This window comes from Mycolicibacterium sichuanense, from assembly GCF_033741125.1.
Taxonomy (GTDB): domain Bacteria; phylum Actinomycetota; class Actinomycetes; order Mycobacteriales; family Mycobacteriaceae; genus Mycobacterium.
The window spans coordinates 285105-513463 of sequence record NZ_JAWQPU010000005.1 but is presented as its reverse complement, the minus strand read 5'-3'; the positions used below and the strand labels follow the sequence as shown (position 1 = coordinate 513463).

General features: G+C 68.5%; 204 protein-coding genes, 6 tRNA genes, 1 rRNA gene and 4 pseudogenes (1 of these 215 only partly in view). 121 read left to right on the top strand and 94 right to left on the bottom strand.

Features of this window, described 5'->3' with window-relative positions; translation table 11 throughout:
* A 5S ribosomal RNA gene (gene rrf / locus SBI80_RS28300) occupies nt 1-87 on the top strand; the annotation flags it as partial.
* Nucleotides 88-158: 71 nt separating this feature from the next.
* Here the strand turns inward: rrf and SBI80_RS18360 are convergent.
* Nucleotides 159-662, bottom strand: coding sequence for a methylated-DNA--[protein]-cysteine S-methyltransferase (locus tag SBI80_RS18360; protein WP_318976221.1), 504 nt, complete (start codon nt 660-662; stop codon nt 159-161).
* Entirely contained in the window at nt 662-2161 is a 1500-nt protein-coding gene (locus SBI80_RS18355; RefSeq protein WP_318976220.1) for an AlkA N-terminal domain-containing protein, read from the bottom strand. The genes SBI80_RS18360 and SBI80_RS18355 overlap by 1 nt, the downstream gene beginning before the upstream one ends.
* Nucleotides 2162-2336: 175 nt before the next feature.
* On the opposite strand from SBI80_RS18355, the gene SBI80_RS18350 reads away from it, so the two are divergent.
* The 3 genes from SBI80_RS18350 (at nt 2337) to SBI80_RS18340 (ending at nt 4816) form a co-directional block, all read left to right on the top strand.
* The gene (locus SBI80_RS18350) at nt 2337-3185 is read left to right on the top strand and encodes an oxidoreductase (RefSeq protein WP_318976219.1); all 849 of its coding nucleotides are present in this window, start codon (nt 2337-2339) and stop codon (nt 3183-3185) included.
* Between the two features lie 23 nt (nt 3186-3208).
* Complete coding sequence (locus tag SBI80_RS18345; RefSeq protein WP_318976218.1) at nt 3209-3823, top strand: TetR/AcrR family transcriptional regulator; 615 nt, start codon at nt 3209-3211, stop codon at nt 3821-3823.
* Between the two features lie 231 nt (nt 3824-4054).
* Nucleotides 4055-4816 carry a hypothetical protein gene (locus SBI80_RS18340; RefSeq protein WP_318976217.1) on the top strand — a complete coding sequence of 254 codons (762 nt, stop codon included), beginning with the start codon at nt 4055-4057 and terminating at the stop codon, nt 4814-4816.
* A gap of 47 nt (nt 4817-4863) precedes the next feature.
* Here SBI80_RS18340 and SBI80_RS18335 read toward each other — a convergent pair whose 3' ends face one another.
* The gene (locus tag SBI80_RS18335; RefSeq protein ID WP_318976216.1) at nt 4864-6468 is read right to left on the bottom strand and encodes an adenylate/guanylate cyclase domain-containing protein; all 1605 of its coding nucleotides are present in this window, start codon (nt 6466-6468) and stop codon (nt 4864-4866) included.
* Between the two features lie 47 nt (nt 6469-6515).
* On the opposite strand from SBI80_RS18335, the gene nucS reads away from it, so the two are divergent.
* Nucleotides 6516-7187: an endonuclease NucS gene (nucS, locus tag SBI80_RS18330; protein ID WP_318976215.1), complete on the top strand. Its 672-nt coding sequence runs from the start codon at nt 6516-6518 to the stop codon at nt 7185-7187.
* Between the two features lie 18 nt (nt 7188-7205).
* Nucleotides 7206-7496 (top strand): Rv1322 family protein, encoded by a 291-nt coding sequence (locus SBI80_RS18325; RefSeq protein ID WP_318976214.1) that lies wholly within the window; start codon nt 7206-7208, stop codon nt 7494-7496.
* 1 nt (nt 7497) lies between these two features.
* Here SBI80_RS18325 and mce read toward each other — a convergent pair whose 3' ends face one another.
* Nucleotides 7498-7980 carry a methylmalonyl-CoA epimerase gene (gene mce, locus SBI80_RS18320; protein ID WP_318976213.1) on the bottom strand — a complete coding sequence of 161 codons (483 nt, stop codon included), beginning with the start codon at nt 7978-7980 and terminating at the stop codon, nt 7498-7500.
* Nucleotides 7981-8064: 84 nt separating this feature from the next.
* On the opposite strand from mce, the gene SBI80_RS18315 reads away from it, so the two are divergent.
* From SBI80_RS18315 to SBI80_RS18305, 3 genes are read left to right on the top strand one after another with little or no spacing between them, the layout of a single operon-like run.
* Nucleotides 8065-9246, top strand: a complete 1182-nt coding sequence (locus tag SBI80_RS18315) for an acetyl-CoA C-acetyltransferase (RefSeq protein ID WP_318976212.1) — start codon at nt 8065-8067, stop codon at nt 9244-9246.
* Between the two features lie 53 nt (nt 9247-9299).
* The gene (locus SBI80_RS18310) at nt 9300-9671 is read left to right on the top strand and encodes a DUF3817 domain-containing protein (RefSeq protein WP_318976211.1); all 372 of its coding nucleotides are present in this window, start codon (nt 9300-9302) and stop codon (nt 9669-9671) included.
* Between the two features lie 13 nt (nt 9672-9684).
* A complete protein-coding gene (locus SBI80_RS18305; protein WP_318976210.1) occupies nt 9685-10578 on the top strand; it encodes a tetratricopeptide repeat protein in 894 nt (297 codons plus the stop codon).
* Nucleotides 10579-10660: 82 nt separating this feature from the next.
* On the opposite strand, the gene glgB is transcribed toward SBI80_RS18305, so the two are convergent.
* Together glgB and SBI80_RS18295 are read right to left on the bottom strand one after the other, a co-directional pair.
* Nucleotides 10661-12856: a 1,4-alpha-glucan branching protein GlgB gene (gene glgB / locus SBI80_RS18300; RefSeq protein WP_318976209.1), complete on the bottom strand. Its 2196-nt coding sequence runs from the start codon at nt 12854-12856 to the stop codon at nt 10661-10663.
* A 4-nt stretch (nt 12857-12860) separates the two neighbouring features.
* Nucleotides 12861-14951: an alpha-1,4-glucan--maltose-1-phosphate maltosyltransferase gene (locus SBI80_RS18295; RefSeq protein WP_318976208.1), complete on the bottom strand. Its 2091-nt coding sequence runs from the start codon at nt 14949-14951 to the stop codon at nt 12861-12863.
* A gap of 159 nt (nt 14952-15110) precedes the next feature.
* Between SBI80_RS18295 and glgP the strand changes: the two genes are divergently transcribed.
* Together glgP and SBI80_RS18285 are read left to right on the top strand one after the other, a co-directional pair.
* The gene (glgP, locus tag SBI80_RS18290; RefSeq protein WP_318976206.1) at nt 15111-17726 is read left to right on the top strand and encodes an alpha-glucan family phosphorylase; all 2616 of its coding nucleotides are present in this window, start codon (nt 15111-15113) and stop codon (nt 17724-17726) included.
* Nucleotides 17723-18571 carry a virginiamycin B lyase family protein gene (locus SBI80_RS18285; RefSeq protein WP_318976205.1) on the top strand — a complete coding sequence of 283 codons (849 nt, stop codon included), beginning with the start codon at nt 17723-17725 and terminating at the stop codon, nt 18569-18571. The genes glgP and SBI80_RS18285 overlap by 4 nt, the downstream gene beginning before the upstream one ends.
* A gap of 21 nt (nt 18572-18592) precedes the next feature.
* Here SBI80_RS18285 and SBI80_RS18280 read toward each other — a convergent pair whose 3' ends face one another.
* The 3 genes from SBI80_RS18280 to SBI80_RS18270 all read right to left on the bottom strand — a co-directional run bounded on the left by SBI80_RS18280 (nt 18593) and on the right by SBI80_RS18270 (nt 23454).
* Nucleotides 18593-20026 carry a neutral zinc metallopeptidase gene (locus SBI80_RS18280; protein ID WP_318976204.1) on the bottom strand — a complete coding sequence of 478 codons (1434 nt, stop codon included), beginning with the start codon at nt 20024-20026 and terminating at the stop codon, nt 18593-18595.
* A 101-nt stretch (nt 20027-20127) separates the two neighbouring features.
* Nucleotides 20128-22020: an ATP-dependent DNA helicase gene (locus SBI80_RS18275; RefSeq protein WP_318976203.1), complete on the bottom strand. Its 1893-nt coding sequence runs from the start codon at nt 22018-22020 to the stop codon at nt 20128-20130.
* A gap of 84 nt (nt 22021-22104) precedes the next feature.
* Entirely contained in the window at nt 22105-23454 is a 1350-nt protein-coding gene (locus SBI80_RS18270) for a nicotinate phosphoribosyltransferase (protein ID WP_318976202.1), read from the bottom strand.
* Nucleotides 23455-23509: 55 nt separating this feature from the next.
* On the opposite strand from SBI80_RS18270, the gene clpS reads away from it, so the two are divergent.
* The 10 genes from clpS (at nt 23510) to rdgB (ending at nt 30249) form a co-directional block, all read left to right on the top strand.
* Entirely contained in the window at nt 23510-23812 is a 303-nt protein-coding gene (clpS, locus tag SBI80_RS18265; protein WP_318976201.1) for an ATP-dependent Clp protease adapter ClpS, read from the top strand.
* Nucleotides 23813-23830: 18 nt separating this feature from the next.
* Entirely contained in the window at nt 23831-24412 is a 582-nt protein-coding gene (aosR, locus tag SBI80_RS18260; RefSeq protein ID WP_318976200.1) for an oxidative stress transcriptional regulator AosR, read from the top strand.
* Complete coding sequence (locus SBI80_RS18255; protein ID WP_318976199.1) at nt 24412-25539, top strand: P1 family peptidase; 1128 nt, start codon at nt 24412-24414, stop codon at nt 25537-25539. Before aosR ends, SBI80_RS18255 begins: the two co-directional genes overlap by 1 nt.
* Before the next feature lies 1 nt (nt 25540).
* Complete coding sequence (locus tag SBI80_RS18250; RefSeq protein ID WP_318976198.1) at nt 25541-25954, top strand: M67 family metallopeptidase; 414 nt, start codon at nt 25541-25543, stop codon at nt 25952-25954.
* A gap of 23 nt (nt 25955-25977) precedes the next feature.
* Nucleotides 25978-26250 carry a MoaD/ThiS family protein gene (locus SBI80_RS18245; protein WP_318976197.1) on the top strand — a complete coding sequence of 91 codons (273 nt, stop codon included), beginning with the start codon at nt 25978-25980 and terminating at the stop codon, nt 26248-26250.
* Nucleotides 26251-26264: 14 nt separating this feature from the next.
* Complete coding sequence (locus tag SBI80_RS18240) at nt 26265-27242, top strand: PLP-dependent cysteine synthase family protein (RefSeq protein WP_318976196.1); 978 nt, start codon at nt 26265-26267, stop codon at nt 27240-27242.
* Nucleotides 27233-27898 (top strand): rhomboid family intramembrane serine protease, encoded by a 666-nt coding sequence (locus SBI80_RS18235; protein WP_318976195.1) that lies wholly within the window; start codon nt 27233-27235, stop codon nt 27896-27898. The genes SBI80_RS18240 and SBI80_RS18235 overlap by 10 nt, the downstream gene beginning before the upstream one ends.
* 167 nt (nt 27899-28065) lie before the next feature.
* The gene (locus tag SBI80_RS18230) at nt 28066-28839 is read left to right on the top strand and encodes a cyclic nucleotide-degrading phosphodiesterase (protein WP_318976256.1); all 774 of its coding nucleotides are present in this window, start codon (nt 28066-28068) and stop codon (nt 28837-28839) included.
* 31 nt (nt 28840-28870) lie between these two features.
* Nucleotides 28871-29653 carry a ribonuclease PH gene (gene rph, locus SBI80_RS18225; protein ID WP_318976194.1) on the top strand — a complete coding sequence of 261 codons (783 nt, stop codon included), beginning with the start codon at nt 28871-28873 and terminating at the stop codon, nt 29651-29653.
* A complete protein-coding gene (gene rdgB, locus SBI80_RS18220; RefSeq protein ID WP_318976255.1) occupies nt 29650-30249 on the top strand; it encodes an RdgB/HAM1 family non-canonical purine NTP pyrophosphatase in 600 nt (199 codons plus the stop codon). Before rph ends, rdgB begins: the two co-directional genes overlap by 4 nt.
* A gap of 13 nt (nt 30250-30262) precedes the next feature.
* Here rdgB and SBI80_RS18215 read toward each other — a convergent pair whose 3' ends face one another.
* Nucleotides 30263-30649, bottom strand: coding sequence for a DUF3817 domain-containing protein (locus SBI80_RS18215; RefSeq protein ID WP_318976193.1), 387 nt, complete (start codon nt 30647-30649; stop codon nt 30263-30265).
* Complete coding sequence (locus SBI80_RS18210; protein ID WP_318976192.1) at nt 30646-31026, bottom strand: hypothetical protein; 381 nt, start codon at nt 31024-31026, stop codon at nt 30646-30648. The genes SBI80_RS18215 and SBI80_RS18210 overlap by 4 nt, the downstream gene beginning before the upstream one ends.
* 98 nt (nt 31027-31124) lie before the next feature.
* Here SBI80_RS18210 and SBI80_RS18205 point away from each other — a divergent pair.
* Nucleotides 31125-31207: transfer RNA gene (locus SBI80_RS18205), tRNA-Leu, on the top strand.
* 158 nt (nt 31208-31365) lie between these two features.
* Nucleotides 31366-31473 (top strand): annotated as a pseudogene (locus SBI80_RS18200) (HD domain-containing protein); the annotation flags it as partial.
* Here SBI80_RS18200 and SBI80_RS18195 read toward each other — a convergent pair.
* The 4 genes from SBI80_RS18195 to SBI80_RS18180 all read right to left on the bottom strand — a co-directional run bounded on the left by SBI80_RS18195 (nt 31448) and on the right by SBI80_RS18180 (nt 37281).
* Nucleotides 31448-33298 carry a sulfatase-like hydrolase/transferase gene (locus tag SBI80_RS18195; protein WP_318976191.1) on the bottom strand — a complete coding sequence of 617 codons (1851 nt, stop codon included), beginning with the start codon at nt 33296-33298 and terminating at the stop codon, nt 31448-31450. The pseudogene SBI80_RS18200 and the gene SBI80_RS18195 overlap by 26 nt on opposite strands.
* Nucleotides 33291-33758 (bottom strand): SRPBCC family protein, encoded by a 468-nt coding sequence (locus SBI80_RS18190; protein WP_318976190.1) that lies wholly within the window; start codon nt 33756-33758, stop codon nt 33291-33293. The genes SBI80_RS18195 and SBI80_RS18190 overlap by 8 nt, the downstream gene beginning before the upstream one ends.
* Nucleotides 33759-33772: 14 nt before the next feature.
* Complete coding sequence (locus tag SBI80_RS18185) at nt 33773-36163, bottom strand: lysylphosphatidylglycerol synthase domain-containing protein (RefSeq protein ID WP_318976189.1); 2391 nt, start codon at nt 36161-36163, stop codon at nt 33773-33775.
* A 308-nt stretch (nt 36164-36471) separates the two neighbouring features.
* Nucleotides 36472-37281 (bottom strand): SDR family NAD(P)-dependent oxidoreductase, encoded by an 810-nt coding sequence (locus SBI80_RS18180; RefSeq protein ID WP_318976188.1) that lies wholly within the window; start codon nt 37279-37281, stop codon nt 36472-36474.
* A 97-nt stretch (nt 37282-37378) separates the two neighbouring features.
* On the opposite strand from SBI80_RS18180, the gene SBI80_RS18175 reads away from it, so the two are divergent.
* Nucleotides 37379-38272 carry an SDR family NAD(P)-dependent oxidoreductase gene (locus tag SBI80_RS18175; RefSeq protein ID WP_318976187.1) on the top strand — a complete coding sequence of 298 codons (894 nt, stop codon included), beginning with the start codon at nt 37379-37381 and terminating at the stop codon, nt 38270-38272.
* 20 nt (nt 38273-38292) lie between these two features.
* Here SBI80_RS18175 and SBI80_RS18170 read toward each other — a convergent pair whose 3' ends face one another.
* The 3 genes from SBI80_RS18170 to SBI80_RS18160 form a co-directional block, all read right to left on the bottom strand.
* Complete coding sequence (locus SBI80_RS18170) at nt 38293-39090, bottom strand: oxygenase MpaB family protein (RefSeq protein WP_318976254.1); 798 nt, start codon at nt 39088-39090, stop codon at nt 38293-38295.
* A 93-nt stretch (nt 39091-39183) separates the two neighbouring features.
* Nucleotides 39184-39837 carry a DedA family protein gene (locus SBI80_RS18165; protein ID WP_318976186.1) on the bottom strand — a complete coding sequence of 218 codons (654 nt, stop codon included), beginning with the start codon at nt 39835-39837 and terminating at the stop codon, nt 39184-39186.
* A 37-nt stretch (nt 39838-39874) separates the two neighbouring features.
* Nucleotides 39875-40498, bottom strand: a complete 624-nt coding sequence (locus SBI80_RS18160; protein WP_318976185.1) for a TetR/AcrR family transcriptional regulator — start codon at nt 40496-40498, stop codon at nt 39875-39877.
* A gap of 105 nt (nt 40499-40603) precedes the next feature.
* Between SBI80_RS18160 and SBI80_RS18155 the strand changes: the two genes are divergently transcribed.
* The 4 genes from SBI80_RS18155 (at nt 40604) to SBI80_RS18140 (ending at nt 44464) form a co-directional block, all read left to right on the top strand.
* A complete protein-coding gene (locus SBI80_RS18155; RefSeq protein ID WP_318976184.1) occupies nt 40604-41626 on the top strand; it encodes an aromatic ring-hydroxylating dioxygenase subunit alpha in 1023 nt (340 codons plus the stop codon).
* Between the two features lie 68 nt (nt 41627-41694).
* Nucleotides 41695-42720, top strand: coding sequence for an NAD(P)H-dependent amine dehydrogenase family protein (locus SBI80_RS18150; RefSeq protein WP_318976253.1), 1026 nt, complete (start codon nt 41695-41697; stop codon nt 42718-42720).
* Nucleotides 42721-42748: 28 nt separating this feature from the next.
* A complete protein-coding gene (locus SBI80_RS18145) occupies nt 42749-43750 on the top strand; it encodes a patatin-like phospholipase family protein (RefSeq protein WP_318976183.1) in 1002 nt (333 codons plus the stop codon).
* 18 nt (nt 43751-43768) lie between these two features.
* Nucleotides 43769-44464 carry an IspD/TarI family cytidylyltransferase gene (locus SBI80_RS18140; protein ID WP_318976182.1) on the top strand — a complete coding sequence of 232 codons (696 nt, stop codon included), beginning with the start codon at nt 43769-43771 and terminating at the stop codon, nt 44462-44464.
* On the opposite strand, the gene SBI80_RS18135 is transcribed toward SBI80_RS18140, so the two are convergent.
* On the bottom strand, nt 44442-45173 hold the full coding sequence (locus SBI80_RS18135) for an IspD/TarI family cytidylyltransferase (RefSeq protein WP_318976181.1): 732 nt from the start codon (nt 45171-45173) through the stop codon (nt 44442-44444). The two genes, SBI80_RS18140 and SBI80_RS18135, sit on opposite strands and share 23 nt — an antisense overlap.
* 47 nt (nt 45174-45220) lie before the next feature.
* Nucleotides 45221-45643 carry a PPOX class F420-dependent oxidoreductase gene (locus SBI80_RS18130; RefSeq protein WP_318976180.1) on the bottom strand — a complete coding sequence of 141 codons (423 nt, stop codon included), beginning with the start codon at nt 45641-45643 and terminating at the stop codon, nt 45221-45223.
* Nucleotides 45644-45776: 133 nt separating this feature from the next.
* On the opposite strand from SBI80_RS18130, the gene SBI80_RS18125 reads away from it, so the two are divergent.
* Entirely contained in the window at nt 45777-48629 is a 2853-nt protein-coding gene (locus SBI80_RS18125; protein ID WP_318976179.1) for an MMPL/RND family transporter, read from the top strand.
* Nucleotides 48630-48783: 154 nt separating this feature from the next.
* Nucleotides 48784-49986 carry a low temperature requirement protein A gene (locus SBI80_RS18120; RefSeq protein WP_318976252.1) on the top strand — a complete coding sequence of 401 codons (1203 nt, stop codon included), beginning with the start codon at nt 48784-48786 and terminating at the stop codon, nt 49984-49986.
* 13 nt (nt 49987-49999) lie between these two features.
* On the opposite strand, the gene SBI80_RS18115 is transcribed toward SBI80_RS18120, so the two are convergent.
* Entirely contained in the window at nt 50000-51265 is a 1266-nt protein-coding gene (locus tag SBI80_RS18115; protein WP_318976178.1) for an MFS transporter, read from the bottom strand.
* A 178-nt stretch (nt 51266-51443) separates the two neighbouring features.
* On the opposite strand from SBI80_RS18115, the gene SBI80_RS18110 reads away from it, so the two are divergent.
* Entirely contained in the window at nt 51444-52163 is a 720-nt protein-coding gene (locus tag SBI80_RS18110; RefSeq protein ID WP_318976177.1) for a MerR family transcriptional regulator, read from the top strand.
* 6 nt (nt 52164-52169) lie between these two features.
* Here SBI80_RS18110 and SBI80_RS18105 read toward each other — a convergent pair whose 3' ends face one another.
* The 4 genes from SBI80_RS18105 to SBI80_RS18090 are packed head-to-tail and all read right to left on the bottom strand — an operon-like array spanning nt 52170 to nt 56093.
* Nucleotides 52170-52970, bottom strand: coding sequence for an ABC transporter permease (locus SBI80_RS18105; RefSeq protein ID WP_318976176.1), 801 nt, complete (start codon nt 52968-52970; stop codon nt 52170-52172).
* Nucleotides 52970-53833, bottom strand: coding sequence for an ABC transporter permease (locus SBI80_RS18100; protein WP_413232743.1), 864 nt, complete (start codon nt 53831-53833; stop codon nt 52970-52972). The genes SBI80_RS18105 and SBI80_RS18100 overlap by 1 nt, the downstream gene beginning before the upstream one ends.
* Nucleotides 53812-55008 (bottom strand): ABC transporter substrate-binding protein, encoded by a 1197-nt coding sequence (locus tag SBI80_RS18095; protein WP_318976175.1) that lies wholly within the window; start codon nt 55006-55008, stop codon nt 53812-53814. Before SBI80_RS18095 ends, SBI80_RS18100 begins: the two co-directional genes overlap by 22 nt.
* A gap of 44 nt (nt 55009-55052) precedes the next feature.
* Nucleotides 55053-56093: an ABC transporter ATP-binding protein gene (locus SBI80_RS18090; RefSeq protein WP_318976174.1), complete on the bottom strand. Its 1041-nt coding sequence runs from the start codon at nt 56091-56093 to the stop codon at nt 55053-55055.
* A gap of 160 nt (nt 56094-56253) precedes the next feature.
* Here SBI80_RS18090 and SBI80_RS18085 point away from each other — a divergent pair.
* From SBI80_RS18085 to SBI80_RS18070, 4 genes and pseudogenes are all read left to right on the top strand, one after another.
* Nucleotides 56254-56803, top strand: a pseudogene (locus tag SBI80_RS18085) (DUF1906 domain-containing protein); the annotation flags it as partial.
* A gap of 512 nt (nt 56804-57315) precedes the next feature.
* Nucleotides 57316-66561 carry a fatty acid synthase subunit beta domain-containing protein gene (locus SBI80_RS18080; RefSeq protein WP_413232742.1) on the top strand — a complete coding sequence of 3082 codons (9246 nt, stop codon included), beginning with the start codon at nt 57316-57318 and terminating at the stop codon, nt 66559-66561.
* A gap of 43 nt (nt 66562-66604) precedes the next feature.
* The gene (gene acpS / locus SBI80_RS18075) at nt 66605-66994 is read left to right on the top strand and encodes a holo-ACP synthase AcpS (protein WP_318976173.1); all 390 of its coding nucleotides are present in this window, start codon (nt 66605-66607) and stop codon (nt 66992-66994) included.
* A 115-nt stretch (nt 66995-67109) separates the two neighbouring features.
* Nucleotides 67110-68447: a dipeptidase gene (locus tag SBI80_RS18070; RefSeq protein WP_318976172.1), complete on the top strand. Its 1338-nt coding sequence runs from the start codon at nt 67110-67112 to the stop codon at nt 68445-68447.
* Here the strand turns inward: SBI80_RS18070 and bcp are convergent.
* Nucleotides 68436-68909, bottom strand: a complete 474-nt coding sequence (gene bcp, locus SBI80_RS18065) for a thioredoxin-dependent thiol peroxidase (RefSeq protein ID WP_318976171.1) — start codon at nt 68907-68909, stop codon at nt 68436-68438. The two genes, SBI80_RS18070 and bcp, sit on opposite strands and share 12 nt — an antisense overlap.
* Before the next feature lie 105 nt (nt 68910-69014).
* Between bcp and SBI80_RS18060 the strand changes: the two genes are divergently transcribed.
* Nucleotides 69015-69242, top strand: a complete 228-nt coding sequence (locus SBI80_RS18060) for a DUF3618 domain-containing protein (RefSeq protein WP_318976170.1) — start codon at nt 69015-69017, stop codon at nt 69240-69242.
* Between the two features lie 9 nt (nt 69243-69251).
* Here SBI80_RS18060 and SBI80_RS18055 read toward each other — a convergent pair whose 3' ends face one another.
* A complete protein-coding gene (locus SBI80_RS18055; RefSeq protein ID WP_318976169.1) occupies nt 69252-69422 on the bottom strand; it encodes a hypothetical protein in 171 nt (56 codons plus the stop codon).
* 393 nt (nt 69423-69815) lie between these two features.
* Between SBI80_RS18055 and SBI80_RS18050 the strand changes: the two genes are divergently transcribed.
* A complete protein-coding gene (locus SBI80_RS18050) occupies nt 69816-70334 on the top strand; it encodes a TenA family protein (protein WP_318976168.1) in 519 nt (172 codons plus the stop codon).
* Nucleotides 70335-70429: 95 nt separating this feature from the next.
* Here the strand turns inward: SBI80_RS18050 and SBI80_RS18045 are convergent.
* Nucleotides 70430-70505: transfer RNA gene (locus SBI80_RS18045), tRNA-Lys, on the bottom strand.
* Nucleotides 70506-70665: 160 nt separating this feature from the next.
* Between SBI80_RS18045 and SBI80_RS18040 the strand changes: the two genes are divergently transcribed.
* Nucleotides 70666-71889, top strand: a complete 1224-nt coding sequence (locus SBI80_RS18040) for a L,D-transpeptidase (RefSeq protein ID WP_318976167.1) — start codon at nt 70666-70668, stop codon at nt 71887-71889.
* A 13-nt stretch (nt 71890-71902) separates the two neighbouring features.
* A pseudogene (locus tag SBI80_RS18035) lies at nt 71903-71980 on the top strand (VOC family protein); the annotation flags it as partial.
* Nucleotides 71981-72043: 63 nt separating this feature from the next.
* On the opposite strand, the gene SBI80_RS18030 reads toward SBI80_RS18035, so the two are convergent.
* Nucleotides 72044-72116: transfer RNA gene (locus SBI80_RS18030), tRNA-His, on the bottom strand.
* Nucleotides 72117-72182: 66 nt separating this feature from the next.
* Nucleotides 72183-72791: an oligoribonuclease gene (gene orn, locus SBI80_RS18025; protein ID WP_318976166.1), complete on the bottom strand. Its 609-nt coding sequence runs from the start codon at nt 72789-72791 to the stop codon at nt 72183-72185.
* Nucleotides 72792-72883: 92 nt separating this feature from the next.
* On the opposite strand from orn, the gene SBI80_RS18020 reads away from it, so the two are divergent.
* Nucleotides 72884-74482: a helicase HerA-like domain-containing protein gene (locus tag SBI80_RS18020; RefSeq protein WP_318976165.1), complete on the top strand. Its 1599-nt coding sequence runs from the start codon at nt 72884-72886 to the stop codon at nt 74480-74482.
* Here SBI80_RS18020 and cmrA read toward each other — a convergent pair.
* Nucleotides 74479-75285 (bottom strand): mycolate reductase, encoded by an 807-nt coding sequence (gene cmrA, locus SBI80_RS18015; RefSeq protein WP_318976164.1) that lies wholly within the window; start codon nt 75283-75285, stop codon nt 74479-74481. The genes SBI80_RS18020 and cmrA overlap by 4 nt on opposite strands.
* 33 nt (nt 75286-75318) lie before the next feature.
* On the opposite strand from cmrA, the gene SBI80_RS18010 reads away from it, so the two are divergent.
* Nucleotides 75319-76629: an MFS transporter gene (locus tag SBI80_RS18010; RefSeq protein ID WP_318976163.1), complete on the top strand. Its 1311-nt coding sequence runs from the start codon at nt 75319-75321 to the stop codon at nt 76627-76629.
* A gap of 7 nt (nt 76630-76636) precedes the next feature.
* Here the strand turns inward: SBI80_RS18010 and SBI80_RS18005 are convergent, their stop codons facing one another.
* Entirely contained in the window at nt 76637-77407 is a 771-nt protein-coding gene (locus tag SBI80_RS18005; protein WP_318976162.1) for an MmpS family transport accessory protein, read from the bottom strand.
* Nucleotides 77408-77553: 146 nt separating this feature from the next.
* Between SBI80_RS18005 and SBI80_RS18000 the strand changes: the two genes are divergently transcribed.
* Complete coding sequence (locus SBI80_RS18000; protein ID WP_318976161.1) at nt 77554-77772, top strand: hypothetical protein; 219 nt, start codon at nt 77554-77556, stop codon at nt 77770-77772.
* Between the two features lie 26 nt (nt 77773-77798).
* Nucleotides 77799-77954 carry a DUF6131 family protein gene (locus SBI80_RS17995; RefSeq protein WP_318976160.1) on the top strand — a complete coding sequence of 52 codons (156 nt, stop codon included), beginning with the start codon at nt 77799-77801 and terminating at the stop codon, nt 77952-77954.
* On the opposite strand, the gene SBI80_RS17990 is transcribed toward SBI80_RS17995, so the two are convergent.
* Entirely contained in the window at nt 77951-78553 is a 603-nt protein-coding gene (locus SBI80_RS17990) for an SACE_7040 family transcriptional regulator (protein ID WP_318976159.1), read from the bottom strand. The two genes, SBI80_RS17995 and SBI80_RS17990, sit on opposite strands and share 4 nt — an antisense overlap.
* 91 nt (nt 78554-78644) lie before the next feature.
* Here SBI80_RS17990 and SBI80_RS17985 point away from each other — a divergent pair, with 91 nt between their 5' ends.
* From SBI80_RS17985 to SBI80_RS17965, 5 genes are read left to right on the top strand one after another with little or no spacing between them, the layout of a single operon-like run.
* Complete coding sequence (locus SBI80_RS17985; RefSeq protein ID WP_318976158.1) at nt 78645-80195, top strand: carboxyl transferase domain-containing protein; 1551 nt, start codon at nt 78645-78647, stop codon at nt 80193-80195.
* A gap of 5 nt (nt 80196-80200) precedes the next feature.
* A complete protein-coding gene (locus SBI80_RS17980; RefSeq protein ID WP_318976157.1) occupies nt 80201-82213 on the top strand; it encodes an ATP-binding protein in 2013 nt (670 codons plus the stop codon).
* Nucleotides 82210-83370 (top strand): acyl-CoA dehydrogenase family protein, encoded by a 1161-nt coding sequence (locus SBI80_RS17975; RefSeq protein ID WP_318976156.1) that lies wholly within the window; start codon nt 82210-82212, stop codon nt 83368-83370. The genes SBI80_RS17980 and SBI80_RS17975 overlap by 4 nt, the downstream gene beginning before the upstream one ends.
* Nucleotides 83367-83867: a MaoC family dehydratase gene (locus tag SBI80_RS17970; protein ID WP_318976155.1), complete on the top strand. Its 501-nt coding sequence runs from the start codon at nt 83367-83369 to the stop codon at nt 83865-83867. Before SBI80_RS17975 ends, SBI80_RS17970 begins: the two co-directional genes overlap by 4 nt.
* Entirely contained in the window at nt 83864-84676 is an 813-nt protein-coding gene (locus tag SBI80_RS17965; protein ID WP_318976154.1) for an HpcH/HpaI aldolase/citrate lyase family protein, read from the top strand. The genes SBI80_RS17970 and SBI80_RS17965 overlap by 4 nt, the downstream gene beginning before the upstream one ends.
* 2 nt (nt 84677-84678) lie before the next feature.
* On the opposite strand, the gene SBI80_RS17960 is transcribed toward SBI80_RS17965, so the two are convergent.
* Nucleotides 84679-85431 (bottom strand): enoyl-CoA hydratase, encoded by a 753-nt coding sequence (locus tag SBI80_RS17960; protein WP_318976153.1) that lies wholly within the window; start codon nt 85429-85431, stop codon nt 84679-84681.
* 229 nt (nt 85432-85660) lie between these two features.
* On the opposite strand from SBI80_RS17960, the gene SBI80_RS17955 reads away from it, so the two are divergent.
* Nucleotides 85661-86101 (top strand): DUF5994 family protein, encoded by a 441-nt coding sequence (locus SBI80_RS17955; RefSeq protein ID WP_318976152.1) that lies wholly within the window; start codon nt 85661-85663, stop codon nt 86099-86101.
* On the opposite strand, the gene SBI80_RS17950 is transcribed toward SBI80_RS17955, so the two are convergent.
* Entirely contained in the window at nt 86098-87732 is a 1635-nt protein-coding gene (locus SBI80_RS17950; RefSeq protein WP_318976151.1) for a fatty acyl-AMP ligase, read from the bottom strand. The genes SBI80_RS17955 and SBI80_RS17950 overlap by 4 nt on opposite strands.
* 404 nt (nt 87733-88136) lie before the next feature.
* Nucleotides 88137-88745, bottom strand: coding sequence for a class I SAM-dependent methyltransferase (locus SBI80_RS17945; RefSeq protein WP_318976150.1), 609 nt, complete (start codon nt 88743-88745; stop codon nt 88137-88139).
* A 73-nt stretch (nt 88746-88818) separates the two neighbouring features.
* Here SBI80_RS17945 and SBI80_RS17940 point away from each other — a divergent pair, with 73 nt between their 5' ends.
* The 3 genes from SBI80_RS17940 to SBI80_RS17930 all read left to right on the top strand — a co-directional run bounded on the left by SBI80_RS17940 (nt 88819) and on the right by SBI80_RS17930 (nt 91742).
* Nucleotides 88819-89529 (top strand): SDR family oxidoreductase, encoded by a 711-nt coding sequence (locus tag SBI80_RS17940; protein ID WP_318976149.1) that lies wholly within the window; start codon nt 88819-88821, stop codon nt 89527-89529.
* 7 nt (nt 89530-89536) lie between these two features.
* On the top strand, nt 89537-90493 hold the full coding sequence (locus SBI80_RS17935; protein ID WP_318976148.1) for a haloalkane dehalogenase: 957 nt from the start codon (nt 89537-89539) through the stop codon (nt 90491-90493).
* A gap of 85 nt (nt 90494-90578) precedes the next feature.
* On the top strand, nt 90579-91742 hold the full coding sequence (locus tag SBI80_RS17930; protein ID WP_318976147.1) for a hypothetical protein: 1164 nt from the start codon (nt 90579-90581) through the stop codon (nt 91740-91742).
* A 3-nt stretch (nt 91743-91745) separates the two neighbouring features.
* On the opposite strand, the gene SBI80_RS17925 is transcribed toward SBI80_RS17930, so the two are convergent.
* From SBI80_RS17925 to SBI80_RS17845, 17 genes and pseudogenes are all read right to left on the bottom strand, one after another.
* Nucleotides 91746-94247 carry an FtsX-like permease family protein gene (locus SBI80_RS17925; protein ID WP_318976146.1) on the bottom strand — a complete coding sequence of 834 codons (2502 nt, stop codon included), beginning with the start codon at nt 94245-94247 and terminating at the stop codon, nt 91746-91748.
* A 169-nt stretch (nt 94248-94416) separates the two neighbouring features.
* Nucleotides 94417-95094 (bottom strand): annotated as a pseudogene (locus tag SBI80_RS17920) (ABC transporter ATP-binding protein); the annotation flags it as partial.
* Nucleotides 95095-95136: 42 nt separating this feature from the next.
* On the bottom strand, nt 95137-95913 hold the full coding sequence (locus SBI80_RS17915) for a hypothetical protein (protein ID WP_318976145.1): 777 nt from the start codon (nt 95911-95913) through the stop codon (nt 95137-95139).
* Nucleotides 95914-96139: 226 nt separating this feature from the next.
* On the bottom strand, nt 96140-98599 hold the full coding sequence (locus tag SBI80_RS17910; protein WP_318976144.1) for a GcvT family protein: 2460 nt from the start codon (nt 98597-98599) through the stop codon (nt 96140-96142).
* Between the two features lie 38 nt (nt 98600-98637).
* On the bottom strand, nt 98638-99561 hold the full coding sequence (locus SBI80_RS17905; protein WP_318976143.1) for a choline kinase family protein: 924 nt from the start codon (nt 99559-99561) through the stop codon (nt 98638-98640).
* 158 nt (nt 99562-99719) lie between these two features.
* Nucleotides 99720-100535 carry a GntR family transcriptional regulator gene (locus SBI80_RS17900; RefSeq protein WP_318976142.1) on the bottom strand — a complete coding sequence of 272 codons (816 nt, stop codon included), beginning with the start codon at nt 100533-100535 and terminating at the stop codon, nt 99720-99722.
* A 692-nt stretch (nt 100536-101227) separates the two neighbouring features.
* Nucleotides 101228-101512 carry a barstar family protein gene (locus SBI80_RS17895; protein WP_318976141.1) on the bottom strand — a complete coding sequence of 95 codons (285 nt, stop codon included), beginning with the start codon at nt 101510-101512 and terminating at the stop codon, nt 101228-101230.
* Nucleotides 101509-101928 carry a guanyl-specific ribonuclease gene (locus SBI80_RS17890; RefSeq protein WP_413232741.1) on the bottom strand — a complete coding sequence of 140 codons (420 nt, stop codon included), beginning with the start codon at nt 101926-101928 and terminating at the stop codon, nt 101509-101511. Before SBI80_RS17890 ends, SBI80_RS17895 begins: the two co-directional genes overlap by 4 nt.
* A 60-nt stretch (nt 101929-101988) precedes the next feature.
* Nucleotides 101989-103737 (bottom strand): dihydroxy-acid dehydratase, encoded by a 1749-nt coding sequence (locus SBI80_RS17885; protein WP_318976140.1) that lies wholly within the window; start codon nt 103735-103737, stop codon nt 101989-101991.
* Nucleotides 103738-103771: 34 nt separating this feature from the next.
* The gene (locus SBI80_RS17880; protein ID WP_318976139.1) at nt 103772-105502 is read right to left on the bottom strand and encodes a phytoene desaturase family protein; all 1731 of its coding nucleotides are present in this window, start codon (nt 105500-105502) and stop codon (nt 103772-103774) included.
* Nucleotide 105503: 1 nt separating this feature from the next.
* Nucleotides 105504-105830 (bottom strand): RedY/HapK family protein, encoded by a 327-nt coding sequence (locus SBI80_RS17875; protein ID WP_318976138.1) that lies wholly within the window; start codon nt 105828-105830, stop codon nt 105504-105506.
* A gap of 1 nt (nt 105831) precedes the next feature.
* On the bottom strand, nt 105832-107268 hold the full coding sequence (locus SBI80_RS17870) for an aminobutyraldehyde dehydrogenase (RefSeq protein WP_318976137.1): 1437 nt from the start codon (nt 107266-107268) through the stop codon (nt 105832-105834).
* Nucleotides 107269-107270: 2 nt separating this feature from the next.
* Nucleotides 107271-107831: a TetR/AcrR family transcriptional regulator gene (locus tag SBI80_RS17865; RefSeq protein WP_318976136.1), complete on the bottom strand. Its 561-nt coding sequence runs from the start codon at nt 107829-107831 to the stop codon at nt 107271-107273.
* Nucleotides 107832-107983: 152 nt separating this feature from the next.
* Nucleotides 107984-109525 (bottom strand): APC family permease, encoded by a 1542-nt coding sequence (locus SBI80_RS17860; protein ID WP_318976135.1) that lies wholly within the window; start codon nt 109523-109525, stop codon nt 107984-107986.
* 102 nt (nt 109526-109627) lie between these two features.
* Nucleotides 109628-110653: a 4-hydroxy-2-oxovalerate aldolase gene (gene dmpG / locus SBI80_RS17855; RefSeq protein ID WP_318976134.1), complete on the bottom strand. Its 1026-nt coding sequence runs from the start codon at nt 110651-110653 to the stop codon at nt 109628-109630.
* A complete protein-coding gene (locus SBI80_RS17850) occupies nt 110650-111594 on the bottom strand; it encodes an acetaldehyde dehydrogenase (acetylating) (RefSeq protein ID WP_318976133.1) in 945 nt (314 codons plus the stop codon). Before SBI80_RS17850 ends, dmpG begins: the two co-directional genes overlap by 4 nt.
* A 31-nt stretch (nt 111595-111625) precedes the next feature.
* Nucleotides 111626-112588, bottom strand: coding sequence for a hypothetical protein (locus SBI80_RS17845; protein ID WP_318976132.1), 963 nt, complete (start codon nt 112586-112588; stop codon nt 111626-111628).
* Between the two features lie 163 nt (nt 112589-112751).
* Here SBI80_RS17845 and SBI80_RS17840 point away from each other — a divergent pair, with 163 nt between their 5' ends.
* Entirely contained in the window at nt 112752-113525 is a 774-nt protein-coding gene (locus tag SBI80_RS17840) for an IclR family transcriptional regulator (protein WP_318976131.1), read from the top strand.
* Between the two features lie 38 nt (nt 113526-113563).
* On the opposite strand, the gene SBI80_RS17835 is transcribed toward SBI80_RS17840, so the two are convergent.
* A complete protein-coding gene (locus SBI80_RS17835) occupies nt 113564-113920 on the bottom strand; it encodes a heme-binding protein (RefSeq protein ID WP_318976130.1) in 357 nt (118 codons plus the stop codon).
* A gap of 464 nt (nt 113921-114384) precedes the next feature.
* Nucleotides 114385-114458: transfer RNA gene (locus tag SBI80_RS17830), tRNA-Arg, on the bottom strand.
* A gap of 131 nt (nt 114459-114589) precedes the next feature.
* Between SBI80_RS17830 and SBI80_RS17825 the strand changes: the two genes are divergently transcribed.
* The 5 genes from SBI80_RS17825 to SBI80_RS17805 are packed head-to-tail and all read left to right on the top strand — an operon-like array spanning nt 114590 to nt 123402.
* Nucleotides 114590-116083, top strand: coding sequence for a wax ester/triacylglycerol synthase family O-acyltransferase (locus SBI80_RS17825; protein WP_318976129.1), 1494 nt, complete (start codon nt 114590-114592; stop codon nt 116081-116083).
* Nucleotides 116080-117723, top strand: coding sequence for an HAD-IB family hydrolase (locus SBI80_RS17820; protein WP_318976128.1), 1644 nt, complete (start codon nt 116080-116082; stop codon nt 117721-117723). Before SBI80_RS17825 ends, SBI80_RS17820 begins: the two co-directional genes overlap by 4 nt.
* Entirely contained in the window at nt 117720-120059 is a 2340-nt protein-coding gene (locus SBI80_RS17815) for a glycerol-3-phosphate 1-O-acyltransferase (protein WP_318976127.1), read from the top strand. Before SBI80_RS17820 ends, SBI80_RS17815 begins: the two co-directional genes overlap by 4 nt.
* A gap of 34 nt (nt 120060-120093) precedes the next feature.
* Nucleotides 120094-122100 carry a bifunctional copper resistance protein CopD/cytochrome c oxidase assembly protein gene (locus SBI80_RS17810; protein WP_318976126.1) on the top strand — a complete coding sequence of 669 codons (2007 nt, stop codon included), beginning with the start codon at nt 120094-120096 and terminating at the stop codon, nt 122098-122100.
* A 39-nt stretch (nt 122101-122139) separates the two neighbouring features.
* A complete protein-coding gene (locus tag SBI80_RS17805) occupies nt 122140-123402 on the top strand; it encodes an HNH endonuclease signature motif containing protein (RefSeq protein WP_318976125.1) in 1263 nt (420 codons plus the stop codon).
* Here the strand turns inward: SBI80_RS17805 and SBI80_RS17800 are convergent.
* Nucleotides 123399-124820: a phytoene desaturase family protein gene (locus tag SBI80_RS17800; RefSeq protein WP_318976124.1), complete on the bottom strand. Its 1422-nt coding sequence runs from the start codon at nt 124818-124820 to the stop codon at nt 123399-123401. The genes SBI80_RS17805 and SBI80_RS17800 overlap by 4 nt on opposite strands.
* 162 nt (nt 124821-124982) lie before the next feature.
* On the opposite strand from SBI80_RS17800, the gene SBI80_RS17795 reads away from it, so the two are divergent.
* From SBI80_RS17795 to SBI80_RS17775, 5 genes are all read left to right on the top strand, one after another.
* Entirely contained in the window at nt 124983-125438 is a 456-nt protein-coding gene (locus SBI80_RS17795; protein WP_318976248.1) for a single-stranded DNA-binding protein, read from the top strand.
* Nucleotides 125439-125507: 69 nt separating this feature from the next.
* Nucleotides 125508-127181, top strand: coding sequence for an energy-dependent translational throttle protein EttA (gene ettA, locus SBI80_RS17790; RefSeq protein ID WP_318976123.1), 1674 nt, complete (start codon nt 125508-125510; stop codon nt 127179-127181).
* A gap of 97 nt (nt 127182-127278) precedes the next feature.
* Nucleotides 127279-132171 (top strand): NAD-glutamate dehydrogenase, encoded by a 4893-nt coding sequence (locus SBI80_RS17785; RefSeq protein WP_318976122.1) that lies wholly within the window; start codon nt 127279-127281, stop codon nt 132169-132171.
* A complete protein-coding gene (locus tag SBI80_RS17780; protein WP_318976121.1) occupies nt 132168-132581 on the top strand; it encodes an acyl-CoA thioesterase in 414 nt (137 codons plus the stop codon). Before SBI80_RS17785 ends, SBI80_RS17780 begins: the two co-directional genes overlap by 4 nt.
* A gap of 60 nt (nt 132582-132641) precedes the next feature.
* A complete protein-coding gene (locus tag SBI80_RS17775) occupies nt 132642-133337 on the top strand; it encodes a DUF8010 domain-containing protein (RefSeq protein WP_318976120.1) in 696 nt (231 codons plus the stop codon).
* Here SBI80_RS17775 and SBI80_RS17770 read toward each other — a convergent pair.
* Nucleotides 133334-134920 (bottom strand): glycoside hydrolase family 13 protein, encoded by a 1587-nt coding sequence (locus SBI80_RS17770; protein WP_318976119.1) that lies wholly within the window; start codon nt 134918-134920, stop codon nt 133334-133336. The two genes, SBI80_RS17775 and SBI80_RS17770, sit on opposite strands and share 4 nt — an antisense overlap.
* Nucleotides 134921-134994: 74 nt before the next feature.
* A complete protein-coding gene (locus SBI80_RS17765) occupies nt 134995-135399 on the bottom strand; it encodes a globin (protein WP_318976118.1) in 405 nt (134 codons plus the stop codon).
* Between the two features lie 155 nt (nt 135400-135554).
* Between SBI80_RS17765 and SBI80_RS17760 the strand changes: the two genes are divergently transcribed.
* From SBI80_RS17760 to SBI80_RS17750, 3 genes are read left to right on the top strand one after another with little or no spacing between them, the layout of a single operon-like run.
* The gene (locus SBI80_RS17760; RefSeq protein ID WP_318976117.1) at nt 135555-136199 is read left to right on the top strand and encodes an HNH endonuclease; all 645 of its coding nucleotides are present in this window, start codon (nt 135555-135557) and stop codon (nt 136197-136199) included.
* 26 nt (nt 136200-136225) lie between these two features.
* Entirely contained in the window at nt 136226-136447 is a 222-nt protein-coding gene (gene ctaJ, locus SBI80_RS17755; RefSeq protein WP_318976116.1) for an aa3-type cytochrome oxidase subunit CtaJ, read from the top strand.
* Complete coding sequence (locus tag SBI80_RS17750) at nt 136434-136916, top strand: DUF5130 domain-containing protein (RefSeq protein ID WP_318976115.1); 483 nt, start codon at nt 136434-136436, stop codon at nt 136914-136916. The genes ctaJ and SBI80_RS17750 overlap by 14 nt, the downstream gene beginning before the upstream one ends.
* Before the next feature lie 73 nt (nt 136917-136989).
* Here the strand turns inward: SBI80_RS17750 and pepN are convergent, their stop codons facing one another.
* Nucleotides 136990-139590: an aminopeptidase N gene (gene pepN, locus SBI80_RS17745; RefSeq protein WP_318976114.1), complete on the bottom strand. Its 2601-nt coding sequence runs from the start codon at nt 139588-139590 to the stop codon at nt 136990-136992.
* A gap of 96 nt (nt 139591-139686) precedes the next feature.
* On the opposite strand from pepN, the gene SBI80_RS17740 reads away from it, so the two are divergent.
* From SBI80_RS17740 to SBI80_RS17725, 4 genes are all read left to right on the top strand, one after another.
* Nucleotides 139687-140295 carry a mycothiol-dependent nitroreductase Rv2466c family protein gene (locus tag SBI80_RS17740; protein ID WP_318976113.1) on the top strand — a complete coding sequence of 203 codons (609 nt, stop codon included), beginning with the start codon at nt 139687-139689 and terminating at the stop codon, nt 140293-140295.
* A 66-nt stretch (nt 140296-140361) separates the two neighbouring features.
* Nucleotides 140362-141768 (top strand): purine-cytosine permease family protein, encoded by a 1407-nt coding sequence (locus tag SBI80_RS17735; RefSeq protein WP_318976112.1) that lies wholly within the window; start codon nt 140362-140364, stop codon nt 141766-141768.
* Entirely contained in the window at nt 141765-142205 is a 441-nt protein-coding gene (locus SBI80_RS17730; RefSeq protein ID WP_318976111.1) for a nucleoside deaminase, read from the top strand. Before SBI80_RS17735 ends, SBI80_RS17730 begins: the two co-directional genes overlap by 4 nt.
* Before the next feature lie 9 nt (nt 142206-142214).
* A complete protein-coding gene (locus SBI80_RS17725) occupies nt 142215-143174 on the top strand; it encodes an isopenicillin N synthase family dioxygenase (RefSeq protein ID WP_318976110.1) in 960 nt (319 codons plus the stop codon).
* 3 nt (nt 143175-143177) lie between these two features.
* Here the strand turns inward: SBI80_RS17725 and SBI80_RS17720 are convergent, their stop codons facing one another.
* Nucleotides 143178-143918 (bottom strand): SDR family oxidoreductase, encoded by a 741-nt coding sequence (locus tag SBI80_RS17720; protein WP_318976109.1) that lies wholly within the window; start codon nt 143916-143918, stop codon nt 143178-143180.
* A gap of 82 nt (nt 143919-144000) precedes the next feature.
* On the opposite strand from SBI80_RS17720, the gene SBI80_RS17715 reads away from it, so the two are divergent.
* Nucleotides 144001-144540, top strand: a complete 540-nt coding sequence (locus SBI80_RS17715) for a TetR/AcrR family transcriptional regulator (protein ID WP_318976108.1) — start codon at nt 144001-144003, stop codon at nt 144538-144540.
* On the opposite strand, the gene SBI80_RS17710 is transcribed toward SBI80_RS17715, so the two are convergent.
* Nucleotides 144537-145418, bottom strand: coding sequence for an aldo/keto reductase (locus tag SBI80_RS17710; protein WP_318976107.1), 882 nt, complete (start codon nt 145416-145418; stop codon nt 144537-144539). The genes SBI80_RS17715 and SBI80_RS17710 overlap by 4 nt on opposite strands.
* A gap of 78 nt (nt 145419-145496) precedes the next feature.
* Between SBI80_RS17710 and SBI80_RS17705 the strand changes: the two genes are divergently transcribed.
* From SBI80_RS17705 to SBI80_RS17690, 4 genes are all read left to right on the top strand, one after another.
* Entirely contained in the window at nt 145497-146048 is a 552-nt protein-coding gene (locus SBI80_RS17705; protein WP_318976106.1) for a TetR/AcrR family transcriptional regulator, read from the top strand.
* 30 nt (nt 146049-146078) lie between these two features.
* A complete protein-coding gene (locus SBI80_RS17700) occupies nt 146079-146552 on the top strand; it encodes a ribose-5-phosphate isomerase (protein WP_318976105.1) in 474 nt (157 codons plus the stop codon).
* 3 nt (nt 146553-146555) lie between these two features.
* The gene (locus SBI80_RS17695; RefSeq protein ID WP_318976104.1) at nt 146556-147350 is read left to right on the top strand and encodes an Fpg/Nei family DNA glycosylase; all 795 of its coding nucleotides are present in this window, start codon (nt 146556-146558) and stop codon (nt 147348-147350) included.
* A 61-nt stretch (nt 147351-147411) separates the two neighbouring features.
* Nucleotides 147412-149097 (top strand): cation:proton antiporter, encoded by a 1686-nt coding sequence (locus tag SBI80_RS17690; RefSeq protein WP_318976103.1) that lies wholly within the window; start codon nt 147412-147414, stop codon nt 149095-149097.
* A gap of 56 nt (nt 149098-149153) precedes the next feature.
* On the opposite strand, the gene SBI80_RS17685 is transcribed toward SBI80_RS17690, so the two are convergent.
* Both SBI80_RS17685 and SBI80_RS17680 read right to left on the bottom strand, forming a co-directional pair.
* On the bottom strand, nt 149154-149444 hold the full coding sequence (locus tag SBI80_RS17685; protein ID WP_318976102.1) for a DUF1330 domain-containing protein: 291 nt from the start codon (nt 149442-149444) through the stop codon (nt 149154-149156).
* 9 nt (nt 149445-149453) lie between these two features.
* Nucleotides 149454-150260, bottom strand: coding sequence for a DUF1542 domain-containing protein (locus SBI80_RS17680; protein WP_318976101.1), 807 nt, complete (start codon nt 150258-150260; stop codon nt 149454-149456).
* Between the two features lie 170 nt (nt 150261-150430).
* Here SBI80_RS17680 and SBI80_RS17675 point away from each other — a divergent pair, with 170 nt between their 5' ends.
* Complete coding sequence (locus SBI80_RS17675; protein ID WP_318976100.1) at nt 150431-150829, top strand: hypothetical protein; 399 nt, start codon at nt 150431-150433, stop codon at nt 150827-150829.
* Nucleotides 150826-151314, top strand: coding sequence for a GreA/GreB family elongation factor (locus SBI80_RS17670; RefSeq protein WP_318976099.1), 489 nt, complete (start codon nt 150826-150828; stop codon nt 151312-151314). Before SBI80_RS17675 ends, SBI80_RS17670 begins: the two co-directional genes overlap by 4 nt.
* Nucleotides 151315-151400: 86 nt before the next feature.
* On the opposite strand, the gene SBI80_RS17665 is transcribed toward SBI80_RS17670, so the two are convergent.
* Nucleotides 151401-151474 (bottom strand) — tRNA-Gly (locus SBI80_RS17665).
* A 97-nt stretch (nt 151475-151571) separates the two neighbouring features.
* Between SBI80_RS17665 and SBI80_RS17660 the strand changes: the two genes are divergently transcribed.
* The 5 genes from SBI80_RS17660 to clpX all read left to right on the top strand — a co-directional run bounded on the left by SBI80_RS17660 (nt 151572) and on the right by clpX (nt 156059).
* Nucleotides 151572-151645, top strand: a tRNA-Pro gene (locus SBI80_RS17660).
* Nucleotides 151646-151697: 52 nt separating this feature from the next.
* Nucleotides 151698-153131, top strand: a complete 1434-nt coding sequence (gene tig / locus SBI80_RS17655) for a trigger factor (protein ID WP_318976098.1) — start codon at nt 151698-151700, stop codon at nt 153129-153131.
* A 101-nt stretch (nt 153132-153232) separates the two neighbouring features.
* Nucleotides 153233-153826 carry an ATP-dependent Clp protease proteolytic subunit gene (locus SBI80_RS17650; protein ID WP_318976097.1) on the top strand — a complete coding sequence of 198 codons (594 nt, stop codon included), beginning with the start codon at nt 153233-153235 and terminating at the stop codon, nt 153824-153826.
* Nucleotides 153827-153849: 23 nt separating this feature from the next.
* On the top strand, nt 153850-154476 hold the full coding sequence (clpP2, locus tag SBI80_RS17645) for an ATP-dependent CLP protease proteolytic subunit ClpP2 (protein WP_318976247.1): 627 nt from the start codon (nt 153850-153852) through the stop codon (nt 154474-154476).
* A 302-nt stretch (nt 154477-154778) separates the two neighbouring features.
* On the top strand, nt 154779-156059 hold the full coding sequence (gene clpX, locus SBI80_RS17640; protein WP_318976096.1) for an ATP-dependent Clp protease ATP-binding subunit ClpX: 1281 nt from the start codon (nt 154779-154781) through the stop codon (nt 156057-156059).
* A gap of 67 nt (nt 156060-156126) precedes the next feature.
* Here the strand turns inward: clpX and cynS are convergent, their stop codons facing one another.
* Entirely contained in the window at nt 156127-156582 is a 456-nt protein-coding gene (gene cynS / locus SBI80_RS17635) for a cyanase (RefSeq protein ID WP_318976095.1), read from the bottom strand.
* A gap of 85 nt (nt 156583-156667) precedes the next feature.
* Here cynS and SBI80_RS17630 point away from each other — a divergent pair, with 85 nt between their 5' ends.
* On the top strand, nt 156668-157063 hold the full coding sequence (locus SBI80_RS17630) for a VOC family protein (RefSeq protein WP_318976094.1): 396 nt from the start codon (nt 156668-156670) through the stop codon (nt 157061-157063).
* A 15-nt stretch (nt 157064-157078) separates the two neighbouring features.
* Here SBI80_RS17630 and fdhD read toward each other — a convergent pair whose 3' ends face one another.
* Genes fdhD through SBI80_RS17615 form a run of 3 tightly spaced genes read right to left on the bottom strand, consistent with a single transcriptional unit; the run spans nt 157079 to nt 161369 of the window.
* Nucleotides 157079-157903 carry a formate dehydrogenase accessory sulfurtransferase FdhD gene (gene fdhD, locus SBI80_RS17625; protein WP_318976093.1) on the bottom strand — a complete coding sequence of 275 codons (825 nt, stop codon included), beginning with the start codon at nt 157901-157903 and terminating at the stop codon, nt 157079-157081.
* On the bottom strand, nt 157896-160277 hold the full coding sequence (locus SBI80_RS17620; protein WP_318976092.1) for an FdhF/YdeP family oxidoreductase: 2382 nt from the start codon (nt 160275-160277) through the stop codon (nt 157896-157898). Before SBI80_RS17620 ends, fdhD begins: the two co-directional genes overlap by 8 nt.
* 9 nt (nt 160278-160286) lie before the next feature.
* Nucleotides 160287-161369, bottom strand: a complete 1083-nt coding sequence (locus SBI80_RS17615) for an NHL repeat-containing protein (protein ID WP_318976091.1) — start codon at nt 161367-161369, stop codon at nt 160287-160289.
* Nucleotides 161370-161615: 246 nt separating this feature from the next.
* Here SBI80_RS17615 and SBI80_RS17610 point away from each other — a divergent pair, with 246 nt between their 5' ends.
* The 3 genes from SBI80_RS17610 to SBI80_RS17600 all read left to right on the top strand — a co-directional run bounded on the left by SBI80_RS17610 (nt 161616) and on the right by SBI80_RS17600 (nt 164745).
* Nucleotides 161616-163790 carry a glutamine synthetase III family protein gene (locus SBI80_RS17610; protein ID WP_318976090.1) on the top strand — a complete coding sequence of 725 codons (2175 nt, stop codon included), beginning with the start codon at nt 161616-161618 and terminating at the stop codon, nt 163788-163790.
* A 212-nt stretch (nt 163791-164002) separates the two neighbouring features.
* Nucleotides 164003-164308, top strand: coding sequence for a hypothetical protein (locus tag SBI80_RS17605; protein ID WP_318976089.1), 306 nt, complete (start codon nt 164003-164005; stop codon nt 164306-164308).
* A 44-nt stretch (nt 164309-164352) separates the two neighbouring features.
* Nucleotides 164353-164745: a nuclear transport factor 2 family protein gene (locus tag SBI80_RS17600; protein WP_318976088.1), complete on the top strand. Its 393-nt coding sequence runs from the start codon at nt 164353-164355 to the stop codon at nt 164743-164745.
* A 7-nt stretch (nt 164746-164752) separates the two neighbouring features.
* On the opposite strand, the gene SBI80_RS17595 is transcribed toward SBI80_RS17600, so the two are convergent.
* Genes SBI80_RS17595 through SBI80_RS17585 form a run of 3 tightly spaced genes read right to left on the bottom strand, consistent with a single transcriptional unit; the run spans nt 164753 to nt 166862 of the window.
* Nucleotides 164753-165823, bottom strand: a complete 1071-nt coding sequence (locus SBI80_RS17595; protein ID WP_318976087.1) for an aldo/keto reductase — start codon at nt 165821-165823, stop codon at nt 164753-164755.
* A gap of 25 nt (nt 165824-165848) precedes the next feature.
* Nucleotides 165849-166640 carry an enoyl-CoA hydratase/isomerase family protein gene (locus tag SBI80_RS17590; protein WP_318976086.1) on the bottom strand — a complete coding sequence of 264 codons (792 nt, stop codon included), beginning with the start codon at nt 166638-166640 and terminating at the stop codon, nt 165849-165851.
* A gap of 48 nt (nt 166641-166688) precedes the next feature.
* Nucleotides 166689-166862, bottom strand: a complete 174-nt coding sequence (locus tag SBI80_RS17585; protein WP_318976085.1) for a hypothetical protein — start codon at nt 166860-166862, stop codon at nt 166689-166691.
* A 127-nt stretch (nt 166863-166989) separates the two neighbouring features.
* On the opposite strand from SBI80_RS17585, the gene SBI80_RS17580 reads away from it, so the two are divergent.
* Entirely contained in the window at nt 166990-168525 is a 1536-nt protein-coding gene (locus SBI80_RS17580) for an alpha/beta hydrolase (RefSeq protein WP_318976084.1), read from the top strand.
* 7 nt (nt 168526-168532) lie between these two features.
* Here the strand turns inward: SBI80_RS17580 and SBI80_RS17575 are convergent, their stop codons facing one another.
* Genes SBI80_RS17575 through iolC form a run of 8 tightly spaced genes read right to left on the bottom strand, consistent with a single transcriptional unit; the run spans nt 168533 to nt 177080 of the window.
* The gene (locus SBI80_RS17575) at nt 168533-169516 is read right to left on the bottom strand and encodes an adenosine deaminase (RefSeq protein ID WP_318976083.1); all 984 of its coding nucleotides are present in this window, start codon (nt 169514-169516) and stop codon (nt 168533-168535) included.
* A 23-nt stretch (nt 169517-169539) separates the two neighbouring features.
* The gene (locus SBI80_RS17570) at nt 169540-170415 is read right to left on the bottom strand and encodes a sugar phosphate isomerase/epimerase family protein (RefSeq protein ID WP_318976082.1); all 876 of its coding nucleotides are present in this window, start codon (nt 170413-170415) and stop codon (nt 169540-169542) included.
* A gap of 4 nt (nt 170416-170419) precedes the next feature.
* A complete protein-coding gene (locus tag SBI80_RS17565; RefSeq protein WP_318976081.1) occupies nt 170420-171439 on the bottom strand; it encodes a Gfo/Idh/MocA family protein in 1020 nt (339 codons plus the stop codon).
* A 13-nt stretch (nt 171440-171452) separates the two neighbouring features.
* Nucleotides 171453-172358: a sugar phosphate isomerase/epimerase family protein gene (locus tag SBI80_RS17560; protein ID WP_318976080.1), complete on the bottom strand. Its 906-nt coding sequence runs from the start codon at nt 172356-172358 to the stop codon at nt 171453-171455.
* Nucleotides 172359-172369: 11 nt separating this feature from the next.
* Nucleotides 172370-174319, bottom strand: coding sequence for a 3D-(3,5/4)-trihydroxycyclohexane-1,2-dione acylhydrolase (decyclizing) (gene iolD / locus SBI80_RS17555; protein ID WP_318976079.1), 1950 nt, complete (start codon nt 174317-174319; stop codon nt 172370-172372).
* 3 nt (nt 174320-174322) lie between these two features.
* Nucleotides 174323-175189 (bottom strand): 5-deoxy-glucuronate isomerase, encoded by an 867-nt coding sequence (gene iolB / locus SBI80_RS17550; RefSeq protein WP_318976078.1) that lies wholly within the window; start codon nt 175187-175189, stop codon nt 174323-174325.
* 3 nt (nt 175190-175192) lie between these two features.
* Nucleotides 175193-176086: a Cgl0159 family (beta/alpha)8-fold protein gene (locus tag SBI80_RS17545; RefSeq protein WP_318976077.1), complete on the bottom strand. Its 894-nt coding sequence runs from the start codon at nt 176084-176086 to the stop codon at nt 175193-175195.
* Nucleotides 176079-177080, bottom strand: a complete 1002-nt coding sequence (gene iolC / locus SBI80_RS17540) for a 5-dehydro-2-deoxygluconokinase (protein ID WP_318976076.1) — start codon at nt 177078-177080, stop codon at nt 176079-176081. The genes SBI80_RS17545 and iolC overlap by 8 nt, the downstream gene beginning before the upstream one ends.
* Nucleotides 177081-177233: 153 nt before the next feature.
* On the opposite strand from iolC, the gene SBI80_RS17535 reads away from it, so the two are divergent.
* The 5 genes from SBI80_RS17535 (at nt 177234) to SBI80_RS17515 (ending at nt 181558) form a co-directional block, all read left to right on the top strand.
* The gene (locus tag SBI80_RS17535) at nt 177234-177965 is read left to right on the top strand and encodes a GntR family transcriptional regulator (RefSeq protein WP_318976246.1); all 732 of its coding nucleotides are present in this window, start codon (nt 177234-177236) and stop codon (nt 177963-177965) included.
* A gap of 169 nt (nt 177966-178134) precedes the next feature.
* A complete protein-coding gene (locus tag SBI80_RS17530) occupies nt 178135-179127 on the top strand; it encodes a substrate-binding domain-containing protein (RefSeq protein WP_318976075.1) in 993 nt (330 codons plus the stop codon).
* 25 nt (nt 179128-179152) lie between these two features.
* On the top strand, nt 179153-180211 hold the full coding sequence (locus SBI80_RS17525) for an ABC transporter permease (RefSeq protein ID WP_318976074.1): 1059 nt from the start codon (nt 179153-179155) through the stop codon (nt 180209-180211).
* 4 nt (nt 180212-180215) lie between these two features.
* Nucleotides 180216-181034, top strand: coding sequence for an ATP-binding cassette domain-containing protein (locus tag SBI80_RS17520; RefSeq protein ID WP_318976073.1), 819 nt, complete (start codon nt 180216-180218; stop codon nt 181032-181034).
* 44 nt (nt 181035-181078) lie between these two features.
* Nucleotides 181079-181558 carry an SRPBCC family protein gene (locus SBI80_RS17515; RefSeq protein ID WP_318976072.1) on the top strand — a complete coding sequence of 160 codons (480 nt, stop codon included), beginning with the start codon at nt 181079-181081 and terminating at the stop codon, nt 181556-181558.
* Here SBI80_RS17515 and SBI80_RS17510 read toward each other — a convergent pair.
* Complete coding sequence (locus tag SBI80_RS17510) at nt 181555-182331, bottom strand: TIM barrel protein (RefSeq protein WP_318976071.1); 777 nt, start codon at nt 182329-182331, stop codon at nt 181555-181557. The genes SBI80_RS17515 and SBI80_RS17510 overlap by 4 nt on opposite strands.
* Nucleotides 182332-182506: 175 nt before the next feature.
* On the opposite strand from SBI80_RS17510, the gene SBI80_RS17505 reads away from it, so the two are divergent.
* Nucleotides 182507-182665: a hypothetical protein gene (locus SBI80_RS17505; RefSeq protein ID WP_318976070.1), complete on the top strand. Its 159-nt coding sequence runs from the start codon at nt 182507-182509 to the stop codon at nt 182663-182665.
* Nucleotide 182666: 1 nt separating this feature from the next.
* On the opposite strand, the gene SBI80_RS17500 is transcribed toward SBI80_RS17505, so the two are convergent.
* Genes SBI80_RS17500 through SBI80_RS17485 form a run of 4 tightly spaced genes read right to left on the bottom strand, consistent with a single transcriptional unit; the run spans nt 182667 to nt 186707 of the window.
* Nucleotides 182667-183656 (bottom strand): Gfo/Idh/MocA family protein, encoded by a 990-nt coding sequence (locus SBI80_RS17500; RefSeq protein ID WP_318976069.1) that lies wholly within the window; start codon nt 183654-183656, stop codon nt 182667-182669.
* Nucleotides 183653-184543, bottom strand: coding sequence for a sugar phosphate isomerase/epimerase family protein (locus SBI80_RS17495; RefSeq protein WP_318976068.1), 891 nt, complete (start codon nt 184541-184543; stop codon nt 183653-183655). The genes SBI80_RS17500 and SBI80_RS17495 overlap by 4 nt, the downstream gene beginning before the upstream one ends.
* On the bottom strand, nt 184540-185547 hold the full coding sequence (locus SBI80_RS17490) for a Gfo/Idh/MocA family protein (protein WP_318976067.1): 1008 nt from the start codon (nt 185545-185547) through the stop codon (nt 184540-184542). The genes SBI80_RS17495 and SBI80_RS17490 overlap by 4 nt, the downstream gene beginning before the upstream one ends.
* Entirely contained in the window at nt 185544-186707 is a 1164-nt protein-coding gene (locus SBI80_RS17485; protein ID WP_318976066.1) for a phytanoyl-CoA dioxygenase family protein, read from the bottom strand. Before SBI80_RS17485 ends, SBI80_RS17490 begins: the two co-directional genes overlap by 4 nt.
* Before the next feature lie 140 nt (nt 186708-186847).
* Here SBI80_RS17485 and SBI80_RS17480 point away from each other — a divergent pair, with 140 nt between their 5' ends.
* The 8 genes from SBI80_RS17480 (at nt 186848) to SBI80_RS17445 (ending at nt 194878) form a co-directional block, all read left to right on the top strand.
* Nucleotides 186848-187870, top strand: coding sequence for a LacI family DNA-binding transcriptional regulator (locus SBI80_RS17480; protein WP_318976065.1), 1023 nt, complete (start codon nt 186848-186850; stop codon nt 187868-187870).
* A gap of 113 nt (nt 187871-187983) precedes the next feature.
* The gene (locus SBI80_RS17475; protein ID WP_318976245.1) at nt 187984-188808 is read left to right on the top strand and encodes a PfkB family carbohydrate kinase; all 825 of its coding nucleotides are present in this window, start codon (nt 187984-187986) and stop codon (nt 188806-188808) included.
* 356 nt (nt 188809-189164) lie between these two features.
* A complete protein-coding gene (locus SBI80_RS17470; RefSeq protein ID WP_318976064.1) occupies nt 189165-191108 on the top strand; it encodes a 2-oxoacid:acceptor oxidoreductase subunit alpha in 1944 nt (647 codons plus the stop codon).
* The gene (locus SBI80_RS17465; RefSeq protein ID WP_318976063.1) at nt 191105-192184 is read left to right on the top strand and encodes a 2-oxoacid:ferredoxin oxidoreductase subunit beta; all 1080 of its coding nucleotides are present in this window, start codon (nt 191105-191107) and stop codon (nt 192182-192184) included. The genes SBI80_RS17470 and SBI80_RS17465 overlap by 4 nt, the downstream gene beginning before the upstream one ends.
* Before the next feature lie 88 nt (nt 192185-192272).
* Nucleotides 192273-192836, top strand: coding sequence for a molybdenum cofactor guanylyltransferase (gene mobA / locus SBI80_RS17460; RefSeq protein ID WP_318976062.1), 564 nt, complete (start codon nt 192273-192275; stop codon nt 192834-192836).
* A 59-nt stretch (nt 192837-192895) separates the two neighbouring features.
* A complete protein-coding gene (locus SBI80_RS17455) occupies nt 192896-193312 on the top strand; it encodes a hypothetical protein (protein ID WP_318976061.1) in 417 nt (138 codons plus the stop codon).
* A 487-nt stretch (nt 193313-193799) separates the two neighbouring features.
* Nucleotides 193800-194135, top strand: a complete 336-nt coding sequence (locus SBI80_RS17450) for a transglycosylase family protein (RefSeq protein WP_318976060.1) — start codon at nt 193800-193802, stop codon at nt 194133-194135.
* A 224-nt stretch (nt 194136-194359) separates the two neighbouring features.
* Nucleotides 194360-194878: a transglycosylase family protein gene (locus SBI80_RS17445; RefSeq protein ID WP_318976059.1), complete on the top strand. Its 519-nt coding sequence runs from the start codon at nt 194360-194362 to the stop codon at nt 194876-194878.
* Here SBI80_RS17445 and SBI80_RS17440 read toward each other — a convergent pair.
* The 5 genes from SBI80_RS17440 to SBI80_RS17420 are packed head-to-tail and all read right to left on the bottom strand — an operon-like array spanning nt 194862 to nt 200898.
* Entirely contained in the window at nt 194862-195905 is a 1044-nt protein-coding gene (locus tag SBI80_RS17440) for a threonine aldolase family protein (RefSeq protein ID WP_318976058.1), read from the bottom strand. The two genes, SBI80_RS17445 and SBI80_RS17440, sit on opposite strands and share 17 nt — an antisense overlap.
* Before the next feature lies 1 nt (nt 195906).
* Nucleotides 195907-197784 (bottom strand): aldehyde ferredoxin oxidoreductase C-terminal domain-containing protein, encoded by a 1878-nt coding sequence (locus tag SBI80_RS17435; protein ID WP_318976057.1) that lies wholly within the window; start codon nt 197782-197784, stop codon nt 195907-195909.
* Nucleotides 197784-198788: an aldo/keto reductase gene (locus SBI80_RS17430; RefSeq protein WP_318976056.1), complete on the bottom strand. Its 1005-nt coding sequence runs from the start codon at nt 198786-198788 to the stop codon at nt 197784-197786. Before SBI80_RS17430 ends, SBI80_RS17435 begins: the two co-directional genes overlap by 1 nt.
* Nucleotides 198785-199408, bottom strand: a complete 624-nt coding sequence (locus SBI80_RS17425) for a cyclase family protein (protein WP_318976055.1) — start codon at nt 199406-199408, stop codon at nt 198785-198787. Before SBI80_RS17425 ends, SBI80_RS17430 begins: the two co-directional genes overlap by 4 nt.
* Nucleotides 199405-200898 carry an APC family permease gene (locus tag SBI80_RS17420; RefSeq protein WP_318976054.1) on the bottom strand — a complete coding sequence of 498 codons (1494 nt, stop codon included), beginning with the start codon at nt 200896-200898 and terminating at the stop codon, nt 199405-199407. Before SBI80_RS17420 ends, SBI80_RS17425 begins: the two co-directional genes overlap by 4 nt.
* A gap of 91 nt (nt 200899-200989) precedes the next feature.
* On the opposite strand from SBI80_RS17420, the gene SBI80_RS17415 reads away from it, so the two are divergent.
* A complete protein-coding gene (locus SBI80_RS17415) occupies nt 200990-201928 on the top strand; it encodes a LysR family transcriptional regulator (RefSeq protein WP_318976053.1) in 939 nt (312 codons plus the stop codon).
* A 3-nt stretch (nt 201929-201931) separates the two neighbouring features.
* On the opposite strand, the gene SBI80_RS17410 is transcribed toward SBI80_RS17415, so the two are convergent.
* Nucleotides 201932-203089, bottom strand: coding sequence for an FAD-dependent oxidoreductase (locus SBI80_RS17410; protein ID WP_318976052.1), 1158 nt, complete (start codon nt 203087-203089; stop codon nt 201932-201934).
* Between the two features lie 24 nt (nt 203090-203113).
* Nucleotides 203114-203650 carry a PaaI family thioesterase gene (locus SBI80_RS17405; RefSeq protein WP_318976051.1) on the bottom strand — a complete coding sequence of 179 codons (537 nt, stop codon included), beginning with the start codon at nt 203648-203650 and terminating at the stop codon, nt 203114-203116.
* Between the two features lie 100 nt (nt 203651-203750).
* Here SBI80_RS17405 and SBI80_RS17400 point away from each other — a divergent pair, with 100 nt between their 5' ends.
* The 17 genes from SBI80_RS17400 (at nt 203751) to proB (ending at nt 223956) form a co-directional block, all read left to right on the top strand.
* Nucleotides 203751-204314, top strand: coding sequence for a dimethylamine monooxygenase subunit DmmA family protein (locus SBI80_RS17400; RefSeq protein WP_318976050.1), 564 nt, complete (start codon nt 203751-203753; stop codon nt 204312-204314).
* A 5-nt stretch (nt 204315-204319) separates the two neighbouring features.
* A complete protein-coding gene (locus tag SBI80_RS17395) occupies nt 204320-205276 on the top strand; it encodes a PDR/VanB family oxidoreductase (protein WP_318976244.1) in 957 nt (318 codons plus the stop codon).
* Nucleotides 205277-205332: 56 nt separating this feature from the next.
* Entirely contained in the window at nt 205333-206310 is a 978-nt protein-coding gene (locus SBI80_RS17390; protein ID WP_413232750.1) for a heme-dependent oxidative N-demethylase family protein, read from the top strand.
* Nucleotides 206311-206361: 51 nt separating this feature from the next.
* A complete protein-coding gene (locus tag SBI80_RS17385; protein WP_318976048.1) occupies nt 206362-207774 on the top strand; it encodes an ethanolamine ammonia-lyase subunit EutB in 1413 nt (470 codons plus the stop codon).
* Between the two features lie 14 nt (nt 207775-207788).
* Entirely contained in the window at nt 207789-208553 is a 765-nt protein-coding gene (gene eutC, locus SBI80_RS17380) for an ethanolamine ammonia-lyase subunit EutC (protein ID WP_318976047.1), read from the top strand.
* A gap of 23 nt (nt 208554-208576) precedes the next feature.
* Nucleotides 208577-210559: a prolyl oligopeptidase family serine peptidase gene (locus tag SBI80_RS17375; protein WP_318976046.1), complete on the top strand. Its 1983-nt coding sequence runs from the start codon at nt 208577-208579 to the stop codon at nt 210557-210559.
* 21 nt (nt 210560-210580) lie between these two features.
* The gene (locus tag SBI80_RS17370) at nt 210581-211834 is read left to right on the top strand and encodes a saccharopine dehydrogenase family protein (protein WP_318976045.1); all 1254 of its coding nucleotides are present in this window, start codon (nt 210581-210583) and stop codon (nt 211832-211834) included.
* A 97-nt stretch (nt 211835-211931) separates the two neighbouring features.
* Nucleotides 211932-212549, top strand: a complete 618-nt coding sequence (locus SBI80_RS17365; RefSeq protein ID WP_318976044.1) for a DUF937 domain-containing protein — start codon at nt 211932-211934, stop codon at nt 212547-212549.
* 84 nt (nt 212550-212633) lie between these two features.
* On the top strand, nt 212634-215300 hold the full coding sequence (locus SBI80_RS17360) for a valine--tRNA ligase (protein WP_318976043.1): 2667 nt from the start codon (nt 212634-212636) through the stop codon (nt 215298-215300).
* On the top strand, nt 215297-216712 hold the full coding sequence (gene folC / locus SBI80_RS17355; RefSeq protein WP_318976042.1) for a bifunctional tetrahydrofolate synthase/dihydrofolate synthase: 1416 nt from the start codon (nt 215297-215299) through the stop codon (nt 216710-216712). The genes SBI80_RS17360 and folC overlap by 4 nt, the downstream gene beginning before the upstream one ends.
* A 59-nt stretch (nt 216713-216771) precedes the next feature.
* Nucleotides 216772-217116, top strand: a complete 345-nt coding sequence (locus SBI80_RS17350) for a DUF4233 domain-containing protein (protein WP_318976243.1) — start codon at nt 216772-216774, stop codon at nt 217114-217116.
* An 11-nt stretch (nt 217117-217127) separates the two neighbouring features.
* Nucleotides 217128-217538 (top strand): nucleoside-diphosphate kinase, encoded by a 411-nt coding sequence (ndk, locus tag SBI80_RS17345; RefSeq protein WP_318976041.1) that lies wholly within the window; start codon nt 217128-217130, stop codon nt 217536-217538.
* 304 nt (nt 217539-217842) lie between these two features.
* Nucleotides 217843-220524 carry a ribonuclease E gene (gene rne, locus SBI80_RS17340; protein WP_318976040.1) on the top strand — a complete coding sequence of 894 codons (2682 nt, stop codon included), beginning with the start codon at nt 217843-217845 and terminating at the stop codon, nt 220522-220524.
* 160 nt (nt 220525-220684) lie between these two features.
* Nucleotides 220685-221008: a 50S ribosomal protein L21 gene (gene rplU / locus SBI80_RS17335; protein WP_318976242.1), complete on the top strand. Its 324-nt coding sequence runs from the start codon at nt 220685-220687 to the stop codon at nt 221006-221008.
* A 16-nt stretch (nt 221009-221024) separates the two neighbouring features.
* A complete protein-coding gene (gene rpmA / locus SBI80_RS17330) occupies nt 221025-221291 on the top strand; it encodes a 50S ribosomal protein L27 (protein WP_293238992.1) in 267 nt (88 codons plus the stop codon).
* Nucleotides 221292-221374: 83 nt separating this feature from the next.
* The gene (gene obgE / locus SBI80_RS17325; protein WP_318976039.1) at nt 221375-222844 is read left to right on the top strand and encodes a GTPase ObgE; all 1470 of its coding nucleotides are present in this window, start codon (nt 221375-221377) and stop codon (nt 222842-222844) included.
* The gene (proB, locus tag SBI80_RS17320) at nt 222841-223956 is read left to right on the top strand and encodes a glutamate 5-kinase (protein ID WP_318976038.1); all 1116 of its coding nucleotides are present in this window, start codon (nt 222841-222843) and stop codon (nt 223954-223956) included. The genes obgE and proB overlap by 4 nt, the downstream gene beginning before the upstream one ends.
* A gap of 43 nt (nt 223957-223999) precedes the next feature.
* Here the strand turns inward: proB and SBI80_RS17315 are convergent, their stop codons facing one another.
* On the bottom strand, nt 224000-224629 hold the full coding sequence (locus SBI80_RS17315; protein ID WP_318976037.1) for a TetR/AcrR family transcriptional regulator: 630 nt from the start codon (nt 224627-224629) through the stop codon (nt 224000-224002).
* Nucleotides 224630-224696: 67 nt separating this feature from the next.
* On the opposite strand from SBI80_RS17315, the gene SBI80_RS17310 reads away from it, so the two are divergent.
* Nucleotides 224697-225959: a cytochrome P450 gene (locus SBI80_RS17310; protein WP_318976036.1), complete on the top strand. Its 1263-nt coding sequence runs from the start codon at nt 224697-224699 to the stop codon at nt 225957-225959.
* Here the strand turns inward: SBI80_RS17310 and SBI80_RS17305 are convergent.
* Entirely contained in the window at nt 225956-226798 is an 843-nt protein-coding gene (locus tag SBI80_RS17305) for a Sir2 family NAD-dependent protein deacetylase (protein ID WP_318976035.1), read from the bottom strand. The genes SBI80_RS17310 and SBI80_RS17305 overlap by 4 nt on opposite strands.
* Nucleotides 226799-226867: 69 nt before the next feature.
* On the opposite strand from SBI80_RS17305, the gene SBI80_RS17300 reads away from it, so the two are divergent.
* Nucleotides 226868-227857: a LysR family transcriptional regulator gene (locus SBI80_RS17300; protein ID WP_318976034.1), complete on the top strand. Its 990-nt coding sequence runs from the start codon at nt 226868-226870 to the stop codon at nt 227855-227857.
* Here SBI80_RS17300 and SBI80_RS17295 read toward each other — a convergent pair.
* A protein-coding gene (locus SBI80_RS17295; protein WP_318976033.1) for an amino acid permease crosses the window boundary here: on the bottom strand, nt 227802-228359 show its final stretch. Its footprint extends 945 nt past the window's final position; the window shows 558 of its 1503 coding nt (coding positions 946-1503); its start codon lies off the right edge, out of view — the gene reads right to left on this strand; its stop codon occupies nt 227802-227804. The two genes, SBI80_RS17300 and SBI80_RS17295, sit on opposite strands and share 56 nt — an antisense overlap.

Genomic DNA, 228359 nt, shown 5'->3' with positions numbered 1-228359 from the left:
GCCCGGACCCATCCCGAACCCGGAAGCTAAGCCTACCAGCGCCAATGATACTGACCACACGGTCGGAAAAGTAGGACACCGCCGAACACCCTTTAAATCCGAAGGCCCCCAATTTCGATTGGGGGCCTTCGGCATTTTCATCTCCAGTTGCGGCGGCACTAATCGAATAGCGTCGCCACGGGGCATTTGCGATTTCTTTCCATGTCGAGCAAGTGCTTCTTTCGCTCCAGGCCGCCGCCATATCCAGTGAGTCCGCCATTTGCACCAATCACCCGATGGCAGGGCACGATGATGCTGATCGGATTGTGGCCATTGGCAAGTCCCACCGCCCGTGAGGCACCGGGGGATCCGATCTGGCGGGCGATTTCACCGTATGACCGCGTCTCCCCGTAGGGAATGGTGGTCAGTGCGGCCCAAACGCGTCGCTGGAATTCGGTGCCGACGAGATCGAGTTGGAGTTCGAAGTCCACCAGCTCGCCGGCGAAGTATGCTCCGAGTTGCGCGACGGCCTCGTCGAACGCCGCGTCATCGCGCTCCCACCCCGCGCGGCTGGGCTCGTAGGTCTGGTCCACCATCCGCAGATGGCGTAACCGCCCGTCCACGCCGGCAAGGGTCAGCGGACCCACCGGGCTGTCGACGGTCCGGAATTGCAAGGCGTCCATCACTTCTCCTTCGTGGAGGGTTTGGGAGGCCAGTAGTTGACCTCGTGCTCGAGGGCGGTCCAAAGATGTTGTGTCGCATAGGCTCTCCACGGTCGCCATCGGCCGCTGTGCTCCGTGAGCGCCTGGGGGTCGGAAGGCAACCCGAGTGCCCTAGCAGCCGCCAACACCCCCAAATCGGTGACCGGGAAGGCATCCGGGTCGCCGAGCCCCCGCATCGCGATCACCTCCGCCGTCCACGGCCCGATGCCGGGCAGGGCCAGGAGCTGCTGTCGCGCCCGGTTCCAGTCGCACCCCGGGTCGAGGACGACGTCTCCGGCGGCCAGCGCACCGACCAGCGCCACGAAGGTGCGTTGCCGCGACTTGGGAAAGGCCAAGTGTGCCAGGTCGACGTCGGCCAACTGCTCGATGCTGGGGAACACGCGTGTCAGACCACCCCTGGCGTCCTCGATTGGCGATCCGTAGACCTCGGCAATGCGCCGGGCATGGGTACGGGTCGCCTTCACCGAGATCTGCTGTCCGATGACGACGCGGAGCGCCAGTTCGGATTCGTCGACGGTGCGCGGAATGCGTTGCCCTGGTGCCTTGGCGACGAGCGCACTTAGCTGCGGGTCCCCCTTGAGGGCGTCGACGACGGCCTCGGGGTCGGCGTCGAGATCCAGGAGCCGGCGACACCGGGCGATCGCCGCCGACAGATCGCGGAAGTCGTCGAGGACCAGCTCGCACAGCACGTGGTCCGGATGCGGGGTGAGGCTGACGATGCCATTGCCGGAGGCCAGTCGCAGGGTCCGGCGATAGGCGCCGTCGCGAACCTCCTCGACGCCGGGAACGCCGCTGGCACCCAGATGCCCGAACAGGCCCTCGTAGGCGAACGGCGTACGCACGGGCAGACGGAGTGTCAGCACTCCCGAGCCGGTCGATCGTCCGGAACCGAACTGCTCGCGGGCCCGCCGTCGCAGTGCGGTGGGTGTCAGGGCGGTGACCGCCGAGAGGGTTTCGTTGAACTGGCGGATGCTGGAGAAACCCGCGGCGAAGGCGACGTCGCCAAACGGGAGGTCCGTCGTCTCGATCAACACCCGTGCGGTCTGAGTGCGCTGCGCACGGGCCAGGGCAAGCGGATTCGCGCCCACCTCGGCCTGCATCAGCCGCTCGAGCTGACGCGTCGTGTAGCCGATCCGCCCGGCGAGCCCGGTGACGCCCTCACGGTCGACCGTCCCATCGGCGATCAGGCGCATGGCGCGTGCCACCACGTCCCCGCGGACATTCCATTCGGGGGAGCCGGGGGAGGCGTCGGGCCGGCAACGCTTGCACGCCCGAAAGCCTGCTCGCTGCGCCGCCGCCGCCGTCGGATAGAACCGCACGTTGCGGGCAAACGGCGGCCGCACGGGGCAACTGGGCCGGCAGTAGATGCCAGTGGTCGACACGGCCGTCACGAACCAACCGTCGAACCGGGAGTCCTTGGCTTGGACGGCCCGGTAGCAGCGGTCGAAGTCTTCGTGCATGCCTAGACGATTACACGGCGGCACCGACAGCACTGGCGGAAAACCGACATCAAAGTCGGGGGTCCGCCGGGGCGCCCTCCCGTCGTCGGCGTCGACTTGACAGTGCATTGAAAAAAATCAACACTGTGTCAATTAAGCGGACGTCGTTGCGGCTTAACCACTCTGGAGGCATGCCATGAAGACCCTTTTCATCACGGGTGTGAGCAGCGGTCTGGGCCGCGCGTTCGCGACTGGCGCGCTGGACGCCGGCCACCAAGTGGTCGGCACAGTGCGCAAACCCGAGGACATCACGGCGTTCGAGTCGCTGGCCGGTCGCGCGCACGGCCTCCTGCTCGACGTGACCGACGATGCGGCCGTCGTCTCGGCGGTCGCCGACGTCGAATCGTCCATCGGCCCCATCGACGTCGCGATCGCGAACGCGGGGTACGGCGTCGAGGGCACGTTCGAGGAGACGCCACTGTCCGAGATGAGGGCGCAATTCGCCACCAACGTCTTCGGTGTTGCCGCGACGCTGCAGGCCGTACTGCCCTTCATGCGTGAGCGCCGTGCCGGGCATCTGATGGCGGTGACATCGATGGGCGGACTGATGGCGGTTCCCGGGATGTCGGCCTATTGCGCCAGCAAGTTTGCCGTCGAGGGCATGTTGGAGAGCATCCGCAAGGAGGTCGCGTCCTTCGGCATTCACGTCACGGCCATCGAACCAGGTTCGTTCCGCACCGACTGGGCTGGCCGCTCGATGACGCGCGCCGAGCGCACGATCGGCGACTATGACGAGCTGTTCGATCCCATTCGGGCTGCCCGCGTCAAGGCCAGCGGAAACCAGCTGGGCAACCCGGCGAAAGCGGCCGAAGCCATCCTGACGATCCTGGACGAGACCGAACCGCCCGCCCACCTGGTGCTGGGGTCGGACGCGCTGCGGTTGATCGGCGCCGCCCGCGCTGCGGTCGATGACGACCTCAGGCGGTGGGAAAGCCTCTCGCGCAGCACTGATTTCGGTGAAGGTGCACAGCTGGCAGCGAACTAGGATGGTGCGATGAGGTGGCGATGATGGCCAAGGCTTGGCCCTCGCGTCGGACGACGCCGGCCGTGCGCAAGGGTGACATCCGGGAGGAGCGGATCCTGGATGCCGCCGAGGATCTGCTGGCGACGCGCGGCTACGCGGACATGACGGTCGGCGACATCACCGAGGCCGCCGGCATCACCCGGGGCGCGCTGTACTTCTACTTCGCCAACAAACAGGACGTGGTGACCGCCTTGGTGGCGCGGACCGTCGACGCCCTGCAGGAGAAGTCGGTTGCGGCGCTGGTGGACACCGCGCCGATCGACGTGGTCATCGCCACCGCGCTGGGGCGCACTGCCCAGCTGTGGCGGGAACACGGCGTGGTCATGCGCGCGGCGGTCGATCTCGGATCCACCGTGCCCGAGATCGACAGGCTCTGGACCGGGACTGCCGACGTCTTCATCGATGCCATCACCGAGATCCTCGGCCGCGGGGGCGTGCCGATGGGCCCCGCGCCTGATGACGCACCGGCCGTGGCGCGAGCGCTGTGCTGGATGATCGAGCGCAGCTTCTACAGGGCGTCGAAGATCTCGTTGGGCGAACTCGACGATGCCAAGCGGACCTGCCAGGCGGTATGGATGCGGATGGCGAGTGGCAAGTGAGCTGCCACGGATCAGACCCGATGGCCGTAGGTGGGTAGCTCTTCCCGAGCATCTCGACCTGCGAACCTACCCCCATCCCTCGGGTGGCTCGCTGCGCCGTCTGCGTGCGGACCGCGGTGGCGAGGTGGAGGTCGATCACCAGGACTACGTCGGCCCGTCCAGCGCGGACCGGACCCAGGAGTTGCTCACCCCAAGCGTTGGCCCGACGGGAAATGGGGTATTGATCAGGCCATGGCCCTCATCCCCATGCCCTCCGCCGTGCTCGACGATTCCGACGTGGCTGGTGCTCTAGGGCGTGCCGTCGCTGTGATCAATCCCCTTCTCGACGTCTTGTCGCGGGCCGACCCGCTCGGCCTGCGCGGGCGCAGCTGGCACCCGGGCGGTGCAGACGGGTCGGTCGACAAGGTGCTCGATGCGCTAGCGCGGTTGCTCAACACCGCGGACGTGCCTGGCACGCCGGCCTGGGCGGACAAGGATCTGGACGGCCGCATCAACTGGTGGGTGCGACGCGTCGGTGCGCTCGACACGGTGTTGGTGGCCGCACCAGGCGTCTTCGGCGCGGTCGCCGACCGGCTCCCCGTGCAGGACGTCCTGGCCTTCGCCAACCAGGCGATCGTGTTGTGCGCCGTGGCACGCGAGTACGGCGTCGACGACCGCTCGGAGCAGGTCCGCCTCCTGGGTGCGGTCATGTGTCATCGCGACCTCTGCAACGACGCGGCCAAGGTGGACGTCGTGACCATCGATGAACCGCCGTCGGCGTCGGATGCGATGCCGGTCGCACTGGTCAAGGGGTTGTGGCGGCTCGCCGGTGTGATGCGGGCACTGGGCGACGAGTTGGTCAAGCGGCCCCGGCCGCGCTGCGCTTACCGGTATTTGGGAATGCTGCCCGCCGTGGGTGCCGTCGCCGACTACTTCGGGGAGTACGGCGCGCTGGTGCGCGCCGCCAAGTTGGGCCGCAAGTGGATCGAGCAGCAGTCGGCCGTCGCCAGCTGACCCGGGGGACGGGCTCGCCATCGACCGCTCGGGCGTAGGTCGCGATGTCAGGCGGGCACCGCGAGCCGGGTGGGCTCGTCGTGGCCACGCAGCGTGACCGTCTCGCCCAGCGTCCATCGGGCGGCCTCGCTCTCGCCGGCCCTGGCCACGGCCGTGGCCGATGCGACGAGGTGCCCGTCGATGGTCTTGGACAGCTCGCACAACCGGGCCGCCTCGTTGACCGGTTCACCGATCACCGTGTATTCGAACCGATCCTTGGCGCCGACGTTGCCCGCCACCACCTGACCGGCCGCGACGCCGATGCCCGCCTGGCACTCCGGAACCTCGACGCGCAACCGTTCGGCCATCGCGCGCGCCGCGGCAAGGGCCTCCTCCTCGGCGTTCTCGAGGGACACCGGCGCGCCGAAGACCGCCAGCACCGCGTCGCCCTCGAACTTGTTGACCAGCCCGCGGTGCTTGTCCACCTCGTCGACCACGACGTCGAAGAACCGGTTGAGCAGTTCGACGACCTCGACCGCGGGACGGCTGGTGACCAGCTGCGTCGAACCGATGATGTCGACGAAGATCACGGCCGCCGATCGCTCCTCACCGCCGAGCTTCGGTCGTTCCTTCTCGGCCAGGGCCGCCACCTCGCGACCGACGTGCTGGCCGAACAGGTCGCGGATGCGTTCGCGTTCGCGCAGCCCGTTGGCCATCGAGTTGAAACCGCGCTGAAGCTGGCCCAATTCGGTCCCGTCGAAGACCACCAGATTGGTGTCGAGGTCGCCACACTCGACGCGATTGAGCGCGGCGCGCACCACCCGCACCGGCGTGGCGGTGAGCCACGACAGGATCCACATCAGGATGAAGCCGAACACCAGCGCGAAGCCCGCGAGGATCATCACGGCGACGGTGAACTGCGTGGGTGTGACGTTGCGAACCACCAACGTGATCGTCGCGGCGAGCAGAATGCCGAGAACCGGGACGCCGGACCCCAGGGCCCACACCAACATGATCCGGCCCATCACGCCCGGTGCGAAGCGTCGCGGGGGAGGGCCCACCTCCAGCGCCTGTGCGGCGACCGGGCGCAGGGCGAACTCGGTGAAGAGGTAGCAACTGGCCGCCACCACGATGCCGGGAAAGCTGACGCCCAGCAGCCACTTCGGGATGAACTGCGTATCGACGAGCCCGTAGGCGGTGGTGAGCACGACGGCGCCGATGCCCCACAGAATCAACAGCACGCGGGTCAACCGCCACGGGGCGAAGAACGTGTTGTGCTGATCCTGCTTCGTCGGCGTGCGCTCCTCGATCGCCCACCGCACGTTGTTCATCACGCGGTAGGTGGCCCAGAACACGCCGACGACGAGGGCGCCGAAGATGTACGCCGGTACGACGATGAAGGTGACCCAGCGGGCCCCGGGCTCGAAGACGTCCGGTGTCGGGAAGGCGACGACGACCACCAGCGTGGCAACGCCGATGCCGATCAGATTGGCCCCCACCACGAACGCCGTGAGGATGACCTGGATGCGAATCCGACGGCGGCGCTGGCTTTCCGAGACCCGCCCCAGGATCCAGGAGCCGTACTCGGGAGTGGCGGGCATCCGGGCGCTCTGATTGGTCACCGTCTCCAGCAACCGGCCGAGACGCTGTGCGGTGCTCTTCTTCTCCGTCATCGTGGCGTCAGCCTAGTAACCACCGGGCCGCCATCTATGGTGGTTCGGTGCGCCTCGTCATCGCCCAGTGCACCGTCGACTACGTCGGCCGGCTCACCGCCCACCTGCCGTCGGCCCGGCGACTTCTGCTTTTCAAGTCGGACGGTTCGGTCAGCGTGCATGCCGACGACCGTGCCTACAAGCCCCTGAACTGGATGAGCCCGCCGTGCTGGCTCATCGAGGACGACGGCGGTGACAGCCCCGTCTGGGTGGTGGAGAACAAGGCGGGTGAGCAGCTGCGCATCACCGTGGAGGACATCGAGCACGACTCATCCCACGAGCTGGGCGTGGACCCCGGACTGGTCAAGGACGGCGTCGAGGCGCACCTGCAAGCACTGCTCGCCGAGCACGTCGAACTGCTGGGTGTCGGCTACACGCTGGTGCGGCGGGAGTACATGACGGCGATCGGCCCGGTCGATCTGATGTGCCGCGACGAGACGGGCCGCTCGGTGGCCGTGGAGATCAAGCGCCGTGGCGAGATCGACGGGGTCGAGCAGCTCACGCGCTACCTCGACCTGCTCAACCGCGACACCATGCTGGCACCCGTCAGCGGCGTGTTCGCCGCCCAGCAGATCAAGCCGCAGGCGCGCACTCTGGCGATGGACCGTGGGATACGTTGTGTGACTCTGGATTACGACCAGATGCGCGGGCTGGACAGCAACGAGTTCCGGTTGTTCTGACCGCCGTACACTGAGCGGATGGGCCGGCGCCGCGTTCCTCCTCGCAAACCGCGGCCCCTGCCGCCGCTGCTGGAGCCGCGCCGCGTGGAGGTCGGTCCCGACGGCTGGGACTACGACGTCCGGCCGATCGCGGCCTCACGGGCGCTCAAGACGTACCGCTGCCCCGGCTGCGATCACGAGATCAGGCCGGGGACGGCGCACGTCGTCGCCTGGCCGTCGGGTGAGGGTGCGGTCGACGACCGGCGGCACTGGCACACCCCGTGCTGGGGCAACCGGGCGAACCGGGGGCCGACCAGGACGTGGTCCTGAGTTAGTGCACGTCGTCTTCGGTGGCGGCGGGTTCGACCAACTCGACCAGCACTCCGCCCGAGTCCTTGGGGTGGATGAAGTTGATCCGCGAGTTTGCCGTGCCGCGCCGGGGCGCGTCGTAGATCAGCCGGACGCCGTCTTCCCGCAACCGCGCGGACAGCGCATCGAGGTCGCTGACGCGGTAGGCGAACTGCTGCAGGCCCGGACCGCGCTTGTCGAGGAACTTGGCGATCGTCGACGTCTCGTCGAGCGGGGCCATGAGCTGGATCTGGGTGCTGCCCTTGGGCGCACCGCGCACCGCGAGCATGGCCTCGCGGATGCCCTGGTCGTCGTTGACCTCTTCGTGCAGGACGATCATGCCGAGGTGATCGTGATACCACTTGATGGCGACGTCGAGGTCGGGGACGGCGATTCCGACGTGGTCGACCGCCGTGACCAGCGCACTGGCCAGGGCGGGACGTGCACCAACATGCTCGGTCGTCATTTAGCCACGGTAACCTTCACTAGAACGAATGTGTAAGTGTGATTACCCACACATTCCCCGGATCAACGCCTTCGGAGGTAGGACATGACGACATCGGTGATCGTTGCTGGAGCACGTACGCCGGTTGGCAAACTGATGGGGTCGTTGAAGGACTTCTCGGGTAGTGACTTGGGTGGCATCGCCATCGCGGGAGCGCTGCAGAAGGCCGGGGTGGCGGCCTCTGCCGTGGAGTACGTGATCATGGGTCAGGTGCTCACCGCCGGCGCAGGGCAAATGCCGGCGCGTCAGGCGGCGGTCGCCGGCGGCATCGGCTGGGACGTGCCGGCGCTGACGATCAACAAGATGTGTCTGTCGGGGATCGATGCGATCGCGCTGGCCGATCAGCTGATCCGCGCCGGGGAGTTCGAGGTCGTGGTCGCCGGTGGCCAGGAGTCGATGACCAAGGCCCCGCACCTGCTGATGGACAGCCGCGCCGGTTACAAGTACGGCGACGTCAAGGTGCTCGACCACATGGCCTACGACGGTCTGCACGACGTGTTCACCGATCAGCCGATGGGCGCACTGACCGAGCAGCGCAACGACGTCGACCGGTTCAGCCGGGCCGAGCAGGACGAGTTCGCGGCGCGGTCGCATCAGCGCGCGGCCGCGGCGTGGAAGGACGGTGTGTACGCCGACGAGGTCGTGCCGGTGTCGATCCCGCAGCGCAAGGGCGACCCGATCGAATTCACCACCGACGAGGGAATCCGCGCCAACACCACCGCCGAGTCGTTGGCCGGGCTCAAGCCCGCGTTCCGCAAGGACGGCACCATCACCGCCGGTTCTGCGTCGCAGATCTCCGACGGCGCCTGCGCGGTGGTGGTGATGAGCAAGGCCAAGGCGCAGGAGCTCGGGTTGACCTGGCTGTGTGAGATCGGCGCCCACGGCGTGGTCGCCGGCCCGGACTCCACGCTGCAGAGCCAGCCGGCGAATGCGATCAAGAAGGCCGTCGCCAAGGAGGGCATCTCCTTGGAGCAGCTGGACGTGATCGAGATCAACGAGGCGTTCTCGGCGGTCGCGCTGGCCTCGACCAAGGAGCTCGGCATCGACGGGGACAAGGTCAACGTCGACGGTGGTGCCATCGCGATCGGTCACCCGATCGGGATGTCCGGTGCGCGCATCACGCTGCATGCCGCGCTGGAGCTGGCTCGTCGCGGCTCGGGATACGCCGTCGCCGCGCTGTGCGGCGCCGGCGGGCAGGGCGACGCACTCATCCTGCGCCGGCCCTGACGAAGGCCATACTCAACGACGCTGTGTAGTAGCTGGCGGCGCGTTCGGGCACAATGGCGCCCATGGCAAGCACCATCGATGGCAGCAAGGCTGCGGGCTGGTTCAAGATCGTCGCGTTCGCCGAGGCCGTCAGCTGGGTCGGCCTGCTGGTGGGGATGTACTTCAAGTACCTCGCCACTTCCCGCACCGAGGTCGGCGTGAAGATCTTCGGCATGGCGCATGGCCTGGTCTTCATCGCGTTCATCGTCACCGCGGTATTGGTCGGCCTGGCGTTCGCATGGTCGGCGTCGACCTGGTTCTCGGCGTTGCTGGGCAGCATCGTGCCGCTCGGCAGCGTGATCTTCCTCATCTGGGCCGAGCGCACCGGACGTCTCGGTGCGACGGGTGCTCCCGTGGCCACTCCACCGGTCGCCGAAACGACGTGACAAACTTGATGGCGTGACACGTCCACGACCTCCCGTCGGCCCCGCGCTGGCCGGTGCGGTTGACCTCTCGGCGCTCAAGCAGCCACCGCCTTCACGGGAGGGTGCCGCCGGCGGCGCCCCCGTCGGCCTCGACATCACCGAGGCGAACCTCGAAGCCGAGGTGCTCGCCCGGTCCAATCAGGTGCCCGTCGTGGTGCTGCTGTGGACGCCCCGCAGCGACGCCAGCGTGCAGCTCGGCGACGTACTCGCCTCGCTGGCGGCAGCCGATGGCGGCAAGTGGGCGCTGGCGACGGTGAACGTCGACACCGCACCCCGGGTGGCTCAGGTGTTCGGCGTGCAGGCCGTGCCGACGGTCGTGGCCGTCGCCGGCGGCCAGCCGATCTCGAGCTTCGAGGGTGTGCAACCCCCCGATCAGCTGCGCCGATGGGTGGACTCGCTGCTCAACGCGACCGCGGGCAAGCTGGCCGGTGGCCAACCCGCCGAGGGTGAGGAACAGGCCGACCCCGAGCTCGAGCGCGCCCGTTCCCTGTGGGACGAGGGTGACTTCGACGGCGCGCTGGCCGCCTACCAGGCGCTCCTGGATGCCGATCCGAACCATGCCGAGGCCAAGGACGCCCTGCGACAGATCGCATTCCTGCAGCGCGCGACGGCGCACTCGGCGGATGCCATCGCCAACGCGGATGCCGCCCCCAACGACATCGACGCCGCCTTCGCAGCAGCAGACGTCGAGGTGACCCAGGACCTCGCCACCGCGGCGTTCGACCGCCTGACCGCGCTGGTGCGCCGCACCGCCGGCGACGACCGCACCCGGGTGCGGACTCGGCTGATCGAGTTGTTCGAGCTGTTCCCGCAGGACGACCCGCGGGTCATCGCGGGGCGGCGCAACCTCGCCAACGCGCTGTACTAGGCGCTCGCTTCGCCGAGCAGACGCAAGTTACCCTCGATCGACGTGATCGAGGGCACTTCGCGTCTGCTCGCGGGGGAGGGGGTCAGGCGGGCTCGAACCACAGCGCCGCGAGCGGCGGCAGCACCATCTCGGCAGAGGCGGGACGGCCATGCCACGGATCGGCGGTCGCCTCGACCGCGCCGAAGTTGCCGGCGCCCGCACCGTTGTAGATCGTCGCGTCGGTGTTGAGCACCTCACGCCACGTGCCGGTGTGCGGCAGGCCAAGCCGGTACGGGCTGTGCTCGGACCCGGAGAAGTTGTAGACGCACGCCATCATCGAGCCATCGTCGCCGTAGCGCATGAAGCTGAGCACGTTGTTGGCCGAGTCGTTGGCATCGATCCACGAATACCCCTCGTGGCTCGAATCGCGGGACCACAGGGCGCGGCGGGTCCGGTAGATCTCGTTGACGTCGGCGACCATCCGCTTGATGCCGCCGGAGAACGAATTCTCGTCGAGCTGGAACCAGTCGACGCCGCGCTCCTCGGACCATTCGGCGCGCTGGCCGAATTCCTGACCCATGAACAGCAGCTGCTTGCCGGGGTGTGCCCACTGGTAGGCCAGAAGGCTGCGCACCCCCGCCGCCTTCTGGTGGTCGCCGCCGGGCATCCGGCCCCAGAGCGTGCCCTTGCCGTGCACGACCTCGTCGTGGCTGATGGGCAGGACGAAGTTCTCACTGAACGCGTACAACAGGGAGAACGTCAGCTCGTGGTGGTGGTAGCTGCGGTGAATCGGGTCGCGCTGCATGAACGCCAGCGTGTCGTTCATCCAGCCCATGTTCCACTTCATCGAGAAGCCAAGTCCGCCAAGGTTCGTCGGGCGGGTGACACCGGGCCACGACGTCGACTCCTCGGCGATGGTCACGATGCCTGGCGTGGCCTTGTGCACGGTGGCGTTCATCTCCTGAAGGAACTGCACCGCCTCGAGGTTCTCCCGGCCGCCGTGGATGTTGGGCGTCCAGCCGCCCTCGGGCCGTGAGTAGTCCAGGTACAGCATCGACGCCACGGCGTCCACGCGCAGGCCGTCGATGTGGAACTCCTGCAGCCAGTACAGGGCGTTGGCCACCAGGAAGTTGCGAACCTCGGGGCGGCCGAAGTCGAAGACGTACGTGCCCCAGTCGAGTTGCTCGCCACGGCGCGGGTCCGAATGCTCGTAGAGCGGGGTCCCGTCGAACCGCCCCAGAGCCCAGGCGTCCTTCGGGAAGTGGGCGGGCACCCAGTCGACGATGACCCCGATGCCGGCCCGGTGCAGTGCGTCGACGAGATGGCGGAAGTCGTCGGGCGTGCCGAGCCGTGAGGTCGGCGCGTAGTAGGAGGTGACCTGGTAGCCCCAAGAGCCGCCGAACGGATGCTCGGCGACCGGCAGCAGCTCCACGTGGGTGAAGCCCTGCTCGACGACGTAATCGGTGAGCTGGGTGGCCAATTCGCGATAGGTCAACCCGGGGCGCCACGACATGAGGTGCACCTCGAGGGTGCTCATGGGTTCGAACACCGGGTTGCGCAGCGCGCGCTGGGTCATCCAGTCGGTGTCACCCCAGGTGAAGTCGCTCTTGGTGACGCGGGAGGCGCGCTGCGGCGGGACCTCGGCGGCGAAGGCCATCGGGTCGGCACGCTCGGTGGTGACGCCGTCGGCGCCGTGCACCCGGAACTTGTAGAGACCGTCGGCGGGGAAGCCGGGCCAGAACAGTTCCCACACGCCCGTCGAGCCAAGCGTGCGCATCGGCGCGTCGATACCGCTCCAGTGGTTGAAGTCGCCGATCAAGCTGACGCCCTTGGCATTCGGCGCCCACACGGCGAAGGAGACGCCGTCGACGGGGCCGTCGGCCGTGCTGTAGCTGCGCGGGTGCGCACCGAGCACCTCCCACAGCCGCTCGTGGCGGCCCTCGGCGAACAAGTGCAGATCGACCTCCCCGAGGGTGGGCAGGAACCGGTAGGGGTCGGCGACGGTGTGGACGTGACCGTCCGGATAGCTGACTTCGAGGCGGTAGTCGATCAAACCCGTGAACGGGACGGCGACGGCGAATAGGGCGTCCTCGACGTGGCTGAACGCATACCGATCGGTGCCGATCAGCGCCACGACCTCGCGAGCATTCGGGCGAAGGACGCGGATGACGGTGTGGTCGGCGTACTCGTGGGCGCCCAGGATCGCGTGCGGATCGTGGTGGGTGCCGGACAGCAGCCGCGACAGCTCACCCTCGTCCGGTCGTAGGTTGGTGCTGGTGACGTCGTTCGTGCGGGTCATGTGTTCATTCCCTCCGCAGCAGCTCTAGCCGCTTCTCGGTTGGTATTTGCGGCATGTTCAGGATGTGAGCGATCGATCGCGCGGGTTCGAGGCGAACGTAATTGGCTCGGCCCCACTGGTATTCGTCACCGGTGATCTCGTCACGCACCCAGAAGCGGTCGTCGTCGGACATGCCGAGGGCAGCCATGTCGAGCCACAGGGTGCCTTCCTCCGGTCCGAAGGCGTTGAGCGTGACCACCACGAGCACGCAGTCGCCGCTGACCGGATCGAACTTGCTGTACGCCAGCAGGGCGTCGTTGTCGATTGCGTGGAACTCGATGGTGCGCAGCTGGCTCAATGCCGGGTGCAGCTTGCGAATCTCGTTGAGCCGGGTCAGGAACGGCTCCAGGGAGTACCCCGAGGCCAGGGCGGCCTCGAAGTCCCGGGGACGCAGCTCGTACTTCTCCGAGTTCAGATACTCCTCGCTGCCCTCACGGACGGCTTCGTGCTCGAAGAGTTCGTAACCCGAGTAGACGCCCCAGGTCGGACTCATGGTGGCCGCCATCGCGGCACGGATGGCGAACATGCCAGGACCGCCGTGCTGCAGGCTTTCGTGCAGGATGTCGGGGGTGTTGACCCACAGGCTCTGCCGCGCGTAGTCGGCGTGCTCGGCGATCTGCTCGCCGAACTCCACCAGCTCCCACTTGGCGGTTCGCCAGGTGAAGTAGGTGTAGGACTGCGTGTAGCCGAGCTTGGCCAATCCGAACAACCGGGCGGGGCGGGTGAAGGCCTCGGCCAGGAAGAGTACGTCGGGATCGTCGTTCTTGACCTCGCCGATCAGCCAGGCCCAGAAGTTCGGCGGCTTGGTGTGCGGGTTGTCGACCCGAAAGACCTTGACGCCGTGGGAGACCCAGAACCGCACCACGCGCAGCACCTCGGCGTAGATGCCGGCGGGGTCGTTGTCGAAGTTGATCGGATAGATGTCCTGGTACTTCTTCGGCGGGTTCTCCGCATACGCGATCGTGCCGTCGGGCAGGACGGTGAACCACTCGGGGTGCGCCTTGGCCCACGGGTGGTCCGGCGCGCACTGCAGGGCCAAGTCCAACGCCACCTCGAGCCCCTGTCGACGAGCCTCGGAGACGAAGTCGTCGAAGTCCTCGATGGTGCCGAGATCGGGGTGTACGGCGTCGTGACCGCCTTCGTCGCTGCCGATCGCCCAGGGTGATCCCACGTCGGTGGGCGCGGCGGTGACGCTGTTGTTCCGGCCCTTGCGGTGGACCTTGCCGATCGGGTGGATCGGCGGCAGGTACACGATGTCGAAGCCCATGTTGGCGATGCGCGGCAGTGCCTTGCTCGCGGTGGCGAACGTCCCGTGCACCGGCTTTCCGTCGCCATCCCAGCCGCCGGTGGACCGCGGGAACATCTCGTACCAGGAGCTGAAGCGGGCGAGCGGCCGGTCGACCCACACCCCGTGCTGCTCGCCGCGGCTCACCAGCTCGCGCAGCGGATAGTCGTGCAGCAGCTCGGCGACCTCCGGGGCGAGCGCGGCACCGGCGCGGACGAACGGGTCGCCAGGCTCACGCAGCCGCGCCGCCGCCTCGATCAGCGGGTAGCGGTCCTGGCGGGGCACACCGGTGGCCGCTCGCTCGAACAGCTGCGCGCCGACCAGCAGATCGTTGTTCAGCTCCGACTCGCCCTGGCCGGCCTCCAGTTTTGCCGTCACGTTCTTGCGCCAGGTGGCGATCGGGTCGCCCCAGCCGTCGACGCGGAACGTCCATAGACCCACCGCGTCGGGCACGAACTGACCATGGAAGTGGTCCGGTTCCCGACCGGGGGCCATCGGCAGGCGCTGCACCTTGACCCGCTGCGTCCCGCCGATCACCTCTTCGATGGGGACGGCCTCCACGTGCGACGTCGCCAGGGCCGCGGGTGCGGCGGCCAGCTCGGGGTAGGCGGTGCCGTGATAGCGGACCACCAGCGTCGCCGACACGGCGTCGTGGCCCTCGCGCCACACCACGGCCGAGATCGGTAGCACTTCACCGACCACTGCCTTGGCGGGGTATCGGCCGTTGGAAACCACTGGCGCGACGTCATCGATCTCGATACGACCGGCCACCACTGCTCCTTACGCCCACGGCCCGGCCGTGGACTCTCGTCTGCTTGCTTGCCCTGTCGCGAGCTATACCCACCGTAGTGTCCGCCTCAACCCCATGGGCGGGATGCAGTCTTCGCGGTGCTCGTCCGTGACGTCGTCCGGTCAGTAAGGTGACTGCACGTGAAGGCCCTCCGTCGGTTCACCGTCCGTGCCCATCTGCCCGAGCGTCTCGCAGCCCTGGAGAGGCTGTCGATCAACCTGCGGTGGTCGTGGGACACGCCGACGCAAGAGCTCTTCGCCACAATCGATTCCGAACTGTGGGACCAGTTGGGACAGGACCCGGTGGCGCTGCTCGGCGGGGTCAGTCCCAGGCGCCTCGACGAGCTTGCTGGCGATGCCGGATTCCTCGCTCGGCTCGACGAGTTGGCCGACGCGCTCGACGCGTACCTGACCCGGCCGATGTGGTATCAGCAGATGCAGGCCGCGCACGCGGAGGAGGCTGGGGAGACGCCCTGGCCGACCGGCATCGCGTACTTCTCGATGGAGTTCGGCGTCGCCGAGGTGTTGCCGAACTACTCCGGGGGTCTGGGCATCCTGGCCGGCGATCACCTCAAGTCCGCGTCCGATCTGGGGCTGCCCCTGATCGCGGTGGGCCTGTACTACCGCTCGGGGTACTTCCGGCAGTCGCTGACCGCCGACGGCTGGCAGCACGAGGAGTATCCGTCGCTGGATCCGCAGGGCCTACCGCTGCGCCTGCTCACGAATGCGGCGGGAGCACCCGTGCTGGTGAGTCTGGCGATGCCCGATGCCGGCCAGCTGAACGCCAGGGTGTGGATCGCCCAGGTCGGGCGAATTCCGTTGCTGCTCCTGGATTCCGACATTCCGGAGAACGAGCACGAGCTGCGTTCGGTCACCGACCGGCTGTACGGCGGCGATCAGGAGCACCGCATCAGGCAGGAGCTCCTCGCGGGGATCGGTGGCATCCGGGCGATCCGGGCGTTCACCGCGGTGGAGGGGCTGCCCGAGCCGCAGGTCTTCCACATGAACGAGGGCCACGCCGGCTTCCTCGGCGTGGAGCGGATTCGTGAGCTGGTCACCGACGGCGGCCTGGACTTCGACACCGCGCTCACGGTGGTGCGCTCCAGCACGGTGTTCACCACGCACACGCCGGTCCCGGCGGGGATCGACCGGTTCCCGGTGGAGATGGTGCAGCGGTACTTCGGCGGGGGGCCGGGCGGAGGCTCCACGCTGCTGCCGGGTGTCCCGCTGGATCGGATCGTCGGCTTCGGCGCCGAGGACGACCCGACGAAGTTCAACATGGCCCACATGGGACTGCGGCTGGCGCAGCGGGCGAACGGGGTGTCGCTGCTGCACGGGCGTGTCAGCAGGGGCATGTTCAACGAGCTGTGGCCGGGATTCGACGAGGACGAGGTGCCGATCGGGTCGATCACCAACGGCGTGCATGGTCCGACGTGGGCCGCGCCGCAGTGGATCGCACTGGGCCGCGAGCTGCTCGGCAGCGACGACCTCGGCTCGCTGAGCGAACCGGAGACCTGGCAGCGTCTGCAGGAGGTCGATCCCGGCCATCTGTGGTGGATCAGGTCGCAGCTGCGCGAACTGCTCATCGGCGACGTGCGGGCGCGGCTGCGCAGGTCATGCCTGGAGCGGGGGGCTTCGGAAGCCGAATTGGGTTGGATTGCAACCGCCTTCGACCCCGGGGTGCTCACCGTGGGGTTCGCCCGGCGGGTGCCGACTTACAAGCGCTTGACGCTGATGCTGCGTGATCCCGAGCGCCTGGAGCGGCTGCTGCTCGACGACGAGCGGCCGGTGCAGCTGATCGTGGCCGGCAAGTCACACCCCGCCGACGACGGTGGCAAGGCTCTGATCCAGCAGATCGTGCGCTTCGCGGACAGGCCCGAGGTGCGGCACCGCATCGCGTTCCTGCCCGACTACGACATGTCGATGGCGCGGTTCCTCTACTGGGGTTGCGACGTGTGGCTGAACAATCCGCTGCGGCCACTGGAGGCGTGCGGCACGTCCGGCATGAAGAGCGCGCTCAACGGCGGCCTGAACCTGTCGATCCGCGACGGGTGGTGGGACGAGTGGTACGACGGCGAGAACGGCTGGGAGATCCCCACCGCCGACGGCCTGGCCGACGAGGCGCGCCGCGACGACATCGAGGCCGCCGCCCTGTACCACCTGCTCGAGAAGTCGGTCACCACCAAGTTCTACGAGCGCGACGAACACGGCGTGCCGCAGCGCTGGATGGAGATGGTGCGGCACACCTTGCAGGCGCTGGGCCCCAAGGTGCTCGCGTCGCGCATGGTGCGCGACTACACCGAGAGGTATTACGTCCCCGCGGCACGGTCGCTGCGTCGCACGATCGAGGAAGTCGACGGCGTGCCCTTCGGTGCGGCCATCGAATTGGCGGCGTACTGCGAACGTGCGCGCGCCGCCTGGCCGAAGGTCGCAGTCGCCGACGTCGACAGCTATGGGCTGCCCGACACGCCGCTGCTTGGCTCGGAGCTGACGCTGACCGCCACCGTGCACCTGGCGGGCCTGCGACCCGACGAGGTAGTCGTGCAGGCCGTCGTCGGCCGGGTGGACGACGGTGACGTGCTGCTTCACCCCGCCACCGTCCAGATGACCCACACGGGCTCCAGCGACGGCAACGAGATCTTCTCGACCACGACGCCGCTTCCCGTCGCCGGTCGCGTCGGCTACACCGTGCGGGTGCTGCCGCACCACCGGCTGCTCGCTGCCAACGACGAGCTGGGTCTCGTCGCGCTCGCGTGAGCCGCATCTTCGAGGTCCCCGTCGATGGGGGCCCCTATGCGCTGGCCGCCGGCTCCGACGGCGCGATGTGGGTGACGCTGGTGCACCGCGGCGCCATCGCTCGGGTCGCCCCGGACGGCGGTCTCGAGGTCTACCCGGTTGCCGAGGGAGCCCGGCCGTCGATCATCGCCGCCGGGCCGGACGGGGCGCTGTGGTTCACCCGCGCCGGGGACGACCGAATCGGCCGGATCTCCACCCGGGGCGAGCTCAGCGCATTCGAGTTGCGTTCGGGCAGTGCGCCATTCGGCATCACCGCCGGGCCGGACCGCGCGATGTGGTTCACGGCGATGGGGACCGGGGTGGTCGGTCGGATCGGCCTCGACGGCACCGTCACCGAGGAGGCCGCACCCGGCGGGGCGCCGTCGATGATCACCACGGGTCCGGACGGCGCGCTGTGGTTCACGCTGAACCAGGCCAACGCCATCGGCAGGCTGGACCGCGGTGAGGTCACCCTGCGCACCATCCCGACGCCGCGCGCGGGGCCCGTCGGCATCGCGGGCACTCACGACGACGCGGTGTGGTTCACCGCCATCCAGGCCGACAAGGTGGGCCGCATCCCGATGAACGAGGCGATGCAGGAACTGGACCTGCCCGGCAAGCCGCACGCCGTCGTCGCCGATCCCGCGGGTGGGGTGTGGGTGAGCCTGTGGGGTGCCGATCAGATCGCGCGGGTGTCGGCCGATGGAGAGGCCGGGCTCGTCGACCTGCCCGCGGGCAGCGAACCGCACGGGATGGCGATCGGACCCGACGGGGCGCTGTGGGTGGCGCTGGAGGCGGGCTTCGTCATGCGCCTTCCCACCGTCTGACGTGAGCGATTCTGGCGCGGGTCAGTCGAAGCGCTTGAAGCAGCGGTCCTCGTCGCCGAGCACTCCCACCCGGAAGGCGTCGATGCGGGAGAACCCCGACGGCACCGAGTCGCCGTTGACGTCGCTGGCGACCAGGCCGTTGACGAGGATGCCCGAGATCGCCTCGTCGACGTCGCCCGCGGTCAGCGCGATGGTCTCACCGCTGGGGGTGGTGATGTTCTTGGTCATCGCCACCGTCGCGACCCCCGTGAGGCACGCGGTGCGCAGCGCCGCCTTTGCGTCGTCGAGTGTCACGCCGCCGCGCTCGTGCTGCATCGCCTGCATGAAGCGCGACACCACCACCGAGTAGGCGGTGTTGTCGCCCGTCACCACCGAACCGTCGGCTGCCGACTGTGCCCCGAGTTTCTGTAGCGCAGGCAGGTCGGCGGTGATGGTGTTGGTCGCCGGGCAGTACGAGGCGGGAGCACCGGACCGGGCGTCCGGGCAGTCCGACCGGGCGAAGCTGAGCTTCGGTGCGTCTGCGGGGGAGAAGGCGATGTCCATGGCGTCGACGATGGACTGCACCGACTCGTGGGTGACCGGGAGTTCACCGGTCTGATCGTCGGGCAGCAGGACCGGGAGGTCGCCTCGGCGTTGCTCGATCTCCGCGAGGTCGATCGTGGCGCAGGACGCCGCCCCGTCGGTGAAGCCGAACTGGAAGGCCGAGACCCGTTCGAATGCCGAACCGTGTTCGTCCTCGCCGGCCTCGGCGTCGCTCTCGGTCAGCAGGGGGTCGCGGAACGCGATCATCGCCGCCAGCAGATTGTTGAGTCCGTCGCCGGTGCTCAGGGTGAAGCGGGGCGAGTGCCCCTCGGCGACCCAGCGCATGTACACCCCCGCCAGACAGTCGGCCTGTTGCTCCCCGACAAGGGTCGGCGTCCGTTCGCCGACCAGCTTGGCCAGGCGCTGGACTGAGTGCCCGTACTCGTGGGCCAGCACCATGGTCACCGCCATGTCGCCGTTGGCGTCGCGTAGCTGCGGCAGCAGCTGACCGCGATCCCAGCCGATGGTGTTGTCGTCACCGCAGTAACCCGCGTTCACCAGTCCCTGCACGTCATCCCCGCAGAACTCGACGGGGTCGTACTCCGTGGAGTCCCAGGAGACGAGCGCCTGCACGGGGGTGAACTGGCCGTGGAACTCCTCGCCGAAATGGGCGGCCCAGAACTCCTCGATGTCGCTGACCGCACTGGCGGCGAGCACGTCGATCGCGCCGCCGTCGGTGTTCTCGACCGTGCGCGACGGGCGTTCGGCGTCGCTGCGCAGACCGGTGGGACCGTTCACCGCGGGCATGCCGGCCACGCTGAACGGGTTGGCGAATACCGAGACGGGTTTGCCACCCACGGTGGTCGCACACGACGTCACTAACAATGCGGCGACCGCCGCCAGGGCGCCGCCAACGAGGTGCCGTCGGTTCATCGCCGCCGCCCTTTCGCATCCGCCGGCGGCCGGTACGGCACGCACGTGAAGTTGCAGGCCAGGATAGTGAACGCGGTAAACCCCAAACCCAACTTCGGGACTCAGCCGCTGCGCAACCGCTCCAGCGCCTGCCGCACGCGGGCGGGGTCGGTGGTCGCCCAGAACGGCGGCAGCGACGCGCGCAGGAACCCGGCGTAGCGCGCGGTGGCCATGCGGGAGTCCAGCACCGCGACGACGCCCCGGTCGTCCACGCCGCGCAGCAACCGTCCGGCGCCCTGCGCCAGCAGCAGCGCCGCGTGGCTGGCGGCGACCGCCATGAACCCGTTGCCACCGTGGGCCGCGATGGCGCGCTGGCGGGCCGTGATCAGCGGATCGTCGGGACGGGGGAACGGAATCCGGTCGATCAGCACCAGCGACAGCGACGGGCCGGGCACGTCGACGCCCTGCCACAGCGACAGCGTGCCGAACAGCGTCGTCGCGTGGTCGGCGGCGAAGCGGCGGACCAGTGCCGAGGTGGTGTCCTCGCCCTGGCACAGCACCGGAGTGTCCAGGCGGCTGCGCATTGCCTCGGCCGTCGCCTTCGCCGCGCGCATCGAGGAGAACAGGCCAAGCGTGCGACCGCCCGCGGCGGTGATGAGACTCTCGATCTCGTCGAGTTGCTCCGCCGACCCGGTGCCGTCGCGTCCGGGTGGCGGCAGGTGGGCGGCGACGTAGAGGATGCCCGACTTGCCGTGGGCGAAGGGCGATCCGACGTCGATGCCCTTCCAATTGGGTGCCTCCGCGCCGGCCAGGCCCCAGGACCGCGCCATCGCGTCGAACGCTCCGCCGATCGTCAACGTCGCCGAGGTCAGGATCACCGTCGACTGCTCGAAGAGCCTGTTGCGCAACAGCATCGCCACCGACAGCGGCGCAACGCGCAGAATCGCCCGCTTGTTGCCCCTATTCTCCTCGTGGTCGAGCCACACCACGTCGGTGCGGTCGGGGATCGCCGGACCGAACGAGGACAGGATGCGCGTGGCGGTGTCGCTGACGTCGTTGAGCGCGGTCACTGCCTCGGTCCTGGCCGCCGCCGCCTTGGGATCGGCCGGCGCGGTGTCGATGGCCGAGCGGACCCGGTCGGCCGCGTCCCGCACCACGGTCAGATAGGTGGCCATCTCCTCGTCGAGGACGTCCTTGCGGCCCGGCTCGCCGTCGTGGATCGCCGACGACAGCGTGGCCGTCGCGGCCTCGAGGCGTTCGACTAGTTCGGAGTCGACGAGCCGGGCCGAGCGGCGGACCGCGACGCCGAGGGTGGCCGCCGACAGTTCGCCGGTCGCCACGCTGGTCACTCGGTCGACGAGTTCGTGGGCTTCGTCGACCACCAGCAGCTGATGCTCGGGAAGCACGTTGACCTCCGAGATCGCGTCGATCGCCAGCAGGGCGTGATTGGTGACGACCACGTCGGCCGTGCCGGCCTTGCCCCTGGCCTTCTCGGCGAAGCAGTCGGCGCCGTAGGGGCAGCGTGCGGCGCCCATGCACTCCCGTGCGGAGACGCTGACCTGGCTCCAGGACCGGTCGGCGACACCGGGGACGACCTCGTCGCGATCGCCGGTCTCGGTGTCCGACGCCCACTCGACGAGGCGCTTGACGTCGCGCCCCAGCGCGGTGGTCGCCACGGCGTCGAACAGCTCGTCCTGCGGCAGATCCTCGCCCGCTTCGGCTGAACCGTTGTGAACCTTGTTCAGGCACAGGTAGTTTCCGCGGCCCTTCAGCAGGGCGAACTCCGGACGCCGCGACATCTCCTTGGCCAGCGCATCGGAGAGCCGCGGCAGGTCGCGGTCGAACAGCTGGCGCTGCAGGGCGATCGTGGCGGTCGAGATCACCACCGGCTCGGCCCGCTCCATGGCGTGCTTGATCGCGGGCACCAGGTAGGCCAGCGACTTGCCCGTGCCGGTGCCTGCCTGAACGGCGAGGTGCTCACCGCTGGTGAAGGCGTGATCGACCGCCTCGGCCATCTCGATCTGGCCACTGCGCTCGGCGCCGCCGAGTGCGGCGACGGCCTTGTCCAGTAGCTCCCTGACCCCGCCCGTGTCTCCTCCTCAGGCCTGGCGCGTGGCGTCGACCATGCGGGTGGGGATCGCGGCCTCGCCGCGCGAGAGCTTCAAACCGTCCCACGGCAGGCTCTGCAGGCCCGCGGCGACGCGTTCGCGGGCCGGGCCAAGCGACAGGTCGGCGACCACGTCACCGGAGCGCACCAGCGGATGCGTCAGCGCCGTCGCGACCAGCCCGTCGACGTCGGCCGGGGGCTGACCGGCCAGGTGTACGACCTCCTCGACGATGGTGCCCGTCGGCTTGGCCAGCCGGTGGGCCTGCTTGCGGCCACCGTGGGACTCCTTGTGGCTGCTGCGCTTGGCCACGGGAACCCCGTCGACCTCGACGAGCTTGTAGACCATGCTGGCCGTCGGCGCACCCGACCCGGTAACCAGCGAGGTGCCGACCCCGTAGGAGTCGACGGGTTCGGCGCGCAGCGCCGCGATCGCGAACTCGTCGAGATCACTGGTCACCACGATGCCGGTGTTCACCGCGCCGAGCGCGTCGAGCTGGTCGCGCACCTGGCGGGCCAGCACTCCGAGGTCACCGGAGTCGATGCGGACGGCGCCGAGCTCGGGGCCGGCGACGGCGACGGCGTTGGCCACGCCGGTGCTGATGTCGTAGGTGTCGACCAGCAGGGTGGTCCCGACGCCGAGGGCGTCGACCTGAGCCCGGAACGCGGCCTGCTCGTCGGGGCCGTCGGCGGAGGTGTGCAGCAGCGTGAAGGCGTGTGCGCTGGTGCCGAGTGCGGGCACTCCGTAGCGGCGCTGGGCCTCCAGGTTCGACGATCCCGAGAATCCGGCGAGGTAGGCCGCGCGGGCCGCCGCCACGGCGGCCCGCTCGTGGGTGCGCCGCGAGCCCATCTCGATCAGGGGGCGGCCCTCGGCGGCGCTGACCATGCGGGCGGCTGCCGAGGCGATGGCGCAGTCGTGGTTGAGGATGGACAGTGCCAGCGTCTCCAGCAGCACGCACTCGGCGAACGTCCCGTGCACCGACAGCACGGGTGAGCCGGGGAAATACAGCTCACCCTCGCCATATCCATCGACGTCACCGTTGAATTGGTAGTCGGCCAGATACCCCAGCGTGTCGGCGTCGAGGAAGTCCGACAGCAGTTCCAGGTCGGCGTCGTTGAACCTGAACTGGGGCAAGGCTTCCAGGAACCGTCCCGTGCCTGCAACGATGCCGTATCGCCTGCCCTCGGGCAGGCGCCGGGCGAACACCTCGAAGGTGGTCTTCCGATGAGCGGTACCGTCGCGCAGTGCTGCGGCGAGCATCGTCAGTTCGTACTTGTCGGTGAGCAGGGCCGTCGCTGCACACTCCTCGCGATACTCCTCGCGCACGCGCTCGTCGGAACTCACAGGGGCAACCGTAGCGGTTCGGACGGTCGGGGTTCGCCCGTCTATTCTTGGCGGCATGGTTACACCGGCGCGGACACAACCGGGGACCCGCGAGGAACGAGACGCCGAGGTGGTCGATGCCACCGACAGTCCGTGGGTGACGCTGGTGTGGGACGATCCGGTGAACCTGATGTCGTATGTGACCTACGTGTTCCAGAAGCTGTTCGGGTACAGCGAGCCGCACGCCACCAAGCTCATGCTGCAGGTGCACGAGGAGGGCAAGGCCGTGGTGTCCGCCGGAAGCCGGGAGTCCATGGAGATCGACGTCACCAAGCTGCATGCGGCTGGCCTGTGGGCCACCATGCAGCAGGACCGCTGAGCCTCGGGAGTACATGGCGTGCGCAAGTGGAAGCGTATGGAAACCGCTGAGGGTACGCGCTTTCGGTCCGCCCTGGCGGCGCACGAGGCAACGTTGCTGCAGAGCCTGGTCAACTCGCTGATGGACATGCTGGTCGATCGCGAGAACTCTTCTCCCACAGACGAACTCGAGGAACTGACCGGTATGCGCACCGGCCACTCGCAGCCGCCCGAGGATGACACCATGCTGCGGCTGCTGCCCGACTTCTTCCGGCCGCAGCACGACCACCCGGCCGGGTCGGGAGCAGCCGACAGCCTCAACAGCGCGCTGCGCAGTTTGCACGAGCCGGCCATCATCGAGGCCAAACGTCATGCGGGACAACGGTTGCTGGACACGCTGCCGGCCGGTGGCGGCCGGTTCGAGATCAGCGAGGACGACGCGCACAGCTGGGCCGCATGCGTCAACGACATTCGGCTGGCACTCGGCACGATGCTCGAGATCGGCCCCGACGGTCCCGACCACCTGCCCGCCGAGCATCCGATGGCCGGCCACCTCGACGTGTACCAGTGGCTCACGGTGCTGCAGGAATACCTGGTCCTCGGGCTGATGGGCAAGCGGTGATGGACGATTCCGGCGCGCAAACCGTCTCGGGGCGAACGGAATCGCGCCGACATCGCCGGGGGTCGATCACCGATGTCTCCGGCGTCCGCGTCGGCAACCACCACCGTCTCGATCCCGATGCCACCCTGGGTGCGGGCTGGGCCTGCGGCACCACCGTCGTGCTGTTGCCGCCCGGCACGACCGGCGCCGTCGACGTTCGAGGGGGCGCGCCCGGCACCAGGGAGACCGACCTGCTCGATCCGGCCAACAGCGTGCGCTTCGTCGATGCCGTCGTCCTGACCGGCGGTAGCGCCTACGGCCTCGCCGCCGCCGACGGCGTCATGCAGTGGCTCGAACAGCACGACCGCGGCGTGGCGATGGACGGCGGGCTGGTACCGATCGTTCCCGCCGCCGTCATCTTCGACCTGCCCGTCGGCGGTTGGCAGTGCCGCCCCACCTCCGAGTTCGGGTTCGCCGCGGCGAACGCGGCCGGTGTCGACGTGCCGACCGGCACCGTCGGCGCGGGTGTCGGGGCCAGGGCCGGCGTCCTCAAGGGCGGCCTCGGCACCGCATCGACGACCCTCGACGACATCGGGGTCACAGTCGGTGCCATCGTTGCGGTCAACGCGGCGGGCAACGTCGTCGACCCCGCGACCGGGCTGCCGTGGATGGCGGACCTGATCGCCGAGTTCGGATTGACCCCGCCGCCGGCCGAGCAGGTCGCGGCGCTGTCGGCGCGCGACGCCGAGCTGTCGCCACTGAACACCACGATCGCCGTCGTCGTGACCGACGCCGCGCTTGGCAAGGCGGCCTGCAAGCGCGTCGCGGTGGCCGCGCAGGACGGATTCGCGCGCACCATCCGACCCGCGCACACTCCGCTCGACGGCGACACCGTGTTCGCGCTGTCGACCGGTGCGGTGGAGATCGCCCCCGCCTCCGACACCCCCGCGGCGATGTCGCCGGAGACCAGGCTGGCGACGCTGGTCGGCGCCGCGGCGGCCGACTGTCTGGCCAATGCCGTCATGGTCGGCGTGCTCGCCGCCGAGGCAGTTGCCGGAATACCGACCTACCGTGACGTGTTGCCGGGAGCGTTCGCCAACCACGGGGTGAGCGAAGCGACGGGGAAGAAGCAGAAGGGACCCGCCTGACGTGCTGACCATCCGTCGAGACCTGGTCGAGGCGATGGTGGGCCATGCCCGCGCCGACCATCCCGACGAGGCGTGCGGCGTGCTCGCCGGGCCCGAGGGTTCCGACCGGCCCGAGCGGTTCATCCAGATGGTCAACGCCGAGCGCTCGCCGACGTTCTATCGCTTCGATTCCGGGGAACAGCTCAAGGTGTGGCGGGCGATGGACGACGCCGACGAGGCGCCGATCGTCGTCTACCACTCGCACACCGCCACCGAGGCGTACCCCAGCCGGACCGACGTCAGCTTCGCCTCCGAGCCGGACGCCCACTACGTGCTCGTCTCGACCCGTGATCCCGAGCAGCACGAGCTACGGAGCTACCGCATCGTCGACGGCGTGGTCACCGAAGAGCCCGTCACCATCGTCGACCAGTACTAATCCCGATCAGAGGAGAGCTTCACATGTCCGTCCAGGTCTCCATCCCCACCATCCTGCGCACCCACACCGGCGGCGAGAAGCGGGTCAGCGCCAACGGCAGCACGCTCAAGGCCGTGATCGACGACCTCGAGTCGAACTACTCGGGCATCACCGAGCGCATCGTCGACGGCGAGAAGCTGCACCGCTTCGTCAACGTCTACGTCAACGACGAGGACGTGCGCTTCTCCGGCGGGCTGGCCACCGAGATCGCCGACGGTGACTCGGTGACGATCCTGCCCGCCGTCGCCGGCGGATGAGCGGGAGGCCGACGATGCGCTACGACTCGCTGCTCGACGCGCTCGGCAAGACGCCCTTGGTGGGCTTGCCGAAGCTCTCACCGCAGTGGGACGACCCGGCGACCGAGGCCGACCCGCCGCACGTCCGGCTGTGGGCCAAGCTCGAGGACCGCAACCCGACGGGATCCATCAAGGACCGCCCGGCGCTGCGGATGATCGAGCAGGCCGAGCGGGACGGGCTGCTGCGTCCCGGCGCGACGATCATGGAGCCGACGAGCGGCAACACCGGCATCTCGATGGCCATGGCCGCGCTGATCAAGGGCTACCAGATGATCTGCGTGATGCCGGAGAACACGTCGATCGAACGACGCCAGCTGCTGGAGCTCTACGGGGCGAAGATCATCTTCTCGCCTGCCGAGGGCGGATCGAACACCGCCGTCGCCCTGGCCAAGCAGCTGGCCGACGAGCATCCCGACTGGGTGATGCTCTACCAGTACGGCAACCCCGCCAACGCTGCCGCGCACTACGAGGGCACCGGACCGGAGATCCTCGCCGACCTGCCGGAGATCACCCACTTCGTCGCGGGGCTGGGCACCACGGGCACGCTGATGGGCACCGGACGCTATCTGCGCGAGCAGGTGACCGACGTCCAGATCGTCGCCGCCGAGCCCCGCTACGGCGAGGGCGTCTACGCGCTGCGCAACATCGACGAGGGCTTCATCCCCGAGCTGTACGACCCCGAGGTGCTGACGACGCGCTTCTCCGTGGGTTCGTTCGACGCCGTCCGGCGCACCAGGGAACTGGTTCAGGTGGAGGGGATCTTCGCTGGCATCTCCACCGGGGCGATCCTGCACGCGGCGCTCGGGATGGCCGCCAAGGCGCGCAAGGCCGGTGAGCGCGCCGACATCGCGTTCGTGGTGTGCGACGCGGGCTGGAAGTATCTGTCGACCGGCGCGTACGCCGGTAGCCTCGATGACGCAGAGGATGCGTTGGAAGGGCAGCTATGGGCGTGAGTGGTCCGGGGTATCCCCCGACGTCCGCGGGCCGCAAGCGCCCGTCCTGGATGGTCGGCGGCATCACCGTCGTCACGTTCGTCGCGCTTCTGTACGTCGTCGAGGCCGTCGACCAGGTGACGGGGGACCGGCTCGAGCAGGATGGCATCCGCCCGCTGGAGGTCGACGGCCTGTGGGGCATCCTGTGGGCGCCGCTGCTGCACGCCAACTGGGCGCATCTGGCAGCCAACACCGTGCCCGCCCTGGTGCTGGGCTTCCTCGTCTCGCTGGCCGGCATGGCCCGCTTCGTCTACGCCACCGCCATCGTCTGGATCCTCGGTGGCTTCGGCACCTGGCTCATCGGCAACCTGGGCGCGCCCTACGGTGTCGAGACCAACCACATCGGAGCGTCCGGCCTGATCTTCGGCTGGCTGACGTTCCTGATCGTCTTCGGGTTCTTCACCCGTCACGCATGGCAGATCGTGGTGGGCGTCTTGGTGTTCCTGATCTACGGCGGCGTGCTGTGGGGCGCCCTACCCGGTACCTACGGGGTGTCGTGGCAGGGTCATCTGTGCGGCGGGGTCGCCGGCGTCGTCGCCGCCTACGTCCTGTCCGGGCCCGAACGCACGGCGCGTGCCAAGCGCACGCCCGGTGCGGCGTCGCGGCTCTCGGCCTGAGTCCGACTCTTTGCTGATGTGAGGCGTTGGCCACAATCGAAGGGCGATTGAGTGCCGCGGCGCCACGGTGGCACGCCTGGTCGGGGCTCACCCTCGGGTCCGATCATGAGACTCCGCGCCAAATGCGGTGATGTTTTCGTCGTGCGGTGATCGGGCATGGCAAGCTGGTGAGCGTGCGAATCACCGTACTGGGCTGTTCCGGTAGCGTCACCGGGCCAGATTCGCCTGCTTCCGGTTATCTGATCACGGCACCGGATACGCCGCCGCTGGCCGTCGACTTCGGTGGCGGTGTCCTCGGTGCGCTGCAGCGGTACGCCGACCCCGGCACGGTGAACGTTCTGCTGTCGCATCTGCACGCCGATCATTGCCTGGATCTGCCCGGGTTGTTCGTGTGGCGTCGCTACCATCCGTCGCCGCCCGAGGGGCGCGCCCTGATGTTCGGTCCCAGGGACACCTGGGCGCGGCTCGGTGCGGCGTCCTCGCCGGAGGGCGGGGAGATCGACGACTTCTCCGACATCTTCGACATCGAGCAGTGGGTGGATGGGCAGGCCGTGCAGATCGGCTCGCTGACGGTGCTGCCGAGGCTGGTGTGCCACCCCACGGAGTCCTACGGCATGCGCTTCACCGATCCGTCGGGGGCGACCTTGGTCTACAGCGGTGACACCGGGTACTGCGATCAGCTGATCGAGTTGGCCTCCGGTGCCGACGTGTTCCTCTGCGAGGCGTCTTGGACCCATGCGCCGGACCGGCCGCCCCGGCTGCACCTGTCGGGAACCGAGGCCGGCCGCGCGGCCGCCAGGGCCGGGGTGCGTGAACTGCTCCTGACCCACATTCCGCCGTGGACGTCGCGCGAGGACGTCATCAGCGAGGCCAAGGCGGAATTCGACGGACCGGTGCACGCCGTCGTGTGCAACGAGAGCTTCGAGGTCACGGCCCACTGAGCCGTTCCGGCGCACCGGTTAGGGTTGGCGGGTGTCCAGACGAGAAGACGGCCGACTCGACGACGAGTTGCGACCGGTAGTCATCACCCGCGGCTTCACCAAACACCCGGCCGGATCCGTGCTGGTCGAGTTCGGCCAGACCCGCGTCATGTGCACCGCCAGCGTCACCGAGGGCGTGCCGCGCTGGCGCAAGGGCTCGGGATTGGGCTGGCTGACCGCCGAGTACGCGATGCTGCCCGCGGCCACCCACACGCGCTCGGACCGCGAGTCGGTCCGGGGCAAGGTCGGTGGCCGCACCCAGGAGATCAGCCGGTTGGTCGGACGGTCGCTGCGGGCGTGCATCGACCTGGGCGCGCTGGGGGAGAACACCATCGCCATCGACTGCGACGTGCTCCAGGCCGACGGCGGTACTCGGACCGCGGCGATCACGGGCGCCTACGTCGCGCTCTCCGACGCGGTGACCTATCTGTCGGCGGCCGGGCGGCTGTCGGACCCGCGGCCGCTGTCGTGCGCCATCGCGGCGGTGTCGGTCGGAGTCGTCGACGGGCGGGTGCGCACCGACCTGCCCTACGAGGAGGACTCCCGCGCCGAGGTCGACATGAACGTCGTCGCCACCGACACCGGGACCCTCGTCGAGATCCAGGGCACCGGCGAGGGCGCCACGTTCCCGCGTTCGACGCTGGACAAGATGCTCGACGCCGCGCTGGCCGCCTGCGACCAGCTGTTCGTCATCCAGCGCGAAGCCCTGGAGCTGCCCTACCCAGGGGTGCTGCCGGAGCCGACGACGCCCGCCAAGAAGGCGTTCGGAAGCTGACTGGACTGCTGGTCGCCAGCCGCAACGCCAAGAAGCTGGCCGAACTGCGCCGCGTGCTCGATGGCGCCGGCGTGGGTGGATTGGAGCTGCTGTCGCTCAACGACGTCGCTCCTTTCGAGGAGGCGCCCGAGACGGGCGCCACGTTCGAGGAGAACGCGCTTGCCAAGGCGCGCGACGCCTTCCTGGCCTCGGGCCTGCCCGTGGTGGCCGACGACTCCGGCCTGGCGGTCGATGCGCTCAACGGGATGCCCGGTGTGCTGTCGGCGCGGTGGGCGGGTGCGCACGGCGACGACGAGGCGAATCTGCGGCTGCTCCTCGGCCAACTCGGTGACGTGCCCGACGAGCGCCGTGGCGCGGCTTTCGTATCGGCGTGTGCCCTGGTCTCGTCGGCCGGTGAGACCGTGGTGCGCGGCGAGTGGGCGGGCACCATCGCGCGGGCACCGCGCGGCGACGGCGGCTTCGGTTACGACCCCATCTTCGTGCCGACGGGGTCGCTGCGGTCGGCCGCCGAGCTGAGTCCCACGGAGAAGGATGCGGCCTCGCACCGGGGCCGGGCGTTGGCGCTGCTGCTGCCCGCGTTGCGCGCGTTGGTCTGACGCCGCGTTCGTCTCAACGCAGGTGGTAGGTGGCCTTGATCTGCTTGGTCTGGAAGTGCTCGACGATGATGCCCAGCAGCGGGATGGTGCCGGCCAGCAGCACGCCGATGGTCTTGGCGATGGGCCAGCGCACCTTGACCGCCAGGTTCGCCGCCGACAGCAGGTAGACGAAGTACACCCAGCCGTGCACCACGCCGATCCAGCTCGGCGGGTCGTCGACCTCGACGATGTACTTGAGCACCATCTCGTAGCAGAGGGCGATCAGCCAAACGCCCGTCGTCCAGGCCAGCACCCGGTAAGCGGTGAGCGCCTTGCGGATCGACTCGGTGGGGGTGCTCGAGGGCGACGGATCGTCGGCCTGCGGCGCGTCGCTCGGCGCTTCGGGATCGGGGCTGCTCATCGCATCGTCCTGTCGTCGGTGTCGGGGCGGTCGTCGGTCCTGGCGAGCTCGGCCAGGTAGGCGTTGTACTCGCGCAGGGTGGGATCGTCGTCGTGGGTGGCTGCCCGAGGCCGCTCCGGCAGCAGGCCCTCGGGGATCTCGGTCGGTTCGTGCTCGCTGGGCCGGGGTGGCGCCTCTTCATAGCGCACGAACTTGTAGTACGCGTAGAAGCAGAAGCCCCCGAACATGGGCCATTGCAGCGCGTAGCCCAGATTCTGGAATGATCCGGACGCCGATTCGTATCTGTTCCACTGCCACCAGGCCAGCGCCAGGCAGCCGGCCGCGGCGAGACAGACCAGCGCGATGAGCGCCGGCCTCCTACGCCGTGTAGTGGACATTCGTCCACGGTACCGCGACGGACTTGGGTCCGATGAACCCGTCGAGCCGTGCGGTGGCGGCGTGATCAGAGAGTGCCGACGGTAGTATCGCCCCTGTTGCGGGCGTGATGGAACGGCAGACATGCCGGCTTTAGGTGCCGGTGCTCGAGAGAGCGTGTGGGTTCGAATCCCACCGCCCGCACCCTCCGATCACGATGCGTTCGACGCGCTAGTGGGTTTTTCTGCGTGGTGGTCGTGAGAATCACCTAGGAAGCGCACGAGCGCAGCCGTGGTGTGGAAATCCGACGTAGCCCGCCGTACGGGTCCGTCCCCGGGCCCGGCTAGCAGAGCAGATGGCGTGACACCACGTTCGGCACCGTCAATGCCGATGTGCTGCAACACTTCAGTCCCGACTTCCATCGCATCGACTTCGTCGACGTGATCAAGAACTCCGCGTGGGCCGAATGAGGCGGCGACCCAGCAGTCGTCGCACCACCCCGGGGGACTGGCCGGTGGGCGGTTGCCGGTCCGCGTACGGCCACGGCCGGTTGCGTTCCGGGACCGAGATCGCCCGCGCCTGCTTGAGCTGCATGCGCAGGTGCGCTCGCAGTTCGTGCAAAGCTGGTTCGCCCCAACGATTCTGGGCCTCGATCGGATCGCTGGTCAGGTCGTAGAGCTCCCACTGGTCGTCGAGCGGTTCGGACCGGTACGTCTCGCCGCCGAGGCCGTTGGCCGCCAGTTGGCGCACACCGGGTTCGGTCCAGGTGGACGGATCGTCGAAGGTACGCACCAGCTTCCACAGATGTCCCGCGCCGCCGACGGCATTGGCATCGTCGACGCGCACCACCAGGCCCTCGAAGTTCGACGCCACGTGCGCGGGCACCTTGATGCGCAGGGGCACGGGCGGCTCGACGGTCAGGCCCAGCCCCCTCGCGGCCGCCGACGCGCCGGTGTCACCCTCGAGGACGTTGTCGCGCGTCATCAGGTAGATGGCGCGATGATCGTCGGCGGGCGCGCCGTCCACCACCGGCATCAGGTCCCGGCCCGGCAACGGATGGACCTCCGAGAACGACTCGGACAGCGCGTCGGCGACGACGTCGACGTCGATCCCCGCGGCGCCAAGCAGGGTGGGCACCAGGTCGACGTGCGACGTGGGGGCCGTGACGACGCGCGCCGTCGTGGCAGTTTCGCCGACCCTGGCTATCACGAACGGCACCCGGGTGGCCTCGTCGTAGAGGTTGAACCACTTCTGGTGCAACCCGCCGTGGGCCCCAAGCAGGTCACCGTGATCGGAGGTGCGCACCAGCACGGCGTTGGCCGATCCGCCGTCGGTCACGGCGCGACGCACCCGATCGAGCGGCCCGTCGACCTCGGCGTGCAGGCGGTAGTACAGGTCGCGGTATTGCTGCGCGTTGCGCCGGTAGGTGCGGCCGATCGCCGGCGCAGGCCCGTAACCGGAGTAGTACGCCTCGCGGAACGCGATCTGCGCGGCGGGCTTGTCGCGCAGATCTTCCTCGGCGGTCGGCGGGGCCGGCACGTGCGGCGGGTCCATCGACGGCGAGTCGGCGAGCGGGCTGCGTCGCTGCCACGCCGGGAACAGCACGATGTCGTGCGGGTTGACGAAACTGGCCACCAGCAGGAACGGGCGCAGGGCATCCTGATCGCCGGCGCGACGCCGCGCGTAACGATCTTCCAGCCACGCCACGATGCGCGCGGCGAACAACGGATCGCGGCGAAAGCCGCTGTTGGACATGGCCGCTCCGTGCGGCTCGGGGCCGACCCAGCCGGAGAAGCCGTACGGGTCGAGTGGGTCGGCGTCCAGATAGCGTTGCACGGCGGCCTCGTCGACGACGCCCTCGTCGTCGTTGGTGGCCAGCGGCTGCCCGGTGGCCGGGTCCTCGAGGTCGGCGTGCGAGATGTGCCACTTGCCGTCGTAGTGCGTGTCGTAGCCCGCGGCGCGAAACCAGTTTCCGAGGGTCGGCACCTCGCCGCGCCGCAGCCACCGCAGGCGGGAGTCGTCGAAGCGCTTGCCGATGCCGTCGGTTTGAGTGACGCCGTGCAGATCGGGATAGTGGCCGGTGAACATCGTCGGCCGGCTGGGGACGCACGCCAGCGAGCCCGTGTAGTGCCTCGCGAAGCTCACGCCATGCTCGTCGAACCAGCGCCGGCCCCCGAGTGCGCGCCTGCGCCAAGCCAATACGTCACTGGACTCGTACGGCGGCACCGCCCGCTCCTCGTCGGTCATCAGGATGACGACGTCCGGACGGGAGGAGGGCGGAGTGGACTCAAGCATGGGGGTACTCCGTTCTACGGGCCAGTCCCGTGAGCATCGAATCGGACTGCTTGGCCATGACGCGGCACACCACCCATTCGGCGGCCCGTGCCAGTGGTCCCGAACCGATCACGACGCGGCTCGTCAACGTCACCCCGGTGTGCTCGCCGTCGGCCCGCAACGTCCAGCGGTTCGACACGGCGCGCAATCGCGTGGGCAGGCCCTCGATGGCGTACGCCAGGGCGGTGCGCGGTTCGAACTCGGTGATGCGTTCCACCAACGCGTTGCGGCCGATCTGCACCCGCCGGGTGGTACCGAGCGGGGCGCCGTCCGGACCGTGGTTCAGGATGCACGAGTGGTCGGCGTTGGGCGCCCACGAACTGAGCGCACCGAAGTCCGCGAGGACGTCCCAGACAGCAGGCAGCGACGCGAGCACGATCCGGCTGCGGCTGATCTCTGCCACGACGTCATCAAACACCATCGCGGGCGCTGGCGTCAGATCATGTCGTTGCGGGTGAGCCAGCGCATCACCGGCCAGCCCACGAACACCGGCAGCCAGCAGGTGAGCACGCGGTACAGCAGCACCGACGGGACCGCGACCGCGGCGGGCACGCCGAACGCCGCGAGCCCGCCGATCAGCGCGGCTTCCACGGCGCCGATGCCGCCGGGGGTGGGGGCCGCCGAGGCCAGCGTGCCACCGATCATGGTGACGACCGTGACCGTCACGAACGTGGTGCCGCCGCCAAAGGCCTCCACGCTGGCCCACAGCGCCAGTGCGGCGCCGAGAGTCGTTGCCGCACAACCGGCCACGATGAGCGCCAGCCGCTTGGGCTCGCGGGCCAGCTCGACGAGTTCTCCGCCCAGTTCCTTCAGCCGCGGCCGCAGCTCCGCGCCGAGCCACCGGCGCAGCTGCGGTACGAAGGTGAAGATCCCGACGATGCCCAGTGCGACGCCGCCGATCAGGTACAGCACCGTGGTCCTGGGCACGAAGTGCGAAAGGTTGGTCGACGTCCCCGCGATCACGCTGAAGAAGATCAGCAATCCCACGTGTGTGATCACCTGGACCGACTGCTGCAGGGCGACCGCCGCGGTGGCCCGCAGCGCGCCGAGACCACCCTTCTGCAGGAACCTGGTGCTCAGCGCCAGACCGCCGACGCCCGCGGGCGTCGTGGTCGCAGCGAAGGTGTTGGCGACCTGCATGATTGCCAGATTGCGAAAGCTGACGAGGCCCGAGGCGCAGGCCCACAGTGCCGCTGCCGCACCCACGTACGTCAGCGCCGACACGGCCAACCCGAGCAGCGCCCACCACCAGTTCGCGGTGCGCAGTTCGGAGAAGAACGCCGGCACCGTGCTGATGAAGGGGTAGGCGACGTACACCAGCGCCACCAGCAGGACCAGCTGGATCATCTGGGTCCTGGTGAAGCGGGTGATGGTCTCGGCCTTGATCTGATCGGCGCCGGTCTGGTGCATGACCTCGTCGCGCGCCGCGGTCATCACGGTGCCCGCGTCGGCGACCGAATCGCGGACGTGGCGCGGCAGCGCCGACTTCGTCAGCCGGCGCGAGGCGGAGAGGATGGCGTCCCTGCCGAACTCGTCGATGGCGGCACGCACGGCGGCCTCGGCGCCGAAGATGGCCGTCGTCGACAACAGCAGCGCGGCGATGTCGGCCTGCAGTAGGACGTCGGTCGCGCCGTACTCGGCGCTCCCGAACCCGCCGAAGAGGGCCTTGCCGTCATCGATGGTGATTTCCTTGGCGCGTAGGTCGCCATGCGAGATCTGGTGGGCGTGCAGGGTGCCGAGCGCCTGCCACACGGGGCCGACGAGCGTTCGGTCCGCCGACGAAGCGTCCAGCGTGACCCCGCGGGGCTGGGTGTGGGCGTACAGCGTCCAGCCGCGATCGAGCGCCGACAGGGCGACCGTGGTGCAGTTGGCGACGCTCAGGTCCCCGATCGCGATGGCCATCAACCCGCGATGTTCGACGGCGCGGCGCATCGACGCGTGCAGCGGCGCGGTCTCGCTGTTGCGCAACCGAATCCGCCGCCAGATCTGGCTGACGATGCCGCCGCTGCGCTGGTTGGGGCCGTACATCTCGACGACGGCCTGCGGTGGCCCGAGACCGTCGGCGCCCTCGCAGGACGCCCACAGCACCAGCGGTCCCCTCCCCGCCGGGCGCACCACGGTCAGTCCGGTCACCGCGAAACCCCGACGGACCAGCGCCCGCACCGCGCCGTCGAGCGGCACCTCGAGCGCGGGGGTGCCCACCACCAGGACGGTCAGCGCACCGACGAACCAGCCGACCGCCAGCCCCAGCAGCGAGCGGGCGGGTACCACGGCACTGACGACGAGGTGGATCGGCACGAACGCCAGCAGCAGCGTCCACCACCACCGGCGCCATCGCGCCTCCAGCCACGGCCCCGACACCGTGAGCACGGCCGCGAGCATCGCGATCCACCGCGGATCGTCGAGGAACTGCGACAGCAGCGTGCGCAGCCGGTCGTCGAGGTCGAAGTGCCATCGCGGCGCGGAGAACCCGCTGGAGTTGACCGACAGCGCGAGCACCGCGATTATCCCGGCCGCCGCGTAGGCGCCCAGCAGCCGCCACTGCCTGGCGGTGATGAGGCCGATGAGGATCGCGAACGGCAGTGCCAGGATGGCGACGCCGTAGGCCAGGTACACCAGGTTGGACTGCGTCGGGGTCAGCAGCGCCACGATCCCGGAGATCGACCGCTCCAGGGACACCCAGTCCCGGCGGGTGATCAGCGAGCTGGTGATGACGGCGGCAAGGAACACCGTCGCCAGGGCCAGGCGGAAGATGTCGTTGGTGCGGCGGGCCAGCGGTTGCAGGAGGTCGCCGGATACGGTGACATCCCGTCCGTCTACTCGCATGCCATGGATCTCTCGGTTTGCCGTCGTGCCGCGCAGTCAACGGCCCGCGGTCAACCTATCCCAGCCTGCGTTCGGCACCCGAGATCGACGGGCCACCCGTATGGATGTCATCAAGGTGTGACCCGGACGCGTCAGCATCGCGTACGAAACGCCGGCCAGGGGCGCCGCGGTCGCTAGACAGATGAACATGGGCAATCTCGTTCAGGTTCTCTCGATGATGGCGATCCCCGCGGTCGTGCTGCTGACGTGCCGGTACGTCAACGTCCGGGCGGCGGGTCGCGACGACGGCGCGTGACCGACGGGCCGACCTACATGTGCGTGCCGCCGTCGACGCGCACCTCGGTACCGGTCACCCAGTAGGCGTCGGGGGAGCCGAGCATGGCCACCACGGCGGCCACCGCGTCGGGCTTGGCGAACATCGCTCCGTCTTCCAGCGGGAGCACCGAGGTGATCTTGCCGATGAGGGAGAAGTCCATGTCGTCGGGAAGGCCGGGGCCGACGCTCTGCTTCGACTCACCGACACCGTCGGTCATGCCCGACGAGATCGAGCCGGGCTGCACGCAATTGAACCGGATGCGCTCCTTGCTGAACTCCAGCGCCAAGGCGTGGGTCATCGCCTGGATGCCGCCCTTGGAGGCGGCGTATGCCGACATGTAGGGGTGGGCGAACGTCGCCGAGGTCGAGGAGAAGTTCACCACCGCGGCCGCATTGCCTTGGCGTAGTGCGGGAATGGCTTCGCGCGTCACCAGGAACGTGCCGAAGAGGTTCACCCGGACGATCTTCTCGAAGTCGGCGAGCGTGGTGTCGACGAAGTGCGCCGACCGCAGGATCCCCGCGGCGTTGACCAGGGTGTCCAGCCCGCCGAGTGCGTCGACGGCGCCGGCCACGCCGGCTCGGACCGAACCCTCGTCGCCGACGTCCATCAGAACGGTCGACAACCGCTCGCCGTGGGCGTCGGCCTTGGCCACGGTGTCCTTCAGGCCCGCCTCGCTGACGTCGCCGGCGACGACCCGGCCGCCTTCGTCGAGGATGCGCAGCGCGGTGGCCTGCCCGATGCCCGAACCGGCGCCGGTGATCAGGACGCGACGGTCGGCGTAACGCGCGGGTGTGGAGGCCATGGGCGCCAATGATGCTCCTCGGGATCGTGTGTGTCAGGCACTCCGGCGATCGGCGCCGGCCGTCGGGGTCGGTGTCGACGGTCGCTAGTGTCGGATCGTGGCGACGACACCCTGGGACCCGGCCCGACTCGGCGACCTGACCGGCAAACGCATCATCGTGACCGGAGCGACCAACGGCGTGGGGCTGGCGACCGCGCGTGCCCTGGCCGGAGCTGGAGCCCACGTCATCCTCGCGGTGCGCAACGTCGAGCTGGGTGCGCAGCGGGCGGCGGAGATGGGTGGTGACACCTCGGTGGTGAAGCTCGACCTCGCCGATCAGGCGTCGGTGCGGGCGTTCCCCGACCTGTTCGATGGCGAGGTGGACGTGTTGGTCAACAACGCCGGTGTCGTCGCCCAGCGCCGTACCGAGACCGTCGACGGCTTCGAGTCGACGCTCGCGACGAACTTCCTCGGGCCGTTCTCGCTGACCAATCTGCTGTTGGGTCGGGTGCGTTCGCTGGTCGTCAACGTCGCCTCCGATGCGCACAAGTCCGCGACGTTCCCCTTCGACGATCCGCACCTACGGGTGCGCAAGTGGTCGGCGTTTCCCGCCTACGGGCGCTCCAAGCTGGCGGTGATGCTGTGGGGGCTGGAACTGGACCGGCGGCTGCGCACCGCGGACTCGCCGATCACCGCGCAGCTCACCCATCCGGGCTGGGTGGCGTCGAACCTTTCCAACGTGTCGGACAAGCCACTGATGTCGGCGTTCCACACGGTGGTCAAGGCGGCAGGCAGCGTGCTGGCCAACGACATCGACGCCGGTGCCGCGCCCACGCTGTACTGCATCGGCGAACCGATCCCCCCGGGCAGCTACGTTGGCATCGACGGCCGGTTCGGGCTAAAGGGCGGCCCAACGCTCAGCGGCCGGTCCGCGGAGGCGTGCGACTACGACGCCGCAGCGCGGCTGGTCGCCTTCGCCGAGGCGGAGACGGGCACCAGCATTCCCCTCTGAGCATTCCCCTCTGCGGCCGATCAGCGCCTTGGCAGCGCCCAGCGGATGCCGCCGACCAGCGTGCGGCCAGCGACGCGGACGGCGGTGGCCTCCAGCGGCGGCAGGTACGGCAACCGCAGCGGCAGGCGCGCCCAGCCGGGCAGCATCGCGACCGACGTGGACGCCAGCACCGCGTACGGCGGCCGGGCCAGCAGCGGCAGCGGGGGCGTCAGCAGCAGGAACCTCGCCGCCTCCCGGGCGGCCGGCGTGCTGGTCAGCTCGGGGCGGTACGCCTCGATGCGCTGCTTGAGCTCGCGTTCGGTGCGAGGCGGATCGACGACGCCGAGCGCCGCGGCGACGCGGGCGGTCTCGGCGACGTAGGCGTCACGGCCCGGCCCGTCCAGCGGCTCGGCCCCGTAGCGCTGATGCGCGGCCAGGAAGCTGTCGACCTCGGCGACGTGCACCCACTCCAGCAGATGCGGATCGGACGCCTCGTAGGGCCGCCCGTCGGGCGCGGTACCGCGGATGCGGCGATGGATGCCGCGGACCTTGTCCACGGCGCGCTGCGCGTCCGCCGCGGGCCCGAACGTGGTGACGGCCAGGAAGGTGCTGGTGCGCTGCAGCCGCCCCCAGGGATCGCCGCGGTAGTCGGAGTGCTCGGCGACACCCGCCATGGCCAGCGGATGCAGGGATTGCAGGAGCAGGGCGCGCAGCCCGCCGACGAACATCGACGCATCGGCGTGCACCCGCCGAATCGCGCTGTCCTCGTCGAACCAGCGCGGGCCGGGGGTGTCGTGGATGCGGGCCCGGTTGACCGGGCCGTCGGGACCGGCCACCATGCCGAACAGTCTCTGGCCGAGGCCGTCTCGCACACCTGCCAACCCGGGGAGCGCCACACCCCGACACTACGCGCGGGTGGACGGGTTCTGAGATCACGCGTTGCGCAAGGTGTGCCAGTCGTGTTCGTCCTCTAGCGCCGCGATGGCCTTGGCGGTGCGCTCCTTCATCACCAGCGTGAAGACCACCCCGATCGCGATCGCCAGCACCAACGCGATCCAGGAGAACCGGGACAGCCACTTCTCCGCCGCCATGCCGACGTAGTACACCACCGCGGTGGTGCCGCCGGCCCACAGCAGAGCGCCAGATGCGTTGGCGGCCAGGAAGTTTCGATACGGCATCTTCAGCGCGCCCGCCAGCGGCCCTGCGAAGATGCGCAGCAGGGCGATGAAGCGGCCGAAGAACACCGCCCACACCCCCCACCGGCTGAACAGCCGCTTGGCCAGGGCGACGTGGCCAGGGCCGAAGTGCTTGGGGAAGCGTCGGCCGAGGCGTTCGAACAGGTTCATCCCGTACCGATGGCCGATGGAGTAGCCGATGGTGTCGCCGACGACGGCACCGATCGTCGCCGCCGCGCCGACCCCGACCGGGTCGATGTCCAGAGTGTGGCGTGAGGCGAGCAGGGCGGCGCTGACCAGGGCGATCTCACCGGGAAGCGGGATGCCGAGGCTCTCGAGCCCGATCACCACACCGACCACCAGGTACACCGCCATGGGCGGGATGGTTTGCAGCAGCGCGTCGACGTTCACGGGCCAAGGATGCCCGACTGGTCTGGACCTCCGCGACTCACGTTCGGGATAGGTAGGCGACCAGCGACTCGGTCAGCGTCCGGCGCGCGAGGTCCAGGTCGGCGTAGGACCCGAGCTGGCGCTCGGAGACCAAGCCTCGCATCGCACCTGGGATCAGGGTGGCCACCGCCTGCACGCGTTCGGGGTCGACGTCCAGGTCGGCGAAGGCGGCCTGGCAGGTCTGCAGCCAGCTCTTGCTCCAGGAGGACAGCTCCGCGGCCGTCTTCGGATAGAGCCGTTCGAGCTCGGCGGCGTCGCGGGGTAGCGCGGCACGCAGGTTCTCGATGGCGCGCGAATCCCCGGACGACAGACCGCGATACAGCGTGTCGAGAATGTGTCCGACGCGTTGGTGAAGCGACGCCTGCGGCTCCTGCGGCGGGGTGAGCGCACCGGCCCTGCGCTGCGCGGTGCGGTGCAGCACTGCCGCCCAGAATCCGTCGACGTCGCCGAACTGGTACTTGATCGCACCCCAGGTGACGCCCACGTCCTTGGCGATGCGGTTGGCCGACACCGATCCCGGGTCGCCGGAGGCCAGCGCCCGCAATGCGGCTTCCAGGACGTTCTCCCGCGTCGCATCACCGCGGCGGTTGGTCCGCCGGCCCACGGTGCCCGCCTCGCTCACCAGCCGATCGTATCGGTACGGTCAGTTTCACAGAACCCACTATCATTCCTCCGGCGCAGTGCCTAACATGCGAGGGGAGTGCGAGGACGAGGGAGGGATGGGCAGATGGCCAAGCCGCCGTTGTCCATGAAGCCGACCGGGTGGTTCCAGGTGGCCTGGTCCGACGAGGTCGCCGTCGGCGAGGTCCGCGCGATGAAGTACTTCGACCGGGAGATGGTGGCCTGGCGGGCGGAGTCGGGCCGGGTCACGGTCATGGACGCCTACTGCGAACACCTCGGGGCCCACCTCGGCTACGGCGGCACCGTACGGGGCGAGATCCTGCAGTGCCCCTTCCACGGGTGGCAGTGGAGTCAGCAGGGCCGCAACGTCTGCATCCCCTACGAGGACAGGCCCAACCGCGGCAGGCGGATCAAGACCTACCCCGTCACCGAATGCAACGAGTCCATCTACATCTGGCACGACATCGACGGGCGTGCACCGTTCTTCGAGGCGCCGGACGTGTTCGCCAGCTTCGGTGACGGCAGCAGCGCCGCGGCCTATCACCCGCAGCAGCGCCTGTTCCGCCAGGGTCTGGAGTTGCACCCCCAGTACGTGCTCGAGAACGGAGTGGACTTCGCACACTTCAAGTACGTGCACCAGACGCCCATCGTGCCGGTGTTCACCCGGCACGACTTCGCCGAGCCGGTCTCCTACGTCGACTTCACCATCACCTTCGAAGGTGACGACGGGCAGCGGATCGAGGACGTCGACAGCGGTGTCGAGGCCATCAACGGCGGCCTTGGCATCGCCGTCACCAAGAGCTGGGGGATGATCGACAACCGCACCGTCTCGGCCATCACCCCCGTCGACGAGTACACCTCCGACGTGCGGTTCATGGTCTACATCGGTCGAACGCCGGGACGCGAGGAGCAGCGGGCCGCCGCGAAGGCAAGGACCTTCGGTGACGAGGTCATCCGCCAGTTCAGCCAGGACGTGCACATCTGGGCCCACCAGCGTTACTCCGATCCGCCCGCGCTGGCCAATTCCGAGCTTGCGGGTTTCACCGCAATCCGCAAGTGGGCCATGAACTTCTACCCGGACGGCAAGGGCGGCAGCGCCGCCGAGCTGGCCGCGGCCCGAGAAAGGTGAACCCCGTGCCCAAAGTCGAGCGACCCATCACGGTCTTCCAGGTGGCCACCGGAAACGTCGGCACCGAGATGATCAAGCGGCTCCAGACTCGCACCGATCTGAAACTCATTGGTGTGCACTGCTATTCGGCAGACAAGATCGGCCGCGACGTCGGTGAGATCGCCGGCATCGGACCGGTCGGCGTGACGGCCACCGGCACCGTCGAGGAGATCCTCGCCGCGCAGCCGGACGTGCTGACCTTCCACGGCGTCTTCCCCGACGAGGACCTCTACGTCCAGGTCCTCGAGGCCGGCATCGACGTCGTCACCACCGCGGACTGGATCACCGGGTGGCACCGCGACACCAACCACCCCCACCCGTCGGGCCGTCCGGTGTCCCGGCTGCTGGCCGATGCGTGCGAACGCGGCGGCTCCACGTTCTACGGCACCGGCATGAACCCCGGTGTGAATCAAATTCTCGGCGTGGTGTGTTCGGCCGACGTGGCCGACATCGAGAACGTCACGACCATCGAGTCGGTGGACGTGTCGTGCCACCACTCCAGGGACACCTGGATCGAGGTCGGCTACGGGCTGCCCGTCGACGACCCGTCGATCCCGTCGCGACTGGAGCGCTACACCCGCGTGTTCGCCGACAGCGTGCTGATGATGGCCGACTGCTTCGGGCTCGAACTCGACGAGGTCGCGTTCGACTACGAACTCGGCGCCTGCACGAAGGACGTCGACCTGGGCTGGTACACCCTGCCGAAGGGATCGCTCGGCGGCAACTACATCAAGTACCAGGGCATGGTCGACGGGGTGGCGCGGGTGGAGACCCATCTGGAGTGGCAGATGACGCCGCACACCGATCCGAGCTGGGACGTCAAGGGCTGCTACGTCACCCAGATCAAGGGTGACCCCTGCATCTACAACAAGCACATGATCTTCCCCAAGCCAGGCGTGGACCTCTCCAACCCGGAGAGCTTCGCGTCGATCGGCATGACGGTCACCGGTCTTCCCGCGCTGAACGCCATCTCCTCGGTCGTCGCGGCGCCGCCGGGCCTGCTGACGAGTGCCGACCTGCCGTTGCGCGGGTTCGCGGGGCGGTTCGCGCTCTAGACCCGCCCGGGTGCGTACCGTCGAAGGGGTGACGGGAGCGCAGCGCGCCGACCTGGTGCTGTCCGGAGGCGGCGTCAAGGGAGTCGGCCTGGTGGGTGCCGTCGTGGCGCTCCTGGACGCCGGCTACCACCCGCAACGGATCTCGGGGACCTCGGCCGGCTCGATCGTCGGTGCGGTGCTGGCCGCCGCGACGCAACACGGATCCATGACCGGCGCGCAGGTCAAGGACCTTGCCCTGCAACTGGATTACCGCAAATTCCTCGACGCGGGGCCGGTCGAACGAATCCCCCTGGTGGGGCCGGCCCAGGCGCTGCTGCGGGGTACGGGCATCTACCGGGGCGACTACGCGCACGACTGGGTGCGACGGCAGCTGGCCGACCTCGGCGTGCACACCTTCGCCGACCTCGCGATCGACGACCCCGAGCTGCCAACCGAACAGCGGTATCGGCTGGTGGTCACCGTCTCCGACGTCACGACCGGCCAGTTGGTCCGCCTGCCGTGGGACTACCGCCGGGTCTACGGTCTGGACCCCGACGAGCAGTCCGTCGCCGACGCGGTGCGCGCCTCGATGTCGATTCCGTTCATCTTCCGCCCGGTCGAGCTGACCAGCGCCAAGGGGCGAACGTCGACCCTCGTCGACGGCGGCCTGTCGTCGAACTTCCCGATCGACTCGCTGGACCGGACCGACGGCGCGCAGCCGCGCTGGCCGACGTTCGGCATCACGTTGCTGCCGAACCTGCCCGACGGCAATGACGCCGTGATCCCCGCGCTCGCCCCGCTGCGCGTGCTCGGCGCCCCGCACCTGCTGGAGGACGTCATCACCACCGTGCTGGTGGGCCGGGATCAGGCCTATCTCAACCAGCCATGGGTCGAAGCCAGGACGATACGGGTGGACTCGACGCAGGTGGGCTTCCTCGACTTCGACATCGACGCCCGCGCGGTCCAGGCGCAGTACGCCAAGGGTCATGCCGCGGCGCAACGCTTCCTGGCCACCTGGGACTGGGCGGCTTACCTGCGGCGCTTCCGCTGAGCCCGTTACTGTCTGCTGGTGCCACCGTGGGTGATCGTCCCGCTGCCGAGGACGCTGGAGCCGGCCGCCGCCTTCGCGCCGGTCGTCGGTGAGCCGCCGCTCATCCGCGTGCTCTCGTCGCTGGCGGACGCCACGGCGCGCGAGCGGCTCGTCGTCGCAAGCGCACCCACCCTGGCCGACCGCGCGCGCGAGTGTCTCGACGCGGCCGGTCTCGCAGCCGTGGCCGTCACCGTCGCCCGCGACCCGGGCAGTCGTCAGCAGGTTCTGGCTGCCGGCCTGGAAGTCATTGCTGGACAGTCCGATTCACACCAGCCCGTGCTGGTGTGCGACTGCCGGCACCCGCTGGCTTCCGGTGACCTCGCCGCCCGGGTGGCCGGCGCGCTCGATGGCGGCCCCGAGGTGGTGGTGCCGACCTTGCCGGTCACCGACACCGTCAAGACGGTCGACGCGACGGGCTCGGTGCTAAGCACCGTGGACCGCACTACGCTGCGCAGCGTCCAGTACCCGCGGGGCTTCACCGTCTCGTCGCTGCGGGATCTCGTCTCGACCGCGACCGCGGTGGCCTCGATGGCCGACGACATCGACGAGTTCGACGCCGCACTGCGCGCCGGACTGGACGTCGTCTCCGTCGAGGGCGATGCTGGTGCCCTTCGGTTCGAGCTGCCACGCGACCTGCTGCTGCTGGAGGCGATCATCGCTGATGTGGCCGATTGATCCGCTCGGCAAGCAGGCGCTCCGCGATCTGAACGTCGCGTGCGTAGGTCACCTTCAGGTTGGTCGAGGCGCCGGGGAAGACGCGCACGTCGGTGTCGGTGAACCGCTGCACGCAGGCGGAGGTGTCCGTGCCGTCGAAGCTGGCGCCGACCGCCAGCCGGTAGGCGGCGAGCAACGGCCTGGCGCGGAAGGCCTGCGGAGTCTGGACGCGTACCAGCGTGCCCTCGACCGGTGAGATCGGTTCGCCGGCAACGCACTTCACGACGTCTTCGGTCGCGGTCACGGGGATCGCGCCGCCGTGGGCACGGGCCGTCGTCAGCGCGATGTCCATCATCTCGGGCCCGGCGAGGGGGCGGGCGGCGTCGTGGATGAGCACCACGTCGATGCGCCCCGAGTCGATGTCGTGGGCCAGGTGCGCCAGGACGTTCTCCTCGGAGCCGTGGCGGGTGTCACCCCCCTCGACGAGTTCGACCGTCGCGTCCGGCAGCTCGGCGGCCAGCGTGCCGGCGGCCAGCTCGCGCTCACCGCGGCGGTACACCAGGATCGTCCTGCCGATGTTGGTCGAGCGGTTGACCGCCTCCACCGCCCAGGACACCATGCTGCGTCCCGCCAGCGGCAGGTAGGCCTTGTTCCCGTCGGCACCCACCCTCGTGCCCATGCCGGCGGCCAGCACCACGCCGACGGCGACGGGACGGTTCGGCGCGCTCATCCGCCCACGCTATCGCCTCCGGACCGCGTACCGCCCGGGCGTGGCCGTCACTCGGCGAGGTCGAACGCCTTGAGCACCTTGGTCGGCGTCACCCGCACGATCAGTTCGCCTGGGACCCCGTTGCGGCGGCCGTACTCGTCGGCCTTGTCCGCGCCCATGTACCTGGCGCCGAGGCGGGTCGCGACGGCGACCAGGTCCTCGGGATCCTCGCTGAGTTCGGCGACGCCCTGCACCTGGACGAACGAGTAGGGCGGATGCGGATCGTCGACGCAGACGACGACGCGCGGGTCCCGCGCCAGCGCCCGCCCCTTGGCGGTCGCCTTGCCGGTGTTGAACACCAATCGCCCGTCTTCCACCAGGAACCACACCGGCGCCACCAGCGGTCGGCCGTCGGAGGCCACGTAGCCGAGCATCCCGGTGCGGGTGCCCTCGGACAGGAACGCGATCACGTCATTGGAGAGTTCAGCCATGCCCACCACGGTAGGCGGGCCAGCGCCCAAATTGACAGAAGACAGTTTGACGGCCTAGATATATCTGCACGCGAGATTGGACTCCGCCGGGCCCATCGCTGCGGCCATGTCGAGGGAGGCTGGGTGAACTCGAATGAGTGACACGCGCCAGCACCGCTCCGGGATCGCCCGCTTCATCAGGATCTTCGCCCTGCCGATCCTGCTCGGCTGGCTCGCGCTCACCATCGTCACGAACGTCTTCGTCCCACCGCTGGAGACGGTCGGCCAGGAACACACGGTGTCGATGAACGCCAAGGACGCGCCATCGGCGTTGTCGATGGAGAAGATCGGCAGGACGTTCCAGGAGTTCACCTCCGACAGCAACGCGATGATCATCCTCGAGGGCGAACAGCCCCTCGGCCCCGATTCGCACGCGTACTACGACCAGATCGTCAAGAAGCTCGAGGCCGACAAGGCCCACGTCGAGCACATCCAGGACTTCTGGGGGGATCCCCTCACGGCGGCGGGCGCGCAGAGCAATGACGGCAAGTCGGCCTACGTGCAGGTGTACCTGCACGGCAACATGGGCGAGACGCTGGCCAACGACTCGGCCATGGCGGTCCGCAAGATCGTCGACGAGACGCCGGCGCCTCCCGGGGTGAAGGCCTACGTCACCGGTGGCGCGCCCCTGGTCGCCGACCAGCACGACGCGGGTGACAAGAGCATCCTGATGGTCACGATCCTCACGCTGGTGGTGATCGCGGTGATGCTGGTCCTGGTGTACCGGTCGGTGATCACGATGGTGCTGGTGCTCGTCATGGTGTTCCTCGAGCTCGGCGCCGCGCGCGGCATCGTCGCCTTCCTCGGGGAGTACGAGATCATCGGCCTCTCCACCTTCGCCACCAGTCTGTTGACGCTGCTGGTGATCGCCGCGGGCACTGACTACGCGATCTTCCTGATCGGTCGCTTTCAAGAGGCCCGGGGCGCGGGGGAGGACAAGGAGTCCTCGTATTACTCGATGTTCCACGGCACCGCCCACGTCGTGCTGGGGTCGGGTCTGACCATCGCGGGCGCGATGCTCTGCCTTAGCTTCACGCGGTTGCCGTACTTCCAGACCCTCGGCGTGCCCTGCGCCGTCGGCACGCTGGTGGCCGTCGCCGCCGCGCTGACCCTCGGGCCGTCGGTGATCGTGATCGGCAGCCGCTTCGGACTGTTCGAACCCAAGCGCGCCATCCGGTCGCAGGGGTGGCGCCGGCTGGGCACCGTGATCGTGCGGTGGCCGGGGCCGATCCTGGTCGCGACGATCGCACTGGCCCTGGTCGGCCTTCTCGCGCTGCCCAGCTACCGGGCCAACTACAACGACCGGGCCTACCTGCCGTCGGACATGCCCGCCAACGTCGGCTACCAGGTGGCCGACCGGCACTTCAACTCCGCCAGGATGAACCCCGAGCTGTTGATGATCGAGAGCGATCACGACCTGCGCACGTCGGCCGACTTCCTGGTCATCGACAAGATCGCCAAGGCGATCTTCCACACCCCCGGCATCTCCCGGGTCCAGACGATCACCCGGCCCGACGGCAAGCCGATCAAGCACAGCACGATCCCGTTCATGATCAGCATGCAGGGCACGTCGACGCAGATGAACCAGAAGTACCAGCAGGACTCGTTCGAGAACATGCTCAAGCAGGCCGACGACATGCAGACCATGATCGACAACCTCGAACACATGCTGGTGCTGATGGACGAGCTGTCGGCCAACATCCACGACCTGACCGGCAAGATCACCGACCTCACCAACACCGTCTACGAACTGCGCGACCACATCGCCGACTTCGACGACTGGTTCCGGCCGTTGCGCGCCTACCTCTACTGGGAGCCGCACTGCTACGACATCCCGCTCTGCGTGGCGGGCCGGGGCATCTTCGACACCCTGGACGGCATCGACGAACTCAGCCAGCAGATCGGCGGGCTGGTGATCGACACCCAGAAGCTCGACGCCCTCACCCCGCAGCTGGCGGCCTCGCTGCGCCCTCAGGTCGAGCAGCTCAAGTCGACCAAGCAGATGATGCTGGAGATGTACCAGACCCAAAAGGGCATGCAGGACCAGATGTCGGCAATGCAGCAGAACTCCAGCGCGATGGGCGATGCGTTCGACGCCGCCCGCAACGACGACACGTTCTACCTGCCGCCGGAGATCTTCGACAACGCGGACTTCAAGCGCGGGATGAAGAACTTCATCTCGCCGGACGGTCACTCGGTGCGCTTCATCATCAGCCACGAGGGCGATCCCGCCACCGCCGAGGGCATCTCGCACATCGACGCCATCAAGCAGGCGGCCAAGGAAGCCATCAAGGGGACGCCGCTGGAGGGCTCGAGCATCTATCTGGCAGGCACCGCGGCCACCTACAAGGACATGCGGGACGGATCGGCCTACGACCTGCTGATCGCCGGCATCTCGGCGGTCACCCTCATCTTCATCATCATGCTGATCATCACCAGGGCCGTCATCGCCGCGGCGGTGATCGTCGGCACGGTGCTGCTGTCCCTCGGTGCGTCGTTCGGTCTCTCGGTGCTGCTGTGGCAGCACATCCTCGGCCTCGAGCTGCACTGGATGGTGCTGGCGATGTCGGTGATCCTGCTGCTGGCGGTGGGGTCGGACTACAACCTGCTGCTGGTCTCCCGGTTCAAGGAGGAGCTGCACGGCGGGCTGAAGACGGGCATCATCCGGTCGATGGCGGGCACCGGTTCGGTGGTGACGTCGGCGGGTCTGGTGTTCGCGTTCACGATGGCGTCGTTCGCCACCAGCGACCTGAAGGTCATGGGCCAGGTCGGTACGACGATCGCGCTCGGTCTGCTGTTCGACACCCTGATCGTGCGGACGTTCATGACGCCCGCCATCGCCGCCCTCATGGGCAAGTGGTTCTGGTGGCCGCAGATCGTCCGGTCGCGGGCGGCCAGCCGGTTGCCGGGCGCCGGTGCCGGCGAGCCCGTCACCATCGCGCACTGACCGACGCGCGCTGGCCGACGGGCACCGACCCCGGCGGGCGCCGCGACCTGGCGTCTATCCTCCAACCGTCTGATGCCGTCGGAAGGGAGCTGACCGGGTGAACGAATCGGAACCCTCGACGCGGATCGTCGTACCCGCACACCGGGTTCGGCGGATGGCGGGCCGCGATCCGCACGAGCGGCACCGGGTGGCCACCCCGCTGGAGCTCCTTTTCGATCTGACCTTCGTGATCGCCTTCGGCGTCTCGGCCTCGGAGCTGTCCCACATGCTGGCCGCCGGTCACGTCGGCGCCGGCTTGGTGGCGTTCCTGTTCGCGACGTTCGCCGCCTGCTGGGCGTGGATCAACTTCACCTGGTTCGCCTCGGCCTACGACACCGACGACTGGTTGTACCGCATCCTGACGATGCTGCAGATGGTCGGCGTGCTGGTCCTGGCACTGGGGATCCCGCCGTTCTACGCATCGATCGAGCACGGGCAGCATCTGGACAACGAGCTGATCGTGGCGGGCTACGTGGTGATGCGCGTCGCGATGGTCGTGCAGTGGCTGCGCGCCGCGCGGCAGGATCCACCGCGCCGGTCGGCAAGCCTGACGTACGCGGCCGTCATCACCGTCGCCCAGGTCGGCTGGATCGTGTCGATCTTCCTGCCCCTGTCGGTCGCGGCCGGGCTGGTGGTGTTCGCGCTACTGGCCGCCTTCGAGATGCTCGGGCCGTGGCTGGCCGAGACCCGGATGGGTGGCACGCCGTGGCATGCCCACCACATCGCCGAGCGCTACGGCCTGCTGGCGATCATCGCCCTCGGCGAGGGCGTGGTCGGAACCGTGGCCTCCCTGACCGCCGTGGTCGGCGAGCACGGGTGGACGCCGGATGCCGTCATCCTGGCCGTGGCCGGCACCGGGTTGACCTTCGGCATGTGGTGGATCTACTTCGCCGTACCCGCCGCCGACCTCCTGCACGCCCACCGGGAACGATCCTTCGCCTTCGGGTATCTGCACATCGCGGTGTTCGGCGCCATCGTCGGCACCGGCGCGGGCCTGCACACCGCGGCCTACTACGTCGAGGAGCACTCCGCACTGGGCGCCGTCGGCACGGTGCTGGCCGTGGTCGTCCCGGTGGCGGTCTACGTGACGCTGGTGTACGTGCTGTACGGGTTGATGGTCAAGGCGTGGGACGGCTTGCACGTCCTGCTCGGGGTGCTGACGGCGGGTGTGCTCGTGGCGGCGGTGATCGCGGCCGCCGCGGGTGTCCCGATGACGGCCTGTCTGCTGATCGTCACGCTGGCTCCGGTGGTCAGCGTCTTGGGCTTCGAGGTGCTCGGGCACCGGCACGCCACCCGCGCGATCACCGACGCCCTCTGAATCGCGAGTCGCCTCAGGACTGATGCGCGTCGAACGTCTCGAGCAGTGAGCGCTCCTGCTCGGCCTTCATGACGGCCCTGGCCTTCCTGCGGGTGATCAAGATGCCGACGACCGTGATCGCCCAGATCACGTACTGCACGGTCCAGGCCATCCGGAACGAGTCGAACGAGTAGCCACCCATGGCGCCCAGGATGACGCCCATGGTCTGCATCACCAGCAGCGAGGCGATGAACCCGCCCATGTTGACCATTCCCTGCGCGGTGCCCAGGGTGGCACTCGGGTTGAAGGTCCGCGCGAAGTCGAAGCCGACCATGGAGCCGGGGCCGCCGACCGAGATGACGACGATCAGACCCACCAGCAGCCACAGCGGCGCGCGCCCCGGCAGCGCCAGCACCACCGTCCACGCCACGGCGTTGCTCGCGATGATGCCGAGCACGATCCACGACCGGCGGTGCGGAAAGCGGCCGGTGAAGATGCCGATGACGATGCCCGCCGCGATCGCGGTGGCCACCGAGATCGTCAGCAGCGCGCCTGCCGTGGCTGCCGACTGACCCTGTGCGACGGTCAGATACGGGACACCCCACATCAGGCAGAACACCGTCACGGAGAACTGGGTGCCCATGTGGGTGAAGAAGCCGAGGCGGGTTCCCGGGCGTAGCCACACCGTCTTCACGCTGGACAGCACGTCGCGTACCGCCAGGGTCTCGGTCGCGAACACCCGTCCCCGCGGGGTGTCCTTGACCAGGGCCACCACCAGCACCAGCACCACGACGCCGAGTGCGGCGACCGAGACGTATGCGGTGGCCCAGGTGGTGCCGGTGAGCAGGGCCAGGAACGGTAGCGCCGAGAGCACCTGACCGAGCTGACCGCAGATGCCGGTGAGCTGGGTCAGCAAGGGCACCTGCTTCGGGGGGAACCAGTGCGGTACCAGGCGCAGGACCGAGATGAAGGTGACCGCGTCGCCGAGCCCCACGATGGCGCGCGCGGTGATGGCCAGCGGCAACGACTCGGTCAGCGCCAGCAGCAGCTGCCCGCCCGCCATCAGCGCCGCCCCGGCGACGATCAGCACGCGGGAGCCGTAGCGGTCCAGCAGCACGCCCGCGGGGACCTGAGCGGCGGCGTAGACGATCACCTGGAGCACTACGAAGGTGGACAGCACGCTGGGGCTGGCCGAGAACCGAGCGGCGGCGTCGAGCCCGGAGACGCCGAGGGTCGTTCGGTCGAGCACGGCGACGATGTAGGCCAGCAGACCCGTCGCCCAGATCATCCAGGCACGCACTCGGTCAATCGTCGCGCACCGCGGGGCACTAGCGCGAATCGGCGCTGGGCGCAGCGATGAAACATGACATCGACGTGCAAATCTCGCAAACTTCGGAGAACGGTCTACAGTGGTCGCATGCCTCGTTGCGGGATGGCCAAGGAAGAACCCGTGACCGGCCGGTTGAGGGGGATTCGTGATGACTGAGTACCGGTTGATCGAGCTGTCCGCCCTCTCGGGAGTGAGCGTCCGCAACATTCGGGCCTATCGTGAGCGAGGTCTGCTGGACCCGCCGCGCAAACAGGGTCGGTCGGCCATCTACGACGACCGGCACCTGTCCCAGCTACGCACCGTCAACGAGCTCCTGCGCAAGGGCTTCACCTCGGCGCACATCGCGGAATTCCTCACCAGCACCCGTGAGGGTCACGACCTGGCCGGCGTCCTCGGTCTGCAGCAGGCCGCCTACCGAGCACCTGGCGGCACCGACGGGGTCGTCGTCGACGTCGCGCCGGACGGCGATGAGGCGCGGCGGTTGGTGAAGTACGGGCTCGCCGAGGTCGTCGACGACCGGCTGCGGTTGATCGACCCCAGCCTCGCCGAGATCGTCGGCCGCGTGTCCGATCCGCTGCCCTACGTGCGGGCCATCCTGCGGGTGGCCGACCGCGTCGCCGACCCGCTCGACGACCTCGCCAAGGAGGTGGCCGACGCGCTGGAGGCGACCGCGCCGGCAGGGGAGTGCAGCCCCCGGCGCGAGGACTGTGGTGAGCTGCGCCGCCGCGTCGACGACTACCGCGATCTTGGGCGCCGGGTGGTGGCCGACCGGTTCGGTGACGCGCTGCGGCGCCACTTCGTCAGTGCGGAGGCCACCCGTGCCGCCGACGACGCTCCGGCCGGGACGTGTGACGCCGCGCAGCGCTAGGCCATCTCACACCCTGGTGGTGGCGGGGTCGCCCCCGAAGCGCTGAGCCAGCCACACCGGGATGATCGCGAGCACCGTCAGTGCCGCCGCGACGACGTTGATGACGGGAGCCTGGTTGGGGCGGAACAGGTTTCCGAAGATCCAGATCGGCAGCGTCTGCACCGCCGGGCCCGCGGTGAACGTCGTCACCACGATCTCGTCGAAGCTGAGCGCGAAGGCCAGGATCGCGCCGGCGACCAGCGCGCCGCGCATCATCGGGAACGTGACGTAGCGAAACGTCTGCCAGGTCGACGCGCCGAGGTCGGCGGAGGCATGCTCGAGATCGGTTCCGAGCCTGCGCAATCGGGCCTGGGTGTTGTTGAACACGATGACGATGCAGAACGTCGCGTGGCCGACGATCACGGTAGCCAGGCCGAGCGTGACCCCGAGCGCCGAGGTGAAGGTGGCGTTCAGGGCGATGCCGGTGACGATGCCAGGCAGCGTGATCGGCAGCACCACCAGGAAGCTGATGGCGTCGCGGCCGAAGAATCGGTGGCGCTGCACGGCGAAGGCGATCATGGTGCCGAGCATCAGCGCGATCACGGTGGCGCCGAGACCCACCACCACGGAGTTCGCCAGTGAGGTCCACATGCCTTCGCTGTTCCAGGCGTCGGCCCACCAGCGGAGAGTGAAACCGCTCGGCGGGAAGGCGAAAGTCCGGGAGGCGTTGAAGGCGTTCACCACCACCAAGAGCAATGGTGCATACAGGAATACCAACACCAGCACGGTCCACGCCCGGACCACGCTGCGCGCGCGACCGGACAGCATCAGACGTTCTCCAGTGCGCCGGTGCGCCGCATCGCCAGCAGGTACAGGATCACGGCCGCCAGCGGGATGATCGACAGCGCCGCGGCCAGCGGCTGGTCGTTGGCCGTGACCAGCTGTCCGTAGATGATGTTGCCGAGCATCTGCGTCTTGCCCCCGACGATGGTCACGGCGATGTAATCACCGAGCGACAGTGAGAAGGTGAAGATCGAGCCCGCGGCGATGCCGGGGAATACCAACGGCGCCACCACCATTCGCAGTGTGGACAGGTCCGAGGCGCCCAGATCGGAGCTGGCGTCGACGAGGTAGTTCGGGACCCGTTCGAACGCGGCGAACACCGGGATGATCATGTACGGCAGCCACAGGTAGGTCAGCGTGATCACCGTCGCGGTCAGGCCATAGCCGGGCGTATATCCGGTGGCCCACTGCAACGGCCCCTCGGGGGACAGCAGTACGCGCCAGGCATAGGCCTTGACCAGGTAGCTGGCCCACAGCGGTGTCGTGACGGCCACCACCAGCGCCAGGCGCATCCGGGGTGAGGCGACCTTGGCCATGTACAGCCCGAGCGGAACGGCCAGCACCGCGCAGAGCACGGTGACCAGCAGTGCCACGCCGACGGTCCGTACGGTGACGGTTCGGAACACCGCGTCGGTCGCGACCCGGACGATGTTGTCGCCGGTGATGGTGTGCACCACCGCGCCGGTGAACGAGTTGGTGGTCCAGAAGGCCGAAACCAGCAGTACGGCAAGCGAACCCAGGTAGGCGATCACCAGCCAGGCCATGGGTGGCACCAGCAGGAACAGCAGACCAAGCCGTCCCGTCCTGGTGGTCGGGGCGGGTGCCGTCACCCCTTGATCTGCTGCCACTTGCTGACCCACTCGTCGTAGGCCGTGCACTCGTTCCCGCTGCCGTCGACGCACTGCTTCTGCGGCGTGGTCCAGTAGTGGATCTGCGCGGCGTAGGCCTCGTCGGTGGCGTGGTAGATCTCGCAGAAGTCCTTCTGGCTGGTGAACTCGCAAGCCTTGGTCTGGGCGGGCGCCTCACCGAAGTACTCGGCCACCTGTGCATTCACCTTCGGCGAGGTGATCCAGTCCATCCACTCGTACATGCAGTTGGGATGGGCGGCCTTCGACGAGACCATCCAGGTGTCCGACCACCCGGTGGATCCCTCCTTGGGGAGCACCGTGTTCACCTGCACCTTGTTATCGGTGCCGATGGTGTTGGCGATGACCTGCCAGGTGGTGCCAATCACCGAGGTGCCGGACTCGAAGGCTTGGACTTCCTTGGTGTAGTCCGACCAGTACTCGCTGATGTTCTCGCGCTGCTTGGTGAGCAGGTCGACGGCGGCGTTGAGCTGGTCCTCGGTCAGTGAGTACGGGTCCTTGATGCCGAGCTCGGGCTTGGTCTTCATCAGATACAGCGCGGCGTCGGCGATGTAGATCGGGGAGTCGTACGCGGTGACCTTGCCCTTGTACTTGCCGGCGTCGGTGAACACCGCGCCCCAGGAGTCGGGGGCGTCGTTGACCACGCCGACGTTGTACATCAACAGGTTGGCGCCCCACCCGTGCGGAATGCCGTACATCTGCCCGTTCACCGAGTTCCACGGCTTGTCCTTGAGGAAGGGCGAGATGGTGGCGTAGTTGGGGACCAGCGAGGTGTTGACGGGTGCGACGTCCCCGGCGTAGATCAGCCGCAGCGTGGCGTCACCCGAGGCGGACACGCCGTCGTACTGGCCGGTGCGCATCAGCTGCACCATCTCGTCGGAGGTGTTGCCGACCTTGACGTTGACCTTGCAGCCGGATTCCTTCTCGAACGGCGTCACCCAGTCGACCGTCTTGTCGTTCGAACCGTTCTCGGCATAACCCGCCCATGCGATCAGGTTCAGCTGGCCCTCACCGTTGCCCAGCGCTCCCAGCTTGTCGATCTTGGGCGGTGTGGTGCCCGCCGAACCGCCACCTCCGGACTGCGAGCTGGAACAGGCGGTGACGAGGGCGGCGCACGCGGCGATGGTGAAGCCGATCCGCATCGCAGTCAGTTTCATGGGCGCTCTCCGTTCAATTCGATTCGATTGGGTGTCAACGAAATTCAGTTGTTCAGGTCATGTACCGCGCCGTCGGGCCAGGCCAGCGTGATCGGGGTGCCGTGACCGAGGTCCTCTGGCAGCGCGCTGGCGGCATTCAGCACGGTCGCCGTCAGCGTGACCCCGCCCGCGGCGACCGCCGCGACGCGGGTGGTCGGGCCCGCGTAGATGACCTCGGAGACGGTGGCGTCGACGGTCCGGCTGCCGGGTGCGGCCGCTCCGCCGGTGGTCAGCACGGCGATGCGCTCGGGTCGGACCGCGAAGACCCCGGGGCGTCCGACGAGCGCCTCGGCGGCGGCCCCGTCGAGCACGTTGGACGTACCGACGAAGTCGGCGACGAACCGGTTGACCGGGTTCTCGTAGACCTCGCGGGCCCGTCCCACCTGTTCGATGCGCCCGTCGTTGAACACCGCGAGCCGGTCGCTCAGGGTGAGGGCCTCGTCCTGGTCGTGGGTGACGATGACGAAGGTGATGCCTACCTCGCGCTGGATGGCCTTGAGCTCCACCTGCATCTGCTCACGCAGTTTGAGGTCCAGCGCGCCGAGTGGCTCGTCGAGCAGCAGCACCCGGGGGCGACCCACCAGCGCGCGAGCCAGTGCGACCCGCTGCCGCTGTCCGCCCGAGAGCTGCGCCGGCTTGCGTGGGCCGAAGTCGGCGAGCCGGACCATCTCGAGGGCCTCGCCTGCGCGGGTGCGCCGTTCGTTCCTGGGCACCCCCTTGACCTTCATGCCGTACTCGACGTTCTGCGCGACGGTCATGTGGGGGAAGAGCGCGTACTCCTGAAAGACGGTGTTGACGTCGCGGAGGCGGGCCGGCAGGTCGGTGACGTCCATGCCGCCGAGCCGGATGGTGCCCTCGGTGGGCTGTTCGAATCCGGCGATCATCCGCAGCACGGTGGTCTTGCCGGAGCCGGACGGTCCAAGGATCGCGAACAGCTCGCCGTCCTCGACGGTGAGATCGGCGCCCGCGACGGCCACGATCGTGTCCGCGAACACCTTGCGCACGCCCAGGAGTTCGATCTGCGGTTCGCGAGGGCCGGTTGGCATGGGCTGAATCGTATGGATCCGTCGTTCGTGCCGCAGCGCAACGTACGGATTCCGAGCCGTGACGCCAACTGCTCGACGGTTTTCGTTCCGGGGACGTCAGCTGATACGGATGTGGCCAGTGACATAACTGGGGATGATGGGATGGCTGTCACATCCCGTGGCGATGGCGGCCATCGGCTACTTGTCGGATCGCCGTCCCGGGGGCGACTGGATGCTCGGAAAGCCGATACAGCTACCCGAGGCCCGCGACCCGTACCAGAACGGCCTGAAGATCGTGTCGTGCTACCAGTTCGGCAAGCAGGACGGTGCGGACCGGCTGGGTGGGCAGGCTGCCGGCGTGCTGCACGCCAAGCGTGGCTGGCAACACCACCTGGCGGCCGGCGGTTCCCAGGGGTGCTCCGATCTGCGCCTCGATCGACGACGATCCCACCGCTGAGCAGTCCAAACAGCAGGTCGCACCGTATCTGCGCGGGTGGGAAGCGGTATTGGGACACCAGCGGGTCGAGGTGTACGCCAACTCGAAGACGATCGACTGGGCTCTCCACGATGGTCTCGGCTCGTACCTCTGGCAGCACGATTGGGGCCCGCCCAAGGGCTACACCCATCCCGCAGCACACCTGCGTCAGGTCGAGATCGACGCGCGCAGCGTGGACGGAGCGGGGGTCGACGTCGACTACGTCCGCAAGCCGCGCTTCGGTCGCTGGAACTAAACGTTACCGATCAGTAAGTTTCTCCAGCAAACTGGATTTCGGCGGGCTGCCGATTGGGTGGACACCAAGGGCGTCGATGTCGAGTCGTTCGAGATCCCGATGCCGGAGCGGGCAGCGCCAAAAAGCAACATAACGATTCGGTAACAATACTGCTTTGATCTGCACCGTTATTGCTACTCAACCGTAACCACCTGCAAGCAGGACGTTTGTACCGGAGGTTCGGAAGGCGCCGCGAAGTCCGCGTTACGCATTGCGTGGTTACCCGTGCGTAGAACTCGCCAGTAACCATTTCGGGGGCGAAGATGGTGCAGGTTCTTATGACACTCTTATGGCGGTTGGTCCACCCCTTTGGACCCACCCAGAAGTGACTTGAGCCCGTCGGGATCTCACCCCGACACGACGAGCGCGGAACCCCGCAGGGGCGCGGGGACCTCATCGCAGAGGACACGGAAGAACGAGTCCGCGCAGACGCAAGCGATACGCGCGACAGCGCACCGAGGAGATGGCAAGACGTGACGATCAACGAACACGACAGGGTGACCACCGGCCGCAAGGGTGGTCCGGCCGACGGCTCCCCGGTGCAGACGGGTGCGCACGCGCTCGTCGACCAGCTCAACGCGGGTGAGCCGTACGCCGTCGCGTTCGGTGGCCAGGGCGGCAACTGGCTGGAGAACCTCGAGGAGCTCATCAGCTCGGCCGGCATCGAGTCCGAACTGAGCGAGGTCATCGGCGAGGCCGCGCTGCTGCTCGAGCCCGTCGCACGCGAGCTCGTCGTGGTCCGGCCGATCGGCTTCGAACCCATGCAGTGGGTGCGCGCGCTGGCCGCCGACGAGCCGCTGCCGAACTCCAAGCAGCTCACCACCGCCGCGATCTCCGGCCCCGGCATCCTGCTGACCCAGATGGCCGCCATCCGGGCGCTGACCCATCAGGGCCTCGACCTGTTCGGCACCCCGCCGTTGGCGATGGCCGGCCACTCCCAGGGCATCATGGCCTGCGAGTCGCTGCGCACCAAGGGCGCCAAGGACGCCGAACTGCTGGCGCTTCTCCAGCTGATCGGCGCCGCCGGATCCCTCATCTCCCGCCGCCGAGGCATGGTCGGCCGCGGTGACAAGTCCCCCATGGTGTCGGTGAGCAATGCCGACCCGGACCGCATCGCCGAACTCCTCGAGGAGTTCTCCTCCGACGTCCGCACTGTGTTGCCGCCGGTGCTGTCCATCCGCAACGGCCGGCGCTCGGTGGTCATCACCGGCACGCCCGAGCAGCTGTCCCGCTTCGAGCTCTACTGCAGCAAGATCACCGAGCGCGAACAGGCCGAGCGCAAGAACAAGCTGCGCGGCGGCGCCGTCTTCAGCCCGTCCTTCGCCAGCGTCCAGGTCGAGGTCGGCTTCCACACGCCGCGCCTTGCCGAGGGGGTCGGCCTGGTCGACACCTGGGCCGCCAAGGTCGGCATCGACGCCGACATGGCCCACGAGATGACCGAATCGATCTTCGTGCGTCCCATCGACTGGGTGGCCGAGGTCGAGCGTCTGCACGCCTCCGGCGCCCGCTGGATCGTCGATCTGGGGCCCAGCGACACCATCACCCGCGTCACCGCCCCCGTCATCCGCGGTCTCGGCGTCGGCCTGGTGCCGGCCGCGACCCGCGTCGGTCAGCGCAACCTGTTCACCGTCGGAGCCGCACCCGAGGTCCCGCCGGCCTGGTCGAGCTACGCGCCGTCGGTGATCACCCTGCCGGACGGCTCGACCAAGCTCTCGACCAAGTTCACCCGGCTCACCGGGCGGTCGCCGATCCTGCTCGCCGGCATGACGCCGACGACCGTCGACGCCAAGATCGTCGCCGCGGCCGCCAACGCCGGCCACTGGGCCGAGCTGGCCGGCGGCGGTCAGGTCACCGAACCCATCTTCGAGGACCGCATCGCCGAGCTGACCACGCTGCTGGAGCCCGGCCGCGCCGTGCAGTTCAACTCCCTGTTCCTCGACCCGTACCTGTGGAAGCTGCAGGTGGGCGGCAAGCGCCTGGTGCAGAAGGCCCGCCAGTCGGGCGCGCCCATCGACGGGCTGGTCGTCACCGCGGGCATCCCCGAGCTCGACGAGGCCACCGCGCTGATCGAGGAGCTCAACGAGGTCGGCATCACCCACGTGTGCTTCAAGCCGGGCACCGTCGAGCAGATCAAGTCGGTCATCAAGATCGCCGCCGAGGTGCCCACCAAGGAAGTGATCGTCCACGTCGAGGGCGGCCGTGCGGGTGGCCACCACTCGTGGGAGGACCTCGACGACCTGCTGGTCTCCACCTACGGTGACCTGCGCAAGCTGCCCAACATCACGCTCTGCGTCGGCGGCGGCATCGGAACGCCCGAGCGCGCGGCCGACTACCTGTCCGGCCGGTGGGCGCAGGCCTACGGCTTCCCGATCATGCCCGTGGACGGCATCCTGGTCGGCACCGCCGCGATGGCCACGCTGGAGGCCACCACCTCGCCGGCGGTCAAGCAGCTGCTGGTCGAGACCACCGGCACCGACAGCTGGGTGGGCGCAGGAAAGGCGCAGGGCGGCATGGCCTCCGGGCGCAGCCAGCTCGGTGCCGACATCCACGAGATCGACAACGCGGCCTCGCGCTGCGGGCGCCTGCTCGACGAGGTCGCCGGTGACGTCGACGCGGTCGCCGAGCGTCGCGACGAGATCATCGCGGCCATGGCCGAGACGGCCAAGCCCTACTTCGGCGACGTCGCCGACATGACCTACCTGCAGTGGCTGCAGCGCTACGTCGAGCTCGCGATCGGCGACGGCGACAGCACCGCCGACTCCAAGCGCGACGACTCGCCGTGGCTCGACATCAGCTGGCGTGACCGTTTCGAGGAGATGCTCAAGCGCGCCGAGGCCCGGCTGCACCCGCAGGACTCGGGCCCGATCGAGACCCTGTTCACCGTGGACGCCGAAGGGGAAGCGCTGCTGGAGGATCCACAGCGTGCGCTGGCGGTCCTGGTGTCGCGGTACGCCGACGCCGACGAGGTCAAGCTGCACCCGGCCGACGTGCCGTTCTTCATCACCCTGTGCAAGACGCTCGGCAAGCCGGTCAACTTCGTGCCGGTGATCGACAAGGACGTGCGCCGCTGGTGGCGCAGCGACTCACTGTGGCAGGCCCACGACGCGCGCTACACCGCCGATCAGGTGTGCATCATCCCCGGCACCGAGGCGGTCGCCGGCATCACGCGTGTCGACGAGCCCGTCGGCGATCTGCTGAACCGCTTCGAGCAGGCCTCGATCGACGAGGTGCTGGCCGCCGGAGCGCAGCCGGTGTCGGTGGTCTCGCGCCGCCAGGCCCGGGCCGACGTGACCGGCCCGCTGGCCGTCGTGCTCGACTCGCCCGACGTGCTGTGGGCGGGCCGCGCCGCGATCAACCCGGTGCACCGGATCGGTGCCCCCAGCGAGTGGCAGGTCAACGAAAACCGGTCGGCCACTCACCCTTCCACGGGTGCGCGGCTCGAGCTGGCGGGTGAGCAGGTCACGCTGAGCGTGCCGCTGTCCGACATCTGGATCACCATCAGGTTCACCCTGCCGGCCGCCACGGTCGACGGCGGCATGCCGGTGGTCACCACCGAGGACGCGTCCGAGGCCATGCGGGCGGTGCTGGCGATCGCCGCGGGCGTCGACGGCGTGGACGCGCTGCCTGCCGTCGTGAACGACAGCACCACGCTGACCGTCTCCTGGGATCCCGAGGAGGTGGCCGACCACACCGGTGTCACAGCGACGTTCGGCGCCCCGCTGGCCCCCGGCCTGACGCTGGTGCCCGACGCGCTGGTCGGCCGCTGCTGGCCTGCGGTCTTCTCCGTCATCGGTGCCGCAGTCACCGAGAGCGGCTTCCCGGTCGTCGAGGGTCTGCTCAGCCTGGTGCACCTGGACCATGCGGCGCACCTGCTGGCGCCGATGCCGACGACCAAGGCCGAATTGACCGTCACCGCAACGGCTTCGGCCGCGGTCGATACCGAGGTCGGCCGCGTCGTGCCGGTCGAGGTGACCATCTGCGATGCCCAGGGAACCGAACTCGCCAAGCTCGAGGAGCGGTTCGCCATCCGTGGCCGCACCGGCCCGGCCGAGCTGACCGATCCGGCCCGCGCCGGTGGCGCCATCACCGACAACGCGACCGACACGCCCCGGCGCCGTCGTCGTGACGTCACGGTCACCGCGCCGACGGACATGAGTGCCTTCGCCGTGGTCTCCGGTGATCACAACCCCATCCACACCGACCGTGCGGCGGCTCTGCTGGCCGGTCTGAAATCGCCCATCGTGCATGGCATGTGGCTCTCGGCCGCGGCGCAGCACGTCGTCACCGCCACCGACGGCAGGGCCACTCCGCCGGCCCGTCTGGTCGGCTGGACCTCGCGCTTCCTCGGCATGGTGATGCCCGGCGACGAGATCGACTTCCGGGTCGACCGCGTCGGCATCGACCGTGGCGCGGAGATCATCGAGGTCACCGCGAAGGTCGGTTCCGACCTGGTGATGTCGGCCACCGCGCAGCTGGCGGCGCCCAAGACCGTCTATGCCTTCCCCGGCCAGGGCATTCAGTCCAAGGGCATGGGCATGGACGTGCGCGCCCGCTCCAAGGCGGCCCGCAGGGTCTGGGATACCGCGGACAAGTTCACCCGCAACACCCTCGGCTTCTCGGTGCTGCACGTGGTGCGCGACAACCCGACCAGCCTGATCGCCAGCGGCGTGCACTACCACCACCCCGAGGGCGTGCTGTACCTCACGCAGTTCACCCAGGTCGCCATGGCGACGGTGGCCGCCGCCCAGGTGGCCGAGATGCGCGAGCAGGGCGCCTTCGTCGAGGGCGCGATCGCGTGCGGTCACTCCGTCGGCGAGTACACGGCCCTGGCCTGTGTCTCCGGCGTATACCCGCTGGAGGCGCTGCTGGAGGTGGTGTTCCACCGCGGCAGCAAGATGCACGACATCGTGCCGCGCGACGAGAACGGCCGGTCCAACTACCGGCTGGCCGCGATCCGGCCGTCGCAGATCGACCTCGACGACGACGACGTGACCGACTGGGTCGCCGAGATCGCCGAGCGCACTGGTGAATTCCTGCAGATCGTGAACTACAACCTGCGCGGGTCGCAGTACGCGATCGCCGGCACGGTGCACGGTCTCGAGGTACTGGAGGAGGAGATCGAGAAGCGCCGCGAGATCTCCGGCGGCAAGCGCTCGTTCATCCTGGTCCCCGGCATTGACGTGCCGTTCCACTCGGAGGTGCTGCGCGTCGGTGTCGCCGACTTCCGGCGCTCGCTGGAGCGGGTCATGCCGCGCGACGCGGATCCAGAGCTGTTGATCGGCAAGTACATCCCGAACCTGGTGCCGCGGCCGTTCACCCTGGATCGCGACTTCGTCCAGGAGATTCGCGACCTGGTGCCGGCCGAGCCGCTCGACGAGATCCTCGCCGACTACGACACCTGGCGCAACGAGCGGCCGCGCGAGCTGTGCCGCAAGATCGTCATCGAGCTGCTGGCCTGGCAGTTCGCCAGCCCGGTTCGCTGGATCGAGACTCAGGACCTGCTGTTCATCGAGGAGGCCGCGGGAGGTCTCGGCATCGAGCGGTTCGTCGAGATCGGTGTGAAGAACGCTCCGACGGTCGCCGGACTGGCCACCAATACCCTGAAGCTGCCGGAGTACTCGCACAACACCACCGAGGTGCTCAACGCCGAGCGCGACGCAGCGGTGCTGTTCGCCACCGACACCGATCCGGAGCCAGACCTGGAGGAGGCCGCGCCCGCACCCGCGAGCGATGCCCCCGCCCCGGCCGCCGCGGCGGCTCCCGCCCCCGTGGCTGCTCCTGCCGCTCCCTCGGGCGGGCCGCGTCCCGACGACATCGCCTTCGGCGCCGACGATGCGACGCTGTCGCTGATCGCGCTGTCGGCCAAGATGCGCGTCGACCAGGTCGAGCCGCTGGACTCCATCGAGTCCATCACCGACGGGGCGTCCTCGCGACGCAACCAGCTGTTGGTCGACCTTGGTTCCGAGCTGAACCTCGGCGCCATCGACGGCGCCGCCGAGGCCGATCTGGCCGGACTCAAGGCTCAGGTCACCAAGCTGGCCAGGACCTACAAGCCCTTCGGCCCGGTGCTCTCCGATGCGGTCAACGATCAGCTGCGCACGGTGCTCGGCCCCTCGGGCAAGCGTCCCGCCGCGATCGCCGAACGGGTCAAGAAGACCTGGGAACTCGGCGATGGCTGGGTCAAGCACGTCACGATGGAGCTTGCGCTGGGCACCCGTGAGGGCACCAGCGTCCGCGGTGGCAATCTCGGCCACCTGCATGACGGCGCGCTTCCCGACGCGGCCACCGTCGACCGGGTCATCGACGCGGCGGTCACGGCCGTCGCGGCCCGCCGCGGCATCTCGGTCTCGCTCCCGTCGACCGCCGGCGGCGGTGCGGGTGTGGTGGACTCCGCCGCGCTCGCCGAGTTCGCCGAACAGGTCACCGGCCGCGACGGCGTGCTGGCCTCGGCGGCCAGGATGATCCTCGGTCAGCTGGGTCTGGATGCGCCGGTCAACGTCGGCGAGACGGTCAGCGACGCCGACTTGGTCGACCTCGTCAGCGCCGAACTCGGCTCGGACTGGCCACGTTTGGTGGCACCTACGTTCGACGGCCGCAAGGCGGTGCTGTTCGACGACCGCTGGGCCAGCGCCCGTGAGGATCTGGCCAGGCTGTGGCTGAGGGACGAGGACGAGATCGAGGCCGAGTGGCCCCGGCTGTCCGAGCGCTTCGAGGCCGCCGGCCACGTCGTCGCCCAGCAGGCGAACTGGTGGCAGGGCAAGGCCCTGGCCGCCGGCCGCAACGTGCACGCGTCGCTCTACGGGCGTGCCGCCGCGGGTGCCGAGAACCCCGGTGCCGGTCGCTACGGCAACGAGATCGCCGTCGTCACGGGTGCCTCCAAGGGCTCCATCGCCGCGTCGGTCATCGCGCAGCTGCTCGACGGCGGCGCCTCGGTCATCGCGACCACCTCGAAGCTGGACGACGAGCGGCTGGCGTTCTACAAGGAGCTCTACCGCGACAACGCCCGCTTCGGTGCCACGCTGTGGGTGACCCCGGCCAACATGGCCTCCTACACCGACATCGACGCACTGGTGAACTGGGTCGGTAGCGAGCAGACGGAAAGCCTTGGGCCGCAGTCGATTCACCTGAAGGACGCTCTGACGCCGACGCTGCTGTTCCCGTTCGCGGCACCGCGGGTCGCCGGCGATCTCTCCGAGGCGGGTGCGCGCTCGGAAATGGAGATGAAGGTTCTGCTGTGGGCCGTGCAGCGGCTCATCGGAGGGCTGTCGCACATCGGCGCCGACCGCGACATCGCCTCGCGCCTGCACGTCGTGCTGCCCGGTTCGCCGAACCGCGGCATGTTCGGTGGCGACGGCGCCTACGGCGAGGCCAAGTCCGGGCTGGACGCACTGGTCACCCGCTGGAAGGCGGAGACCTCGTGGTCGCAGCGAGTCTCGTTGGCGCACGCTCTCATTGGCTGGACCAAGGGCACCGGTCTGATGGGTCACAACGACGCCATCGTTGGTGCGGTCGAAGAGGCCGGTGTCACCACGTACACCACCGAGCAGATGGCTTCGATGCTGCTCGACCTGTGCGACGTCGAGTCCAAGGTGGCCGCGGCGCGCGAGCCGATCCTCAAGGACCTCACCGGTGGACTGGGTGAGATCGACATCGACATGGCCGAACTGGCTGCCAAGGCCCGCGAGGACATGAGCGCCGAGAGCGGTACCGCGTCGTCCGACGATGACGTCGACGGCAGCACCATCAAGGCGCTGCCCTCGCCGCCGCGTGGTTACAGCGCGGCGCCGGCGCCGGCGTGGAACGACCTCGACGTCGACCCCGCCGACATGGTGGTGATCGTCGGTGGCGCCGAGCTCGGGCCCTACGGCTCGTCGCGAACGCGCTTCGAGGTCGAGGTCTCCGGTGAGCTGTCGGCTGCCGGTGTGCTCGAGCTCGCCTGGACGACCGGTCTGGTCAAGTGGGAGGACGATCCCAAGCCGGGCTGGTACGACACCGCGAGCGGCGACCTGGTCGACGAGAGCGAGTTGGTGGAGCGCTACCACGACGTCGTGATCGAGCGGGTCGGCATCCGCGAGTTCGTCGACGACGGTGCGATTCCCGCCGATCTTGCTGCACCGCTGCTGGTTTCGGTGTTCCTCGAGAAGGACTTCACCTTCGTGGTGTCCTCGGAGGCCGACGCCCGTGGCTTCGCCAAGTTCGATCCCGAGCACACGGTGATCTCACCGGTGCCCGACAGCTCCGACTGGCAGGTCACTCGCAAGGCGGGCACCGAGATCCGCGTGCCGCGCACGGTGAAGATGTCGCGCACCGTCGGTGCGCAGATCCCCACCGGGTTCGACCCGAAGGTCTACGGCATCAACCAGGACATGGCCAGCTCGATCGACCGGGTGGCGCTGTGGAACCTGGTCACCACCGTCGATGCGTTCCTGAGCTCCGGGTTCACCCCCACCGAGCTCATGCGCTGGGTGCATCCCAGCCTGGTCGCCAGCACCCAGGGCACCGGTATGGGCGGGATGACGTCGATGCAGACGATGTATCACGGCAACCTGCTCGGGCAGAACAAGCCGAACGACATCCTGCAGGAGGTGCTGCCCAACGTCTTCGCAGGCCACGTGGTGCAGTCCTACATCGGTAGCTACGGCGCGATGATCCACCCCGTTGCGGCGTGTGCCACGGCGGCGGTCTCGGTCGAGGAGGGCGTCGACAAGATCCGCCTCGGCAAGGCCGAGTTCGTGGTGGCCGGTGGCTACGACGACCTGACGCTGGAGGCCGTCACCGGCTTCGGTGACATGGCGGCGACGGCGGATACCGAGGTCATGCGTGCCAAGGGCATCAGCGACTCGAAGTTCTCCCGCGCCAACGATCGTCGCCGGCTGGGCTTCGTGGAGTCCCAGGGTGGTGGCACCATCCTGCTGGCCCGCGGTGACCTGGCGCTGGAGATGGGTCTGCCGGTGCTGGCGGTCGTCGGGTACGCGTCGTCGTTCGGTGACGGCGTGCACACCTCGATTCCTGCGCCCGGGCTCGGCGCGCTCGGTGCGGGTCGGGGCGGTCGGCAGTCGCAGCTGGCCAAGTCCCTGGCCAAGCTGGGCGTCGGTCCCGACGACATCGCCGTGGTCTCCAAGCACGACACGTCGACGCTGGCCAACGATCCCAACGAGACCGAGCTGCACGAGCGGCTGGCCGGTGCGCTGGGCCGCTCGCCGGGTGCTCCGCTGTTCATCGTCAGCCAGAAGAGCCTGACCGGTCACTCGAAGGGTGGCGCGGCGGCGTTCCAGATGATGGGCATGTGCCAGATGCTGCGCGATGGCGTCATTCCGCCAAACCGGAGCCTGGATTGCGTCGACGACGAGCTGGCGCACGCCTCGCACTTCGTGTGGGTGCGCGAGACGCTGGAGATGGGTGGCAAGTTCCCGATGAAGGCGGGTCTGGTGACCAGCCTCGGCTTCGGCCACGTGTCCGGCTTGGTGGCGCTGGTACACCCGCAGGCGTTCCTGGCGGCGTTGAGCAGCGATCAGCGCGAGGACTACCGGAAGCGGGCCAGCGCCCGTGTCCTGGAGGGGCAGCGCAGGCTGGCCTCGGCCATCGCCGGTGGACCTGCGATGTACGAGAAGCCGGCCGACCGGCGCTTCAACCACGACTCCCCGGAGAAGCGGCAGGAAGCCAACATGCTGCTCGATCCCGCGTCGCGACTGGGCGAGGATGGCTGGTATGGGGCGTGAGGCCGTGGCGGAAGCCCCGACGGGCTCGGCTAGCGTTCCTGGCATGAGCATCGTCGGGGTCGGTATCGACCTGGTCTCCATCACCGCCTTCGCCGAGCAGGTCGACCAGCCAGGGACGGTGTTCGCCGAGACGTTCACCCCCGGTGAGCGACGCGATGCCGCGGACAAGAGTTCCTCTGCGGCACGGCATCTGGCGGCGCGCTGGGCGGCCAAGGAGGCCGTCATCAAGGCGTGGTCGGGGTCGCGGTTCAGCAAGCGGCCGATGCTGCCGGAGGGCATCCATCGCGACATCGAGGTCGTGACCGACATGTGGGGACGGCCCAAGGTCCGGCTGTCCGGCGACATCGCCGAGCACCTGCGGGGCATCACCATCCACGTGTCGCTCACCCACGACGGTGACACCGCCGCGGCCGTGGCGATCCTGGAGTCCTAGCCCCCGGCGCCGTCTCCTGTCCTCCGCGAGCGTGCGTGTCTGCACACGACGCGCCGCGGACAATCGGGAGAAGGCGCACGCTCGCGCCACGGCGGATGCGACTAACGTCGGTGCCATGAGCGATCTCGTCGACAGGGTGAAGGCGGTGCTGCCGTCGGTGCGCGCCGACCTCGAGGATCTGGTCCGCATCGAATCCGTGTGGGCCGACCCGGCCCGTCGCGCCGAAGTGCACCGCAGCGCCGAGATGGTGTCGAAGTTGTTGGCGCAGGCTGGTTTCGACGACATCCGCACCGTCAGCGAGGGTGGGGCACCGGCCGTCATCGCCCGTCGTCCCGCACCCGCCGGTGCGCCCACGGTCCTGCTGTACGCCCATCACGACGTGCAACCCGAGGGCGACCCCGCCCAGTGGGTGTCGCCGCCGTTCGAACCCACCGAGCGCGACGGCCGCCTCTACGGCCGCGGGACCGCCGATGACAAGGCAGGCATCGCAACGCATCTGGCTGCCATCAGGGCCTTCGACGGTGACCTGCCGGTCGGTGTCACGGTATTCGTCGAGGGCGAGGAGGAATCCGGTTCGCCGTCACTGGGAGCGCTGCTGGCCGCCCACCAGGACCTGCTCGCCGCCGACGTCATCGTCATTGCCGACTCCGACAACTGGAGCACCGAGATCCCGTCGCTGACGGTGTCGCTGCGGGGGTTGGCCGACTGCGTCGTCGAGGTCGCCACCCTCGATCACGGGCTGCACTCCGGCATGTGGGGTGGCGTGGTGCCCGACGCGCTCAGCGCGCTGGTGCGTCTGCTGTCCAGCCTGCACGACGACGACGGCAACGTCGCGGTGGCCGGGCTGCACCAGGGCGTGGCGGCCGCGGTGGACTACCCGCCCGAGCGCGTGCGTGAGGAGACCGGCATTCTCGACGGTGTCGCCGAGATCGGCTCGGGATCGGTGACCGACCGCCTGTGGGCCAAGCCGGCGATCACGGTCATCGGCATCGACACGACGCCGATCGCGAAGTCGTCCAACACGTTGATCCCACGGGCGCGGGCCAAGGTCAGCATGCGCGTGGCGCCGGGCGGTGACGCCGGCGAGCACCTTCGGGCGTTGACGCGCCACCTCGAACGGCACGCGCCGTGGGGCGCGAAGGTCACCGTGACGCCGGGTGACGTCGGGCAGCCCTACGCCATCGACGCCAGCGGGCCCGTCTACGACGCCGCGCGGGCCGCCTTTCGCACGGCGTGGGGGTCCGATGCCGTCGACGCCGGGGTCGGCGGCTCGATTCCGTTCATCGCGGCGTTCGCGGCGGCGTTCCCCGAGGCGAAGATCCTGGTGACCGGCGTCGAGGACCCGGCGACCCAGGCGCACAGCATCGACGAGAGCCTCGATCTCGGGGTGCTCGAGCGTGCGGCGACGTCGGAGGCGCTACTGCTGGAGGCGCTCGGCGCGCTAGACCGCTAGGTCGCGGCGCAGCTTCGCGACGTGGCCGGTGGCCTTGACGTTGTACTGGGCCACCTCGACGTCGCCCTTCTCGTCGACGACGAACGTCGACCGGATGACGCCCTGAACGGTCTTGCCGTACATCGTCTTCTCGCCGAACGCGCCCCACGCGGTGAGCACCTTGCGGTCCGGGTCGGACAGCAGCGGGAACGTCAGCCCCTCGGCGTCGCGGAACTTCGCCAGCTTCTCTGGCTTGTCGGGGGAGATGCCAACGACGTCCAGACCGGCGTCGTTGAGTTCGGCCAGGTTGTCGCGGAAGTCGCAGGCCTGCTTGGTGCAGCCCGGTGTCGACGCAGCCGGATAGAAGTAGACGACGACCTTGCGTCCCTTGAAGTCACTGAGCTTGACGGTGTTTCCATCGGCGTCGGTGAGGCTGAAGGCAGGGGCCTTGTCGCCCACCGCGAGGCGAGGGGTCGGTGCCATGGGTGTGTCCCTTCGGTTGGCCGGTGCGCGACTGCGGTTACATGGGAGTCGCGGGGCTGCTCTAGGGTAATTCCCCAAGACAGCAACGCGATTGAAGGGGCTGACGTGGCGGACCGGGATCCCGACAAGATCAAGCAGGACATCGACGTGGCGCGTGAGCAACTTGCGAGCACGGTGGATGCCCTCGCCGAGCGGGCGAATCCGGCGCGCATCGCCGACGACGTCAAGACCGGTGTCGTGCAGTTCGTCAAGAAGCCAGTGGTGGCGGTCTCGCTCGCGGGTCTGGGAACCATCGTCGTGGTGCTGGTGATCCAGCGGATCAGGAACCGCTGAAGCGGCTGCTCAGGGACGTCGTCGGCCGAAGCGGAAGAAGTCGGCGAACGAGAATCCGGGCGGGTTGGCCGTCAGGCCGATTCGAGTGCAGTCGTAGACGACGACGCGCTGTTCGACCGCGTCGTCATCGACCTCGACGGTCGGCGAGACTGCGGAACGGGCCGCGCTTGCGGTCGACATCAGCTAAGACCTCGTTCCTCTCTCAGATAAAGAGCGGCGTGACCGCGCGTCCAATTCGTAGCTAACACCATCGTAGCATCCATACCCGACTCCGGCGCACTCGAAACGAGACTGTTTGTGCTGGTAGAGCTCTTGGCCTACGGCTCGATGAGTTTGCCGCTCGCAAAATCGTGTCAACGCCCGGCGATCTCAGCACATCCGACTTCGGAACGGTCGCGAATCCGAGAGTTAATTTACCCGTCCGTCAGCCGCTATGCATGTCGCCGTGTCGGACGACGGTAGTGGCGGCGCGGCTCCTGACCTGTTGAGGGGCCGCTTCGGACCCCATTGCGCCGGCCCGTCGCGGCCCGCGGATAGCCGTCCTAACCAACGATCACCGGATAGGGTTCGGGCGTGCATGACTCCCTGTGGACGGCGGCCACGCACCACCGGTTCCTCGGAGCCGTGCGCGATGGCACGATCACCGACGCGTCATTCGACCGCTGGCTGGCTCAAGACGCGTCGTTCGTCGGCGCCCTGCTCACCTTCCAGGCCAGGTTGTTGGCGCGTGCGCCGCGGCCCGCTCAGGCGGTGCTCGCGGGCGGATGCGTCGCGCTGGTCGCCGAGCTGGATTGGTTCGAGGAGCAGGCTGGGCGACGCGGAATCGATCTGGCGCAGCCGGCGTTGCCCGCGACCCTGGCCTATCTGGAGCTACTCGCCCGCCTGGATGCCGAGCCCGTCGACGCCGCGCTGACGGCGTTGTGGGTGCTCGAACGGGTGTATCTGCTGGCTGGTCGGCCGCCGCCTCGTCCGCTTCGCCGTTCGGACAGTTCATCGAGCACTGGACGGCGCCCGGCTTCGCCGACTACGTCGACGGTCTTGGTGCGCTGGCGGCCCCAGACGACCACGAGACCCTGGTGCGCGACGTGCTGACCCAAGAGGTGGCGTTCTGGGACATGGCACTGGACTGACGAGGCGAGCGCGTCGACCCCGAAACGACGAAGACCCTGCCGCAGCAGGGTTTCGTGTGGTGCGCCGTCAGGGTTTCGAACCCCGGACCCGCTGATTAAGAGTCAGCTGCTCTACCAACTGAGCTAACGGCGCGCGTGAGAGACGATAACAGTCCCGGGGCGCTTGGTGAAATCCGGTGGCCACCGCGGTACCGGGCGGTTGCGCGCGAGATCACCCGTGTCGGGGGATTCCCCTAGACTGCTGGCAAGTAGTTGGGAAGTTCACGAGAACTTCGGTGGGAAGGTATTTGCGCATGTGGCAGGCCGGATCGCTGACCCGTCCGCAGCGGGCGCGCCGCTGGCTGGCCGCGGTTCTGCTGGTTCCTTCGGTGGTGTTGGGGGTCAGTGCCTGCGGTGGGGCGAAGTCGCCCCCGCCACAGCCGGAGACCATCGCCGACAAGGGCACACCGTTCGGTGATCTGCTCGTGCCCAAGCTCGCGGCGTCGGTGACCGACGGCGCGGTAGGGGTGACGGTGGACGCGCCGGTGACGGTTAGCGCCGAGGACGGCGTGCTCGGGACGGTCACGATGACCAACGAGTCGGGCGCGACGGTGGCGGGGCGGCTCAGCCCCGACGGGCTGCAGTGGGTCAGCACCGACCCGCTCGGCTACAACAAGAAGTACCGGCTCAGCGCGCAGTCGCTGGGCCTGGGCGGGGTGACCACCCGCACCATGACCTTCCAGACCCACTCGCCCGAGAACCTGACGATGCCCTACGTGCTGCCCAACGACGGCGACGTCGTCGGGGTCGGGCAGCCGATCGCGATCCGGTTCGACGAGAACGTGCCCAACCGGGTCGCTGCCGAGCGGGCCATCAAGGTCACGACGAACCCGCCCGTCGAGGGGGCGTTCTACTGGCTGAACAACCGCGAAGTCCGTTGGCGCCCACAGTCGTACTGGAAGCCGGGCACGACGGTGGACGTGGCGGTGAACACCTACGGGGTCGACCTGGGCGACGGCCTGTTCGGCCAGGACGACGTCGCGACGCACTTCACCATCGGCGACGAGGTCATCGCGACGGCCGACGACACCACCAAGACGCTGACCGTGCGCCGCAACGGCGAGGTGGTCAAGACGATGCCGATCTCGATGGGCAAGAACAGCACCCCGACCAACAACGGCACCTACATCGTCGGCGACCGGCTCTCGCACATGGTGATGGACTCCTCGACCTACGGCGTGCCGTCCAACTCGCCCAACGGTTATCGCACCGAGGTTGACTACGCCACCCAGATGTCCTACAGCGGCATCTACGTGCACGCCGCGCCGTGGTCGGTCGGGAGCCAGGGCTACAGCAACGTCAGCCACGGCTGCCTCAACGTCAGCACCAGCAACGCGCAGTGGTTCTACGAGAACACCAAGCGTGGCGACATCGTCGAGGTGGTCAACACCGTCGGCTCGGTGTTGCCCGGCACCGACGGCTTGGGGGACTGGAACGTCCCGTGGGAGCAGTGGAAGGCCGGCAACGCCAACGTCTAGCGACGACGTGGCCGTCGACGGGCCATTCGGCCGGACGTTCACCTTCGCCGACCCCGACGGGTACCAGGTCACGCCGCACGACCAAGCCTGATCGCCGACGAATTCACCCCACCGAGCAGAAAGTCGGAGGGCGCGAACGCCCTCCGACCTGCTGGGTGGCTGACGGGACTCGAACCCGCGACAGCCAGGATCACAACCTGGTGCTCTACCAACTGAACTACAGCCACCATTGCCGTCGAGACGGCCCGTCGATCTTAGCCGGTTGGGTGGGCTGCGGCCGAATCAGCAGGTCGTCAGGCCTGTGCGGGCGGTCCGAGCTCGGCTGCGACGGCCGCGATGTCGGTGGTCGACGGTCCCGGCGGGGCGACGAACGCCGTACTGCGGTAGTACTTCAGCTCGCGGATCGACTCGTGGATGTCGGCGAGGGCGCGGTGCGCGAGGCCCTTGTCCGGCTGGCCGAAGTAGATGCGCGGATACCAGCGGCGGCACAGCTCCTTGATCGAGCTGACGTCGATCATCCGGTAGTGCAGGAAGTCGTCGAGCGCGGGCATGTCCCTGGCGATGAAGCCGCGGTCGGTGCCGATCGAGTTGCCCGCCAGCGGGGCGGTCCTGGCCTGCTTCACGTGTCCGCGGATGTAGTCAAGCACCATCGTCTCGGCGGTGGGCACGTCGATCGTCGACGCCCGCACCTCCTCGGTGAGCCCGGACTTGCGGTGCATGGTGGCGACCACCTCGACCATGCCGTCCAGGGCTTCGTCGTCGGCGTGGATCACGACGTCGAGGCCGTCACCGAGCAGATTGAGCTCCCCGTCGGTGACGAGGACCGCGATCTCGATGAGCCGGTCGGACTTGAGGTCGAGGCCCGTCATCTCGCAATCGATCCACACCAATTCGTCACGCACAGCGGTCAACAGTATTCGCCCGGCCCGACACCGGCTGGCGAGGGCTGCCCATACCGTCGCCGACGACGCGTCGGCCAGTAAGGTCCCGTGCCATGAGCACAGAACCGGCTGCCGCGCCCGCGCAGCAGATCGCCGCTGGTTACGCCTTCGACGGGCAGGCACTCGAGCTCGGCTCGGTGGTCGTCGACGGCACCGTGGATCCCAGCGCTCGGGTCCGGATCCCGCTGGCGACCGTCAACCGACACGGCCTGGTCGCCGGAGCCACCGGCACCGGCAAGACCAAGTCGCTGCAAGTCCTCGCCGAGCAGCTCTCCGCGGCGGGCGTGCCGGTGGTGATGGCCGACGTGAAGGGCGATCTGTCGGGCCTGTCGCGGGCCGGGACGCCGGGGGACAAGACCACGCAGCGCGCCACCGACACCGGTGATGACTGGGCGCCGACGGCCTTTCCCGTCGAATTCCTCTCACTCGGCACCAAGGGCGTCGGGGTGCCGGTGCGAGCGACGATCACCAGCTTCGGGCCGATTTTGCTCTCGAAGGTGCTGGGGCTCAATGCCACCCAGGAGTCGACGCTGGGGCTGATCTTTCACTGGGCCGACCAGAAGGGCCTGCTGCTCGACGACCTGAAGGACCTCCGCGGCGTCATCCAGGCGTTGACCAGTGACGAGGGCAAGGAGGAGCTCAAGGCGCTTGGCGCGGTCTCCCCGGCCACCGCGGGCGTGATCTTGCGGGCGCTGATCAACCTCGAGGCCGAGGGTGGCGACACCTTCTTCGGCCTGCCGGAACTGGCCCCGGAGGACCTCATCCGACTCGACCCGCAGGGCCGCGGCGTCATCACGCTGCTCGAGCTTGGCGCGCAGGCGGCCCGGCCGGTGCTGTTCTCGACGTTCCTGATGTGGGTGCTGGCCGACCTGTTCACGACGCTTCCCGAGATCGGTGACGTCGACAAGCCCAAGCTGGTGTTCTTCTTCGACGAGGCCCATCTGCTGTTCAACGACGCCTCCAAGGCCTTCCTCGAGCAGGTCGAGCAGACCGTCAAGCTGATCCGCTCCAAGGGCGTCGGGGTGTTCTTCTGCACCCAGCTGCCCACCGACGTGCCCAACAACGTGCTGTCGCAGCTGGGCGCACGGATTCAGCACGCGCTGCGAGCGTTCACCCCCGACGATCAGAAGGCGCTCACCAAGACGGTGCGCACCTACCCGAAGACCAGCGTCTACGACCTGGAGGAGGCGTTGACGTCGCTGGGCATCGGCGAGGCGATCGTCACGGTGCTCTCCGAGCGCGGCGCCCCGACGCCGGTGGCCTGGACCAGGATGCGGGCGCCGCGGTCGTTGATGGACACCATCGGCAACGACGCCATCACCGCGGCCGCGAAGGCCTCGCCACTGCAGGCGACCTACGGCCAGACCGACGACCGCCCGTCGGCCTTCGAGATGCTGGCCGCCAAGGCGGCGCAGGAAGCGCCCGCCGCGCCGTCGCTCCCGCCGCCGTTGCCACCCCAGGTGTCCGACGGCGGCCTGGCCAGCGCGTCGGGTCAGGCCAGGGGCCGGTCGTCGGACTCCGAGGGCACCAGCGTGGTCCAGGAGGTGCTGCAGAGCTCGGCGTTCAAGAGCTTCCTGCGGTCGGCGGCGACGGTGGCCGGCCGCGAGATCACCCGCAGCGTGTTCGGCACCAGCAACCGCCGACGGCGCTAGTCGCCGCCGAGCTTCTTGTAGACCGCCCCGACGATCGGGGTGACGATGGAGCGCGGCGCGTAGCCGCTGGCCACCGACATCGCCTTGGACGTCACCCCGGGTACCACGCGCATCTTGTTGCGCTCCAAGCCATCCAGGGACACCCTCGCGGTGTGTTCGGTGGAGATCCAGAGGAAGTCCGGGATCAGCTTCTCGACCAGGGACTGCTCGTCGGGGTCGGGCAGTTCGGTGCGCACCGGCCCCGGCGCCAGCACGGTGACGTGGATGCCGTGCGACTTCACCTCGCCGCGCAGCGATTCGCTGAACGTGTTCGCGAACGCCTTGGATGCTGCATAGGTGGCGTTGTTGGGGATCGGGGAGTTGCCCGCCGCAGACCCGGAGATCAGGATGCCGCCCGCCCGCCGCGCGACCATGCCGGGAAGCACGGCCAGCACCAGGTCGTGCACGCCGAGCACGTTGAGCTGAACCTGCGCCTTCTCCCCGGCGGGGTCGAGGTTGGCCACCGGGCCGAAGGTCGCGGTGCCCGCGTTGGCGCACAGGATGGAGACGTTGCGCTGCGCGAGCTCGGTGCACAGTTCGTCGCGCTGTGCGGGGTCGACGAGGTCCACCGCGCGCACCTCGACGGTCACGCCGTAACGCTGGGTCAGGCGATCGGCCAGTGCCTCTAGCACCTCGGCGCGGCGGGCGGTGATGATCAGGTGGTGGCCCCGCGCGGCGAGCTCGGTGGCCAGGGCCTCACCGATGTTCTGCGAGGCGCCGGTGACGACGGCGCGCGCGTCGGGACTGGGAGCGGGTACGGGCATGGGCCCAATCGTAGGTACCAATAGAGTGCGTTCATGACCAACCCCGCGGGTGTACGGACCGCGGGGCGCCTCCCCGTCATCGCCTGGGCGCTGTGGGATTGCGGCGCCACCGGGGTCAACGCGATCGTCGTGACGTTCGTCTACTCTGTCTACCTCACCGAACAGGTCGGGGCCGGATTGCCGGGGCCGACGACGCCGGCGAGCTGGTTGGGCCGGGTGTTGACCATCGCTGGATTGTTCGTCGCCGCCCTCGCGCCGGCCACCGGCGTCCTGGTCGACGCGCCGCACCGGCGCCGCACCGTGCTGACGTTGCTGACCGGTGTCGTCGTCGCCCTCACCTCGGCGATGAGCCTGATCCGGGCCGACTACCACTACCTGTGGCCGGGGCTGGTGCTGCTGGCGTGCACCGCGGCCTTCAGCGATCTGGCCACGGTGCCGTACAACGCCATGCTGCGGCAGCTGTCGACCCCGGACACCTCCGGGCGGATCTCTGGATTCGGTTCGGCAGCAGGCTACTTCGGCAGCGTCCTGTTACTGGTCATCGTCTACCTGGGTTTCATCACCGGTGACGGCGACGGTCGTGGCCTGCTCGGCCTGCCGCACGACGACGGGCAGAACGTGCGTGCGGCCGTACTGCTGACCGCCGCCTGGTTCACGCTGTTCGCGCTGCCGTTGCTCGTCACGTCCAGGACCCTGGACACCGAGGAACGCCCGCCGATGGTCGGCGTCTTCGGTGCCTACCGCGCGCTGTGGATCGAGGTGAAGGGGGAGTGGCGCCGCGACCACAACGTCGTCTACTACCTGTTGGCCAGCGCGGTGTTTCGGGACGGTCTGACTGGCATCTTCACCTTCGGTGCCGTCCTCGGCGTCACGGTCTTCGGGGTATCGTCGGCCGACGTCCTGCTGTTCGGCGTGTGCGCGTGCGTGATCGCCGGGATCGGTGCCGTCCTCGGGGGTCTGCTCGATGACCGCGTCGGGTCCAAGCCCGTCATCGTCGGCTCCCTGAGCGCCATGGTGGTGGTCGGAATGGTCTTGCTGAATCTGTCCGGCGCACTGGCTTTTTGGATTTGCGGGCTGTTGCTGTGCCTGTTCGTCGGCCCCACCCAATCCTCGGCGCGCACGATGATGATGCGGATGTCGACCGAGGGCAAGGAGGGTGTGGCGTTCGGCCTCTACACGACGACGGGCCGCGCGGTCTCGTTCATTGCGCCGCTGCTGTTCTTCACCTTCATCGACCTGTTCGGTGCGAACCGGGCCGGCCTCGGCGGACTGATCACGGTGCTGGTGATGGGGCTGCTCGCGATCGTGGGCGTACGGGTCCCGGCGAACGACCGGCGCGGGTAGCGACGATTCAGCGCGTGCCCAGTGACGTGCACAACGTCAGGCCGGTCCCGGTGTTCTGCTGGGTCTCGGTGCCGTCGATCGTGATCGAGCAGGTGAGCTGGCGGCCGACGTTGACGATGCTGACGCTCGCCGTGCTGTTGGCCTGACCGGTCAACTGCACCTCCTTGGTCCATGGCAGCAGGACGTTGAACTCCGTCTGCAGGACGCCTCCGCTGTCGAGGTAGAGGATGCTGATCGCCCGGCCCTCGCCCGCCACCGAGTAGACGACCGTGTGCGTGCCACCGGGGTCGGTCTGGTCCGGTGGCGGGACGGCCCGACTCGTCGTCGGACTCGGCGTCGTGCTCCTGGGGGTGGTGGGCGTCCGCGTCGTCGTCGTGGGGATCGGAACGGTCATGGTGGGTTCGATCGGCGTCTGCGGGGGTGCCACCACCGTGTTCTGCTGCGCGCTGTTGACGATGACCAGACCGATCACGAGGCCAAGGACGATCAGCAGCCCCGTGCCAGCAAGCACCCAGAGCCAGCGGCGGGGATTGGGCCCGCCTGGTTTGGGCGGCTCGGGTGGCATGCCACCCGGAGGGTTGGGCGGCACACCGTACTGACCCGTCGCCCGGGGGTCGTACCCGTAGGGCGAGTAGGCGGGGAGATGTTCGGTGGGCCCCGGGTCGTTCGCCGGGGATTGGCTCGGTTGCTGTCCGTACGGCGACCCCGGGAAGGCGGGGTAGTTGTAGGTACCGGGATGCTCCTGGCCCCACCCATCGCGGCGTGATGGATCCGTCATGTCCACCTCATGTCTGCAGGGTACCTGCGTTGCTTGCGGACTCCCGTCGCCCCGATCGCAGCGACTGCCGGGGGTTTGGCTCGATTGCCGGCCGGGTAAACCTAGGCGACGCCGGCGTGGCGCAAGGGGACCATGGAGGTCAGGGCATGCGTGGTAGCGGAATACTCGGTGTGATCGTGCTCGTCTGGTTGCTGCTCGGTGCCTACGCCGCCTACGACCGCGGGTACTTCGCCAGCGGCCAGAACAATTGCGCGACAGCGGGAACCATTGCCCTCAACGTGGTGGCCGGACCGCTCAACTGGGTCGGTGACATCAATCCGAAGGTCACCGACTGCAACCTCGACATCCCCGCCCCCAACAAGTAGGCAGCCGGATCTGAGAAGGAGTCAGCATGATTGCCCTCGGTGTCGTCCTCGTCGTCCTCGGCTTGATCTTCACCATGCCGGTCCTCACCTACGTCGGCGTCGTGGCGCTGGTGGTCGGGGCGGTGTTCTGGCTGCTCGGCGCTGCGGGGCATGCCGTCGGCGGCCGTCGGGTCTGGTACTAGGAGCCGCGCGCCGAGGCGAGGGCGCCCAGCGTCATCGCCCGTAGCAGCGCGCGCGAGTCCGATACCGCGCCCGGCTTGACGCTGTGCGGCGTCGAGTTCAGCAGGCCGAAGGTGGCATGGGCCATCAACCGCGCCGCGTCCTCCTCCAACGACGTCGAGAGCTGGCGCAGAACGTCCACCCACACCTCGACGTACTGCCGCTGCGCCCGCCGCACCTGCCGCTTGGCCGCGGCAGGCAAGTGCGCCAGGTCGCGATCCTGAATACGGATCAGATCCGGTTCGGCGAAGACGAAGTCCAGGTGAAAGTCGATCAGGTCGTCCAGCGCGACCGCGGGGTCCACGGTCTGGGCGACGACGTCGCCAGCGCCCTGCAACAGGCGGGTGCTGATCCCTACCAGCAGTTCGACCAGTAGCGCCTCCTTGTTCGGGAAGTGGCGGTAGATCGCCGGCCCGGACACTCCCGCGGCCGCCCCGATGTCCTCCAGCCGCACGGCCAGGTAGCCGTGCTCGGCGATCAGTCGCTCCGCGGCGGCCAACAGTTGCGAGCGGCGGTCGGACTTGGCTCTGCTGCGCCGGGTCGCTGGCTCGGTCTGCACCATCTGCATCTCCCCGGGCTCGTGGACATTTCGGTTAATGCTCACTAACATAACACCAGTTAGTCGTCATTAACTCAACTTGAGTGGGGTGGGCATGGCAACGCTCGTATCGCATCGCGAGCAACACCTTTCGCTGGTGTCGCAGTTGCGCGAGAAGCTGGCCGTCGCTGCCCGTGGCGGTCCCGAGCGAGCCAGGGAGCGTCACGTCGCGCGGGGCAAGCTGCTGCCGCGCGACCGGGTCGACGGCCTGCTCGATCCGGGTAGTCCGTTCCTCGAGCTGGCCCCGCTGGCCGCCGACGGCATGTACGACGACCAGTGCCCGGGCGCCGGCTTGATCGCCGGCATCGGCCGCGTGTCGGGCCGCGAATGCATGGTCGTGGCCAACGACGCCACGGTCAAGGGCGGTACGTACTACCCGATCACCGTCAAGAAACATCTACGCGCCCAAGAGGTTGCGGCTCAGAACCGGTTGCCATGCCTATACCTCGTCGACTCCGGCGGCGCGTTCCTGCCCCGCCAGGACGAGGTCTTCCCCGACCGAGACCACTTCGGCCGGATCTTCTTCAACCAGGCCAATCTCAGCGCCCAGGGCATTCCGCAGATCGCCGCCGTGCTCGGTTCCTGCACCGCCGGCGGCGCCTACGTACCGGCGATGAGTGACGAGGCCGTGATCGTGCGCAATCAGGGCACCATCTTCCTTGGCGGGCCACCGCTGGTGAAGGCTGCCACCGGCGAGGTGGTGACGGCCGAGGACCTCGGCGGCGGTGATCTGCACTCGAAGGTGTCCGGCGTCACCGACCATCTCGCCCACGACGACCGCGACGCGCTACGCATCGTGCGCAACATCGTCGCGACCCTCGGGCCGCGGACGCCGACCCCGTGGGAGGTGCGACCCACCGTCGACCCGGTCGCCGACCAGACCGAGCTCTACGACGTGGTGCCCATCGACTCGAAGGTGCCCTACGACGTGCACGAGGTGATCCACCGCATGGTCGACGGTGGCGAATTCGCCGAGTTCAAGGCCGAGTACGGGACCACCCTGGTCACGGGGTTCGCCCACGTGCACGGCCATCCGGTCGGCATCGTGGCCAACAACGGCGTGCTGTTCGGCGAATCAGCAGTCAAGGGAGCACATTTCATCGAACTGTGCGACAAGCGGTCCGTCCCGCTGCTGTTCCTGCAGAACATCGCCGGCTTCATGGTGGGCCGCGACTACGAGGCCGGTGGCATCGCCAAGCACGGAGCCAAGATGGTGACCGCAGTGGCCTGCGCCCGGGTGCCGAAGCTGACCGTGGTGATCGGTGGATCGTACGGCGCGGGAAACTACTCGATGTGCGGGCGGGCGTATTCGCCGCGATTCCTGTGGATGTGGCCCAATGCACGAATCTCGGTGATGGGTGGTGAGCAGGCCGCCTCGGTGCTGGCGACGGTCCGCGGCGACATGACCCCCGAGGAGGCCGAGGCATTCAAGGCGCCGATCCGCGAGCAGTACGAGCAGCAGGGCAACCCGTACTACTCCACCGCTCGGCTGTGGGACGACGGCGTCATCGACCCCGCCGACACCAGAACCGTCGTGGGACTTGCTCTTTCGGTTGCGGCACAGGCTCCCTTGGAGCCGGTGTCCTACGGCGTCTTCCGGATGTGATCGCGGTGACCACCAGAGACATCCAGACCGTGCTGGTCGCCAACCGCGGTGAGATCGCAGTACGGGTCATTCGTACGCTGCGGGCCATGGGCATCCGCTCCGTGGCCGTCTACAGCGACGCCGACGCCGGGGCGCGTCACGTCGCCGAGGCCGACGCCGCCGTGCGCCTTGGCCCCGCACCGGCCCGGCTGAGCTACCTGAACGTCGAGGCCGTCGTCGGCGCGGCGCTGCGCTGCGGAGCCGACGCCGTCCATCCCGGTTACGGATTCCTCTCGGAGAATGCCGATTTCGCGACCGAACTGGAGCGTGCGGGCATCCTCTTCATCGGGCCGCCCGCGCGCGCGATCGCCACCATGGGTGACAAGATCACCGCCAAGGACACCGTCTCCCGCTTCGGCGTGCCCGTGGTGCCGGGACTCGCCAGACCGGGGTTGACCGATGCCGAGTTGATCACCGCCGCCGACGACATCGGGTACCCGGTGCTCGTCAAGCCGTCGGCTGGTGGTGGCGGCAAGGGCATGCGCATGGTCGAGCGCCCCGATGAATTGCCGGCTGCCCTGGTCTCTGCACGCCGCGAATCTGCGGCCACCTTCGGCGACGACACCCTGTTCCTCGAGCGATTCGTCTTGACGCCCAGGCACATCGAAGTCCAGGTGCTCGCCGACGGCCACGGCAACGTCATCCATCTCGGCGAGCGGGAATGCAGCCTGCAGCGCCGCCACCAGAAGGTCGTCGAGGAGGCGCCGTCCCCGCTGCTCGACGCGGCCACCCGCGCGCGCATCGGCGAAGCGGCGTGCGCCACCGCCCGCAGCGTCGACTACGTCGGCGCCGGCACCGTCGAATTCATCGTCGGCGCAGACCGTCCCGACGAGTTCTTCTTCATGGAGATGAACACCCGGTTGCAGGTCGAGCATCCCGTGACCGAGATGGTCACCGGTGTCGACCTGGTGGAGTGGCAGGTGCGGATCGCCGCGGGGGAGAAGCTCTCGCTCGCCCAGGACGACGTCGTGCTGACCGGACACGCCGTCGAGGCCCGGGTGTACGCCGAGGATCCGGCCAGGGGCTTCCTGCCGACCGGTGGCGACGTGCTCGCGGTGCACGAGCCCCGCGGTGCTGGCATTCGCGTCGACTCGGGTCTGTACGCGGGCACCGCGGTCGGCAGCGACTACGACCCGATGCTGGCCAAGGTGATCGCCCACGGTGCCGATCGTGCCGAGGCGCTGCGCGGCCTGGATCGCGCGCTCGGGGACACCGCGGTGCTCGGGGTGGTCACCAACGTGGACTTCCTGCGCTTCCTGCTCGCCGACCCGGCGGTGGCCGCCGGCCGGCTCGACACCGGCCTGCTCGACCGTCGGGTCGGGGACTTCATCGCGACGTCCGCCAGCGACGAGGAGTTCGCCGCCGCGGCCGCCTACCGATGGCTCTCGCGTTGGCCGCGCGCTGCGGTTGCGGCGACCGCGGACCCCTGGGCGGTGCCCTCGGGCTGGCGGATGGGTCGCGCCGCGGCGACGGTGCTGCGACTGCGGTCCGGCGAGCGCATCGACCACGTCGAGATCGTCGGCAGTCCCCACGCCGCCACCGTCACCGTGGAGGGCGGTGACGCGCGATCGCTGACGGCCTCCCTCGAGGAGGACGGCCTGGTGATCACCCTGGACGGCTTGCGCCTCCGCTACCGCGTAGCCGCCGGGGAGCATCGGATCTGGCTGGCCGGCGAGCGCGGAGTGGTCCCGCTCGATGAGGTACACGAGGCGCCGGTGCGGCCCGACGACGTACACGGGGGCGACGCCGAACTCGTCAGCCCCATGCCGGGTGCGGTGGTGGCGGTCGGGGTCGCCGACGGTGACCCGGTGACGGCGGGGGCGGTGGTGGTCACCGTGGAGGCCATGAAGATGGAACATGCGCTGGCCGCGCCCGTCGACGGCGTCGTCGCACTACTCGTCGCCGTCGGCGACCAGGTCAAGGTGGGCCAGCCGCTGGCCCGCATCATCGCCACACCCGAGGAGACAACACAGCCATGACCGACTTCCTCTCCACCGGCACGCTGCCGGACCACTACGAACAACTGGCCAAGACCGTGCGGGACTTCGCGCGCAGCGTGGTGGCTCCGGTATCGGCCAAACACGATGCCGAGCACACGTTTCCGTACGAGGTCGCCGCGGGGATGGCCGACATGGGGCTGTTCGGGCTGCCGTTCCCCGAGGAGTACGGCGGCATGGGCGGAGACTACTTCGCGCTATGCCTGGCGCTGGAGGAACTCGGCAAGGTCGACCAGAGCGTGGCCATCACGCTGGAGGCCGGAGTCTCCCTCGGCGCCATGCCGGTGTACCGGTTCGGCACCGACGCGCAGAAGCGGGAATGGCTGCCGCTGCTGGCCAGCGGTAAGGCGCTCGGCGCGTTCGGCCTGACCGAGGCCGGCGGCGGGACGGACGCGGGGGCCACCAGGACCACCGCCAGACTCGACGACGGGCACTGGGTGATCAACGGCTCCAAGCAGTTCATCACCAACTCGGGCACCGACATCACCAAACTGGTGACCGTGACCGCCGTGACGGGGGAGGTCGAAGGGCGCAAGCAAATCTCGTCGATCCTGGTGCCGGTGCCCACGCCGGGTTTCACCGCCGAACCGGCGTACGACAAGGTCGGCTGGAATGCCTCGGACACCCACCCGCTGAGCTTCGACGACGTTCGGGTGCCGCAGGACAATCTGCTGGGCGAGCAGGGCCGCGGCTACGCCAACTTCCTACGCATCCTCGACGAGGGACGCATCGCGATCGCCGCGCTGTCGGTCGGTGTCGCGCAGGGCTGCGTCGACGAATGCGTCAAGTATGCCAAGGAGCGCGAGGCGTTCGGGGTGGCGATCGGCACCTACCAGGCGGTCTCGTTCAAGATTGCCCGCATGGAGGCCCGCGCGTATGCCGCGCGCACCGCCTACTACGACGCCGCCGCACTCATGTTGGCGGGCAAGCCGTTCAAGAAGGCAGCCGCGATCGCCAAACTCGTCGCCAGTGAAGCCGCGATGGACAACGCCCGCGACGCGACCCAGGTGTTCGGCGGCTACGGTTTCATGAACGAGTACCTGGTGGCGCGCCACTACCGCGACAGCAAGATCCTCGAGATCGGCGAGGGCACCACCGAGGTGCAGCTGATGCTGATCGCGAGGGAGGCGGGTCTGTGACGCGACGGGAGGATCCGCCCAGAGTCGTGGTCCAGCGCGGTCTGTGGTTCGAGGAGTTCGAACCCGGTGTGCTGTACCAACACCGGCCGGGCCGCACCATCACCGAGGCCGACAACGTGCTCTTCACCACGTTGACCATGAACACGCAGGCGCTGCATCTGGACGCGGCATTCGCCGACGCGCTGCCGCCGTTTCACCAGCGGCTGGTGAACTCGATGTTCACGCTGTCAACCCTGGTGGGGTTGTCGGTGGCCCAGCTGACGCAGGGCACGATCGTCGGCAACCTGGGGTTCGGCGAGGTGGCCTTCCCCAAGCCGCTGTTCCACGGCGACACGCTGTACGCGGAGACCGAGGTGACCGACAAGCGGGAATCGAAGAGCCGCCCCGGGGAGGGCATCGTGACCTTCGCCCACACCGGCCGCAACCAGCACGGTGACGTGGTGGCGACGGCATCGCGAAAGACCATGGTGCGCAAGCGGCCCGAGGACGGGCGGTGAGCCTCGCGCCGACCGGTCCCGGCTGGCTCTTCTGCCCGGCCGACCGCCCCGAACGGTTCGAGAAGGCCGCGGCCGCAGCCGATGTCGTGATCCTCGATCTCGAGGACGGGGTAGCGGCAAAGGATCGCGAGGCCGCCCGCCGGGCCTTGACGACGACCCCGCTGGATCCGGCACGCACCGTCGTGCGGGTCAACCCCGTCGGCACGCCCGACCATCCGCGCGACGTCGAGGCACTGGCCGCGACCGATTACGCGACCGTCATGCTGGCCAAGGCCGAGACGGTGCAGCAGGTGGCGTCGCTGGCTCCTCGCGAGGTGGTGGTGCTCGTCGAAACTCCCTTGGGTGCACTGTCCGTCGCCGATCTCGCCCGCGTCGACAATGCCGCGGCCGTGATGTGGGGCGCCGAGGATCTGTTCGCGGTGCTGGGTGGCACGTCGAACCGGCATGCCGACGGCAGCTACCGCGACGTCGCCACGCACGTCCGGTCGCGGAGTCTGCTGGCGGCCAAGGCTCATGGGCGGATGGCCCTGGATTCGGTGTACCTCGACATCAAGGACCTCGACGGGTTGCGCGCGGAGACCGACGACGCGGTCGCGGTGGGATTCGATGCCAAGGTCGCGATCCACCCGACACAGGTGGCGGTCATCAGAGCCGCGTACACGCCGAGCGCGGAGCAGGCGCGGTGGGCGCGCGAGGTCCTCGACGCGGCGCGATCGCAGCGTGGCGTCTTCCAGTTCGAGGGACACATGGTGGACATGCCCGTGCTACGGCGGGCACGACGCATCGCCGCGCTCGCGCCACCGCTGTAGCGCTATTTGCGCTTGGCGGCCGCCAATCTGGCTGCGAACTCCGGGGACTCGATCGATGCGGCCTGCGGACCGATCTCGACGTCGACCGCGATGCGGTGCTGGTCGGTGTCGACGGTTCCGGGGTCGATGGTGGCCCGCATGGATGCCTTCGTCGCGAGGACCACATCTCGCGGAGCTGCGGCGGGACCCGCCGCGAGCGTGCGGGCGGCGGCGACGGGGTCGTCGGCGACCTGCAACGCCAGGCCGTACCGCAGCGACGCCTCGGCGTCGAAACGCATGCCGAACAGCAGTGCGGCGCGGGCGACTTGCGGCCCGACCGCGCGTTGCAGCATCCACGTCGCGCCGCCACCGGGATGGATGCCGAGCTTCTGGAATCGCGGGTCGTACAGCGCACCGGGGCCGGAGATGCGCACGTCGGCGGCCAGCGCGAGGTTCAGTCCGGCCCCAACGGCCGGCCCGTTCACCGCCGCGATCGTGGGCAGCGTGCAGTTGGCGACCGCCAGGAAGCCGTCGTAGATCACCCGGAGTCCGTCCTCGGCTGCCGCCCCGAGGGCACTGAGGTCGGCGCCCGCGCAGAACGCCTTGCCGGCCCCGGTGACCACGACGGCGTGCACGCCGTCGTCGGCCTCGGCGGCCTCGATGCTCGCGCGCAAGGCCGCGGAGATCTCCGCGGTCACCGCGTTGCGTCGGTCGGGGTCGTTCACGGTGATGAGGGCGACGCGGTCCTCGACCTGGGACAGTACGAGATCGGACACGGGGTCGAGGGTAGTGACCCCGAGGGTCAGGAGGATGTCCAGCCCCCGGCATGCGTAGGCTCGGCAGTGAGCCGCTTCGCCGTCGACGATGAGTCGTGCCCATCCGCACGAGTGACATCACCGTGGATCCGATCCGACTGCCGTCCCGACCTGCTCGACGGCTTTCCTCAATCGCGAAGGATCCGTCGATGGCCCACACCCTTCGCTTGACGACCTCGAGGATCGCGTCGTGACCTCGGCGCCGACGCGGCGGACCGCTAGTCCCGTCCGACTCACGTTGAGTGCGCAGCTGGGACGGCGGGTGGACGGCGCGTGGTGGCCGCGCTCCAATCGGCTGGCCGGTGAGCTCTCCGAGCTGGTCGGCGTGCTGCACGGCAGGCTCGGCGAGGTCGTCGACATCTCGGTCAACTGGTCGATGTCGGAGAACCTGCCGGATCTGAACTCTCGGCACTGGCAGAACAAGCATCAGCATTTGATGGCCATCACCGGGCGCAATGCCAGCGCCAACCTCTTGGTCGTGCCCAGCCTGACCCCCGGCGCCCTGGCCAGCTTGCTGCTGCGGATCGCCGCGGGTCTTCCCGTCAGTGCCGAGCACCAGGCGACACCGCTCTATCGCACCGCGGTCGAAATCGTCGATGCCGCAAGGACGGACGGGTCGCTGCGGAGTTAGTCCACCAGCGCCAGCGCGTGGGCGCGTCGAAGCTTGCCCGACGGTGTCTTCGGGATGACGCCGGGTTGCAGCACCACGACGTTGCGCGGGCGGACGTCGACGTCGGCGAACACCTCGTGGGCCACCTGCCGCTCGATCCGGCGCACCTGCACGGGATCGGCGTGGTCATTGGATTCCACTGCGACGGCGAAGGTTTCGCGCGACTGACCGGCATCGAGCCGCACTGCCACCGTGCAGCCGGCTCGGACGCCGGTGACGCGCGCGGCGGCCCGTTCGATGTCGGTGGGGTAGATGTTCTTGCCGGCCATGATGATGACGTCCTTCACCCGGCCGCAGACGACGACGTCGCCCGTCTCGGTGAGATAACCCATGTCGCCCGTGTCATACCACCCCAACTTGTCCTGGGCGCCAATGAAACCGGCCATCGTGACGTAACCCTGGGTGACCGGCTTGCCGCGGACTTGGAGGACGCCGACCGCCCGTGGGGCCAGCACGTCGTCGTCCTCGTCGACGACGCGTACTTCGAGACCGTCGATCGGCCTGCCCAGGACGACCAGCCGACGCGTGTTGCCCTTGGTGGCAGGCACGGCACGGTGCAACACGGCCAGCAGATCAGCGTCGACTTCGTCGACGACCATGCCCGAACCGCACTCGGTGAACGACACTGCCACCGTCGTCTCGGCCATGCCGTAGGCGGGCACGATCGCATCGCGGCGCAGTCCGAAGGGGGCGCCGGCGTCGCAGAGGTCCTCGACGTCGACGGGGTCTACCTGCTCGGCGCCGGACAACGCCCAGCGCAAGGACGACAGGTCGAACTGATTCTCGATGGCCTGCCTGCGCAACCGCTTGGCCAGCAGGTTGTAGGCGAAGTTGGGCGCCGCGGTCATCGTGCCCCGGTACTTGTCGATCAGCTTCGCCCACAGCAGGATGTCGCCGAGGAAGTCCATCGGCGTGACCTTCACCAATTCGGCGCCGAAGTACATCGGGACGGTGAGGAAGCCGGTCATGCCCATGTCGTGAAAGCACGGCAGCCAGCTGACGATCACGTCGGTGTCGGTGTCGAAGTGCGCGCCGACGAACATCGCTTCGGCATTGGCCACGATGTTGGCGTGTGAGATGCACACGGCCTTGGGGAAACCCGTGGATCCGGATGTCAGCTGCATGAGTGCGAGGTCGGTGTCCTCGGTCTGGACCGGGTCGATCGGTTCGCTTTCGAGCAATTCGGCGATGGTGAGCACGCGAATGCCACGTTCGGCGAGCACGGGCGCGGCAAGCATGAACGGATCGGAGACGACGACGGCACTGGCCTCGATCATGCCGATGACGTCGGTGGTCTCCTTGGCCCAGCGTTGCAGATCGGTGCGGGGCGTCGGCTGATGCAACATGGTCAGGCTGGCACCCCGCATCCAGATGCCCTGCGCGGCAGGCGCGATCTCGACGGGGGCGCCGGCGAGCACCGCTACGGCATCACCGTGTCCGATGCCTGCAGCCTCCAGCCCACCGGAGATCCGGCGGGCGCGCTCGTAGACCTGTTTCCAAGTGTGTCGTACCGGCGTACCGGGGTCGCCAGTGGTCATGCCGTTGCGACTCGCATGCGCATTGGCGAACATGGTCTCGGTGAATTCGCTCACGGAAAGTCCTTTTGGCTCAAGCGCATTTGCGGCGATACAAGTCTGATCGTCGAGCAGTCGTCCCTCTGTCGAGCACCTTCGTGAAGGTAAGCGCGGTGACTAGGCGCTAGTGCCGCGTGAGCAGCTGGCTAGATGAATCATCGGCCGTCGTCGTCGACGGTGGATGGGGAACACTAACTCCCTTCGGACAAATCCCCAAGTGTCTCGGCTCGATCGGAGTCGCCGAGCCGAGTATTTCGGATGGGCCGACTGTACAAGTCGAGGATGGGAAAAGGGCCCATGGCGCACGAATCGCGAACGGATCGAGGCCTAGTCGTCACCTTGGCTCGTCGGACGTGCGGAGCCCGGATCTCGACGCACCTCCCGCTCGTGTCGCGGGCAAGTCGATCGCCGCGGCGACGCCGTCACCCTTGCCAGCGGAGCAGATAGCGGTAGTACATCCGCCGCTGAACCGACGCGCCGGGCAGGACGTCGGCGGCGATCGCGCGGATCTCGGCGAGACCCTCACGCGGCTCCGCGACGATCACGCCGACGTTGGGTGTCTCGTGATGCATCCACCCGCCGACCCGCGCGGCCGGCAGGCAGGCCGCCGCCCACAGCCAGTCCCGGACGGTGCGATTGGCCGCCAGGCCCACCACGGCGATCTCGCCCGACGGCCGCAGCAGGTCACACGCCTTGAGCAGCGACCTGCGCAGGTCCAGATGGTGCACGCTGGCCACGAACGTGACGAGATCGAAGCGCTGCGACCCGGGGTCGAAGTCTTCGAAGGCCGTCTCGACCACGACGACGCCGGCCAACCCGTCCAGGCGCCGGCGCGCTCGCTGGGCGGCCGGGGGGTCGGGTTCGAGGCCGATCACCGACCGCGACACCGGCGCGAGGCGGGCAGCCAGCAGACCGTCGCCGCAGCCCACGTCGAGAACGTCGCCGCGGTGCCGCTCGGCGATGCGCAGTACCCACGGGTGGTAGGCGGTGTTGTGGTTCCAGTAGCTCGGCCGGTCCGTGTCACGTGCCACCAGACCACTGTGCCAGCCGGTCTCCGGTGCCGAACTGGCTGCGCCGGCGGGCCTCGCGGGGCAGGATGACCCCGTGGACATCTCCAACTGCACGGCGCTGGTCACCGGCGCCAACCGCGGGCTCGGACGGGAGTTCAGCCTCGAATTACTCAAGCGTGGGGCCCGGGTGTACGGGGGTGCTCGCAATCCCGACTCCGTGGACGTCGATGGCGTCGTCCCGCTGGCGGTCGACATCACCGACCCCGCCTCGGTGACCGCCGCCATGGAGGCAGCCGGCGACGTCACGCTGCTGATCAACAATGCCGGCATCGCGGCCGACGTGAACCTCTTGACCGGAGATCTGGAGGGTGCCCACCGCGAGATGGCCACCAACTACTTCGGCACGCTGGCGATGGTGCGGGCCTTCGCGCCGGTGATCGAGCGCAACGGCGGGGGCGGCATCCTCAACGTGCTCTCGGTGCTGTCGTGGGTGAGCTACCCCGATCTGAGCGGATACTGCGCATCGAAGTCCGCGGCATGGTCGATGACCAACGCCGTGCGGGTGCCGTTGGCCGAGCGCGGGGTCGTGGTGACGGCGCTACACGTCGGGCTGATGGACACCGACATGGCGGCCGGCCTGGACGGACCCAAGTCCAGTCCGGCCGACGTCGCCAGCCGGGCTCTCGACGCGGTGGCGGCCGGAGACTACGAGGTGCTCGCCGACGACGTCAGCCGCAGCGTCCGGGCCGGCCTCGTGGAGGGCGTGACAGCGCTCTATCCGCAACTCGCCACCGGCGCCAGGTAGCTGCCCGATGGGTGTCCTGCGGACACCGGACGAGCGATTCGCCGACCTGCCCGGCTTCCCGTTCACCCCGAACTACGTCGACGTAGCCACGAACGGAATCGCGCCGCTGCGAATGCATTTCGTCGCCGCCGGGCCCGCCGACGGCCCGGTGGTCCTGCTGCTGCACGGTCAGCCCACCTGGTCCTACGTCTACCGCACGGTGATCCCCGTGCTCACCGCGGCGGGGCACCGGGTCATCGCTCCCGACGACATCGGATACGGCCGTTCCGACAAACTCACCGAGGCCACCGACTACACCTTCGCGCGGCACGTCGACTGGCTGCACGACCTGGTCGTCACCCTGGATCTGCGCGACGTCACGCTCGTCGTGCAGGACTGGGGCGGCCCACTGGGCCTGAGTGTGCTGGCCCGCGACCAGGATCGCTTCGCCCGCGTGGTGGCGACCAACACGATCCTGCACACCTGCGAACCCGAGCTGGCGGGACGGCTTACCTGGGCGCACCACGGAGTTGGTGACGGCCGGATGATGCTGCAGGAGACGCTGCTGGACTACGTGCGCTTCTACCAGCGGGCTCCCGACATCGTGCCCAGCTTCTTCCTCGACGCCGTCGCCGGACCGCTTCCCGCCGACGTGTTGGCCGCCTACGACGCGCCGTTTCCCGATCGTGCCTCACAGGCGGGGTTGCGGCAGATGATCGCCCTCATTCCACTCACGCGCACCGATGCTGGTGCGGTCATCGGCCGGGCCACCATGGCGGTGCTGGAACGCTGGCGGCGACCGTTCCTCACCGCCTACTCCGACGGAGATCCCGCGACTCGTGGGTGGGACGAGGTCTTCCAACAGCGCGTCCCCGGTGCGCGCGGCCAGAACCACGTCACGATCACCGGTGCGGGCCACTTCGTCCAGGAGCAGCGGGGTGCCGAACTTGGCCGCATCGTCGTCGAATTCATGGCGCACACCTAACGTTCAGCGAACTACCAGGAATCGCTGGCAATCTCGTCCTGGGGAATCGCCGGCCGGCGGTCGATGACGAGGGGGCGCGTTGGTGGTGACCGTGCTCGAGCGCGACGACCCGCCCCGTGGAGAGCATCGTGCCGCACATCGCCTGCCTCGCCGGCGACGCTGGTTGCGCGCCGTGCTCGCGGTGGTCGTCGTCATCGGGCTGGCCGTCGGTGGGTGCATCGTGGACGCGTTGCGCGTCCCTGGCTCGGACGGCGTCGCGGCCAAGCTCGCCGAGTGGGGGCGCAGTCACGGCCTCAACGTCGAGGTGACGTGGCTGGAGAAGCAGCTCTACCTGCGCAACCAACCCCCGATCGGGGGTCAGCCGGCAGGGGGCATCCCCGCCGTCGCGGGCGCGGTTGCCCAGGGCGCCATGTCGACCACGCTGCCGTCTGTGCCGCTGGCCCCGCTGGGCGGCACGTCCCCGCTGCCGGGGGAGGGCAGCTGGCAGACGGTGGTCAGCGTCGGCAACCGTCCCGCGGTCCAGGTGGCGGCCCTGCGTCCGGACGGACAGCACACCTCGTTCGTCGTGGGGGTGCTACGCATGGATCCCGCCCTGGTGCGCGGCGAGATGCGGCCGGGGACGACCGATCCCGGCGGGTCCTGGTCTTCGTCGCCGGCATTCACCCGGACCGAGTTGCAAAGCGTCGCAGTGGCCTTCAACGGTGGATTCCGTCTGACCGACCCCAGCCACCCTGGCTACTACAGCCAGGGGCGCACGGTGAAGCCGCTGCTCGACGGCGAGGCCAGCCTGGTGCTGCACGCCAACGGCACCGCCGACGTCGGCAGCTGGAATCACGAGGTGCGGATGGCTCCGGACGTGGTGAGCGTGCGACAGAACCTGGTGCCGCTCGTCGACGGTGGGGAGCTCAACGGAACCTGCGCGACCGGAGGCACCCGGGAGTGGGGTACCACGATCGGGCAGACCGCGTTCATCCACCGGTCCGGATTCGGCGTCACCGCAAGCGGTGTCGAGGTCTATGTCGCGGGCCCGGCGCTGTCGGTATGCACACTGGGCCGCATCCTGCTGGACGCCGGTGTCGTGCGCGGCATGGAGCTCGACATCAATCCGGACTGGGTCAGCGGGGCCTACTTCCACCCCCAGCCCGGCGGTCCCCCGCAGGGCTTCAAGCTGTTCCCCGACGAGAAGGTCTCACCGAAGCACTACTTCGATGCCTCGAGCCGCGACTGGTTCGCCTGGTTCACCCGGTGAGGATCAGTCGACGCCGACCGCGTCCACGATGTCCAGACGCGCGGCTCGGACAGCCGGTGGGACCGATCCGAGCAGGCAGATCGCCAGCGCGCCAAGCCCGATCAACGCCATCGACGCGCTGGGCCGCCACTGGACGTCGATGCTGAGCACGTCGGTCAGCGCGATCGCGGTCAGATACTGGATGACGGCGCCGAGCACCATTCCGAGCAGGCCACCGACGATGCCGATGCCGGCCGCCTCCGACAGGATTGCCCTCAGCGTGAAGGCCCGGGTCGCCCCGATCGCCCGCAGCACGCCGATCTCGCGGCGCCGGTCGAGCACCGACAGCATGAGCGTATTGAGCAGCGTGATCGCCGAGACCGCCACGACGATCCACGCGATGATGGTGATGACGGCGATCACCTGGTCCAGTGCGCTGGCCACGCCGGCAAGCGCGTCGTCACCGGAGTAGACGAACGTGCCGGGGGAGACGACGCGCTGGATCGCCTCCTGGACCTTCGCATGGTCGGTGCCCGGCGCGACGGTGATCTCGAGGTCGCTCGCGCCGGGACGGTCGAACCAGCCCTGCATGGCGTCCAGGCTCAATGCCACGGTGCCGGTCATCCCCGAGAAGTACGGCACCAGGGCCAACACCTGCACCGTGTGCCGGCCGGTCGGGGTCTGAAGTGAGATCTGGTCACCGGCAGCCACGTTCATCGACCGGCCGAGGTCGCGCGACAACGCGACCCCCTCGCCGGCGAGCAGCTTCTCGCGATCCCGTGGCGAGAGCGAGGTGTAGATGTCGCGGTGCGAGTCCGCGGCGATGCCGAGCAGCATCACCCGGGTATCGCCCACCGTGGCGAACGCCATCTGGTCGGGCACCACCCGCTCGACACCCGGCACCGCCGTGACGGCAGCGGTGGTCTCGGGCGGCAGCAGCGCCGAGGAGTAGTCGGTCGGCGCCGCCGAACTCACCCAAACGTCGGCCTTGGCGATCGAGGCGAACGAGGCGACCGTCGAGTCGACGGCATTGCTGGTGGCTCCGGTCACGGCGACGGTGGTGACCACTGCGGTCAGCACCGTCATCATCGCCACCCACATCCGACGTGGAGCGCGTTCGATGCTGGCGGCTCCCAGCACGCCGGCCGCGCCGAAGCGTCTCGCCACCGCCGCCGCGGCCTTGATGATGGGTGTGGAGAAGGCGAAGCACAACGCGCTGAAACCGATGAACGCCAACGCGATCGAAACGATGGCGAGTTGGCCCAGGCCCGCGTTGACGACGACGATCGTCGCGACGAGCAGGGTGGCGCCGCCGACGCCGGCGATGATCCGAAGCCGCCGCGATCCGGCTTCTGCGTTGGCCGACCCGCTTGGGGCCAACGCCTCGATCGGGGCCACCGCGTGCACCTGTCTGGCGGCCAGCGCGGACGCGGTCACGCTGGCGGTCACGCATGCCGCCACGGCCAGCGGCACGACCCACGGCGACAGCACGTACTCGAGTCGCGCGTCGAGGGTCTGCACCATCGTCGAGGGCAACTCGTCGACGGCGAGATAGCCGATGAGGACGCCGAATGCCGAACCGACCACGCCACCGAGCAGGCCCACCAGGGCGGCCTCGGCCAGCATGTCGGACATGATCGTGCGGCGACGACCGCCGAGGGCGCGCATCGTGGAGATCAGGGGGCGGCGCTGGGCGATGGCAATGCTCATCGCGTTGTAACTCAGGAACGCCGCCACCACCAGCGAGACCGACGCCGCCAGCAGCGTCATCGCCTGCAGGATGGCGAACGAGCTGCTGGCCTGCGCGGCGCGGAAGCTGGGCGTGGCGACCACCGCACGCCCGTCGACCGCGGCCGACACCGCGTCGCGCACGCGGGCGACGTCCGCGCCGGGGGAGGTGAACAGCAGGATCGAGTCGAGCCGGTGTTCGCGGCCCGAGATCTGCTGGGCCAGGGCCAGCGGAGCAATCACGAAGTGGGCGTCGTTGAGACGTCGCGCTGCGGGGCCGTCGACCACCGCGACCGCGGTGACCGATGTCGAATCCGCGACGTGGAAGGTCACCCCCTTGGCGATGCCGAGCCCGGCGCCGACGATGACGCCGTTGGGCGCCGAGGTCACCGGCGCCCCGGAGGTCAGTTGCTGCTGAATCGCGGTCTGCAGATCGGAGTGCAGGTCGGAGGCGTTCTGGCCGAGCCCGATCAGCAGTGCAGGTTGCGCGTCGGCGGTGACCCTGGCACGCACCAGCGGCACTGCGGCCGTGACGTCCTGCACGGCCGCGACGGTGCCGAGCGTGCCCTCGTCGACACCCTCGCCGGTGATGCCGGACACCTCGAGGTCGGCGTCGCCGCCGATGCTGGACGCCAGCCGGTCGATCGAACCGGTGATGGAGCCGGAGACGCCGAGCACGGCGACCAACAGGGCGGCCGACACCGCGACCACCACCACCGACGCCACGGCGCGTCCCCAGTGGGTGCGCAGCTCACGGACGTTGAGCACGCGAAGTCGGCTGAAGGCGGCGATGGGCACTGCGCTAGGACCGGCGGGCCGAGTGCCTGCCGCGGCGCCCGGCGGGCGAGGCGACGAGCGCGCTCGAGGTGAACGCGCCGTGGTGAACGGTGGGGATGATGTCGGTGGGCTGGTCGCGGATGCCCACCGCGTGCCGGCCGCCGTCTGGTGCGGTGCGGGTCGGCGCCGCGTCGGACGTCAGCCGGCCGTCCTGCACCGTCAGCACCCGATCGGTCTGCGCGGCCGCCTCCAGGTTGTGGGTGACCATCACGACGGCCCGTTCGGCGCCGTCGTCGTGCGCGACGTGACCGAGGAGTTCCATGATCGCGGCCCCGGTGGACGAGTCGAGGTTGCCCGTCGGCTCGTCGGCGAGGATGAGCGGCGGGTCCATCATCAGAGCGCGGGCGACGGCGACGCGCTGCATCTGTCCGCCGGACAGCTCGGCGGGCCGGTGGCCGACGCGGTCGCCGAGGCCGACCCGATCCAGCAGCCGGATGGCATCGCGCCGCACCTGGCGCAGCTTCTTGCCGTCGAGCAACATTGGCAGGGCCACGTTCTCCCATGCCGTCAGGGTCGGCAGCAGGTTGAAGAACTGGAAGACGAAGCCCACCTGATGGCGCCGGAACGTCGACTGCTGCTCGTCGGTCATCGTGCCGATCTCGGTGCCGTTGAACTGGATGGAACCGGAATCCGGCGAATCGAGCGCGCCGAGGAGCTGCAGCAGCGTGCTCTTGCCCGCACCCGACGGTCCGACGATGGAGGTGAATTCGCCGCCGTTGATCCGCACCGTGACGCGATCGAGGGCGCGGACCACGTGACCACCGGTGTGGTACTCCCGTACCACGTTGGTCAGGTCCACGGTCAGCATGCCGTCACCCCCGGCCGCCATGCGGGCCCGCCGAACATGGCGTCATCTCGCGGCGAACTGGTCCATGCCGGGCATCGTCTTCTCGCCGAAGCAATCACGAATCTTCTGTCCCACCTTGCGATTACGCCGTTGGGCGATCCGCAGGAGCGACGGCACATGCGCGTAGACCGCCTGGTTGTTCGGGGCGTCCATGTGGGTGAACGGTGGCGTGCCCGCCAGCGGCACCAGGGGTAGCCCGAGGACGTCGCGCGCGGCCCTGACCACGGGGGCGTCCAGCACCGACACGAAGTGTTCGATGTTCTCCCGCATGGCGGCCAGGGCGACGATGCGCATGATTTGCACGTGGGTGGCGGCCAGCTTCCTGCGGTACTTGCGCGGGATGGCCGCGGTGGCGCCGTCCCAGCAGCGGTCGAGGTCCTCGATGCCGTGGTGGCGCATGACGTCGGCCGCCGCGATCGCGGTCGGCGCGATCGGGGACTTGGCGCAGTCGTCGAGGTCGACGATCGTCTTCAGGCCCGCCGACGAGTTGCGGATCATCCGCAGGACGCCGGCCGGCACTCCGGCGTGCGTATCCACGGCCATGAAGAACACGCTGCTGTCGTCGTAGGGGCCGTACTCGCGCTTCATCGTCGCGGAGTCATTGCCCCAGGAGTCCTCGAACACCTCGCGCTCGACCTGGCGCGCGATGTTGGCGAACGGGTCGTCGCCCTCGATGGTGAAACAGGCGAAGCGGTTGCACCCGAGCTTCTTGGTGCCCAGGAACTGCTCCGTGAGCGCGTCGCGCTCGGGATCCGACAGGTCGTAGACGTATTCCGTCACTCGTCGGTGCTCCCACCTATCGCTTGCTGTCCGACGAGCCAGATGCTGTCGCGGAAATCACCCTCCCGGGTTGCGCTCGACCATGCCACCGGATGCGGTGAGACGCAAACGTGCCGCGCGACTTGGCAGCGGGTTCACGAGGAGGCACACGACGGGGCGAATCCGGTGATCTTGGTCGAAGCACCGTCCACCTGCCGCCCGGCAGCGCGCAATCCCCGAAGCGCGCTCAGCTGCGGATCCGTTGGTTGGTGGGGTCGTAGATCGGCGGCAGGGACACCGAGATCGGATGCAGTTGGCCGCCGACGTTGACCTCGTAGCGGCCCGACGTCACCCAGCCCGCGTCGATGGTGGCGCGGTCGGGGGCACGCAGGTAGGTCAGACCGACGCACGCGCCGGTGGTCTCGCCCCACGCCGCCGAGGTGACCTGTCCGGCGACCTTGCCGTCGCGCAGGATCGACTCGCCGCCCCACAGCATGGCCTCGGGGGAGTCGACCGAGAAGCTGACCAGCTTCTTGCGTGGACCCTCGGCCTTGGCCTTCTCCACTGCTTCACGTCCCAGGAACGCGACGTCGGTCTTGAGCTTGCAGGTGAACAGCAGCCCCGCCTCGACGGGGTTCTCGCTGGGCGTCAACTCGCGGCCGAATGCCCGATACCCCTTCTCCAGCCGCAGTGAATCGATGGCGTAGTAGCCACCGCGGCCGACCCCGAACCGGGCCCCGACGGTCATCAGGTCCTCGTAGACGCCAACGGCGAACTCGGTCGGAACGTAGAGCTCCCACCCGAGTTCGCCAACGTAGGTGATGCGGGTGGCCCGGACGGTGGCATGGCCCAGTGAGATCACCTGGCTGGTGCCGAAGGGGAACGCATCGTCGGACCAATCGGCGTCGCTGAGTGCCGACAGCAGGTCGCGCGATCTGGGTCCCATCACCCCGAACACGGCGTAGGCCGAGGTGACGTCGACCAGCGTGGCGTGCAGCCCCGCTGGCACGTTCTTGCGGACGTGGTCCTTGTCGCGCTCGGTGGTGGCGGCGCTGCTGACGACGAGGAACTCCTCGGGACCCGTCCGCGTGACGGTGACGTCGGACTGGTAGCAGCCTCGCTCGTCGAGCATTCCGGTGTAGACCGACCTGCCCACCTCGACACCGACGTCGCCAGTGCACAGCCATTGCAGAGCGGCCTCGGCATCACGCCCCACGACGAGGTACTTCGAGAACGAGGTCTGGTCGAACACGGTGACGGCCGAGCGGGTGGTGGCCTGCTCGGCGGCCGACCAGGGCAGCCAGTTCGGCTTGCCCCAGGTGTACTCGATGGTGGGCTCCCGGCCGGCCGGGGCGAAGAAGTTCGCGCGCTCCCAGCCCATCTTGCTGCCGAAGTTCGCGCCCGCTGCCTCGAGCAGGTGGTGTACGGGTGACCGCCGGAACGGCCGGGCGGTGGTCAATTCACGATTGGGCCACGGGATTTCGTAATGCACACCCAGGACCTCGGCAACCCGGTCGTGCAGCCAGCGGTTGTTGCCGTTGAACGGGGCGAAGCGACGAATGTCCACGCCGGTGAGGTCTCCGGTGGGCGCGCCGTCGACGATCCACTCGGCCAGCGCCCGGCCCGCGCCGCCCGCGGTGGCGATGCCGACGGAGTTGAAACCCGCCCCGACGAAGAAGTTGGCCACCTCCGGCGCCTCCCCGAGGATGAACTGGTTGTCGGGGGTGAAGCTCTCGGGGCCGTTGTAGAACTTCTTGATGCCGGTGTGCTCGAGCACGGGAATGCGCAGCAGCGCGTTGTCCATCAGGATCTCGAAGTGCTCCCAATCCTCCTCGAGCAGTTGGAATTCGAACGGGTAGGGAATCCGGTCTGGAGACACCCACGGCTTGGCCTCGGGTTCGAAGCCGCCGATGACCAGGCCACCGACCTCCTCCTTGAAGTAGGTGTAGCCATCGGGGTCGCGCAGGATCGGTAGGTCGGGATGGACTCCCACGATGTCCTCGCTGACCACGTAGAAGTGCTCGGCGGAGTGCAGTGGCACGTTGGCGCCCGCCATGGCACCCACCTGCTTGGCCCACTGCCCTGCACAGTTCACGACGATCTCGGCCTCGATGTCCCCGGCATCGGTCCGCACGCCCGTGACACGGCCGTCGGCGGTCAGGACGTCGAGTACCCGGATCTTCTCGATCACCACCGCGCCGCGCATCCGGGCGCCCTTCGCCAAGGCGAAGGTGAGGTCGGTCGGATTGGCCTTGCCATCACCTGGCAGCCAGATGGCGCCGACGAGATCGTCGATCCGCATCACCGGGTAGTGCCCCAGAGCCTCTGTGGGCGTGAGCAACTCGCACTCCATGCCGAATGCCTCGGCGCTGGCCGCGGTGCGCCGCAGCTGGGTCATTCGATCCTCGGTGCGGGCCACCGTCACGCCGCCGCAGCGCTTGTAACCCGCCGAGAGCCCGGTCTCGTTCTCCAGATCGGCGTAGAGCTGGGTGGAGTACTGCACGAGGCGGGTGAGGCTCTCCGAGGCCCGGAGCTGCCCGACCAGGCCCGCCGCGTGCCAGGTGGTGCCCGAGGAGAGCTGGCCCTGTTCGAGCAGCACCACGTCGGTGCTGCCGAGCTTGGTGAGGTGATAGGCGACGCTGGTGCCGATGACACCGCCGCCGATGACGACGACGCGGGCGCGCTCGGGCAGGGTCTTGGTGGCCATGTGGGCTCCGTTTCGAGGTACTGGTGTGAAGTCGGCGGTCAGTCGGGTGCGGTGGCGTCGGTCAGTAGTCGCTCGAAGTCGGGCCCGGTGAACTCGGCCACGGCACCGTCGTAGCGCTCCATGGCCCAGTCCCAGAAGTCGACGTCCAATGCGCAAGAGGCATCTTGGATGCAACCCCACAGGGTCCAGCCGTACTTGGCCACGATGCCCTGCAGGCGAGCTCGGGCAACCTGCTGCGGGCGCGGTCGCCCGTAGTAGGTGGTGACGAGCTCCTCGAGCTGGTCGAGGGACAGCCCGCACTCACTCCAGACGTTGCCCAGTTCGAAGCAGGGGTCGTTGTTGCCGGAGTATTCATAGTCGATCAACCACATCTCGTCGCCATCGTCGATGAAGTTGCCTGCCAGCAGGTCGTTGTTGCACGGCACCGTCGTCTGATCACCCGTCCTCAGTGCCTTCTCGATCCGGGCGAACGGCGCAGCGTAGGCGAGGTAGTCGCGCGGGATCTTGAAGCCGTGTTGGCGCACGGTGTTCAGGTATCTGGGTTGCACTGCGAACATGTCGAACTCACCGCGGAAACGTGGCCCCTGATGCAGGGCGCGGATGGCTCCGGCGGCCCTGGCGACGACGCCGGGGCGACCGAAGTCGGCGTTGGTCAACGTCGTCCCGTCGAGATAGCCCAGCAGCAGGATCCCCAGTTCCGGTACGTAGTCGATCACCGGTGCCCCCACACCGGCGCGTTCGGCCGCCTTGGAGTTGGCGTACTCCTGGTCGCGGTCGATCCCCAGCAGGTTCGAGCTGGTGTCACAGCACCGTGCGACGTAGACCCCGTCGGGGGTGCTCACCTTCACGTTGCGATTGGTCAGTCCACCGGAAAGCGCTTCGAGCTGGCGCGGACGCCCCGCCAGGGCGGGGATTCGATCTAGTAGTTCGTCGAGTTGGGCATCGGTGAGGAAGGACGACATTGACGGGACTCCCTGGCGGGCCGGCGAGGGGTGTTGGTTGCGCGCCCCACTCTAGGACGTTGCGTGTTAAACGTCTAGACTTTGAAGTATCGGCTCCATCGCCGGCTGGTGTCGCGGACGCTCGAACCGGCCGTCCTCTCCTTGGGAGCCGTCGTCTACTAGGACGACGCGGGAAACGGCTCGACGACGGTCTGCGCGCCACTGTCGACGCGGGACCGGATGCGGATGCGCGTGCGGTCCGACCGGTGGTAGTCGTGGGCGTACTCGACCGCAATGCCCGCCTCGGTGAACGACGTTCGCGTGATGAGCAGTAACGGTGCCCCCGGCGCCACGTCCAGGATCTCGGCCTGTCGTTCGTCCGCCTGAGTTGCCTCGATCCGCTCGTCGGCGGCGAACGGGGCCGAATCATGTTCTCGCATTACTGCATACAGCGAGCCGGTCAGATTCGCCGAAAGCATGCCGGGGAAGACGTGCGCCGGAAAGTAGGCCTCCTCCAACACGATTGGCTCGCCATTGGCCGACCTCGCACGAAGGACCTCGTGGACCCGGTCACCGCGCTCGAGACCAAGGCCCTCGCGAACGTCGGCGGTGGGTCGGCGGGTGACGGCCTTGAGGACGTGTGCGCCGGCCTCGACGTGAATCCGGCGCATCTGCTCGGTGAAGCCGGGAAGAGTGGCGTGGTCGAACTCGAAGCGGGGGGAGGTGACGAAGTTTCCGCCGAAGCGGCCGCGCCGCCGGTCGATGAGCCCCTTGGCCTCGATCGAACCGAGCGCCTGACGCAGCGTCATCCGGCTCACGCCCAGCGCCGCCGCGATGTCCACCTCCGAGGGCAGCCTGTCCCCGGGTTGCAGCCTGCGGGAGGCGATCAGGCCTTCGAGCCACTGCCCGATTCGCGAGTGCGCGGGCAGCTCACCGGCGCCGGTCAGGTCGGGACGGACCTCCAGCTCGGGATCGGCCATCGTCAGTGCACGCACGCTGCAGAGCTTACTTGCCGGCAGTGCCGGTAGGGCCGCACTCGCGACCTGGGTCTCCGACCAGCCAGCAAATTTTGCTCCCACGTGTCGCGTCGATGGGTGCGGTGGATCGCCGGCCGGGTGGAGAGTCGGCACGCCGGCCCACGGCGCGAAGTCCGGACCTGGCGCCTTAGCTGACTCCGGCCGGGGCGCCGGGGGTGGACACCCTTGAACGGCCACGATCTCCGGGGGTCCGCTCCGTAGGAGTTTGGCGTGGGAGTTGCGGGCCCGGTACGCGACACCGATGGCCGCCGAGGAAGTTGCCAAAATCACGGTTTACGCTAAGGTAAGTAATTCTAGTTAACACGGGTCGGCTTCACTGCGGGTCAGCTACCAGGAGTAACAGATGAGGTACGTCATTTCAGCCATGTTCATCGCCGTAGCGCTGGCAACCGCCCCCTCTGGCATGGCGAGCGCCGACGACAGCAACGCTTGCGGAACCCTCGTCGGTGGCGTGGCCTGCTGGTGAGCCGCGCACGCTGATCACCCAGTGGCGGCGCCACGGGTTCGTGGCACGGCGCTGGTGCGCGCGGCGAGGGGGCGGCCGCGTCGACAACGGGCGACTGGTCGACGGGTAGCGCAGGCGACGAGCTATGCTCGTCGTCGGTAAATCGTACGGTCAGGCGTAGTCATGGCAAATGGTCAGTAGATGCTCAGCGTAGGCTCAGCGTGACCCCGGCGTCGTGGAAGACCGCTCGGACCGCGTCGACGAAACCGCTCTCGAGATGGCGGCGAGACCGGTCGCTGTGCTGCCATTCGAACTCGAAGGGCCGATCGTCCGGGGTGCCGAATCCGCCTCGCAGGCAATCGGTCAGCGCGTCGAGATTGCGGCCGAAGTATCCGCCGGCGCCATTCACCGCACGCCCTATTTCCCGGTAGAAGTCCTTGGTCGTCCTGATTCTCCGGCCATCGAGGTGGAAGACCAGCGGTTCCGTCATCGTGCCCCTCCGGCGTCGGCGACCAGGCAGAAGGAGTCGTAGTGGTCGGCGGTGTAGAAGTACTGCGGCGGACTCGTCAGCGGGAGTCCACCGGTGATGATGCGCCGCGTCGAGCGGTTCGGAGCACCCGGGGTGACCACGGTGTATTCGTGGTAGAAACCCTTGACTTGCCGCGGTAGGTGGCCCTCGCGGTTGCCGAACACCACACCGTCATTGCGGGGAAACGGAAACGGCCCGCCGGTGTGGATGTCGCGCACGGTGTCGGCCGCCTCCGGAGGCAGGGTCGCCAGCGGACACGTCGCGACACCGGCCGCCGCCGACGAGGCAGCGGGTGACGTCGTCGGGGCCGTCGTGCACCCGCCGACGTAGAGGGTCAGGACGCACAGCGCAGCCGCTGTGAACACGCGTCGTGCCACCCGTACTCCTCGTCGTCGGTGTCCCGTCGACTACATCATCACCCCGGCGTCAGCACCCCGTCACCACCCGCCGACCCACCCCTCGAAGATGGCGTCGGGCTCCTCGTCGGGGTGCTGAGAGCGGCCGCGCAGGAAGTCGAAGTCGCACCCCTGATCGGCCTGCGTGACGCGTTCGACGTACATCGCGGCGTATCCGCGCTGTGGTCGGGACGGCCGCGGGATCGGATGCGCGCGCCGCTCGGCCAGCTCGGCATCGGGCACCACCAGCTCGAGGGTGCCCGCACGCGCATCGAGCGCGATGACGTCACCGTCGCGGACCAGGCCGAGCGGGCCGCCCGCCGCCGACTCGGGGCTGACGTGCAGAACGCAGGTGCCGTAGGCGGTCCCGCTCATGCGGGCGTCGGAGATGCGGACCATGTCCGTGACGCCCTGCTTGAGGAGTTTCGTCGGGATCGGCAGCTGGCCCCATTCGGGCATCCCCGGTGCGCCTCGCGGTCCGGCGGAGCGCAGCACCAGCACGGAGTCCGCCGTCACGTCGAGATCGGGATCGTCGAACCGCGCCATCAGATCCCTCATGTCCTCGAACACGACGGCCGGACCCCGATGGACCAGGAGCTCCGGGGTTGCGGCGCTGCACTTGATCACCGCGCCGTTCGGAGCGAGGTTGCCGCGCACGACGGCCAACCCGCCCGGTGGTTGGAACGGCGCGTCGAGCGTGGCGATGATCGACGTGTCGGCTGCCGGCTCGGGCGGCAGGTTCTCGGCCACACTCTTGCCGGTGACGGTGAGAGCCCCGGTGTGCAACAGCGGCTCGAGGGCCTTCAGCACGGCGGGAATGCCGCCGGCGTGGAAGACCTGCTCGACGAGGTGTTCCCCGGCCGGCCGCACGTTCACCATCAGCGGGGTGCGGGCGGACAACTCGTGGAACCGGTTCAGCGACAAGGGAACCCCCACCCGGCCGGCGATGGCGAGCAGGTGCACGATCGCGTTGGTCGATCCACCGACGGCCAGCATCAGGGTGATGGCGTTGTCGAAGGCCTCGTGGGTGAGCACCTGTGACGGGCGCAGCTTCTCGATCGCCAGCCCGACGGCTCGAGCCCCGCACTCCTCGGCCACCTGCAGCCGGCGGGAGTCCATCGCCGGCACGGCGGCCGTCCCCGGCAGGGTCATGCCGAGGCCTTCGACCAGGGTGGCCATGGTGGAGGCGGTGCCCATCTCCGGGCAGTGCCCCCGGGACGGCCCGGCCGCCGCCTCCAGGCGGTCGTAGTCGTCCATCGACATCCGGCCGGCCCGCACGTCGTCGATGTACTGCCACAGGTCGGTGCCCACCCCGAGTCGTTTGCCATCGAAGACCGCCGGCGCTGCTGGCCCACCGGTGAGGGCGATCGCGGGAACGTCGGCGCTGGCCGCCCCCATCAGCTGGGCCGGCACGGTCTTGTCGCACCCGCCGAGCAGGACGACGGCGTCGAAGGGATAGGCCCTGATGGATTCCTCGACGTCCATCGCCATCAGATTGCGGAACAACATGGTGGTCGGTTTCATGAGTTGTTCGCCGAGGGAGATGGTGGGGAACTCGAGGGGGAACCCGCCAGCCGCGAGCACCCCGCGGCGCACTGAGTCGGCCAACCCGCGAAAGTGCATGTTGCAGTTGACGACTTCGGACCACGAGTTGCAGATGCCGACGATCGGACGTCCGTCGACCGCCATTCGCGAGAAGCCGGAGGCGCGCATCGCCGACCGGTGGACGAAGCCGGGAACGTCCCGGCCGGCAAACCACTTGGCGCTTCGCAAACCGGGTGACGGCGTCATCGGCTGCCCTCCTCGAAGATCGGACTGATGGGCACTACCGGACGCGGGCGGCGTAGGCGGTGATCTTGCGCAGCGCCGGTTGGCGGGCCGCGTGGTAGCCGATCCAACGGCCCGACCTGGTCGCCATCAGCGACCCGACCATCCGCTGCTGCCACGGTGCCTTGCGTCCGCCGCGTTGGGTCTCGGGTCTCGACGCCGATGCGCCGTGGCCCGCTGCGTCGGCGAGGGCCACCTTGGCAGCGTTGTGCCCGTTGGCCCCCATCACCCCGCCACCTGGGTGGGTGCCGGAACCGCAGAGGTAGTAGTTGCGCACGGGCGTTCGGTAATTCGCCAACTCGGGCAGCGGCCGCGCGCCGAACAACTGATCGAGCATCATGCTGCCGTGGAAGATGTTCCCGTCGGTGATCAGGTACTCGTGGTCGAGATCTTCGGGAGTGATGACGACGCGGTCGAGGATGTGGTCACGCAGATTGGGTGCGTAGGTGAACAGGTCCTCCAGCACCAGGTCGGCCCACTTGTCCTTCTCGGCCGCCCACGTGGTTCCCGTCAGCTGCGAGGGAAGCTGTTGAATCCCAAGGGTCAGAGTGTGCAAGCCCGCCGGCGCCAGCGAGTCGTCGGTGACCGACTGCGTGACGGCCTCGATCACGAAGGTGCTGGGGAAGGTGCCGCGGCGCTGCGCCTCGTATGCCTCCTCGAATGCCTCCCGGCTCGGGCCGAGTAGCTGGTGTCCGTGGTGCTGAGGTCGCGCGGTGGCGTCGGGGAACGGAAGGTACTGCGGCAGTTCGTCGATCAGCAGGTGGATCCTGGCCATCGATCCGCGGGTGTCGATCGCCGCCACGTCACGGACGAGCTTGGCCGACAGCACCCCCGGTGCCAGAAGGTGCAGCAGGGACCGCTTGGGATCGGCGTTGGAGAACACCTGGGCCGCGGTGATGACCGTTCCGTCACTCAGCCGCACCCCTGTCGCCGTGCCCCGTTCGACGATCACTTCAGCGACGGGTGCCGACGTGCGGATCGTGGCGCCGTGGTGGCGGGCCGAGGCGGCGAGCGCCTCGCTGATGGCCCCCATCCCGCCGCGCGCCAGTCCGAATTGGCCGAAGTTGCCATTGAACTCGCCCCACGAGTGGTGACCGTAGGTATAGGCCGTCCCGGGGGAGGAGGGCCCGCCGAAGATCGACACCATCCCGAAGAACGTCAGCATGCTCTTGAGACGCTCGTCTTCGAAGTAGCGGTCGAGTAGGTCCCGTACCGACAGCAGGGTGAACTCGTTGAACAGCGTCTGCTCGCCCGCCGCCTCGAACGCGGCGAGGACCTCGGATCGCTCGGGTGGTGCCGTCAACAGGTAGGGCGTGACGAGGCCGGCGAAACGCTGCAGGCGCACGCCGAAGTCCAGGAAGGCCTGGGCGTCCTTCTTGTTGAGCTTCTCGATCTCGCGCAGCGTGCGGTCGGTCTCCTTCCACATCGTGAAGGAGGTGCCGTCGCGAAACAGGCTGAACGACAGGGCATCACCCTGGTACAGGTCCAACCCGAACCGCGCCAGCTCGAGTTCCTCGATGATCTCCGGCCGCAGCAGGCCCGCGATGAAGGCGCACGACGACCACTTGCTTCCGGGTATCAGCTCCTCGGTGACGCACGCACCGCCGACGAGCTTGCGGGCCTCGAGGACCAGCACGCGCTTGCCGGCCCGCGCCAGATAGTTCGCGGTGACCAGACCGTTGTGTCCGGCGCCGATGATGACGGCGTCGTAGTCCTGTGCTGTCGACATGTCAGATCTCCTGGGGGAGGGGGGATTTGTGGGTCAGCAGCGTGGACACGCTGCCGGGTTCGACGAGCTGCTCGAATCGCTCGACGACGGGGACGAGTTCGGGCGCGGTGTCGCGTACCCGTTCCCACTCGGACCACGACGTGACCGTCATGACCTCGACGACGTCGACGCCCGACGGGTCGGTGCGCTCGACGTGATAGACCTCGAAGTCGACGACGACGTCGAAGGCCAGGCAGGTCGGCCGGTCGAGTTCGACGGAGAACCGTTCGAAGTCCGCGGCGCTGACACCGGGCCGCAGGCGGAACGCATTGACCGCGCTGACCGACATGTCAGGCGCCCTCGTGGTTGATCATCACGTGCTTGATCTCGGTGTACTCCTCGAGCGCGTAGACGCTCATGTCCTTGCCGTTGCCCGACTGCTTGAAGCCGCCGTGGGGCATCTCGGGGGTGACGGGGAGGTGATCGTTGATCCAGACGGTGCCGAACTGGAGTTGGGCCGCCGTGGTCATCGCGCGTGAGACATTCTGGGTGAATACCGATGCGGCGAGGCCGTATTCGGTGTCGTTTGCCCAGGCGATCACGTCGTCGCCGTCGCCGAACCGGGTCACCGACGTGACCGGTCCGAAGACTTCGGTCTGCACGATCTCGTCACCCTGCCGGGCGCCCACCACCACCGTCGGAGCGACGTAGAAGCCCTTTTCGGGCCGGTCGCCCTGGAGCAGTTCGGTGTGACCGCTTGCCTTGGCCCGGTCGAGGAATCCCTGGACCCGGTCCCGGTGGGCCGCGGTGATGACCGGGCCCATGCCGGTGTCCTCGTTGGCGACGTCCCCGAGATCGAGCTCCTTGACGGCCTTCTCGAGCCCGGCGACCAGGTCGTCGTGCACGGCGTCGTGGACGTAGAGCCGGGAGGCGGCCATGCAGTCTTGACCGGAGTTGCAGAACGCCCCCTCGGTGATCTTGGCGACGGCCTGCGTGACGTCGGCGTCGGGGTAGACCAGCACCGGCGCCTTGCCGCCCAGCTCCAGATGTAGACGCTTGAGGTTGGAGTCGGCCGATGCCCGCATCAGGGCCCGTCCCGTCGAGACCGACCCGGTCAGCGAGGACATCCGCACCCGCGGGTGGGCCACCAACCTGGCACCGACGTTCTGGCCGTCGCCGGTGACGACGTTGAACACGCCCTCGGGAAACAGGTCCGCGGCGAGTTCGGCGAGCCGCAGCACCGAGAACGGGGTGTGCTCGGAAGGCTTGAGCACCAGCGTGTTCCCCGTCAGCAGGGCTGGCGAGATCTTCCATATCGCCATCAGCAGCGGATAGTTCCACGGGGCCACGGACCCGACCACCCCGAGGGGGTCGCGCCGGATGATGCTGGTCTTGCCGCGGACGAATTCGGAGGCGGCGCGGCCCTCCATCGTGCGGGCGGCGCCGGCGAAGAAGCGGAGGTGGTCGGGGATCATCTCCATCTCCTCGAGCGCCAGGCCGATCGGCTTGCCGACGTTGCGCGACTCGATCTCGGCGAGGGTGCGCTGGTCGTTCTCGACGCGGTCGGCGAGGGTGAGGAAGGCGCGCGCCCGTTCGCCCACCGGAGTGGCGGCCCACCCGGCGAAGGCCGCGTCGGCCGCCGCCACGGCGCGGTCGACGTCGGCCGCGCTGCCGCGAGCGGCGGTGGCGAAGCCCTCGCCGGTGGCGGGGGCCAGGATCTGGTCGACGGCACCGTCGGCGGCATCGGTCCACGCGCCGTCGATGAACATCTTGTCGTGCAGGGTCATGGTCATTCCTTCTCTGTGATGGGGGTGTCGTTGGAGAGGTCGGGGCGTGCCGGGTCGCGGCGCGCACCGCTGGCCGCCATGGTCAGCAGCGCCCGCACCTCACTCTTCGAAATCGGTTGCTGGGCAATGGACATGTGCACCATGAGGCCCTCGACGACGACGTCGATCAGCCGGGCGGTGGCGCGGTCGAAGTGCTCGGCCAGGGCGTCTTCGGCCCGCTCCATCCACTGCTGGGTCAGGCGCTTGGTCTGGGGTTTGCGCACTGCGTCCCCGTACAACTCGTAGGTGACGGCGAGTTCGTTCGGGTGAGCGGCGAGGTCGTCGGTGATCGCGGCGGTGATGCACTCGATCAGGTCGTCCCCGTCCTGACAGGACTCGAGTCGCGCCTCGAAGCGGCGGGACAGCTTGTCCACGTGTGCGCTGAACGCCGATTGGACGATGTCGTCGAGGGTGGCGAAGTGGTAGGTGATCGATCCGAGTGGGACGTCGGCGGCGACGCCGATGGCGCGGTGGGTGATGCCGGCGACGCCGTCGCGGGCCAGCACCTCCAGCGCCTTCTCCACGATGCGCTCCTTTCTGTTCGGGTCGTGCCGTCGTGCGCGCCGTTGGATGGACGTCATCGTCACCTCCGTTAAGTACGTTTGTACGTATCGATGGGAACAAATGTACTCATCGGCGGGCAGACTCGTGCGGGTTCGAGCGGGGTCGGGCTGGGCTACATCGCCTCTGGTGCGGGGTCGGGCAGGTCCCGTTCGTTGAGGGCCTCACCGACCCGGGCGTAGCGTTCTGGCGCGGCGAAGCGCAGGTAGAGGCCATAGGCCATTCCCGCCAGCAGCGCGACGAAGACCAGCGACAGCATGATCGCCGCAGTGATGCCGTGCACGCCAAGCAGGATGTCGAGGCTGTGCAGGGTGAGCACGAAGAACGCGCCGAGTCCGACCACCGCCAGCAACGGGGCGACGACGGTATTCCAGCGGCGCTTGTCGACGTCGGACTTGCGAAAGAAGACGAAGATCGCGATCCCAGCCACGAGCTGCGAGAAGATCACCCCGATGGTGCCGATGCCCGTTGCCCAGGTGAACAGCGTCGCGAACGGGTCCTGACCGAACGCGGCGAACAGTGCGATGACGACTGCCACGGTCACGCTCTGGACGATCGAGGCCACCCACGGGGTCTGTCGGCTCGGTAGCGTCCAGCCCAGCGGTTTCCAGATCAACCCCTGCCTGCCGAGCGAGAACATGTACCGCGCCACGTTGTTGTGGAAGGTGACGATGGCCGCGAAGGTGGCGGTGACGATCAGCATCTGGAAGATCAGCGAGATGTTGTGCCCGATGATCGTGTCGCTCGCCACGAAGATGAAGTTGCCACCGGCCTCGTTCGCGATCGCGACCACCTTGTCCAGCCCGAGCGCATTCATGATCAGCCACCCGGAGACCGCGTACAGGATGCCCATGAACGCGATGGACAGGTACGTCGCCCGCGGAATCGTGCGAGCCGGGTCGCGGGCCTCCTCACCGTAGATCGCCGAGCCCTCGAATCCGATGAACGAGGCGTGGGCGAACATCAGCGCCACGCCGAGCGCGCCGCCGAGCACCACGCTGGGTTGGAACGGCTCGAACGAGAACTGGGACACCGGAACGTCCTTGGAGAACAGGCTGAAGAGGCTGAGGATGGTGATCATGGTGACCTCCAGGGTCATGAACACCCCGAGCACCTTCGCCCCGGAGTGCACTCCCTGCACGCCGAGTCCGAGACACAGCAGCAGCGCGACGAACGCGTAAGCCCACCACGGAATGTCGACACCCAACCTCGGATTGATCAATTCCGAAGCGTAGTAACCGAATCCCCCGTAGAGCCCGGCCTGGATGGCGTTGTAGGCGAAGATCGCCAGGAAGGCCGAACCGAGGCCAGCCACACGGCCGAGTCCGAGGGTGACGTAGGCGTAGAACGCACCGGCATTGGTGACGTGCCGGCTCATCGCCACATAGCCGACCGCGAAGATCATCAGCACGACCGCGGCGATGACGAACGCTCCCGGCATCCCGATTCCGTTGCCTGCGCCGATGATGATCGGATACAGCGCCACCACGACCGTCAGGGGCGAGGCGGCGGCGATGATGTAGAAGAAGATGCTTGGCACGCCGAGGCTGTTCTGCTTCAGCCCATGGTTTCGCCGCCCGGCGGGTGGCGACGCGCCGGGGGGTGACGGTGACGGTGTCGGCCGGTGCGGAGGCAGGGACTCAGTGACGTTGTCCATAGTCGTTCATCTCTCGTGAATTGGTCGTCCGAAGATCGTGCGGCGAATCCGTGGCGTCGATCGGCACGCGATCTACCGGCTGGAACGCGGTGAAGTGCTGCCTCACCTCCCCATCTCGAGGGCCAGATCGACGAGCAGGTCCTCCTGGCCGCCGACCATCGACCGCCGGCCGGCCTCGACCAGCAGATCGCGGGTGGAGACGCCGACCTCGGTGGCGATGCGTTCGGCGTGCAGCAGGAAGCTGGAGTAGACCCCGGCGAACCCGAGGGTCAGGGTCTCGCGATCGACGCGCACGGGCCGGGTTTGCAGCGGCCGGACGATGTCGTCGGCGGCGTCCATCAGCGCGTACAGGTCACACCCGTGGTGCCAGCCGTTGAGCTCGGCTACGGCGACGAACACCTCCAGTGGGCAGTTGCCCGCTCCGGCACCCAGCCCGCTGAGCGACGCGTCGACGCGATGCGCGCCCTCGTCGACCGCGACGAGCGAATTGGCTACGCCCAGCGCGAGATTGTGGTGGGCGTGCACGCCGATTGTCGTCGTCGGCGCCAGTGCATCGCGGTAGGCGCGCACGCGGTCCCGGATGCCGGTCATGGTCAGCCGGCCCCCGGAATCGGTGACGTAGACGCAGTGGGCGCCGGCGTCCTCCATGATCTTCGCCTGTGCGGCTAGCTGATCGGGCTGCGCCAGATGCGACATCATCAGGAACCCGGCGACGTCGAGGCCCAGCGCGCGGGCCGTGCCGATGTGTTGCTTGGCGATGTCGGCCTCGGTGCAGTGGGTCGCGACGCGCACCGAGGTGATGCCGAGGTCGACGGCCGCACGCAGATCGTCGAGGGTTCCGATGCCGGGGATCAGCAGGGTGGTCAGCCGGGCGTCGCGGACGACGTCGGCCGCGGCAGCGATCCACTCGGCATCGGCGTGCCTGCCTGCGCCATAGGTCAGGCTGCCGCCGGCCAAGCCGTCACCGTGGGCCACCTCGATCGCGGCCACCCCGGCCCGGTCCAGCGCGCTTGCGATGCGCCGGGTGTCGGCCAGGCTGAACGAGTGGCCGATCGCGTGCATGCCGTCGCGCAGCGTGACGTCCTGGACGTAGACCTCGGTGACCTCGGTGACCTCGGCGGTGGTCATCGGACGGGCTCCGGGGTGAGCGTGACCAGACGTTCGGCGACCTGGACGGCCGCCGCGGTCATGATGTCGAGGTTGCCGGCGTAGGCGGGCAGGTAGTCGCCCGCGCCCGCGACTTCCAGGAACACGGTCACCTGCAGCAGGTCCTCCGACGCGCAGGCCGGCCCGGCCAGTCGTCGTCGCGGATCTGCAGGCGGAACTCCGATGATCCGAACCTCCTGTGCCAGCCGGTATCCCGGCACGTACCGGGCCACCTCGGCCACCATCGCCGTGACGGCCGACGCGAGCACCGCCGGGTCCGCCGCGGACACCAGCGCGGCGACGGTGTCGCGCATGAGCATCGGCGGTTCGGCCGGGTTGAGCACGATGATGGCCTTCCCGCGCGCCGCGCCGCCCACGATCTCGATGGCGCGCGCCGTCGTGCTGGTGAACTCGTCGATGTTCGCCCGCGTACCCGGGCCGGCCGACCGCGACGAGATCGATGCCACGATCTCGGCGTAGTGCACCCGGGTCACCCCGGCCAGGGCCGCCACCACCGGAATGGTGGCCTGCCCGCCGCACGTCACCATGTTCAGGTTCCGGTGACCGGCCAGCTGTGCCATGTTGACCGCGGGGACGACGAACGGACCGATCGCGGCGGGGGTGAGGTCGACGATCTGTCGGCCCGACGCCGCGAGCGCGGCAGCGTTGACGTGGTGGGCGTCGGCACTGGTGGCGTCGAAGACCACCTCGACGTCGTCGAAGGCGCCGAGCCGCAGCAACCCGTCGACGCCGTCGGCGGTGGTCGTCACGCCCAGTGTCGCTGCCCGCGCGAGACCTTCACTGGCCGAATCGATTCCGACCATGGCCACGGCGTCGAGCAGCTCGGACCGGCGCAGCTTCATCATCAGGTCGGTGCCGATGTTGCCCGACCCGATGATCGCGGCCCCGTGACGTCTTCCCACGTGCTTCCTCCGTTTCGCCGGTGTCGTGGTGTCAGTTGGTGAGCGCGTGCGCGGCGGTGCGCGGAGCCGGTGACACCGCGACGTCGGGGGCGTTGGTCCGCACCAGCTCGTTGAGGATCGCGCCGTGCCGCACCTTGTGCCGCACCAGCTCCGCGTGGAACTCCGGGCGGACCCAGCCGTTGTACATGACGCCCTCGGACTCACCGGGCTCGATCTTGAAGTAGACCGGCCCGGCCACCCGGGCGATGTCACCGCTCTCCCACAGCCGGTTCATCCCGCCGAACGACTCGAACGTCTCGGCCCACACGTCGAGGGGGACGTCGACCGCGCGCCGGATGGCGCCGAGCATCGGCCGGCTGAGATCGCCCACCGGGTTGACGCTGTCAGCGCCGAGATCCTGCAGGATGCGAATGGACGCCGGGTTGGCGTGCCCCGCGTAGACGGAGATCTTGAACTTGGCGTCGGTGGGGATGTGGCCGGCGTCGCGGGCCTTGTTCAGGATGTCGAGGACGCCCTCGTCCCAGACCAGCACGCCGCGGATGCCGGTGGAGAAGATGCGCAGATAGTCGTCGAGCAGGTAGCGGACGTTGTCGAGTCCGCGCACGCGCCGGCCGCCGGCCTGGCCCTCGGTGCTGAGCGCCTGGCGCCCCATGTCCCACCCGGTGCGGGGACCCGGCACGGCGATCAGCTCGATGCCCTTCTCGGCGGACAGGGTGGCGACGTCGCTCAGCTCACCGGTGGTCAGCAGGGTGGTGCCTCCGCCGAAGGCGATGATGCGGTGGATGAAGACGTCTTGCTTCTCGGCCTCGTCCAGCAGGGCCTCCAGAGTCGAAAGACGTTCCACGCCAGAGATCTCCAACCGGTACCGGCCACCGTCGTCGAATGCCTTGGGGGACGGCACGAGGGCGTAGTCGTCGGCCGGCAGGAGGCCCTGGGAGGCCAGGATGCTGGCTCCGTCGACCTTCGGCGTGCGGCTGTCGGCTGCGATTGGCATCGGATCTCCTTCACGAAATGGGGCGGCGCCGTGCAGTTTTCACTGAATGAAAGTTCATTGCGCTGAATGAAAATATAGGACCGTGCGTCGGTGCTGTCAATCGCAAGCTCGGACGCGGCCTTCCGCCCCGTCGCCTTCACTGGTTGCTGATACTCTTCACTGAGTGAAAACCGAAGCGGAGTCCGCGAAGGGCTCGACCCTGGTCGGCGTCGAACGCACGGCGCGAATCCTCACGGCCGTCGCCGATGCAGAGATCGGAAATCTCACCGAGATCGCAAGGGGGACCGGCCTCAACGAGGCGACGGTGCTGCGCTACCTGGGCAGCTTGGCGGCGCTGGGTTACGTCGAACGATTCAATGCCAACCAGTACCGCCTCGGCTGGGAGATGTTCCGGCTGGGACAGCGCGCCTTCTCCAACCAGGTGCCGTCGGATGCCATCGCACCGACGATGGAGCGACTGGTCAAAGAGTTCAACGAGACGGTCAACTTCGCCACGCACAAGGACGGCCGGGTCGTCATCTTGGAGGTTGTCGAGGGCCGGCGTGCGGTGAAGAAGGTCAGCGACGTCGGTCAGACCGACCCGTGGCACGCCTCCGCGCTCGGCAAGGCCCTCATGGCGACGATGCCCGACAGCGTCTGGCGCGACCTGGTCGCGTCGGCCGGACTGCCGGCGCTGACGTCACACACGATCACGTCTATGAAACGAATGGCGGCCGAAGTCAAGGACATTCGTGAGCGGGGATTCGCGGTCGATCGCGAGGAGGCCGCCGAGGAGCTCACCTGCGTCGCCGCGGCGGTGCCGACGGCCAGCGGCGAATCATCGCGGTTCGCCCTGAGTATCAGCTTCGTCACCCACCGGTTGACTCCCGAGAACCTCGAACATGCTGGCGCGCAGGTGATTGCGGGAGCGCGGGAGATCGCGCGACGGCTGCCATAGCGCGACGCTGTTCGCGAATGTCGTTGATCAACGCGATGTCACGGCGCTCGGGTAGATGCGTCATTGCCACAGCGGTTGCGCAGGTCCGTCAGCGGCTGGCGGATGGCCGTCAGCTCGTCCCTGGTTTGCGGGTTGGCGTTCAGGTAGGCCTGCACCTGATCGCGAATGCCGTCGCGTGGCTGGCCCTTCAAGCCCGTCAGGAATGCGTTCACGTCGGGATGGGTGACGAGGTAGCTCCACATCGCGGCCGAGACGCCGGCCGCCACGCCAGCCCGATCCGCGGCGGTGCAGTTGGGTGGCGGCTCGGCCGACGCCGGTGCGGCGGAGAACCACAGCGCGCCGATCATGGTGCAGAGCACGGCGGCGCGACGGATCCGAACGGCGCTCAGGTACATGACGGAACTCCTTCGAGGGTGGATGGGTCTCGCGGTGCGGGAGCCGGTCACCTAGGGCCAATCCCGATACCGCCACCGGGCCTGCCCGGGCGAATCGGTCGTGGCGGATCGATGATGATGCCGGGGTCGTAGTTGTCATAGAAATCGCAGGTCGGATCGCCGAGGCACGGATAGGGGTCATAGGCCGGGATATCGGTGGGGGCGCCGGAACTGCCACGCACCGTTCCGCTGGCGCAGATCGTGGTCCCGCCGCTGTAGTTGCAGTCGGCGGCGGCCGATGGGGCGGCTAGGACTCCCAGTGCCGACCCGGAGGCGGCTAGTGCGGTTACCAGACAGAGTCCGCTCATTCGCATGATTGCGCCTCGCTCTCGTCGCCGTTGACGATCGAAGCGAATCACCGCTGATCGGGACCTTGCCAGGGTCCAAGGTCCCGAGAACCGACGCTGCCGAGCGAGTTCGATGAGCGCCCCCGGCAGGAATCGAACCTGCGACCTAGGGATTAGAAGGCCCTTGCTCTATCCAACTGAGCTACGGAGGCAGCGCTCGAAGAGTGTATATCTCCGTGGGTCTGGCAACCCTCGCACGACCACGCTGCAATGCGACCCGCCGTATCGAGCGGCCGACTAGCGTGGACCCCGCACTCTGACCGCGTGAGGAGATCGACGAGAGATGAGCGACGTGCCGGGCCACGAGGCGGCCGGACTTCCCGAGGAACTGAGCGCGGTCGATCATCTGTTGCATCGCGGTGAGGCCAACCCGCGCACCCGCTCGGGGATCATGGGCGTCGAGCTGCTGGACGCCACCCCCGACTGGGAACGCTTCCGCGCCCGCTTCGAGCACGCGTCGCGCAAGGTGCTGCGGCTGCGGCAGAAGGTCGTCATGCCGACGTTGCCGACGGCGGCACCGCGGTGGGTCGTCGACCCCGACTTCAACATCGACTACCACGTGCGACGCGTGCGCGTCCCGGCGCCGGGCACGCTGCGCGAGGTGCTCGATCTGGCCGAGGTGGCCGTGCAGTCGCCGATGGACATTACGCGACCGCTGTGGACCGCCACCCTGATCGAGGGTCTCGCCGACGGCAAGGCCGCGACGATGCTGCACCTCAGCCACGCCGTCACCGACGGCGTCGGCGCCATCGAGATGTTCGCCAACATCTACGACCTCGAACGCGACCCTCCGCAGGCCAGCGTCCCGCCGCTGCCGATCCCCGAGGACCTCTCGCCAGCCGATCTCATGCGCGAGGGCATCAACAAGCTCACCGGCTCCATCGCCGGTGGGCTGCGGGGCGCGATCGGGGGAGCGGCCTCGGTGGTCGGCAAGGTGGTCCGGGACCCGGTCTCGGTCGTTGGCGGGGTCGTCGACTACGCCAGGTCCAGCGCCAGGGTGATGGGACCGGTCGCCGATCCGTCCCCGCTGCTGCGCCGGCGCAGCCTGTCCTCCCGCACCGAGGCCATCGACATCGCGTTCGGCGACCTGCACCGGGCGGCCAAGGCGGCCGGCGGTTCCATCAACGACGCCTACCTCGCCGGGTTGTGCGGGGCACTGCGCCTGTATCACGACGCCAAGGGCATTCCCATCGCCACGCTGCCGATGGCGGTGCCGGTCAACCTGCGCTCCGACGACGATCCCGCCGGCGGCAACCGGTTCGCCGGGGTCAACCTGGCCGCGCCGGTCGGTGTCGAGGACCCCGCCAAGCGGGTTCTCAAGGTACGCAAGCAGATGATGGTCAAGCGCGAGGAGCGTGCGATCGACATGGTCGGCGCCATGGCGCCGCTGATCAGCCTGCTCCCAGACGCGATCCTCGAATCGGTCGCCGGTTCGGTGGTCAACTCCGACGTCCAGGCCAGCAACGTGCCGGTCTATCCGGGTGACACGTTCCTCGCCGGTGCGAAGATATTGCGGCACTACGGGATTGGTCCGTTGCCAGGTGTCGCGATGATGGTGGTGCTGGTGTCGCGTGCCGGGTACTGCACCATCACGACGCGTTACGACCGCGCAGCCATCGCCGACGAGGCACTGTGGGCCAGGAGCCTGCGGGCCGGGTTCGACGAGGTGCTCGCCCTCGGCGGTGACGGCCGTTCGACGCCCGCTTCATTCGTCTCCGACGTCGCCCCCTCGACCACGTCGGTTCCGACCTCGGCCAATGGGAGTCCCGCACGATGAGTTCGCACGACGGACGGAACGAGCGCCAAGGCAACAACGCGATCCTGCGGTTGCCCGGCTCGGTGGCCGAGATCGAGGCCAGCCCGCCGGGGCCGGAAGTCGGCGCCTTCTTCGACCTCGACGGCACCCTGGTCGCCGGGTTCACCGGCGTGCTGATGACGCAGGATCGGTTGCGGCGCGGGCAGATGAGCGTCGGCGAGTTCATCGGCATGGTGCAGGCCGGGCTGAATCACCAGCTCGGCCGCTCGGAGTTCGAGGACCTGATCGGCAAGGGCGCGAGGATGCTGCACGGCAACTCGATCACCGACCTCGACGAGCTGGGGGAGCGCCTGTTCGTCCAGCACGTGCAGAAGCGCGTCTACCCCGAGATGCGCGCGCTCGTCCGCGCCCATCAGGCCCGCGGCCACACCGTGGTGCTGAGCTCGTCCGCGCTGACCGTCCAGGTCGAACCCGTCGCGCGCTTCCTCGGCATCGACAACGTCCTGAGCAACGAGTTCGAGACCGATGACGACGGATTGATCACCGGAGAGGTGCGGGCGCCCATCATCTGGGGTCCCGGCAAGGCGCGCGCCGTGCAGGCGTTCGCCGCCGAGAACGGTGTCGACCTGAGCAAGAGCTACTTCTACGCCGACGGTGACGAAGACGTCGCGCTGATGTACCTGGTCGGCAATCCGCGACCGACGAACCCGGCCGGCAAGATGGCAGCCGTTGCGGCCAAACGGGGTTGGCCGGTGTTGCGCTTCACCAGCCGCAGCGGCAGCAGCCCGGTGGCTCAGTTGCGCACGGCGGCGGGCATCGCCTCGCTGCTGCCCGCGGCGGCCGGCGGGCTCGGTCTCGGGTTGCTGACCCGCAACCGCCGGACGGGCGTCAACTTCTTCACCGCCGCGTGGACCCGGCTGCTGATGACCTCCATCGGCATCGACCTGAACGTGATCGGCAAGGAAAACCTGACGGCTCAGCGGCCGGCGGTCTTCCTGTTCAACCACCGCAATCAGGCGGACCCGTTCATCGCGGGCCGGCTCGTCAGTGACAACTTCACCTCGGTGGGCAAGAAGGAGCTCGAGAAGGATCCGCTGATGGGGCCCGTCGGCCGGGCGCTGGACGCGGCCTTCATCGACCGCGATGATCCCAAGTCCGCGGTCGAGAGCCTGCACAAGATCGAAGAGCTCGCCCGCAAGGGGATTTCGGTCCTGATCGCACCCGAGGGCACCCGCCTGGACACCACCGAGGTGGGCGAGTTCAAGAAGGGCCCCTTCCGCATCGCGATGGCAGCGGGTGTCCCGTTGGTTCCCATCGTCATCCGCAACGCGGAGGTCATCGCCGAACGGAATTCGAGCACGTTCAATCCGGGCACGGTGGACGTGGCGGTGTTTCCTCCGATTCCCGTGGACGATTGGACGAGCGAGAACCTCGACGAGCGCATCGCCGAGGTGCGCCAGCTCTACCTCGACACGCTCAAGGATTGGCCGCTCGACGAGCTGCCCAGTGCGCCGCTCTACGAGCGCGCCAAGCCGGCGAAGAAGGTACCGGTGAAGAAGGCCCCCGCCAAGAAGGCCGTCGCCAAGGCGGCGCCGGCCAAGAAGGTCCCGGCGAAGAAGACGCCTACCAAGGCCAATCCGGCCAAGAAGGGCCGTCCGTGAAGATCGACGTCGACGCCCTGCACAGCTTCACCCCAACTGCCGACGCGCTGGTGCTGGCGTCGGTCGACTCGGCCGCCGAGGTCGAGATGCTCGATGATTGGCTGGCGGCGCAGCGCCGCAAGCACCCCGAGGCTCGTATCGAGGTGCTGCAGTTGCCCAGTGACGACGACCCGCCGCCGGCGGTGTTGGCGCGCCTCGTCGAACTCCTCGAAGTCGACGAGGACCGCTCCGTGGTCCCCGTGCGCGTGTTCTGGATTCCCGGCGGTCTGCCCACCCGATCCAAGGTGGTGGCCCTCCTCAGCGGTCGTGACACCTATCGTCCGCCAAAGCTCCTGCAGCGCAGCATCCTCCACAAGGATCCCACTCGCGCCCGAGTCGTCGCTGGGGAGCCGGCGACGGTGTCCGAGCTGCGGAAGAACTGGAGCGACACGACCGTCGCCGAGAATCCCCGCGACTTCGCCCGCTTCGTCATGCGGCGCGCGGAGTTGGCGATCGAACGCGTCGAGCTTAGGTTGCTGGGTCCCGAGTACAAGTCGCCGCGGCTGATCAAGCCGGAGATGTTGGCGTCGGCCAGATTTCGCGAAGGCCTCGAACAGATCCCTGGGGCCACGCTCGAGTCGGCGGGGGAGATGCTCGACGAGTTGGCCACCGGGTGGAGCCGGTTCTCGGTCGACCTGATCCCCTCCCTCGGCCGGGCGATCTTTAGCCGGGGCTTCGACCCGAACATCGACTACGACCGCACCGAGGTCGAGGCCATGCGCGTGGCACTCGCCAATCATCCTGCGGTGCTGCTCTTCTCGCACCGCTCCTATCTCGACGGGGTGATCGTTCCCGTCGCGATGCAGGAGAACCGACTGCCGCCGGTGCACACGTTCGCCGGCATCAACCTGTCGTTTGGTTTCATGGGCCCGTTGATGCGGCGCTCCGGAGCCATCTTCATCCGGCGCAAGCTCGACGACCCGACCTACAAGTACGTGCTGCGCCAGTTCGTCGGTTACATCGTCGAGAAGCGGTTCAATTTGAGCTGGGCCATCGAGGGCACCCGCTCGCGGACCGGAAAGATGTTGCCGCCCAAGCTCGGACTGCTCGCCTACGTCGCCGATGCCTACCTCGACGGACGCAGTGACGACATCCTGCTGCAGCCGGTGTCGATCAGCTTCGACCAGCTGCACGAGACCGCGGAGTACGCGGCCTACGCCCGTGGCGGGGAGAAGACGCCCGAGGGGCTTTCCTGGCTCTACAACTACATCAAGGCGCAGGGCGACCGGAACTACGGAAAGATCTACGCCCGCTTCCCAGAAGCCGTCTCGATGCGCAAGTACCTCGGCGAGCCGAACGGCCCGATGAAGACCGACGAAGCCGCCAAGCGCCTGGCCATGCAGAAGATGGCCTTCGAGGTCGCCTGGCGCATCCTGCGCGTCACCCCGGTCAACGCCACCGGTCTGGTGTCGGCGTTGCTGCTGACCACCAGCGGGGTGGCACTCACCCTCGATCAGCTGCATCACACGATGCAGGATTCGCTGGACTACCTGGAGCGGACCAAGACCCCGATGACCAACAGTGCGCTTCGGCTGCGCACCACCGAGGGCGTCCGGTCGGCGGTCGACGCCCTCTCTGGTGGACATCCCGTCACGCGGGTCGACGGTGGCCGGGAACCGGTGTGGCGCATCGCCCCCGAGGACGAACACGAGGCCGCCTTCTACCGAAATACCCTCATCCACGCCTTCCTCGAGACGTCGATCGTCGAACTGGCGCTCGTGTACGCCGGGCGTGCCGAGGGCGACCGGCTCGACGCCTTCTGGGCTCAGGCGATGCGGTTGCGCGACCTGCTGAAGTTCGACTTCTACTTCGCCGACTCGGCGGCGTTCCGCGAGCACGTGGCCGAGGAGATGTCCTGGCACGAGGACTGGCAGGAGCACGTGGCGGCAGGCGGTGACGAGGTCGACGCGATGCTGCGGGCCAAGCGCCCGCTGGTCGCCGGGGCCATGCTGCGTCCGTTCATCGAGGCCTACGAAATCGTCGCCGACGTGCTCAGGGGCACGCCGCCGGAGATCAGTGAGAAGGAGCTGACCAAGCTTGCCCTCGGCGTCGGTGGCCAGTACATCGCCCAGGACCGGGTGCGCAGCAACGAGTCGGTGTCGGCCCTGCTGTTCGCGACCGCCCGTCAGGTGGTGGCCGACCAGAATCTGCTGGCGCCCGCCGCCGACCTGGAGGAGCGCCGCCGGGCGTTCCTCGGCGAGCTGCGCAACATCCTCGGTGACATGGACAAGGTCGAGCAATTCTCTCGCGAGCAGTTCTTCGTGCGCGAACTGATGAGGCGCAAGGAGAGCGCCTGACGGTGCTGCCAGCCGCGGGTCATACGCTGTTCGGGTGACCACGACCGAGGAGCGGGCAGCCACCCGCACCAGCCCGGTGTGGCCGATCCTGTTCGGCGTCGGCCTGCTCGCCGGCGTGACTGCCGCATGCCTCGCCGCGCTGTCGCTGGCCGACGCCCTGACCGCCACCGGGCTGCCCGACCCGGGACCCGTCACCAATTACGGGTTGCCGTTCGTGCGAGCGGCCGGTGAGATCGCCGCCGTCGTCGCCATCGGATCGTTCCTGCTCGCCGCGTTCCTGGTTCCCCCGCAGCGCAACGGCGTCCTCGACGTGTCGGGCTACCGCGCCCTGCGGACGGGGACCGTGGCCTCGGGGGTCTGGACGGTGTGCGCGGCACTGCTGGTGCCCCTGACCGTCTCCGACGTCACCGGGCAATCGCTGGCGAGCCGTCTCGACCCGTCGGCGATCTGGTCGGTGGCCAGTCTGATCGACGTGGCCGGGTCGTGGCGCTGGACCGCGCTGTTGGCCGCGATCGTGACCGTGGTGAGCATCCCCGTGCTGCGCTGGTCCTGGACGCCGCTGCTGTTCGCGGGTGGGCTGGTGACGTTGCTGCCGCTGGCGCTGACGGGCCACTCGTCGGCCGGCGGATCCCACGATCTCGGCACCAACAGCCTGTTCATCCACCTCGTCGCGGGTGCCCTGTGGGCTGGCGGCCTACTGGCGCTGCTGGCCCATGCCCTGCGCGGCGGGGAGCACGCCGACCTCGCCGCACGGCGGTTCTCGACGGTGGCGTTGTGGTGCTTCGTGGCGATGGCGGTGTCCGGTGTGGTCAACGCTCTGATCCGCGTCCGACTCGAGGATCTGGTGCAGACCCGCTACGGCTGGCTGGTGCTCGCCAAGGTTGCCGCGCTGTGCGTGCTCGGCCTGCTGGGGTGGCAACAGCGCCGCCGTGGCGTGGCCGAGGTCGCTGCCGACCCGGGCGCGCGCGGGTCGCTGATCCGGCTGGCGTTGGTCGAGGCCGGGGTGTTCGGGCTGACGTTCGGCATCGCCGTGGCTCTGGGCCGCACGCCGCCGCCTCCGCCGGTGGAGGTCAACCCGTCGGTGACGGCGGTGGAGATCGGCTACGACCTGGCGGGGCCACCGACCGTTGCGCGGGTGATCTTCGACTGGCGCTTCGACTTGATCCTCGGCACTGCCGCCATCGTGCTCGCGGCGCTGTACCTCGAGGGCGTCCGCCGGTTGCGCAAGCGAGGGGACGCCTGGCCGGTGGGGCGCATCGTGGCGTGGCTGTGTGGTTGCGCGGTGTTGCTGTTCGCGACGTCGTCGGGGATCGGGCGCTACATGCCCGCGATGTTCAGCATGCACATGGCCGCACACATGCTGCTGTCGATGCTGGTGCCCGTGCTGCTGGTCCTCGGTGCGCCCGTCACGCTTGCGTTGCGCGCCCTGCCCGCGGCGGGTGGGGACGCCCCGCCAGGCCCGCGCGAGTGGCTGCTGGCGGCGCTGCACAGCCGGGTGTCGCGATTCTTGACCAACCCGATCGTCGCGACGGTGATCTTCGTCGCGGGCTTCTACGGTCTGTACTTCGGCGGCATCTTCGACCTCGCCGTCGGCAGCCATGCCGCGCACGTGGCGATGAATGTCCACTTCCTGCTGAGCGGCTACCTCTTCTACTGGGTCGTCATCGGCGTCGACCCGACACCGCGACCGCTCCCTCCGATCGCCAAACTCGCGGTGGTATTCGCGTCGCTGCCACTGCACGCGTTCTTCGGCGTGGTGCTGATGGGCACGAAGTCGGTGCTGGCCGGCGACTTCTACCAGTCCCTGCATCTGAGTTGGCACGACGATCTGCTCGGCGACCAACGGCTCGGCGGTGGCATCGCCTGGTCGGCGGGCGAGGTGCCGCTGGTTCTGGTGCTGATCGCGCTGCTCGTTCAATGGCGCCGCAGCGACCAACGCATCTCGACGCGGATGGACCGGGCCGCCGATCGGGACGAGGACGCCGACCTCAAGGCGTACAACGCGATGCTCGCCAAGCTGTCCGAGCGCGAGGAACGCTAGCCGCCTGGGTTTGTCGTACGTCTCTGCGATGATGGTGGCATGTCTTCGCCGGCAACGTCTTTGGCTCCGCAGGAGCGGCTGGAGGTGTTGTTCGCCGAGATGGAAGAGCTCGCCGGGCAACGCAACGCCATCGACGGCCGGCTGGCGCAGATCGCCGCCGAGATCGACCGCGACGGGATCTGGGGCTCCACCGGCGCCCGCTCGGTGCCCGCACTGGTGGCCTGGAAGTTGGGCATCTCCCCGCACAACGCGGTGAACCTGGTGACGGTGGCGCGCCGGCTGCACGAATTCCCCCGCCTGGCCGAAGCCACCGTCCAAGGCCGCCTCTCGCTGGATCAGATCGGGGTGATCGCCGCCGGGGCAGCATCGGGGTCCGATGAGCATTACGCGGAGCTGGCCTTGGTGGCGACGGTGAATCAACTGCGGACCGCCGTCAGACTAGAACCCCAACCCGATTCGGGACCACGCCCGGAACCGGAACGTTCCTTCGTGAGAAGGGAAGGCGACCGCGGTACGACGTGGCGGATCACCCTGCCACCTCCTGAGGCGGCGGTGTTCGATGCCGCGGTGCAGTCGCACCACGACGCGTTGATCGCGCAATGGAGACGCGACCACGGCGAGGAGAGCGATCCCAGTGACGCCGGTGGCGACTCCGAAGACGTTCGGGTGCCGCCGTTCCCGAATCGGGTCGATGCGTTCCTGGGTGTGGTGCAGGCCGGTTGGGACACCGACGTGGCCCACCGTCCGCACGGGCAGCGGACCACGGTGGTGGTGCATCTGGACGTGGAGAGCCGTTCGGCGGCCTGGCATTTGGGCGGCCTGCTCTCCGACGACGAACGCCGCCTGCTGCTGTGTGACACCACGTGTGAGGTCTGGTTCGAACGCCACGGCCGGGTGATCGGTGCGGGCCGGGAGACCCGCCAGATCAGCCGCCGACTACGCCGAGCCCTGGAGCACCGCGACCGCTGTTGTGTGGTCCCCGGCTGCGGAGCCACCCGCGGACTGCATGCTCATCACGTTCGGCATTGGGAGGACGGCGGTCCCACCGAGCTGGACAACCTGGTCCTCGTCTGCCCGTACCATCACCGTTTGCATCACCGGGGTGGCATCACGATCGCCGGCACCGCCGACGAGCTGGTGGTGACCGATGCCGAGGGCGCCCCGTTGACCAACGCCTCGCTGGCCCGCCCGCCGACCACACCGCCGCCGGATGTCCCGCCATGCCGCGGCCCGCTCGGGGAACGTGCCGACTGGTGGTGGTACGACCCCTACGAACCCACACCACCACCGCCGATGAACTAGCGCGTCTTGCCCAGTCGCCGCAGCGCGGACATCGCGGCGAGATGCCCGGCCATGCCGTGCACGCCCCCGCCCGGTGGCGTCGACGACGAGCACAGATAGTGACCGGGTACGCCGGTCCAGTACGGGTCGGTGCTCCACCGCGGCCGTGCCACGAATTGGCGCAGGTCCATCGCCCCACCGTTGACGTCCCCGCCGACCAGGTTCGCGTCGTGCACCCCAAGTTCACGCGGACCGCGGGAGTGCACCCCCACGATTCGGTCGCGGAACCCGGGCGCGAAGCGTTCGATCTGGTCGATGATCACCGAGGTGGCATCACCCGAATAGGCGTGCGGCACATGGGCGTAAGCGTAGACGGGGTGTACGTCTCCCACCGATCGGCCCGGGTCCATCAGATATTGCTGGGCCACGACGACGAACGGACGTTCGGGCATCCGGCCTGCGGCGGTGGCCCGTTCGGCGGCGACGACGTCGCCGAACGAACCGCAGACGTGCACGGTACCGGCCACGCGGCAAGACGCCGCGGTCCACGGCACGCCGCCAGCCACCGCCAGGTCCACCTTGAACGCCGCGGAGCCGTGCCGAAACGCTTGGTAGGCTCGGCGAATTCGCGCTGGTAGCGCGTCGCCGAGGAGGTCGGCGACCGCGCCGGGAGCCACATCGAACATCACTACGTCGGCTCCACCCAGCTGGGCGCGGGACACCACCCGCTCGCCGGTGACCACGACCCCGCCAGCATTGCGCAGGGTCGCCGCCATGCCCTCGGCGAGCCGTGCGGACCCTCCCATGACGGCGGGCCAGCCGTAGCGGTGGGCGACCGCGCCGAAGGTCAAGGCCACGCCTGAGGTGGGTGGCCGGTTCAGCGGTTGCCAACCGTGAGCGGCATTGCCGGCCCAGAGGGCCCGTACCTCGTCGGTGCGCCAGCGTCGGGCCACGACGGTCGCGGGCGTCAGCGCCCGCGCCCCGAACGACGCCATCCGCACCGGATGCGCCGGGATGCGGAGCAGCGGTCCCAGCAGATCGGGCGCGAGCTCGTCGAAGTGGGTTGCCAAGGGCGAGAACAACCGTCGCCACGCCGGTCCGTCGATGCCCATGCCGGCGACGGTGTCGTCGAGCGATCGGGTGAGCACGCCGGCGCGTCCGCCGTCGATGGGGTGGGCGAGATCGACCTCGGGCCACACCCATTCGACGCCGTGGGCCGCCAGGTCGAGGCTCCGCATGAAGGGCGATGCCAGCGCGGTCGGCACGATGGCGGCGCAATCGTCGTGAAGGACGCCGGGCACCGTGCGCTCACCGGAGGTCAGCCCACCGCCGATCGCGTGGTTGGCCTCCACCACGGTCACATCGACACCCTCGCGAGCAAGCGTGATGGCGGCGGCGAGCCCGTTCGGCCCGGACCCGACGACGACGGCGCGAGCCATGGGCTCAACCTAGCGTCTCGCGTTCATCCCCAATCCACGGTTCATCCACAGGCGGGGCGCCGGCGGCCAATTCTGCGCGGAGATGTCGGCGGCCGGTCGCTGAATGGCCTCAGCAGCGGGACACCCGCTGTCAACCGAAGAGAACCGATGAAGGGAAGCGCAATGTTCGAGACTCCGTTTCACGTCGTGGGCACCATCGTCACCGATCCGCTACACCGACGGGTCGGCGATCAGCAGGTCATCAAGTTCCGCGTCGCCAGCAACTCGCGCCGACGCACGGCCGACGGGGAGTGGGAGACGGGGCACTCGCTCTTCGTCAACGTGGATTGCTGGGGGCGCCTGGTCACCGGAGCCGCCGCTCTGGTCAAGGGTGATCCGGTGGTCGTCGTCGGATACGTCTACACCAGCGAGTACATCGACGGTGAGGGCAATCGACGTTCGTCGACGGACGTCAGAGCCACCGCCATCGGGCCCGACCTCGCCCGCGCCACCGTGCGCATCGAGCAGCGCAAACGGGCCGACCCGCTGGAAGGGACGAGTGAGGAGCCGTCCGACGACGACGAAATCGACCCCGAGGCCGACGAGGTCGAGCCCGATGGCCTGCCACTGACGGCGTAGTGGCCATCGGCCGCGCATAGGATGGTTCGTCGAGCAGTACTCGCAGACCGGAAAGGCAATACCCAAAGCATGGCTGAGTTCATCTACACGATGAAGAAGGTCCGCAAGGCGCACGGTGACAAGGTCATCCTGGACGACGTCACGCTGAACTTCCTCCCGGGAGCCAAGATCGGTGTCGTCGGCCCCAACGGTGCCGGTAAGTCGAGCGTTCTGAAGATCATGGCCGGCTTGGACAAGGCCAACAACGGTGACGCGTTCCTCGCCACCGGAGCCACGGTCGGCATCCTCATGCAGGAGCCGCAGCTCGACGAGTCCAAGACCGTGCGGCAGAACGTCGAGGACGGCGTGCCCATCAAGGCCAAGCTCAACCGGTACAACGAGGTGGCCGAGCTGATGGCCACCGACTACACCGACGAGCTCATGGAGGAGATGGGCCAGCTGCAGGAGGAGCTGGACGCGGCCGACGCCTGGGATCTGGACTCCAAGCTGGAGCAGGCGATGGATGCCCTGCGGTGCCCGCCGCCGGACGAAGAGGTAACGCACCTCTCCGGTGGCGAGAAGCGCCGCGTGGCGCTGTGCAAGCTGCTGCTCTCGGAGCCCGATCTGCTACTGCTCGACGAACCGACCAACCACCTCGACGCCGAGAGCGTGCTGTGGCTGGAGCGTCACCTCGCCGACTACAAGGGCGCGATCCTCGCCGTCACCCACGACCGGTACTTCCTCGACAACGTCGCCGAGTGGATCCTCGAACTCGACCGGGGCCGTGCCTACCCCTACGAAGGCAACTACTCGACCTACCTGGAGAAGAAGGCCGAGCGCTTGGCGGTCCAGGGTCGCAAGGACCAGAAGCTGCAGAAGCGCCTGGTCGAGGAACTGGCGTGGGTGCGCTCGGGGGCCAAGGCCCGGCAGGCCAAGAACAAGGCTCGCCTGGGGCGCTACGAGGAGATGGTGGCCGAGGCGGAGAAGACCCGCAAGCTCGACTTCGAGGAGATCCAGATCCCCACGGGCCCGCGTCTGGGCAACGTGGTGGTCGAGGTCGAGCACCTCGACAAGGGCTTCGACGGCCGGGTGCTGATCAAGGATCTGTCCTTCACGCTGCCCCGCAACGGCATCGTCGGCGTCATCGGCCCCAACGGCGTCGGCAAGACCACCCTGTTCAAGACGATCGTGGGACTCGAGCAGCCCGACAGCGGCTCGGTGAAGGTCGGCGAGACGGTCAAGCTCAGCTACGTCGACCAGAACCGCGGTGGTATCGACCCCAAGAAGAACGTCTGGGAGGTCGTCTCCGACGGGCTGGACTACATCGAGGTCGGCCAGAACGAGGTCCCGTCGCGGGCGTATGTTTCCGCCTTCGGCTTCAAGGGGCCCGACCAGCAGAAGCCGGCTGGCGTGCTGTCCGGTGGCGAGCGCAACCGGCTGAACCTCGCGCTGACCCTCAAGGAGGGCGGCAACCTGATCCTGCTCGACGAGCCCACCAACGACCTGGACGTCGAGACGCTCAGCTCGCTGGAGAACGCGCTGCAGCAGTTCCCCGGTTGCGCGGTGGTGATCTCCCACGACCGCTGGTTCCTGGACCGCACCTGCACGCACATCCTGGCGTGGGAGGGCGACGTCGACAACGAGGCCAAGTGGTTCTGGTTCGAAGGCAACTTCGGCGGCTACGAGGAGAACAAGCTCGAGCGCCTCGGTGCCGACGCCGCCCGCCCGCACCGGGTCACGCACCGCAGACTCACCCGCGACTGATCTTGCGGGGGTGAGCCGCGGAGGCCCGGGGGCAACTAGTGTCACATCCGCGTGTGCCAGCGTCGGCGCGCGTGGACGTGAGTCAGGAGCGATCGGCATGACGACGGCTAATCCTGGATCGCCAGGACGGCAGCGCGGTGACGGCACGGCTGAGACCGCGGTGATCGACACCGGGCCCACGGGCAGCCTCGCCGAGGCCTACCTCGCGACTCATCGCGGCCCGCACGGCGGTGCTCCGGCAGCCGACATGGCGGTGCCGATGTCCCCGGATCCGCTTGACCTCTCGGGCGGGGCGGTGTCGCCGGCGCTGCTGGTCTCCCATGCCCGCATCGGTGGACAGCGCTTCTCGGGTGACACCAAGGTCGCGGTGATCACCGCCGAGGACGACGGCGACGTCGGCCCAGCCATCCAGATCGTCACCGATCAGAGCCCGATGCTCATGGATACCGTCACGGTGCTCCTGCACCGGCTCGGGGTGGCCTACACGGCGATCATGAACCCGGTGTTCCGCGTGCGGCGCAATCCGGCGGGCGATCTGATCGACGTACACCCCAGTGCCGCGGCGGATGCTCCCACCGATGGCGTCGACGAGACGTGGATCCACGTGCAGCTCTCACCGTCGGCCGATCCCAACGCCGTCGCCGAAGCCGTTGCGCTGCTGCCCAACGTCCTCGGTGACGCCCGCCAGGTCGCGCTGGACGCGACGGCACTGAACGCGTCGCTGGTCGTGCTGGCCAGCACGATGGACGCCGATCGCGAGGGCCGCTTCCCGTCCTATGACCGCCGGGACGTGGCCGCGCTGCTGCGCTGGCTCGCCGACGGCCACTTCGTCATGCTCGGCTATCAACGCTGCTCGGTCGACGACGGCCGGGCCACCGTCGAACCGTCCAGCAGGCTGGGCGTGCTGCGACTGCGCACCGACGTCCTACCGCAGCTCACCGCGACCGACGACCTGCTAGTGCTGGCTCAGGCCACGATGCCGAGCTACCTGCGCTACGGCGCACATCCGCACATCGTGGTGGTCCGCGAGACGGTGCCGGGGCAGAGCGCCGCGATCGAACACCGATTCGTCGGACTGTTCACCGTCGCTGCATCGAATGCGAACGTCTTGGAGATTCCACTCATCTCGCGCCGGGTCAACGAAGCGCTCGCGCTGTCGCTCGGGGACAACAGCCATCCAGGCCCGCTGACGCTGGACATCATCCAGACCATCCCGCGGTCGGAACTCTTCTCGCTCAGCGCGCGGCAGCTGCTCGACATGGCCAATGCCGTCGTCGACCTCGGCTCCCGCCGCCGGGCGCTGCTGTTCCTGCGCACCGATCAGCTGTCTCACTTCGTGTCGTGCCTGGTGTACTTGCCGCGGGATCGCTACACCACCGTGGTGCGGCTAGCGATGCAGGACATCCTGGTCCGCGAGCTCGGCGGCGAGAGCATCGAGTACACCGCGCGGGTCAGCGAATCCCCTTGGGCCGTCGTGCACTTCACCGTCCGGCTGCCGGATGACGCAAGGGCTGCCGACGTCGACACCTCGCTGGACAACGAGACCAGGATCCAGAACCTGCTCACCGAGGCTGCGCGCACCTGGGGCGACCGACTGATGGGGGCGGTCCCGACGGGTGCGATCACCCGGGCCGCCGCCGAGCACTACGCGGTGGCGTTCCCCGAGGTCTATCGGCAGGCGTTCTCCCCGCACGACGCGATCGGCGACATCGCGATCATCGAGCAACTGCAGCCCGACACGGTCAAACTCGTCTTCGCCGACGGCGGCCACGGGCAGCCCGCCAACCTGACGTGGTACCTCGCGGGCCGGTCGGCGTCGCTGAGCGTGCTGCTGCCGATGCTGCAGAGCATGGGCGTCGTAGTGCTCGAGGAGCGGCCGTTCTCGGTCACCAGGGCCGACGGCGTGCCGGTGTGGATCTACCAGTTCAAGATCTCACCGCAGCAGTCGATGCCCGAGCAGCAGGATGCCGCCGAGCGCGAAGCCACCGCCACGCGGTTCGCCGACGCGGTCACCGCGATCTGGTACGGCCGGGTGGAGATCGACCGGTTCAACGAACTGGTGATGCGTGCCGGACTGACCTGGCAGCAGGTCACCGTGCTGCGCAGCTACGCGAAGTACTTGCGGCAGGCCGGTTTTCCGTACAGTCAGTCGCACATCGAGACCGTCGTCAACGACAATGCCGACACGGCGCGCGCGCTCGTCGAACTGTTCGAAGCACTGTTCGATCCCGAGGACGCCCAGGCCGAGTCCGGCAAGAAGCGGGATGCCTCGGCGGCAGCCGTGGCCGTGGCCGCCGGCATCGACGCGCTCGTCAGCCTCGACACCGACCGGGTGCTGCGGGCCTTCGCCTCGATGATCCAGGCGACGTTGCGCACCAACTACTTCGTCACCCGGCCCGGTTCGGCGCGCAGTCAGGACGTGCTGTCGATCAAGCTGAATCCCGGGCTGATCGACGAATTGCCGTTGCCACGGCCGAGATACGAGATCTTCGTCTACTCGCCACGGGTCGAGGGCGTGCACCTGCGCTTCGGCAACGTCGCGCGCGGCGGGTTGCGCTGGTCGGACCGTCGTGAGGACTTCCGCACCGAAATCCTGGGTCTGGTCAAGGCGCAGGCCGTCAAGAACGCCGTCATCGTGCCCGTGGGTGCCAAGGGCGGTTTCGTCGTGAAGCGCCCGCCGGCACCGACCGGTTCGGCCGGCGCCGACCGCGATGCCCAGCGCAGCGAAGGCGTTGCGTGCTACCGGCTCTTCATCTCCGGGCTTCTCGACGTCACCGACAACGTCGACACCGCAACCGGGGTCGTCACACCCCCCGAGGGCGTCACCCGGCGTGATGGCGACGACGCCTACCTGGTGGTCGCCGCGGACAAGGGCACCGCCACGTTCTCCGACATCGCCAACGACGTCGCGAAGTCCTACGGATTCTGGCTGGGCGACGCGTTCGCCTCTGGCGGATCGGTGGGCTATGACCACAAGGCGATGGGCATCACCGCCAAGGGCGCCTGGGAATCGGTCAAGCGTCACTTCCGCGAGATGGGCGTCGACACCCAGACCGAGGACTTCACCGTGGTCGGGGTGGGCGACATGAGCGGTGACGTCTTCGGCAACGGCATGTTGCTGTCCAAGCACATTCGGCTGATCGCGGCCTTCGACCACCGCCACGTGTTCCTCGATCCGAACCCCGATGCCGCCAGCTCCTGGGTCGAGCGCGACCGAATGTTCGCGCTGCCGCGATCCAGCTGGGACGACTACGACCGCAGCCTGATCAGCGAGGGCGGCGGTGTGTTCAGCCGCGAGCAGAAGTCCATCCCGATCAGCCCGCAGGTGCGCGTCGCATTTGGGCTGCCCGACGACGTCGAGGAGATGACCCCACCGGCGCTGATGAAGGCCATCCTGCAGGCGCCGGTCGACCTGTTCTGGAACGGTGGCATCGGCACCTACGTCAAGGCCGAGACCGAATCCGACGCCGACGTCGGTGACCGTGCCAACGATCAGCTGCGCGTGAACGCAAACCAAGTGCGCGCCAAGGTGATCGGCGAGGGCGGCAATCTCGGTGTGACACAGCGCGGACGCATCGAGTTCGCGCTCAACGGCGGCCACGTGAACACCGACGCACTCGACAACTCCGCGGGCGTCGACTGCTCCGACCACGAGGTCAACATCAAGATCCTCGTCGACTCGCTGGTCACCGCGGGCCGGGTGAGCGTCGAGGAGCGCACCCCGCTGCTGATGTCGATGACCGACGAGGTGGGGACACTCGTCCTGCGCGACAACGCCGCTCAGAACGACCTGATGGGGACCAGCCGGGCCAACGCGGCGGGCCTGCTGACCGTGCACGGTCGGCAGATTCGCGAGCTGGTGGCCAAGCGCGGGTTGAACCGGGAGCTGGAGGCGCTGCCGTCGGAGAAGGAGATCCGCAGGCGCACCGAGATGGGGTTGGGGCTGACCTCGCCGGAGCTGTGCACGCTGATGGCCCACGTGAAGCTGGCGCTGAAGGACGAGCTGCTCGCCAGCGAGCTCCCCGACCAGGAGGTCTTCGCCGCGCGTCTACCCGAGTACTTCCCGCATCAGCTGCGCGACCGGTTCGGTCCGGAGATCCGCACTCACCAGCTGCGCCGGGAGATCGTCACGACGATGCTGGTCAACGATCTCGTCGACACCGCGGGGATCAGCTACGCCTACCGCGTCTGCGAGGACGTCGGGGTCGGGCCGGTCGACGCGGTCCGCGCCTACGTCGCGGTCGACGAGATCTTCCGGGTCGGCGACGTCTGGCGGGACATCAGGGCGGCCGGTGAAGCTGGGGTGCCGGTGTCGGTGACCGACCGGATGACGATCGATTTGCGCCGCCTGATCGACCGCGCGGCCCGCTGGCTGCTGAACTACCGGCCGCAGCCGCTGGCCGTTGGTGCCGAGGTGAACCGCTTCGCCGCCAAGGTATCCGAGCTGACTCCGCGGATGTCGGAGTGGCTGCGGGGCGACGACCGGGCGATCGTGGCCAAGGATTCGGGTGAGTTCGCCGCCCGGGGAGTGTCCCAGGAGCTGGCGATGATGGTGGCGACCGGGCTGTACCAGTACAGCCTGCTCGACGTCATCGACATCTCCGACATCGTGGAGCGGGACGCGGTCGAGGTGGCCGACACGTACTTCACGCTGATGGATCATCTTGGTGCCGACGGTCTGCTGACCGCGGTCTCGCGGCTGCCTCGCGACGACCGCTGGCATTCGTTGGCGCGCTTGGCCATTCGAGACGACATCTACGGTTCGCTGCGGGCGTTGTGCTTCGACGTCCTCGCCGTCGGGGAACCCGACGAGACCGGTGAGCAGAAGATCGAGGAGTGGGAGTTGTCCAACAGTTCGCGGCTTGCCCGCGCCCGCCGCACCCTCGAGGAGATCTACTCCGACGGCGAGAAGGACTTGGCGACCTTGTCGGTGGCGGCGCGGCAGATCCGCAGCATGACGCGGACCAGCGGAACCGGAACCACCGGATGACCGAGCGCTTCACCACGCCCGTGCCCATGCGCTGGTCGGACATCGACATGTATCAGCACGTCAATCACGGCACCATGGTGACGATCCTCGAAGAGGCGCGCGTGCCGTTCCTCACCGAGCCGTTCGCGGCAGACTTCGACACCATCGGGCTGCTGATCGCCGAGGTGCGCGTCGTCTACAAGGGGCAGCTGCGCCTGGCGGATTCGCCTCTGCAGGTGACGATCTGGGTCAAGCGACTGCGGGCGGTGGACTTCACGCTCGGCTACGAGGTGCGCTCGGTGCTGGCCGACCCCGACTCCAAGCCCGCCGTCATCGGCGAGTCCCAGCTGGCGGCGTTCCACATCGCCGAGCAGCGACTGGTGCGGCTGGCGCCGCATCACCGGGAGTATCTACAGCGTTACCAGCGATGAGCGCTCGCGCGAAGAGCCGAGGGCCGCGATGAGCGCTCGCGCGAAGAGCCGAGGGCCGCGATGAGCGAGGCTGGCGACGTGCGCGGCGAGCGCGGGCTCTGGCTCGACGACGCCGCCCACCGGGAGGACCTCGCGACGTTCGTCGACAGAGCGGTCCGGCTCGACGACGCCAGCGTCGTGCGCTTGCGCCAGCGCGGCGACGGTGAGGTCGTGGCTTGGGTGGCAACGGGTTTCGACGTACTGGCCTGTCGCGTGGTGCGCGGCCGCGTATCGCCGGCCGACATGTCCGTCGGCGCCGACGCGCTCGTCCGCGCGCTCCCGGCGATGGATCGGTCGGGATTCGTGGAGCCGGGGTTCGCGATGGATTCCGCGTGGCGGGGCATGCTGCCGCCGGAGAAGGGGTTCGTCCACCTCGACGACGTGCCGGCCAGGGTGGTGCTCGACCTCGCACAGCGCGGCGTCGATCTGGCCAAGGAGTTCGGCAGCGCGCACGGACCGCCGGCGTCGCTGCTCGATCAGGAGGTCGTCGCGGTCAGCGCCGGTGACACCAGCGTCGGCATTCCGATGCGATGCGTATTCGCGCTTACGGCAATGGGTTTCCTGCCGCAGGCGAAGACCGCCGACCAGTTCGCCCCCGAGTCGGTCACCGCGGATGAAGTAGTCCGCGTCCGCGTGCTGCCGACGTGGTTGCGCGTCGACGCCCGCTTCGGCACGGTGTATCGCCGCCGCGGCGACCCCGCGGTGGTGTTGCGCTAACGCACCCAGGCGGCGGCGTCGGGCGGCAGCTGGCCACCAACCGGCGTGGCGCTGGCGATCAACACCTCACCGTCGGGCAGTGCCACGGGTGTCGGGCCGGCGTTGAGCACGCACGTCACGCCGTCGGCACCGCGTAGCGTCACGACGTCGGACGGGCCGTCGACGAGCTCGACGGCACCGCCCATCGCGCCGCGTTCGTGCCGGGCGGCGATGGCGCGCCGGAAGAAGTTCAGCGTCGACTCCGGGTCGTCCTCCTGCGTGGCGACGGTGAGTGCGGCCCACTCGGCGGGCATCGGCAACCACGGCTCGTCGGATTCGGAGAAGCCGAACGGCGGGGTCGTGCCGGACCATGGCATCGGCACCCGACAGCCGTCGCGGCCGCGTTCCTGGTGACCCGACCGCTCCCAGGTCGGGTCCTGCAACACCTCGTCGGGCAGGTCGACGTTGTCCAGGCCGAGCTCCTCGCCGTTGTACACGAACACCGTTCCGGGCAGTGCCAGCATCAGCAGTGCCATCGCCTTGGCCCTGGCCAGTCCCTCGGCGCCGCCGCCGTAGCGGCTGACCTCGCGCTCGACGTCGTGGTTGGACAGCGTCCACGTCGGCGGTGATCCAGCCAGATCGGCTGCGGCGAGGGAGTTCTCGACGGCCTCGCGGATCTCGGCGGCGTCGAAGCCGGCGCGCACCAGGCGGAAGTTGAAGCCGAGGTGCAGCTCGTCGGGGCGCAAGTACTTGGCGAAGTCCTCGTTGTCGAACACCCAGATCTCGCCGATGGTGACCGCATGCGGATAGTCGTCGAGCACCGACCGGATGCCGCGGTGGATGTCGTGCACCCCGTCGTGGTTGAACCGCGGGTCGTCGTCGTCCAATGTCAGCATCGGCAAGTCGGGGTTGCGCATGTCGGGCAGCCCCGGCGGTTTGGCCATGCCGTGCGCGACGTCGATGCGGAATCCGTCGACGCCGCGGTCCAGCCAGAAGCGCAGCGTCTTCTCCAGATCCTCGAACACCTCCGGGTTGTCCCAGTTGAGGTCGGGCTGCTCAGGATCGAACAGGTGCAGGTACCACTGGCCGGGATTGCCGTCGGGTTCGACGACGCGCGTCCACGCCGGCCCGCCGAACACCGACACCCAATTGTTCGGCGGATGGATTCCGCCGAGACCGCTGCCGTCGCGGAAGATGTAGCGCTCGCGTTGTTCGCCTCCCGGCCCGGCGGCCAGCGCCGCCTCGAACCACGGGTGCTTGGAGCTGGAGTGGTTGGGCACCAGGTCCATGGTGATCTTGATGTCCCGGGCGTGCGCCGCCGCGACGAGGCGGTCGAGGGCGTCGATCCCGCCGAACAGGGGGTCGACGTCGCGCGGGTCGGCCACGTCGTAGCCGTGGTCCGCCATCGGCGAGACCATCACCGGGTTCAGCCAGATGGCGTCGATGCCAAGCCGCGACAGGTAGTCCAGGCCGTCGGTCACCCCGTCCAGGTCACCGACACCGTCACCGTCGCTGTCCCGAAACGACCTGGGATAGACCTGATAGAAGACGGCACTGGACCACCACGCCTGGGTGGCGGAGGCGGACTCGGGGGAGTTGGTCACGTTGGCCCATTGTGCCTTGGCTCCCGCGGCCCGGCGCGACGGCGGGGGCTCGCCAGGGTGAATTCGCGGCGACCTCAGAACGGCGAGTTGACCATCGATTCGGCGGCCATCTGCAGGTATTGCAGCAGCGCGGCGCGGTGGGCGTCGTCCATGGTCTGCGCGTCGATCTCGGCGACGGCGATGTGCATGTTGCGCAGCCAGGCGTCGCGCTCCATGAAACCGATCCGAAACGGCGCGTGGCGCATCCGGAGTCGGGGGTGACCGCGCAGGTCGGAGTAGGTCCGCGGCCCACCCCAGTACTGCTCGAGGAACATCCGGAGCCGTTCCTCGGCCCCATCGAAGTCGTCCTCCGGGTACAGCGGACGCAGGATCTCGTCCTCGCGGACGAGCCGGTAGAACGTCGAGACGATGGTCCGGAACGTATCGGCACCGCCGACTTCGTCGTAGAACGACTGAGGTTGTTCCGTCACGAGTCCCATCATCCCTTCCGTGGACCGGCAGTCGCGACGGGGGAGGCGGGCGAGCCGCGCAACCAATTTGCGTCACGAGATGTTCACCGGACTGACCAGCGGACTCCGCCCAAATTGTCGTGCGATTGGCGCCGATCCATGGTGCACTGTGTTCCGGAGGACCCATGTCGCAGCGAAGGAGGAGTCGCGGACACCTGGCCGCGGCTAGTTCAACCGGCCCAACGGTGCTTGCTGCGCCGGTCCTGCCGCACCCCGGCCTCGACCCCCGCCCAGTGCGCGCGGACACCGGCGTTTGGGGCCGTCGCAGGGTGCTGCTGCTCAACTCGACCTATGAGCCGCTCGCCGCACTACCGGCGCGCCGCGCGGTCGTCATGCTGCTGTGTGGGAAGGCCGACGTCGTGCACGCCGACCCCGGCGGCCCGGTCATCCACTCTGCCAGCCGCGCGATCGCGCTGCCCTCGGTTATCCGGCTGCGCTCCTACGTGCGCGTGCCCTACCGGGCGCGGGTGCCCATGACCAGGGCGGCGCTGATGCACCGTGACCGCTTCCGCTGCGCCTACTGCGGGGCCAAGGCCGACACCGTCGACCACGTGGTGCCCCGCAGCCGCGGTGGCGAGCACTCCTGGGAGAACTGCGTGGCGGCGTGCGCCAGCTGCAACCACCGCAAGGCCGACCGGTTGCTCACCGAACTCGGCTGGTCGCTGCGGTCGACGCCGCTGCCGCCGAAGGGTCAGCACTGGCGGCTGCTGTCGTCGGTCAAGGAGCTCGACCCGGCATGGGTGCGATATCTGGGTGAGGGAGCGGCCTGAGTGGACGTTGCGATACGGTTTGCGACGTGAGCATCGCACTTACCCATTCGCTTCTCGGCGGGGTTCCGCTGCTGTTGACGTTGCTGCTGGCTCTGCTGATCTTCCGGCGCAAGGGCCCGCACCCCGCGACGTATCGGATGACCGACGAGTGGACCCACGAACCGATCCTGTGGGCCGCCGAGGAACCGGCCGATCACGGCCACGCATCGCATCTGACCGTGGGAGGTGGCGCAAGTGGCAAGTGGTAGCGATCACTCGACCGAGGTCGCGAAGGCTGCCTCGGAGGTTCTGCCCTACGGCTACGCCTACACCGCGAGCGGACGCATCTCCGGCGTCACCGAGCCCGGTGAGCTGTCGGTGCACTACCCGTTCCCGGTCCGGGATCTCGTCGTGCTCGACGACGCCCTGAAGTACGGCTCTCGGGCTGCCAAGGCGCGGTTCGCCGTCTACATCGGTGACCTCGGTGCGGACACCGCCGCTTCGGCGCGCGAGATCCTGGCGAAGGTGCCGACGCCCAACAATGCGGTGCTGCTCGCCGTCTCGCCGAACCAAAGGGCCATCGAGGTGGTGTACGGCTCGGAGGTCAAGGGTCGCGGCATCGAGGAAGCCGCTCCGCTCGGTGTCTCCGCCGCTGCGGCGTCCTTCCAGGAGGGCAACCTGATGGACGGCCTCATCAGCGCCGTCCGCGTGCTCAGCGCCGGGGTCTCGCCCCGCTAACCCGTTCGTCTCGAACAGCGGCCCCGGCCGTCGACTCTCGCAGCCGACGACCGGGGCCGCTTTCGATCTTCCGCTAGCTGGCGTCGAAGGCGCGTGCGCGCAGGGCCCGCTCGACGCCGGCCCGACCCTCGATCACCAGCCGGCGCAACGCCGGCGGCACCTCGCCCGCGAGGAAGGCGTCCGCCGCGTCGAGTCCGTCCTGGCTCACGTCCGAGGACGGGTACAGGCCGATCACCACGGTCTGGGCGACCTCGCTGGAACGACGCTCCCAGACCCCGCTGATGGCGTCGAAGTACTTGGCCGTGAACGGCTTCAGCAGAGCGGCCTGACCGGGCTGGGTGAAGCCACCGACGATCGCGCGGGTGGTGATGTTGGCCAGGGTGTCGTCCTCGATCACCTGCTTCCATGCCGCCTCCTTGACGGCTGGCTGCGGACGAGCGGCCGCGGCCGCCGCCGCGTTCCGCCGGCCCGCGGCCGTGCGGTCCCGCTCGGCCTCGGCGTCGATGAACGGCGTCTGCACCCCGTCGGAGTCGACGTCGCCACCGGCGGCCAGCGCCGTCACGATGCGCCAGCGCAGGTCGGTGTCGACCGTCAGCCCGGGCAGCTCGAGTTCGGCCGGATCGGTGTCGAGCAGAGCCGCCAGGACCGCGGTGTGCCGCAGCGACAGCGACGACGTGCACAGGGCGTTGACGTAGGCCAGCTGGAAGTCCGAGCCGGGCTCGGCGGCACGGGCCAGCTCGAGCAGGCGGTCACCGAAGGCCGGCCAGCCCTCCGCGCACGCCCAGTCCGGCTCGGCGTAGGCGCTGAGCGCGGTCTGCGCCTGCAGCAGCAGACGCTGGGCCACCCCGACCTCGGTCTCGGCCGCAACGCCGCCCTTGACCAGTTCGACGAAGTCGCGGGCCTTCATCTCGGCTTCGCGCGTCATCTCCCACGCCGCCGACCACGCCAGGGTGCGCGGCAGCGACTCGGCGATGTCCGCGATTCGCGTAAGCACCGTCTGAAGCGATTCGGGATCGAGCCGCAGCGAGCAGTACGTCAGGTCGTCGTCGTTGACCAGGATCAGCTTCCCGCGCGAGACACCGTGCAGCGCAGGCACTTCGGTGCTGGCACCGTCGACGTCGAGCTCCTCGCGGTGGGTGCGGACCAGCTTGCCCGATCCGTCGTCGTCGTAGATGCCGACCGCCAGCCGGTGCACCCGGGTCTCGCCGGCGCCCGGCGCCGCCCCGCTCTGGTCGATCGCGAACCGGGTGAACTTCCCGTCGGCGTCGACGTCGAAGTTCGCCCGCAGCGTGTTCAGCCCGGTGGTCTTGAGCCACTGCTGACCCCAGTGCGACAGGTCGCGTCCCGACGACTTCTCCAGTGCGCCAAGTAGATCCCCGAAGGTTGCGTTGGCGAAGGCGTGGTCGCGGAAGTAGTCGCGCAGGCCGGCGAGGAAGGCCTCGAGGCCGACGTAGGCCACCAGCTGCTTGAGGACGCTGGCACCCTTGGCGTAGGTGATCCCGTCGAAGTTGACCTCGACGGCGTGCAGGTCGGGGATGTCGGCGGCGACCGGGTGCGTCGACGGCAGCTGGTCCTGCCGGTAGGCCCAGGACTTCTCGACGTTGGCGAAGGTGGTCCAGGCGGCCGTGTACTCCGTTGCCTCGCTCTGGCACAGCACCGAGGCGAAGGTGGCGAAGGACTCGTTGAGCCACAGGTCGTCCCACCACTGCATGGTGACCAGGTCGCCGAACCACATGTGGGCCATCTCGTGCAGCACCGTCTCGGCGCGCCGCTCGTAGCTGTACCGCGTCACCTTGCTGCGGAAGACGTAGTCCTCGAGGAACGTCACGGCGCCGGCGTTCTCCATGGCACCCGCGTTGAACTCGGGCACGAACAGCTGGTCGTACTTGCCGAACGCGTATGGGGCGCCGAAGTTCTGGTGATAGAAGCCAAAGCCCTGCTTGGTCTCGGTGAACAGCCGCTCGGCGTCCATGAACTCGGCGAGCGAACCGCGGCAGAAGATGCCGAGCGGGATCTCACCGTGCTCGTCGGTGTAGACGTCGTCCCAGCGCGCGTACGGGCCGGCGATTAGCGCGACCAGGTAGGTGCTCATGCGCGGCGTCGTCTCGAAGGTGTGGACACCGGCTGAGCCCGATGTCGCCGCCGGAGCGGCTCCGGTCACCTCGCGGGTGGCGCCGTTGGAGATGACCTGCCAGTGCGACGGCGCAGTGACCGAGACGTCGAAGGTCGCCTTCAGGTCCGGCTGGTCGAAGCAGGCGAACATGCGCTTGGCGTCGGCGGTCTCGAACTGGGAGTACAGGTAGACCTCGTCGTCCACCGGGTCGACGAAGCGGTGCAGGCCCTCACCGGTGTTGGAGTAGCGGCAGTCGGCATCGACGACGACCACGTTGTGCTCGGCGAGCCCCTCCAGCGGGACGCCGGTGGACTCGTCGTAGCCCGAGACGTCGATGGCCACCCCGTTGAGCGTCGCGCTGCGCACGGTGTCGGCGGCGATGTCGATGACGGTGTCGGCACCGGCCAGGGCGTCGAACGTCACGGTGGTCGTCGAGCGGAAGGTGCGCTCGCTTGGCCCCCCGGCACCGTCGGTCAGATCCAGCGCGATCTGGTAGTTGTCGATGGTGACGAGCGCTGCGCGCTCGGCTGCCTGGTCGCGAGTGAGGTTGGGAAGTGCCACGTCGGACTAGCCTAGACGCACTTGGGGAACACGGTCGGTGCGTGCGTAGTTGTGCCGAACGGAGTTCTGCCCGCATGCCTGCCGAGAGGATCGATGATGGCCAACAAGGACGTAGCGAGTTTCTGGTTCGACCCCCTGTGCCCGTGGTGCTGGATCACCTCCCGCTGGATCCTCGAGGTCGAGAAGGTGCGCGACATCGAGGTGAACTTCCACGTCATGAGCCTGGCGGTGCTCAACGAAGGGCGTGACCTGCCCGAGGAGTACCAGGAGATGATGAAGAAGGCCTGGGGCCCGGTGCGTGTCGCGATCGCCGCCGAGCAGGCCAAGGGCAACGAGGTGCTCAGCCCGCTGTACACCGCGATGGGCACGCTGATCCACAACGAGGGCAACAAGGACTTCGACGACGTGATCGCGAAGTCGCTCGAGCAGGTGGGGCTGCCCGCCGAACTGGCCGAGGCGGCCACCAGCGACAAGTTCGACGAGGCACTCCGCAAGAGCCACCACGAGGGCATGGACGCGGTCGGCGACGACGTCGGCACCCCGACGATCCACGTCAACGGCGTCGCGTTCTTCGGCCCGGTGCTGTCGCGGATCCCGCGCGGCGAGCAGGCGGGCAAGCTATGGGACGCCTCGGTGATCTTCGCGGGCTACCCACACTTCTTCGAGCTCAAGCGCACCCGCCACGAATCGCCCGAGTTCGACTGACGCTGCGCGGGCGGTCAATCGTCGATTCCGGTTGCGGCCGGAGGCAAGTCCGGCCACGGTGTACCCATGACAGCGACTGAGCCCACCACCGACGGTTCCTACCGCAACAAGCTCGTAGCGGTCGAGCCCGGCGGTAACGAGTTCATCGCCGAGGAAGACCGTCACGGCAAGCCGAGCCAGCTGTTCTGGACGTGGACCTCGCCGAACCTGGAGTTCGCGACCATCTTCGTCGGCGTGCTGGCCGTCGCGGTCTACGGCATGACGTTCTGGCAGGCCGTGGTGGGCATCGTCGTTGGCACCGGGCTCGGTGCGCTCGCGCACTACTTCCTGTCGGCGCGCGGCCCCCTGCACGGCGTGCCGCAGATGGTGCTGGGCCGGATGGCGTTCGGCTTCAAGGGCAATGCGGTCCCCGCGGTCCTGATGTCGGTGACGGCAGGCGTGGGCTGGTTCGCCACCAACAGCGTCAGTGGCGCATACGCACTGGCAGCACTGTTCGGCATCGGACCGCTGGTCGGGTTGATCATCATCGTGCTGGTACAGACCGCGTTCGCGTTCTTCGGGCACAACCTGGTGCAGGCGTTCGAGCGGTGGTCCTTTCCGGTGCTGGCCGTCATCTTCGCCGTGGCGTCGGTGGCGATCCTGACCAAGTCCCACTTCGACGCCGCGGCGCTGCCCGACGGGGTCGGCGGAATTGGTGGCTTCCTGCTGACCGTCGGCACGGCGTTCGGCTACGCGGCCGGCTGGACGCCGTACGCCGCGGACTACACCCGCTACCTGCCGTCGACGGTGTCGGCGGCCCGCGCCGGGCTGTTTGCCTCCGCCGGCCTATTCCTGTCCTGCGCGGTGCTGGAGATCGTCGGTGCCGCTTCGGTCACCATTGGACCGGCGTTGTCGGACAACCCCACCGAGGCCTTCACCGGCGAGCTGTCCTCACCGATCGCCAAGGCGACGCTGCTGGCGATCGCCATCGGAGCGATCGCGGCCAACTCCATCAACATCTACTCGGGGGCGATGGCCTTCGTCACGATCGGCATCAAGCTGCCCGCACACGTGGCGCGGGCGCTCGTCACGGTGTTCTTCGGGGTGGCCGGTTTCCTGGTGGCGTGGTGGGCGCTGCCCGACGCCGCCCAGAGCTACGAGGCGTTCCTGTTGATCATCGCCTACTGGATCGGGCCGTGGCTTGGCGTGGTCTTCGCCGATCAGTACATGAGGCGCGGGCAGACGATCGCCGGCTTCCTCTACGACCGCTCGTATGCGAACTGGCCGGGGTTGGCCTCCTTCGCCGTTGGCATCGCGGTGTCGGTGCTGCTGTTCTCCAACCAGGAGAGGTTCGTGGGTTACGTGGCGCGGGCGGTACCCCAGCTGGGTGACGTCACCTTCTTCGTCGGCTTCCTGATCGCCGGCGCGATGTACCTGCTGGTGTGCCGATCGAAGATCGCCGCCGAGCGCGCCCTCGACGGCCCGAAGGCATGAGTCCGGAGGACATGCTCGAGGTCGCCATCGACGAGGCCCGAAAGGGTTTGGCGGAGGGCGGCATTCCGATCGGAGCGGCGCTGTTCGGTAGTGACGGCGTGCTGCTTGGTAGCGGGCACAACCGACGCGTGCAGGACGACGACCCTTCGGTGCACGGCGAGACCGACGCCTTCCGCGCGGCTGGCCGACAGCGCAACTATCGTTCGACGATCATGGTGACCACGCTCTCACCCTGTTGGTATTGCAGCGGATTGGTGCGACAGTTCAACATCGGAGCGGTGGTGATCGGCGAGGCCCGCACCTTCAGCGGCGGACACGACTGGTTGGCCGAGAACGGGGTCTCGGTGACGCTTCTCGACGATCAACGATGCGTGGACATGATGACCGAATTCATCACCGCGCATCCCGAACTGTGGGCAGAGGACATCGGTGAATAGGGCACGAGCATGAGTGTGATTGCCACTGTTGACATCTCGCGTTGGCGCAGTGGAGGAGCCGCCGCCGACGCGGTCGCTGCCGAGGTCGACGAGAGCCTGCAGCAGGCAGGGTTCATCCTGGTCACCGGACACGGTGTGGACAAGGGCCTGGCCGCTGCGGTGCGCAAGGTCAGCCGGGAGTTCTTCGCTCTGCCGGACGAGGTCAAGCGGCGCTACGGTGTCGCGGTCGGCGGGCACGGCTGGATCGGCCCTGGTGCGGAGGCCAACGGCTACGCCGAAGGCACCGAGACGCCGCCGGATCTCAAGGAGAGCTACAGCCTGGGGGCCGAGACGGCGACCGGCGATCCGGAGGTCGACCGCATCTGGTTCGCGCCCAACGTGTGGCCGGTCGAGGTGCCGCAGCTGCACGCCCTGGTCACGGAGTACACCGCGGCCGTACGCAAACTGTCCGACGACCTTCTGGCGCTGTTCTCGCATGCGCTCGGGTTGTCGGCCAACCCGTGGGCGGCGCTGGCCAACCGGCCGACCTGGACGATGAACATCAACCACTATCCGCCGGTGAGCGTGGTAGGGGACCCGGAGCCGGGCCAGTTCCGCATCGGACCCCACACCGACTTCGGCACGGTGACCATCCTGGACCGTGAGCCGGGAGCCGGTGGGCTGCAGGTCTATTCGGAAGCCGAGGGGTGGGCCGACGCGCCCTACGATGCCGACGCGCTGACGGTCAACATCGGCGATCTGCTGGAGTACTGGAGCGGGCGTCGCTGGCCGTCGGGCCGGCATCGCGTACTGCCCCCGCAGCCCGAGGCGCCGGAGGAGGATCTGGTCTCGCTCATCTACTTCTACGAGGCCAACCACGACGCGGTGGTCACGCCGATGGAGCCGCCGATGGGGCGCGTCGCGGGGCTGTCGCCGGTCGTCTCGGCGGACTTCATCAAGGAACGGCTGGACGCGATCACGGTCGGCTAGGGATCAGCCCTGGACCGTCGGTCGGATCGAGAGCTCGCCGATCTCGACGTCCCATGGCTGATCGACGGCGAACTCGACGGCCCTGGCCACCGCGTCGGGATCGAGCGCGAATGCCTGCATGCCGCGGTCGATCTCGGCGCGAACGACGGGGTCGGTGATGGAGTCGCCGAATTCCGTGCGCACGTAACCGGGCGAGATCGCCGTGGTCTTCAGTGTTCCGTCGATGGACTCCTGGCGTAGCCCCTCGAGGAGTGTGCGGACGGCATTCTTGGTGGCGGCGTACACCGCCATCGTCGGGACGACCCTGATCCCGGCGGTCGAGACGATGGTGACGAAGTGACCGCGGCCCTGTTCCTCGAAGACGGGTAGGGCTGCGTCGATGCCGTGCAGGACGCCGCGCAGGTTGACGTCGATCATCGCGTTCCAGTCCGCGGTGCGACGGGCGGCCATCGGCGAGATCGGTCCGATTCCGGCGTTGCCGACCAGTACGTCGAGCCGCCCATAGGTCGAGACCGCGGTCGCGACCAGGCGGTGCATGTCCTCCGAACGGGTGACGTCCACGGTGGCCGAGCTGGCGCGGCCGCCGGCCGAGCGGATGTCCGCGGCCAGCGTGTCGAGGCGGTCGGTCCGCCGCGCGCCGAGGACGACGGCGGCTCCGCGGCGCGCGAGTCGCCGCGCCACCGCGGCTCCGATGCCGCTGCTGGCATCGGTGATGGCGACCACCTTGTCGGCGAGATCATCCACGGCTAGCCTCCCTGGTCAATACGGACGAACTGTCCACTTCATCGAAGCGGACAAGTTGTCCGTTTGCAAGTCGAGGGGAGCCATGCCCGAACGCACTGACGCGGCGCGCAACCGGGTCGCGATCATCGAAGCTGCCCGCGAGCTCATCGCCGAACCGGGCGAGCTCAAACTCAGTGCCGTCGCCAAGCGGGCGGCCGTCGGCCAGGCAACGCTCTACCGCCACTTCGCCACGCGCGACGAATTGGTACGCGCGCTCTACGACCGGGAGATCGACCAGCTCGTCGCCCTCGCCGACGCGCTACTGCAACGGCATTCGCCGGACGAGGCCCTGAGGCGCTGGCTCATTCAGCTCGCGGCCTATGCGCGGGTGAAGTTCGGAGTCATCGCCGCCGTCGAAGCCTCGGTGTGGCAGGACATCGGTGCAGATACCCTCGGCAAGCTCGGTGAGGCGCTGACCGCGCTGCTCTCCGCCGGTCGCGAAAAGGGTTTGCTGCGCGGCGACGTCGATTCACGCGACGTGATCCTGCTGTCCTGGTTCCTCTCTCACGTCGAGCCCGACGAATGGGCCGAGCGGACCCCGCGCCTGCTCGACGTACTGCTCCGCGGCCTGGCGGCCCACTAGGCCGCGTCGAGACGCGCCAGTGCATCCGGGGTCAGGAGAACCTTGCCTGCGGCGAGGTTCTCCTCGAGGTGGCCGACCGAGCGCGTCCCCGCGATGAGCAGGGTGTTGGACGAATGGGCAAGAAGCCACGCCAGCCCCACTTGTGAAGGGGTGCAACCAATTTCCTCGGAGATCTGAATCACCGTCGGATCCTTGGCGACCTTGGGGAAGCCCGGGAACGACGAGCCGAGCGGCATGAAGGGCACCCAGGCGATGTCTTCCGCGGCGCACAGGTCGAGCATGACTTCCTGGGATCGGTCGAGCAGGCTGTACGCGTTCTGGACGCAGACGATGCCCGCGGGCATCGCCCGTCGCAGCACGTCCTCGGGAACCCCGCTGATCCCGATCTCACCGATCTTGCCCTCGTCGCGCAGGGCGATCATCTCGGCCAGCTGATCGTCGAGGTCGACGATCTGATCTCCCTCGGCCGTCAGTCCCGGTCCGAGATCGAGCCGGCGCAGGTTCACCACGTGGACGCGGTCGATGCCCAGCTGGGCGAGATCGGCCTCGACGGCACCACGCAGTTCCTCGGGTCGTTGCGCTGCGGCCAGCGCAACGGGTCCACCGGTGATGCTGCGGGCGCCGACCTTGCTCGCGATGACGACGTCATCGTGGGTCGCGGCCAGGGCGGCACCAATGCGGCGATTCACCTCGCCATCGGAGTAGAACGACGCGGTGTCGACGTGGTCGACGCCGAGATCGAATGCGTGACGTAGGAGCGCGACGGCGTCGTCGGTCGAGACGGCCGATGGTTCGAGCTGCATGGCTCCGTAGCCGATGCGGGCGACCTCGAACTGGCCGAGGCGGCCACGGCCGCCGGGCGCTGGGGTGTTGATCACGATGCTCCTCGATGGGATACTCGACGATGCGGAGGTGCCTCCGTTTTGCACGCTAACAGAAACGGAGGTACCTCCGCTATGGCTGTGATGCGGGCAGACGCACACCGGAACCGGGAGCGCTTGCTCGCCGCGGCCGCCGCGGCGTTCGCCGCCGCGGACGGCACGACCGTGTCACTCGAGGCCATTGCCAAGGATGCGGGCGTCGGCATCGGCACCCTGTACCGGCACTTTCCCACTCGGGAGGCGCTCGTCGAGGCCGTCTTCCGCACCGAGTTGGCCGAGGTATCGGCATCGGCAGCGGAGTTGCTCACGCATCATTGCGCGGTCACCGCGCTTCGCCACTGGATGAGCCGGTATGCCGGCTTCGTGGCCGCCAAACAGGGGATGGCCGCGTCGCTGAGCGCGCTGTTCACCTCGGGCGCGGTCGAGCCCGGCAACACCAGGACGAGCATCGTCGGCGCGGTCGACACGTTGCTGCGCGCGGGTGCAGCCGACGGGACTCTGCGGTCCGACGTCAGGGCGGACGACGTCGTCTCGAGCCTCATCGGAATCACGATCGCGAGCCACTCGACGGATCAGGCGAACCGGATGCGAGACCTGCTCGTCGACGGTCTGGTGGCGACGCGCTAGCCGTTCGCGCGTCCCAGTAAGGTGACCGCCATGCGCGTCTACCTCGGCTCTGACCACGCCGGATACGAACTCAAGCAGGCCATCGTCGAGCACCTCGAGTCGAGCGGCCACGAACCGATCGACTGTGGTGCCTTCAGCTATGACGCCGAGGACGACTACCCGGCCTTCTGCATCTCGGCGGCGCAGAAGACGCTGGCGGATCCGGAGAGCCTCGGCATCGTGATCGGCGGCTCGGGCAACGGCGAGCAGATCGCCGCCAACAAGGTGCCCGGCATCCGGTGCGCGCTGGCGTGGAGCGTGGAGACCGCGTCGCTGGCCCGCCAGCACAACAACGCCCAGGTGATGAGCATCGGCGGGCGCATGCACACCGTGGCCGACGCGCTGACCTTCGTCGACGCGTTCCTCACCACCGCGTGGTCGGAGGCGCCGCGCCACCAGCGCCGCATCGACATCCTCGCCGAATACGAGGAGACCCACGTCGCGCCACCGGTGCCGGGCGCCTAGCGGATGCCCGAAGGGCACACGATCCACCGGCTGGCCCGCCTGCACCAGAAGCGTTTCGGCAACGCCCCCGTCGTCGTGACCAGCCCGCAGGGCCGTTTCGCCGAGGCCGCGGAGGCGGTCAGCGGTCGCGTGCTGCGCAAGGCCGACGCCTACGGCAAGCACCTGTTCCACCACTATCAGGGCGGAGCGATCGTCCACGTCCACCTGGGCCTCTACGGCTCGTTCACCGAACGGCCCGTGCCCATGCCCGAACCCGTCGGGCAGGTACGGATGCGGATGGTCGGGCAGGACTATGGCACCGATCTGCGTGGCCCGACGGCCTGCGAGGTGATCCACCAGGTCGAAGTCGACGACATCCTGGCCAGGCTCGGACCCGACCCACTGCAACGGGCCCCCGATCCGGCCAAGGCGTGGGCCCGAATCAGCAAGTCCCGCAGGCCGATCGGCGCACTGCTGATGGACCAGAAGGTCATCGCCGGTGTCGGCAACGTGTACCGCAGCGAATTGCTGTACCGGCACCTGATCGACCCGCACCGGCCCGGCACGCAGATCGACGAAGCCGAATTCGACGCCGCGTGGACCGATCTCGTCGCGCTGATGAAGGTCGGGGTCACTCGCGGCAAGATCATCACCATCCGCAAGGCGGACGACGAGGGAGCGCCGTCGTATCGGCCAGGGCGTCCCCGCTCCTACGTCTACCGGCGGGCAGGGGAGCCGTGCCGGGTGTGCGGCACCCCGATCCGCACCGAGGAGATGGAGGCGCGCAACCTGTTCTGGTGCCCCACCTGTCAGGTGTGAGGCGCGGCGCCCACACGAAGCGCGGCGGGCGCCGAACGGACTTTGACGGGACAATTGGCGCGTGGAACTCATCCTAGTCGTCGTCGGCGCCATCCTCGTCACCGCGATCGCGCACCGGCGAGGACTCGAACCCGCGCTGATCATCGTCGTGGTCGGCATCGCCGCGTCGTTCGTGCCGGGATTCGAGGCGCCCGAACTGGATTCGCACATCCTGCTCACGGTGGTGCTGCCACCTCTGCTGTACTCGGCGTCACTGAACTTCTCGTTCCCCACCTTCTTGCGCAACATCCGGCCGATCCTGGGCCTAGGCGTCGGGTTGGTGGTCGTGACGGCGTTCACCGTCGCCGCCGTCTCGTCGTGGTTGGTGGTGGTGCCGCTGACGTTCGGCACGGCGCTGATCCTCGGGGCGATCGTGGCACCGCCGGACGCGGTCACGGCCGTCGCCGTCGGCCGCAAGCTGGGCCTGCCGAAGAAGGTGATGGCGATCCTCACCGGCGAGAGCCTCATCAACGACGCGGCCGCCCTCACGCTGTTCTCGATCGCGGTGGCACAGGTCGCGGGCAGCCACACCTTCATCGACAACCCCTTCCTGCTGTTCGGCTACAGCGCGGTGCTGGGCCCACTCGTCGGGGCCGGCCTTGGGTTCGTCACCCTGTGGATCCGCAACCGCCTCGCCAACCCCGGGTTGGAGACCGTTCAGGGTCTGGTGGTGCCGTTCGCGGCGTTCATCGCGGCCGAGGAACTGCATGCGTCGGGCGTGCTGGCGGTCGTCGTCGCTGGATTCGTGGTCGGCAACGGCACACTCGGCGCGGGTTATCAGACCCGGCTGCAGGAGCGGTACGTGTGGAACTCGGTGGACGTGCTGCTGGAGGCGTTCGTGTTCGCCTACATCGGACTGCATCTGAGGTTCGTCCTCGAGGATCTGCGGGCGGCACATGAAGCTCTCGGCGAGGTGGCCGTCGCCTCGCTCATCGTGCTGGCCATCGTCATGGCGATCCGGCCGCTGTCGGTGCTGGTGATGTTCGGCCGCAGCAAGCTGTCCAGCCACGTCGAGAACCGATTGAGCGTTCCGGTTCCGGCGTCGGGCGGGCGGGGAGCCCTCGGCACCCGGCGTCGTGACAAGCCGCCGACCAAGTGGCGTTCGAAGATCGACCGGCGGTCGCTGTCCTGGCAGGAGAGCGTCGTGGTGTCGTGGACGGGCATGCGCGGCGTGGTGACGCTGGCGGCCGCGGCGGCCATCCCCGTGACGACGTCGGCCGGCGAGCCGTTCCCCGAGCGGGCCACCATCCAGGCCATCGCGTTCGTGGTCAGCGTCGGCACGCTGCTCATTCAGGGCGCGACGCTTCCCATGCTGATCGCCCGGCTGCGCCTGTCGCGGGACGACTCCGCCTACGAGCGCGAACAGACGCTGGCGGCCGAGCGCGTGGTCTACCAGGCGGCCGACGAGGTCCTCGCGGAGTTCCGGACGAACCCGCCCGAGGGTCTGGACCCGCGGGTGGTCGACGAGATCCGCAACACCATCGCCAGGCAGTCCCAGGACGCCGACGAGATGCCCGATCCGGGGACGCACACGCGGCGGGCAGAGGTGTTCGGCAACCTCTACCTCGACGTGCTGCGGGCGCAGCGCGCGGCGCTGATCAGCGAGCGCGACCAGGGACGCATCGAAGACGAGGCGGCGCGCGCCATGCTGGAGCGCCTGGACCTGCAGGAAGCGGGCGTGTCGGCGCGGTTGGAGAGCCGGCTGTAGGGAAGCAGCCTCCGGGATGGCGCGGGTGCGGGGTCCCTGGCCGAAGGAGCGCGGTACTAGATGCCTTCGACGAACATCAGCCGTCGCGTCAGCGCCCGGTCTCGGAAGGCAAGCGCCTCGGCGTACGACGAGGAGGCGTACCACCGTCTGGCCGTGGCCATGTCGGGGAATTCGACGATCACCAACCGGCGGCGCGGCAAGATCTCGTCCTCGACGACGTCCGGGATCGCACCGCGGACCAGGTAACGACCACCGAACTGCTCGATGGAGGCTGCGGCCAACGCGCGATAGCGCTCGAAGAAGGATTCGTCGAGGCTCTCGACTTCGGAGATGACGTATGCGGCCATGGGTGCCGGCTAGAAATCGCCGAAGTCTCCGCCGCCGAAGTCTCCGCCGCCGAAGTCCCAGCCACCGCCGTCGCCGCCGTCACCCCAGCCGCCTGCGTCCTGGCCGCCGCCGTCCCAGCCGCCGCCGTCGAGCTGGCCCTGGTCGAAACCGTCCTGGAATCCGTCCCCGTAGCCGTTCTCGAAGCCCTGCGCGCCATACCCGACGCCACCCATGCCGGAGAACAGCGAGCTGAACAGTAGCGCCGACCCGACACCCCAGGCGCCGGCCACCAACGCCGGCTTCCACCACGGCTCGGAGTACCAGCCCGCCGGCACGGGGCGACCCGCCACGCGGCCGCCGGGGTAGTAGTTCGGGGTCCGTTCCGACGGCGAAGGGGAGGCCTCGATCTCACGGCCCTCGAACTGCACCCGGCGATCCTCGGTGACCGTGCCCGCGTTGTTCTGTCCCGACAGCGTCTCGAGCTCGGGACCCGGGTCCATGCCCATCGCGACGCGGGCGGCTCGCACGTAGTACAGCCCCTCCAGCGCGCTCTCCTTGGCCAGTAGCGCCTGGCGCGCGGTGGTGGCCTGCTCGATCTGCGACCCCGCGGCGGTGAAGCGCTCCGAGGCGTCGGCCAGCGCCTGCTTGGAGGCATCGTCGGTGCCGCTGAGGTTCAGAACCTGGCCACCGAGCCGATCGATGACGCGGCGGGCGTCGGCCTTCGCGTCGTCGAGTGAGGCGGCGTTGCGCTTGCCGGACGCCTTCGACGAGGCGTAGACGGCGTAGCCGATGACGGCGACCAGAACGACGATGAGCACCAGCAGAAAGCTGTCCATGGCGTCCAGCCTACCGACAGGAAGGGCCGCCCAACGGGCCTGACGAGGGTGCTCTCAGGATGCGTCGGGCGCTGACGGGAGCGACATGCCCTCGCAGGGGCAGTGACGACCCTCGGATCGGTCCTCCGATGGGGAAGCGGTGCACGTCGCTCGTGTCCGATGCTCATGGCATGAGTAGCGACGACGTACGGCGGGACCGTCTCGACGAGCGGTCGTTTCGTCTCGGCGCCGGGTTCAGGGAGCCCGAACGCGAACGAATCCTCGAGGCACTGGCGACGCTGGGTCCGCACCTGGCCAGGTGGGACCCGAACGAGGTCGAGGTCGACGTGTCCGTGCGCGGCCGGGGCAGCAGGGAGCAGCGCGTGACGCTGCGCGCATTGCTGCCTGGCCACCCGCCGCTGGTCGCGGTGGGACGGCACGCCGATCTCGAGCGGGCGCTCGCCCAGGCCAAGAGGGAGCTGATCATTCAGATCGATCGACACAGGACCGAGCAGGTACCCAAGCGCAATCGTCTGCTGCGGCGCACCACCATTCGCCGCCCAGAGGCGAGTGCGGGAGCGGGATCATGAGCACGCCCGGCCGAGCGACGCTGATGCCGGACGAGATCACCCTCATCGAGGCCGAGCTGGAGAAACTGAGGCGTCGGCGCGAGCGCGTGGCAGCCGACCTCGAGAGCATCCGCGACACCGTTGGCGACCTCGTCGACTCCGACGCGGCGGACCAGATCGCAATCGCCGAGGAGCTGACCGAGATCGACGATCGGATCGCCGAACTGAACTGGCATCTGCACGGTGGGCCACCCGAATCCGAAGTGCCGGGCGCACTGCCGGACGGCACCGAGGTCACGGTGCGCTTCGCCGACGAGGAGGAGCCCGTCCACCTGCGCGTGGTCGCGATCGTCGCCGACGTGCCGATCGTGGACGAGCACGCGTTCGCACCCGATAGTCCACTGGCGCTTGCCCTGGCAGGCCACCGGCCGGGGGACGTGGTGACCTTCCAGACGCCGCGGGGAACGCAGCGGGCCGAACTATTGGCGATCCGGTACCCGCATTGACGGGTGACGGCGCTTCGCCGTGACGACTGGGACCCGGTCCCGCGAGCCGCCGAACGGTCGTTCGACGGCCTCCGCGCTTGGTCCTGTGGAGCGGGCGACGGGAATCGAACCCGCGTAGCTAGTTTGGAAGACTAGGGCTCTACCATTGAGCTACGCCCGCGTAGCACTGCACGGGAGACTGTACCGGCGCCGACCCATTCAAATCCAATTGATGGTGTTGCCACGTCGGCCCGTAGTATTCCCACGGCAGTGAGGCACGGGGTGTAGCGCAGCTTGGTAGCGCATCCGCTTTGGGAGCGGAAGGCCGCAGGTTCAAATCCTGTCACCCCGACCGAACCAACGACACCCGTCGACGAAGACATGGACATGCAAGGAGCGCAGGAGTGAAGAGCACCGTCGAGAAGTTGAGCCCCACCCGGGTTCGCATCAACGTGGAGGTGCCCTTCACGGAATTGCAGGGCGACTTCGACCAGGCGTTCAAGGAGCTGGCCAAGACCATCCGGATGCCCGGGTTCCGTCCGGGCAAGGTGCCGGTGAAGCTGCTGGAGTCGCGCATCGACAAGCAAGCCATGCTGGACCAGGTCGTCGGCGAGGCCGTGCCGGCCCGCTACAGCGAGGCCGTTGCGAGCTCGGACGTGCAGCCCCTGGGGCAGCCCGAGATCGAGGTCACCAACAAGGAGTACGGCGGCGACCTGACGTTCACCGCCGAGGTCGACGTTCGCCCCGAGATCACCCTGCCCGACCTCTCGGCGCTGACGTTCACCGTCGACGCCATCGAGGTCACCGACGAGGAGGTCGACACCGAGCTGCAGAACCTGCGCGCCCGGTTCGGCACGCTGACCGGTGTCGACCGGCCCGCCGAGGACGGCGACTTCGTGTCGATCGACCTGTCGGCGACCGTCGACGGTGAGGAAGTCGCCGAGGCCAAGACCGAGGGTCTGTCCCACGAGATCGGCTCCGGCACCCTGATCGAGGGCCTCGACGAAGCGATCAAGGGCCTCAAGGCCGACGAGAGCAAGACCTTCACCACCACGCTGGTCGCCGGTGAGCACGCCGGTGACGAGGCCGAGGTGACCGTCAAGGTCAACTCCGTCAAGAAGCGCGAACTGCCCGAGCCCGATGACGAATTCGCGCAGCTGGCAAGCGAATTCGACACCATCGACGAGCTCAAGGAGAGCCTCGTCGAGCAGGTTCGCCAGGCCAAGCGCATCGGTCAGGCCGAGCAGATCCGCGACAAGGCGCTGGAGACCCTGCTCGAGCAGGTCGACGTGCCGCTGCCCGAGGCCATCGTGCAGGCGCAGGTCGACGACACCGTGCACAACGCCATCCACGGCCTCGACCACGACGAGAAGAAGTTCGAGGAGGCGCTCGCCGCCGAGGGCAGCAGCCGCGAGGAGTTCGACGCCGACAACCGCTCGAACGCCGAGAAGGCCGTCAAGACCCAGCTGCTGATGGACGCCATCGCCGACGAGCTCGACATTCAGGTCGGTCAGAACGACCTCACCGAACGCCTGGTGCTGATGTCGCGGCAATACGGCATCGAGCCGCAGCAGCTGCTGCAGGTGCTGCAGCAGAACAATCAGCTGCCGGCCATGTTCGCCGACGTTCGTCGTGGCCTGACGATCGCGGCCGTCGTGCACGGGGCCACCGTCACCGACACCGACGGCAACGAGGTCGACACGACCGAGTTCTTCGGACCGACCACGTCGCCTGAGGCCGCCGGTGCCGAAGAGGCGTCCGACGACGCTGATGACGTCGAGTCCGACGAGACCGCCGACCAGGCCGACACCGATGACGAGACCGCCGACGCGAAGTGACGCTGTGAGCGAACGCTCCCCCTTCGGGGAGTGCTCGCCGCACAGCTTTGGTTAGTGTCAGTGAACGAGTACGCACACTCGAGAAAGCAGGTATTCCAGCCGTGACTGACATGCGTTCGGGCGCGTCGGGTCTCAACCTCATCGACTCCGTCTATGAGCGATTGCTGGCCGAGCGGATCATCTTCCTGGGAACCCAGGTCGACGACGACATCGCCAACCGGCTCTGCGCGCAGATTCTGCTGCTGGCGGCCGAAGACCCCACCAAGGACATCAACCTCTACATCAATTCGCCCGGCGGATCGGTGACGGCGGGCATGGCGATCTACGACACCATGGTCCTGGCGCCATGTGACGTGGCGACCTACGCGATGGGCCTCGCCGCCTCGATGGGTGAGTTCCTTCTCGCCGCGGGCACCAAGGGCAAGCGCTACGCCCTGCCCCACGCGCGCATCATGATGCACCAGCCGAGCGCCGGCATCGGCGGTAGCGCGGCGGACATCGCGATCCAGGCCGAGCAGTTCGCCTTGACCAAGAAGGAGATGAACCGGCTCAACGCCGAGTTCACCGGGCAGACGCTCGAGCGCGTCGAGGCAGACGCGGACCGCGACCGTTGGTTCACCGCACCCGAGGCGCTGGAGTACGGGTTCGTCGACCACATCATCACCCACGCCAACTTCAACGGGAGTGCCTCGTGACCCAGCCTTCCCACGGCGGAGCCGTGAACCAGCCTCAGGCGCGCTACATCCTTCCGTCGTTCATCGAGCACTCGAGCTTCGGCGTCAAGGAGTCCAATCCGTACAACAAGCTGTTCGAGGAACGCATCATCTTCCTCGGCGTGCAGGTCGACGACGCGTCGGCCAACGACATCATGGCGCAGCTGCTGGTGCTCGAGTCGCTGGATCCCGACCGCGACATCACCATGTACATCAACTCGCCCGGTGGTTCGTTCACCTCGCTGATGGCGATCTACGACACCATGCAGTACGTCCGCGCCGACATCCAGACGGTGTGCCTCGGTCAGGCCGCGTCGGCCGCCGCGGTGCTGCTGGCCGCCGGAACGCCGGGCAAGCGGCTCGCGCTGCCCAACGCCCGCGTGCTCATCCACCAGCCCGCCGTCGGCGGAGCGATCCAGGGCCAGGTCTCCGATCTGGAGATCCAGGCCGCCGAGATCGAGCGCATGCGCACGCTGATGGACACCACGCTGGCGCGCCACACGGGCAAGGACGCCGCGGTCATCCGCAAGGACACCGACCGCGACAAGATCCTTACCGCGGCCGAAGCCAAGGACTACGGGATCATCGACACGGTCCTGGAATACCGCAAGCTGTCCGCTCAGTCGGCGTGATCGTCAGCGGCGCGATACCCCGTCTCGCGGGGATCGCGCCGCTGCGGCCGCGGGTACCGTGGTCGCGGAGGTCTCGTATCGATTGCGACGGCGACACGCCAACGGCGAGAAGCGTGTTCCGGACGGCTGGTGGCGACGCAGGAGATATGTTCTCCATCAACGCAGGCAAATATCAACGGCGCTATTCGGCTTTATCGGTCGCACGGCGCCGGAACATACGGGTAGCGTCGGGAGAACACCCGAGGTGATCCACCACACCGAGACATACCGACGGCGATCAGGAAAGTAGGGCCGCAGGGACAATGGCGCGCATCGGAGACGGCGGCGACCTGCTCAAGTGCTCTTTCTGCGGAAAGAGTCAGAAGCAAGTCAAGAAACTCATTGCGGGCCCCGGCGTGTACATCTGCGACGAGTGCATCGACCTCTGCAACGAGATCATCGAGGAGGAACTCGCCGACGCCGACGACGTCAAGCTCGACGAGCTGCCCAAGCCCGCCGAGATCCGCGAGTTCCTCGAGGGTTACGTCATCGGACAGGACACCGCAAAGCGCACCCTGGCCGTGGCCGTCTACAACCACTACAAGCGGGTCCAGGCTCAGGAGAAGTCGCGCGATTCGCGCGCCGAACCCGTCGAGCTGGCGAAGTCCAACATCCTCATGCTCGGCCCCACCGGATGTGGCAAGACCTACCTGGCCCAGACGCTGGCCAAGATGCTCAACGTCCCGTTCGCAATCGCCGACGCGACCGCGCTCACCGAGGCCGGCTACGTCGGTGAGGACGTCGAGAACATCCTGCTGAAGCTGATCCAGGCCGCCGACTACGACGTCAAGCGTGCCGAGACCGGCATCATCTACATCGACGAGGTCGACAAGATCGCTCGTAAGAGCGAGAACCCGTCGATCACCCGCGACGTCTCCGGCGAGGGCGTGCAGCAGGCCCTGCTGAAGATCCTCGAGGGCACCCAGGCCTCGGTCCCGCCGCAGGGCGGCCGCAAGCACCCGCACCAGGAGTTCATCCAGATCGACACGACGAACGTGCTGTTCATCGTGGCCGGCGCCTTCGCGGGCCTGGAGAAGATCGTCTCCGACCGCGTCGGCAAGCGTGGTCTGGGCTTCGGCGCCGAGGTGCGCAGCAAGGCCGAGATCGACACTCAAGACCACTTCGCCGAGGTCATGCCGGAGGACCTGATCAAGTTCGGGTTGATCCCGGAGTTCATCGGCCGCCTGCCCGTCGTGGCGTCGGTGACGAACCTTGACAAGGAATCGCTCGTCACCATCCTGTCGCAGCCCAAGAACGCGTTGGTCAAGCAGTACACGCGGCTGTTCGAGATGGACGGCGTCGAGCTCGAGTTCACCGGTGACGCCCTCGATGCCATCGCCGATCAGGCGATCCACCGGGGCACCGGCGCCCGCGGTCTGCGCGCCATCATGGAGGAAGTCCTGCTGCCGGTGATGTACGACATCCCCAGCCGCGACGACGTCGCGAAGGTCGTCGTGACCAAGGAGACCGTGCAGGACAACGTGCTGCCGACCATCGTGCCGCGCAAGCCGCCGCGTACCGAACGCCGCGACAAGAGCGCATAGCGGTCGAGATTGCACTGAGGGTCGTGAACCGCCATGGTTCACGACCCTCAGTGCATTCTGGGTGCGCCTATTCGGAAGCGTGGTTCCACTCGTAGGACAGGAACTTGCCGTCCAGCGTCACCACGACGCGGTCACCGCCCGGATGCGGTTTCTTCTCGACGTCCACGCTGAAGTTGATGGCGCTCATGATCCCGTCGCCGAACTGCTCGTGGATCAGCTCCTTGATGGCCCCGCCGTACACCGAGAGTGCCTCGTAGAACCGGTAGATCGTCGGATCGGTTGGCACGGCGGTGGGCAGGCCGCCGCGCATCGGCACCGCGGCGAGTACGGGCACCACGGACTGGTCGAGGCCGAGCAACTCGGCCAGCACGGCGCCCGCTTCCGGGGGGATGGGGTGCTGGCCAAGTAGCGCCGCCGTCGTCCATACGACCGGGCGGTCGACGGCCTCGGCGAGTTGCTGCCAGGTGAGGCCCTTCGCCAGTCGCGCCGCGATGACCTGCTGGGTGATCTCGTCTCTCGTCATACCCCCAGGGGACCATGTAAGTGTTGGGAGCGCGCGGGATGCCGACACTCGACGGGACGCGCCAATCGACGGCAAGGAGATCAGCATGCTCGACCACGTCTTCCTCACGGTGAGCGACGTCGATCGCTCGACCGATTTCTACACCGCCGCGCTGGCGCCGCTCGGCATCACGACTCGGGTGGACTACGACGGCAAGGACGGCCCGCCGGGGCATCCGGATCTCAAGGGCTTCGGCGTGGCCGGCCGCATCTTCTTCTGGCTCCGGGCGGGCGCGGGCGATTGCCGCGCCGCGCACGTCGGCTTCGTCGCCGACGGTGTCGCGGAGGTGGACGCCGCCTACGCCGCCGCGATCGCGGCCGGTGCCACAGACAACGGGGCACCGTCCTATCGGGAGTACTACGATCCGCGCTACTACGCGGCCAGCGTCTTGGACCCCGATGGCTACAGTCTGGAATTCACCTACAAGAGCTGGCAGCACTGACCAGGTCGAAGCACGCTAGTGCTTGACGCGATCGACCCGGGTGTAGACGTTCATCGAGTCACCTCGTAGGAACGCGACCAAGGTCAGGCCGGCCTGGCCAGCCAGATCGACGGCCAGCGACGACGGAGCGGACACCGCGGCGAGGATGGGGATGCCCGCCATCACGGCCTTCTGGGTCAACTCGAAGGACGCACGTCCGCTGACCAGCAACACGGTGCCGGTCAACGGGATTCGGTCGTTCTCCAGCGCCCATCCGATCACCTTGTCGACGGCGTTGTGGCGGCCGATGTCCTCGCGCACGACGAGCATGGTGCCGTCGGCATCGAACAGCGCTGCACCGTGCAGACCGCCGGTGGTGGCGAATATTCGTTGCGCACTGCGGAGTTGGGAGGGCATGGCCGAAAGCGTCTCGGAGGCGACGACGGTGGGGTCGTCGCCGGGGGAGTGGCGGGAGATCAGTTCGATGGCATCGATCGAGCCCTTGCCGCAGACCCCGCACGACGAGGTGGTGTAGAAGTTGCGGGTGACGTCCACCTCCGGCATCACCACGCCAGGGGCAAGGGTCACGTCGAGCACGTTGTAGGTGTTGACGCCGTCCTCACCCGCGCCGCGGCAGTACTGGACGGTGGCGATGTCGTCACGGCGCCCGATCACTCCCTCGGTGAGCATGAAGCCTTGTGCCAGTTCCACGTCCGAGCCTGGCGTGCGCATCGTCACGGTGATGGCGGTGCCGTTGACGCGGATCTCCATCGGCTCCTCGACGGCCAGCGTCTCGGGCCTGGTCGTCGAGGTGTCGGCGGTGAGGTGGCTGGCCTTGCGCCGCGCGGTGACCCTACCCACCCGCACGTCCCCCGTCGCTGCGCCCGGCCTCCGGGGTGCGGGCTTCCAGCCGAATCTGCACGGCCTTGGACACGGGGGTGTTCGAGCGGGCGGCCACGTGATCCAGCGCCACCAGGGAATTGGTCTCGGGATAATAGGCGGCCGCGTTGCCGACCGGCGTCGAGTAACCGACGATCATGAAGTCCTCGGCGCGACGCTCCTCGAGTTCTCCGGTAGCCGAGGGGAATTCGGACACCAGGTCGACTCGCTCACCATCGGTGAAGCCGAGCGACTTGATGTCGGCCGGGTTGACGAAGATCACCCGCCGGCCGCCCTTCACCCCGCGGTATCGGTCGTCGAGACCGTAGATCGTGGTGTTGTACTGGTCGTGGCTGCGCAGGGTCTGCAGCACCAGCCGGCCTTCGGGTACGGGAATCCACTCCAACGGGTTGACGGCGAAGTTGGCCTTGCCCGTGGTCGTCGGGAATTGGCGAGAATCGCGCGGCGGGTGAGGGAGCTGGAAGCCGTCGGGCTGGCGGACCCTTCGGTTGTAGTCCTCGCAACCTGGTACCACCGCTGCGATGGCGTCGCGCACCCGATCGTAGTCGACCTGGAACTCCTCCCACGGCACCGGATGGTCGGCGCCGAGCACCGCGCGCGCCAGCTGGCTGACGATGGCGACTTCACTGCGCACCTGGTCGCTGGGCGGCTGCAGACTGCCGCGGGAGAGGTGCACCATCGACATCGAATCCTCAACGGAGACCTGCTGTTTGACTCCGGATTGAAGATCCTTGTCGGTGCGGCCCAGCGACGGAAGGATCAGCGCGGTGGTGCCGTGGACGACGTGGCTGCGGTTCAGCTTGGTCGACACCTGCACGGTCAGCGAGCAGCTGCGCAGCGCGGCCTCGGTGACCTCGGTGTCCGGGGTGGCCATCGCGAAGTTGCCGCCCATGCCCATGAAGACCGACGCCCGGCCGTCGCGCATCGCGCGGATCGCATCGACGGTGTCCATGCCGTGCTTGCGCGGGCTGACGATGCCGAACTCGGAATCCAGTGCGGCCAGGAAGGTCTCGGGCATCTTCTCCCAGATGCCCATGGTGCGGTCGCCCTGGACGTTGGAGTGCCCGCGCACGGGGCATACCCCTGCGCCCGGCTTGCCGATCATGCCGCGCATCAGCAGCAGGTTGGTGAGCTCGGAGATCATCGGAACGGCGTGGCGGTGTTGCGTCAGCCCCATTGCCCAGCAGGCGATGGTGCGTTCCGAACCGATCAGCATCTGGGCCACCCGCTCGAGCTGACTGCGCTCGATCCCGGTCGCCTCCAGCACGGTGTCGAGGTCGACGGCGCGGGTCTGCGCCTCGTAGGCCTCGAAGTTGGCGCAGTGCTCGGCGATGAAGTCGCGGTCGACGATCTGGGCGCCCGGACCCGCCTTGTCCTGGGCCTCCAGAAGCAGCCGGCCCAGCCCGGCGAACAGCGCCATGTCACCGCCGAGGCGGATCTGGACGAACTCGTCGGCGATGCCGATGCCGTGCCCGATGACGCCGTGCACCTTCTGCGGATCCTTGAAACGCATCAGGCCGGCTTCGGGTAGCGGGTTGATCGCAATGATCTTGGCGCCGTTGGCCTTCGCCTTCTCCAGCACCGACAGCATGCGCGGATGGTTGGTACCGGGGTTCTGCCCCGCGATGACGATGACGTCGGCCTCTTCGAGGTCCTCGACGGTGACCGAGCCCTTGCCGATGCCGATGGAGTCGGTCAACGACGTCCCCGACGATTCGTGGCACATGTTCGAGCAGTCCGGCAAGTTGTTGGTGCCGAAGCTGCGGACCAGCAGCTGATAGAGGAACGCGGCCTCGTTGCTGGTGCGGCCAGAGGTGTAGAAGACTGCCTCGTCGGGGCTGGCGAGAGCGTTCAGATGCTGGGCGATCACGTGATACGCGTGGTCCCAGCTGATCGGGCGGTAGTGGTCGTCACCCTCGCGCAGGATCACCGGGTGGGTCAGCCTGCCCTGCTGGCTCAGCCAGTACTCGGGGCGCTGCGCCAGGTCGGCGATGGAGTGCCGCGCGAAGAAGTCGGGCGTGACGACGCGCTTGGTGCCCTCCTCCGCGACTGCCTTGGCGCCGTTCTCGCAGAACTCGGCGAACTTGCGGCCGCCGTGCTCCTCGGGCCACGCACAGCCGGGGCAGTCGAAGCCAGTGCGCTGATTGAGCCGGGCCAGCGCGGCGACGGTGCGCAGCGGGCCCATCGACGTCACACCCCGCTGCAGCGACACCATCACGGCCTTCATCCCGGCGGCCTCGTGTTTCGCGCCGGTGCTGGAGATCGCGTGTTCGTCGTACTTCACCGCGATGTCTTGGCTGACGTCACGTCCCGTCATCCGGCGCCGAATACCCATGCCACCAATCTAGGCCGGTGCGTTCACGATCTGTACGACGCCACCGCTGACGCCCGCGATGAACAGCCGCCCGGTCCTGGAATCGACGCCAAGGGTGTACGGATTCTGGACCGTGGCGACCCGGGCGACCTGGCGTGGCACGTCGGTGGCCATGTCGTAGCCGATCACCTCGTTGGTGCCCGACGAGGCGACCCACAGCCGGTCGCGGGTCGGGTCGTAGGCGATTCCATACGGCCCGCCGGCCTGCGGCACCTCGCCTACCTGCCGCGGCTCGGTGCTGAAGACGCGCACGGCGTTCCCGCGGGTGTCGGCCGCGACGTAGCGACCGTGCTCATCGGCCACCAGGTGCGTCGGCCCGGCGCCGGCGGGGGTCGAGCCGACGATCGTCAGCTTCTCCGCGTCGTAGACGGTCAGGTCGTTCTTGCGGACGTCGAGCATGCCCATCAGGTTGCCGACCGGGGCCATGCCCGCCGGCTGGACGCTGTCGGTGAACACCTTCACGATGTCGTCGCCGCGGATGACCGTGGTGGTGCCGCCGTGCTCGTTGGCCACGAAGACGGTGCCGTTGGGGGCCTCCGAGGCGTCGTGCGGCACGGTGCCCGTGACGATCTGCGGTTCGGCGGCACCGCCGGGGAGGTCGACGCGGACCAGCGCGTTGGCGCTCTCCACCGGTACGAGGACGGGCCCGCCGGGCTTGGCGAGCTGCAGGTGCCGCACGGCACCGGGCAGGGGAACCCGCTCGGTCACCACGCCGGTGTCGGCGTCGAGCAGGACCAGCTCGTAGGGGTTGCGCTTGGCGACGGCGACCGTGCGCGTCATCGCGTCGACGACGACTCCCTCGGGTGCGTCGCCCACCGGGACCAGGCGTCCGGGTGGAGCAGTGGTCGGTACGGGAGCCCGCTGGGGTTCGGCCGGCGGCGGCAGGCCGTCGGCGGGCGGTCGGCTGCCCTCGGTGGGGACGCCGGCTGGCAACAGACCCGTGGTGGTGGGAGTGCTCTGCCCGACCGTCTGCCTGACCGTCGAGGTGGGCGGGGTGCTCTCGCAGCCGGCGAGCAGCACGACGACCGACACCGAAGCCAGGAGCATCCTCATGCCGCCCGAGTACCCCTCTCGCGGACTTCGAGCCCCATGGCGGCCAGCGGTCAGAATTTCGCCATCCGGCTCACACTCGGCGCGGTAGGGCTCCACGGGTTCGGACCCACTCTTCGCGAATGAAACCAAAGGTATCTTGCATCGTCGCGTTGACGCGGACGTAACAGTCCCGGAATGTGGCATTCCTAGTGTGGGCCGGTCTAGCCCGCGAATCAGTTGCGGGCTCACGGCTTGATGGGAACTCAATTGAGCGGAAATGCGGTCCGTCTGCAAGCGATCAACAACGTCGAGGCCTACGTGCCGCCAGCGATCAGCTTCGACCCGAGCGAAGAGCCGGGTGAGATCTTCGGAGCCAACGTCTTCACGCTGGCCGAGATGCGGCTGCGGCTGCCCAAGTCGGTCTACAAGTCCGTCGTGGCGACCATCGAGAAGGGCGCCAAGCTCGACCCCGCCGTCGCGGACTCCGTGGCCTCGGCGATGAAGGACTGGGCGCTGTCCAAGGGCGCCACCCACTACGCCCACGTCTTCTACCCAATGACCGGGTTGACCGCCGAGAAGCACGACAGCTTCCTCGAGCCGGTCTCCGATGGCCAGACCCTGGCCGAGTTCGCCGGCAAGACCCTCATTCAGGGTGAGCCCGACGCGTCGAGCTTCCCGTCGGGCGGTCTGCGCAGCACCTTCGAGGCGCGCGGTTACACCGGCTGGGACGTCACCAGCCCCGCCTACATCCTGGAGAATCCGAACGGCAACACGCTGTGCATCCCGACGGTCTTCGTTTCGATGACCGGTGAGGCGCTGGACTACAAAACGCCGCTGCTGCGCAGCCAGCAGGCGATGGGCGCCCAGGCCGAGCGCATCCTGAAGTTGTTCGGCCACGAGGGCTTCGACCACATCGTCTCGTTCTGCGGACCCGAGCAGGAGTACTTCCTCGTCGACCGGCACTTCTTCCTGGCCCGGCCCGATCTGATCAACGCGGGCCGCACGCTGTTCGGTGCCAAGCCGCCGAAGGGCCAGGAGTTCGACGACCACTACTTCGGTTCGGTCCCCGACCGCGTGCTGGCGTTCATGATGGACACCGAGCGCGAGCTGTTCAAGCTCGGCATCCCGGCCAAGACCCGCCACAACGAGGTCGCCCCAGGACAATTCGAGATCGCGCCGATGTTCGAGCGGGCCAACATCGCCGCCGATCACCAGCAGTTGCTGATGACGACGTTCCGCAACATCGCCAAGAAGCACGGCATGGAGTGCCTGTTCCACGAGAAGCCGTTCGCCGGTGTCAACGGCTCGGGCAAGCACGTCAACTTCTCCATGGGCAACGCCCAGTTCGGCAGCCTCCTGGTGCCCGGCGACACGCCACACGAGAACGCCCAGTTCCTGGTGTTCTGCGCGGCGGTCATCCGTGCCGTCCACAAGTTCTCCGGTCTTCTGCGCGTCTCGGTGGCCTCGGCCACCAACGACCACCGTCTCGGCGCCAACGAGGCCCCGCCCGCGATCATCTCGATCTTCCTCGGCGATCAGCTCGCCGACGTGTTCGAGCAAATCGCCAAGGGCGCGGCGACGTCGTCGAAGGGCAAGGGCAGCATGATCATCGGCGTCGACACCCTGCCGGTGCTGCCGACCGATCCGGGCGACCGCAACCGCACCAGCCCGTTCGCGTTCACCGGCAACCGATTCGAGTTCCGCGCGCCGGGCTCGGGGCAGACGATCAACGTGCCGATGATCATCCTCAACACGATCATGGCCGACTCGCTGGACTACATGGCCACGGCCTTGGAGAAGGCCGTCGGCGAAGGCGAGGACTTCGACGCCGCCGTCCAGAAACTGCTCACCGAGATCATCACCGAGCACGGGGCGGTCGTGTTCAACGGTGACGGTTACTCGGAGAACTGGCAGATCGAGGCGGCCGAGCGCGGCCTGCCGAACCTCAAGACCACCATCGATGCCATCCCGGAGCTGGTCAAGCCCGAGGCCATCGAGGTGTTCGAGAAGTACGGCGTCTTCAATTCGCGCGAGCTGCACAGCCGCGAGGAGGTCCGCTACGAGACCTACGCGCTGACCGTCAACGTCGAGGCCAAGCTGACGCTGGAGGTCGGGTCCACGGTGATCCTGCCCGCCGCGATCCGCTACCAGACCGAGCTGGCCTCCAACGTCGCGACGCTCAAGGCCGCGGGCATGGAGCCCGACACCACGCTGCTCGGCGCGGTGTCGGCGCCGATCGCCGAGTTGACCGCCGCGCTGTCGGCGCTCAAGACCGCGATGGGTGAGCACGGTGGCGACAGCGCGGCCGAAGAGGCCAAGCACGCGCAGAGCCTGCTGCCCCTGATGGACGCGGTCCGGGCCGCCGCCGACACGCTGGAAGGCGTTGTGGCGGACGATCTTTGGCCGCTGCCCACCTACCAGGAGATGCTCTACATCCTCTGATCCGCCGGTCTGCCAAACGGGGGCACCTACTGCGGTCCATCCGCGGTAGGTGCCCCGTTCGCATGTCGGCCCATGACGTCGCTCGTCGAATCTCAACCATTTGGATGATGTGGCTCACCCCGCGACGGTGATTGTCTCTAGGTGTTCGGATTTCCGGTTTCGGGGCCGGGGGTCACCAAGAGACCTGGGGGGGTCCAGACATGGTGCAATTGATGAGCCGGCCGCTGCGCCGCAAGGGGGAGCCAACGCGCGGTGTACGCGAGGCCGAGGCGTCGCCTCCGGCCAGCGCCGGTGAAACCCGGGCTCAAGTCGCCACCGCAGCGGCCGTGCAGCGGTACGCCGCCGATCGTCGTCGGCTCGGCTCGCGACTGGTCGTCGCATTCCACGACGTTCACGTCCACGTTCACCTGCCACATCACCTGCCACTTCACCTGCCCGAGCCGGCGCCGATTCGTCCTCGCCGGGAAGCCGCGTTCTTCGAGACCGCGCGGATGTCCCGCGAAATGAGTCGGTTGTGAAACTGCAGACCTCGAGTTCGGCAGACACCAGAAGGGAAGAGGAAATGTCGGAGCAACAACGCAACATCGAGCTCGTCGAGAAGGGCTACGAGGCCTTCGCGACCGGGGACGTCGAACAGCTGATGAGCCTGTTCGACGACAACGTCGAGTGGATCCAGCCGGGCGAGAGCACGATCAGCGGCACTTACCACGGCAAGGGTGAACTCGGCGAGTTCCTCGCGCGGCTCGGCGAGAAGTCACCGACGGTCACGCCGCACCGCTTCGTTGCCGATGGCGACACCGTGATCGTGCTCGGCGAAGCCACCTTCGGAGGTGAGACGAGCCAGGGCGTCGAGGTGTTCACGATCCGCGACGGGAGAACGACCCAGGTACGGGTGTACGGCGACACGGCCATGCTGGAGCGCCAGTACGGCAAGAAGCAGGTCTCGGCCCGCTAACCGCCGGTCAGACGTCCGAGCTCTCGCGCCACAGATCGATGCCCGAATCCGAGGCGTACTGGTCGATCTCGGCGAGTTCGGCGTCGGTGAACTCGAGGTTGTCCAGCGCCCCGAGGTTCTCGTCGAGCTGAGCCACGCTCGATGCGCCGATCAGCGTCGAGGCCACCGTCGGGTCGCGCAGCACCCAGGCCAGCGCGAGCTGCGCGAGCGACTGCCCGCGGCGTTCGGCGATGCCCGCCAGCCCTCGCAGCCGGTCGAGCACCTCGTCGGTCACGGTGGCGTCGTCGAAGGTGGGGCGCGCGGTGGCGCGGTCGACGTCGCCTGCCGGCTGCTGCAGGTAGCGGTCGGTCAACAGACCCTGAGCCAGGGCGGTGAAGGCGATGGCACCCATGCCGGCGTTGGTCAGCTCGGTGGTCAGGCCGCCCTCGATCCAGCGGTTGAGCAGTGAGTACGACGGCTGGTGGATCACCAACGGGGTGCCCAGCCGCTTGGCGATGGCCGCGGCCTCAGCCGTCTTGGCCGCCGAATACGACGAAATGCCAACGTAGCGCGTCTTTCCCGCGCGAACCGCGGTGTCGAGGGCGCCGATCGTCTCCTCGAGTGGGGTGACCGGATCGATGCGGTGGGAGTAGAACACGTCGACGTAGTCCAGGCCCATGCGATCGAGCGACTCGTCCAGGCTCGCCAGCACGTAGGCGCGCCCACCGAGCTGACCGTAGGGCCCGGGCCACATGTCCCAGCCCGCCTTGGTGGAGATGATGAGCTCGTTGCGGTACGGCTTGAAGTCGCGGCGAAGCATCCTGCCGAAGTTCTCCTCGGCGGATCCGTAGGGCGGCCCGTAGTTGTTGGCCAGATCGAAGTGCGTGATACCGCGGTCGAAGGCGTGGCGCAGCACTTCCCGCTGGGTGTCGAACGGCCGGTTGTCGCCGAAGTTGTACCAGAGCCCGAGGGAGATCGCCGGCAGCAGCAGCCCCGAGGTTCCGACGCGTCGGTAGGGCATGGCGTCGTAACGATCCTTGGCCGCTACCCAGGGGTCGTGCGTGAATGGGACGTCGGAGATCGCGAAGCTCTCGTTCATCGCGCCAATGCTATTCCTCCGTCGTCTAGCGCCCCTCGTAGGTGGCCTTGCCGGGGCCGTTCTCCAGGAAGCTGACGACGGCGCGCTGGAGATCTTCGGTCGCGAACAGAGCGCCGGACACCTCGGGGGTGACGCCATCGGCGTGGCCGACGCCGCCGGAGCGCCATGCCGCGATGATCTCCTTGGTCGCCGCATGGGCCTTGGTGGGTCCGTCGGCCAGGCGCGCGGCCAAGGCCCGGGCGGCGGAGTCGACGTCGTCGTGCACCGCGTTGACCACACCCCAGTCCGCCATCGTCGCCGCGTCGTAGACGTCACCCGTCATGACCAGCTCCCGGGCGCGCCCGGACCCGGCACGTTCGGCCAGCCGTTGCGGACCGCCCATCGACGGGGTCAGCCCGACGACCGTCTCGACGAGTCCGAACTTGGCCCGCGGCCCGGCCAGGATCAGGTCGCACGCCAGCGCGATCTCGAAGGCCGCGGTGAGGGTCAGGCCGTGCGCGGCGAACACCACTGGACAGGGCAGCGCCTCGATGGGGCCGATGACGTGCGTGAACAGCGTGCGCCACAGGTCGGCGCCCTGAGCCTCGGTCAGCCCCCGGAACACGTGGACGTCGACGCCCGCCGAGTTCACCTTGCCCTCGGCGCGCAGCAGCACGGCCCGGGGCGGGTCGGCCGTCAACTCCGCGACGCGTGCGGTCAGCGAGTCGAACATGGCCTGGTCGAAGAGGTTGAGCGGACCGTGATCGAAGGTCAGGGTGGCGAGTTCGGCGCCCGCGGGGGTGGCGGATCGAACGAGTGTGATGGGTTCAGTCGACACGGCATTCAGGGTGTCATCCCGGCCCCCAACGCCACCGGGGAGGTCGGCTCACGTGGCGACGTCGACGACTCCCTGGTGGTCCTCGATCACGATGCGCTGGCCGTTCACGGCCTCCTGCACGTCGATGCGCACCTCGCGGCCGCACTCGGGGCACGCCACGGCGACGTCCGGCGGCGGTTCGCCCGGCAGTTCCCGTCCGCTGCCCGCGCACTGCTGATCCATGTTTCTCCACATCGCTGTCGAAGTGTCCGGCCTTGGCAGTGGCGACATACCCGCCAGCGGGACGGTTGACGCGCCACGGCGGTGAGCGCGCCGGGTCCTCCCAGGTGGCCCTGGCAGCATGTGGGCCATGAGGCGTCACCCCAGCGGCCCGGCCACGACGGTGCGGATCTGCGCCGTGCTGGCGACCTGCGTCGTCGTCGCGGCCGGCTGCAACACCACGATCCCCGGGCGGTCCGTCGTGCAACGGCAGCAGAGCGGTGAGAGCGTGCGGTGGGAGACGTGTCACGTGATCTCCGGCGGCGATTCGGGAAAGCTTCCGGCCGGAGCGCAGTGCGGCACCCTCGCCGTGCCCGTCGACGCCGCCAAGCCGGACGCGGGGTTCGCCAACCTGGCTCTGATCAGGTTCCCCGCGACCGGTCGCAAGATCGGCTCGCTGGTGATCAACCCAGGCGGGCCGGGGGAGTCGGGCGTCGACGCCGCCGTCGGCATGGTCGACTCGTTGCCGCCGCGCATCCGCGAGCGATTCGACCTCGTCGGCTTCGATCCGCGAGGCATCGGTTCGTCGACCCCGACGCTGCGGTGCAACTCCGACGCCGAAGCCGACGCGGAACGTGCCGACCCCCAGGTCGACTACAGCCCGGCGGGCGTCGCGCACATCGAGGAGACCGAGAAGCAGTTCGTCGCGCGGTGCGTGGACAAGATGGGCAAGGACTTCCTCGCCAACGTCGGCACCGCCAACGTCGTCGAGGATCTCGACGCGCTGCGCAAGGCGCTCGGCGACGAGAAGCTGACCTACCTCGGCTACTCGTACGGCACGCTGATCGGCTCGGCCTACGCGGAGGCCCATCCCGACGCGGTGCGGGCGATGATCCTCGATGGGGCAGTCGATCCCGACGCCGACCCGATCCAGTCCGACATCGATCAGGCGGCCGGCTTCCAGAAGGCGTTCGACGCGTTCGCCGCCGACTGCGCGAAGGATTCGACCTGCCCACTTGGCACCGACCCGGCCAAGGCCGTCGACGTCTTCCACCACCTGGTGGACCCGCTGGTGGGCAAGCCCGCCGCCACGTCCGACCCGCGCGGGCTGGGGTATTCCGATGCACTGACGGGCACGACGATGGCGCTGTACTCACCCGACCTCTGGAGGCACCTGACCGACGGGCTGACCGAACTCACCACCGGCCACGGAGACACGCTGCTCGCGCTGGCCGACGAGTACTCCGATCGCGACGAGCACGGCCACTACTCCAACGCCAGCGACGCGCAGGTCGCCGTCACCTGTGTCGACGACGCACCCGTCACCGACCGAGCCACGGTGATCGACGAGGACCGCCGCACCAGGCAGGTCGCGCCCTTCACCAGCTACGGCCAGTTCACCGGCGATGCGCCCCTGAGCGACTGCGCGTTCTGGCCGGTCCCGCCGACGCGCACCCGGCACGTAGCGTCCGCGCCGGGACTTCCTCCGGTGCTGGTGGTGTCGACGACCCACGATCCGGCCACGCCGTATCAGGCCGGGGTGAACCTGGCCAAGCAGCTCCACGGCGGCCTGCTCACCTTCGACGGCACCCAGCACACGGTGGTCTTCCAGGGTGACACCTGCGTGGACGACGCCGCCACGACCTACCTGATCGACCTGAAACTGCCTGCGGACGCGAAGTGCTGACCCGGGGCTAGGTCGCCGAGGCGATCTCGGCGAGCAGCGCGGTCCGCCGGGACGGCTCGGCGAACGAGGCGTCGACCGAGTTCGTGGCGAGCGTCGTCAGGGTCGCCTGGTCCAGGCCGAAGGCGTCGCGGACCGCCGTCACGTTGTCGTCGAGATAGCCGCCGAAGTACGCGGGATCGTCGGAGTTGATCGTGACGTTGAGCCCCTTCGCCAGCATCGTCGGCAGCGGATGGTCGGCGATGTCGGCGACGACCCGGAGGCGGACGTTGGACAGCGGGCACACCGTCAACGGCACCCGTTCGGCGACCAGACGGTGCACCAGCCGGTCGTCTTCCAAGCACCGGATGCCGTGGTCGATGCGTTCGGCGCCGAGCAGGTCGAGCGCCTCCCAGACGTAGCTCGGCGGCCCCTCCTCGCCTGCGTGGGCCACGACGTGCAGCCCTTCGGCGCGGGCCTTGGCGAAGACGTCGACGAACTTCGACGGCGGATGGCCCACCTCGGCGGAGTCGAGCCCGATGCCGAGGAGCGGCGTGCCGAGCGTGAGCACGGCGTCGAGGGTCTGCATGGCCGACTCGGCGCTGTGATCGCGCAGCATCGCGACGATGAGGCCGCTGCTGACGCCGTGGCGCTCGAGTGAGCAGGCCAGCGCCGTCGTCACCCCGTCCATGACCTCCTCGAGCGCGACGCCGCGAGTCACGTGCGCCTGCGGGTCGAGGAACACCTCCGCGTGGCGGACGCCACCGCGCGCGGCTCTTGCCAGATAGGAGTCGGTCATCTCGGCGAAGTCCGCGGCGGTGCGCAGGGTGGCCATGTTGGCGTAGTACAGGTTCAGGAACGACTGCAGGTCCGAGAAGTCGTACCGCGACGACAGATCCGCCACGTCGGCATACGGCAGGTCGATCCGATTGCGCTCGGCCATCGTGAAGATGGTCTCCGGCTCGAGGGTGCCCTCGAGGTGCAGGTGCAGTTCGGCGTGCGGCAGGACGGTCATGGCTCAACCATTGCAGTCCTGACTCAGTTCGCGTACTTGGTGACGTAGTCGGTGATGGTGGCGAGCTGGTAGCGCGACACGTCGTGCGCGTTCTCGTCCTCGGCGAAGACCGACGACACCATGACCGTGTCGGGCCGGTCGTAGAACCCGATCTCGCCAAGCCCGGAGAAGAACTCGTCCCAGTCGACGTCGCCGTCGCCGATCTTCAGGTGCTGGTGCACCCGCGCGGCGCTGCCGGGCGGGTTGGTGATGTAGCGCAACCCATGGCTGCGATGGTGATCCATGGTGTCGGCAACGTGCACCAGCCGAAGTCGGTCACCCGCGGCGCGCATGATCTCGGTCATGTTGCCGCCCATGTGAAAGGTGTGGCAGGCGACGTAGACCATCCCGATGTTGGGGGAGTTGACGCCACGGATGATGCGCAACGCCTCGAGCCCGTCCTCGACGAAGTCGTCGGGGTGCGGGTCGATGCGGACGTCGATGCCCTCGCGTTCGAAGATGGGCACCAGCTCCTCCATCGACCGGAAGAAGGCCCGCTCGGACTCCTCGGCGCGTTCGGGCCTGCCGGAGAACTCGGTGTTGATGACGTCGACCCCGAGGTCCACGGTGATCTGGATGACGCGCTTCCAGTTCCGCACCGCTGCTTCACGGGCGTCCTCGTCGGGACCCGACCAGCGCAGGACCGGCAGCACGGAGGCGATGCCGACGCCCGCGTATGCACAGGCCTTGCGGAACTTGGCGACCAGCTCGTCGTCGGCGCGGGGATGGTTGAAGAACGGGATGAAGTCCCGGTGCGGGGTGAGTTGGAGGTTCCCGTAGCCCAGTTCGGCTGCCACGCGCGGGAATTCGAGCAGTTCGTAGTCGTGGTGAAACGGCGTCGGGTCCAGGGCGATCTTCACGGTGTCACGCCCCGGGGATGGAGTCGCGTGAGACCATCTTCACCTCGACGGGCCGGCCGCTGCTCAGCGACTCCACGCCGGCCTCGCACACCGCGGACGCGGCGTAACCGTCCCAGGCGCCCGGCCCGTCGACGTTCGTGCCCGAGCGGACGGCGTCCACCCAGCGCTGGAACTCGGTGTCGTAGGCCTGGCCGAAGCGCTCGCGGAAGCCCGGGGTGATCTCACCACCCCAGGTCCCGGCCGCGGTCTTGCGAATCATGTTGACGTCCAGGCCGATCATCGCGCTGCCCTTCTCGGCGACCAGTTCGGTGCGCACCTCGTAGGCCACCCCGGTGGTGACGAACAGCTCGACGTCGACGTGCTTGCCGGACGCGGTGCGCAGGATCGCGATCTGCGGATCCGCGATGCCCTCTGGCGCACCGGGATTCGCCGAAGGCTTGATGATTTGAATCGAGACGATCTCCTCGTCGAACAGGAACCGGGTGACGTCGACCTCGTGCACCAGCGAGTCGCGGACGATCATCGAGCTGTCGAAACTCGGCGGCACCGCGGGGTTGCGGTGCGCGCAGTGCAGCACCAGGGCGCGGCCCAGCTCACCGCTGTCCAGCAGTGCCTTCAGTTGGGCGTATTCGCGATCGAAGCGCCGCATGAACCCGACCTGGATCAACCGCCGGCCGTGCTCGGCCTCGCGCTTGACCACCTCGAGTGAGGTGTCGACGTCAGTGGTCAGTGGCTTCTCGCACAGCACCGGCTTGTCGTGCTCGATGCAGGCCAGCAGCTGCTTCTCGTGGGTCGGTCCCGGGGTGGCCAGCACCACGGCGTCCACGTCGGGATCGGCGATCGCGTCCAGCGGATCGGCGATGGCCCGGCACCCGGGAACGTCGGCGGCGATCTTCTCGGCCTTCTCGGTGAGGTAGTCGTTGACCACCGTCACTCGAGCTCCGGAGATCCTGGTGTTCAGGCGGGCGACGTGATCGGCGCCCATGATGCCAACGCCGAGGACGGCTACGCGCAAGTCGGACATGTCAGTTGATCTCCTAGGCGAATCGGACGGACGGCACGCCACAGGACCCGAGGTAGGCGCGGGTGCGCTTGGCGATGGGCAGGGGGGTGTCGACGGCACACGGGTACATGTCCTGCTCGACGATGGCGAAGACGTCGATGCCCAGCTCGTCGATCGCGGCGAGCAGCGGCGGCATGTCCGGAATGCCAAGGGGTGGTTCGGTCATCGCGCCCAGCTTGACGGCCTCGCCGAACGGCAGGTCCTCGGCCTCGACCTTGGCGCGCACCACCGGGTCGACCTGCTTGAGGTGCAGGTAGCCGATGCGCTCGGGGGCCCGCCGGATGATGGCGATGTTGTCCCCACCGCAGTAGCTGATGTGACCGGTGTCCAGGCACAGGTTGACGAACTGCCCGTCGGTACCGTCGAGGAAGCGGTAGACGTGCTCCTCGGTGTCGACGTGGCTGTCGGCGTGCGGATGGTATTGCGCACGGACGCCATATTTCTCGAACATCGCCTTGCCAAGTTCGTTCATGCCCGTGGTCTTCGCGTGCCACTGTTCGGCGGTCAGGTCACGGTCTTCGAGCACCGCACCGGAGGCGGGGTCGCGCCACATCTCGGGGATGACGACGACGTGCCTTCCGCCGACTGCCGCGGTCAGCCTCGCCACGTCCTCGATCTGCTGCCACACCGCATCCCACGAATCATTCTGGTGCAGATGCTCGAACACCGTGCCCGCCGACAGCTTGAGGTTGCGGGCAGCCAGCTCGTCGGCGAGGTGCTTGGGGTCGGTGGGCAGGTAGCCGAAGGGGCCCAGTTCGATCCACTCGTAGCCGGCGGCGGCCACCTCGTCGAGGAAGCGGGTGTACGGGGTCTGACTCGGGTCGTCGGGGAACCAGACACCCCACGAATCTGGGGCGGACCCCACCAAGATCTTGCTCACGTGCGTTTCCTCTAGTCTTCGGAGGGGCGGAGATGAGGCCGCTGGATCTTCTTCCACTCGGCGTAGGTCCGGTAGGCGTTCTGGGTCGACTCCAACGTGGACGTCTCCGATACCGGTACGTCCCACCAGGATTCGCTGTCCGGGGCGAAGACCATCGGATCGGTCTCGACGTGGATCACCGTGGTGTGGTCGCTGGCCTTGGCCACCTTCACCGCATCGGTGAACTCGGCGGCCGTGACCACTCGGATCACGTCGGCGCCCAGGCTGGCGGCGTTGGCAGCCAGGTCGACCGGCAGCTTCGCACCGTCGAGCGTGCCGTCGTCAGTGCGGTACCGGTAGGCCGTGCCGAACCGCTGGGACCCCAGCGCCTCGGAAAGCCCGCCGATCGAGGCGAATCCGTGGTTCTGCACCAGCACGACGATCACCTTGACGTTCTCCTGCACCGCGGTGGCCAACTCCGTTGCCATCATCAGGTAGGAGCCGTCGCCGACCATGACGAAGACGTCGCGATCGGGTTCGGCCATCTTGGCGCCGATGCCACCGGCCACCTCGTAACCCATGCAGGAGAACCCGTATTCGACGTGGTAGCCCTTGCGGTCGCGGGTGCGCCACAGCTTGTGCAGATCACCCGGCATCGACCCGGCGGCGCAGACCACGACGTCGCGAGGATCGGACAATGTGTTGACCAGGCCTATGACCTGGTTCTGGTTCAATGGCGCGCCGTCGTCGGTGCGGTAGGCGGCCGAGACGGTCTCGTCCCACTCCGTGGCCAGTGTTTCCGTGCGAGAGCGATATTCGTCACTGACGGAGTAGTCGCCGAGAGCGGCACCGAGCGCCTCGATGGCCTCCCTGGCGTCGGCCACCACGCTGACGCCGCCCTGCTTGACGGAGTCGAGCGAGGCCACGTTGACGTTGACGAAGCGCACGTCGGGATCGTTGAACGCGGTGCGTGACGCGGTGGTGAAGTCGCTGTAGCGGGTGCCGATGCCGATGACGACGTCGGCCTCGGTCGCGAGCGCGTTGGCCGCCGTCGTCCCCGTCGAACCGATGGCACCGACCGATTGCGGGTGGTCGTAGGGCAGCGCGCCCTTACCGGCCTGGCTCTGGCCGACCGGAATGCCGGTTCGTTCGCAGAAGGCCGCCAGCGCCTCGGTGGCGTCGGAGTAGATCACGCCGCCGCCGGCGACGATCAGCGGCCTGCGCGCCGAGCGGATGACGTCGGCCGCGCGGGCGATCACCGAGCGCTCCGGCAGGGGCCGCGCCACGTGCCAGGTACGTTGCGCGAAAAGAGATTCCGGCCAATCGTGTGCCTCGGCCTGCACGTCCTGGGGGATGGACACCGTCGCCGCGCCCGTCTCCACGGGATCGGTCAGCACGCGCATGGCGCCGAGCAACGCGGCGGGCAGCTGCTCGGGTCGCCAGACTCGATCGAAGTACCGCGACAGCGGCTTGAAGGCGTCGTTGACGGTGACGTCGCCCGAGGACGGCAGCTCGAGTTCCTGTAGCACGGGTGCACTGACCCGGGTGGCAAACGTGTCTGCGGGCAGCAGCAGCACGGGCAGGCGGTTGATGGTGGCCAGTGCCGCGCCGGTCAGCATGTTCGTCGAGCCCGGTCCGACGCTGGCCGTGACGGCCCAGGTCTGCAACCGGTCCTTCTGGCGGGCGTAGGCGACGGCACTGTGCACCATCGCCTGCTCGTTGCGGCCCAGCACGTAGCGCAACTCGGGCTCGGTGCCGCCTGCGGCCGCGTCGACCTCGGCCTGCAGCAGCGCCTGGCCAAGACCGGCCACGTTGCCGTGACCAAAGATGCCGAAGGCGCCCGCGAAGAACCTGACCCGCACGCCGTCGCGTTCGACGTACTGATTGCCAAGGAACCGAATGGTGGCCTGCGCGACGGTGAGTCGCACGGTGGGTTCTCCGTCGGGGATCTTCTCGGCGCGCTTGGGGGCGGTGGAGACCACGATTCATGCTCCTGTCTGGTGCAGTGGGAGTCGGGGGTCGACGGCCTGGTCGTCCCAGGTGCCGCGGAGCCACGCGTGCTCGGGGTCGTCGACGATCTTCCAGGCGCGCTCGGCGCCCGGTCCGGCCATCACGTTGAGGTAGTACATGTGGTACCCCGGCGCCGCGACCGAGGGGCCGTGATAACCGTGCGGCACCAGCACCACGTCGCCGGTGCGGACCTCCTCGAGGACCTCGATCGGGCGGTCGGGGGTGCCGTACACCCGGTGGTAGCCGAAGCCGCGGGAGCCGTCGGGCCCCGGCGCGATCTCGAAGTAGTAGATCTCCTCGAGCTCGGACTCGGTCGGGGTGTTCTCGTCGTGCTTGTGGGCCGGGTAGCTCGACCAGTTGCCGCCCGGCGTGATGACCTCGCAGGCGATCAGAGAATCGGCCTCGAACACGCCCGCGGTGCCGAAGTTGTGCACCTGCCGGCTGCAGTTGCCAGCACCGCGCAGTTCGACCGAGACGTCCGCGGCCGCGACCCGACGGTTCGGGAACGAGCGCGTGGCCCTGGCGCCGCAAATCGCGAACCGGCCCTCGCCCGCGAGCACGTAGGTCTGCGCGATGCCGACGTAGACCATGTCCGACGGTCCGTCGAAGACCGAGGCGCGTGGTGCCAGCTCGAACGTCTCGCCGCCGCACTCGACGGTGCCACCGCCGGCCAGCGGCAGGATCATCACCTCGGTGTCACCGGTCGTCAGTTCGGCACTTTGGGTGTCGTCGAGTTCGAGTACCCGAAGCGAGGATTCGGTCCAGCCGGCGGACTGCGGGGTGACGTCCACGGTGAAGGGCAGGGTGGCGCTGCGGGCCGGGATGTACAACTTGCTGTGCATCGTTCACCTCACCATCGATACGGCGGTCGCGACGGCGGAGCTGACGTCGTCGTCGGCGGGGTAGAGCAGGGTGCGGCCGACGATCAGACCGCGCACCGACGGTAGGCCGAGGGCCTTCTCCCAACTGGCGAAGGCCTCGTCGGGGTCGGCCGGGTCACCGCCGAGCAGCAGCGTGGGTAGCGTGGTCGACTCCATCACGCGGTCCATCTCCGCCACGACGGGCAGCTTCATCCAGGTGTAGGCCGACGTGGAACCCAGGCCCTGACCGATGTGCACCGACTTGATCACCGCGTCCGGGCTGAGGTCGTTGCGGACCTTCCCGTCGACGCGGCTGGACATGAACGGCTCCACCATCGCGATCAGCCCGTGGGCGGCCAGTTCGTCGACGGCCTTCGCGCAGGCCGCCATGGTGGTGACGGTCCCGGGATCGTCGAGGGCGATGCGGCACAGCATCTTTCCACCGTTCATCCCCGCCGCGGCGGTGGATGCGGCGGTGGCGCCGGTCATCTGGTCGTCGAACTCGAAGGTGGCGCCGGCCAGGCCGCCGCGGTTGAACGAGGAGAAGACCACCTTGTTCTCGAGCGCGCCGAGGAGCACGAGGTCGTCGAGGATGTCCGACGTCGCGAGTACGCCGTCGACCCCCGGATCGGCGAGTGCGGTGCGCAACCGGTCGAGCAGATCGGTGCGGCTGTTCATGGCCGTCGGGCGATTGCCCACGGCCAGTGCGCCACGCGCGGGGTGGTCGGCGGCGACGATCATCAGCCGGCCGTCGCCCTGGATCGTCGGGCGGGTGGTGCGGCTCGCCCAGGCGCGGGCGACGGCGCCTGGGTCGGCGGCGCGTAGATCGGTGACGGTGGCGTAGTCCTGGCATCGGACCCCGGACGGTGCGCTAGACATTGACGGCCTCCACGGCGGTCTGCTCGGCCAGATCCGCGACCTCGGCGGCGGTGGGCATGGCGGTCGAGCACTCGAGGCGGGAGGCGACGATGGCGCCCGCGGCGTTGGCGTAGCGCAGCGTCTTCTCCAGCGGCCAGCCGTGCAGCAGACCGTGAATGAGACTGCCGCCGAAGCTGTCTCCCGCGCCGAGGCCGTTGACGACGTCCACCTCGTTCGGGGGCACGGTGACCGAGGAGTGCCTGGTCTTGCCCAGCACGCCGCGGGGTCCCTGCTTGACGATCGCCAGCTCGACACCCAGGTCCAGCAGCGCCTCGGCCGCGTTGCGCGGGTTGCTCTCGCCGACCGCGATCTCGCACTCCTCGCGGTTGCCGACGGCGACGCTGACGTGCTGCAGGGCCCGCTGGACCTGTTCGGTGGCGGCTGCGGGGGAGTCCCAGAACATCGGCCGGTAGTCGAGGTCGAGGACGGTCAGCGGCGCACGGCCGCCACTTCTGCACGCCGCTTCGCTCGCCCCGCGCGCCTCCCATGCCGCGAAGTGCGCGCTCCGGCTCGGCTCCTCCGACAGCCCGGTGACCGTCGACCAGTACAGCCGTGCGGCCCGCACGGCGTCGGCGTCGATCTCCGCCGGGGTGATCTGCAGGTCCGGTGCGCTGGGCTTGCGGTAGAAGTACAGCGGGAAGTCGTCGGGGGGAAAGATCTCGCAGAACGTGACCGGGGTCGGATATGCGGCGTGCGTTGCGACGTAACGGTTGTCGACACCGAGGCGCTCCAGCTCCGCCCGGACGAAGCGGCCGAACGGATCGTCGCCGGCTCCGGAGATCAGCGCCGCCCGATTGCCCAACCGCGCCGCCGCGACCGCGACGTTGGCGGCACTACCGCCGAGGAACTTCCCGAACGAGGTGACCTCCTCCAGGCCGACGCCGATCTGCAGTGGATAGATGTCGACGCCGCTGCGGCCGATGGCCAGCACGTCGAACGGCTGTGAGGTGGACACGTCAGCTCCCGGGGCGGTGGTTGAAGGGCTCGCCCCATGACTGTGCCCCGCGTCACTCCGCTCTGTCAATAGTTTGTCCTGACATTCAGACTTGCGGTCAATACGGTGTTACCCTTGTCCGCAGTTTGTCTGGTCCCCGAGACGGGAGGCGACGTGCCGCTGGAGGTCGAGCTCGACCGATCGAGCCCCGTGCCGCTGTATTACCAACTCGCACAAGCGATCGAGGCGGCGATCCGGGACGGCGACCTGGTTCCGGGGGACCGCTTCGAGAACGAATTGGACCTTGCCAAGCGTCTGACGCTGTCCCGGCCCACGACGCGCCGGGCGATCCAGGAGATCGTGGACAAGGGCCTGCTGGTGCGCAAGCGCGGCGTCGGCACCCAGGTGGTTCAGAACCCCGTGCACCGTCGCGTCGAGCTGACCAGTCTGTTCGACGACCTCGCCAGGGCGGGCCAGGACCCGACGACGGAGCTGCTCGCCTACGAGGTCGGCAAGGCCGACGACGAGGTGGCCACCCAACTCAACCTGGCCAGTGGCGACGAGATCGTGACGATCCGGCGACTGCGCCGCGCCAACGGCGAACCGCTCGCGGTGATGGTGAACTACCTGCCCGTCGAATTGGCCCCGGAGTCAGCGGAACTCGAGCGCATCGGCCTCTATCAGGCGCTGCGCACCCGCGGCGTGCACATCCGGTTGGCGCGGCAGCGCATCGGCGCCAGACCGGCCACGCGCACCGAGGCCAAGCTGCTGGCCGAGAAGGTCGGCGCCCCGCTGCTGTCGATGAGCCGGACTGCCTTCGACGATTCGGGCAAAGCCGTGGAGTACGGCGACCACTGCTACCGCGCATCCCGGTATTACTTCGAGACGACGCTCGTCGACCGGTGAGCGGGTTCTCCGGGCGACCGTGCGCCGGAGTCGCTGGCTAAGCCCGCCTCATGTCTTGGCATATGACGTGCAGTCCTAATGTCCGAACAAAGTATTGACTTTCGGCTGTGACCCGTATTACATCGTCTCAAGCGCCGTGGCGTACGGCACTCGCAGACGAGGAGAGACGATGAAGTTCAATCGGCTGGCAGCCGCCGCGGGAGCCGGGGTCATTGCCCTGGGGCTAGTGTCGTGTTCGAGCACCGGTGGCAAGCCCGCCGAGTCCGGCGGCGGTGGCGGCACCGGTGGTGGCGTCAACACCCCGCGCGCCGTCGTCGCGATGATCACCCACGAGGTGCCGGGCGACTCGTTCTGGGATCTGATCCGCAAGGGCGCCCAGGCTGCCGCCGACAAGGACAACATCGAGCTGCGCTATTCCTCGGATCCCGAGGCGCCGGCGCAGGCCAACCTGGTGCAGAGCGCCCTGGACAGCAAGGTCGACGGCATCGCCGTCACGCTCGCCAAGCCCGACGCGATGGCGCCCGCGGTCAAGGCCGCCCTGGCTGCCGGCATCCCCGTCACCGCGTTCAACTCCGGCTTCGACAACTTCAAGCAGATGGGCGTGCAGGAGTACTTCGGCCAGGACGAGAAGCTGGCCGGCATCGCCGCGGGTGAGAAGCTCAACGCCGACGGCGCCAAGAAGATCATCTGCGTGATCCAGGAGCAGGGCCAGGTCGCCCTCGAATCCCGTTGCGCCGGCGTGACGCAGGGTTTCAAGGGCAGCACCGAGATCCTCAACGTCAACAGCAAGGACATGCCCTCGGTGGAGTCCACGATCACTGCAAAGCTGCAGCAGGATCCCACCGTCGACCACATCGTCGCGCTCGGCGCGCCCATCGCCCTGACCGCCGTTCAGTCGGCGGGCAACGCAGGCAGCAACGCCAAGATCGTCACCTTCGACACCAATGCCGCCCTGGTCGACGCGATCAAGAACGGTCAGGTTCAGTGGGCCGTCGACCAGCAGCCGTACCTGCAGGGGTACCTCGCCATCGATGCGCTGTGGCTCTACATCAACAACAAGAACCTGATCGGCGGCGGCGCCCCGACGCTGACCGGGCCGTCGTTCATCGACAAGTCGAACATCGACGCGGTGGCGGCGCTCGCCAAGGCCGGCACACGTTAACCCCTCCGGGCGACAGAGAGGCATCATGACTACACAGGCAGATCTCGACCTCGGGACGCACCAGGTCGTACGCGATGAACGCGTCAAGGAGCAGAACCGGCTGCAGCGCATCCTCATTCGACCCGAGATGGGGGCGGGTGTTGGCGCCGTCGGCATCTTCATCTTCTTCTTGGCGGTGGCGCCCCCGTTCCGCTCACCGGAGTCGCTGGCCACCGTGTTGTACGCCAGCTCGACGATCGGCATCATGGCGGTCGGCGTCGGTCTGCTGATGGTCGGCGGCGAGTTCGACCTCTCCTCGGGCGTCGCGGTCACCACGAGTTCGCTTGCCGCCTCGATGATCTCGTACAACCTGCATCTGAACCTATGGCTCGGTGCGGCCATCTCGCTGATCGTCGCGCTGGCCGTCGGGTTCTTCAACGGGTACATGGTGATGCGGACCAAGATCCCGTCCTTCCTGATCACCCTGAGTACCTTCTTCATGCTCACCGGCGTCAACCTGGCCGTGACCAAGCTGGTGGCCGGCCAGGTGGCCACGCCAAGCGTGTCGGACATGTCGGGCTTCGATTCCGGCAAGGTGGTCTTCGCCTCCTCGATCCAGCTCGGTCCGGTCTCGGTGCGCATCACCGTGCTGTGGTGGATCCTTTTCACCGCGATCGCCACCTACGTTCTGTTCAAGACCCGGATCGGCAACTGGATCTTCGCGGTCGGCGGCAACCAGGACAGCGCTCGCGCGGTCGGCGTTCCGGTCACCAAGGTGAAGATCGGCCTGTTCATGACGGTCGGCTTCTGCGCCTGGTTCGTCGGCATGCATTTGCTGTTCTCGTTCAACACGATTCAATCCGGGCAGGGCATCGGTAACGAGTTCTTCTACATCATCGCCGCGGTCATCGGCGGGTGCTTGCTCACGGGTGGATATGGCACGGCGATCGGCACGCTCATCGGCGCGTTCATCTTCGGCATGACCAACCAGGGCATCGTATACGCGGGCTGGAACCCGGACTGGTTCAAGTTCTTCCTCGGCGCGATGCTGCTGTTCGCCGTGATCGCCAACAACGTCTTCCGCAACTACGCCGCGAAAAGGTGAGTACATGACCACAACTGCTGAAGTGCCGCTCTCGGAGTCTCCCTCGGGTGGTGACGTGCCGCTCGTCGAACTAAAGGGCGTCGGCAAGAGTTACGGAAACATCATCGCGCTCAAGGACATCAACCTGCGCGTTGGCGCCGGACAGGTGACCGGCGTGCTCGGCGACAACGGCGCCGGCAAGTCGACACTGATCAAGATCATCGCCGGGTTGCACAAGCCGACCGAGGGTGAGCTGCTCGTCGACGGCCGGCCGATGGAGTTCGAATCGCCGAAGGACGCTCTGGCCAACGGTATCTCGACGGTCTACCAGGATCTCGCGGTGGTCTCGCTGATGCCGGTGTGGCGCAACTTCTTCCTCGGCCAGGAGCTGCGCAAGAAGGGCTTCCTCCGGTCGCTCGACATCAACGCAATGCGGGCCACCACGATCTCCGAACTGCACAAGATGGGCATCGACCTGCCCGACGTGGACGCGCCGATCGGCTCGTTGTCCGGCGGTCAGCGCCAGTGCGTGGCGATCGCGAGGGCGGTGTTCTTCGGAGCGCGCGTCCTCATCCTCGACGAGCCGACGGCCGCGCTGGGCGTCAAGCAGTCGGGCATGGTGCTGCGCTACATCACCGCCGCCAGGGATCAGGGTTTCGGGGTCATCTTCATCACCCACAACCCGCACCACGCCCACATGGTGGGGGACCACTTCGTGCTGCTCAACCGGGGACGGCAGAAACTCGACTGCGGCTACGACGAGATCAGCCTCGAGCACCTCACCCAGCAGATGGCCGGTGGTGACGAGTTGGAGGCACTGAGCCACGAGCTCGCCCGCAAGTAGCCGGGCACGTGTTCGCCGGTGCAGGGGCGGGTATGCCTCGGGACATGACGACTTCAACCGTGTCCAAGGTCGACGCCGGCCCGCAGCGAGTAGCCAGGCGGGTTCTGGTCAAGGCGCCCGCGGCGGAGATCTTCGCGATCGTCGCCGACCCGCACCGCCATCCCGAGCTCGACGGCTCCGGCACCGTCCGCGACATCGACGTCAAGGGACCCCACCAGCCCGGTGTCGGTGACGAGTTCACCGTCGGCATGAAGCAGTTCGGGCTGCCCTACAAGATCACGTCGACGGTCACCGAGCGGCAGGACGGCAAGGTCATCGAGTGGCAGCATCCGCTCGGTCACAAGTGGCGGTGGGAACTGGTGCAGGCGACGCCGGGTGACGACACCGTCACGGAGGTCACCGAGACGTTCGACTACAGCACCGCCAAGTTGCCGTTCATGATCACCGCGTTCGGCTACGAGAAGAAGAACGCCGAGGGCATCACCGCGACCCTGCAGCGTCTCGCGGACCGGTTCGGCTCCTAGCCGCTGAAGGCGGCGCGGAACGCCTCGAGCGCGTCGACGTCGTCACCGGCGGCATAGCCCTCGAGTCCGACGGTGCCGCGGTAGTCCATGTCGCGCAAGGCCTTTGCCACCGCCGGGAAGTAGATCTCGCCCGTCCCGGGCTGACACCGGCCCGGGACGTCGGCGACCTGGATCTCGCCGATGGCGGGTCCGCAGCGGCGGACCAGCTCGATCAGGTTCCCCTGGCCGATCTGCGCGTGATACAGGTCGAGCATCATCCTCACGTGCGGATGCCCGACACCCTCGATCAGGGCGAGGACGTCCTTGGCGCGCGCCAGCGGCACGCCCGGATGATCGACGATGGTGTTGAGGTTCTCGACGCAGAACGTCACACCGGCCGCGGCACCCAGTTCGCCAAGCCGCTCCAGCGTCCGCAGGGCGGTGGTCCACATCGCACCGCCGGCCCGCAGGCGTGGCCGTGCCGGCAGTCCGTCGACGAGTTCGGCGGTGTGCAGGTTCAGCCGCGTGACGCCGAGGGTCTGCGCGGCGGCGATGCTCAGTTCCGCGGTGCGGACCACCTCGTCCGCCGTCTGCGGGTCGATCAGGTCACCGTGCAGATATCCGGTCATCGACGTGAACGTCGCTCCGGTCGCGGCCAGGGCGGCCAGGTCCTTGTCGTGCCAGCTCCAGATTTCCGCGGCGAAGCCGAGGTCGTGGATGCGCCGGACCCGCTCGACGATCGGGAGGTCGGTGAACACCATCTCGGCGCTGACGGCCAATTGGAAGGCACTCACGCGGGCACCGCGTCCAGGTGGCGGGGAATCATCATCGAGCGCTCCTGAGTACTAGAGATTCGAGCCGAGCAGAGCCGTCACCCACAGTAGGGTTGGGCGATTGTTAATCCGTCCGACGCCGGCGCGTGACGCGTGCCACCACGCATACGTCGCCCGCACCCGGCACAATCGACCCGTGGACATCGATCACGAACGAGCGGCGCGCACGTCGGCCTGGCGTGACCCGTTGAGCCTGTCCTTCCGTGCCCATCGCCAGGTACTGCTGCTGCGGTTGCGCTGGCACGAGCGCGCCGCGACCCGTCCGCGGACCCGGCGCGGCGGCAAGCGCCCGTAGCTCACCGCGGCCGCATGCCCGCGGCGCGGTACGCGTCGTCCACGAACGCCATGTTCGCCACCGCGTCGGCGGTGCCGAACGGTAGCGGCACGCCCCGCTCGACGTGGGCGGCGAACGCCGCCAGCTGATGGGTGTAGGACGGTCTGGTCCCCAGCCGTTCGACGGTCGTGCCCGCGGCGGTGGTGAGTGTCAGACGATCGTCGGTGTTGGGCTTGATGAAGTCATGCACCAGCACCTCGCCCGTGGTCCCGACGATGCGGATGACGAACGAATAGTCCTCGGCCACCATCGAATGCGTGGCCAGTCCGGTGGCACCCCCGGGGAAGCCGAGCTCCACGTCGCACCAGGCGTCCACGCCAGGGGCCCGCTGCTCGGCACGGGCGCCGAGGATCGACGGCGGTCCGCCGACACCCGGCACCGACGGACGGCCCAGGGAACGCATCACGTGCAGGCCGTAACAGCCCAGATCCATCAGCGCTCCACCGGCCATCTCCAGCGACCAGCGGGGATCGTCGTCCGCCGGCGGTGGCATCGCCATCCGCACCTCCACGTGGGTGATGGTGCCGAGGGTGCCGTCACCGGCCAACGCGAACGCCCGTTGGGTGACGGGATGGAAGAAGTAGTGGAAACCCTCCAGCACGGACACGCCCGCCGCGGTGGCGGCCTCGGCGACGCGTCGAGCCTCGTCGGCGTTGCGGGCGAACGGCTTCTCGCTGAGCACCGGCTTGCCGGCCGCGATCGCCGTGAGATTCCACGGTGCGTGCAGCGCGTTGGCCAGCGGGTTGTAGACGACGTCCACCTCGGCGTCGTCGATCACCGCCTGATAGTCGTCCACCACCCGTTCGACGCCGTACTTCTCGGCGAAGGCCTCCGCGCGTGCAGGGTCGCGCGCCGCGACCGCGACGAGCCGGTGACCGAGTTCGGCCGCCGGGCCGACGATCGCCTGCTCGGCGATGCGCGAGGCGCCGAGGACGCCGATGCGCAACGTCACGACGTGACCCGCAGCAGGTGGTCGACGCTCGTCTTCACGTCGCGCACCGGACCTTCGCCGGCAGGTTCACCGTCGAGGATGGTGTCCTGCTCGAGCACGAACCAGCCGTCGAACCCGTTGTCCCGCAACACCGAGACGATTCCGGCGATGTCGACGTCACCGGTGCCGAGCGGGGTGTACATTCCCGCCTTCACCGCGTCGGTGTAGGTCAGCTCGCCGGTGCGGACCCTGGCCGCCAGCGCGGCGTCGACGTCCTTGAGGTGGGCGTGGGCGATGCGCGTGGGCACGGCCTTGGCCAGTTCTAGCGGGTCGGTGCCGCCGATCATCAGGTGACCGGTGTCCAGGCAGAGCGGGATCGTCGACCCCGCCAGGACGCGGTCGACGTCGGAGTGCGTCTCTACCAGCGTCCCGACGTGCGGATGCAGCACGGCGAGCAGACCGCGGTCGGTGACGATGCCCGCCAGCCGGTCCAGGTTGGCCAGTAGCGTCGACCACTGCGAATCGTCCAGTACCGGCCGGGAGTCATAGCCGTCAGCCCCCGTCGTTGCGGCCAGCACCACCACGCCGGCGCCCGCGGCGACCAACGACTCGAGCGGGCCGGCGAGGTCATCGGCCGGATCGTGATCCGCGCGGTGCAGCACGACGGGGACGAAGCCGCCGACGCAGGCCAGATCCTTTTCGCGCAGCACCGTTTTCAGCTCGTCGGTGTCCGTCGGGAGGAAGCCCTCGGGCCCCAGCTCGGTGGCGGTCAGCCCGGCCCCGCGCATCTCGGAAAGTACCCGATCGGGCTCCAATTGGTAGCCCCAGCCGGGCACCTCGCACACGCCCCAGGAGATGGGTGCTCCGGCGATCTTGATTCCCCGGTCACTGATCTGGCGAGTGCTCATGCGTTCCGCACCTCCGCGATCGTGACCGGCGCCCCGCGGCGCAGGGACTCGGTGGCGGCCTCGGCCAGCCAGGCGACCTCGACTGCGTCGGCGACCGTCGCGCCTTGAACGGGTCCTCCCTTGGCGACTTCGACGAACGCGGCCAGCTCGGTCCGGAATGCCGCGGTGAAGCGGTCCATGAAGAAGTGGTGCGCGGGTCCCTGCGGAAAGTCGGCGTTGGGGTCGGTGTTTCGCACCGGGACACCCTGGTCCCAACCGGCGGCCACGCTGTCGTCGAAGCCGTGGATCTCCAGCCGGCAGTCGTAACCGCGCGCGTTGTAGCGGGCATTGGACACCACGCCGAGGGCTCCGCCATCGAACTTCACGATCACCGCGGCGGTGTCCACGTCGCCGTACTCTGCGAACAGCGGGTCACCCTGGACGGTGCCGGTCGCATACACCTCGACCGCACGTTGCCCGGTGATCCAGTTGATGATGTCGAAGTCGTGCACGGCGCAGTCGCGGAAGATCCCGCCGGAACCCTTGATGTAGTCCATCGGCGGGGGAGCGGGGTCCATCGTGGTGCTGCGCACCGTGTGAATGGTGCCCAGCGAACCGTCGTCGACGGCGCGCTTGGCCGCCGCGAAGGCGGCGTCGTACCGACGCTGGTAGCCGACCTGGACGGGGACGCCCGAAGTCAGAATCGCCTCGGCGACCCGGGCGCTCTCGGCGGCGGTCGAGGCGATCGGCTTCTCGCAGAACGTGGGGATGCCGCGTTCGACCGCGGCCAGGACGAGCTCGGCGTGCGCGGGCGTCGCCGCGGACACCACGACGCCATCGATGCCGGAGGACAGCAGCTCGGAGACGGACTCGACCGCCTTGATGCCGTGCTTGGCCGCCACCGCCTGCGCTACGTCGGTGCGTTCGTCGGTGATCACCAGTCCGTCCAAACCGTCTAGCCCGCTGAGGGTTTCGGTGTGGAAGGCGCCGATGCGGCCCAATCCGATTACGCCGAGGGTGGTCATGGGATCCTCCTGGTCGTGTGCTGCGTGAGTGCGGTGTCGAGGGCCTCTGGGGTGAGGTCGTCGGCGAGGGCGGCCAGGACGGTGTCGACCTGGCTGAGCGGGGCCAGACTGCCGATCGGCTGGTCCCGGTCGAGGTTGGTGGGGAACGCGTAGCCCTCGGCGGTCGCGTTCACCGCGTTGCGGAGTTCGCGCTCGGAGCGGCCGGCGGCCTTCATCTGCCGCAGCGCGGGGTAGACGGCGCGCACCATCGCGGCGCGATCGAGGGATTCCATCGCGCGGCCGAATGGTGACGAGATTTGCAGCAGATTGGCCATCCGGCGGATGTCGCTCGAGGTGTTGGCTCCGGCGCCGTGGTACAGCGCGGGATTGAAGAACACCGCGTCGCCCTTGCGCAGCGGCAGCTGGACCATGTGCTCGGCGAAGTAGTCGATGAACTCCTGCCGATGGAACGCGACGTACCCGCCGACGAACTTCTGCGAGTGCGGCAGCAGCATCGTCGGCCCGCTCTCCAGCGGCATGTCGCAATGCGCGACGGCGCCCTGCAGCGTGAGCGCTGCCGACATGCGGTGCAGGTGCGCGGGGTAGGCGGCCAGCTGGTCGACGTCGACGAAGCCGAGGTGGTAGTCCCGGTGCGGAACTTGGGCGCCGCCACCGGGATTGACGACGTTCACCTGTGAGGTGACCTGGTACCGGGGGCCCAGCCACGCTTCGCAGACCACCGCCAGCGCGTCGTTGGCGTAGTACTCGGCGAACACCTCGGGAGAGTGCAGCGCCAGTTTTTGGGCGGCATTCCAGAGGCGGTCGTTGACGCCGGCCTTGCCGAAGTGATCGCCGGCGGCCCCGCCCGCCGCGCGCTGCTCGGCGATGAGGGCCGCGAACGCATCGCTGGTCCGGTCGACGACGGCGTCGTCGAATGCGCCCTCGAAGACGACGACACCCGGTCCGTCGGCGAGGGCGCGGATCAGCTCGGTTTGCAGTTCTCGGCGGTCCGCGGCGGCCATCGCCGCGGCGGAATAGACCAGGGCGCCCAGGCGGACGTCACTGGCGAGGGGATAGTCCGCCTGGTCGGTGGCCACCGACACGACGGCCCGGAAGTCGTCGAGCTCGCAGTCGGGCGCCTCGATCCACACGCGGTGCGACGTGGTGAGTGGGGAAGCCATGACAGCTAGTCTCACTGTGACCTGGACCGCAATCAACACCAGAAAACCATCAAAAACCCATCAGTCGCTGAGTGATTGCTCCACACTTGGTTCCGCCGAGTAAGACTGCGGCGGAACGAAACGCGAAGGGAAGAAGGCGGATGGCCCATCGCTACAAGGTTCGCGAGATCGCCCAGCAGTCGGGGCTGAGTGAGGCCACCGTCGACCGCGTGCTCAACGAGCGACCCGGGGTCCGGGAGAACACCCGCGCCGAGGTGGCGCAGGCGATCGCGGACCTCGACAAGCAGCGTGCCCAACTGCGCCTCAACGGCCGCCGCTTCCTGCTCGACGTGGTGATGCAGACCCCGCGGCGGTTCTCCGACGCGTTTCGCGCGGCCGTGGAGGCGGAGCTGCCCGCCTTCGCGCCGGCGCTGCTGCGCGCCCGGTTCCACCTGTGGGAGTCGGGATCGCCGGCGCAGATGGCCGACGAGCTTGCCAAGATCCGGGGCAGCCACGGCGTCGTGCTCAAGGCGCAGGACGCACCGGAGGTCGCCGAGGCCGTCGACCGCCTCGTCTCCGCGGGCGTCCCCGTCGTGACCTACACGACCGACGTCCCGACCAGCGGGCGGTGCGCGTACGTCGGCATCGACAACCACGGGGCCGGGATGACGGCGGCGTACCTGATGAGGCAGTGGCTCGGGGGGCCGGGGCGAAGCGGGACACCGCCGGCCGGTGTGCTGATCACCTTGAGCGGCGCGGTGTTTCGCGGCGAGGGGGAGCGCGAGGTCGGCTTCCGGTCGGCGCTACGGGGATCGGGACACGAGGTCGTCGAGGTCAGCGACAGCGACGGCATCGACGAGACCAACGAGTTGCTGGTCCTCGAGGCGCTGCAGCGCCACCCCTCGGTGGAGGCGGTTTACTCGGTCGGTGGCGGCAACACCGCGACCGTGGCCGCCTTCGAGCGGCTGGGGCGGCCCTGCCGGGTATTCGTCGCCCACGATCTGGATGCCGACAACCGTCGACTGCTGCGTGACGGCAGGATCTCGGTGGTCCTGCACAACGACCTGCGGGCGGACGCCCGGCTGGCGATGCGGCAGATCCTGCACCGCCACGGGGCCCTGCCCGGCGAGCCCGCGCGCCCCACGCCAATCCAGGTGATCACCCCCTTCAACCTGCCCAACTGAGTTTGGGGTCGTCGATTCTCAGTGTCGCCAGATACCCTTTTCCCTCACGGCGACTCCGGCGCGCCGACTTAGATCAGGAGATTCGATCGGTGCGGCCACAGCTCATCAACGGTGTGACCGTCCTCGGCAACCTCGCAATAGACGTCATCGACGGTGCCGCGCCCAGCCCGGGCGGATGTGCGTCCTTCGCCGGCGTGGCGCTGGAGTATGCCGGCGGAACCGGCCAGATCGTCGCGATGGGCGCCCGTGAGGATCACCAACTCTTCGCCGCCGTGCTCGACCGGTTCGGTTCGCTGGTGCGCATCATCGACTCCGAGCGCACCGCAGGCTTTCAGCTCGACTACGTCGACGTCGACCATCGGGAGATGTCGGTCACCGCGCTGGGGCCCGTCTGGGGTGCCGCCGAGATCGAGGCCGCCAACCCCGAGACCACCTGGGTGCACCTGGCGCCGCTGCTACGGGCCGACTTCCCCGAGGAGACGCTGGCGCTGCTGGCCGAGCGCGGCCACCGGGTGGCCTACGACGGCCAGGGTCTGGTCCGAGCGGACCGGGTGGGTCCGCTGGCCGTGGACCGCCACTACCCGCAGGGTCTGCTCCGCGACATCAGCGTCCTGAAGCTCGCCGAGGACGAAGCCGTGATCGTGGCCGACGGCCGGTTCGGCGCCAAGACCGCCGAACGGCTGGGCGTGCCCGAGATCCTGGTGACCCTGGGTTCGGAGGGATGCGACATCTACACCGAGGGCGACGTCGTCCGCGTACCCGCCGCGTGGCGGGTCACGGGTGTGCAGGCGACGGGGGCGGGCGACATGTTCACCGCGTGCTACGTCGCCAACCGGGCCGCGGGTGCGGACCCGGTCGCCGCCGCCGAGCGGGCAAGCGAACTGGTGGCCCGCGAGTTGGAGAAGCGACTACCGGTCCCGTCCTCGGATCGGGTGTAGCCGCAGGTCGTACGGCCCGCGACTCGACAGGTGTCAAGTCCGGTCGGCTCGGTTCGCTGGTCGGCTACCGGTGAGTAGCCCCGTTCTTAGGAATTTCGACGCGGTCGACGTGACCAAGACCACAAACTGGTGCCATGGCGTCCGGCTCCGCGCCGTTGAACAGCCGCTTTCGGCATGCGTAACGTCCGCGACACGAGGCGGTCCGGTAAAGCCCACCCTAAGAGAAGTGCAATAATCGGTACTCCCAGTGACAGATAAGAACGGGGTGGTCGTCGACCCGGCGGCGCGGACGCTTCAGCGCCCTCATTGCGACACGGGAACGACGTCACTTCACCAAGTGTGAAAGGCAGGGGGTCGTGACTTTGAGCGGCAGCGAAGCCGGTACGAACTCGTCCCCTCGGCAGAAGCTCGAGAAGGTCGTCATCCGGTTCGCCGGCGACTCCGGCGACGGCATGCAGTTGACCGGAGACCGGTTCACCACCGAGGCGGCGCTGTTCGGCAACGACCTTGCCACCCAACCGAACTACCCCGCCGAGATCCGCGCACCACAGGGCACGCTGCCCGGTGTGTCGTCGTTCCAGATCCAGATCGCGGACTTCGACATCCTCACCGCCGGTGACCGCCCCGACGTGCTGGTCGCGATGAACCCGGCCGCGCTCAAGGCCAACGTCGGTGACCTCCCGCGCGGCGGCCTGGTCATCGCCAACTCCGACGAGTTCACCAAGCGCAACCTGGCCAAGGTCGGCTACGAGGCCAACCCGCTGGAGACCGACGAACTGTCGGACTACGTCGTGCAGGCCGTGCCGATGACGACGCTGACGCTGGGCGCCGTCGAATCCATCGGCGCATCGAAGAAGGACGGCTCGCGCGCGAAGAACATGTTCGCGCTCGGTCTGCTGTCGTGGATGTACAGCCGCGAACTCGAGCACAGCGAGACGTTCATTCGGGAGAAGTTCTCCCGCAAGCCCGAGATCGCCGAGGCCAACGTCCTCGCGCTCAAGGCGGGCTGGAACTACGGCGAGACCACCGAGGCCTTCGGGACCACCTACGAGGTGTCCCCGGCGAAGTTGAAGTCCGGCGAGTACCGCCAGGTCTCCGGCAACACCGCGCTGGCCTACGGCATCGTGGTGGCCGGCCAGCTGGCCAACACCCAGGTGATGCTTGGCAGCTACCCGATCACCCCCGCGTCGGACATCCTGCACGAACTGTCCAAGCACAAGAACTTCAACGTGCTGACCTTCCAAGCCGAGGACGAGATCGCCGGCATCGGCGCGGCGTTGGGTGCCTCGTACGGCGGCGCACTGGGTGTCACCAGCACCTCCGGTCCCGGCGTGGCGCTGAAGTCCGAGGCCATCGGCCTAGGCGTGATGGCAGAGCTGCCGCTGCTCGTCGTGGACGTCCAGCGTGGTGGCCCCTCGACGGGTCTGCCGACCAAGACCGAGCAGGCCGACCTGCTGCAGGCGCTCTACGGCCGCAACGGCGAGTCGCCGGTGCCGGTGCTGGCGCCCCAGTCGCCGTCGGACTGCTTCGAGATCGCCGTCGACGCGGCCCGGATCGCGCTGACCTACCGCACCCCGGTGATCCTGCTGTCCGACGGAGCCATCGCCAACGGGTCCGAGCCGTGGCGCATCCCGGACGTGACGACCTTCGCGGCCATCGACCACACCTTCGCCAAGGAAGGTGAGCCCTTCCAGCCCTACGCCCGCGACCCCGAGACGCTGGCCCGCCAGTTCGCGGTCCCCGGCACGCCTGGTCTGGAACACCGCATCGGCGGTCTCGAGTCGGCCAACGGCTCGGGCAACATCTCCTACGAGCCAAAGAACCATGACCTGATGGTGCGGCTGCGGCAAGCCAAGGTGGACGGCATCACCGTTCCGGATCTGGTCGTGGACGATCCCAGCGGCGAGGCCGACCTGCTGCTGATGGGCTGGGGCAGCTCCTACGGGCCGATCGGTGAGGCATGCCGGCGCGCCCGCCGCAAGGGCATCAAGGTGGCCCACGCGCAGCTGCGCCACCTCAACCCGCTACCCGCCAACCTTGGCGAGGTCCTGCGCAGCTACGGGTCCGTCGTCATGCCCGAGATGAACCTTGGCCAGCTGGCCCTGCTGTTGCGGGGCAAGTTCCTCGTCGACGTGCAATCGGTGACGAAGGTGGAGGGCATGGCGTTCCTCGCCGAGGAGGTCGAGAGCATCATCGACTCCGCCCTGGACGGGACGCTGCGCGACAAGGAAAGTGACAAGGCCAAGTTCGCCCGGTTGGCGGCGGCCACCGTGGAGACCGGCGTAGGAGCAGACGCATGACTGACTTGATCGGCACCGACTTGGGGCTGACGCCCGCGCTCACCAAGATCAGCGGCGTCCCGACCACCGACGAGCCGCAGAAGGCGAAGGACTTCGCCAGCGACCAGGAAGTGCGCTGGTGCCCCGGTTGCGGTGACTACGTCATCCTGAACACCATCCGCAGCTTCCTGCCCGAGCTTGGGCTGAAGCGCGAGAACATGGTGTTCGTCAGCGGCATCGGCTGCTCGAGCCGGTTCCCGTACTACCTCGAGACCTACGGTCTGCACTCCATCCACGGCCGCGCCCCGACCTTCGCCACCGGCCTCGCCCTGGCCCGTGACGACCTGTCGGTGTGGGTCGTCACCGGCGACGGTGACGCGCTGTCCATCGGCGGCAACCACCTCATCCATGCGTTGCGTCGCAACGTCAACATCACGATCCTGCTGTTCAACAACCGCATCTACGGCTTGACGAAGGGGCAGTACTCGCCGACGTCCGAAGTCGGCAAGGTCACCAAGACCTCGCCCATGGGCTCGCTGGACTACCCGTTCAACCCCGTGTCCCTGGCACTGGGCGCCGAGGCCACGTTCGTCGGTCGCGCGCTCGACTCGGACAAGAAGGGCCTGACCGAGGTGCTGCGGGCCGCCGCCTCGCATCGCGGCGCTGCCCTCGTCGAGATCATGCAGGACTGCCCGATCTTCAACGACGGCTCATTCGATGCCCTTCGCAAGGAGGGCTCCGAGGAACGGCTCATCAGCGTCTCGCACGGTCAGCCGATCACCTTCGGCGCCGACGGCGAGTACTGCGTGGTGAAGTCCGGCTTCGGCCTGGAGGTCGCCAAGACCGCCGACGTCGCGGTCGAGGAGATCGTGGTGCACGACGCGACCATCGACGACCCGGCCTACGCCTTCGCCCTATCGCGGCTGTCCGAACAGAACCTCGAGCACACCGTGATGGGCATCTTCCGTCAGGTGAACCGCCCGACCTACGACGAGATGGCCCGCAATCAGGTCAGCTCTGCCATGGAAACCAAGCCCCACGACGCCGCCGCTCTGCAATCCTTGCTTCGTGGCAAGGACACGTGGAACGTCCAGTGACGTCGAGGCCGTAACCAGTTCGGTAGCGGTGAGCACGCGAGCTCCGCTCGCGGGTGCTGAATTGCGAGCTCCGCTCGCGGGTGCTGAATTGCGAGCTCCGCTCGCGGGTGTCGTGCTGGCTGGCGGTGCGTCCCGACGGATGGGCCGCGACAAGGCGACGATGGAGTTCTCCGGGCGCACCTTGGTCGAACGAGCGGTTGCCACGCTGGCCGCTCGTTGCGCCCCCGTCTTCGTGGTGGCCGCCCCGGGACAGCCATTGCCCGCCCTGGATGCCGAGGTGCTGCGCGATGACGTCCGCGGTGTCGGTCCGTTGCTCGCGACGGCCAGAGGCCTGCGTGCGGCGGCCGAGGCCGGGCAAGAACGGGCCTTCGTCTCCGCCGTCGACATGCCCTACCTGACCGTGGAGCTGATCGACGAGCTCGTCGGGCCGTCGGTCCGCCTTGGCGCCGACGTCGTGCTTCCGTGGGACGGCCGCGACCACTACCTGGCAGGGGTGTACCGCACCGACCTCGCTCCCCGGGTCGAAGCGCTGGTCGCCGCCGGCGAGCGCAGCATGCGGGCCCTGATCGACGTCGTCGACGCCCAGCGGGTCGTGATGGCACCCGAGCAGCGTGCGCTGACCAACGTCAACGCCCCCTCCGATTTGAGCTGAATCGTCAGCAAATTGCGAATTGGGACGCTTCGGGCCTCCAATTCGCACCTTCGGCGCGAATGCCGATCGTCCCCAACGGGCGGGGCGCTGCGGTGTTGCGTGAATTCGGCCGATGGCATTCGGCTCGAATCTCGAATCAGTCTGCTGCGCAACTGATCTCGCTGCAGGGGCCCATCACGGTCGACGATTTCGAGCCCGGCTCGATTCCCGAATGGTCGGCTCGATTCGACTGCCCGATGATGGCTTACGGTCCGCACGCCATGGTGCTGGACCCATGGATCGCTGCGATGAAGCGAAAGACGTTGGCGCACAGCGCTCGAGGTCGGCCATCGAAGATCACTGGCGATGATCGTCGTCCTTGGCAGATCGGCGAACATGCTGTGGGGCAACGGTCTTCGTCCGATCTCATGGAGTGCCGTCGGTCGGCGGGCAGCGAACCAATCGGGCGCGGAAACGCACGGGAGGACCAATCGTGATGTCGGAGAGACCATCTCGGTAACGCATGGGACGGATGAGGTTCCTCGATGGTGTGTCACGTCACAATACGTGCGTGAGATGGCTCACGAAATGTGTAGCGAGAAGGAATTTCTCGATGCTTCCCGAATATGGGGATGACCTGCACGAACGGCGAGTGAACGCGTCGTTACCGTTCCGTTATCCGGAGTCGACACGCACTTCAGCGCATATGACTTTCCTGGGCAGGCTTTGTACGTTGCATGTGTCTTCCCAACCGAAGCAATAATTTCAAAACCACGAACCTGCGTGTGAGTGGGGCAGCCGCCGGCCCAGGAACCTTCCGGCGTCGCGGCAGCCGCTGGGCGTGATGCTCGGCGCGGCATGTCTGGCCGCCCACTGTCGAGCCCGACCGAGACGGCTCGACCCAACCCCTTCTGCCTGTTTGCAGGCATCTACGCCCGCCTCGTCGCGGGTGTCCTTGGCGCGCGCTTGGCGAAAGGATCGAAGTTGAAGAAAATCCGCAAGGCGTTTGGTCTGGCTACCATCGCCGGGGCGCTTGCCGTGGCCCCGATGGCGTCGATGCTGATGGGTGCCGGTACCGCGAATGCGGACGACGGTGTGAACTGGGATGCCGTGGCAGCCTGCGAGTCGGGCGGCAATTGGAGCACGGCGACGGGCAACGGTTACTACGGTGGCCTGCAGTTCACGATGAGCACGTGGCGCGCCAATGGTGGTACTGGAAGCCCGCACCAGGCCAGCCGCGATGAGCAGATCCGCGTGGCGAACAACGTGTTGAAGAGCCAGGGCATCGGCGCGTGGCCGGTGTGCGGCCGTCGCGGGTAGATCAGCCACGACGGACGAGAGCGGCGCTGGGCGACACGCCCGGCGCTGCTTTCTCTTTCTACCCTCCTACCTCAGCTTTCTCTGGTTTCCATCACGTCTCGATAAAGAACTTTCGTCGCTCGTGTAACGCACGAGATCGGCGCCCCGAATAACCGTGTGACCGCGTCAATAACGCTCCACCTGCTGCGGTCCTCGTGTCGAACGGTCGGGGAAGGACCGCACTCATGAAGATCAACGGCATCGGCAGGACCGTCGTCACCAGCCTGAAGCTGGTGTTGCTCGCGGGCGCGTTCGCCATCGTCGCCATGGCCATGTCCACCGGGATTTCGACGGGAACCGCCCACGCGGACTCGATGAACTGGGATGCCGTCGCGCAGTGCGAGTCGGGGGGCAACTGGGCCGCCAACACCGGAAACGGCACCTACGGCGGACTTCAGTTCAAGCAGGCGACCTGGACGGCCAACGGCGGTGTCGGCTCACCCGCGACCGCCTCGCGTGCCGAGCAGATCCGCGTCGCCGAGAACGTCTTGGCCAGTCAGGGTCCGGGCGCGTGGCCCAAGTGCGGCGCCCAGGGTGGCAGCCCGGCCATCTGGAACGTCTCGACGATCAGCCCCGCCCAGCCTGCCGCGCCTGCGACCGGCTGCCAGGCCATGCCGACCTCCGGACTGCTCGGCTTCATCAACCCGCGTCAGATGTGCACCGCGCTGCTCAACCCGTTCGGCGTGCTCACCGCCCAGCGGTGAGGCCGGCCGACAGCTCGTGCAGCGCCGCCGCGAACCCGCGCACGGTGGCATCGGTCGTCTCGTGGGAGCACATCCACCGCACCTCGCCGGTGACGGAGTTCCAGGTCTGAAACTCCGCGATCCGGCGCACGGCGTCTTCGATCGCCGGTGGCAGGATGGCGAAGACCGCATTGGCCTGGGTCGGCTGAGTGATCCTCAAGCCGGGGACGTCCTCGACGAGCGTGCGCAATAGCGCTGCCTGCGCGTTCGCCTGACGGGCACCCCGCAGCCACAGGTCCCCCTCGAGCAGGGCGATGAACTGCGCTGAGATGAAACGCATCTTCGACGCGAGCTGCATCGTGTACTTGCGGATGTATCCGATGCCCACCGACCGGGCCGGGTCCAGGATCACGACGAGCTCGCCGAACAGCAGCCCATTCTTGGTGCCGCCAAGGGAGATGACGTCGACTCCGACGTCGGTGGTCAGTGCTCGAAGTGGAACGTCAAGGGCAGCAGCAGCATTCGCCAGACGCGCACCGTCGAGGTGCACCGACATTCCGTATCCGTGGGCAAGTTCCGAGATCACGCCGATCTCGTCGGGCGTGTAGAGCGTGCCGAGCTCGGTGCTCTGGGTGATCGACACCACCGAGGGTTGGGCGTGGTGGACGTTGCCGAAGTCGCGCGCCAGGTCGCGCACGTGCTGGGGGGTCAGCTTCCCGTCCGGTGTCGGCGCCGGCAGCATCTTGAGTCCGGCCACCCGTTCGGGGGCGCCGCCCTCGTCGGTGTTGACGTGCGCGGTGCTGGCGCAGATCACCCCGCCCCAGGACGGTTGCATGGACTGCAGCGCAACGACATTCGCGCCAGTACCGTTGAAGACCGGGAACGCCTCGGCACGCGAGCCGAATCGGGACTTGATGATCTCCTGCAGTCGCTCGGTGTAGCGATCGCGGCCGTAGCTCATCTCCTCGCCGGCGTTCGCCTCGATCAAGGCGTCGAGTACTTCGGGATGGGCACCCGACCAGTTGTCGGAGGCGAGTAGGTAGCGCATGTCAGTGTTGATCGGTCGCAGCTTTCGCTAGTGGGGAGGTGGTGTCTGCCCAGAGCAGACCAAGGGAGGCCAGCGTGATCGGCAGGGGCCGGCCGAGATCGTCCCAGCCGGCCAGGGCGTAGTACTCCCGAACGGACTTGGTGAACGTGGCTCGATCCAGGACCGCCCCCGCAAGTCGACCGGCATCGATGGGATCGTCGAAGAAGCGGTCTGGCAGCCGGTCGGCAGCCGCGTCGATGCCTTCGCGCAGGTTGTACAGCCGCATCAGGTTCCAGCGGCGTCGACCCCACAGGAAGAGCTCGTGATCGCTCGTCAGCCAACCCGTTACGGCATGGATGAGTTCGGCGACGTGGCGCTGGGTCAACTCCCTCATCGGGGGACCGGCGAACAGGCAGAGCCCGAGCGCGTCCAAACCGCTCCACAGGTCCAGCAGGGTGGCGGTGCGCGCGACGCGGGCCGAGTCGAGTCTCTCCATGGGTTCCCACTCGTCGGTGCCCAGGGTCCGCATCTGCGTCAGTGCGCCGGAAGGGCCGTCCACCGGGTCGAAGTCGAGGTCGTGCTCCACGATCTCGTACCGGGGCCCCAACGGGCTGATCGCATAGGCCAGTGCCTGCCCGGCCGAGGCTCGGGGATCGTAGCGGCCGAACTCCAATCCCTTGACGTGCATGGCCGCATCGGATTCGCCAACGGACTCGGCCATGCGGCGCACGCCTTCGCCGAGTTGCTCGCAACCGTCGGTCCGGCGAGCGATCCCCTCGACGACGGTAGCCAGGCCGGCACCGTCATCGCGGCCCCGTTCGCGAACGTGGGCCCACACCGCGGCCAGCGAGACGGGGTCGAGGCCCAGCGCGTGGCAGCGGGCGTGCAGGTCCAACGCGGCTGTCAGGTCGGTGATCTCGCACCCGAGGGCGAGCGCGGCCAGTCCCTCCTCGTCGAGACCTCCGAGTCGTCCGTCCACCGCGTTGGCGTAGCGCTTGATGCACTCGTTCGGGCAACCAGGACAATTGCCTGCGGAACCCGTCACCCTCGACGCCAGTTCTTCGGGTGTCTGCGCGGGAAACGTTGGCAGGACGCTGGTGTCGAAGTTTCGCACCGCGGCGTATCCCGTGAGGCCGGCTTCGAGGAACCAGCCGCCGAATCCGCCGGGGGATAGCTGCGAAGCGGTCAGCGAATTGTCCGTCATCCGTCGCCGGTACCCCTCGGTGACTGCCTCCAGCTCGTCCGGGTCGTAGACCGGGGGCAGGTCACCGGGGACGACGACCACGGCCTTGAGGTTCTTCGACCCCATGACGGCGCCGAGGCCCATCCGGTTCGCGGGATGGATCCACTCGGTGAGGATGCTCGCGTAGCGCACCAGTTGCTCACCCGCCGGACCGATCAGCGCGACCGCCGCCTCGTCACCGTGGCGCTGCTTGAGGGTTTCGGTGGCGACCTGGGTCTCGAATCCCCAGAGGTCGCGCGCCGGGTGCAGCTGGGCGCCGTCGGGGTCGACCAGCAGGTAGCTCGGCTCGGCCGCGCGTCCGCACAACACCAGCCCGTCGCACGCGGATGCCTTGAGCGCCATGCCAAACGGCCCGGTGACGCGCGCTTCGCCGACCCCGCCGGTGAGCGGTGACTTGGCGACGATGGTGAACTTGGACAACCCGACGGCGTGGTGGCCACCGATCACGCTGGACAGGAACATCAGCGGCGCAGCGGGATCGAAGGCGTCCAGCCCCGGTGGTGTCGTGGTCAGCAGATGCCGTACCCCGAGGAGGCCGCCGCCCACGTATCGTCGCCAATCCCGTTCGGGGAGAGCCTCGGTGGAGATCGAACCGGTGGTGAGGTCGACGTGCCGGAGACGACCGGTGTAACCGTGCGGCTGGGAGGTGAGCGCCATCATGCGGTGGTGGGCACGCCGCATTCGAGGGCGAGATCGGCCCAGAGGTCGTCCGGGATCGACAGGTCGGCCAGTGTGGCGTTCTCGACGAGCTCGGCGGGTGTGCGGGCTCCGGTGAGCACCACCGCGACCGTCGGATGCCGATGCGGAAACTGCAGTGCCGCGGCCTTGAGTGGCACGCCGTGTCGTGCGCACACCGCCGCCATCTCGTTGGCCCGCGCCGTGATCAGTGCGTCGCTGGGCACGTAGTCGAAGGTGGCGCCGGGTGCGTTCGGGTCGGCGAGCACTCCGCTGTTGAACACCCCGGCGGCGATGATCGCCACGTCGCGGGCCTCGGCGAGCGGAAGCAACTCGACCGCGGCGCTCTGGTCCAGCAGCGTCCATCGGCCCGCGATCAGGACGCAGTCCAGGTCGACGGCACGCAGGATCTCCACCGCGGGTTCGCAATGATCTATGCCGAGCCCGATGGCGCCGACGACGCCCTCGTCGCGGAGCTTGGTCAGCGCACGGTAGGCACCGTCGATGGCGGGTTCGACGTGATCGTCGGCATCGTGGACGTGGACCAAGTCGACCCGGTCGAGGCCTAGCCGGGTGAGGCTCTCCTCGAGTGCGCGCAGGGCCCCGTCGTAGGAGAAGTCGAAGACCGGCACCTCGCGCCCGGTGCCCCGGTAGAACGGCCGACCGTCGAACTCCTGGGTGGTGTCCAGCTCCGCCGATCCGATGGCGGACGGCTCCCGAAGCAGGCGGCCGACCTTGGTGGCGACGGTGAACTCGGCGCGTGGCCGTTTCTCGAGCGCCCGACCGAGACGGCGTTCGGCGTTGCCGTAACCGTAGAGCGGGGCGGTGTCGAAGAAGCGGATCCCGCAGTCCCACGCGGCGTCGACGGTCGAGGTGGCATCGTCCTCGGCCACCGGCGTGAACAGCCCGCCCAACGGTGCGGTCCCGAGGCCGAGTCGGGTGACCTCGAGGTCACGGATCGTGGTGCGGCCCGAACCGGGCGTCATGCCGCCGACTCCGACACGGCGGCGATGACCCTCGCGGGGCTGCCGTCGGCGCCGACGATGCGCAGGGGGCTGACGATCAGGTCGAAGCGATCGGGCAGCGCGGCGGTATTGGAAAGGTTCTCCACGATGATCACGCCGTGCCCGAGCAGGATCTGATGGACGTCGTCGCAGCCGGGGGCGTCCACCGAGGGGCTGTCGATGCCGACCAGTCGCACACCCTGGCTGACCAGATGCAGAGCCGCGTCGGCATTCAGATACGTTGAGCCCGTCAGGTATTCAGGGCTTTCGGCCCTGTCGCTCCAGCCGGTGTGCACGACGACCCGATCACTGGTCACCGCCCCGAGGTGCTTCGGCGTGACGACCTTGGTGTCGACGGCGATCCGTTGGCCCGGTCCGACCAGTACGTCGATGGGGATCTCGTCGACGCCGATCTCACCGGCGACGAAGTGCGACGGCGCGTCCACGTGCGTTCCGCAGTGCGAGTCGATGGTGATCGCCGTGCCCGCCCAGCCGTCGGATGCGATGTTCGAGTAGGGCTTCAGCACGGGTGGGAAGTGGTCGGGTTGATTGGTCGGCATGTCCGGTGAGATCGGCATGCTCAGGTCGACGTATGCCGTCATGCTCGGTCGATCTGCGAGTCGATCTCGGAAACCTGCAATACCTCTGGCGTCGCCCGGCGGACGTAGAGCACCCAGCAGGCGCCGAGTAGCAACCAGATGACGACCGCGATCTGCACGCTGCGGCCGAACGTCCAGCCGGCGTCCCACAGCGACCCGAGGTAGGACCGGTAGATCACGAAGCAGACCACGGCGATGCCGATCACCGGGACGATGCCGTGCATCAGCACGTGGAACCGGCCGCGCTGAAAGCGCAAGTGGTAGACGATGTTCGCGATGTTGACACCGAGGTAGGTGAGTAGGGCCAGCGACGATGCCATGGTGGCCGACCAGTTGTACTGGCTGGCCGTGCCCAGGCCGGCGCCGAGTGCCAGGGTGACCACGACGGTCACCACCAGGCCCAGGGTCATCGCGTTGCCGGGCACCCGTGCGCCGGGCTTGAGGTGGCCCAGCCAGGCGGGGACCGTGCCCTGGCGGCCCATGGCGTACAGGGCCCGGCTGCTTGCGACGTTCTGCGCCAGGAAGATCGCGGTGATCGACGTGAACGCGATCACCGAGATCACCAGCTGGCCGATGCCGCCCCAGAACTCGTCCGCCATCGCCGACACCGGAGTGCCGCCGCTGGCGGCGACGTCCACGACCTGTTGCACGGGGAACGCGGCGACGAACCCGAGTGCGGTGATAACCCAGTAGGCCCCGACCGCGAGCACGGCGACGACGGTGGCGATGGGGATGAACTTGCGCGGCGTGTGCGTCTCCTCGGCCAGCGTGGAGACGGCGTCGAAGCCGACGTTGGCCTGAATGCCGAACACCAGCGCGGCGAAGATCGCTACGGTGCCTCCGGTCGCGGCCGACGGCGTGAAGGAGCTGGCGACGTCGGCGGTGGTGAACGACCCGTTGCCGGTCTGCACGATGAAGATCGTCAGCATCAACGCGAAGACCACCACCGACTCCAGGATCATGAAGATGACGGTGCCCTTGAGGCTGAGATCGATGCCGCGGAAGTTGATGGCGGCCACGATCACCGTCATGAGCACGACGCCGATCGCCCAGGTGAGGTACCCGGTGGGCACACCGGCCTGACTGAGGATGTCGTTGAAGAACAGCGCTCCGATGCCGGGCAGCACGATCTGGGCCAGCAGGTAGAAGCCGTTGAGGATCCAACCCGCGAACACTCCGGTCTTGGGTCCGATGGCGCAGCGAACCCAGGTGTAGGCGCTACCTGCGCTGGGCAGCGAACGCGACAGCGCGGCATAGGACAGGGCGGTGGGCAGGGTCACGACGATGGCGATGAGGAAGATCAGCGGCACGACGGGTCCCGCCGTCGCCTCGATCGGGGTGAAGTTGAAGTAGAGGCCGCTCGCGGGCGACATGATGATGGCGCCGAGCAGGGCGGCGCCGACCCAAGACATGGAGTTCTTGCGCAGTCCCTCCGCCGCGGTGCCGTCGGGGAGGTCGTGGCGTCCTTGGGTGGTACTGGGTTCAGCGCTCATCTGCCTCGTGTCCTTCGTGTGCTGGTCCGTGGGTTAGCAGGGACCCTACGAGCGCTGCGCCGGCCCCGCTGTCCAGGTAGCGTGAAGATTCGTGAAACAATCCTTCACGAATCTTGAAATAGCCGACCTGCGCCTGCTAGCCAGCTTCACGAAGGTCGCGGCGCTGGGTTCGATCACGAAGGCCGCCGCGGAGCTGGACTACGTGCCGTCGGCGGTATCCCAGCACGTCACCGCGCTCGAGCACCGACTCGGTGGGTCCATGCTGTTCATTCGCAAGCCCGGCAGTCGGCTGGTGTTGACGGCGGCCGGGCGTGCGCTGGCAGCGGCGGCTGACGACATGTTGGCCGCCGCGGCGGTCTTCGGTGACTCCGCCCGCCGGATCTCCGACGGGGACGGCGTGGTGCTGCGGGTGGGTGCGTACGGAACCGCGCTGAGCTTCCTGCTTCCCGAGGTGTTGACGGCGCTGGAGGACACCATTCCCCGCACGCGCATCGAGACCGTCGAAGTCGAACCCGCCGAGGGTGTTTCGCTGATCGACACCGGAGAGCTCGACGTGCTCATCGCACACCGCTATCTGCCGGAGGAGCAACCGCCGTCGGGGGAGAACACCGACGCGCGATTCCTTGGCCAGGAGCCGATGCTGGTGCTCACCTCGGCGACGGGCACCCCGAGGACGCTGACGGACTGCATGGACGCCGACTGGGTGGCGGGTTCTCGCCGCGACGTCGACCGGCAGCTGTTGTCGCGCTGGGCGGGACAGTTCGGATTCCATCCACGAGTCAGCCACGAGACCCGCGACTGCCATACCGCCGTCGAGTTGATCGTCAGCGGTGCGGCGGTGGGTCTGCTTCCGGCATCGGTGTTCTCGGCTCCACACAACCGGTCGAGGTTGGCCACGGTCGACTGCGGTGCCGAGATCGCCCAGCCCCATCGCGACGTCCTGACGATCACCCGCGTCGGGTTCGGAACCCGGGCCGGGGAGATGCTGCTGGAGCGGATCGCCCAGGCCTTCGACCGGATCACCGGCTGACGCTCAACCCCGATCCGGCAACGCGAAGGCCGAGCGTCCCGCCACCCACGCCAGATGGCGGGTCACCACGGCCTCGGGTAGCGCGGCCGAGGCGCGCATGGCGGCGGCACCCAGCAGCGCGGGCCGGGCGTTGACGACGCGGCCGAGGAATCTGGACTCCGCCGTCAGGGCGCGCGTGCGCGGCTTGCGGAACGCCGCGAAGCGGCTGAACGCCGCCGTCGGATCCGCACCGGGACCGACGCAGTGCGCAAGTACCGCGGCGTCCTCCAGTCCCTGACATCCGCCCTGCCCCAGGTGCGGTCGCATCGGATGGGCGGCGTCGCCGACGAGCACCACCGGGCCGCGAGACCACTGCCTGGCCGGTTCACGGTCGTAGAGGTCGGTGCGGAGCACGTCGGCGGGATCGGTCGCGTCCAGCACCGCGGGGATGGGGTCCGCCCACCGGCCGTACTTGGCTCGCAGATGGTCGAGTTCACCGCCGGGCGTTGCGGTGCCCGCGGGTCGACGCTCGGTGCCGAACCAGTAGGTATGGCCCGATCCGAGCGGCACGTGACCGAATTCGGTTCCCACGCCCACGGTCTCGCCGGCCAGATCGGGATCCAGCGGGTACGTCGCCACTCCGCGCCACGCGGTGTATCCGGTATAGCGATGTCGCAGTCGTCCATTCAGATGGCGGGCGACGACGGAACCGACCCCGTCGGCACCGATCACCGCGGTCACCTCGCGCGTCGATCGGTCCGACAGCGACACCCTGACGCCCGCGGCCGTCATGACGAGTTCGGTTGCCGTCAGCCCTGATTCGACTGTCACCCCGTCGAGTGCGTCGGCCAGGATCGCGGTCAGCGCCGACCGGCGAATCACGACCAGCGGCTCGCCGAGTGCGGTGACGATGCGCTCGGGTGCGGGATGACGAAGCCACGAGCCATCGGACCAGCGCACCGCGCCGGCCGACACCCGGCCGCCCGATGCGCGGACCCGGTCACCGACCCCGATCTCGTCGAGCGCAGCCAACGCGTTGGGCCAGATGCTGATTCCCGCCCCGGACGAGGTGTCGGTGCGTTCCTCGACGATGCTCACCCGATGCCCGCGACGCCGTAGCGCCAGTGCCGTGGCCAGGCCGGAGATGCCCGCGCCGACGATCAGGAAGTGTGGCGGCGTCACACTGCGACGGTATCGGCCGGTGGGTCAGAGGTCGAACACCAGCAGGGTGCTGGATGCGGTTGCGACCACGGCGCCGGCGGCGTCGGTGACGACGCCCTCGGTGAAGCCGACCCGCGCACCCGCCTTGATCACCGTCCCGGTCGCCGTGAGCAGTCCGCTGGTGGCCCGCACGCCCTTGAGGTAGGACACCTTGATCTCGATCGAGGTGTAGCCCTTGCCCTGCGGCAGCGTGCTGTGCAGCGCGCACCCGGCCACCGAGTCGAGCAGGGTGCAGACCAGCCCGCCGTGGACCGCGCCGATTGGGTTGTACGCCGATTCGTCGGGCCGGCAGGTGAACACCACCCGGCCCGGTTCGGCGGCGACCATCGTGAAGTCCATCAACCCTGCGATCGGCGGAGGCGGCAGCGCGCCGTCGACCATGGCCCGCAGGTAGTCGATGCCCGCCATCGACAGGCCAACGGCCGTCGTCGGTGCCGGGTCGTGCCAGGAGACCACCTTGGAGCGCTTCTCGCCCCAGCCCTCGTGGTCGGTCGTCGTGGCGGGGTTCACGTCGGTGGTCATGGGGCGAGCCTGCCAGAGCACGGTTGGGTTTTCAAACCCAGAGCGAGTCGCGATTCACGCCGGTTCGTCCAAGGTGTGGTTTCCTCGAAGGCGATCGCCCATGACACCCGACATCGAGACCACGAGCGTGCCCGCCTGGGCCGTCGCACCCGGGCGCGGCAATGCGGACCTCACGGGTCGCTACTGGACGCTGGTCGCCATCGATTCGAGTGCCGACGCCACCGGACCGGCCGCCCTGATCGTCGCCGACTGGACCAAGCAGATCCTTGCGACGCATCCCGACGCGAACCCCCGCGTGCACCGCGTCGCGGACGACCGCGCCGCCCTGGCCGCGGTCACGACCGACCTGAGCTGTGCACTGGTCGGGTGGCGGCTGATGATCGCCGGGCCGGCGAACCTCTGCCTGCGCCTGCGCGCGCACGCCCTGGCTCATCACGTCGGCGACGACGAGATCGTCGTGGCCAGCACCGACGTCACCCACCGCGACGTGTACTGCGTGCACTGCCGGGCCGTGACACGCGCGGCCGTCGAGCTCGACGACGTCCTCGAGTGCGCCGGATGCGGTCGCCGCCTCGCCGTCCAGGCCCACGTCTCGCGGCGGATCGGCGCCCACCTCGGGGTGCTGGCCCATGCGGAGGATGTCTCCGCGCGGGCGGACCCGTGAAGTCCCTGGCGCAGATCTCCCTGACGCTGATCGTGGTCGCCATCGACGACTCGGTGCCCGGGGTTCGCTCGCTGATACTCGCCCGGCCCGACGGCGGGCCGTTGCCGTCGTTCGTCCCGGGCAGTCATCTCGTCGTGGCGTGCGGGACCGGGGACCCCGGGACCACCTTCAACGCCTACTCGTTGACCAGCGACGGGGTCGCGCCGACCAGCTACGGCATCTCGGTCCTGGAGCGTCCGGACGGATGCGGGGGGTCGCAGTGGATCCACGGGGAGCTGGAGGTGGGCGCCACCGTGGTGGTCCACGAACCTCGCAGCGCCTTCGCGCCGGTGCTGCGGGCCACCCGCCACCTGCTGGTGGCGGCCGGAATCGGGATCACGCCAATGGTTTCCCATCTACGCGGTGCCCGCCGGTGGAGGCGGCAGGTCGAATTGTTGTACGTGCACCGGGAGGGCCGCGGCGCACACCTCCGCGACGTCGAGGAACTGACGGCCGACGCAAGGGTCTTCACCGCGCGGGCGTCCTTCACTGCCGCGCTGGCCGATGCGCTGGCCCGTCAACCGCTGGGCACCCACGCCTACGTCTGCGGACCCGAGGGCTTCGTCGCCGACGTCGGTGCCATGGCGACGGCCCTCGGGTGGCCCGCCAGCAGGGTGCACGTCGAACACTTCGGGACGGGCCCGTTCGAACCCGGCGCGCCGTTCGAGGTGCATCTGACCGTGACCGGCGATACATTCACGGTCGAGTCGGGGGTCTCATTGCTCGCGGCCCTGCAGGAGCGCGGCCACGACGTTCCCTACCTCTGCAGGCGCGGCGTGTGCGGTGAGTGCCGGGTCACGGTGAGGGCGGGGGAGGTCCTGCACCGCGATCTGTTCCTGACCGAGGACGAGCGAGCGACTGGGGACTCCGTGATGTGCTGCGTATCCAGGGCCGCCGGGCAGCGATTGGAGCTGGAACTGTGACTGGAACCGCGACTGGAACCGCGACCGCGAACGTCGCCTCGCCGTCCGGCCAGCACCTGCTCGCCGGGTTTCCCTTTCCCTTCACCGGTGACCGCTATCGCTACAGCACGAACATCGAGTCGGCCGGCATCGCGGTGACGACGCCGGCCGGACAGTGGGGCCACCGGGTGATCGACGTGGACAGCGAATACGAGCGCGAGCTCGCCGAGCGCGCGGAGATCCTCGCGGCGGACCCCACGCGTCATGCCGTGCTGCCGCACATGCGGCCTGCGTGCTGGGACGCCATGTTGACCCTGATGCGGGAGTTGTCCACCGCCTACCCGGACACCATGTCCCTCGCCGGCCCCCACGACGACACCGGAATGGCCTTCAGCTGGCGCAACGCCCGGCTGGCAGTGGAGCAGGACTTCGTCGTCGGCGACGAGTCGACCCTGCCCTGCGAGCCGCTGGCCTACATCGCCGGACAGATCCAGGAGGACGTCGTCCTGCTCGATCAACGAGGGGGCGAACTGTTCGGCGACGCCGGTGTCGTGACGTTCGCGGCGGCCTGGTCATTCGGGTTCGACGTCGGCATGGAGTTCCTCGAGATCCACGGTCCCGTGCCGCGCTTGCGCGAGAGCGGCGTCATCACCCGCGCCAGGGACTTCATCCTGCGCATGCAGCCCAACGAGGTGTTCCGGCGGACCAACTGGTCCTTCGCCATCGGGCGCCGCCTCGACCTGTCGATGGAGCGCTACCCGGAGTGGGCACCGGACCGGGCGCTGGCGCTCGCCGGTGACGACGAGACGTTCGGTCGGCTGGTGCATCTGCGCGTGGAGGTTCAGCACCTCATCAAGCTGCCCGAGACCGGCGCCATCTGCTTCCTCATCAGAACCTACCTGCTACCGCTCGAGGACCTGGCCACCGTCGCAGCATGGCGGGAGCGCACCGCCCGCGTGCTCGCCGAACTGCCAGCGGACCTCGCCGAGTACAAGGGCATCGCGCCCTACCGCGACCGCGTGGTGGCCTGGCTTCGGTCTCGTGACGTTTCCTGATGTTAACCGGGGTTCATCCGGACGAGGTCTGGCGCTCGCCACCATGAAGGGGTGACCGTACGACGCCATACCCGGGCCGGAACCACCTACGCCTTCGACGGTTTGGTCGACCTGCTGGCGAAGGCCTCCCCGGCTCGATCGGGTGACGAACTCGCCGGCTGTGCCGCAGGATCCGACGCCGAACGAGCCGCGGCCCGCTTCGCGCTCGCCGACGTCCCGCTGCAGGACTTCCTCGACGAGGTCGTCGTCGACTACGACACCGACGAGGTCACCCGGCTGATCATCGACACCCACGACCGCGCGGCATTCTTCCCGGTGGCGTCGCTGACCGTCGGCGGTCTGCGGGACTGGCTGCTCGAACGCGTCGCGGCACCGGACGGGGCGGCAGAGGTCACCGCGGTGGCGCCGGGACTCACCCCGGAGATGGTCGCCGCGGTCAGCAAGCTGATGCGCAACCAGGATCTGGTTGCGGTGGCCCGCCTGCCCCGCGTGACGGCGGCGTTCCGGTCCACGATCGGACTGCCGGGTCGCCTGGCAAGCCGCTTGCAGCCGAACCATCCGACCGACGATCCGCAGGGCGTCGCGGCGGCGATCCTGGACGGGCTGCTGCTGGGCAGCGGCGATGCCGTGATCGGGATCAACCCAGCGACCGACTCGCCTCGGGCCGTGGGGGAGCTGCTCCGCCTGCTCGACGACGTGCGCTCCCGGTACGCCATCCCGACGCAGTCGTGCGTGCTGACCCACGTGACGACGACGATCGACCTGGTCGACAAGGGGGTCCCCGTCGACCTGGTCTTCCAGTCGGTGGCCGGCACCGAGAAGGCCAATCGCGGGTTCGGCATCGACCTGGCCGTGCTGCGCGAGGGCATGGAGGCGGGCCGGTCGCTCGCGCGGGGCACCGCCGGTGACAACGTCATGTACCTCGAGACGGGTCAGGGGTCGGCGCTGTCGGCCGACGCCCACCACGGCGTCGGCGGCCGTCCGGTCGACCAGCAGACCCTCGAGGCGCGGGCCTACGCCGTCGCCCGTGCCGTAGAACCGCTGTTGGTGAACACCGTCGTCGGCTTCATCGGCCCCGAGTACCTCTACGACGGCAAGCAGATCCTGCGGGCGGGCCTCGAGGACAACTTCTGCGGAAAGCTGATGGGGCTGCCGATGGGCGTCGACGTCTGTTACACCAACCACGCCGAGGCCGACGGGGACGACATGGACGTCTTGCTGACGATGCTCGCCGCGGCCGGCACGGCCTTCGTCATCGCCGTTCCCGGAGCCGACGACGTCATGCTCGGTTATCAGAGTCTGTCGTTCCACGACCTGCTCTACGTGCGGCGCACCCTCGGGTTGCGGCCCGCGCCGGAGTTCGAGACGTGGCTGGCCGCCCACGACATGCTCGGGGGTGACGGGCTGATCCGGCCGCTGGCAGCCAGTGATTCAGGGTTGCTCGCCCTGGCGGCCACGGCGTGAGCGCCGAACGAGCGGTGACCGAACGAGCCCTCTGGGATCGGCTGCGGGGGAGCACCCGGTCGCGGATCGGGCTTGGCCGTGCGGGCGACGCGCTGGATACCGCCGCGCTGCTCGAGCTCGGTGCCGCCCACGCGATGGCGCGTGACGCCGTGCACTCGGCCGCCGACGTCGAGGCGCTGGTGGCGGGACTGGGTGCGCTCGGGTTCGCCGACGTGCCGACCGTGCACAGCCTCGCCCCCGACCGGCCGACGTATCTGCGACGCCCGGATCTCGGCAGGCTGCTGGCCGACCCCGAGACATTGCAGCCGGTGAACGCCGACCTCGGCATCGTGGTGTGCGACGGGCTGTCCGCCGCCGCCGTCGACGCCCACGCGGTCCCGATGGTGGCCGCCCTGCTGGCGGCGCTGCCGGCGACCGTGTCGGTGGCTCCGCCGGTGGTGGCGTCGCAGGGGCGGGTCGCCCTCGGCGACCACGTCGCCCACCGGCTGGGCGTCGGTGCGGTGGTGGTGTTCATCGGCGAACGCCCCGGACTGTCCGTCGCCGACAGCCTCGGTGCCTACCTGTCCTACCGTCCGCGGCCCGGCATGGCCGACTCCGAGCGCAACTGCGTCTCCAACATCCATCCCCCGGACGGGTTGGGCTACCAGCGGGCAGCGCACGTGCTGGTCTCGCTGCTGGCGGGGGCGCGGGAGCTGGGCCGCTCCGGCGTCGACCTCAAGGACGGTTCGGCGGAACCGGCGGTCGCGGTCGCGTCCGTGGCTCAGGTGAGCGCGGGTTGACCGCGTCGTGTTAGGCAGGAGCCATGACGGCTTCTCCCTTCGCTGACCTCGACGAGTTCCTGGCGCTGCCCCGGGTGTCCGGCCTGGCGGTCTCGTCCGACGGCACCAGGGCCGTCGTGACGATCGCCGAGCTCGACGACAAGGGCACCAAGTTCCTGACCGCGGTGTGGGAACTCGACGTCACCGGTGCGCGCCCCGCCCGGCGCCTCACCCGCGGGACCAAGGGGGAGTCGTCGCCGGCGTTCACCGTCGATGGTGACCTGTTGTTCATCGCTGGCCGACCCGTGCCCGGTGCCGACGCCACCGACGATCCGAAGCCGTCGCTGTGGCGGTTGCCCGCCGCCGGTGGCGAGGCGGTGAGCGTGCTGGACCTGCCCGGCGGCGTCGACGCGGTGCACACCGCCCGTGCTGCCGAGCGCACCCTGGTCACGACGTCGCTGCTGCCATCGGCGCGCACCGTCGACGACGATCGGAGACTGCGCGCGCTCCGCAAGGACAACGAGATCTCGGCCGTCTTGCACACGGGCTACCCGGTGCGTCACTGGGATCACGACATCGGGCCCGCCGAACCCCACGTCCTCGACGTCGACGGTGTCCGCGACCTGACCACCGCCCCCGGGCAGGGGCTGCGCGAGGCCGCCTTGGACGTCAGTGCCGACGGCCGCTTCGTCGTGACGTCGTGGTCGGTGCCCGGACCTGGCGCGTCCCTGCGTGAGGTCCTGGTGCGGGTGGACGTCGGCACCGGTGAACGCACCACCATCGCCGATGACCCTCTGGCCGATCTCGGGAGGCCGGCAATCTCGCCCGACGGCTCGGCCGTGGCCTTCATTCGTGAGACGCACTCCACACCGGATCGGGCGCCACGGATCACGTTGTGTTGCATGAACTTCGGTGAATCTCTCGTCGAGATCGCCACCGACTGGGACCGGTGGCCGGCGTCGGTGGCCTGGGGCGCGGACGGTTCCCGTCTCGTCGTCACCGCCGACGAGGCGGGGCGGTGCCCGATATTCGTCGTCGACCCACGAACGTCGTCGGTGACCCGCCTGACCGACGACGACTTCAGCTATGCCGACGCGCACCCCGTGCCGGGCGGGGCGATCTTCGCGCTGCGCAGCTCATACGATGCCGCGCCCCACCCCGTCCGCATCGACCCCGACGGTTCGGTCACCACGCTGCCGTGCGTCGAGATGCCGCCACTGCCAGGTGAGTTGACCGAGGTGACCGGCACCGCCGGAGACGGCACCGCCATCCGGTCCTGGCTGGTGCTGCCGGCCGGTGACGAACCGGCGCCGATGGTGCTCTGGATTCACGGTGGCCCGCTGGGCAGCTGGAACACCTGGCACTGGCGCTGGAATCCGTGGCTGCTCGCCGCGCGCGGCTACGCGGTGCTGATGCCCGATCCGGCGCTGTCCACGGGATACGGCCAGGACTTCATCCAACGTGGTTGGGGAGCATGGGGATTCGCGCCCTGCACCGACCTGATGGCCGCCACCGACGCGGCACTGGCCCATCCGCGGGTCGACGCGACGCGCTCGGCGGCCATGGGCGGTTCGTTCGGCGGCTACATGGCCAACTGGATCGCCGGGCACACCGACCGCTTCGACGCGATCGTCACCCACGCCAGCCTGTGGGCACTCGACCAGTTCGGGCCGACCACCGACGGGGCGTACTGGTGGGCCAGGGAGATGACGCCGGGGATGGCCGAGGAGAACTCACCGCACCGCAGCGTCACCGACATCGCCACCCCGACACTCGTCATCCACGGGGACAAGGACTACCGGGTGCCGATCGGCGAGGGTCTGCGTCTGTGGTTCGACCTGCTGACCCGGTCCGGGTTGCCCGCCGCCGCCGATGGCACCAGCCCGCACCAGTTCCTCTACTTTCCGACCGAAGGCCACTGGGTGCTCTCGCCGCAACACGCGAAGATCTGGTATCAGGTGGTGCTCGCCTTCCTGGGCCGGCACCTCCTCGGTGAGGAGGCCGAACTCCCGGACACCCTGGGATGACCCACCGGTAGCTTGGGGGTCATGACCGCAGAGCAGCGTGAGTTCGACATCGTGATCTACGGGGCGACGGGGTTCGTCGGCAAGCTGACGGCTCAGTACCTCGCCAAGGCCGGTGGGCAGGCGCGCATCGCGCTGGCCGGGCGCTCTCCGCAGAAGCTGCTCGCGGTGCGCGAGTCGCTGGGCGAGGCGGCGCAGTCTTGGCCGCTGATCGAGGCCGATGCCTCCTCGCCCTCCACGCTGAACGACATGGCGGCCCGCACCCGCGTGGTGATCACCACCGTCGGGCCGTACACCAAGTACGGGCTGCCCCTGGTCTCGGCGTGCGCCGCGGCGGGCACCGACTACGCCGACCTGACCGGCGAGACGCTGTTCATCCGCGAGAGCATCGACCTGTTCGGCAAGGAAGCCGCCGACAACGGCGCCAGGATCGTGCATTCGTGCGGGTTCGACTCCATCCCTTCGGATCTCACCGTCTATGCGTTGTACAAGCGAGCGCTCGCCGACGGTGCGGGTGAACTCGGCGAGACCAACTTCGTCCTGCGCGGCTTCGCCGGTGGGGTATCCGGTGGCACGGCCGCGTCGATGATGGAGGTCATGGCGGCGGCCTCGGCGGACCCGGATGCGCGGCGCGCGATGAACGATCCCTACACCCTGTCGACGGATCGTTCGGCCGAGCCGGAGCTGGGACACCAGTCCGACACGCCATGGCGACGCGGTCGCGACATCGCCCCCGAACTTGGCGGCGCCTGGACCGGAGCGTTCGTCATGGGTGCGACCAACTCGCGGATCGTGCGGCGTAGCAATGCGTTGCTGGGTTGGGCCTACGGTCGCAAGTTCCGCTACGCCGAGAACATGAGCGTCGGATCATCGGTGGTGGCACCGGTCGCCGCGGCGCTGGGCACCGCCGTCAACGCCGCCGTTCTGGCCCTGGGCAGCAGGTACTTCGACAAGCTCCCGCGCGGCCTGCTGGAACGCCTCGCGCCCAAGCCGGGCACCGGCCCGAGTGAACGCGCCAGGGAAACCGGGCACTACCGCGTCGAGACCTACACCACGACCACGACCGGGGCCCGGTACCGCGCCACCATGGCCCAGCAGGGCGACCCCGGCTACAAGGCGACGTCCGTGCTCCTGGGTGAGTGCGGCCTCGCGCTCGCCTTCGACCGCGACCGATTGTCTGACCTGCTGGGGGTGCTGACGCCTGCGGCCGCGATGGGCGATGCTCTGCTGACCCGGCTGCCCGCCGCGGGCGTCACGCTGGAAGTCGAACGACTCTAGGGTCTTCTAGAGTCGAAGTCTCCTCCCGCGGCGATCGCAGCGGTTAGGGTCGCAATCGTGCGGGTGCGCACACCCCGGCGAAGAAGGCGGACGGTTCATGGCTGGTCTCGATGAGCTCTACGACGAGATTCCCACCCAGGAGATTGCGAGCCGGCTGGGCGCCGACGAGGGCGAGGTGCATGACGCGATCAGAACGCTGGTGCCGCTGCTCGTCGGTGGTCTGCAGCAGAACGCCCAGAATCCCGCGACCGCCTCGAGCATCCAGCACGCGGCCAACGGTCACGCCGCCAGCGGACTGCTCGACGGTGGTGTGAGCGTCGATCAGGTCGACCAAACCGACGGCGCCAAGGCCATTGCCAAGATCTTCGGCGGCAATGACAGCAGCCAGGTCGCGGCGGCATTGGCCGGCGGCGGCGCTGGCAACAGTGGCCTGCTCAAGCAGTTGCTGCCGATCCTCGCGCCGATCGTGCTCGCCTACATCGGCAAGCAGCTGACCGGGGGTGGGGCACCCGCCCAACCCCAGGCCCAGGCGTCCTCCGGTGGCGGCCTCGGCGAGATACTCGGCAGCATCCTCAGCGGCGCTGCCGGCGGCGGCGCGGGCAGCAGTGGTAACGACAATCCGCTTGGCAGCATCCTTGGCAGCGTCCTCGGGGGCGGCAAGGGGGGCGGCGGGCTCGGGGACATCCTGGGTGGCCTGCTGGGTGGCAAGAAGTAGGAAAGCCCGGACACCGGAGCCCTCCAAGTCCCCCGACGTCGGGGGCTTTCGCGTCGGGGTGGGCGGGCTTCCTAGAATGTCCAGGTGACCGTCAGCCCGAAATCCGCAGATAGCCCAGGGGTGCAGGCCCTACCGAAGTCGTGGGATCCGGCGGCGGTGGAGACCGAGCTCTATCAGGGCTGGGTCGACGCGGGCTACTTCACCGCCGACCCGACGAGCGCCAAGCCGCCATACTCGATCGTCCTGCCGCCGCCCAACGTCACGGGCAGCCTGCACATGGGCCATGCGCTGGACCACACGCTGATGGACGCCCTGACCCGGCGCAAGCGCATGCAGGGCTACGAGGTGCTGTGGCTGCCGGGCATGGACCACGCGGGCATCGCCACCCAGAGCGTGGTCGAGAAGCAGTTGGCCGCGGACGGCAAGACCAAGGAGGACTTCGGCCGCGAGCGGTTCATCGACAAGGTCTGGGAGTGGAAGCGCGAGTCCGGCGGCACCATCGGCGCGCAGATGCGCCGCCTCGGTGACGGCGTCGACTGGAGCCGGGACCGCTTCACGATGGACGAGGGTCTGTCCCGCGCGGTGCGCACGATCTTCAAGCGGCTCTACGACGCCGGGTTGATCTATCAAGCGGAGCGGCTGGTCAACTGGTCGCCGGTGCTACAGACCGCGATCTCCGATCTGGAGGTCAAGTACTCCGACGTCGAAGGCGAGCTGGTCTCGTTCCGCTACGGCTCGATGGACGATTCGGAGCCGCACCTGGTGGTGGCCACCACCCGCCTCGAGACGATGCTGGGTGACACCGCGATCGCCGTGCACCCCGACGACGACAGGTACCGGCACCTGGTCGGGCAGCGGCTCCCGCACCCGTTCCTCGACACGCAGGTCGTGATCGTCGCCGACGCCCACGTCGATCCCGAATTCGGCACCGGCGCCGTCAAGGTCACGCCCGCGCACGACCCGAACGACTTCGAGATCGGCATTCGGCACCACCTGCCGATGCCCTCGATCATGGACACCCGCGGCCGCATCGCCGGCACCGGAACGCGATTCGACGGGATGGACCGCTTCGAGGCGCGGGTCGCGGTGCGCGAGGCGCTGGCGGCCCAGGGGCGCATCGTCGAGGAGAAGCGGCCCTACCTGCACAGTGTGGGGCACTCCGAGCGCAGCGGCGAGCCCATCGAGCCGCGGCTGTCGCTGCAGTGGTGGGTCAAGGTCGACACCCTGGCCAAGGCGGCCGGTGACGCGGTCCGCAACGGCGACACCGTGATTCACCCCAAGAGCCTCGAACCGCGATGGTTCGGCTGGGTCGACGACATGCACGACTGGTGCATCTCGCGTCAACTCTGGTGGGGCCACCGCATCCCGATCTGGCACGGGCCCAACGGCGAGAAGGTGTGCGTCGGGCCCGACGAGACCCCGCCCGAGGGTTGGGAACAGGACCCCGACGTGCTCGACACGTGGTTCTCCTCGGCGCTGTGGCCGTTCTCCACGATGGGATGGCCCGACCGCACCCCGGAGCTCGAGAAGTTCTATCCCACCAGCGTTCTCGTCACCGGATACGACATCATCTTCTTCTGGGTGGCCCGGATGATGATGTTCGGCACGTTCGTCGGGGACGACGACGCCATCACCGCCGGCGGCAGCCGCGGCCCGCAGGTGCCGTTCGAGAACGTATTCCTGCACGGGCTCATCCGCGACGAGTTCGGCCGCAAGATGAGCAAGTCCAAGGGCAACGGCATCGACCCGCTGGACTGGGTCGAGCAGTTCGGCGCCGACGCGCTGCGGTTCACGCTGGCCCGCGGCGCCAATCCCGGCGGCGACATGTCCATCGGCGAGGATCATGCGCGCGCGTCGCGCAACTTCGCCACCAAGCTGTTCAACGCCACCAGGTTCGCGTTGATGAACGGCGCGGCCCCCGCGCCGCTGCCCGGCGCCGAGGAGCTCACCGACGCCGATCGCTGGATCCTTGGCCGGCTGGAAGAGGTTCGCGCAGAGGTTGATTCGTCGTTCGAGACCTACGAGTTCAGCCGGGCCTGCGAGGCGCTCTACCACTTCGCGTGGGACGAGTTCTGCGACTGGTACCTGGAGCTGGCCAAGGTGCAGCTCGCCGACGCGCCCGACGGGCCGACCAACGCGGTGCTGGCAGCCGTGCTCGACAGCCTGCTCAAGCTGCTGCACCCGGTGATGCCGTTCGTCACCGAGACGCTGTGGAAGGCCCTCACCGACCGTGAATCGCTGGTGATCGCGGACTGGCCGCAGGCCTCGGGCGTGGCCCAGGACGACGTCGCGGCCCGCCGCATCGCCGACATGCAGAAACTCGTCACCGAGGTTCGCCGGTTCCGCAGCGATCAGGGGCTGCGCGACCGGCAGCGGGTGCCCGCGCGGCTGGTCGGCATCGCCGAGGCGGACCTGACGACGCAGGCCGCCGCGACCACCTCGCTGGCGTGGCTCACCGAGCCCGCCGATGATTTTACCCCGTCGGCGGCCGTCGAGGTGCGGCTCTCGCACGGCACGGTGCTCGTCGAGCTCGACACCTCGGGCACGGTCGACGTCGCCGCCGAGCGGCGCCGGCTGGAGAAGGACCTGGCCGCCGCGCAGAAGGAGCTGGCGCAAACCACCGCCAAACTGGGCAACGAGGAGTTCCTGGCCAAGGCGCCCGACGCGGTCGTCGACAAGATCCGGGGCCGTCAGCAGATCGCCGGTGAAGAGGTGGAGCGGATCACGGCGCGTCTCGCCGGCCTGTCATGACCAGTCCAGAACCCACCCCCGACGAGATCGCGGCGCTGCTGCAGGTCGAGCACCTGCTCGACCAGCGTTGGCCGGAAACGAAACTCGAGCCAAGCACCACGCGAATCGCTGCGCTGATGGAGCTGCTTGGCTCACCCCAGCGGGCCTACCCGAGCATTCACGTCGCCGGCACCAACGGCAAGACGTCGGTGACGCGCATCATCGACGCTCTGCTCACCGCCCTGCACCGCCGGACGGGGCGCACCACGAGCCCGCACCTGCAGTCGGCGGTCGAGCGCATCTCGATCGACGGCCGGCCGATCACCCCGGCGCGCTACGTCGAGACCTACCGCGAGATCGAGCCCTTCGTCGAGCTGGTCGACAAGCAGTCCGAGGAGGCCGGCGGCCCACGGATGAGCAAGTTCGAGGTCGTCACGGCGATGGCGTTCGCCGCGTTCGCCGACGCGCCGATCGACGTGGCGATCATCGAGGTCGGCATGGGCGGCCGGTGGGATGCCACCAACGTCGTCGACGCGCCCGTCGCGGTGATCACCCCGATCGGCATCGACCACACCGACTACCTTGGCGACACCATCGCCGCGATCGCCGGTGAGAAGGCCGGCATCATCGTGCGGCGAAGTGGCGACGAGCCGGGCACCGACACCGTGGCGATCATCGGCCAGCAGGAGCCCGAGGCCATGGAAGTGATTCTGGCGCAAGCGATTCAGGCCGACGCCGCAGTGGCCCGAGAGGGCTCGGAGTTCGCGGTGTTGCGCCGTCAGGTCGCCATCGGCGGACAGCTGCTCGAACTGCAGGGCCTCGGCGGTGTCTACCCCGAGGTCTTCCTGCCGCTGCACGGTGAGCATCAGGCCCACAACGCACTCCTCGCACTCGCCGCGGTCGAGGCGTTCTTCGGTGCCGGCGCCGACCGGCAGCTCGACGTCGACGCGGTGCGGGAGGGCTTCGCCGCGGCGACCAGCCCGGGCCGGCTGGAGCGGATGCGCAGCGCCCCAACGGTATTCATCGATGCGGCGCACAACCCGGCCGGGGCGGCTTCGCTGACCCAGGCGCTGGCCGACGAGTTCGACTTCCGCCACCTCGTCGGCGTGGTGTCGGTGATGGGGGACAAGGACGTCGACGGCATCCTGGCCGCCCTCGAGCCGGCCTTCGACCAGCTCGTGGTGACGCACAACGGATCACCCCGGGCACTGGACGTCGAGGGATTGGCGCTGCGCGCCGAGGAGCACTTCGGGCCCGACCGGGTGATCGTGACGCAGACGCTGCCCGACGCGATCGAGACCGCCATCGCGCTGGCCGAGGAGAGTGGCAACGACCTGGACTCCGACGGCTTCTCCGGGACGGGCGTCGTCATCACGGGATCGGTCGTCACCGCCGGTGCGGCGCGCACCCTGTTCGGAAGGGACCCGGCGTGAGCGAACCGGTCGAGCCGCAGCCCGTCGGCCCCGATCCGTGGAAGAGCTTCCGCGGGGTGATGGCGGGAACGCTGATCCTCGAGGCGATCGTGGTGCTGCTGGCGCTGCCGGTGGTCTCGTTCTCCCAGGGCGGACTGACGCTCATCAGCGGCGGCTTCCTGATCGGGATGACCGGTGTGCTGATCCTGCTGGCCGGGGTGCAGGGCCGGCCCTGGGCGCTCAAGGCCAACCTGGCCGCCCAGGTGCTGCTGATCGGCGGTGTGGTGATCCACGCGGCCGTTGGCTTCATCGGGGTGGTCTTCGCCGCCGTCTGGCTGCTGATCGCCTACCTGCGCGCCGAGGTCAAGCGGCGTCAGGACCGCGGTCTGCTGCCCGGTCAGCAGAGCCCGCCTACCGACGGGTAGGCTCCGTGCCCGTGACTGAGCGGACGCTGGTACTGATCAAGCCCGACGGCGTGAAGCGCCTCCTCGTGGGAGAGATACTGGGCCGAATCGAGCGCAAGGGTCTGACGATTGCGGCCCTGGAGCTGAAGAACGTCAGCGAGGACTTGGCGCGCAAGCACTACGCCGAGCACGAGGGCAAGCCGTTCTTCCCGTCGCTGCTGGAGTTCATCACCTCGGGTCCCGTCGTGGCGGCCATCGTCGAGGGGCCCCGGGCCGTTGCCGCATTCCGGCAGATCGCCGGCGGCACCGACCCCGTCGAGAAGGCGGCGCCTGGCACCATCCGCGGTGACCTGGCCCTCGTCACGCAGGACAACCTCGTCCACGGCTCCGATTCGCCCGATTCCGCGGCCCGCGAGATCGAGTTGTGGTTCCCGGGCAGTTAGCTGCCCGCGGGGTCTAGGACGACGCCTCGTCGGAAACGCCTCCGCGATGTGGGATACTGGCCCAGGGTGACCTGCTTCATAACGGAGTAGGACACCCGGATGAAGACTTGGACGAGCGCGACCACCTAGGACACGATCCGAGTGCGGCGCGGCGTCCAGCCGTCATTCAGCCAGGCACCGAGGGCTCTTCACGAGCTGCTCGGAGCGAGACCATGACAAGCCCGGGAAGAGTTCCACGGGTCCATAGCGGAAGCCCTCGCGTGGCCGCGTCAGCACGACGCGCCCGGGGGCTTGAGGAGAGTACGTGGCTGATCGTGAATTCGATACCCCATTTCGCCTATCGGAAGAGACGCAACACGACGATGCGTCGGCCCAGCTGAGCCAGGCGCCCGTCGAGCACTCCGTCGACCACGTCGACGTGTTCGTCGAGCCCGTGTCGAAGGCCGCCGAGGCGCTCGAAGTCGAACCCGAGCCGCCGCCGGTGCCCGAGCCGCTGCCGGCCAGCGAGCCGCCAGCCCCCTACCTGCCGCTGTTCGTGGCACCCCAGCCGGTCGCCTTCGTCGCGCCCAAGCCCGTCGTCGTCGAGGACGACGATGACGAGGACGGCGACGACGAGGACGAGGACGACGACGCGACCGGCGATGCCGACGACGAGGCGGACGATCGGCCGGCCAACCGTCGCCGCCGCCGGGGCCGTCGTGGCCGCGGACGCGGCCGGGGCGAGCAGAACGCCGACGAGGACGGTGAGGACGACGCCGTCGACCAGGCCGAAGAGGGCTCCGACGACGATGGGTCCGAGGACGACTCGGCCGACGACGAGAATGCCTCGGGGGACGGTGCCAGCCGTCGTCGCAGACGGCGTAGGCGCCGCAAGACCGGGGGCGACGGAGACGACGCCGCCTCACCGGATGATCCGCCGAACACCGTCGTGCACGAGCGGCAGCCCCGGGAGAAGGCTCCCAAGGACAACAACGAGATCCAGGGCATCGCGGGATCGACGCGGCTCGAGGCCAAGCGTCAGCGCCGCCGGGACGGCCGCGACGCCGGCCGTCGCCGTCCGCCCATCCTGAGCGAGGCGGAGTTCCTGGCCCGCCGCGAAGCCGTCGAGCGCGTGATGGTGATTCGCGACAAGGTGCGCACCGAACCGCCGCACGAGGGCGCGCGCTACACGCAGATCGCCGTGCTCGAGGACGGCGTCGTCGTCGAACACTTCGTCACCAGCGCGGCATCGGCCTCACTGGTCGGCAACGTCTACCTGGGCATCGTGCAGAACGTGTTGCCGTCGATGGAGGCCGCCTTCGTCGACATCGGCCGCGGCCGAAACGGTGTGCTCTACGCCGGTGAGGTGAACTGGGAGGCCGCCGGCCTAGGTGGCGCCAACCGCAAGATCGAGCAGGCCCTCAAGCCCGGCGACTACGTCATCGTCCAGGTGAGCAAGGATCCCGTCGGCCACAAGGGCGCCCGCCTCACCACGCAGGTGTCGTTGGCCGGCCGGTACCTGGTCTACGTGCCCGGTGCGTCGTCGACCGGCATCAGCCGCAAGCTTCCCGACACCGAGCGTCAGCGTTTGAAGGAGATCCTTCGCGAGGTCGTCCCGGCCGACGCGGGGGTGATCATCCGGACCGCATCGGAAGGCGTCAAGGAAGAGGACATCCGCAGCGACGTCAACCGCTTGCAGGAGCGGTGGAACCAGATCGAGGCCAAGGGCGCGGAGATCACCGCCAAGGCCGCCGGGGCCGCGATGGCTCTCTACGAAGAGCCCGACGTGCTGGTGAAGGTGATTCGCGACCTGTTCAACGAGGACTTCAGCGGCCTCGTCGTCTCCGGTGACGACGCTTGGAACACCATCAACGACTACGTGACTTCGGTTGCCCCGGAACTGCTTCCGCGGATGACCAAGTACGAGCCGTCCTCGCCGGACGGTCCCGACGTGTTCGCCGTGCACCGGATCGACGAGCAGCTGACCAAGGCGATGGACCGCAAGGTGTGGCTGCCCTCGGGCGGCACGCTGGTCATCGACCGCACCGAGGCGATGACCGTCGTCGACGTCAACACCGGCAAGTTCACCGGCTCGGGGGGCAACCTCGAGCAGACCGTGACGCGCAACAACCTCGAAGCGGCCGAGGAGACCGTCCGGCAGCTGCGGCTGCGAGACATCGGCGGCATCATCGTCATCGACTTCATCGACATGGTGCTCGAGTCCAACCGCGACCTGGTGTTGCGTCGCCTGACCGAGGCACTCTCGCGTGACCGCACCCGCCATCAGGTGTCCGAGGTGACTTCGCTCGGCCTGGTGCAGCTGACCCGCAAGAAGCTCGGCACCGGGCTCATCGAGGCGTTCTCGACCACGTGCTCGCACTGCGCGGGACGCGGCATCGTCCTGCACGGCGATCCCGTGGACTCCACGTCGACCGCCGGCAGGAAGAACGAGCCGGGCACCGGGCGTCGCAGCAAGCGGGGCAAGAAGGCCGGCCGGCCCGAGGACGAGGTGCAGGTGGCCAAGGTGCCCGTGCACGCGGCCGGTGAGCACCCGATGTTCAAGGCGATGGCGGCGGCGACCGGTCGCGAAGAGGACGACGAGGACGGTGCGGACGGCGAGGACGCCGAGGACATCGTCGTCGAGGGTTCCGAGGACTTGGCGGCCACCGAGCCGGTCGAAGAGGTCCTTGCCGAGGAGTCCGACGAGGATTCAGACGAGGACTCAGACGAGGACGAGGCCGACGAGCTGGACGCCGACGATGACGACGAGGACGACGAGGACGACGACGACATCGAGGTCATCGACACCGATGACGACGAGGACTCCGACGACGAGGACTCCGACGAGGAGGACGACCTCGACGACGACGAGGACGACGACGAGGACGAGGACGAGGACTCCGACGAGGACTCCGACGAGGAGGACGACGACGAGCCCCTGGTCGCCGTGACCGGGCGACCTCGGAGGCGCCGCGCGGCCGCCCGACCTGCAGGGCCGCCAGTTTGACCCTTTACCCGCTGGTCACGTAACCTTGCACAGTTGTCTGCAGCTCCCGTAACGACGGGGTCCGCGACACGCGGGGCACATGACCCCCGCACCCCAGACCCGTGCACGCCACCCCAAGGTGGTGCGCGCCCGCAAGCGAAGCAGAGGAAGCACGAAGACGATGGCAGCCGAAAATCCGACGTACGCAATCGTCAAGACCGGCGGCAAGCAGTACAAGGTCGCGGTCGGTGACATAGTCAAGGTCGAGAAGCTCGAGCTCGAGGCCGGCGCATCCGTTTCGCTGCCTGTCGCGCTGGTCGTGGATGGTGCGAAGGTCACCACCGCCGCCAAGGACCTTGAGAAGGTCTCGGTGACCGCCGAGGTCCTCGAGCACACCAAGGGTCCGAAGATCCGCATTCACAAATTCAAGAACAAGACCGGTTACCACAAGCGCCAGGGCCACCGTCAGAAGCTGACGGTCGTCAAGGTCACGGGCATCAAGTAAGTAAGGGAGCGAACTAATGGCACACAAGAAGGGCGCTTCCAGCTCACGCAACGGTCGCGACTCCAACTCACAGCGCCTCGGCGTCAAGCGGTTCGGTGGTCAGGTCGTCAAGGCGGGCGAGATCATCGTGCGCCAGCGCGGCACCCACTTCCACCCCGGCGTCAACGTCGGACGCGGCGGCGACGACACCCTCTTCGCGACCGCTCCCGGCGCCGTGCAGTTCGGTGAGAAGCGCGGCCGCAAGACCGTGAACATCGTCCGCACCGTTCGCGCGGAGGCCTAGCTCCACGCCGAGATCGACGTCTTGCAGCTCGGCTCTCGTGCTAGCTCTGCAAAACGTAGATCTCGTCTTGGAAAGGAACTTCGATGCCACGGTTCGTCGACCGCGTCGTCATTCACGCACGGGCAGGCAACGGCGGTAGAGGCTGCGCCTCGGTGCACCGCGAGAAGTTCAAGCCGCTCGGTGGTCCCGACGGTGGCAACGGCGGTCGCGGTGGCAGCATCGTGCTCGTCGTCGACCCGCAGGTCCACACGCTGTTGGACTTCCACTTCCATCCGCACGTCGACGCCCCCTCCGGCAAGCAGGGGATGGGCAACAATCGCGATGGCGCCGCCGGCGACGATCTCGAGCTGCGGGTTCCCGACGGCACCATCGTCGTCGACGAGGACGGTCGTCTGCTCGCCGATCTGACCGGCGCCGGCACCCGCTTCGAGGCCGCCGTCGGCGGTCGTGGTGGCCTTGGCAACGCCGCACTGGCGTCGCGCGCTCGCAAGGCCCCCGGTTTCGCGCTGCTCGGCGAGAAGGGCCAGGCGCGTGATCTGACCCTCGAGCTGAAGACCGTCGCCGACGTAGGGTTGGTCGGCTTCCCCTCGGCGGGCAAGTCCTCCCTGGTGTCGGTCATCTCCGCGGCCAAGCCCAAGATCGCCGACTATCCGTTCACCACGCTGGTGCCCAACCTCGGTGTGGTGTCGGCCGGCGAGCACACCTTCACCGTCGCCGATGTGCCCGGGCTGATCCCCGGCGCGTCGCACGGCCGCGGTCTCGGCCTGGACTTCCTGCGCCACATCGAGCGCTGCGCGGTCCTGGTGCACGTCGTCGACTGCGCCACCATGGAACCCGGCCGCGATCCGATCTCAGACATCGATGCGCTGGAAGCCGAATTGGCCTCCTACACCCCGACCTTGCAAGGTGACTCGTCCCTGGGCGACCTCACCGAGCGGCCACGTGCCGTGGTGCTCAACAAGATCGACGTGCCCGACGCCCGCGAGCTGGCCGACTTCGTCCGTGAGGAGGTCGCCCAGCGTTACGGGTGGCCAGTGTTCGAGGTATCCACGCTCACCCGGGATGGCCTGCGGCCCTTGACCTTTGCGCTGTGGGACATGGTCGCGACCTACCGCGCGTCGCAGCCCGTCGTCGCTCCCCGGCGTCCCGTCATCCGACCGATCCCGGTCGACGAGAGCGGCTTCACCGTCACCCCCGACGGCATGGGTGGATTCGTGGTGCGCGGTACCCGCCCCGAGCGGTGGATCGGTCAGACCGACTTCACCAACGACGAGGCGGTCGGCTACCTCGGTGACCGGCTGGCCCGTCTCGGCGTGGAGGACGAGCTGCTGAAGCTGGGCGCCAAGCCCGGCTGCGCCGTCACGATCGGCGACATGACCTTCGACTGGGAGCCACAGACCCCGGCCGGGGTCGACGTCACGATGTCCGGCCGCGGCACCGACCTGCGACTCGAGCAGGACGACCGGGTCAGGGCCGACGAGCGCAAGCTGGCTCGCAAACAGCGACGGGAAAGTCGCGAACACTCAGAGATCGGAAACGACGAGCAGCCGTGACCAGCGCCCACCGCGAAGCCATCCGGACGGCCCGCAGCGTGGTCGTGAAGATCGGGACCACGGCGTTGACCAACCCGAAGGGCATGTTCGACGCCACCAGGGTCGCCTCACTCACCGACGCCATCGAGGCGCGGATGAAGGCCGGTTCCGACGTCGTCATCGTCTCTTCGGGTGCCATCGCGGCGGGCATCGAACCCCTGCGGTTGTCCAAGCGGCCCGCCGACCTCGCGACCAAGCAGGCGGCGGCCAGCGTCGGGCAGGTGGCGTTGGTCAACGCCTGGACCGCGGCCTTCGACCGCTATGACCGCACGGTGGGACAGGTGCTGCTGACCGCCCACGACATCTCGATGCGGGTGCAGCACACCAACGCTCAACGGACGTTGGACCGGCTGCGCGCGTTGCATGCCGTAGCCATCGTCAACGAGAACGACACCGTCGCCACCAACGAGATCCGGTTCGGCGACAACGACCGGCTCTCGGCGTTGGTCGCCCACTTGGTCGGCGCCGATGCGCTGGTGCTGCTTTCGGACATCGATGGGCTCTATGACGGTGATCCGCGCAAGGCGCCCGCCGACGATCCGGCGCGCTTCATTCCCGAGGTGTCCGGGACCGACGACCTCGACGGCGTGATCGCCGGTCGCGGCAGCAGCCTCGGCACCGGGGGCATGGCGTCGAAGCTATCGTCGGCCCTGCTCGCGGCCGATGCCGGTGTGCCCGTGCTGCTGGCCGCGGCCACCGACGCCGCGGCGGCCCTCGGGGACGCGTCCGTGGGGACGGTGTTCGCACCGCGGCCCGAGCGGATGTCCTCGCGCCGGTTCTGGGTCCGCTACGCCGCGGAGTCCACGGGTGCCCTGATGCTCGACGACGGTGCGGTGCGCGCGGTGGTCGAGCGGCGCCGCTCACTGCTGCCCGCAGGCATCACCGAGGTCTCCGGTCGGTTCCACGGTGGCGACGTCGTCGAACTGCGCGCGCTGGACGGCACGGTGGTCGCCCGCGGCGTCGTCGCCTACGACGCAACGGAATTGGCGTCGATGGTGGGTCGGTCGACGTCCGACCTGCCCGCCGAGATGCGTCGGCCGGCGGTGCACGCCGACGACCTCGTCGCGGTCTGACCCCTTGACCTCCCGCCGAACGGGTCCACACCCGGCGAGGGTGTTAGGGCGCTTCGAGATACAGTGCGCCCCAGACGATCTGGGTCAGAGTCGCGGCCAGCTCGGCATCGTAGGTGCCTGGCCGGCCGGGCAGGTTCTGCTGGCAGGTGCGCTCGGCCATCCAGGTCAGGGCGGTGGCGGTCGTCGCCGCGGACAGCTCCGGGCGGATCGACCCGTCGCGCTGGCCTTCCTCGATGACGACGGCCAGCCGGCCCGCGATCGCGGCCAGGACGTCGCGGTAGGTGGCACCAACCGCGGCGTCGTAGGCAGCCATCTCGTTGAGGGCGACTAGGAGCGGTTGGTGACGGCGGTAGCTGGCTACCAGACCCGTCATGGCGGCAAGGACGTCGGCGGGGTCGCGCCGCTGGGAGACGCTCCACCAGCGCTCGGGTGCATCGGCGAGATCGTCGAACACCTGGGTGGTGAGGCGGCGCAGTAGATCGCCCTTGTCTTCGAAGTAAATGTAGAAGCTGGCGCGGGAGATGCCGGCCTCGGTCGCCAGCCGGTCCACGCTCAGCTCGGTGAACGACGCCCCGTCGGCCATCAGTCGCTCGGTGGCGTCGAGCAGGTCGCGCTCGATCTGCTCGCGCCTAGCCTGCCGCCTAGCCTGCGGCTTCCTGGTCACCGATGGCACATGGGGGAGCCTAGCCGTTTCGTGTCCGCCTTGACTAGACATGGTGTCTAGACTTATCGTCGCCAACATGACTGTGTCGTCGCTCACACCAGCCCGCCCCCATGACCCGATCGACCTGTCGTCGCGGGCGTTCTGGTCGGCCACCGCCGCGGAACGGGAGCGCTCGTTCGCCGAACTTCGCCGCAACAGGCCGGTCAGCTGGCACCCCCCGGTCGAGGATGCGCTGATGCACGACCCCGAGGACCGCGGTTACTGGGCGGTGACCCGGCACGCCGACATCGTCGCGATCAGCCGCGACAGCGAGACGTTCCTGTCGGGCAAGGGCGTGCTCTTCGAGAACGTCCCCGAAGAACTTCTCGAGGCGTCACAGTCCTTCCTCGCCATGGATGCGCCGCGGCACACCATGATTCGCAAGGTCGTGCATGCCGCATTCACCCCGCGTCAGGTCCGTCGGATCGAGGACTCGATCAAGGCCAACGCCAAGGCGATCGTCGGTGAGTTGCGCGACGCGGGCAGCGGGGCCGACTTCGTCGAGCACTGTGCCAAGGAGCTGCCGATCCGCACGCTCTCGGACATGGTCGGCATCCCCGCCTCCGAGCGCGCGCAGGTCGCCGCGGCCGCTGACGCCATGGTGTCCTGGGGTGACGAGGTCTACCTGAACGGACGGAACCCGTTGGAGGTGCTGATCGGCAGCCAGATGTACCTGCATCAGGTCGCCGGCGCGCTGGCCGCCGACCGGCGTGAGCACCCCGGCGACGATCTGATCAGCAGCCTGGTCCAGGCCGAGGTGGACGGCGATCGTCTGACCGACGCGGAGGTCGCCGCGTTCTTCGTGCTGCTGGCCGTCGCGGGCAACGACACCACCCGTCAGACCACCAGTCACGCTGCCAAGGCGCTCACCGACTTCGGCGATCAGCGCAGCTGGCTGGCCGCCGACTTCGACGACCGCATCGGCTCCGCCACCGAGGAGTTCATCCGGTGGGCCACGCCGGTGATGACCTTCCGCCGCACGGCCGCCGTCGACTGCCGGCTGGGTGAGCAGGACATCGCGGCGGGGGAGAAGGTCGTGATGTTCTACGCGTCGGGCAACTTCGACGACGCCGCCTTCGACGCGCCGGAGCGCCTCGACCTGGCGCGCAAGCCCAACCCGCACCTGGGGTTCGGCGGCGGCGGACGGCACTTCTGTCTTGGGGCGCACGTCGCGCGAGCCCAGCTGCGGGCCATGTTCGGGGAGCTGCTCGCTCAGTTACCCGGATTCGCGGCCGGTGACCCGGTCTACCTGGCCGGCAACTTCGTGCACGGCATCAGGTCGATGCCGATCACCTTCTAGCGCAACGGCAGCGGCGCGAGCTCGTCGACCAGCAGGACCAGCAGCTCGGAGCAGCCCGCGTCGAGCTTGACGGTCGCGAACTCGTCGCCGCGGGTGGGTCCGCGGTTGATGATCGCTACGGGCTTGCCCCCGGCGACCGCGTGCCTGACGAAGCGCAGACCGGAGAAGACCGTCAGCGACGAGCCGGCAACGAGTAGCACGTCGGACTCGTCGACCATCGAATAGGCCTGCGCCACACGATCTTTCGGAACACTCTCGCCGAAGTAGACGATGTCGGGCTTGAGCATCCCGCCGCAGTGCGGGCAGTCCGCGTAGCGGAACGACGCGGTGTCCTCGATCATGGCGTCGGCATCGGGCGCCACGGCGATGCCCCCGACCTGCTCGGCCCGCTCCAGGAAGCCCGGGTTCAGCGATTCCAGCTCGTCGGCCAGCTGAGTCCGGCTCAGCGTGAAACCGCAGGCCAGGCACACCACCTGCGCGTAGGTGCCGTGCAGGTTCACCACGGCCTGGCTGCCCGCCTTGGTGTGCAGCAGATCGACGTTCTGGGTGACGACGCCGGTGACCACACCGATGCGCTCCAGCTCGGCCAGCGCGCGGTGCCCGGCATTCGGGAGCGTGGCGTGCATGTGGCGCCAGCCGACGTGATTGCGTGCCCAGTAGCGCTGCCGGAACGTGGCGTCGGAGGTGAACTGACGGATCGTCATCGGATTGCTCGGGGGTGAATCCGGACCGCGGTAGTCGGGAATGCCCGAGTCGGTGGAAAGTCCGGCGCCCGTCAGGACGGCGATCCTTCGGCTGGCGAGCACGTCGATCAGTTCGGGAGCCTCGGGCGCGTTCATCCCCGTCCAGGGTAGGCGGCCCGCGGGCAAGGGGATGTCGACAATGGTCAGGCGCGTTATCGTCCCCGTATGGACGTCACCGTGAGGAAGCTTCGCTACTTTGCGGTCGTCGCCGAGGAGCGTCACTTCACCAGGGCCGCGGCGCGCTTGTTCCTGGCGCAACAGTCGCTGTCTCGTCAGATTCGCAGTCTGGAGGAGGAGGTCGGCGCACGACTGTTCTTCCGCACGACCAGATCGGTGGAGCTCACACCGGCGGGTGAAGCCTTCCTGATCGGAGTGCGTTCGGCGTTGGCCAGCCTCGACGCCGGCGTCGAGGAGGCCCGCCGACACGATGCAGGCGCCGTCGGGCACCTGCGGATCGGCTTTGGGCTTGGTGCAGCCCTGGAGTTGACGCCCTTCATCGTCGAGGAATTCTCCAGGCAGTATCCGAACGCCGAGATCGAGATGCGGGAATTCGGGCTGCCTGACCAGAGCGCGGGGTTGTCCGAGCACTGGGCCGACGTGGCGATCATCCGACCACCGCTGGCCGACCCGAACATCGTCGCGCACGTGCTCTTCGAGGAGCCGCGAGTGCTGACCGTCTCGGTGCGCCACCCGCTGGCACGGCACGAGACCGTGGGGGTGGCCGACATCCTCGACGTTCCGCTTGCCGTCGGCCGCTCCGCTGACGAGGAATACCGACGGTTTTGGAGCTTGCAGGACTTCCGCGATGGGATGACGGAGCCACTCTTGACGCCGTCGACGAGCAACACAGAGGAGATCGAAATGATCGCGGCCGGGCTGGCATGTACGGTCAATCCCGCCGCGATCATGCGTTACATCCCGCACGCGGGGGTTCGGTACATCCCGATCGTCGACGTACCCGGCTCGACCGTGGCGATCGCATGGCACAGGGACCGGGTCTCACCGCTCGCGATCGCCTTCAACCGCGTGGCTCAGGAGGTTCGCGACCGAGAGGTCCAGACGGTCGAGACCATCGAGAATCCCTTCGACGGAGTGCACTTCACGTTCGCGGCGCCGAGTCCGCGAACCTCGCCACCCCGGCCTCGCCACGTGTGATGCGCCCCCGCAGAACCAGCAGGTGCCACAGCACCGCCAGGACGGTTGCCCCCGCGACGACCTTGACCGCACCGTGGAAGTCGGGGGGAATGGTGAGGATCAGCAGAGCGGTGACGATCCAGACGAGCCCGACGACCATCAGCGGAATGCCCCACCGGCCGAGGTTGAAGGCACCGGGGGCGGCCGCCAGTGTGGGGCGCCGGCGCATGTACGACCCGACGATGAGGAGATACACCAGGTAGGGCGCGATCGACGTGGCACCGACGAGCGTGGTGAACGAGTCGGTCTGCAGGAAGCCGTAGACCATGAACGCGACGCTGACGACACCGCCGACGACCAGTGACCGCAGCGGTGTCTTCGTACGTTCGTTGACCAGTCGGAAGTGGCGGGAGAACGGCAGCATGTTGTCGCGTCCCATCGAATACATCAACCGTGCCTGGGCGGCCTGGTTGGCGATGACCAGCGCGATCATCGAGAACGCCACCACGACGATGAACACCCT

Excerpts from the sequence above, each read along its gene's own strand:
- SBI80_RS18360 (WP_318976221.1), bottom strand. The coding sequence starts at position 662 with ATGGACGCCTTGCAATTCCGGACCGTCGACAGCCCGGTGGGTCCGCTG.
- SBI80_RS18355 (WP_318976220.1), bottom strand. The coding sequence starts at position 2,161 with ATGCACGAAGACTTCGACCGCTGCTACCGGGCCGTCCAAGCCAAGGAC.
- SBI80_RS18350 (WP_318976219.1), top strand. The coding sequence starts at position 2,337 with ATGAAGACCCTTTTCATCACGGGTGTGAGCAGCGGTCTGGGCCGCGCG.
- SBI80_RS18345 (WP_318976218.1), top strand. The coding sequence starts at position 3,209 with ATGGCCAAGGCTTGGCCCTCGCGTCGGACGACGCCGGCCGTGCGCAAG.
- SBI80_RS18340 (WP_318976217.1), top strand. The coding sequence starts at position 4,055 with ATGGCCCTCATCCCCATGCCCTCCGCCGTGCTCGACGATTCCGACGTG.
- SBI80_RS18335 (WP_318976216.1), bottom strand. The coding sequence starts at position 6,468 with ATGACGGAGAAGAAGAGCACCGCACAGCGTCTCGGCCGGTTGCTGGAG.
- SBI80_RS18325 (WP_318976214.1), top strand. The coding sequence starts at position 7,206 with ATGGGCCGGCGCCGCGTTCCTCCTCGCAAACCGCGGCCCCTGCCGCCG.
- mce (WP_318976213.1), bottom strand. The coding sequence starts at position 7,980 with ATGACGACCGAGCATGTTGGTGCACGTCCCGCCCTGGCCAGTGCGCTG.
- SBI80_RS18315 (WP_318976212.1), top strand. The coding sequence starts at position 8,065 with ATGACGACATCGGTGATCGTTGCTGGAGCACGTACGCCGGTTGGCAAA.
- SBI80_RS18310 (WP_318976211.1), top strand. The coding sequence starts at position 9,300 with ATGGCGCCCATGGCAAGCACCATCGATGGCAGCAAGGCTGCGGGCTGG.
- glgB (WP_318976209.1), bottom strand. The coding sequence starts at position 12,856 with ATGACCCGCACGAACGACGTCACCAGCACCAACCTACGACCGGACGAG.
- SBI80_RS18280 (WP_318976204.1), bottom strand. The coding sequence starts at position 20,026 with ATGAACCGACGGCACCTCGTTGGCGGCGCCCTGGCGGCGGTCGCCGCA.
- SBI80_RS18275 (WP_318976203.1), bottom strand. The coding sequence starts at position 22,020 with ATGGCCGAGGCGGTCGATCACGCCTTCACCAGCGGTGAGCACCTCGCC.
- clpS (WP_318976201.1), top strand. The coding sequence starts at position 23,510 with ATGGTTACACCGGCGCGGACACAACCGGGGACCCGCGAGGAACGAGAC.
- SBI80_RS18255 (WP_318976199.1), top strand. The coding sequence starts at position 24,412 with ATGGACGATTCCGGCGCGCAAACCGTCTCGGGGCGAACGGAATCGCGC.
- SBI80_RS18245 (WP_318976197.1), top strand. The coding sequence starts at position 25,978 with ATGTCCGTCCAGGTCTCCATCCCCACCATCCTGCGCACCCACACCGGC.
- SBI80_RS18240 (WP_318976196.1), top strand. The coding sequence starts at position 26,265 with ATGCGCTACGACTCGCTGCTCGACGCGCTCGGCAAGACGCCCTTGGTG.
- SBI80_RS18235 (WP_318976195.1), top strand. The coding sequence starts at position 27,233 with ATGGGCGTGAGTGGTCCGGGGTATCCCCCGACGTCCGCGGGCCGCAAG.
- SBI80_RS18215 (WP_318976193.1), bottom strand. The coding sequence starts at position 30,649 with ATGAGCAGCCCCGATCCCGAAGCGCCGAGCGACGCGCCGCAGGCCGAC.
- SBI80_RS18210 (WP_318976192.1), bottom strand. The coding sequence starts at position 31,026 with ATGTCCACTACACGGCGTAGGAGGCCGGCGCTCATCGCGCTGGTCTGT.
- SBI80_RS18195 (WP_318976191.1), bottom strand. The coding sequence starts at position 33,298 with ATGCTTGAGTCCACTCCGCCCTCCTCCCGTCCGGACGTCGTCATCCTG.
- SBI80_RS18190 (WP_318976190.1), bottom strand. The coding sequence starts at position 33,758 with ATGGTGTTTGATGACGTCGTGGCAGAGATCAGCCGCAGCCGGATCGTG.
- SBI80_RS18185 (WP_318976189.1), bottom strand. The coding sequence starts at position 36,163 with ATGCGAGTAGACGGACGGGATGTCACCGTATCCGGCGACCTCCTGCAA.
- SBI80_RS18180 (WP_318976188.1), bottom strand. The coding sequence starts at position 37,281 with ATGGCCTCCACACCCGCGCGTTACGCCGACCGTCGCGTCCTGATCACC.
- SBI80_RS18170 (WP_318976254.1), bottom strand. The coding sequence starts at position 39,090 with ATGGTGGCCGGTCCCGACGGCCCGGTCAACCGGGCCCGCATCCACGAC.
- SBI80_RS18155 (WP_318976184.1), top strand. The coding sequence starts at position 40,604 with ATGGCCAAGCCGCCGTTGTCCATGAAGCCGACCGGGTGGTTCCAGGTG.
- SBI80_RS18150 (WP_318976253.1), top strand. The coding sequence starts at position 41,695 with ATGATCAAGCGGCTCCAGACTCGCACCGATCTGAAACTCATTGGTGTG.
- SBI80_RS18135 (WP_318976181.1), bottom strand. The coding sequence starts at position 45,173 with ATGAGCGCGCCGAACCGTCCCGTCGCCGTCGGCGTGGTGCTGGCCGCC.
- SBI80_RS18130 (WP_318976180.1), bottom strand. The coding sequence starts at position 45,643 with ATGGCTGAACTCTCCAATGACGTGATCGCGTTCCTGTCCGAGGGCACC.
- SBI80_RS18125 (WP_318976179.1), top strand. The coding sequence starts at position 45,777 with ATGAGTGACACGCGCCAGCACCGCTCCGGGATCGCCCGCTTCATCAGG.
- SBI80_RS18120 (WP_318976252.1), top strand. The coding sequence starts at position 48,784 with ATGGCGGGCCGCGATCCGCACGAGCGGCACCGGGTGGCCACCCCGCTG.
- SBI80_RS18110 (WP_318976177.1), top strand. The coding sequence starts at position 51,444 with ATGACTGAGTACCGGTTGATCGAGCTGTCCGCCCTCTCGGGAGTGAGC.
- SBI80_RS18105 (WP_318976176.1), bottom strand. The coding sequence starts at position 52,970 with ATGCTGTCCGGTCGCGCGCGCAGCGTGGTCCGGGCGTGGACCGTGCTG.
- SBI80_RS18095 (WP_318976175.1), bottom strand. The coding sequence starts at position 55,008 with ATGAAACTGACTGCGATGCGGATCGGCTTCACCATCGCCGCGTGCGCC.
- SBI80_RS18090 (WP_318976174.1), bottom strand. The coding sequence starts at position 56,093 with ATGCCAACCGGCCCTCGCGAACCGCAGATCGAACTCCTGGGCGTGCGC.
- acpS (WP_318976173.1), top strand. The coding sequence starts at position 66,605 with ATGAGCATCGTCGGGGTCGGTATCGACCTGGTCTCCATCACCGCCTTC.
- SBI80_RS18070 (WP_318976172.1), top strand. The coding sequence starts at position 67,110 with ATGAGCGATCTCGTCGACAGGGTGAAGGCGGTGCTGCCGTCGGTGCGC.
- bcp (WP_318976171.1), bottom strand. The coding sequence starts at position 68,909 with ATGGCACCGACCCCTCGCCTCGCGGTGGGCGACAAGGCCCCTGCCTTC.
- SBI80_RS18055 (WP_318976169.1), bottom strand. The coding sequence starts at position 69,422 with ATGTCGACCGCAAGCGCGGCCCGTTCCGCAGTCTCGCCGACCGTCGAG.
- SBI80_RS18040 (WP_318976167.1), top strand. The coding sequence starts at position 70,666 with ATGTGGCAGGCCGGATCGCTGACCCGTCCGCAGCGGGCGCGCCGCTGG.
- SBI80_RS18020 (WP_318976165.1), top strand. The coding sequence starts at position 72,884 with ATGAGCACAGAACCGGCTGCCGCGCCCGCGCAGCAGATCGCCGCTGGT.
- cmrA (WP_318976164.1), bottom strand. The coding sequence starts at position 75,285 with ATGCCCGTACCCGCTCCCAGTCCCGACGCGCGCGCCGTCGTCACCGGC.
- SBI80_RS18010 (WP_318976163.1), top strand. The coding sequence starts at position 75,319 with ATGACCAACCCCGCGGGTGTACGGACCGCGGGGCGCCTCCCCGTCATC.
- SBI80_RS18005 (WP_318976162.1), bottom strand. The coding sequence starts at position 77,407 with ATGACGGATCCATCACGCCGCGATGGGTGGGGCCAGGAGCATCCCGGT.
- SBI80_RS18000 (WP_318976161.1), top strand. The coding sequence starts at position 77,554 with ATGCGTGGTAGCGGAATACTCGGTGTGATCGTGCTCGTCTGGTTGCTG.
- SBI80_RS17995 (WP_318976160.1), top strand. The coding sequence starts at position 77,799 with ATGATTGCCCTCGGTGTCGTCCTCGTCGTCCTCGGCTTGATCTTCACC.
- SBI80_RS17990 (WP_318976159.1), bottom strand. The coding sequence starts at position 78,553 with ATGGTGCAGACCGAGCCAGCGACCCGGCGCAGCAGAGCCAAGTCCGAC.
- SBI80_RS17985 (WP_318976158.1), top strand. The coding sequence starts at position 78,645 with ATGGCAACGCTCGTATCGCATCGCGAGCAACACCTTTCGCTGGTGTCG.
- SBI80_RS17975 (WP_318976156.1), top strand. The coding sequence starts at position 82,210 with ATGACCGACTTCCTCTCCACCGGCACGCTGCCGGACCACTACGAACAA.
- SBI80_RS17935 (WP_318976148.1), top strand. The coding sequence starts at position 89,537 with ATGGGTGTCCTGCGGACACCGGACGAGCGATTCGCCGACCTGCCCGGC.
- SBI80_RS17910 (WP_318976144.1), bottom strand. The coding sequence starts at position 98,599 with ATGGCCACCAAGACCCTGCCCGAGCGCGCCCGCGTCGTCGTCATCGGC.
- SBI80_RS17905 (WP_318976143.1), bottom strand. The coding sequence starts at position 99,561 with ATGTCGTCCTTCCTCACCGATGCCCAACTCGACGAACTACTAGATCGA.
- SBI80_RS17895 (WP_318976141.1), bottom strand. The coding sequence starts at position 101,512 with ATGACGGAACCGCTGGTCTTCCACCTCGATGGCCGGAGAATCAGGACG.
- SBI80_RS17885 (WP_318976140.1), bottom strand. The coding sequence starts at position 103,737 with ATGACGCCGTCACCCGGTTTGCGAAGCGCCAAGTGGTTTGCCGGCCGG.
- SBI80_RS17880 (WP_318976139.1), bottom strand. The coding sequence starts at position 105,502 with ATGTCGACAGCACAGGACTACGACGCCGTCATCATCGGCGCCGGACAC.
- SBI80_RS17875 (WP_318976138.1), bottom strand. The coding sequence starts at position 105,830 with ATGTCGGTCAGCGCGGTCAATGCGTTCCGCCTGCGGCCCGGTGTCAGC.
- SBI80_RS17870 (WP_318976137.1), bottom strand. The coding sequence starts at position 107,268 with ATGACCCTGCACGACAAGATGTTCATCGACGGCGCGTGGACCGATGCC.
- SBI80_RS17860 (WP_318976135.1), bottom strand. The coding sequence starts at position 109,525 with ATGGACAACGTCACTGAGTCCCTGCCTCCGCACCGGCCGACACCGTCA.
- dmpG (WP_318976134.1), bottom strand. The coding sequence starts at position 110,653 with ATGACCACCGCCGAGGTCACCGAGGTCACCGAGGTCTACGTCCAGGAC.
- SBI80_RS17845 (WP_318976132.1), bottom strand. The coding sequence starts at position 112,588 with ATGCCAATCGCAGCCGACAGCCGCACGCCGAAGGTCGACGGAGCCAGC.
- SBI80_RS17835 (WP_318976130.1), bottom strand. The coding sequence starts at position 113,920 with ATGTACCTGAGCGCCGTTCGGATCCGTCGCGCCGCCGTGCTCTGCACC.
- SBI80_RS17825 (WP_318976129.1), top strand. The coding sequence starts at position 114,590 with ATGAGCGACGTGCCGGGCCACGAGGCGGCCGGACTTCCCGAGGAACTG.
- SBI80_RS17820 (WP_318976128.1), top strand. The coding sequence starts at position 116,080 with ATGAGTTCGCACGACGGACGGAACGAGCGCCAAGGCAACAACGCGATC.
- SBI80_RS17805 (WP_318976125.1), top strand. The coding sequence starts at position 122,140 with ATGTCTTCGCCGGCAACGTCTTTGGCTCCGCAGGAGCGGCTGGAGGTG.
- SBI80_RS17800 (WP_318976124.1), bottom strand. The coding sequence starts at position 124,820 with ATGGCTCGCGCCGTCGTCGTCGGGTCCGGGCCGAACGGGCTCGCCGCC.
- SBI80_RS17795 (WP_318976248.1), top strand. The coding sequence starts at position 124,983 with ATGTTCGAGACTCCGTTTCACGTCGTGGGCACCATCGTCACCGATCCG.
- ettA (WP_318976123.1), top strand. The coding sequence starts at position 125,508 with ATGGCTGAGTTCATCTACACGATGAAGAAGGTCCGCAAGGCGCACGGT.
- SBI80_RS17785 (WP_318976122.1), top strand. The coding sequence starts at position 127,279 with ATGACGACGGCTAATCCTGGATCGCCAGGACGGCAGCGCGGTGACGGC.
- SBI80_RS17780 (WP_318976121.1), top strand. The coding sequence starts at position 132,168 with ATGACCGAGCGCTTCACCACGCCCGTGCCCATGCGCTGGTCGGACATC.
- SBI80_RS17775 (WP_318976120.1), top strand. The coding sequence starts at position 132,642 with ATGAGCGAGGCTGGCGACGTGCGCGGCGAGCGCGGGCTCTGGCTCGAC.
- SBI80_RS17765 (WP_318976118.1), bottom strand. The coding sequence starts at position 135,399 with ATGGGACTCGTGACGGAACAACCTCAGTCGTTCTACGACGAAGTCGGC.
- SBI80_RS17760 (WP_318976117.1), top strand. The coding sequence starts at position 135,555 with ATGTCGCAGCGAAGGAGGAGTCGCGGACACCTGGCCGCGGCTAGTTCA.
- SBI80_RS17740 (WP_318976113.1), top strand. The coding sequence starts at position 139,687 with ATGGCCAACAAGGACGTAGCGAGTTTCTGGTTCGACCCCCTGTGCCCG.
- SBI80_RS17735 (WP_318976112.1), top strand. The coding sequence starts at position 140,362 with ATGACAGCGACTGAGCCCACCACCGACGGTTCCTACCGCAACAAGCTC.
- SBI80_RS17730 (WP_318976111.1), top strand. The coding sequence starts at position 141,765 with ATGAGTCCGGAGGACATGCTCGAGGTCGCCATCGACGAGGCCCGAAAG.
- SBI80_RS17725 (WP_318976110.1), top strand. The coding sequence starts at position 142,215 with ATGAGTGTGATTGCCACTGTTGACATCTCGCGTTGGCGCAGTGGAGGA.
- SBI80_RS17715 (WP_318976108.1), top strand. The coding sequence starts at position 144,001 with ATGCCCGAACGCACTGACGCGGCGCGCAACCGGGTCGCGATCATCGAA.
- SBI80_RS17705 (WP_318976106.1), top strand. The coding sequence starts at position 145,497 with ATGGCTGTGATGCGGGCAGACGCACACCGGAACCGGGAGCGCTTGCTC.
- SBI80_RS17700 (WP_318976105.1), top strand. The coding sequence starts at position 146,079 with ATGCGCGTCTACCTCGGCTCTGACCACGCCGGATACGAACTCAAGCAG.
- SBI80_RS17695 (WP_318976104.1), top strand. The coding sequence starts at position 146,556 with ATGCCCGAAGGGCACACGATCCACCGGCTGGCCCGCCTGCACCAGAAG.
- SBI80_RS17685 (WP_318976102.1), bottom strand. The coding sequence starts at position 149,444 with ATGGCCGCATACGTCATCTCCGAAGTCGAGAGCCTCGACGAATCCTTC.
- SBI80_RS17680 (WP_318976101.1), bottom strand. The coding sequence starts at position 150,260 with ATGGACAGCTTTCTGCTGGTGCTCATCGTCGTTCTGGTCGCCGTCATC.
- SBI80_RS17675 (WP_318976100.1), top strand. The coding sequence starts at position 150,431 with ATGAGTAGCGACGACGTACGGCGGGACCGTCTCGACGAGCGGTCGTTT.
- SBI80_RS17670 (WP_318976099.1), top strand. The coding sequence starts at position 150,826 with ATGAGCACGCCCGGCCGAGCGACGCTGATGCCGGACGAGATCACCCTC.
- clpX (WP_318976096.1), top strand. The coding sequence starts at position 154,779 with ATGGCGCGCATCGGAGACGGCGGCGACCTGCTCAAGTGCTCTTTCTGC.
- cynS (WP_318976095.1), bottom strand. The coding sequence starts at position 156,582 with ATGACGAGAGACGAGATCACCCAGCAGGTCATCGCGGCGCGACTGGCG.
- SBI80_RS17630 (WP_318976094.1), top strand. The coding sequence starts at position 156,668 with ATGCTCGACCACGTCTTCCTCACGGTGAGCGACGTCGATCGCTCGACC.
- SBI80_RS17620 (WP_318976092.1), bottom strand. The coding sequence starts at position 160,277 with ATGGGTATTCGGCGCCGGATGACGGGACGTGACGTCAGCCAAGACATC.
- SBI80_RS17615 (WP_318976091.1), bottom strand. The coding sequence starts at position 161,369 with ATGAGGATGCTCCTGGCTTCGGTGTCGGTCGTCGTGCTGCTCGCCGGC.
- SBI80_RS17605 (WP_318976089.1), top strand. The coding sequence starts at position 164,003 with ATGAGCCGGCCGCTGCGCCGCAAGGGGGAGCCAACGCGCGGTGTACGC.
- SBI80_RS17600 (WP_318976088.1), top strand. The coding sequence starts at position 164,353 with ATGTCGGAGCAACAACGCAACATCGAGCTCGTCGAGAAGGGCTACGAG.
- SBI80_RS17595 (WP_318976087.1), bottom strand. The coding sequence starts at position 165,823 with ATGAACGAGAGCTTCGCGATCTCCGACGTCCCATTCACGCACGACCCC.
- SBI80_RS17585 (WP_318976085.1), bottom strand. The coding sequence starts at position 166,862 with ATGGATCAGCAGTGCGCGGGCAGCGGACGGGAACTGCCGGGCGAACCG.
- SBI80_RS17580 (WP_318976084.1), top strand. The coding sequence starts at position 166,990 with ATGAGGCGTCACCCCAGCGGCCCGGCCACGACGGTGCGGATCTGCGCC.
- SBI80_RS17575 (WP_318976083.1), bottom strand. The coding sequence starts at position 169,516 with ATGACCGTCCTGCCGCACGCCGAACTGCACCTGCACCTCGAGGGCACC.
- SBI80_RS17565 (WP_318976081.1), bottom strand. The coding sequence starts at position 171,439 with ATGTCCGACTTGCGCGTAGCCGTCCTCGGCGTTGGCATCATGGGCGCC.
- iolB (WP_318976078.1), bottom strand. The coding sequence starts at position 175,189 with ATGCACAGCAAGTTGTACATCCCGGCCCGCAGCGCCACCCTGCCCTTC.
- SBI80_RS17545 (WP_318976077.1), bottom strand. The coding sequence starts at position 176,086 with ATGTCTAGCGCACCGTCCGGGGTCCGATGCCAGGACTACGCCACCGTC.
- SBI80_RS17530 (WP_318976075.1), top strand. The coding sequence starts at position 178,135 with ATGAAGTTCAATCGGCTGGCAGCCGCCGCGGGAGCCGGGGTCATTGCC.
- SBI80_RS17525 (WP_318976074.1), top strand. The coding sequence starts at position 179,153 with ATGACTACACAGGCAGATCTCGACCTCGGGACGCACCAGGTCGTACGC.
- SBI80_RS17520 (WP_318976073.1), top strand. The coding sequence starts at position 180,216 with ATGACCACAACTGCTGAAGTGCCGCTCTCGGAGTCTCCCTCGGGTGGT.
- SBI80_RS17515 (WP_318976072.1), top strand. The coding sequence starts at position 181,079 with ATGACGACTTCAACCGTGTCCAAGGTCGACGCCGGCCCGCAGCGAGTA.
- SBI80_RS17495 (WP_318976068.1), bottom strand. The coding sequence starts at position 184,543 with ATGAGCACTCGCCAGATCAGTGACCGGGGAATCAAGATCGCCGGAGCA.
- SBI80_RS17490 (WP_318976067.1), bottom strand. The coding sequence starts at position 185,547 with ATGACCACCCTCGGCGTAATCGGATTGGGCCGCATCGGCGCCTTCCAC.
- SBI80_RS17485 (WP_318976066.1), bottom strand. The coding sequence starts at position 186,707 with ATGGCTTCCCCACTCACCACGTCGCACCGCGTGTGGATCGAGGCGCCC.
- SBI80_RS17480 (WP_318976065.1), top strand. The coding sequence starts at position 186,848 with ATGGCCCATCGCTACAAGGTTCGCGAGATCGCCCAGCAGTCGGGGCTG.
- SBI80_RS17465 (WP_318976063.1), top strand. The coding sequence starts at position 191,105 with ATGACTGACTTGATCGGCACCGACTTGGGGCTGACGCCCGCGCTCACC.
- SBI80_RS17455 (WP_318976061.1), top strand. The coding sequence starts at position 192,896 with ATGCCGATCGTCCCCAACGGGCGGGGCGCTGCGGTGTTGCGTGAATTC.
- SBI80_RS17445 (WP_318976059.1), top strand. The coding sequence starts at position 194,360 with ATGAAGATCAACGGCATCGGCAGGACCGTCGTCACCAGCCTGAAGCTG.
- SBI80_RS17440 (WP_318976058.1), bottom strand. The coding sequence starts at position 195,905 with ATGCGCTACCTACTCGCCTCCGACAACTGGTCGGGTGCCCATCCCGAA.
- SBI80_RS17435 (WP_318976057.1), bottom strand. The coding sequence starts at position 197,784 with ATGGCGCTCACCTCCCAGCCGCACGGTTACACCGGTCGTCTCCGGCAC.
- SBI80_RS17430 (WP_318976056.1), bottom strand. The coding sequence starts at position 198,788 with ATGACGCCCGGTTCGGGCCGCACCACGATCCGTGACCTCGAGGTCACC.
- SBI80_RS17425 (WP_318976055.1), bottom strand. The coding sequence starts at position 199,408 with ATGACGGCATACGTCGACCTGAGCATGCCGATCTCACCGGACATGCCG.
- SBI80_RS17420 (WP_318976054.1), bottom strand. The coding sequence starts at position 200,898 with ATGAGCGCTGAACCCAGTACCACCCAAGGACGCCACGACCTCCCCGAC.
- SBI80_RS17405 (WP_318976051.1), bottom strand. The coding sequence starts at position 203,650 with ATGACCACCGACGTGAACCCCGCCACGACGACCGACCACGAGGGCTGG.
- SBI80_RS17400 (WP_318976050.1), top strand. The coding sequence starts at position 203,751 with ATGACACCCGACATCGAGACCACGAGCGTGCCCGCCTGGGCCGTCGCA.
- SBI80_RS17375 (WP_318976046.1), top strand. The coding sequence starts at position 208,577 with ATGACGGCTTCTCCCTTCGCTGACCTCGACGAGTTCCTGGCGCTGCCC.
- SBI80_RS17370 (WP_318976045.1), top strand. The coding sequence starts at position 210,581 with ATGACCGCAGAGCAGCGTGAGTTCGACATCGTGATCTACGGGGCGACG.
- SBI80_RS17365 (WP_318976044.1), top strand. The coding sequence starts at position 211,932 with ATGGCTGGTCTCGATGAGCTCTACGACGAGATTCCCACCCAGGAGATT.
- folC (WP_318976042.1), top strand. The coding sequence starts at position 215,297 with ATGACCAGTCCAGAACCCACCCCCGACGAGATCGCGGCGCTGCTGCAG.
- SBI80_RS17350 (WP_318976243.1), top strand. The coding sequence starts at position 216,772 with ATGGCGGGAACGCTGATCCTCGAGGCGATCGTGGTGCTGCTGGCGCTG.
- rplU (WP_318976242.1), top strand. The coding sequence starts at position 220,685 with ATGGCAGCCGAAAATCCGACGTACGCAATCGTCAAGACCGGCGGCAAG.
- rpmA (WP_293238992.1), top strand. The coding sequence starts at position 221,025 with ATGGCACACAAGAAGGGCGCTTCCAGCTCACGCAACGGTCGCGACTCC.
- obgE (WP_318976039.1), top strand. The coding sequence starts at position 221,375 with ATGCCACGGTTCGTCGACCGCGTCGTCATTCACGCACGGGCAGGCAAC.
- SBI80_RS17310 (WP_318976036.1), top strand. The coding sequence starts at position 224,697 with ATGACTGTGTCGTCGCTCACACCAGCCCGCCCCCATGACCCGATCGAC.
- SBI80_RS17305 (WP_318976035.1), bottom strand. The coding sequence starts at position 226,798 with ATGAACGCGCCCGAGGCTCCCGAACTGATCGACGTGCTCGCCAGCCGA.
- SBI80_RS17300 (WP_318976034.1), top strand. The coding sequence starts at position 226,868 with ATGGACGTCACCGTGAGGAAGCTTCGCTACTTTGCGGTCGTCGCCGAG.